The sequence below is a fragment of the Actinomadura rugatobispora genome (assembly GCF_055379765.1).
This window is the reverse complement of the sequence record NZ_AP029191.1, coordinates 626,225-856,910: the sequence shown is the minus strand read 5'-3', so window position 1 is coordinate 856,910 and position 230,686 is coordinate 626,225. Positions and strand designations below refer to the sequence as shown.

The window sequence follows — 230,686 nt, the reverse complement described above, 5'->3', positions numbered from 1 at the left end:
ACTGGCTGCGCCGCACCGCCCCGGCGGCCGCCCGGTCCTAGACTGTGTTTCAAAGCCCCGGCCCACGGCGCTCGCCTGGCGGCTCGCCCCTAACCGGGTCTTGGCGAGCGCGGCATCGCTCCGCGATCTGGCCGGTGACGCTCGCCTCCGGCATCGCACCACCGTCCAGGTAACGCGCTCGCGCGGTACCTGAGGGCACTGCGAGACAGGCCCTAGCAGTGAGAGTGGCAGGCGGCGGCCGAGACCGCGGGCTGGGCGAGTGCTGATAAGGGGCCGGTCGGCCGCCTCCGGCGGGGACACCCATCAAAGGGGGTCGCGCTCTGTGTGTACGGGCGTCCCCGCTGGAGGAAGCTCCCTCTCCTCTGGCGCCCTCCTCTCAGGCGTCGTGCCCTCCGCGTCCAGGTAGTGGTCTTCGCCGGGGTGTCGGCTCAGGCGTCGCTCGTGGTGCGGCCGCCGATCGGCAGCGCGAGCACGGCGGCGCGCGTGATCTCTTCGACGTCCTCGGCGGAGAAGTCGGCGATCGGGGTGCGCAGGATGTAGCGGACCATCTTCAGGGGCGGCGCGAAGACGATGGCGTCGGCGCGGAACGGGGCCTTCTTGACGCGTCCGCCGTGCACCACCAGCACCGGCACCACCTTCACCTCGATCTCCGCGCGCTCGGCGATCAGCCGCCCGGCCTCGGCGGAGGCCTCGGTGAACCCGCGGACCATCTGCGACTTGGTGCGGCCGTCGATGAACAGCGTCCCGCCGTGCGAGCCGATCTCGGTCTCGGGGTGCCAGGCGTCGTTGTGCACCAGCCAGAGCCCGCCGGGCCCGATGATCAACTGGTCGACCGTTCCGTGCCCGGGCACCGTCCGGTTGTGCAGCACCCGGTGGCCGCGGCGCTCCAGGGTGCGGCGCAGCAGCCGGCCCATCCGCTCCTCGCCGCGCAGCCCGCGCCGCCACACCTTGGATGCGTTGTAACCGTGCCAGTGGAAGTAGGCGTCGGCAGCCGCCACGACAACCGCCATCACGACTCCGAAAACGGCGTTGACGAGGGCTCCGCACAACAACAGCGTCACACCCGCCAGAATGGCCCGGGTCCGGAGCCTGCCCTTTCGTCCGCGCTGCCACAGCTCCTCATAGACCGCCTGCGGGGAGCCGCCCGTGAAGGCGTCCCTGCCCCTGAGATAGATGGAGCTGCCGAACATCCTGACCTCCTCGCACCCGGGCCCCTGTCGCGCCTGCTGCGGTGCTTATTATGGAATACAACTTTCTTTGCCCGCCCACGACCCATGGTGAGGGAAGTCCACCGGAAAGGCAACGGGCGGCGAAAGAGGTATTGCCCGGTACCGGCCTCGCAGGAGCTTCTCCGGTGTCTTGTCGAAGTGCGCCTTAGAACGTTCTACAAGTAATGGCGAAAAACGCGGTGCAACTATCACCGCAAGCCTCGCGGCCAATCGGGCCGTGGCATTTATCACATGCGGCGGGCCGGAGGGGACGCGGTCCGGGCACCGCCCCGCGGCCGCCACACTGGTGCGATGGACGCCTCCGCCCTTCCCGTGCGCGCCGCCGTCCCCGCGCTGCTGGCGGCGCTGGCCGGACGCGGCGCGGCCGTCCTGTCGGCACCGCCCGGCACGGGCAAGACCACCTTCGTCCCGCTGGTGCTCGCCGGCCTCGTGCCGGACGCGGCCGGGCCGGGTGCCGGCGGCGGCAAGGTGGTCGTCGTGGAACCGCGCCGCCTGGCCGCCCGCGCCGCCGCCCGGCGCATGGCCTGGCTCCTGGACGAGCGCGTCGGCCGCTCGGTCGGCGTCAGCGTGCGCGGCGAGCACCGCCCCGGCGCCCTGGTCGAGGTGGTCACCACCGGGGTGCTGCTCCAGCGCCTGCAGCGCGAGCCCGAACTGCCCGGCGTCGGCACGGTGATCCTGGACGAGTGCCACGAGCGCCACCTGGACGCCGACACCGCGATGGCGTTCGTCCTCGACGTGCGCGCCGCGCTCCGCCCCGACCTGCGCCTGGTGGCGGCCTCCGCGACCGCCGACACCGGCCCCTGGGCCCGCCTCCTCGCCGGTGAGGACGGGGAGCCGGCGCCGGTCGTGGAGACCGCGGCGGCGTCGTACCCGGTCGAGGCCGTCTGGGCCCCGCCCGCCCGGACGCCGCCGCCCCCGCACGGCATGCGCGTCGACCCGGCGTTCCTCGCGCACGTCGCCGAGACGGTGCGCCGCGCCCTCGCCGAACGCGGCGGCGACGTGCTGTGCTTCCTGCCCGGCGCCGGGGAGATCGCCCGCGTCGCGGGCGCGCTGCGCGACGCGGGCGCCGAGGTCCTGCAGGTGCACGGGCAGGCGCCCGCCGCCGTGCAGGACGCGGTGCTCGCGCCGGGGGAGCGGCGCCGGGTGGTGCTGGCCACCTCGGTCGCCGAGTCCAGCCTGACCGTGCCGGGCGTGCGGGTCGTGGTCGACTCCGGCCTGGCCCGCGAGCCGCGCACCGACCACGCCCGTGGCCTGGGCGCGCTGACCACCGTGCGCGCCTCCCGGGCGACCGCCGACCAGCGCGCCGGACGCGCCGGGCGGGAGGCCCCCGGGACGGTGTACCGCTGCTGGACGCAGGCCGAGCACGAACGGCTCCCGGCGCGTCCCAGACCCGAGATCGAGCTGGCCGACCTGACCGCGTTCGCGCTGCAGGCCGCCTGCTGGGGCGAGCCCGACGCGCGCGGGCTGGCCCTGCTGGACCCGCCGCCCGAGGCCGCGCTGCGCGCCGCCCGCGCCACCCTGCACGCCCTCGGCGCCGTCGAACCGGAGGCCGCCGGCGGCCGGGTCACCGAACGCGGCCGCGCCCTGGCCCGCGTGGGCGTGGAGCCGCGGCTGGCCCGCGCCCTGATCGACGGCTCCCGGGAGGTCGGCGCGCGGGCCGCCGCGCAGGTCGTGGCGCTGCTGTCGGAGCCTCCGCCCCGCACCGCCGGGGACGATCTCACCGCCGCCTGGCGGGCGCTGCGCCGCGAGGGCCCGCCCGCCGACGCCCACGCGGCCCGCTGGCGCGACGAGGCCCGCCGCCTGCGCAAGGCGCTGGACGAGGCGTCCACCGGCGACGCGCCGGGCCGTCCCGCGGCCGACGACGCGGTGGCGGGCACCGTCGTGGCGCTGGCCTTCCCCGAACGGGTCGCCCGGGCACGGCCGGGCGGCGGCCACCTCATGGCCTCCGGCACCGGAGCGGACCTGGCGCAGGGGTCGGCGCTGGCGGCCGCGCGCCCCCCGTGGCTGGCCGTGGCCATCGCCGACCGCCCCGCGGGGTCGGCCTCCGCCCGGATCCGGCAGGCGGTCGTCATCGACGAGGACGTGGCCCGCCTCGCCGCCGCGCCGCTCCTGGCGTCCGGGGAGGAGGTCGCCTGGCGGGACGGCGACGTGGTCGCGCGCCGCGTCGAACGCCTCGGCGCCATCGAGCTGGCGGCCCGTCCCCTGACGCGCCCCGACCCCGCGCGGGTGCGCGCCGCGCTCGCCGACGGCCTGCGCGCCGAGGGCCTCTCCCTGCTCACCTGGTCACCGGCCGCCACCGCCCTGCGCGAACGCCTGGCCTTCTGCCACCGGTCGCTGGGACCGCCCTGGCCCGCGATGGACGACGCCGCGCTCCTGGGGCACGCCGAGGACTGGCTCGCCGCCTCCGGTGCCCGCCGCCGCGCCGACCTGTCCCGCATCGACGTCGCCGCCGCGCTGCGCGGCCTGCTGCCGTGGGAGTGCGCGGCCCGCCTGGACGAGATCGCCCCCGAACGGGTCCAGGTGCCCACCGGCTCGCGGATCCGCGTCGACTACTCCGGCGAACAGCCTGTGCTGGCGGTGAAGCTGCAGGAGCTGTTCGGCTGGGAGTCGGCGCCCCGGCTCGCCGACGGAAGGGTGCCCCTGGTGGTGCACCTGCTGTCCCCGGCCGGGCGGCCCGCTGCGGTCACGGCCGACCTCGCCTCGTTCTGGCGCGAGGGCTACAAGGCCGTACGGGCGGAACTGCGCGGCCGCTATCCACGGCACCCGTGGCCGGAGGATCCCGCCCACGCCGAGCCCACGCGCCGCACCAAGCCCCGCAAGCGCTGACCCGGCGGCGTCCTCCTAGGGCGCGCGGCGGGTGCGGATGAGGGCGTCGATGCCGTCCAGCACCCGCTCCAGGCCGAACTCGAAGGCGTGTCCGGGGCCGATCGCGCCGCCGTACTCCTCCCCGGCGACCGTCCCGACCCGGCTCCCCAGCGGGTAGCGGGAGTAGTCGACCAGCTTGTCCAGTACGGGGGCGCTGGCCTCCCACCACTCCTCGTCGCTCATCCCGGTGCGCTGCTCGGCCTGCGCGGCGTTCACCGACACCCGCGCCGAGCTCTCGGCGAACCCGGTCACCAGGGCCACCACCGAGTCCATCTCCAGGTCGGTCAGCCCGAGGCCGTCGACGGCGCGCAGCTCGCGCTCGTACTTGTCCAGCAGGTTGGGGCCCATCGGGGGGCGGCCCAGGGAGACCTGGAGCATCCACGGGTGCCGGTGGTAGAGGTCCCAGTGCTCGCGGGCCATGCGCTCCAGCCGGTCGCGCCATTCCCCGGCCCACTCCGCCCCGCCCGCCGCGGCGTCCGCCGGCGGGGCCAGCTCCCCGATCGCGCGGTCGAGCATGAGGTCGATCAGCTCGGACTTGCCCGGCACGTAGGTGTAGATCGACATCGGGGCGACGCCGAGCGACTCGGCGATCCGGCGCATCGACAGCGCGTCCAGCCCCTCGGCGTCGGCGATCGCGATCGCCGCGCGCACGATCTCCTCCACGGTCAGCCGCGGCCGCGGCCCGCGGCGCGGTCTGGGCTGGGCGCCCCACAGCAGCTCCAGGCTGCGCACGGGGTCGCCCGCGCCGCTGTACTCGGTGGTCACGGCTCCCATCCTCGCAGAGATCGCGCACGGCCCCGGCGGCCGGTGCGCCGCCCGGGACCTAACTCCGTATGGCGTACGTTATAGTTGGCCTGCTTACTCCGTACAACGTACAAAATTTGGAGCGGCAGATGGGCCAGCTCGCGACCGAACCGGCGATCGAGGCCGAGGGCCTGCGCAAGCGCTACGGCGACACCACCGCCCTGAACGGGGTCGACCTGACCGTCCCCGCCGGGACCGTGCACGGCGTGCTCGGCCCCAACGGGTCGGGAAAGACCACCACCGTCCGCATCCTCACCACCCTGACCAGGCCCGACGGGGGCAGCGCCCGCGTCGCGGGGCACGACGTCGTCCGCGGGGCGCGGCGCGTCCGCACCCGCATCGGCCTGGTCGGCCAGCACGCCGCCGTGGACGAGGTCCTCGGCGGCCGGCAGAACCTGGTGATGTTCGGCCGGCTCTACCACCTGGACGCCCGCGCCGCCCGGCGCAGGGCCGACGAGCTGCTGGAACGCTTCGGCCTGGCCGACGCGGCCGACCGTCCCGCCGGCAAGTACTCCGGCGGCATGCGGCGCCGCCTCGACCTGGCCGCCGGGATGATCCTCTCCCCGCCCGTGCTGTTCCTGGACGAGCCCACCACCGGGCTCGACCCGCGCAGCCGCATCGAGGTCTGGGACGCCGTGCGCGCGCTGGCCGAGGGCGGCACCACCGTCCTGCTCACCACCCAGTACCTGGACGAGGCCGACCGGCTCGCCGACGGGATCTCGGTGATCGACCACGGCCGCGTCATCGCGGGCGGCACCCCCGAGTCGCTGAAGAGCGACCTGGGCGGGGACCGCCTCGACGTCGTCGTCCGCGAGGTCGGCGACCTGCCCCGGGCCGCCGCCGTCCTCGCCCGCGTCGCCGGAACGAAGACCAGGGTCGAGGTCGACGCGGACGCGCTGCGCGCCGGGGCGCCGGTGGCCGACCGGGTCGGCGCGCTCACCGAGACCGTGCGGGCACTGGACGAGGCGGGCGTCGCCGTCGCCGACATCGGCCTGCGCCGCCCCACCCTGGACGAGGTGTTCCTGCACCTCACCGGCCGGCGGCCGGACGCCGCCACCACCCCGGACCCCGGCACCGGCACGGCCGAGCCGAGCGACCCACAGGAGGCACTGGCGTGACCACGATGACGACCCCGGCCCCGCCCGCCGCCGCCGCGGACGAGGACCCCCGCGGCCTGCGCAGGCTGCTCATGGCCGCCGGCGACTGCCGCGTCCTGACCGCGCGCGCCCTGGCGCACTGGGCCCGGCAGCCCGGCACGGTCGTCGCCGGGCTGCTGTTCCCGGTGATGGTCGTGTTGATGATGGGCTACCTGTTCGGCGGCCAGATGAACGTGCCCGGCGGCGGCGAGTACCGCGAGTTCATCATGCCCGGCATGTTCGCGATGACGATGGTCTTCGGCATCGAGACCACCTTCGCCGCGATCGCCGCCGACGCCGCCAAGGGCGTGGCCGACCGGTTCCGCACGATGCCGATGGCCTCCTCGGCGGTGGTCGTGGGCCGCGGCGCCGCCGACATGCTGCACGCCGTCGCCGCCCTGGCCGTCATGGTCGTGTGCGGCCTGCTGGTCGGCTGGCGCTGGCACGAGGGGATCGGAAACGCGCTGGCCGCGGTGGGGCTGCTCCTGCTGCTGCGCTTCGCCCTGCTGTGGGTGGGCACCTACCTCGGCCTGGTCGCCAAGGGCCCGGAGTCGATCGTGGCGGTGCAGGTCCTGGTGTGGCCGGTCAGCTTCCTGTCCAGCGCCATGATCGCGCCCAGCACGATGCCGGGCTGGCTGGGCGCCGCCGCCGAGTGGAACCCGATGTCGGCCACCATCACAGCCTGCCGCGACCTGTTCGGCGGCGCGGGCGCCGCGCCCGGCGGCTCCTGGGCGGCCGAGCACGCCCTGCCGATGGCGGTGGCGTGGCCGCTGCTGATCGTGGCGGTGTTCCTGCCGCTGTCGGTACGCCGCTACCGCGTCATGGGCCGCTGACCGCCCCGCAGGCGGGTGAAGGCTAGGAGAGGACGGCGGCGCGGTGGCGGGCCAGGGCCAGGGCCGGGTAGCAGTCCTCGGGGTAGGTCTCCGCACCGTCGAGAGCGGCGCGGAGACGCGCCCCCACCGCCGCCGCGTCGTAGGGCTGGACCACGCACAGCTCGGCCTGCATCGCCTGCCGCGCGGCGGCCATCATCGCCCGCACGTCCCCGACCACCACGATCTCGGCGGGCGCGTCGCCGTACGACAGCCGCACCGCCAGCGCGTGCAGGTCGGCGCCGCCCTCATACCGGAACTCGCAGACCAGCCGGTCGCCGTCCAGCGGCCCCTCCTGGATCAGCCACGCCTGACCGGGCGTCACCGCGCCCAGGGCGTCCGCCCACGGCGGCTCGGGCAGCCCGCGCAGCTCACCGGCCGCCTGCCCGGCCACCCGGCGGATCCCGGCCGGGCCGATCGCCGCCAGCGCCCGCAGGAACGCGCGCGTCCCCGGCGTCCCGGCCCCCCGCAGCACGGTCACCAGATCGCCCAGCGCGGCCCGCCGGCCCTGTTCGTGCGGGGCGGCCGCCTCCAGCGCGCCCAGCTGCGCGGAGGTCCACACCTCCGCCTGCAGCGCGCCGGGCAGGGCGGGCAGCTCGTCGGCCGCCCGCGCGTACGCCCCGTACACCTCGCGCAGGCCGGGCAGCATCAGCCGGGGCGGCCCGGCGGCCGTGGCGTCGGATCGGGTGGCACTCACCGGTCCAGGCTAGGCGACCCCGCGGCCCGCCCGGTCCGCAGGGGCCGCCCCGGGCCCCGTCAGGTGTTCGGGACGGTCAGGAGCGTCCGGTCCGAGCCGATCGTCCGCACCTCGAACCGGGTGATCTCCCCGGGGCTCAGCGCCGTCCCGCCCTGCAGCGTCAGCGCCGGAGGGGAGCCGGGGAACCCGTACCCCTTCGGCGGGACGGCCCAGCCCGCCACCGTGTGCGCCCGCCCCGTGCGGTCGACCGCGACCAGCTCGCACTCCAGCGGTCCCCGCACCCGGCTCAGCCGCAGCCCGACCAGGCTGCCCCACTGCTTGCGCTCGGTCGCGACCTGGCCGCTGACCCCGGTGCCCGCGTCGGTGGCCGCGACCGGGCGGCCGTTGCGGAACAGCGCCTCCACCCCGCTCTCCACCACCGGCGGCGTCTCCTCCCGGTCCGCGCCGACCGTGACGCCCAGCCCCGCCGCGCCGCCCATCAGCACCAGCCCCGCCGCCACGCCGACCAGCGCCTGCGACATCCGCCGGCGGCGGTCCAGCCTCCGGCGGCGCAGCAGCAGATCGGTCACCACGGCCGGATCGGGCCGCACCGGCGGCGCCGGATCCGCGTCCTCCCCGGGGGCGGACCCCCAGACCCCCAGGGCTCCGCCCGAAGAGCCGTCGGAGGCGATCGGCGGCAGGCCGTCCAGCGAGGCGGCCAGGCCGCGCAGCGCGCCCAGCTCCTCCCGGCACGCCGGGCAGACGGTCAGATGCGACTCGAACGCGCGGCGGTCCGGCTCCTCGAGCAGGCCCAGGGCGTAGGCGCCCACATCGGTGTGCTGGATGATCGCGTTCACGGTGTCACCCCCCTCTCCTCCAGGGCGACCCGCAGCGCCCTGAGCGCGTAGTACACCCGGGACTTGACCGTGCCCACGGGGATGCCGAGGGACGCGGCGGCCTCGTTGACCGAGCGGTCCCGGAAGAAGGTCTCGTTGAGGATCTCGCGATGCGCGGGGGACAGCGACAGGAGGGCTTCGGAGACGACCACGGAGCGCAGAAGATCCTCCAACCCGTCGGGGGCGCGCAGGTTCTCCAGCGGGCCCTCGCCCGCCTCCTGCGGCCGGGCGTTCTTGCGGCGCTGGTCGTCGATCACGATCCGCCGCGCCACCGTGGCCAGCCAGGGGAGCAGGGACGTGGCGTTGGCGTCCAGCTGGTGCGCGCTGCGCCAGGCGCGGATCATGGTCTCCTGCACCACGTCCTCGGCCCAGTGCCGGTCGCCGCCGGTCAGCCGCAGCACGAACGACAGCAGCGGCCGGCCGTACACCCGGTACAGCTCGTTCACCAGGACCTGGTCGTCCACGGTGTCGCCGGGGCGCGGGCCGCGGAACCAGCTCCAGGGCCCGGCCGCGGGGGTGCGCGCCTTGGCGCGGGCCGCCGGAACGGTCGTCGGGGATCTGTGGGCCATCGGGGGTCTCCGGCTGTGGGTGCGGGGGTAGCGGGGTGCGGGGGAGCGGAGGAGCTGGGGGTGCTCGGCTGCCGGCTCAGGACCCCGGGGAGGCGCCCGAGCCCTGGCCTCCGCTGCCGGGGCCGTAGCCGGGCGGGACGGGGATCCCCGCGTCGAAGCCGGCCTTGGCTCCGTTGGGCCGGGCGGCGAACCACGCCCCGCCCATGCCCTGCCCGGCCGCGTCGCCCGGCGCGGTGTCCCTGGCCGAGCGGTACAGCGGCCAGCCCGCCAGCGTGACCTGCAGCGTGCCGTCGGGACGCCTGACCCTGCCCACCGCCGCCTGGTTCACCCCGCCGCTGGCCCGCAGGGTGGGCGTCCACCGCACCGGCGGCCACATGCGGGCGCAGGCGGCCCCGCAGGCGCTCAGGGACGGCCGGGCGCGGTCCCGGTCGTAGCGGTAGAGGGTGCGGCCGGCGCTGTCGACCACGACGTTGCCGAGCGGTCCGGCCGAGTTGACGTGCAGGCGGGTGACGGCGACCGGCGACCCGTCCCCGGGGACCCCGTCGCCCGGGGCGGCCGACGGCGGGGCGCCCTTGGCCGGCTTGCCGTAGCCGTCGCCGTTCTCCAGCGCGCTCAGCGGGACGCTGCCGTAGGCCGAGCAGGCCGTCAGCGTGGCGCCCGCCACCGCCGCGAGGCTGGCCGGGGCGGCCCGTCGCCGGAGTGTCATGGGCGGCTTCCTTCCGGGTTACCAGGGGTGCCTGTCGGGAGGCTGTACGCGGCTGCGGCGCGCGGGGTTCAATGCCGGAGGGCGGGACCGGCGCCGGTCGGCCCCGGTCCAGGCCGATTGACCGGCTTATTCGCGTTTCGCCCTTACTTGTTCGCGAGGTTTTGCTTACCTGGGCGACCAATGGGCCGCCGCCCTCGTCCAAAGGGGCGTTCGACGGCATCACACGACGGCAGGAGGAGGTGCCCCCGGAGCGACCGCAGAAGCATCGCGGAGGTCCTTCGTACGAGGCGAACACTCACTCCGCAACTGGAGCGAATGAGGGCAACCGGCCCGATTCGCTCGAAGGACCGAGAGGCGATCGGGAGTGAACGGGAACGGACTGGTCTACCGGCTGCTTCTGGCCGTGGACATCCAGGCGTACAGCAAGCGGACCACCCGCGAGCAACTGCAGGCGCAGCACCTGCTGACCCGGGCGCTGGACCGGGCCGCCTCGGGCATCGGCCTGGAGCGCGCCCGCTGGGACAAGCAGGTCGGCGGCGACGGCGAGCTGGCCACCCTGCCCGAGGGCGTCGACCCCGCCCCCGTGGCCGGCGACTTCGTCATCGCGCTGGCGTCCGAGCTGCGCGAGGTCAACGGCGGGCGGGACGGCGGCCCGCCGCTGCGGGTGCGGCTCGCCCTCCACCACGGCACCATGACCGCGGGGCCGTTCGGGCCGGCCGGCGACGCGCCCATCGTGGTGCAGCGCCTGCTGGACTCGGCGCCGCTGCGCCGGCTGCTGATCGACGACCCCGAACGCGACGTGGCCTACGTCGTCTCGGAGTCGCTGTACGGCGACGTCGTGCGCACCGGGTTCTGCTCGCTGCCGCCCGCGGCGTTCCAGGCCGTCAAGGTCACCGCCAAGGGCACGGCGTTCCGGGGCCACATCCTCACCGGGCGCGCCGAGGGCGGCGGTGCGCGGCCCCGCGGGGAACGGCGAGGAGAGAGGGGCGGGCCGGGCGACCGGCCCGCCCTTCCCCCCGGCGCCCGCGTCCTCGACTTCCCCCAGCTGGCGCGGCAGCGCGCCTGACCCGCGGGCGGGGCCGGGAAGGATGATCCGCCGGGCGGGGTTGTGCCGTTCGACACCCGACGTACGGCGACGGAGGAGGCCCCGCATGGCGGACGAGACGGCACTGGCGAAACTGGTGGCCGGACGCGACCTGGGCGTGCTGGCGACGATCAAACGGGACGGGCGCCCCCAGCTGTCCACCATCAACTACCACTACGACGAGGGGCGCCGGCTGGTCCGGATCTCGATCACCGACGACCGGGCCAAGGCGCGCAACCTCAGCCGCGACCCCCGGGCCAGCCTGCACGTCAGCGCGCCCGACGGCTGGTCCTGGGCGGTCGCCGAGGGCGACGCCGAGCTGTCGCCGGTGGCCGCGGACCCGCACGACGCCGCCGTCGAGGAGCTGATCGAGCTCTACCGCGACATCCGCGGGGAGCACCCCGACTGGGACGACTACCGGCGCGCGATGGTCGCCGACCGGCGCCGGGTCATCCGGCTGCGCGTCGCGCGCCTCTACGGCCAGCCCCCGCAGGGCTGACCCGTCCCGCCGCGGCGCACGCGGGTACCACGGGCGGGGTAGCGGGGCGCGGCCCGGCTACCCCGCCCGTCGTAGGGGTGATGCCGCCGGTGATGCGATGCCCCCGGCGGGACCGTCCCGGCACCGTCGGCGGTATGACGACGACACAGCGCACGCCCATCACGCCCGTCACCCCCGGCACCGCCGCGAACTCGGCCGTGCCCACCGCGCGAGAGCGCGCCGGTCGTACGCGCGCGCCGGCCCGCGCCAGGTTCACGCCGCGGACCCGCAAGGCGATCCTGCTCCTGCACGTGATCAGCTCGATGACCTGGCTCGGCCTGGACGTCGGGCTGCTGGCGCTCAGCATCACCGGATCCCTCAGCGACGATCCGGTCACCCTGCGGGCCGCCTACCTGTCCATGAACATGCTGGGCGACACCGTGCTGATCCCGGCGAGCCTGCTCGCGCTGGTCACCGGGGTGCTGCTGGGCGTGGGCACCAAGTGGGGCCTGGTCCGGTACACCTGGGTGCTGACCAAGCTGGTGCTCACCGTCGTGACGGCCGCGCTGACCGTGGTCGCGCTGCGCGCGAGCCTGAACGAGGCGGCCGCCGGGGTGCTGGCCGCGCGGCCCAGCGCGGGCGACGCCGCCGACGGCCTGCTGTTCGCACCGGTGGTGTCGCTCACCTGCTACACCTTCATGACCGTGCTGTCGATCTACAAGCCGTGGGGACGGATCCGCCGGGGCCGCCGCGCCGCGGGCGCCTGACCGCCGTGCACCGGGTCCACCCCCTAATATCCCGGTATGGCGGAAGTGGCCTCCCGCGACGGGGCGTGGACCTTCGACGGCGAAGTGGTGCGGATCGTGCCCGGGCACGACCGCTCGGTGCACAAGCTGCGCAAGGCCCTCGGCGAGCTGGTCGTGCCGCTGCGGGCGGTCCGGGGCGTGGCGTACGAGCCGGGGCGCAAGGGCGGGCGGCTGCGGCTGCGCCTGCGGGACGGCGCCGACCCCCTCAGCCAGGCCGTCGCCGGAGGGCTCCCCGACTCCGCCGACCCGTACACGCTGGCCATCCCCTCCGACCGCGTCGGAGCGGCCGAGTTCTTCGTCGACGACGTGCGCAACTCCCTGCTGGTGTGGGAGGTGCCCGAGGGGCCGTGCGACCGCTACCTGATGCCGGGACCGGGCGTGCCGCTGACCGCCGGCGCCGGGGACGGCGCCGCTTCCTTCGACGGCGAGCGGGTCCGCCTGGAGTGGAACTGGATGGCCAGCGGCGCGAAGACGGCCGCGGGCACGCAGGTGTTCGAGCTGAAGGACCTGGTGGGCGTGGAATGGGGCCGCCAGTCCGGGATGGGGTACGGGTACCTGCGCTTCAGGCTCCGCAACCCCGGTCCCGACCGGTCGCCGGACGAGGACACCCGCGCCCTTTCCTGGGGGATCCAGAAGGAGGGCGGGACCACGGCGCTGCTCGCCGCCGCCGTGCTGGCCCGGCTTCCGCACCCGGTCGGCTCGGCGCTCCCCGCCGCGGCCGCGGACGACAAGCCCGTCCTGGAGAAGGCCCCCGACGCCGGCGCCGCCGACCCCGACGCCATGCTGCGCAGGCTTCGCGAGCTCGGCGAGCTGCACCGCGAGGGCGTGCTCACCGACGAGGAGTTCACCGCCGCCAAGCGCACCCTGCTGGGCATGTGACCCCGGTCCGGGGTGGAGGATCCTGACCCCCGGGAGAAGATCCTTCACCTCGGGTGAGGGATGGGCACTCCCGGTCCCGTGAACGAGTGCTTTCCAGCCCGCGCCTTCCGTGCCACCCTGACGGCACTCCGACCACGGGAGGCACGGCGATGTGCGACGAACCGGCGCTACCGCCCGCCGTCCAGGACGCCCTCCGCGAGTACCGGCGGCTCCTGGACGAGCACGGCCCCGCCTGGGGCGAGGACCCGATCACCTACGTCAAGCAGATCGAGACCAGCGCCTACCTGATGAACGAGCAGGCGTTCTGGCTCACCTGCATGAACCAGGTCGCCGAGCGCCACCCCGGCGCCCGCGACGCCGAGTTCGAGGCCCGCATGCGCGAGCTGGACGTCCACGAGATCATCCGCGACGCCCTCGGCGGGCAGGTCCTGGACAACCTCGCGGCCCTCCGCCTCACCCCCGGCGGCGCCTCCCTCGACGCCCGTCCCCAGACCGTGCTCGACGGCGGCGAGGCCGGGGACGGCGCCGCGTTCCGCACCGGCCTGCTCCTGGACTCCTCCCGCGACGAACCCGCCACCGTCCACGTGAACGACGAACCCCACCACGTGCCGCCGCGCGGAGCCCGCCTGATCTCGATCGCCCCCGGCGACGCCCTCACCGTGGACGGCGGCGACATTCCCCTCGGCGCCCTCGTCCGGGCCGTGCCCTCGGCCACCCTCCGCCTCCGCGCCGGCATGCCCTGCCGCTGGTCGGTGATCGGCGAGAACGGCCAGGGCTGGTACCCCGACGGCGCCCCGCCCAGGCTCGACTCCCACCGCACGCCCTACTTCCACGGCGACGACCTCCTCCTGCGCGTCCCCGCCGAGCCGCTCACCGTACGCGTTACCCGCGGCATGGAGTACGGCACCGAGGAGCGCACCCTCACCCCCGTACCCGGTACCGGCACCGTTCTGGAACTGACGCCGGAGCGGCTCTACGACGCCGCCGCCCAGGGCTGGTACGGCGGCGACATGCACGTCCACATGAACTGGACCGGCGACACGGTCGGCACCCCGGCGCAGGCCGCCGCCGTCCAGCACGGCGAGGACCTGCACGTCCTCAACCTCGTCGCCGGCAACGTCGCCTCCGAACGCGTCTACGACCGCGAAGCCCTCGAACACTGGGCCGGGCAGGACCTCCCCTGGTCAGACGCCGCCCACATCGCCCGCCTCGGCGTCGAGTACCGCAACGACATCCTCGGCCACCTCTACGCCTTCGGCGTCCGGCGGCCGCCCCGCCGCTACCACACCGGCTTCCTCGACACCGCCGACTGGCCGCCCAACGCCGAAGGTTGCGCCGAACTCCGCGAACTCGGCGCCGTCCTGGGCTACAGCCACCCCTTCCACGTCCCCATCGGACCCGACGCGCCCCCCGCCGCCGCCCTCACCGCCGGCCGCAACTGCTCGGCCCGCGAGATCGTCGTGGACGCCGCGCTCGGCCTCATCGACAGCCTCGACGTGCTCAACCACTCCTCCGTCCACACCACCGCCGTCGTCTACCGGCACCTGCTGGGCGCGGGCAACGTCCTGGCCGCCACCGCCGGCACCGACGCGATGCTCTCCTTCTGCCGCCGCGGCAACCAGTCCAGCCCGCCCGGCTGGGAACGCGTCTACGCCCGCGTCGAGGGCGACCTCACCGCCGAGTCGTTCGCCGAGGCCGTCCGCTGCGGCCGCACCTTCGCCACCACCGGCCCCTGGCTGGAACTGGAGGTGGACGGCCTCGGCCCCGGGGACGTCCTGGACACCCTTCCCGGCGACCACGTCACCGCCACCGCCACCGCCATCGGCCCCGAGGTCACCCGGCTGGAGATCCGCACCGCCGAACGCGTCGTCGCCGAGGGCCCGCCACCCCGGATCACCGCGCGGATCGAGCTCGGCGAGCCCACCTACGTCGTCGCCGTCGCCTCCGGCCCGCGGCACCCGCGCTCGTTCCACCACACCGGCGCCTACGCCCACACCAGCCCGGTCTACATCGACCTCGGCGGCGACCAGGTCGCCCGCGAATCCGACCTGCGCTGGTGCCTGGACTACCTCGACCGCTGGGAGGAACTCCTGCGCGCCCAGGGCCGGTTCGACGCCGGCGGCCAGCTCACCGACCACCTCGACCTGATCGACCGGGCCCGCGGCGTCTACCGCGACCGCCTCCGCAGGCCCCGCCGCGCCCGGCGCGGCTGAACATGGCTGAACGAGGCTGGAAAAGGTGCGAGCGGAGAGCACCCCGCAGTTCTCTCCGCTCGCACGTCCTCGGACGGCCCCTCCTCAGTCGAGGTCGGGGCCGTAGACCTCCCACAGCTCCCCGGCGAAGAAGCGGCCGAACGACACCAGGGCCGCGGGACCGCCGGGCCCCGCCGTGCGGAAGGTGGTCAGCTGGCGGGCGAAATCCGTCAGCTGGATGTGCAGCACGCCCGCGCCCAGCACCACCGCCCCCTCGGGGACCGCCCCCTTGGCGGCCTCCTCGACCGCTTCCTCGTCGGCGTGGCCGTCCAGCAGGTGGACGTACAGCGTCGAGGTGTCGGGCCAGATCCGGGTCGGCGGACCGTGCAGCACGTTCTTGTGACCGATGAGGGTGCGGGGCCGGCCCCGGTCGTCGGCGAAATGCAGCCGGTACTTCATCAGCCGGCGCTCCTCGGCGCCCCCCGGCGCGAAGAGGTTGAACCAGCCCCGCTGGACGGGCCGCCGGCCCCCCTGGCCGGCGGCGTCCACCCATCCCTCGGCCCGCGCGGTGTGCTCGGGCTCGGCCAGGAACCGATCCACGTCGTCGGCGGTGATCGTGAGCCGGAACGAGAACCGCTCGCGGCCCTCGTCCAGCTCACCCGCCCGCGGATCGGTCGCCCCCCAGGAGACGAACCCCTTCATCTCCTCGGTGAACGACAGCGACGTACGGCCGGACGACGCCTCCGGGGACGTTCCCCCGGTCCCCGTCGGCGCCCCCGAATCCGTGCCGTACGCCTTGCCGCCCACCGCCCCGCCGGGCGAGCCGGTCCCCGTGACCGGCTCGGCCCCCGTGTCGGCGGGGCGGGACATCCCCTCCAGGATCCGCGTGGCCATGCGGTCGGCCATCGCGGCGATCGTGAGCGAGGGGTTCGGCCCCACCGGCCCCGGCATCGCCGCCCCGTCGGCGATGTACAGGCCGGGGAAGCCGAACACCTCCCCGAAGGCGTCGCAGACGCCCTCGACCGGGTGCCGCCCCATCGGGGCGCCGCCCAGCGGATGAACGGTGACCACGCGCTTGCGGAACCACGCCGGGTTGTCGGCGTACTCGGCGCCCAGCACGTCGGCGATGCCCTGCATCGTCGTGCGCAGCCGCTCGAAGTGCGCCGCGCTGGTCTCGACCGTCCAGTCGGCCGCCAGCCGCCCGTCCTTGAGCGCCAGCCGCCCGTCGGCGGTGTCGCGGCCCATGCCCAGCAGCGGCAGCGAGCTCACCGACAGCGCCCCGTCGCCGATCAGGTCCGCCAGCTCCTTGGACAGGTTGGTGTCGGGCGCGCCGGAGAAGAACTCGGTGAACCGGTTCCACAGGAACTTCACCGCCCGGTCGATCTGGTCGCCCAGGTCGAACGGCTGCACCATCCAGTCGACGAACGCCGGGTAGCCGCCGTCCTGGATGTAGGCGCCGCGGCCCGCGCCCGGATGGCCGTCCAGCTCGTCGGGCAGCCGGATCGCGCTGGTGATCACCGGGCCGCGGCTGGCGTCCAGCGGCCGCACCCGGTTGCGGTCGCGCGCCTTCAGCAGGAACGTCAGCAGGTCGCCGTTGCCGCAGAACCGCGAACCCAGCGCCGGGCTGAGCCCGGGGAACGCCGTGCGCGACTTCAGCAGCAGGAACGTGGTGCCGTAGGTGCCCGCGCCCAGGATCAGCCGGTCGCAGGTGATGGTGCGGACCGGCGGCTTCTTCCCGGCCCTGCGCTCGGGGTCGTGGTGGACGTAGTCGACCTCGTACCCGCCGCGAGGCCGCGGCCGGATCGCCTTCACCTCGTGCGAGGTGCGCAGGTCCGCGCCGTGGAACGCGGCCGCCGACAGGTAGTTGTGGTCGAGGGAGTTCTTCGAGCCCTCGTTGCAGCCGATGTCGCACTCGCCGCACAGCCGGCAGGTGCGCCGCCCGCCGCCGTGCAGGTTCCCGTAGCCGGGATCGACGATCGGCAGGCTGACGCCCGGCGCGGCGCCGCGCTCGGGGGCGAAGCCGACCGCCAGCGGCGGCAGCGCCCAGTTGAGGCCGAGTTCGGCGGCGGCGTCCTGCATCGCGTGCGTCTTGGGGGAGTCGTCGAACGGGGCGCGGTCCAGCGGGTACGGCGTCGCGCCCATCATCTCCTCGACCCGGTCGTAGTACGGGTCGAGGTCGTCGCGCGTCACCGGCCACGGCTCGTGCCCGCCGTCCAGGCCCTCGTTGACGAACCACCGCTCGTCCTTGCGCAGCAGCACGTTGGCGTAGATGAGCGAGCCGCCGCCCAGGCCGGAGGAGACGACCGAGTCGCAGCCCTTGAAGCTCCACACGTCGAACATGCCGTACAGCCCGGCCGAGGGGTCCCAGAACGCCCGGCCCATCTCCGAGGGCGAGCGTGGGAACGACCCGGGCGGGTAGGGCTGGCCGCGCTCCAGCAGCACCACCGACCGGCCGGCCTCGGCCAGCCGGTAGGCGGCGACCGACCCGCCGAACCCCGAGCCGACGACGACGGTGTCGGCGTGCTCGGCGGCCACGTGCTCGGTCATCGTCATGCGGCCTTCCGGTCGGTGCCGTGCTTCTGGAAGTGCGCGAGGATCCTCGGGTAGACCCGCTCGTGGGCGTTCTTGCCGAGGATCGGGTCGATGTGGCCGTAGCCCGGCAGCACCTCCAGCTCGTGCCGGCCCGGCACGACCTTCGACAGCAGCGCGTGGCAGACCACGTTGGAGTCGGTGAAGATCCGGTTGTGGTCGCCGGTGGTGAACAGGATCGGCGTGGTGATCTTTGAGGCGCGGGCCAGGAAGTTGGTCGGCAGCGCCTTCAGCCTCGGATCGCGCGGGTCGTAGCGGACCGCCCGGCCGGCCTTCACCATCTTGCGGATGTGCCGGTAGTAGTGGACGGTCGAGGCGCCGTTGATGTCGGCGAGCCGGTCGTGGGTGTGGGTCTCGGGCGCGAGGTTCTCGTGCATGAAGAACCCGGGCCGGCCGCTCGCCCACATGAAGCTCTGCATGTGGCAGGCCGACTCCTTGCACTCGGGATGGAACGCCGAGATGACCTGGGACATCAGCCACCGGCCGCTCAGCTTCGGCGCCTCGGTGAAACGCGGGTCGATGTAGGGCGAGCCGAGGACGTAGTCGGCGAAGTTCGGGCCGATCGCCATCTTGACCTTCGACCACGACGGCACCCGCGGCGTCAGGGAGACGCTGTTGACGACCAGGCTGGCCAGGTCGTCCTCCACCGCGCCGCCGAACAGGCTCATGCTGAACGACAGCGCGCCCAGGCAGTGCGCGAAGACGTGCACCCGGCGGTCGCCGATGTGGCGGCGCAGCTCGGCCATCGCGGCCGGGTAGTCGAACAGCGCGATGTCGTCGAGCGAGTAGCGGCGCCCGCCGGTGTTGTACGGGAAGCGGTTGCTCATCCGGAAGTCGAGCGCCCACACGTCGCCGAAGCCGTTGTCCAGCAGGTAGCTCACCATGTTGTAGATCTCCGGCATGGTGAACAGGTCGCTGGAGGAGGTGAGCCCGTGCATGAGCAGGACGACGTCGTCGCTGTCCTCGCGGTGGAAGCGGGACAGGGTGAGCAGCAGGTCGTCCTCGGTCGTGAACGGGTGCAGCGACACTTCGGCGTCCGTGACGCCCTCGGGCGAGAAACGTCGGATTCGGCGTGCCATGTCTCTGTCCTCCCGGCTGAATGACGGTCCAACGATGGCAGTCGCGTACGACGGCGCGGCATCGTGGAAAACCCGTATTCGCGCCCCGCGGTACGTGGTGCCCGTGTGGAGTGAGAGTCCGTTTTCGACCTGACGGTTCATTCTCGTCCGGATCTTGGCACGAATCTGTGCCGCCTGGCACGGTCCCGCCGCCGTTCCGCAAGGCCGCGCAACGAAGATCACATCGGCCGGCGGATCACCCGGGCCGCCCGGACCGTCCGGACCGCCCGGCGGAACGGGTCGCGGGGCTCAGGAGTCGCGGTCGCCGGGGCGCCCGTTCAGCACCGTGACGACGCCGACCCGCGAGCTCACCCCGAGCTTGCCGAAGACCCGCGACAGATGGGTCTCCACCGTGCGGACGCTGAGGAACAGCTTCTCGGCCACCTGCTGGTTCGTGCAGCCCTCCGCGACCAGCGTGGCGATCTCGTACTCGCGGGGGGACAGCCCGAACGGCTCGTCGCCCCGTCCGCCCCGGCGCGGCGAGGCCACCCGCACCCCGAGGCGGCGCTGCTCCCGGACGGTCTGCGCCAGCAGCGCCCGCGCCCCGCACCACTCGAACAGCTCCGCGGCGGCCCGCAGCCGCTCGCGCGCCGGGTCGCGCTCACCGGCGGCCTGGTACGCCAGCCCCGCGGCAAGCTCGGCACGGCCCGCCTCCAGCCGGCGCCCGGCCGACAGCAGCAGCCGGCCGCCCTCGGCCGCCAGCGAGGCCGCCGCGGCCGGATCGGACGGGCGTGCCGCGTGCGCCTGCGCGAGCCGCACCATCCCCGCGTCGGCCGATCCCCCGATCCCGCCGAGCATCTCGGCGATCTCCGCCCAGCGGCCGGGCTCGCCGTCCTTCTCCCGGGCCGCCTCGACCTGGGCCAGCATCTCCGCGCAGCACAGCAGCGTGGACGGGTCGAGCTGCGGCGCGGTCGGATCGCCGCACGCCTCCAGCGCGGCGACCGCGCCCTCCTCGGCGCGGCCCGAGTTGACCAGCGCGACGCCGAGGGCGAACCGGGCCATCGCGCCCCACCACTCGCCGGCGCCGAGGTCGCCGGCCACCGCCTCCTCGCCCAGCCGCAGCGCCCGGTCGTGGTCGCCCTGCCACGTCGCGACCAGGCACTGCTGGGTCAGCCCGAACACCAGCGTCTCGCCGGAGCGCACCAGCCGGGCCGTCTCGGTGGCCTCCTCGGCCGCGTCCGCCGCCTCGGCCAGCCGCCCCAGCAGCGTGTACAGCCTCGCCTGCGCGTTCAGCAGATAGGTGATGTAGGGCACCTGGCCGGTGGAGCGCGCGATGGCGATGCAGCGCTCGAGCCGGCGCCGCGCGTGGTCGTACCGGCCCAGCATGACCTCGGCCCAGCCCAGCCAGGGGACGTGGTCGAGGGCCTCGGCGATGTGGCCGTCGGGGGACTCGGCGTACACCGCGTCGGCGGCCTCGGCGAGGGCGATCGCGTCGTCCACCCGCCCGGCCCCGTAGGCCGGCATCACCCGCAGCGAGGCGACCGCGACCCGCAGGCCCGGCTCCCAGCCGGGCGCGTTCTCCGGCATCCGGTCCAGCACCGCCTGGGCGCCGCGGATGTCGAGGCGCATCAGCCGGTCGGCGACCAGCCGGGTGCGCAGCAGCACGGCGGCGGGCGCCTGCGGGTCGGGGATGCGGTGCAGCTCGTCCAGCACCAACGCGCGGGCCTGCTGGTGGCGCTGCAGCTGCCGCTCGATCACCGCGCACATCTGGACGGCGCGGGCGCGGCGGGCATGGTCGTCGGGGGGCAGCAGCCGCAGCAGTGTGCGGGCCGTCTCCTGGCCCTCCACCAGCTGCCCGCTGACCGTCTGCGCGTGCGCCAGCTCGGCCAGGAGCCGGACGTGCGGGGGCCGCCCGCCGTCCTCGCCCGTGTCGAGCCCGGCCTCCGCCGGGTCGGGGTCCTCGGGCATCAGGCGCAGCGCGGCCTTCAGCCAGTGCGCGGCGGTGGCCGGTGCCTGCGGCGCCACCGTGCGGGCCGCCTCGACCAGCGTCGCGATCGCCTGCTGGTCGCCGTAGCCGGCCGACCGCTCCACGTGGTGGGCGCGCAGCGTCGCCGGGGCGCCCAGGTCGCCCAGATGGCGGGCGATCCGCGCGTGCGCGCCCAGCCGCCACCCGGCGGCGGCCGAGCCGTACACCACGTGCCGGACCAGCGGGTGGCGGAAGCGGAACCGGCCGGCGGAGGCGGGCCGCACCACGTCGCGGGCGGCCAGGTCGTCCAGCGCGGCCAGCGCCCGGTCTTCGGCGATCTCCGCCCCGGCGGCGGCCAGCGCGGGCTCGAACTCGTCGGCGGCGACCGCGGCGGCCCGCGCCACCAGCAGCGCGGTCTCGTGCAGCCCGCTCAGCTCGACCCGCAGCGCGGTGCGGACCGCGGGCGGCAGTTCGGTGATCTCACCGAGGTCGGGCAGCGCGCCCCAGGGCTCGGCGACGGCCTCCTCGGCCGGGGACGGCTCGGCGCCGTCGCGCCCGCCCGGGCGGCGGGCCAGCGCCTCCAGGTAGAACGGGTTGCCGCCGCTGGCCTCGTACAGCGCCTGGCAGCGGGACCGCGACACCTCCGGGCCCAGGAACTGCTCGACCTCCTCGCGCGTGAACGGGTCGGCGGTGACGCTGACGCCGTGCTCGCCGGCGATGTCGACCAGCGTGGCCAGCCGCGCCGACGCCTGCGCGGGACGGTAGGCGACGCCGATCAGGACCCGGGCGCGCGGCGGATGGCGGACCAGGTAGCCCAGCAGCTCGATCGAGGCGTCGTCGGCCCAGTGCACGTCGTCGAGCAGGAGCATGAGGCCGTTGTCGGAGGCCAGCTCCTCGAGGAGATGGCGCACGGCGCGGTGCAGGTGGTAGCGGGCCACGCCCAGCGGCTCCGCGTCGGCCGCCGGCTCGCCCGGTGCCGCCCCGCCGGGCGCGGGGCCCTGGACGCCGGCGTCGGACGCGGGGGAGTGCGCGGCACCGGCCAGCGCCGGGAACACCGTCGACAGCAGCCGCGCGGTGGCGGGATTGAGCGCCGGGCGGCTGCGCTCCAGCCGGTCGTCGAGGGCGTCGACCAGGGCGCCGAAGGGCATCTGCTGCTCGAACTCGGCGGCGCGCCCGGCCAGCACGGGCAGCGAGCGGGCGCCGGCCGCCGCGGCCAGCTCGCCCAGCAGCCGGGTCTTGCCCGCGCCCGGATCACCCGACAGCGCCAGGAAGCGGAAGGAGCCTCCGAACGAGGCGTCGAGTGCCTGGTCCAGGACGCGGAGCGCCGTCCGCCGCCCGACGAGCGGGGCGCCGGCGGGCAGGCCTTCCGCGTTCCGGTCCGCGCGACCCTCCATGTCCACACCCCAACAGTGACAGGCGGTCGATGCGCCGTGATCGTTCTACTTGCGTGACTACCGGGTGTCGCCGGGGACATAGTACTGATCTCCCGATAACGGGAGCCGGTCGCGAGCGCGCCCGCGGCGGGCCGCCGCACCGGTCCGTCCCGGTCTCCCACCGTGCCACCGGTCATGTGCTATGAACCGTCATCGGTGGCGCCGTGTCAACAGGGGCGCCCCAAACGGTCGTACGGACGTGCCGCCTATCCTCGCAGCCGCGCCCACGATCTGCGGGGCGAATCGGCCACCCGGCTGAGGGCCACCAGCGCCGCCGGGGGACGCCCGGCGCGCTCGCCGTCCAGCCGCCGCATGAACGCGAGCTGCTCCAGCGACGGCGGCCCCACCGCCAGGCTGCGCCGCGTCGCGGTGGGGGCGTCGGCCTGACCGGTGCCGACCAGGTACGCCGCCGACATCGACCCTGTCCGGCCCACGCCCGCGCCGCAGTGCACGAACACCGGCCCCCGGGCGCCCCGCACCACCGCCAGGAAACGCGCCACCTGGCCGGCGGCGGGCGGCTGGCCGTCGCGCACCGGCAGCCGCACGACCGTGAGCCCGGCCTGCCCGGGGACCTCCAGCGCGGCCGGGGACAGCCGCTCGGCGCGCAGGTCGACCACCGTGCGGACGCCGAGCCCGGCCAGCCTCCGGTACCCCTCGGCGCTGGGCGCGGCGCCCCGCCACACGCGGTCGTCGACCCGGGCGAAGTGGCCGATGCCGGGCACCCGCGGCGGCCCGCCCTGCTCCTGGGCGTGCGCGGCCGCGCGCTCGCTCGTGCGGCACGCCTGGCTCATGGCGAGGATGACCAGGCTCACCACCGCCCAGACCAGCGCGTACACGGCCGCCCCGCCCAGGAGCAGCCTGCCGGTCGTGCGCGCCAAGGCAGTGAGCCGCATCCGGCGAGCATAACCGCGTCGCCGCAGGCAGTCAGGCGAGCCGGGCGGCGGCTTCCGCCCAGGCGGCGGTGCCGCCGGACGGCTCGTACCGGCGCAGCGGCTGGGTCGCGGCGACCAGCGCGCGCATCTCGGCCAGCCCGCCGACGGCGCCGTGCGCCCGCGCCTGCACCAGCACGTTGCCCAGCGCCGTGGCCTCCACCGGACCGGCGATCACGGGCCGCCCGCAGGCGTCGGCGGTGAGTCGGCACAGCAGGTCGTTGCGGCTGCCGCCGCCGACCAGGTGCACCACCTCGACCTCCCGGCCCGACAGCCGCACCGCCTCCCGCAGCGTCGTCCGGTGCGCCAGCGCCAGGCTGTCCAGCACGCACCGCACGATCTCCGCGCGCGTGGCCGGCTCGGGGAACCCGCGCCGCGCGCAGTGCGCGGCGATCCGGGCGGGCATGTCGCCCGGCGGCAGGAACTCCGGGTCGTCGGGGTCGATCAGCGAGCGGCGCGCCGGGACGTGCTCGGCCTCGGCCAGCAGCGCGCCCAGGTCGGGCGACCCCCAGGCGCGCAGCGACTCCTGCAGCGGCCACAGCCCCATGACGTTGCGCAGGTAGCGGACCGTGCCGTCGACCCCGCCCTCGTTGGTGAAGTTGGCCTTGCGGCTCTCCTCGCTCAGCACGGGCGCGGGCAGCTCCACGCCGACCAGCGACCACGTGCCGCAGGAGATGTAGCCGAAGCGGTCCCCGGCGGCCGGGACGGCGGCGACCGCGGAGGCGGTGTCGTGGGAGCCGACCGCCGTCACCGCCAGGTCCCCCGGGAGGCCGGTCTCCGCGGCCACATCCGGCCGCGGCGTCCCGATCACCTCGCCCGGCCCGCGCAGCTCCGGCAGCAGCCCGCCGGGAAGGCCGAGCCGGTCCAGGAGCGGCCGCGACCACGTCCCGTCGCGGACGTCCAGGAGCCCGGTGGTGGAGGCGTTGGTGCGCTCGGCGCCGACCTTGCCGGTCAGCCAGTACGCCAGCAGGTCGGGGACCAGCAGCAGGGTGCGGGCCCGGTCCAGGCCGGCCCCGGCCGCCACCAGCTGGTAGACGGTGTTGAACGGCAGGAACTGCAGCCCCGACACCTGGTAGAGCAGGTCGTCGCCCACCTCGGCGCGGACCCGCTCCATCACCCCGTCGGTGCGGGCGTCGCGGTAGTGCACGGGGTTGCCGAGCAGGTCGCCGTTCCCGTCCAGCAGGCCGTAGTCGACCGCCCACGAGTCGATGCCGGCCGACACCAGGCCGCCGGGGGTGGCGGACGCGGCGCCGCGCAGGCCGTCGAGCACGTTGCCGTACAGGCCGAGGACGTCCCAGTGCAGGGTGCCGTTGGCGCGCACCGGGCGGTTGGGGAAGCGGCGCACCTCGGTGAGGTCGAGCGTGCCCGGGCCGATCCGCGCGGTCATCACGCGCCCGCTGGAGGCGCCGAGGTCGACGGCCGCGAAGGTGGGGGTGGTCATGAGCGTGGTGCCTGTTCGTTGGGTTTCAGGTGACGACGAGGACTTCGAGGGTGCGCGGGCCGTGCACGCCCTCGACCCTGGACAGCTCGATGTCGCTGGTGGCGGACGGCCCGGAGACGAAGGTCAGCGGACGGTGCGGATCGAGGCGTTCGAGGGCCTCGGGGACGTCGGCGGCGACCTGGGCCGCCTCGACGACGATCAGGTGATAATCGGGGACCAGCGACAGGGCGCGCGGGCCCTGGCCGGGGCCGTGGTCGAGCACGATCGTGCCGGTCTCGGCGATCGCGACGGCGCAGCCGGTGACCGCGCCCGCGAGGCCGTCCAGGTCGGCGACGGCGGGGTCGCGGGCCAGCCGCGCCTCGTCGAGGCCGGAGGTCCACGCGGCGGGCAGGCCGGCGGGGGCGCCGACGACCCCGGGACGGGCCGACAGCGCCTCGGCGACCGCGCCCGGCAGCTCGGCGGCGGTCACCGTCCGGACCTCGGCGCGGTAGTGGGCCACCCGCTCGGCGAACAGCTCCAGGATCCCCTCGCCATGGTGGCGCCGCAGATAGGACCGGTCGATCTCGGCGTACGACGTGGCGACCTCGGCGGCGGGCCGGGTCGGGACGATGCCCTCGATCCGCCGGAGGATCTCCTCCCGCGCGCTCATTTCTTCGTCTCCCCTGTACGGCCGCCATCGGTGCGCGCCCACCAGGCGCGGAACGACTCCTTCGGCGGCGCGGGCGCGTCGCGGGTGTCCGTCCAGGCCTTCAGCGGGCCGGGCAGGCGCCGGATGCGCCCGTTCCGCCCGACCACCCAGCGGCTCGCCGACGCCGCGCGCTGCGCCATCCCGAGGCGGGCGGGGGAGCGCAGCGTCCAGCCCGCCACGCCCATCACCGCCCGCTCCACCGGATGCCTGCGCGGCCCCTCCACCGAGCGTGCGCGCAGATGCACCAGCACCTCGGGGATGTCGATCGCGACCGGGCACGCCTCGAAGCACGCCCCGCACAGCGACGACGCGTACGGCAGCGAGGCGTCCACCTCCGACCCGATCCCGCGGATCTGCGGCGACAGGATCGCCCCGATCGGCCCCGGGTAGGGGGAGCCGTAGGCGTGGCCGCCCGCCCGCGAGTAGACCGGGCACACGTTCAGGCACGCCGAGCAGCGGATGCAGCGCAGCGCCTGCCGCCCCACCTCGTCGCGGAGCGTGTCGGTGCGGCCGTTGTCCAGCAGCACCAGGTGGAAGTCGCGCGGCCCGTCGCCGGGGGTGCTGCCCGTCCACGTCGAGGTGTACGGGTTCATCCGCTCGGCGGTGGACGAGCGCGGCAGCAGCTGCAGGAAGACCTCCAGGTCCCGCCAGCTCGGCACCAGCTTCTCCACGCCCATCACCGAGATCAGCGTCTCGGGGAGGGTGAGGCACATTCGGCCGTTGCCCTCCGACTCCAGCACCACCAGCGTGCCGGTGTCGGCGACGGCGAAGTTGACGCCCGAGACCGCGACCTTGGCCGACAGGAACTTGGCCCGCAGATGCCTGCGCGCGGCCTCGGCCAGCTCCGCGGGGGAATCGGACAGGCCCGGGGGCGCGTCGGCCATCTCGCGGCGGAAGATGTCGCGGATGTCGGACCGGTTGCGGTGGATCGCCGGGACCAGGATGTGCGAGGGCCGGTCGTGGCCCAGCTGCACGATCAGCTCGGCCAGGTCGGTCTCGTAGGCGGCGATGCCCTCCTCGGCCAGCGCCTCGTTCAGCCCGATCTCCTGGGTGGCCATCGACTTGACCTTGACGACCTCGGTCTCGCCGGTGGCCTTCACCAGATCGGCGACGATCCGGTTGGCCTCGGCGGCGTCGCGCGCCCAGTGCACGGTGCCGCCCGCCGCGGTGACCCTCTCCTCCAGCAGGCGCAGGTAGTGGCCCAGGTTGGCCAGCACGTGGTCCTTGATCTGCTTGCCGGCCTCGCGCAGCGCCGCCCAGTCGTCCAGCTCGGCGACCGCGTCCGCGCGCCGCCCCCGGATCGTGGACGTGGCGTGCGCCAGGTTGTGCCGCAGCCGGGTGTCGCCGACGGCGCGGCGGGCGGCGTCGGGGAAGGACGGCATGCCCACGTAGGTCGGCATGGCCCTGGCGCCCTCGGCCTTCGATTTCGGGCTCATGCTTTCCTTCCTGGGGGCGGTCCCCCAGACCCCCCGAACGGCTCCGCCGCTCATGAGGGATCCTCCTCGGTGGCGGCGAGGATCTCGGCCAGGTGCACCGCCCGTACCCCGGACCGGGTCCGGGTCAGCGCGCCGCCGATGTGCATCAGGCAGGAGTTGTCGGCCGCGCACAGCGCCTCGGCCCCCGTGCGCCGCACGTTGGTGACCTTGTCCGCGCACATGGCCGCCGACACCTCGGAGTTCTTCAGCGCGAACGTGCCGCCGAACCCGCAGCACTCGGCCGCCTCGGGCAGTTCGACGAGGTCGATGCCGCGGACCTCGCGCAGCAGCCGCAGCGGCCGGTCGCCCACGTGCAGCATCCGCAGCGAGTGGCACGTCGGGTGGTAGGTGACCCGGTACGGGAAGTAGGCGCCCACGTCGGTGACCCCGAGCACGTCGACCAGGAACTCCGACAGCTCGTACACCGCGGGCACGGGCTCGTCGATCAGCCGGGGATGCCAGTCGCGGACCATCGCCGCGCACGAGGCCGACGGGCTCACCACGGCGTCGTACCCGGCGAACGCCTTGGCGAAGCCCCGCGCCATCGGCACCGCCTGGCTCCGGTAGCCGGTGTTGAGGTGCATCTGGCCGCAGCAGGTCTGCGCGGCGGGGAAGTCCACCTCGTGGCCGAGCCTGCGCAGCAGCCGCACGACGGCCTTCCCGGTGTCGGGGAACATCGTGTCGTTGAGGCAGGTGATGAACAGCGCGACCTTCACGGCCGCCCTCCTTCCAAGGGGTGGGCCTCGCGGCGGCTGGAGTCGCGGACGACCAGCTCCGGCTGGAACATGACCTGCTGGTGGGCATGCCCGTCGGGGTCGTCGCACTCCTCCAGCAGCAGCTCGGTGGCGATCCGCCCGAGCTGGTAGGTGGGCTGGCGCACCGAGCTGAGCGGGACCGCGGCCGCCGCCGAGAACTCGATGTCGTCGTACCCGATCAGCGCCACGTCGGTCGGAACCTTGACCCCCGCTTGGAGCAGGACCCGCAGCACGCCCAGGGCCAGCAGGTCGTTGGCGCAGAAGACGGCGTCGGGCAGCGGCCCGTCGTCCAGCAGGCGGCGGGCGGCCTCCTGGCCCGCGCGCGCGTTCATGGCCGGGACGCCCAGCTCCAGCATCGCCTCCCGGCCCAGCCCGGCGGCGCGCAGCGCGCGCAGGGCGCCCTTGCGCCGGTCGGTGCACTGCCGCAGCGCGGCCGGGCCGGTGACGAACGCCAGCGTGCGGGCGCCGTCGGCCAGCAGCTGCCCGACCGCCAGCTCGCCGCCGGCCACGTCGTCGACCGCGACCGAGCACTGGTTGGCGCGCGGGGTCGGGTGGTCGAGCAGGACGACCGGGACGCCGCGGTCGCTGAGCCGGTCGGCGTTCTGCCCGTCGTCCCCGACCGGGGTGAGCAGGACGCCGCGGACCCGCTGCTCGGCGAACACCCGGATGTTGCGCTGCTCGCGCTCGCCGGACTCGGCGGAGGAGGACAGCAGCACCGCGTAGCCGCGCTCGCTGGCGACGTCCTCGACCCCGCGGGCCACGTCGGTGAAGAAGGGATTGGCCAGGTCGAGCACCATCAGCCCGATCGTGCTGCTGTGCCCGGCGCGCAGCGTGGAGGCCGAGCCGTTGCGGACGAAGCCCAGCTCGCGGATGGACTGCTCGACCCGGGCGCGGGTGCCGGGGGCGACCCGCTCGGGGCGGTTGAGCACGTTGGAGACCGTGCCGGGGGACACCCCGGCGTGTTCGGCGACCTGCTTGATCCCCACGGTGCCCACTGTGTGCCCCCGGTCTCGTCCGCTGGTGTGCCGCGCTCACTTTGGGTCATCTCTTTAAAACGTGTCAACCCTGGCGTGGGAACTTCGCCGCCGGCTCGTCAGCCGGGGAAGGGCCCGGGAGGGGCGTTCCGCGGAACTCGTGAAGATCGCTCCAGAGCCGGTGGGCACGGGGTTTTCGAGGGTTCGGCGCGGATCCGAGCCGAGGTTCCCTCTTGACGAGTGCTCCGGCTCACATCTAGCGTTCCGCGCAACATCCCGTTAAAACGTTTTTCATCATCCGGTTACAGATCACCCCAGCGAGGAGGGTGGCCGTGAGCGCACCCGCTCGGTCGGCGCCACCGACATTGGCACTGGTCAACGTGAGCAAGTCGTTCGGCGCCGTCAAGGCCCTGCAGGGCGTCACCCTGGAGCTGCACGCCGGTGAGGTGCACGCACTCGCCGGCGAGAACGGCGCGGGCAAGTCCACCGTCGTAAAAACGTTCGCAGGCGTGCACCGCCCCGACGCGGGCGAGGTACGGGTGGACGGCGCGCCGGCGGAGTTCGGCGGCCCCGCCGACGCGCAGCAGGCGGGCGTCGCGGTCATCTACCAGGAGCCCACCCTGTTCCCCGACCTGTCGGTCGCGGAGAACATCTTCATGGGGCGCCAGCCTCGCACCGGGCTCGGCCGCATCGACCGCCGCGCCATGCACGAGCGCACCGCCGAGCTGTTCATCCGGCTCGGCGTCGCCATGGACCCGCAGCAGCCCGCGCGCGGGCTGTCCATCGCCGACCAGCAGGTCGTGGAGATCGCCAAGGCCATCTCCCGGGACGCCCGGGTGCTGATCATGGACGAGCCCACCGCCGCGCTGACCGGCCAGGAGGTCGCCCGCCTGTTCGGCGTCACCCGCACGCTGCGCGAGCAGGGCTGCGCGATCCTGTTCATCTCGCACCGGCTCGAGGAGATCTTCGAGCTGTGCCAGCGGGTCACCACGCTGCGCGACGGCACCTACATCGCCACCGAGCCGGTCGAGGGCCTCACCCCCGACGACCTCGTCCAGCGGATGGTCGGCCGCGAGCTCGGCACGCTCTACCCCAAGCAGGACGTCACCCCCGGCCAGGTCGCGCTGAAGGTGTCCCGGCTGACCCGCGAGGGCGCGTTCACCGACGTCTCCTTCGAGGTGCGGCGCGGCGAGATCGTCGCGCTGGCCGGGCTGGTCGGCGCGGGCCGCAGCGAGGTCGCCCGCGCGATCTTCGGGGTGGACCGCTGGGACGCCGGAACCGTCGAGGTCGCCGGCAGCGCGCTCCCCGCGGGCAGCCCCACCGCCGCGATGTCGGCCGGGCTGGCCCTGGTGCCCGAGGACCGCCGCCAGCAGGGCCTGGTCATGGACATGTCCATCGAGCGGAACATGGGCCTGACCCAGCTGCGGTCGCTGCGCCGCGCCACCGGGCGCGGCCCGCTCATCTCCCGCAAGGTCGAACGGGACCGCGCCGCCGACTGGGCGCTGCGCCTCCAGCTCAAGTACGCCCGCCTCACCGACACCGTCGGCGTGCTGTCGGGCGGCAACCAGCAGAAGGTCGTCCTGGCCAAGTGGCTGGCCACCGAGCCCGCCGTGCTGATCGTGGACGAGCCCACCCGCGGCATCGACGTCGGCACCAAGGCCGAGGTCCACCGGCTGCTGTCGGAGCTGGCCGCGCAGGACCTGGCGGTGCTGATGATCTCCTCCGACCTGCCGGAGGTGCTGGGCATGGCCGACCGGGTGCTGGTCATGCACGAGGGCCGGCTGACCGCCGAGATCTCCCGCGCCGACGCCACCGAGGAGACCGTCATGGCCGCCGCCACCGGACGCAACGGCAACGGCGACGGCGACACGGGAAAGGCGGCCTGACCCCATGACCGTACTCGCCGAGACCCCCACCAGGCCGCCCGCCGGCGGACCGCCCCGAACCGGCGGCCGCAGGCTGGTCGACGTGGTGCTGCGCGCCCGCGAGATGAGCATCGTCGGCGCGCTGGTCGTCCTGGTGGCCGTCACCACGATCGTCAACCCGCGGTTCCTGTCCGCGCAGGGCGTCGAGGACATCTTCCTCAACGCCTCCATCCTGGCGCTGCTGGCCGTCGGGCAGACCATGGTCGTCATCACCCGCAACATCGACCTGTCGGTCGGCTCGCTGGTCGGCCTGGTCGCCTTCGTCACCGGCGACTTCGCCTCCGGCACCGACCACAACGTGCTGCTGGTGGCCCTGCTGGGCGTGGCGATCGGCACCGCCTGCGGGCTGGTGAACGGGCTGCTGGTCAGCTTCTGCCGGGTGCCCGCCCTGGTCGTCACGCTGGGCACGCTGTACGTGATCCAGGGCCTGGACTACTACATCGCCTCCGGCGACCAGATCAGCGCCTCCGACCTGCCGTCCTCGGTGCTGTCGCTGGGCAACGACGCGATCCTCGGCATCCCCTACCTGCCGATCATCACCGTCGCGGTGATGCTGGCGATCGGCTTCTACCTGCGCTCCTACTCCTCCGGCCGCGAGTACTACGCGATCGGCTCCAGCCCCGAGGCGGCCCGGCTGGCGGGCGTCCCGATCCGGCGCCGGGTGCTGACCGCCTACCTGGTCAGCGGCGCGCTCGCCGGGCTGGCGGGAGTGCTGTGGCTGGCCCGGTTCGGCACCGTCGTGGCCGACGCGGCGGGCGGCTGGGAGCTGCGGGTGGTCAGCGCGGTCGTGGTCGGCGGCGTGGCGATCGTCGGTGGGGTCGGCACCGTGTACGGCGCCGTGCTGGGCGCCCTGCTCATCACGATCATCGGCAGCGTGCTGGTCGTCCTCAAGGTCAACCCGTTCTGGCAGGACGCCATCACCGGCCTGCTGCTCCTGCTGGCCATCAGCGTCGACCGGCTGCTGGCCCTGCGGACGACCCGCGCGCTGAAGGTCAGGTCCCGGTCCCGGCGCGGCCGGCGCCGCCTCAACGGCAACGGGACGGCACCGCCGGGCGCCCCGCCGGGCCCGGGCAAGGCCACGGCCAAGGCCAAGGCGACGGCCAAGGAAGAAGGGAGCGACCGCGATGCGGTTTGACGCGCGCGGGCTGATCCGCTGGGAGACCGCCGTCCTCGTGCTGCTGGTCGCGGTGTTCTGCGGCGGCGCCGGCTTCTCCCCGGACTTCGCCAACTCCGACAACCTGTCGTTCGCGCTCGGCGACCTGAGCGAGATCGCGCTGATCGCGCTGCCGATGACGCTGCTGGTGGTGTGCGGGCAGGTGGACCTGTCGGTCGCCTCCGTGCTCGGCCTGTGCAGCGCGCTGACCGGCGGGCTCTGGGACGCCGGCTGGGCGCTCGAGACGATCATCCCGGTGGTGCTGGTCGTCGGGATCGTCTGCGGGCTGGTCAACGGCCTGCTGGTGACCCGGCTCGGGCTGCCCTCGCTGGCGGTGACGATCGGCACGATGACGCTCTACCGGGGCCTGGCCTACGTGGTCCTGGGCACCAAGGCGGTCGCCGAGTTCCCCCAGCAGTACACCGACCTGGCGACTCAGACCGTGCCGGGCACCCCGATCCCGTACCCGATCGCGCTGTTCGCCCTGCTGGCGGTCGTCACCGCCGTGACGCTGCACGCCACCGGCGTCGGCCGCTCGCTGTTCGCGATCGGCTCCCAGGAGGACGCCGCCTACTTCGCCGGCATCCGGGTCAAGCGGATCAAGCTGGTGCTGTTCGTGGTGTCCGGGCTGATCGCCGGCCTGGCCGGGATCGTGTACACGCTCCGGTACGGCAGCGCCCGCGCCGACAACGGCCTCGGGCTGGAGCTGACCGTCATCGCCGCGGTGCTGCTGGGCGGCATCGACTTCGACGGCGGCAAGGGCACCCTCGGCGGCGTCATCGCCGCGGTGCTGCTGATCGGCCTGCTGCGCAACCTGCTGATGCTCAACGACGTGTCGACCGAGATCCAGTCGGTCGTCACCGGGCTGCTGCTCATCGTCTCCGTGCTCACGCCCCGGCTGATCGCCGTGGTCCGCGAGTCGCGAGGCGCCGGGGGCGCGCGATCCGCGTCCCCGGCGGCGGCCGGCCCGGCCTGACATCGCCCCCCGCCCCGCTCGCTCCCTTCTCCACCCACCCTTCTCACCCACCCCCTGAAAGGCACACGACCATGACCGTTCGTCTGCGCGCGCCGCGCCGCATGATGGCGATGGCCTCCATCGGCGCCCTGGCGCTGACCCTGACGGCCTGCGGCGGCACCACCAAGGACTCCGCCGAGACGGGGGGCGCGGCCGCGGGCGGGAACGCCTCCGCGAACCCGAACGCGCCCATCAAGAAGGGCCTGAAGATCGCCTTCCTGCCCAAGCAGGTCAACAACCCCTACTCGACGATCCTGGACAACGCCGGGATCGCGGCGGCCAAGGAGTTCGGCGGCGAGGCCAAGGAGGTCGGCCCGTCCGACGCGTCCGCGTCCTCGCAGGTCTCCTACATCAACACCCTCGTCCAGCAGCGGCACGACGCGATCCTGATCGCCGCCAACGACGAGAACGCCGTGTGCGGCCCGCTCAAGCAGGCCATGGGCAAGGGCATCAAGATCGTCTCCTATGACTCCGACACCGCCAAGGACTGCCGGAACCTGTTCATCAACCAGGCCAGCTCCGAGGAGATCGGGCGCAGCCAGGTCAAGCTGATCAGCGACCAGCTCGGCGGCAAGGGCGACATCGCGATCCTGTCGGCGACCGCCAACGCCACCAACCAGAACACCTGGATCAACTTCATGAAGGAGGAGCTGAAGAAGCCCGAGTACTCCGGGCTGAAGCTGGTCGACACCGTCTACGGCGACGACGACGACCAGAAGTCCTTCCAGCAGACCCAGGGCCTGCTGCAGGCGCACCCGAACCTCAAGGGCATCATCTCCCCGACCACGGTCGGCATCGCCGCCGCGGCCCGCTACATCAGCGGCTCGCAGTACAAGGGCAAGGTGGCCCTGACCGGCCTGGGCACGCCCAACCAGATGCGCCAGTTCGTCAAGGACGGCACCGTCAAGCAGTTCGCCCTCTGGGACCCCAAGAACCTGGGCTACCTGGCCTCCTACGCCGCCGCCTCGCTGGCCTCCGGGCAGATCACCGGGGCGCAGGGCGAGAAGTTCACGGCCGGCAAGCTCGGCGAGCGCACCATCGGCGCCAACGGCGAGGTCATCCTCGGCCCGCCGACCGTCTTCGAGGCCAAGAACATCGACCAGTACAACTTCTGACCCCGTCCCGCCGCGGCCGGGCGACCGGCCGCGGCGGTGCAGGGCGGTTCCCCAGGAGGAGTGCCCGTGAAACGCGTCTGCTTCCTGCTCAAGGTGCGGCAGGACCGGCTGGAGGAGTACCGCGAGCGGCACGCCGAGGTCTGGCCGGAGATGCGGGCGGCGCTGCGCGACACCGGCTGGAGCAACTACTCGCTCTTCCTGCGCGAGGACGGCCTGCTGGTGGGCTACCTGGAGACCGACGACTTCGAGAAGGCCCTCGACGGGATGGAGCGGACCGAGGTCAACGCCCGCTGGCAGGCCGAGATGGCGCCGTTCTTCGAGGACCTCGACGGCCGCCCCGACCAGGGGATGCGGCCGCTCGCCGAGGTCTTCCACCTGGACTGACCCCCAGCGGGCCCAAGGATTCGGAGAGGAAACCCCCGTGACCGACACCAGCGCGGTGAAGGACGCCCTTCGCCGCCAGCACATCGAGACTCCCTCGTGGGCGTACGGCAACTCCGGCACCCGGTTCAAGGTCTTCGCCCAGCGGGGCGTGCCGCGGACCCCGCAGGAGAAGATCGACGACGCCGCCCAGGTGCACCGCTTCACCGGCGTGGCCCCCAGCGTCGCCCTGCACATCCCGTGGGACAGGGTGGACGACTACGCGGCGCTGGCGGCGTACGCCAAGGAGCGCGGTGTCCAGGTCGGCGCGATCAACACCAACGTGTTCCAGGACGACGACTACATGCTGGGCAGCGTCACCAACCCCGACCCGGCGATCCGCCGGAAGGCGCTGGACCACCTGCTGGAGTGCGTCGACATCATGGACGCCACCGGCTCCCGCGACCTGAAGCTGTGGTTCTCCGACGGGACGAACTACCCCGGCCAGGACGACGTCCGCGACCGCCAGGACCGCATGGCCGAGGCGCTGGCCGCGGTGTACGAGCGGCTCGGCGACCACCAGCGCTTCCTGCTGGAGTACAAGCTGTTCGAGCCCGCCTTCTACATGACCGACCTGCCGGACTGGGGCACCTCGTACGCGCACTGCCTCAAGCTCGGCCCCAAGGCGCAGGTGGTCGTGGACACCGGGCACCACGCGCCGGGCACCAACATCGAGTTCATCGTGGCGTTCCTGCTGCGCGAGGGGAAGCTCGGCGGGTTCGACTTCAACTCGCGGTTCTACGCCGACGACGACCTGATGGTGGGCGCGGCCGACCCGTTCCAGCTGTACCGGATCATGTACGAGGTGGTCCGGGGCGGCGGGTACGAGCCCGAGACCGGGGTGGCGTTCATGCTCGACCAGTGCCACAACATCGAGCCGAAGATCCAGGGGCAGATCCGGTCGGTGATGAACGTCCAGGAGGCCACCGCCAAGGCCCTGCTGGTGGACGTCGGCGCGCTGCGGGCCGCGCAGTCCGCCGGTGACGTGCTGGGCGCCAACGCGGTGTTCATGGACGCCTACAACACCGACGTGCGCCCGCTGCTGGCGGAGCTGCGCGAGGAGATGGGCCTGCACCGGGACCCGATCGCCGCGTACCGGGCCTCCGGCTACTACGAGTCGGTCGTCGAGGCGCGCCAGGGCGGCCAGGCGGCCGGCTGGGGCGCCTGACCCCTTTCAGCGCACGCAACGCACGCAACACAGCAAGGCACGCACGTGAGGCAAGTGAGGAGCCAGTCATGACCGCCACTCCACCCGAGGTGGAGCACCTGCTGGAGCGGGCCCGCACCCTGGGCTCGGACCCGCGCAACACCAACTACGCGGGCGGCAACGCCTCGGCCAAGGGCACCGTCACCGACCCCGTGACGGCCCGGGACATCGAGCTGATGTGGGTCAAGGGCTCCGGCGGCGACCTGGGCACCCTCACCGAGGCGGGGCTGGCCGTGCTGCGGCTGGACCGCATGCGCGCGCTGGTGGAGGTCTACCCGGGCGTCGAGCGCGAGGACGAGATGGTCGCCGCGTTCGACTTCTGCCTGCACGGCAAGGGCGGTGCGGCGCCGTCCATCGACACCGCCATGCACGGCCTGGTCGACGCCGCGCACGTCGACCACCTGCACCCCGACTCGGGCATCGCGATCGCGACCGCCGCCGACGGCGAGGAGCTGACCCGGCGGATCTTCGGCGACCGGGTGCCGTGGGTGCCGTGGCGGCGGCCCGGGTTCCAGCTCGGCCTGGACATCTCCGCGATCAAGCGGGACAACCCGGGCGCGATCGGCGTGATCCTCGGCGGGCACGGCATCACCGCCTGGGGCGAGACCAGTGCGGAGTGCCAGGCCAACGCGCTGGAGATCATCCGTACCGCCGAGGCGTTCATCGCCGAGCACGGCAAGGCCGACCCGTTCGGCGAGGTGGTGTACGAGACGCTGCCCGAGGACGCCCGGCGCGAGCGCGCCGCCGCGCTGTTCCCGCTGGTCCGCGGCCTGGCCTCGACCGACCGTCCGCAGGTGGGGCACTACACCGACAGCCCCGAGGTGCTGGACTTCGTCGCCCGCGCCGAGCACCCGCGCCTGGCCGCGCTGGGCACCTCCTGCCCGGACCACTTCCTGCGGACCAAGGTCGCGCCGCTGGTGCTGGACCTGCCGCCGGACGCGCCGCTGGAGGACGTCACCGCCCGCCTCCGCGAGCTGCACGCCCGCTACCGCGAGGACTACGCCGCCTACTACGCGCGGCACGCCACCGCCGGCTCCCCGGCGATGCGCGGCGCGGACCCGGCGATCGTGCTGGTCCCCGGCGTCGGCATGTTCAGCTTCGGCGCCAACAAGCAGACCGCGCGGGTCGCGGGCGAGTTCTACGTCAACGCGATCAACGTGATGCGCGGCGCCGAGGCGCTGTCGTCCTACGCGCCCATCGCCGAGTCGGAGAAGTTCCGGATCGAGTACTGGGAGCTGGAGGAGGCCAAGCTCCGCCGGATGCCCAAGCCCAAGCCGCTGGCGACCCGGGTCGCGCTGGTCACCGGCGGCGGGTCGGGCATCGGCGCGGCCACCGCCCGCCGGCTGGCCGCCGAGGGCGCCTGCGTCGTGGTCGCCGACCGCGACCTGGCCGGGGCGGAGAAGGTCGCCGCCGAGATCGGCGCGGGCGCGCTCCGGGAGCCGGACGTCGCGATCGCGGTCGCCGTCGACGTCACCGACGAGGGGCAGATCGCCGCGGCCGTGCGCGCCGCCGTGCTGGCCTTCGGGGGCGTCGACCTGGTGGTCAACAACGCCGGGCTGTCGATCTCCAAGCCGCTGCTGGAGACCACGGCCGCCGACTGGGACCTGCAGCACGACGTGATGGCGCGCGGCTCGTTCCTGGTCTCCCGGGAGACCGCCCGCGTCATGGTCGACCAGGACATGGGCGGCGACATCGTCTACATCTCCTCCAAGAACGCCGTGTTCGCCGGGCCGAACAACGTCGCCTACGGCGCCACCAAGGCCGACCAGGCCCACCAGGTGCGGCTGCTGGCGGCCGAGCTGGGCGGCCACGGCATCCGGGTCAACGGCATCAACCCCGACGGGGTGGTGCGCGGCTCGGGCATCTTCGCCGGGGGCTGGGGCGCCAAGCGCGCCGCCGTCTACGGCGTGGAGGAGGAGAAGCTCGGCGAGTTCTACGCCCAGCGCACCCTGCTCAAGCGCGAGGTGCTGCCCGAGCACGTCGCCGCCGCCGTCTTCGCCCTCACCGGCGGGGACCTGACCCACACCACCGGGCTGCACGTGCCCGTGGACGCCGGAGTCGCCGCCGCGTTCCTCCGCTGACCCCCCAGAACAGGTGGGGGCGGCGCCCGGTCACGCAGGAGCCGCGCCGCCCCCGCCCCTCCACCCCCAGGGAGCACACATGTCCGCCAATCCCGTGAAGGTGGGACTGGTCGCCGGTGGGCTGGGCGCCTACTGGCCGCAGTTCCCCGACCTGCTGCCGCAGCTCGAACGGTCGGCCGAGCGCGTGTCGGAGCGCATGCGGGGCCTGGGCGCCGAGGTGGTGGACGTCGGGTTCATCTCCGACGCCGAGGAGGGCGCCGCGGCGGCCGAGCGGCTGCGCGCGGCGGGCTGCGACATCATCGTCGGCTTCCTCACCACCTACATGACCGCCACCATGCTGGTGCCGGTCGCCCAGCGGTCCGGCGCCCCGGTGCTGCTGATCAACCTGCAGCCGACCGAGTCGATGGACCACGAGACCTTCGACACCGGCCAGTGGCTGGCCTACTGCGGCGCCTGCCCGCTGCCGGAGATGGCCAACGCCTTCATGCGCTGCGGGATCCCGTTCCGCTCGGTGTCCGGTCACCTGGAGGACGAGCGCGCCTGGGCGAAGATCGGCCGCTGGGTGCGCGCCGCCGGGGTGCGGGCCGCGCTGCGCAGGGGCCGGCACGGACTGATGGGCCACCTCTACCCGGGCATGCTCGACGTCTCCACCGACCTGACGCTGGTCAGCGCCAACTTCGGCGGACATGTCGAGGTGCTGGAGTTCGACGACCTGCGGGTGCGGGTGGAGAAGGTCACCGACGCCGAGGCCAAGGCCAAGGAGGACGAGGCCCGGGAGGTCTTCGAGCTGGCCGAATCGGTCAACGGCGACGACCTGGCCTGGGCGGCCCGCGTCGCGGCGGGGCTGGACCACCTGGTGGAGGACTTCGGGCTCGACAGCCTGGCCTACTACCACCGCGGCCTGGACGGGGAGATCCACGAGCGGCTCGGCGCCGGGATGATCCTCGGCGCCTCGCTGCTCACCGCCGGCGGCGTCCCGGCGGCGGGCGAGTACGAGCTGCGCACCTCGCTGGCCATGCTGGTCGCCGACCGGCTGGGCGCGGGCGGGTCGTTCACCGAGCTGCAGGCGCTGGACTTCCACCGCGGCCACGTGGAGATGGGCCACGACGGCCCCGCGCACCTGGCCATCAGCGCCCGCAGGCCGCTGCTGCGCGGCCTGGGCGTCTACCACGGCAAGCGCGGCTACGGCGTGTCGGTGGAGTTCGACGTCCGGCACGGCCCGGTCACCGCGTTCGGGATCATCCAGCGGCGGGACGGCCGGTTCGCGTTCGTCGCCTCCGAGGGCGAGACCGTCGAGGGGCCGCTGCTGCGGATCGGCAACACCACCTCGCGGGTGGACTTCGGCTGCGATCCGGGGGAGTGGATCGACGCCTGGAGCGCCACCGGGATCTCCCACCACTGGGCCCTCGGCACCGGCCACCGGATCGCCGATCTGAAGGCCGTGGCCGACCTGATGGACCTCGAGCTCGTGGAGGTCAGCCCCTGACCCACCCGGACCGCCCCGTTCCCAGTGCCCTTGTCCAGCCGCAGAGTGTGATCGGGGGATCCCACCCTAGGCGCCGGTGACCGGCCCCGGACGCGCGCGCTCCGTCGCGACGCGGCCGAGGGCTCCGGTCGCCGTGCCCGCAAAACCCGGAGGTAGCCCCATGCGGGTGTCCCGTCGGCGAACACCGTCCAGAGTCCTCTCCCTCCCTGCCTCCCTCCCCGTCGTTCTTCCAGCGGCCCTGCTCCTCACCGTGACCGCCGGAGGCGTCGCCGCCGCCGCGCCTGGCGGAGGCGGCGTGCGCGTGCTCGCGGCGACGACCGAGTACGGCGAGCACCCGCTCGGCCTCGACGACCCGCGCCCCCGGCTGAGCTGGCGGCTCGGCGCGTCCGGGAACGGCCGGTCGCAGTCGGCCTACGAGATCCGCGTCGCGTCCAGCGCGTCCAGGCTCGCCGCCGGGGACGTGTGGAAGAGCGGCAGGGTCGCCTCCGGCCAGTCGGTGCTCGTCCCCTACGGCGGGCCCGCGCTCAAGCCGCGCACCCGCTACCACTGGACGGTCCGGGTGTGGGACGAGGCCGGGCGCCCCTCCGACTGGAGCCGCCCCACGTGGTGGGAGACCGGCCTGCTGGACGGCCGGACCCTAGGCGGCCAGTGGATCGGCCACGACTCCCCGCTGCCGCTGCCGACCTCCTTCACCGGCCAGAACGACCCGTCCCAGCTCAGGGAGGGCACCCAGGGGCAGACGTTCACCGCCGACCGGCCGGTGAGCGAGGTTGCGATCGCGATGCCGACCTGGCACACCACCGACGCGGACGTGACCGTCTCCCTCTACAAGGGCGGCCCCGGCGGCGAGCTGGTCATGCGGCGCCGCGTGGAGAACCACCCGGACAACGGCGAGGCGGCCCTGGTGCTGCCGCAGGCGGTGCCCGCCGGGACGTACTACATCGAGCAGTCCGAGCCGTCCGGCCAGATCGGCTGGTGGGGCCACACCGGCGGCGGCTACGCGCACGGGCAGGCGTACAAGGACGGCAAGGCGGTGGAGGGCGACCGGCGGTTCTCGTTCAAGACCGTCTCGTCGGGCCCGGACGGGCTCACCTCCCAGCTCCGCAAGGACTTCCGGATCGGCGACGGCAGGAAGGTCGCCCGAGCCCGTCTCTACTCCACCGCGCTCGGGATCTACACCGCCGAGATCAACGGCCGGCGGGTAGGGAACGACGAGCTCGCCCCGGGCTGGACCGACTACAACACCCGCGTCCAGTACCAGACCTACGACGTCACCAAGCTGCTGCGCGGCGGCGCCAACGCGATCGGGGCCACGCTCGCGCCCGGCTGGTACGCGGGGCACATCGCCATCTTCGGCCCGGCGCAGTACGGGCCCCGGCCCTGGCTGCGCGCCCAGCTCCAGATCGACTACGCCGACGGCACGTCCGAGCGGATCGTCACCGACCCGAGCTGGCGCAGCGCCACCGGCCCGGTGCGGTCCTCGGACCTGCTGATGGGCGAGGCGTACGACGCGCGCGCCGAGACGCCCGGTTGGAGCGGTCCCGGATTCGACGCCGCCGCCTGGAAGCCGGTCATCGTCAACGGCGAGGCCAGGGCGCTGCCCGTCGCCCAGCCCGACGCCCCCACCCGGGTCGAGCGGGAGATCCGCCCCGTCAAGATCACCAGCCCGAAGCCGGGCGTGCACATCGTCGACCTCGGCCAGAACATGGTCGGCGCCGTCCGGCTGCGCGTCTCCGGCGAGGCCGGCAGGACCGTCACGCTCCGCCACGGCGAGGTCCTCGACAAGGACGGGAGCCTCTACACCGGCAACCTGCGCACCGCCAAGGCCACCGACACCTACACCCTCAAAGGCGGCGGCCGCACCGAGACCTACGAACCCCGGTACACCTTCCACGGCTTCCGCTACGTGGAGGTGACCGGCTACCCGGGCACCCCCGGCCCGGACGCGATCACCGGGCGGGTCATGCACACCGCCGAGCCGTTCACGATGTCGTTCAAGACGAACGTGCCGATGCTCGACCAGCTGCACAGCAACATCACCTGGGGCCAGCGCGGCAACTTCCTGACCATCCCCACCGACACCCCCGCGCGCGACGAGCGGATGGGCTGGTCGGGCGACATCAACGTCTTCTCCCGCACCGCCACCTACACCATGGAGTCGGCCCGCTTCCTGTCCAAGTGGATGCAGGACATGCGCGACGCCCAGTCCGCCGACGGCGCGTTCCCCGACGTCGCGCCCAAGGTCGGGTTCATCGGCGGCGGCGCGGCCGGATGGGGCGACGCGGGCGTCACCGTCCCCTGGAACCTGTACCAGGCGTACGGCGACCGGCGGGTCCTGGAGACCGGCTACCCCGCGATGCAGAAGTGGATCACCTACCTGGAGAACAACAGCGACGGCCTGCTCCGCCCCGCCTCCGGGTACGGCGACTGGCTGAACGTCGACGACGAGACGCCCAAGGACGTCATCGGCACCGCCTACTTCGCCCACGCCGCCGGCCTGGTCGCCAAGGTCGCCCGCACCCTCGGCAAGGCGGACGACGGCAAGCGGTACGACGAGCTGGCCGGACGGGTGCGCGAGGCGTTCACCAAGGCCTACGTCACCGAGGGCGGCGCCCGCGTCAAGGGCGACACCCAGACCGCCTACGCGCTGGCGCTGTCCATGGACATGCTGCCGGAGGCCGCCCGCAAGCCCGCCGCCGACCGCCTCGTCGAACTGATCAAGGCGCGGGACTGGCACCTGTCCACCGGGTTCCTCGGGACGCCCGAACTGCTGCCCGTCCTGACCGCGACCGGGCACACCGACGTGGCCTACCGGCTGCTGCACCAGCGCACCTTCCCGTCCTGGGGCTATCAGATCGACAAGGGCGCGACCACCATGTGGGAGCGCTGGGACTCCATCAAGCCCGACGGGACCTTCCAGGACGAGGGCATGAACTCCTTCAACCACTACGCCTACGGCGCCGTCGGCGAGTGGATGTACGAGAACATCGCCGGCATCGGCGCCGGTGAGCCCGGCTACCGCCGCACCGTGATCCGCCCGCGACCCGGCGGCGACGTGCGCCGCGCCGGGGGCCGCTACGACTCGGTCTACGGCCCCGTCGAGACGAACTGGTCGGTCAAGGGAGGCCGGTTCGACCTGTCGGTGTCCGTCCCCGTGAACGCCACCGCCGAGGTCTGGGTCCCCGCCCGGTCGGCCGCGGAGGTGTCGCAGCGCGGCGCCCGCTTCCTGCGGACGCAGGACGGCGCCGCCGTCTTCGAGGTCGGCTCCGGCTCGTACCGCTTCACCGCTCCGTCCGGCACCGGCTGACCCACCCCACTCCACCCTCGACCCCGCATCGGGGCGGGAGGGCGGCCCGCCCGCCCTCTCGCCCCGCCCGCCCGCACACCTCCCGCACACCCCCCGGCACGAGGAGATCCATGACCCCCCGTCGACCGCGTCATGCCCTGATGGCCTCCCTCACTGCGGCTGCGCTGCTCGTCCCCGTCGTGGCGGCGCCCGGCACCTCCAGCGCGGCGGTGCGCGCCGCCGGGCACGCCCCGCAGGCTCCCGCCCAGCTCACCGTGGGCGACCGGGCCGAGCCCCTGAACGTGGAGGGCACGCCCATGTTCGGCTGGCGTCCCCGTGACGTCGACCCCGGCGAGGTCCAGTCGGCGTACCAGATCGTCGTGCGGAGCGACCCGTCCAAGGGAAGGGGCGAGACCGTCTGGGACAGCGGCAAGGTGGACTCGGCGCGGCAGGAGTACGTGCCGTACGCGGGCCCCGCCCTCGCCCGCGGCGCCGCCTACACCTGGACCGTCCGCACCTGGGACCGGACGGGCAAGCGCTCGGCCTGGTCGCGGCCCGCCTCGTTCGAGGTCGGGCTGCGCGACCAGGACTGGCAGGCGAGCTGGATCCGCCGAACCACGGCCGAGGCCGACGACTACACCCTGGCCCGCAAGGACATCACCGTGGGCGCGTCCAAGGTGGTCAGGGCGCGCGTCCACATCGCCGCGAGCCACCAGTACGCCCTGCACCTCAACGGGGAGGTCGTCGACCGGGGACCGGCCTTCGCCTACCCCGACGACGGCTTCTACCGGACGGTCGACGTCACCGGCAAGCTGCGCGCCGGGCAGGCGACCCTCGGCGCCCTCGTCCACTGGTACGGGTCGGGCCAGGGCCGTCCCAAGGGCGAGCCCGGCCTGCTGGTGCGGCTGGTGATCGAGCACGCCGACGGCAGCCGCCAGGTCGTCGTCACCGACGGCACCTGGCAGGTCCAGCGCGGCCCGTGGAAGCAGGCGCCGCGCCGCAACGGCGACGGCGGCGACTACGTCGAGGAGATCGACGGCCCCGCCGAGGAGGCGCTGCGCGGCTGGGACCGCCCCGGCTTCGACGCCTCCGGCTGGCAGCCCGCCCAGGTCGCCGGCGCCCACCCGACCCCGGTGTTCAAGAAGCTGCAGGGCCAGGAGGCCGGGCTCTCCTACACCACGGTCCGGCCGCGGAAGGTGACCCGGCTGCCCTCGGGCGCGCTGGTCGCCGACTTCGGCAAGGTCATCCCGGCCGTCCCGGTCGTGCGGTTCCGCGACGGCCGGGCCGGGCGGCACGTGGACATGGACGCCGGGTACGTGCTGACGGCCGACGGCTCGGTGTCACGTTCCAAGAGCGACAACCAGAGCACCGACCTCAGCTACGGCTACACCCAGCGCGACGGCGACCAGACCTTCCGCGCCTTCACCTACGAGGGCTTCCGCTACTTCGAGATCGCGCCCGGCGGCGGCGCCGAACCCGGCGACATCAGCGCGGTCGTCCAGCACACCGACGTGGACCTGTCCCGGACGGCGAGGCTGCGCACCTCCGACCGCGGGGTCGACGCCACCTACGACCTGATGCGCCGGTCGGCCCTGTACGGCTCGCAGACCCAGTTCCTGGACACCCCGACCCGCGAGAAGGGCCAGTTCCTCGGCGACTCGGCGGACGTCTCCCTGGCCACGATGGCCGCGTACGGGGAGCGCCGCCTCAGCCGCCAGGCCATCCGGGAGTTCATCGCCTCCCAGGCCCGCTACTGGCCCGACGGCCGCCTCAACGCCGTCTACCCCAACGGCGACGGCAAGCGCGACATCCCCGACTACACCGAGATGTTCCCCGGCTGGGTCTGGGACTACTACGAGCAGTCCGGCGACACCGACACCCTCGCCGTGGCGTATCCGGTGATGAACGCGGTGGCCGGGTACGTGCGCCGGCACATCGACGCCGGCAGCGGCCTGGTCGTCAACCTGACCGGAGGGTCGGGCCAGTACCAGTACGGGATCATCGACTGGCCCGCGACCATGCGCTACGGGCACGACATGGACACCGCCGCCCGCACGGTGATCAACGTGCTGGGGGTGGACGTGTTCAACGCCTCCGCCCGTACGGCCGAGGCGCTCGGCAGGAAGGACGAGGCGGCCGCGTTCCGCCGCGAGGCGCAGGCCCTCACCGAGGCCGTCAACGCCAAGCTGCGCCGCTCCTCCGACGGCGTCTACATCGACGGGCTCAAGGCCGACGGCTCGCAGAGCGCGCACGCCTCGCAGATCGCCAACGCCTACGCGCTCGCCTACGGGGTCACGCCCGCCGCCGACCGCGCCAAGGTGCTCGACTACACCGCGGGCCTGGGCATGCGGATGGGCCCGTTCACCGTGCACCGGCTGATGCAGGCGCTGGGCGAGCGGCCCGACTCCTTCGTCACCCGGCTCACCGACACCCAGGGGCCTGGCTGGGGCAACATCCTGGCCCGGGGCGGCACGTTCACCTGGGAGTCCTGGGACGCACCGGAGACCGGGCAGAGCCACTCCCACCCCTGGGGCGCCACCGCGCTGCTGGACATCAACCGCACCCTGCTGGGCGTGACCGTGACCGCCCCTGCGGGCGCCACGGTGCGGGTCCGCCCGCCGGCCTCCGGCGTGGACCGGGCCTCGGGCACCATCCCGCTCCAGCGCGGCGACGTGTCCGTCGACTGGAGCAGGCGTGGCGGCGGCTTCTCCATGACCGTCGACGTGCCCGTGAACATGCGCGCCGAGGTGCACGTCCCCGCGGCCTCCGCCGACCGCGTGCGGGTGAAGGGCCAGGCCCGCTTCACCGGGATGCGCGACGGCCACGCCGTCTACGAGGTCGGCTCCGGTCGCGTCTCCTTCACCAGCTGACCGATCCGCCGCCCCCCGCCATTCGCCCCCCGCCACCACCCACCGGCCCGCCTCTCCGGCGGGCCCCGACCCACCCCGCATCATCAGGAGGATCCATGAACGACGACCGCACCGGGCAGGACGGGCTCACCCGCCGCCACGTGCTGCAGATCGGCACGGTGGCCGGCGGGGGCGCGATGGTCGCCGCCGCCCTGCCCCTGGGGGGCGGAGCGGTCGCCCACGCCGCGACGGGGCTGCCCGAGGCCCGCTTCGCGCGCCCCGCCGCGGCGGTCCGGCCCAAGTTCCGCTGGTGGTGGCCGGACGCGCACGTCACGCCCGCCGAGATCCGGCGGGAGATCGACCAGATCGCCGACGCGGGCTTCGGCGGCGCGGAGATCGTCGCGGTGCACCACAGCATCCGCGACAAGTCCGTCCTGGACCCCGTGCACCACGGCTGGGGCACCCCCGCCTGGAACGCGGGCGTCGAGGCCGCGCTGGACCAGGCGCGCAAGCGCGGCATCACCGTGGACCTCACCATCGGCCCCGCCTGGCCCGCCGCCGTCCCGGACATCACGCCCGACAGCCCGGCCGCCGTCCAGGAACTGGCGTACGGGACGGTCACCGTCGCCGGGGGAGCGACCCACGACGGGCCCGTGCCCGAACCCGCCGTCGGCCCGCACACCGGGGTGACGCGGCGGCACCTGGAGGCCGTCCACGCCGTGCGCAAGGACCCCGCCAACAACAGCGGGAAGGTCGTCGGCCTCGCCCGCGGCACCTGGCAGGACCTCACCTCCCGCGTCAGGGACGGCCGGATCGCCTGGACCGCGCCCGAGGACGGGGAGTGGCTGCTGCTGTCGTACTGGCGGCGCGGCAGCGGGCAGCGCCCCGAGTCCGGGCCGCACAGCGCCCCGGACTGCGCGGTCGTCGACCACTTCAGCCGCGCCGGCACCCAGGCCGTCATCGACTTCTGGGAGGAGCGGCTGCTCACCCCGAAGATCCGGCGGCTGATCCGGCAGGCGGGCGGGGCCCTGTTCGAGGACTCCATCGAGCTGGAGACCGAGGCGCTCAACTGGACCCCCGGCCTGGCCGGGGAGTTCCAGAAGCGCCGCGGGTACGCGCTGGAGCCGTACCTGCCGGTGATCGTGCTGAACGACGAGGACCCGGTGTTCTCCTACGAGGCGGACGTGACCCGGCACGCCCGCCACGACTTCTGGCTGACCGTCTCCGAGCTGTTCAACGAGCACCACTTCGTCCCGCTCACCACGTGGGCGCACTCGATCGGCCTGGAGTTCCGCGCCCAGCCCTACGGACTCCAGACCGACACCATCCACGCCGCCGCCATCGTCGACATCCCCGAGGGGGAGTCGCTCGGGTTCAAGAACCTCGACGACTACCGCACCCTGGCGGGCGGCCGCGACCTGGGCGGGCGCAAGGTGCTGTCGTGCGAGGCCGGCGCGTACCAGGGCGGCGCGTACAACACCACCTGGGACAAGCTGCTGCGCACCATGGGCGGCGCCTACGCGGCCGGTCTCAACATGACCGTGCTGCACGGGTTCTCCTACGCGACCGCCCCCGGAGTCAACTGGCCGGGGTTCGCGGGGTTCACCCCCTACAACGGCGGGATCGGGTACGCCGAGTCGTGGGGCCCGCGCCAGCCCACCTGGCGACACGCCCCGGACGTGTCGGCCTACCTGGGGCGCGTCCACCAGCTGACCCAGGCCGGGCAGAACCGGATCGACATCGCCGTCTTCCGGCAGAAGGGCCTCAGCAAGACCGGCATCGGGGCGGGCTGGTTCACCGCCAGCGGCATCCCGATCGGCTGGACCCACCAGTTCGCCAGCGAGCCCGTCCTGGACCTGCCCAGCGCGACCGTCTCCGGCGGACGGCTCGCCCCGCGCGGCCCCGCCTACAAGGCCCTGTTCGTCGAGGGCGACCGCTTCTCCGGAAGGGAGACCACCCTCACCGTCTCCGCCGCTCGGCGCATCCTCGACCTCACCCGCAAGGGACTGCCGGTCGTCTTCGTGGGCGACTGGAGCGCCGCCACCGTCCCCGGCGTCGCCAAGGACGGCGAGAACGAGGAGCTGCGGGCCGTCCTGAAGCAGCTGTTCGCCCAGCCGAAGGTGCGCGCCGTCGCCACCGAGCCGGAGGTCCCCGGCGCCCTGGAGGCCCTGGGCGTGCGCCGGGACGTCACCTACGCCACCGCCTCGACCCTCCTGCACGCCCACCGGGCCGAGGACGACATCGACTACTACTACCTGGTCAACGGCAAGCACAGCGAGACCCCCAAGCCGCCGATCGCGGCCATCGACCACGAGGTCACGCTGACCCGGACCGACCGGAGGGCCGTGCCGCACCGGCTCGACCTCTGGACCGGCGAGATCGAGCCGATCGCCCTCTACCGGGCCGACGGCGACACGGTCACGCTGCGGGTGGCGCTGCAGCCGGGCGAGGCCACCGCCATCGCCCTGGCCCGGCCCGCCCCCGGGCGCGCCGCCCCCTATGCCACCGCCACCGAGGCCGCCGAGATCCGCGTCGTCCCCGGGAACCGGCTGGCGATCCGCGACACCAGGGCGGGGACGTACACCACGACCCTGCCCGGCGGCCGCACCGCCCCCGCCACCATCGCGGAGCTGCCCGCCCCGATCGCCCTCACCGGGTGGCGGCTGCAGGTCGAGGACTTCCGGCCCGGCCGCACCGCGGCCGAGACCGCGACCGTCCGGCACGACCTCGTCCTGGACGCGCTCAAGCCGTGGCCGCAGATCCCCGAGCTGGCCGACGTCTCCGGCGTCGGCCGCTACACCGCCACGGTCGACCTCGGCCGGGACGGCTGGCCCGGCGCGTACCTGGAGCTCGGCGAGGTCTTCGACACCTGCCGGGTGACGGTCAACGGGCGGCGGCTGCCGGCCGTCGACCTGATCAACCCGGTCGTGGACGTCGGCCCGTACCTGCGGCGCGGCGCCAACACGATCGAGGTGGAGGTCGCCACCACGCTCAACAACCGGCTCCGGGTATCCGACCCGGCCGTCTACGGCGGCGCGTCCCGGCAGAACTACGGGCTGGTCGGGCCGGTCCGGCTCGTCCCGTACGGCGAGGCGACCGTCGGGGCCTCCTGACGCCGATCCCCCGAGAAAGCGTGCGGGAGGGCGCTGGCACCGCCCTCCCGCACGGTGAATCCCTCATCCCCCGTCCAGTAGCGAACCGGAACACGAGGAACCCATGCAGCACAGCGTAGTCAGAGATGGAAGCTCCGTAGTCAAGCGCGTGCGCGGCCGGGCCGCACTGGCCCTGGGCCTGGCGGCGGTCACCGTCCCGCTGGTCGTCACCGCCCCGGCGGCCACGAGCGCCGCCGACGACCGGCGCCCCGCCCGGCCCTGGGACGCCTACAACCTCTCGCCCTCCGACCGGACGATCCGCCCCGTCGCGATCTTCGCCACGCAGGGCGAGGTCACCGACCCGCAGGCGGTGCTCAAGGGGCGGCGGACCGCCCTGAGCGGCGCCGGGGCGTCCGTCACGCTGGACTTCGGCAAGGAGGTCAGCGGCCTGACCACGGTGAACTTCGCCGGGTCGGACGGGCCGCAGAAGGTCGGGCTGGCGTTCTCGGAGTCGTCGGTGTACGCGGGCCAGCCCACCAGCGACGCCTCCACCGGCGGCCCGCGCAGCCGCGACGGCGCCCTGTCCACCGACGTCGACGGCCGTACCACGTACACGACCCCGGCCAAGTACCTGCGCGGCGGCTTCCGCTACCTGACGATCTTCCTGGAGTCGGCCGGGCGGGTGGAGCTGGACGGGGTCTCCCTCCACTTCACCCCCGCGCCCAAGATGAAGGACCCCGCCCGCTACGCCAACCACTTCTACTCCAGCGACGAGCTCCTCAACCGGATCTGGTACGCGGGCGCCTACACCGTCCAGCTCAACACCATCGCGCCCAAGACCGGCCGGGTCTGGGAGGCGCCGGCGCAGCTGTGGGACAACGGCGGCACGATCGGCGTCGGCGACACCATCCTGGTGGACGGCGCCAAGCGCGACCGCACCGTGTGGCCGGGCGACCTGGGCATCGAGATCCCGGCGGCGTACGCGGCGTTCAACGACACCGTCTCGGCCCGCAACGCGCTCACCACCGTCTACCAGCACCAGCGCGACACCGGGGAGCTGCCCTACGCCGGGCCGATGCTGGAGAAGTACGGCTCGGACACCTACCACCTGTGGACCCTGGCCGCGAGCTGGGACTACTACAACTACACCGGTGACCGGCGGTGGCTGGCGGACGTGTGGGGCCGCTACAAGCACGCCGTCGAGTACACCACCGGCAAGGTGAACGACCGGGGGCTGCTGTCCATCACGGGCACCTCCGACTCGGTGCGGATCCTGGCCAAGGGCGAGAACCTCATCGCCAACGTGTTGCTGTGGCGCGTCCTGGACACCGGGTCGCGGCTCGCCGCCGTCCAGGGGGACAAGGAGCTGGCCGCGTCGTACGCCGAGCGGGCCAAGGCACTGCGCACCGCCGTCGACACCCACCTGTGGGACGAGGCCGCCGGGGCCTACAAGTTCTACCCCGACTCCCCGATCCACGCCCAGGACGGCAACTCGCTCGCGGTCTGGTACGGCCTGGCCGACCGCGAGAAGGCCCGCCGCGTCAGCGCCAAGCTCACCGGCAACTGGAACTCGGTCGCCACGACCGCCCCCGAGAACAAGGGCAACCCCGGGGTCTTCTCCGGCTCGATGGAGGTCAACGCCCACTTCGCCGCGGGCGGGCAGGCCGCCGACAAGGCGGGCGTGGACATCATCCGGCGCCAGTGGGGCTACATGCTCAACCACCCGCAGGGCACCAAGAGCACCTTCTGGGAGTCGTTCCGCAACCCCGAGGACGGCTGCGTCTTCTGCAGCTCCTACGTGAGCCTGGCCCACGCCTGGGCGACGGGCCCGACCCCCGCGCTCACCTTCTACGTGCTGGGGCTCAACGTCACCGGCACGGGCGGGCGGACGTTCGACTTCGTCCCGCACACTGCCGACCTGTCCTTCGCCCAGGGCCGCATCACCACCACCTACGGCGCGGTGGACGCGTCCTGGAAGGTGGCCAAGGGCGAGTACAGCGCCAAGCTGAACGCGCCGCGCGGCGCCGAGGGGCGTGCGGGCGTGCCCACCTTCGGTTCGCGCATCGACGTCTACGTCGACGGCAAGAAGGTCTGGGACGGCGCCAAGGGCAAGGCCCGGGGCAACTACCACGCCTACACCGACGGGGAGTACGTCTACCTGAACGGGCTGCGCGGCGGCCACTCCATCAGCAGCGACCGCCTGGGCGCCCGGTGAGCGGGGCCGGCCAGGTTTCCCGCCGTGCCTTCATCGGCACGGCGGGCGCCACGGCGACGGCCGTCGGCATCGGCGTCCCCGCGGCCCGTCCCGCCTCTGCGGCGGACACGGCCGCCGGGGCCGTCACCGCACGGGTGTCGCCGTTCCCGCTGTCGGCCGTCACGCTGCTGGACGGCCCGTTCCGCGACAACATGCTCCGGACCTGCGCCTACCTGAAGTTCATCGACGCCGACCGGCTGCTGCACACCTTCCGCCTGAACGTGGGCCTGCCCTCCTCGGCGGAGCCGTGCGGCGGCTGGGAGGCCCCGAACGTCCTGCTGCGCGGCCACACCACCGGCCACCTGCTGACGGCGCTGGCCCAGGCGCACGCCAACACGGGGGACGACGCGTACTCCGCCAAGGCCCGCCACCTGGTGGCGGAGCTGGCCAAGTGCCAGGCCGCCTCGCCCGGCGCGGGCTTCACCCGCGGCTACCTGTCGGCGTTCGGAGAGGAGACCTTCGACCAGCTGGAGGCGGGCGCCAAGCCCTGGGCGCCGTACTACACCATCCACAAGATCATGGCCGGGCTGCTGGACCAGTACCGGCTCAGCGGCAACCGGCAGGCCCTGGACGTGGTGAAGGGCATGGCGGGCTGGGCGGACGCCCGCACCTCCAAGCTGTCCCGCGAGCGGATGCAGGGGCTGCTGCGGGTGGAGTTCGGCGGCATGAACGACGTGCTCGCCGAGCTGCACATGGTCACCGGGGATCCGGCGCACCTGGCCACCGCCCGCCGCTTCGACCACGACGAGCTGTACGTGCCGCTGGCGGAGCGCCGCGACGCCCTCGACGGCGAGCACGCCAACACCCAGATCCCCAAGGTGGTCGGGGCGGTCCGCGAGTACGAGGCCACGGGGGAGCGCCGCTACCGCGACATCGCGGCGTTCTTCTGGGACACCGTCGTCCACGACCACACCTACGTGATCGGCGGCAACAGCAACCAGGAGTTCTTCGGCCCGCCCCGCGAACTGGTCAGCCGCCTCAGCGAGGACACCTGCGAGAACTGCAACACCTACAACATGCTCAAGCTGACCCGGCTGCTGTTCTTCCACGACCCGGGCTCGGCCGAGTACATGGACTACTACGAGTGGGCGCTGCTCAACCAGATGCTGGGGGAGCAGGACCCGCGGTCCGCGCACGGCTTCGTCACCTACTACACAGGACTGTTCCCCGGGTCGGAGCGCAAACCCAAGGGCGGGCTGGGGGCGGCGCCCGGCAGCTACAGCGGCGACTACGACAACTTCTCCTGCGACCACGGGACGGGCCTGGAGACGCACACCAAGTTCGCCGACAGCGTCTACTTCCGCTCGCGGAACGCCCTGTACGTCAACCTGTTCGTCCCCTCCGAGGTGCACTGGGCGGAGCGGGGCGTCCGCGTCCGCCAGGAGACCGGCTACCCGCACGCGGAGACCACCCGGCTCACGATCACCGAGGGCGGCGGCCGCTTCGCCGTCAAGATCCGGATCCCGGGCTGGCTGGACGCGCGCGGCCGCCGCGCCCGGATCCGCGTGAACGGCAGGGCCGTGCCCGGCCTGGGCAACGACGCCCGGCCCGGCGCCTACGCCACGATCGAGCGGCACTGGCGGCCGGGCGACACGATCGAGCTGGCCATGCCGATGGAGCCGGTCTGGCGGAAGGCGCCCGACAACCCCCACGTCCAGGCCGTGACGCACGGCCCGGTCGTCCTGGCGGGCGCGTACGGCGACCGGGACCTCAACACCTTCCCGGCCATCGACCCGCGCTCGCTGGCGCCCGTCCGCGGCGAGCCGCTGCGCTACACGGCGCGGGCGGACGGGGCCGACGTGACGCTGATGCCGTTCGCCGAGGTCCACCACCAGCGCTACAACGTGTACTGGGCGACCCCGGCGCCGCGCCACCGTCCCGGCCTGGTCGCCCACTATCCCCTGGACGAGGGGCGCGGGACGACCGCGGCCGACGCCACCGGCGCCTGGCCCGCGGCGCGCCTCACCGGCCCGGCGGCCTGGAGCGACGGGACGTTGTCGCTGGACGGCACCGGCGGGCACGCCGTCCTGCCGCCCGGCCTGCTCGCCGGGCTGGACGCGCTCACGGTCGCGCTGTGGGTCCGGCTGGAGACGGTCACCAACAACGTGCGGGTCTTCGATCTGGGCTTCAACCGGCAGACGTTCTTCTACGTGAACGCGCGCACCGGATCGGGCCGGGCGCGGTTCTCGATGAAGCTCGGCGGGATGGAGGGCGAGGACTTCGCCGACGCCCCCGCGGCCCTCCCCACCGGGGCCTGGACGCACGTCGCGGTCGCCGTCACCGCCGAGGGCGGCGGCTCGGCCGTCCTGTACGTCGACGGAGCCGAGGCGGGCCGCAAGAACGGCCTGATCATGAGCCCGCTGGCCCTGGGCGCCACGTCGAACAACTTCGTCGGCCGGTCCCAGGACACCCGCCACCCGTTCATGCACGGCCAGGCCGCCGACTTCCGCCTCTACAACCACGCGCTCCCGGCCGCCGACATCCGCAGCGTAGCGAGGAATGTCGGCGCAGCCGTTGCCGGGGGGCCTGGGGGGTCGTCCCCCCAGAGAGGTTCTGACGTGGCCGCGCTGCACCAGCGCGGAAGGCCGTCGTGAGGCCCGCCCGCTGACCGGCCGACCCCCGCCGCCCACCCTTTTCACTAGGAGTTCGTTTTGCGCATGCCCCCCTTGCGCGGCCTCGCGGCCGCGGCACTCACCGCCGCGCTGCCGCTGACGGCGCTGGCCGTCCCCGCGGCGCACGCCGACCCCGGACGCGGAACCGGAGCCGCCACCGGCCTCCGCGCCGCCGACCTGACCAAGGCCCTCGGCATCGACGACACCACGCCCCCGCTGACCTGGCGGCTCGCCGCCGACGGCCGGGGGACCGTCCAGACCGCGTACCGGATCCAGGCCGCCACCGGCGAGAGCCGCCTGCGCGGCGGCCACGCCGACCTGTGGGACACCGGCCGCGTCGGCTCGGCCGCCCAGCGCGTCGACTACGCGGGCAAGAAGCTCGGCAGCCGCGACCGCGTGTACTGGCGCGTCAAGGTGTGGACCGGCGGCAGGGAGTCGGGCTGGTCGTCGCCCGCCTGGTTCGAGACCGGGCTGACCTCGCCGTCGGACTGGTCGGGCCGCTGGATCGGCCACGAGGACTGGCAGGTCTCCCAGAAGAAGCCCGCCCCGATCGCGGTGAAGCTGCCCAGGACCACCGCCCGCTACGTCCGCGTCGACGTCACCAAGCTCGGGCTGCCCAAGGTCGAGAACCTGCCCGACAAGACCTGGCGGCTCCAGCTCGCCGAGCTGGAGGTCCGCGACTCCGCCGACCCCGGCACCAACCTGGCCGCCGGCACGACCGTGACGCCCTCCGACACCGGCGGCAACGTCAACCGCGTCTGGGCGCCGCGCTACCTCACCGACGGCACCCAGACCACCAACCAGGGCTTCGCCGGATGGTCCAGCTCCGCCTACACGCAGGCGGACGTCTCCGGCGAGCCGCTGCTCCTGACGATCGACCTCAAGGAGGCCAAGACCTTCGACCAGGTCCTGCTCTACCCGCGCACCGACGCGCCCGCCGACGACAGCGCCAAGGTGCCCTACTCCCCGGTCGACTTCACGGTCGGGACGAGCGACGCCGCCGACGGCCCGTACACGACCGCGGCCACGGTCACCGGGCAGGAGCCGCCCAAGTCGCCCGTCCCCGAGGCCCTGCCGATGTTCGCCAAGGACTTCGCGCTGCCGCGCGCCGTCCGCTCCGCCCGCCTCTACGTCAGCGGCCTCGGCGTGTACGAGGCCCGCCTGAACGGCACCCGGATCGGGGACGCCGAGCTGGAGCCCGCCAACACCGGGTTCGCCAAGCGCACCACCTACGCCACCTACGACGTGACGGGCCTGCTCCGCCCCGGCGGCAACACCCTCGGCGTCGAGCTCGGCAACGGCGCCGCCAACGTCATCTCCACCCCCGACCGGTACCGCAAGTTCGCCGCCACCATCAGCGACCCCAAGCTGATCGCCCAGCTGGAGGTCACGCTCGCCGACGGCAGCGTCCGGCGGATCGGCAGCGACGGGTCCTGGCGCACCGTGCTCGGCCCGGTCACCTTCTCCCACTGGTACGGCGGCGAGGACCACGACGCCCGCCGCGAGCGGCCCGGCTGGGACCGGCCCGGCGCCTCCCGCACGGGCTGGGACACCGCCGTCCCGGTCGCCGGGCCCGGCCCGTCCACCGTGCTGAGCGGGCGGACCGCCGAGCCGGTACGGGTGATCGAGAACCTGGACGGGAAGAAGATCGGGTCCGGCGACGGCTACCAGGTCTACGACATCGGCAGGAACATCGCCGGCCGCCCCGAGATCACCATCGACGCCCCGGCCGGGACCACCGTGCGGATCGTCATGGCCGAGAGCCTGCGCGACGGCCGCCCCTACCAGTCGATCAGCAATGTCGGCAGCCCCATCTGGGACGAGTACACCGCCCGCGGCACGGGCTCGGAGACCTGGCATCCCCGGTTCGGCTACCACGGGTTCCGCTACCTGGAGGTGCGCGGGCTGCCCGCGGGCGCCTCCCTCAAGGTGCGCGGCCAGGTGCTGCACGCCGACAACGGCTCCGCCGGCTCGTTCACCTCCTCCAACGACCTCGTCAACGGCATCCACGGGCTCATCCGCCGCGCCGTCGAGGGCAACATGATGAGCGTGTTCACCGACTGCCCCAGCCGCGAGAAGCTCGGCTGGCTGGAGCAGACCCACCTGGTCGGCGACACCCTCGCGGCCAACTACGACGTGCACGCCCACCTGCGCAAGGTCGTCCAGGACACGGCCGACGCGCAGACCGGGACCGGGCTGATCCCCTCCACCGTGCCCGACTACACGGTGCTGGCCGGGTCCTACCGCGACGACTCCAACTGGGGCGGCGCGTTCGTCGTCGTGCCGTGGCAGCTCTACCGCGCCTACGGCGACACCGAGACCATGGGCACCCACTACGCGGCGATGAAGCGGTACGCCGCGCACCTGGAGAACCGGGTCACCGGCGGGCTGACCGACTACACCCTCGGCGACTGGATCACCCCCGACCGGACCTTCCCCAAGCTGGTCTCCGGCACCTACGGCTGGTGGCGGGTCAACGACACCCTCGCCAAGATCGCCGGGACGCTCGGGCACGCGTCCGAGGCCGCCGCGTTCAAGGCCAAGGCCGACCTCAGCGCCAAGGCCCTGTCCGACCGGCTGTACGACCCCGCGACCGGCACGTTCGGCGGCGGCGGGATGGGCGCCGAGGCGATGGCGCTCGACATGGGCGCCGTCCCCGCCGACCAGCGGCAGCGGCTGCTCGGCCACCTGGTGTCGAGCATCGAGAAGGCCGGCTGGAACCTGCTGCTCGGCGAGATCTCGCTGCCCTCGGCGATCCGGGTGCTGTCGGAGGCGGGCCGCGACGACGTCGTCTACAAGATCGCCACGCAGACCGACAGCCCCAGCTACGGCTACCAGGTCGTCAACGGCAACACCGCGCTCGGCGAGATGTGGGACGGCACCAGCGGCCAGTCGCAGAACCACTTCATGCTCGGCACGATCGACTCCTGGTTCACCTCCCGGCTGGCCGGGATCGACCAGGCGCCGGACTCGGTCGGCTTCCGCAAACTGCTGATCCGGCCGTCGGTCGTCGGCGACCTCACCCACGCGTCGGCGACCCGGCGGACCCCGTACGGCGAGGTCCGCTCGGCGTGGCGGAAGAAGGGCGATGGGGTGGAGCTGACCGTGACCGTGCCGCCGGGCAGCACCGCCGAGGTGCACGTCCCCGGCGGCGCCGTCCGCACCGTCGGCTCGGGCACCTGGACGTTCACGTCCTGACCCGCGCACCGACACCGGGAGGGGCTCCGCGCAGGGGCCCCTCCCGGCCTTTTCGCTAGCGGTCGCCCGCCGCGGCCGGCAGCCCGACGAAGTCGGCCATCAGCTCGACCGTGTGGGCGAAGAACGCCCCGGCCGGGTCCATGGTGCGGTCGAGGTGGCCGAACAGCTCGAATCCGATCATGCCGAACAGCTGCGTCCACGCGACCACGCCGCGGACCACCGCGGGCTCGGGCACCTCGAGGCCGGTCAGCCCGGCCGTCCGGGCCGCCTGCGCGTCGAGCTCCGGCGCCAGGCCGTCGTCCGGCACCCGCAGCGCCCCGGCCCGCGCCGCGTCCCGGAGCACCTCCAGCAGGGCGACGGGGGTGCGGGAGGCGGGGCCGATCGTCGATTCCGGAGCCTCGTAGCCGGGGACCGGCGACCCGTAGACCAGCGCGTACTCGTGCGGGTGCGCGACCGCCCACTCCCGGACGGCGGCGCAGCGGGCCCGCCAGCGGGCGCGGTGGCCGTCCCCGGCCGGCCCGTCCGCCGCGCCCGCCCGCTCGACCCGCTCGCCGAGCGCGTCGTAGGCGTCGATGATCAGCTCGGTCAGCAGCCGGTCCCGGCTCGGGAAGTAGCGGTACAGCGCCGAGGACACCAGCCCCAGCTCGCGCGCGACCGCGCGCAGCGACAGCCCCTGCGCGCCCGAGGCCCGCAGCTGGCGCCGGGCCTCCTCCTTGATCTCCCGGGTCAGCTCCGCGCGGGCGCGCTCCCGGGCGGTACGGCTCGCGTTCATGCCCGCAGTCTGCCAGAACTCGGTGCGGCGACCAAAATAGAGAGCACTGCTCTTGCCAAGGTGTGCCGTTCTCGTGCACACTGCTCTCAAGCGAGAGCACCGCTCACAGAATGCAGGGAGAGAGATCCATGAACACCACCGACCGGAACGTCACCGCCGGCGGCTTCGAGATCTACTTCAACAAGACCGTCGGCTTCCTGACCCGGCACGGGATCAGCCTGCTCGGCACCCGCATCCTCGCCGTCCGGGGCCGGACCAGCGGCGAGTGGCGCAGCAACCCGATCAACCTGCTCACCCACGACGGGGCGCGCTACCTGGTCGCCGCGCGCGGCAACACCCAGTGGGTCCGCAACATCCGCGTCGCCGGCGGCGGCGAGCTGCGCCTCGGGCGCGCCACCGAGGCGATCACCGTCACGGAGCTGCCCGACGAGGATAAGCTCCCGATCGTGAGCGCCTACTTCAAGCGCTGGGGCTGGGAGGTCGCCCGCTTCTTCGAGGACCTGCCCAAGAAGCCCACCGACGAGCAGCTGATCAAGGTTCTGCCCGGCGTCCCCGTCTTCCGGATCGACGCGTGACGGGTCGGGCGCGCCGTTCCGCGGCGGCGGGAGCCCCCGGGGACGCCGCCTATCCTGGGAAAAGGATCACGAGTCGATGCCGACAGGGGAATCGTGACCATTCCCGATGTCACGCTGAACAACGGCGTCGCGATGCCGCAGCTCGGGTTCGGGGTGTGGCAGGTGGGCGACGCCGAGGCCGAGAGCGCGGTGCGGACGGCCCTGGAGACGGGCTACCGCAGCGTCGACACCGCCCAGATCTACGGCAACGAGGAGGGCACCGGCCGGGGCCTGCGCGCGTCGGGGGTGCCGCGCGCGGAGCTGTTCGTCACCACCAAGCTCTGGAACTCCGACCAGGGCTACGACGCGACGCTGCGCGCGTTCGACGCGAGCCTGCGGCGCCTCGGCCTGGAGTACCTGGACCTCTACCTCATCCACTGGCCGATGCCGGGCCGCGGGCGCTACCTCGACACCTGGCGGGCGTTCGAGAAGCTGCTCGACGACGGCCGCGTCCGCGCCGTCGGGATGTCGAACTTCACCCTGGAGACGCTGCGGCGGGTCATCGAGGAGACCGCCGTCGTCCCCGCCGTCAACCAGATCGAGCTGCACCCCTACCTGCAGCAGGACGGTCTGCGCGCCTTCCACGAGGAGCACGGCGTCCGGACCGAGGCGTGGAGCCCGCTCGGGCAGGGCAAGGGCCTGCTGGACGATCCGGCGCTGGCCCCGATCGCGCGGGCGCACGGCCGGACCCCGGCGCAGGTCGTGCTGCGCTGGCACCTGCAGCTGGGGAACATCGTCATCCCCAAGTCGGTCACGCCGGCCCGGATCGCGCAGAACGCCGACGTGTTCGGGTTCGAGCTGACCGGCGAGGAGATGGCCGCGATCGGCGCGCTCGACAGCGGCACCCGGCTCGGCCCGGACCCGGAGACCTTCGACCTCGCCTGACGCGTCCGGACGGCCTAGAGCGGGATGTTGTACGACATCAGCGCGGTGCCGTCCCCGGACATCCGCAGCTCGGTGACGGCGCAGTTCCCCACCTTCGGGAACACCGCGCGGTAGCGGGAGGCCGGGATGCCCAGCAGCTCGCACAGCATCAGCCGCAGCAGCGTGTTGTGGGTGACCACCAGCACCCGCTCGCCCTCGTGCCGGTGCGCGATGCGGCGCAGCGCGCCGATGCCGCGCGCCGCCGCCTTGACCGGGTGCTCCCCGCCGGGGAACGCGCCCGCGACCGGATCGGCCCGGAAGGCGGCCACCTCGGCGGGCGGCAGTTCGGCGAGCACATGCCCCTCGGCGGTGCCGAAGTCCAGCTCGACCAGGTCGCCGTCCACGGTGACGGGCAGGCCGAGCGCGCTCGCGGCGGGCGCGGCCGTGGCCCGGGTCCGGCTCAGCGGCGAGGACCACACCGCGTCGATCTCGGCTCCCGACGCCCACTCCGCCAGGCGCCGGGCCTGCTCGCGGCCCGTGCCGGTCAGGCCGATGTCGCTGATCCCGGCGTAGCGGTTCTCGGCGTGCCACACGGTCTGGCCGTGCCGCACCAGGTAGAGGGTTGTCGCCGCCGCCTGCCCGGCCGGTCCGGTGTCGTTCGCGGTCATCACTCGTTCCCCCTCGCGTGGGCGGCCACCTCGGCGGGCAGCCAGCCGCGCCGCTCCAGCTCGTCCAGCAGCCTCCGGTACGGCCCGGCGAACCGCTCGGCCCCGCCGGGCCGGGGCTCGACGGTGGCGCGGATCCGGACCATGGACTCGGCGATCCCCGCCAGCGAGCGGCCGGGCCCCGGGGCGGTCGTGCCGTAGGCGGCCAGGATCGCCATCCCGAGCGCGGCGTCGGCGTGCTCGGGGATCCGCGCCGGGCGGCCGAGCACGTCCGCCCGGAGCCGGCACCAGTACGCGCTCCGCGCCGCCCCGCCGGTGAACGTTACCGGCCCCTCGACCGGGGCGCCCAGCGCTTGGACGTAGGACAGCGCGAGCCGTTCCACCAGCGCCACGCCCTGCAGCAGGGCCGCGTGCCGGTCGGCCTCGCCGGACGGCTCGCCGAGCATGAACCCGACCGCGCCGGGCGCCAGGAACGGGAACCGCTCGCCCCGCGACACCAGCGGGTAGGCCACGGCGGTGGACGGCTCGAACGCGGCCGCCTCCGCGTCGAGCGCCGCCAGCCGGTCGCGGTCGCCGGTGAGCACGCCCGCGCCCACGCTCGACGCGCCGCCGGGCAGCCAGCCGCCGTCGGGGGAGCGGTGGCTGTACATCACCCCGGCCGGGTCGCGGACCGGGTCGGCGGTGACGCCCTTGAGCACCAGGGTGGTGCCGAGGACGGAGTTCCACCGCCCGACGCGCAGCGCGCCGGAGCCGAGCTGGGAGGCGCAGCCGTCGGTCATCCCGGCGATCACGGGGGTGCCGGCGGGGATCCCGGTGGCCTCGGCCGCGGCCGCGCACACCCCGCCGAGCACCGTGCCGGGCCGGACCACGGACGGCAGCAGCGCGTCGTCCAGGCCCAGGGAGCCGAGGACCTCGCACGGCCAGCCCTCGGAGAGCAGGTCGTAGCCGGTCTTGAGGGCGTGGCTGGAGTCGGTCGCGACGGTGCCGCCGACGAGCCGCCCGGTGATGACGTCGGCCTGGTGGAGGAGGCGGCCGCCGGGGGGCGGCGCGTGCCGCCGGACCAGCCACAGCGCCTTGGCCAGCGCCCACGACGGCTGGATGCGCACGCCGAGCCGGTCCCAGACCTCGGCTCCGGCGGCCTGCGCCTCGGCGGCCTCGTCGCCCGCGCGGCCGTCGTCGTACATGAGCCCGGGGGTCAGCGGTTCGCCGGACGGGCCGGCCAGCAGGACCGTCCCGGACGTGCTGCAGACGGCGACACCGCGCACGGACGCGGCGCCGCCGCCGGGGCCGGCGAGCGCCTCGCGGGCGGCGGCGCGGGCGGCGGCCCACCAGTCCTCGGGGTCCTGCTCGTGCCGTCCGGCGGAGGGCCGGTGCCCGGTGAGGGGGGCCGAGCCGCGGCCGAGCACCCGGCCGGTCGCGTCGGCCAGCAGCGCCCGCACGCTCTGCGTGCCGAGATCGATGCCCAGCCAGCAGGGAGGACGGTCGCCATCGGATCCGGGCACGATGTCCTCCGTTAAGTTCTCGGCTGGTCCTGTGAAGTTATAACAACCCGGGTGACCACGAGCAAGACGCCAGGACACGTGGCCGACCTGGCGTTCAGCCGCGCGTTCAGCAGCTCCGTCACCGATGGTCGACGCATGCGCCGCAGGTCCTTGACGGCCGCGATCCCCTGTTACAAGCTCTGTGAACTAGCTCATCTTGAATGTTAACAACCCGTCCAGCAGTGTTACGCCAGGGGTTTCGCCGGCCTGAGACTCTTGCCCCCTGGAGACCCGAAGATGGAGCACCGATGACGATCCTTGCCGCCGGAGACCATTTCGTCCGGACCGACCTGCTGGTGGGCGCGCTGCGCGCCGAGATCGGGGACGGGCCCGCGGTGCGGGAGCTGACCCTGCCGTGGCCGGTGGAGCCGTTCGGCCGCGTCGCCGAGGTGGACGAGGCGTCCGGCTCCGAGGACACCATGATCGAGGCGGTGGAGGGGATCGAGGTGGCCGTCACCCAGATGGCCCCGTTCACCCGCAAGGTCCTGGAGAACGCGCCCGGCCTGCGCCTGGTCGTGGTGAGCCGGGGCGGCCCGGTCAACGTGAACGTGGAGGCGGCGACCGAACGCGGCGTGCGGGTCTGCTACGCGCCGGGCCGCAACGCCACCGCGACCGCCGAGTTCACCGTCGGGATCCTGCTGGCGACGCTGCGCCGGATCCCGGAGACGCACGCGGCGCTCGCGCTGCGCGGCGAGTGGGCGAGCGACCACTACTCCTACGAGAACTGCGGCCTGGAACTGGAGGGCACCACCGTCGGGCTGGTCGGCGCGGGCGCGGTCGGCGGCCGGGTCGCCCGGATCCTGGCGGGTTTCGGCGCCGAGGTGCTGGTCTTCGACCCGTACGCCCGGGGCGAGGTCGCGGGCGAGCTCGTCGGCTCGCTGGACGAGCTGCTGCGCCGCTCCCGCATCGTGTCGCTGCACGCCCGGGTGACCCCCGAGACGCGGGGGCTGATCGGCGCCCGCGAGATCGGCCTGATGCCGCCCGGCTCCGTCCTGGTGAACGTCGCCCGCGGCCCGCTGCTGGACTACGACGCGCTGTGCGACGCCCTGGAGTCCGGGCAGCTGATGGGCGCGGGCCTGGACACCTTCGCCGAGGAGCCGCCCCCGCCGGGGTCCCGGATCTTCACCACGCCCAACCTGGTCATGACCCCGCACCTGGGCGGGGCCAGCCGGGCGGTCGCCGAGAAGGCCGCCCGGATCGTCGCCGCCGAGGTCGGCCGGTACCGCCGCGGCGAAGCCCTGGCACACTGCCTCAATCCGTGATCGTCTGTACGCCCAGGTCACGCCCAGGTTCCACCCCCTTCGCCCAGGTGCCTTGAGGAGGCCGCGATGTTCGTCGGGATCGATGCGGGCACGTCCGTGGTCAAGGCCGCCGCGTTCGGCGCGGGCGGTGAGATCCTCGCGGTCGAGTCCGTGCCCGTGCCGCTCGACATGGGCGACGGCCGGGTCGAGCAGGACGTCGAGACGGTGTACGGCGCCGTCGAGCGGGTCGTGCGGGCGCTGGTCGCGGGGCTGCCCGCGCCGCCGGAGCTGGCCGGGCTGACCGGGCAGGGCGACGGGCTGTGGCTGGTGGACGCCGCCGCCCGCCCGGTGCGTCCCGCGATCTCCTGGCTGGACGGCCGCGCCACCGGCCTGCTCACCGAGTGGATGGCCGGCGGGACGGCCGCGGAGGTGTGGCGGGCGACCGGGTCGGCGCTGTTCCCCGGCGCCCCGGCGCCCGTGCTGGCCTGGCTGGACCGCCACGAACCGGAGTCGCTGGACGCCGCCGCGACCGCCGCGTACTGCAAGGACGTGATCTTCCAGCGGTTCACCGGGATCCGGGCCACCGACGTCTCGGACGCCTCGATGCCGTTCCTGGACCCGCGGACCCGCGCGTACCACCGCGGCGCGATCGAGGCGTGCGGGCTGGCGCACCGGGCGGGGCTGCTGGCGCCCGTCGCGGACCCGCTGCCCCTGGGCGAGGCCGGGCCGGGCGGCACCGGGCTGCCCGCCGGGACCCCGGTGGCGGGTGGGCCGTTCGACCTGCCGGCCTGCGCGCTCGGCGCCGGGGTCACCGAGCCCGGCGACGGGCTGCTGATCATCGGGACCACGCTGGCGTGCCAGGTCGTGGTGGACCGCCTCGAGTTGGACGCCGAGCCGTCCGGCTACCACCTGGCGACGACCCGGCCGGGCCGGTGGCTGCGCGCGATGCCCGCGATGGTCGGGACGGCCGCGCTGGACTGGACGCTGCGGACGGCCGGGCTGCGGCACGACGCGATGGCCGGGCTGCTGGCCGAATCGCCGCCGGGCGCGGGCGGCGTGAAGGTGCTGCCCTACTTCGCGCCGTCGGGGGAGCGGGCGCCGTTCGTGGAGACGCGGGCGCGGGCGGAGTTCACCGGGGTGAGCCTGGAGACCACCCGGGCCGACCTGGTCCGCGCCACCTGCGAGGGCATCGCGTACGCGGCGCGGCACTGCCTCGACACCGCGGGCCTCACCGGGGAGCTGGCGGTGTGCGGCGGCGGGACGCGCAGTGAGGCGTGGCTGCAGCTGTTCACCGACGTGCTGGGCCGTCCCGTCCGGGTCGCGGCCGGGGAGGTCGGGGCGCGCGGCGCCGTGCTGGCCGCCGCCGAACGCCTCGGGACCCCGCTGGACACCAAGGAGTGGACGGCCGCCGCCGCCCGCTACGAGCCCGACCCCGTCCGGGCCGCCTTCTACGCCGAGGGCTACGCCGACTACCTCGGCCGCGTGGCCGCCGCCCGCGAACGCTGGGCCGCGGCGGCGTGATCCTCCGGCCCGTCCGCGGGTGGAGAATGGGGGGATGGCTAAGGACGGCGGGCGGCAGGGCCCGGCCTCGCGTCAGGAGGCGATCGCGGAGCGGGTGCTCTCGGCGGGCTCGGCCACCGCGGCCGAGCTGGCGGAGCGGTTCGGGGTCAGCCTGATGACCATCCACCGCGACCTGGACGAGCTGGAACGGCAGGGCGTCGTCCGCAAGTTCCGCGGCGGGGTGACGGCGCAGCCGTCCGGGGTGTTCGAGAGCAACGTGGCCTTCCGCCGCAAGTCGATGCTGGCGGAGAAGGAGGCGGTGGCGCGGCGCGCGCTGGAGCTGATCGAGCCGGGCATGGCGGTGATGCTGGACGACTCCACCACCGTGCTGGCCCTGGCCCGGCTCCTGCCCGGCATCACCCCGCTGACCGTCGTCACCAACTTCCTGGAGGGGCTCAACCTGCTGGCGGACGCGCCCGGCATCCGGCTGATGGCGCTGGGCGGCGACTACGACCCGCTGCACGAGTCGTTCCTCGGGGTGTCGTGCGTGGAGGCGGTCGAGTCGCTGAGCGTGGACCTGTGCTTCGTGTCCACCTCGGCGGTCTCCGGCGGCTACGCCCACCACCAGGAGCAGCACATCGTCTCGGTCAAGCGGGCCATGATCTCCTCGGCGGCGCGCACCGTGCTCATGCTGGACCACTCCAAGCTCGGCCGGGTCGCGCTGCACCGGCTGGCGCCGCTGTCGGCGTTCGACCGGGTGCTGGTCGACGCGGGCGCCGCGGCGGAGGCGCTGCGCGACCTGGACGAGCACAAGGTCGACTACGAGGTCGTCGCCACGTAGTCATCCGGCCGTCATCCGGTGGGTGATCAAGCGTTTCACGGTGCGGGGACGTTGCCGGTGTGCGCATCGCCTCCCGCCGAGGGCCCCGCCTCCGCCTGCTCGCCGTGCTCTGCCTGGCCGGTGTTTCCGGCGCGTCGGCGCCGCTCGTCGCCGCCCTCTCACCCGTCCCGGAGAAGCCCGGCCCGGCCGGGCCGCTGTCCGCCGCGTACGTGCCGACGGGGCCGTGCCGGGCGGCCGAGCTGATCGCCGGAGCGCCCTACGCCGCGTCCGGCGGGCGGTCCCGGGCCGGGGCCGTCGCCGTCCGGTACGAGGACGCCGCCGCGCCCGTCCTGCTCGCCCAGGCGCCGGCCGCGCCGGGCGCCGGGTTCGGCGCGGCGCTGGCGGTCGGGGACTTCGACCGCGACCGGTGCGCGGACCTGGCGGTCGGCGTGCCCGACCAGGTCTTCGGGGCACGCCGTCCCGGAGCGGAGGGGCACGGCGCGGTGCGGATCTACTTCGGCTCCCCGACCGGGCTGCGCGCGGGCTGGACGCTGTCGGCCCGTGACCTGGGCCGCCCGTACGGAACCGACCGGTTCGGCGCGGCCCTGGCCGCCGCCGACCTCGACGGCGACCGGGACGACGAGCTGGTCGTCGGGGCGCCGGGGCTGGAGGGCGGCGGCGGTGTCGCGGTCTTCGGCCTGGAGGGGCGCGGGCTGCGCCCGGGGCCGGTCGTCCGGCAGGGCACCTCCTGGGTCGGGCAGTCCCCGGCGGAGACCGACGGGTTCGGGGCCGTGCTCGCGGCCGGCGACCTCGACGGCGACGACCGCGCGGAGATCGCGGTGGGCGCGCCGGGCGACGGGCCCAAGAGCCAGGGCTCGGTGACGGTGCTCGACCCGGTCGCGCGCACCGCCGACTACGTCTCCCAGGACGAACCGGGCGTCGGCGGCTCGCCCGAACGGCTCGACCACTTCGGATCGGCGCTGGCCACCGGGGACTTCGACGGCGACGGCCGTCACGAGCTGGCGATCGGCGTCCCGGGCGAGGAGGGCGACGAGGGCGCGTCCACCGGTTACAGCGAGGGCGCCGTGCAGGTCCTGGACGGCCGCACACTTCGGCAGACCGGCCGCACCTGGACCGGACGCGGGCGGAAAGGGCCCTATGACCGGTTCGGTGCGGCGCTCGCGTCCGGGGACCTCACCGGGGACGGCACCGACGATCTCGCGGTCGGCGCCCCCGGACGGAGCGCGGTGACCGTGCTGCGCGGCAGGGACGGGCGCGGCCTGACCGGGCGCGGGGCGGCCACGGTCGCCTCGCCGCTGGGGCCGGACGGGCAGTTCGGCTGGTCGCTGGCGGTCCGCCGCGGCGGGCTGCTGATCGGCGCGCCGGGCGCGGCCGGGTACGGCGGCGCCGTCGCCCTCCTCGCCGGGCCGGACGCCCGCGCCGTCACGATCGTCCCCGAACCCGTGCGAGGTCTGCTCGGCTACGCGTTCGGCTGAGGGCGATGGTCAGGCGCTCCCCAGCGAGCGGGCGCCGTCCGGGACGGTGAACACCGCCGACACCGAGCCCGGCGCGCCCTTGCGGGTGATGTGCGGGACGGTGTGGAACTCGGCGCGCAGCTCTCCCGGCGACGCCCTGCACAGCACGTGGCCGCGCCGCTGGTCGATGTAGGCGATGTGCGGGTTCTCCGCGCGGATCGCCGAGTTGGACACCGGGTCGTGGTAGCCGTCGCCGTCGCTGGCGATCGAGGTGGCGACCAGCTCGATGCCGACCCGCGCCGAGCCGGGGTCGTCGAAGTCGGCCCGCAGCTCGTTGGCGTGCGCCACGTGGACGTCGCCGGTCAGCACGACCGGGTTGCGCGTCCGGGAGGCCAGCAGGGAGGTGAGGAGCCGCTCGCGTTCGGCCGCGTAGCCGTCCCAGCCGTCCAGCGCGACCTCCAGGCCGGGCCCGAGCTGGTGGTCGCGCTGGGCGAGGAAGATCTGCTGTGCCAGGACGTTCCAGCGCGCCCGCGAACCCCGCAGTCCCGCGTCCAGCCATTCGAGCTGGCCGTTGCCCAGGAGGGTGCGGCGCCGTTCAAGTCGGTCGTCGCAGCCGGTGCGCACGCCGTCCTCGCAGGGCTGGTCGGCCCGGAACTGGCGGGTGTCCAGCATGTGGAACTCCGCCAGGTCGCCCCAGTGCAGCCGCCGGGTCAGCCGAAGGCTCCCGTTGCGACGCAGCGAGGAACGCCGCAGCGGCATGTGCTCGTAGTAGGCGCGGAAGCCCGCCTCCTTGCGCGAGGCGAACCCGGGGGTCTTCTTACCGGGGTTGTCGCCCGCCCAGTTGTTCTCCACCTCGTGGTCGTCCCACACCACGGCCCAGGGCGCGGCGGCGTGCGCGGCCTGCAGGTCGGGGTCGGTCTTGTACTGGGCGTGGCGCAGCCGGAAGTCGGTGAGCGTCCGGCAGGTGCCGCCGACGTGCCTGCGCACGATCGGGAGCGGCTGCGGCTTGTCCTCGGCGGAGTCCTCGTAGATGTAGTCGCCCAGGTGCACGACGAGGTCGGGGTGCTGCTCGGCCATGCGCCGGTAGGCGGTGAAGTAGCCGTGCTCGTAGTAGGCGCAGGACGCGGCGGCGAAGGTCAGCGGCGTCAGCGCTCCGGGCGGGGGCGTCGTGAGGGCCCGTCCCACCGCGGACAGGTGCCCGCCCGCCCGGAAGCGGTAGAAGTACTCGCGCCCGGGGCGCAGCCCGTTCAGCTCGACGTGCACGCTGCCCGCGCTCGCCGGACGCGCGGTGACCCGGCCCGTCCGGGCGAGCCGGGTGAACCGCCGGTCCTCCGCGACCTGCCACTCCACATCCACGCCGCTCCCCGACGACGGCAGCCCGCCCAGGCCGTCCTCCGCCAGCGGGCGCGGGGCGAGCCTCGTCCAGAGGACGAACCCGTCGTGGGACGGATCCCCCGAGGCGACCCCCAGTTCGAAGGGGTCGGCCAGGCGCCGGGCCGAGAGCCGCGGCCCGGCCGGTACGAGAGGTGCCAGGCCGGCGCCCGCCAGGAACGACCTCCGCGAAATATCCACACATCAAGTGCAGGTCACGTTATTGAGGTCGGTGGAAGGAACAGTCGACAAGGAACGCAACGCAGAGTGAAGGGGGTGTTTCTGCAGGTCGATGGCGATGGGTCAGGAACGGTCCAGGGCACGGTCCAGGTTGACGGCGGCGCTGATGAGCGCCAGGTGCGTGAACGCCTGCGGGAAGTTCCCCAGGGCCTCCCCGGACGCGCCGATCTCCTCGGCGTACAGGCCGACGTGGTTGGCGTAGGTGAGCATCTTCTCGAAGACCATCCGCGCCTCCCTGACCTGCCCCGCCCGGGTGAGCGCCTCCACGTACCAGAACGAGCAGAGGTTGAACGTCCCCTCCTCGCCCGCCAGCCCGTCGTGGCCGTTGATGGCGTAGCGGTGCACCAGGCTGTCGGAGACCAGGTCCTTGCCGATCCGCTCCAGCGTCATCAGGAAGCGCGGGTCGGTCGGGCCGGAGAACTTGAGCAGCGGCATGCACAGCAGCGAGGCGTCCAGCTGCTTGCTGCCGGGGTGCATGACGTAGCTGCCCAGGTCGGGGTCCCAGCACTGCTGCTGGACGAACCGGTACGCCTTCGCGGCCAGGTCGTGCCACTCGCCCACCGGGGCGGGCAGGCCGCGGTCGCGCGCGATCCGTCCCGCGCGCTCGAACGCCACCCAGGTCATCAGGCTGGAGTAGGTGAAGCGCTGGCGCGGGCCGCGCACCTCCCAGACGCCCTCGTCGGGCTCCTCCCAGTGGTCGGCCAGCCAGTCCAGCCGTTTGGACAGCGCGTCCCAGAGCGAGTAGGAGATCGGCACCTCGCGGTTGTAGAGGTAGACCGAGTCCATGATCTCGCCGTACACGTCCAGCTGGCGCTGCCCGACCGCGTTGTTGCCGATGCGGACCGGCTTGGAGCCCATGTAGCCGTCCAGGTGGTCCAGCACCTGCTCGGGGATCTTGTCGCTGCCGTCCACCGCGTACATGATCATTATGTCGCGTTCCAAAGTCGCGGATTCGCAGCGCCGCTCGATCCACTCCATGAACGCGGCGGCCTCCTCCAGGAAGCCCAGCGTCATCAGCGCGTAGATGGTGAACGCGGCGTCCCGCAGCCAGCTGTAGCGGTAGTCCCAGTTGCGGACCCCGCCCAGGTGCTCGGGCAGCGACGTGGTCGGCGCGGCGATCAGCGCGCCCGTCGGGTGGTACACCAGCAGCTTGAGCGCCAGCGCCGAGCGGTGCACCATCTCCCGCCACCGGCCCTTGTAGCGGGACTGCCCGACCCAGCGCTGCCAGAAGTCGGAGGTGCGCAGGAACAGCTCGTCGGCCTCGCCGGGGACCAGCGGGTGCGTCTCGCCGTTCCACTCCAGGACCAGGTCCACGGTCTCGCCCTCGTCCAGGGTGAACGTCGCCGTCGCCCCGAGCCCGTCCGCGTCGATCCGCAGCGGGACGCTGGAGCGCAGCACGCAGCGCCCGGCCGCCGAGGTGAACACCGCGCCGACCCCCTCGACCAGGTCGACGGTGTGCGGGGCGCGGGCGTAGTCGAAGGCGGGACGGCAGCACAGCTCGAAGGTCGCCTGCCCGCGCACCGCCCTGGCCTGCCGGACCAGCAGGTCGCGCGGCGGCGCGACGCCGCTGGTCTCCGGCACCATGAAGTCGATGATCTCGCCGACCGCCTCGGCCGTGAGGAAGCGGGTCATCAGGATGTTGGTGTCGGGCAGGTAGAGCTGCTTGGGCCGGGTCGTCGTCCGGCACGACAGCGAGAAGTAGCCGCCCTTGCGGGCGTCCAGCAGCGAGCCGAACAGCGAGGGGGCGTCGAACCGGGCCGGGCAGTACCAGTCGATCGTCCCGTCGGTGCCGACCAGGGCGACGGTCCGCAGATCGCCGACGATGCCGTGTTCCTCGATCGGGAGGTACCGGCCGGAAGGCCCGGACGGCGCGGGGGGAGTGGGCGGAAAGGGCGCGGAGGGCGCGGAGCGCGCGTTTCGCGGAGGCACATCTCCGATGATCCGGCCAAATGTTTCGGGCGCATTCCCGGAGTGTTACGGGAGCCTCTCTCACTGTGACGCATTCCGGCCGTGTGCGTTCACCAGTATGACGATCAAGGTTGGCCGGGCCGTCACCGGGCGGGCCCTGGGCCGGTCGCGGCCATCTCGGTACGTTTCCGGCGCGCGCGGTGATCTCCCGGCGAGGGTCGCACGGAGGGCCGCGGCGAAAGGAGCCGACATGGCCGCCGGTGGAACGACACGGAGGATCCAGCGGGGGAGGCGGCGCGGGGTCGCGCTGCTGGGCGCGGCCGCCGTCCTGCTGCCGCTGCTGACGGTCGCGGCCCCGGCCACCGCCGCGCCCGCCGAGCGCGGCAGGGCGGCGCCGATCGTGCTCGGCCACCGCGGTGCCTCGGGCTACCGCCCCGAGCACACCCTCGCCTCGTACGAGCTGGCCGTCCAGATGGGCGCCGACTACATCGAGCCGGACCTGGTGCCGACCAAGGACGGCCAGCTGGTGGCGCGGCACGAGAACGAGATCGGCGGGACGACCGACGTCGGCACCCGTACGGAGTTCGCGGGCCGCAGGACGACCAAGACGATCGACGGGCGCCCGGTCACGGGCTGGTTCACCGAGGACTTCACGCTCGCCGAGCTGATGACGCTGCGCGCCGTCGAGCGGCTGCCCGACGTCCGCCAGCACAACACCCTCTACAACGGCCGCTACCAGGTCCCGACCCTGCAGGAGGTCGTCGACCTGGCCAAGCGGCTGGGCCGCGAGCACCGCCGCCGCGTCGGGATCTTCCCCGAGACCAAGCACCCGACCTACTTCCGCTCCATCGGGCTGCCGCTGGAGAACACCCTCATCTCCACCCTCAAGCGCAACGGCCTGGACCACCGCGACGGGCGCGCCATCGTCCAGTCGTTCGAGCCGACCAGCCTCCGCACCCTCGACAAGGCGCTGAGCGTCCCGGTGCTCCAGGCCCTCTCCACCTCCGGCGCCCCGTACGACACCGTCGCCGGCGGCCAGGGACCCACCTACGCCGAGATGGTCACCCCGGCCGGCCTCAAGGAGATCAGCACCTACGCCGACTGGATCGGTCCCGAGAAGACCCTGGTGATCCCCAACAAGGCCGACGGGACGATCGGCACGCCCACCCCGCTGGTGAAGGACGCGCACGCCGCCGGTCTGAAGGTCAGCCCCTACACCTTCCGGAACGAGAACCAGTTCCTGCCCGCCGACCTGCGCAACGGGACCGCGCCCGGCGCGTACGGGCAGGCGCTCAAGGAGTACGACCTCTTCTACCGCACGGGCATCGACGGGCTGTTCAGCGACAACCCCGACACCGCCATCATCGCCCGCACCGAGTTCCTCGCCCGCTAGGAACGAGGCGTCCCCTCCTCGCCTGCCTGTCCCGGTCGTCGAGACGGCCGGGACAGGCGGGTCACGACCCGTCCCCATCGGCGAGAGCCGTGGAGTCGGTGTCGAGCAGGAACCACACGGTGCGGCCCTTCGCGTCGCTCCAGGTGCCGCACCGCCCGTCGGTGAGGTCGTGAAGCATGGCCAACCCGCGGCCGGAGGTGGCGTGGACGCCGGCGTCGACGGGCACGGGGGCGCGGCAGGTCGACCCGGCGTCGGTGACCTCCACGCGGATCCCCTTCCCGATGGACCATGCCGCGATGGACACCGTCCCGGGCCGCCCGTCCTCGTCCGGCCGGGCCGAGTCCGAGTGCAGGACGGCGTTGGTGACCAGCTCGCAGCCCAGCAGTTCGACCCAGAACGCGGCGGGGTGATCTTCACCGAGCAGGCCGCGCAGCCAGCGCCGCGCCGTTTTCACCTGCTCCACCTCCGCGGAAATGTCGATCCTCCCGAGCACGGCCGGCTCGCGAACATCGGGAGTCGTTTGCTGGGGGCGTCGGGCCGGTTGTTGCAGATCTCCATTGATCATCGGAGTCGTCTCCGTCCGGAGTTTGGAGCAACTGCGCGGTAGCCGCTCCTTGTCAGTGATCAGGTGACTACGCTATGTGCACAGCTAACCACTCTCACGCGTGGCATGCAAGTGGCATGACTAGCATGAGATTTGCACGCACGCCCTAATCGCACAGTGCTGATCGCACAAGGAGGACTCTGGGACATGGCAGTCGTATCCAGCCCCACCACCCGCGGCCGACGCCTGGCCTTTGAGTTGCGCAAGTTCCGCGAGCGCGCGGAACTGACCCCCAGCCAGGCTGCGCGCCAACTGGGCTGGTCACTGAGCAAGCTCATCCGTATCGAGAAGGCCCAGACCCAACCCAAGACCTCCGACATCACCGCGGCGCTCGCGTTGTACGGCGTCGACAGTGCCACCCACGCCGCACTCATCCAACTGGCTAAGGAATCCTGGAAGCGCGGCTGGTGGACGGCCTATGCCGACGTCTTCAGCGGCAGCATCGTGGCCCTGGAGGACGAGGCCAGCAGCATCTGCGCGTGGGAACCGCAACTCGTGCCCGGCCTACTCCAGACCGAGGAATACGCCCACGGGATCATCAGCCTGCGTTCTGAAGACCCTGCCACCATCCATCGACGTGTGATGGCCCGGATGAACCGGGGCATGCTGCTGCGTCGCCCTGATGCCCCACGACTGCATGCCGTCCTCGACGAGGCGGTGCTGCGCCGCGGCATAGGCGGCCCCGAAGTGATGCGCAAGCAGTTCTCGGCTCTCGTCGAAGCCGCACAGCGCCCCAACGTCACGATCCAGATCATGCCCTTCGACAGCGGTGCGCACCTGGGGCTCGAAGGCTCGATGGAACTGCTCGGCTTCGCCGATGACGCCGAACTCGACGTCGCCTACGCCGAAGGCCCGATGGGGGACATCTACCTCGAAAGCGCCGAAGAGGTCACCCGCATTAGGCTTGCTCTGGAAACCATCTGCAGCGCAGCGATGCCCCCGGCCGAGTCGGTCCACCTCATCGCCGCACTGGCACAGGACGGGCCCTAGTCGCAAGGAGCGCCTCCCACATGATCGAACCAGTACGCCCTCGATGGCGTAAGTCCCGTCGAAGCGGCACCGGCGACAACTGCGTGGAGATCGCGGGCCTGGACGGCATGCGAGCCGTGCGTGATTCCAAGGACCCAGATGGCGGTGTGCTGGCCTTCGATACCGCTGTCTGGAGCTCGTTGATCGGCCGGATCAAGCGGGGCGAGTTCGACATCGGAGGCCCGGATCCGTCGGGGTACGTGGCATCGGCGGAGTGCATCACCGCCATGATCAAGGAGATGTGAGTCCCACTCCCATGACCTCCATCGATCTCTCACACGCTGTATGGCGCAAGAGCAGTCGCAGTTCACCGGCCGGCGAGAACTGCGTGGAGATCGCGGGCCTGGTCGGTCTGCGTGCTGTACGCGACTCGAAGGAGCCTGACGGCGGTGTGCTGGCCTTCGATGCTGCCGCCTGGAATTCGTTGATCGCCCGGATCAAGCGAGGCGAGTTCGACATCTAGGGGGCCTGGAGACGGATCGAGCCGTTGCTGGCGCAGGCTGATGGCCGGGGTCGTGTTCGCTCAGGTCCGCTCTCACCCCTCGCCGGATGGGCGCGGCAGGATCTTGCCGGACATGCCACCGGTCACCTGGATCACCTCACCCGTCACGTAGCCGGCGACAGCGTCGGACAGCAGCCATGCCACCACCGACGCGACATCGCGCGACGTCGCGGGCCGGCCAAGGGGAACCGTCGCCAGGGCTCGCTTCAGGCGTTGTTCCGCCGCGGCTTCGGCGTGGGCCGACGGAGGCACCCACGTCGGGGAGACCGCGTTCACCCTTCCGTGTGGAGCCGACTCGACGATTTCGCGTGCCAAGGTCCGGACGAGGCCGTGCGTCACCGCCGACTTGGCGGCGGCGTAATCGGCGTAGCCGTCTTCACCGAAATGGGCGGCCGCCGACCCGACGAACACGAGCGAGCCGTGACCGACCTCGCGCACGTGCTTCAGGTAGGCGCGGGCGGTGAGGAACGCGACGGTGAGGTTCTGGTCCAGGGTCGTACGCCACCGCTCGAGTGTCAGGTTCCGCGTCTGCACGGGCGGACCCGGCCATCCCCCGGCGTTGGCGACCACACCGGTGAGAGGGCCGGCGCTTTCGACCGCGCGCTCGATCAGCGCGTCCACCTCGGACTCCACGAGCAGGCTCGCCTGAAGAGCGAAGCCTCCCGTGTCGTCGGCCAGAGCGTGAGCGGCGGCGACCCGGCTCCGGTAGTGGATGATCGGCACGGCGCCTTCGGTCGCCAGCCTCCGCACGATCGCGGAGCCCAGAAGACCCGACCCGCCGGTGACCAAGACCGCCTTGCCGCTGAGTCCGAGATCCACGCGATGCCCCTCAGACCTCGACCGCGGTCGCGTCAGGAAAAATCGGTGTGGTGCCGGGACCGCGTACGGCGCACGCCGCGTTGCCCATCCGGCCAAGATCAAGTGTCGCCGGCGGCGGCCCTGTCCCCGTCGTGGCGGCCGGCTCAGTAGCCTCACCCGCGTTCAGGACAAGGACGTCCACGCGGCGCAGGACGTCGACGGAGCGGAGTCTGGTCTCCAGGCCGTCGATCAGCAGGTTCAGGTCGAGCGTCGCGTTCGCGCCCTTGCCGCCGAGACCGGTGCAGGTGTCCGCTCCCGGCCCCGTCTCGCGCGGGGCCGGGAGCGACGGCACCCGGAAGAAGACGTCCCGGTTGATCGATCCGAGGACGATGACCGCGCCCACGCGAACCTCCAAGGGTGGACCGAAATAGTTCGTACCTTTATTATGCGTACCGTAATCGATTGGAGTGCGTCGTGGGTAGGACTGTCGTTCGCAACGGGACCGTGGTCACGAACGGGCTCGCAGGCACTCTCCGGGCCGACGTCGCCATCGAGGGCCGCCGCATCGTCGAGATCGGCACCGTGGCCTCACGAGGAGGCGACGTCGAGGTGGACGCGACCGGCTGCTGGGTCACCCCCGGCCTCGTCCAGACCCACGTCCACCTGTGTCAGACGCTGTTCCGCGGCCTGGCCGAGGATCTCGACGTCATGGCCTGGCTCGACCAACGGATCTGGCCGCTCGAGCGACTCCACACAGTGGAGACCGCCGCCGCGTCCGCGCGATGGGGCATGGCCCAACTGCTCCTGTCGGGCACCACCACCGTCAATGCGATGGAAACGGCGCTGCACACCGACGCGGCGTTCGAGGCCGCAGCCGACCTGGGTGCCAGGGCGTTCATCGGTAAGGCGCTGATGGATCGTCAGGAACCCGGGACCGCTTTGTGGGCCGAGGACACCGCGGCCGCTTGGCACGACCTCGACCGGCTGGTCGCGAGATGGCACGGCGCGGCCGACGGCCGGCTGCACGCGGCGGTCGCACCTCGCGCTCCCTCGGCCGCCACCGACGAACTGTGGAGCCGAGCACTCGACCTCGCGCGCCGGCTGGACCTCGTCGTCCACACCCATGTCAACGAGAACCGGGGCCAGGCACGTCGCGTCGCCGACGCCAACGCCGCACGAGACGTCCACTATTTGCACGATCTCGGCGCCCTGGGTCCCCTGTCGGTGCTCGCGCACTGCGTGTGGCTCTCCGAGGAGGAGCGCGAGATGCTGGCGTCCACCGGCACCACCGTGGCGCACTGCCCTTCGGCAAACCTCAAGCTCGGTTCCGGGATCGCGCTGGTCCCCGAGATGCTCGAAGCGGGCGTCAACGTCTCGATCGGCACCGACGGGGCCGCCTGCAACAACAGCTTGGACGGGTTCGAGGAGCTCCGGATGGCGGCCCTCGTGCACCGCCCGCGCTGCGGAGCCGGCGTGATCTCCGCCGCACGGGCTCTGCGGATGGGCACGATGGGCGGCGCCCGAGCACTCGGCCTGAGTGATCAGGTCGGCATGCTGGCCGTCGGCCGATTCGCCGATGTGGTCATCGCCGCCACCCCGGAGTCCGCCGATCCGGCCGACCCCGCGGAGTTCACGCGAGCGGCCACCCATCTGGTCTTCGGCGGCGCCGACCGCCGAGTGGACTCGGTCCTCGTCAACGGCCGGCTCGTGGTCAGCCGCGGCGAACTGGTCCACGGTTCCCGAACCCAGATCGAGGCCGACGCTCTCGCCGCGCGAGCGCAGCTGGTCAAAGCCCACGGAGCAGCGGCATGACCACCGTCGACCTCGACGCGCCCTCAGCCCTCGAATCGAAAGGAAACGAAGATGCTCGTCAGTCAGGTCCCGGCCTTCACCGAATACTGGTACCCCGTCGCCTACGCGCGGGAGATCACCGATGTGCCCCGGCGCACTCGAGTCCTCGGCGAGGACTATGTCCTGTGGCGCGGCAGGGACGACGCCATCGGCGCAGCCGTCGATGAGTGTCCCCACCGCGGATCCCGCCTCAGCCAGGGCTGGGTCGAGGACGGCGCTCTTGTCTGCGGGTACCACGGCTGGGCGTTCGGCGCCTCGGGGGCGTGTGAGCGAATCCCGCAGAACGACCCCGACCAGCCGATCCCACCGCGGGCCCGCGCCCTGTCCGTCCTCGTCGAGGAGAAATACGGCCTGATCTGGCTCTGCCCCGGAATGCCCCGCGCCGGGATCCCGGTGCTCGACGAGGCCCTCGACCCCGGGTTCACCCTGATCCACGAACTGATGGAGGTCTGGCAGGCGTCCGCACCCCGCGTCATCGACAACGCGCTCGACGTCTCTCACCTCGCCTGGACCCACCGCAACACGATCGGCTCGTCGGCCAATCCCCGGATGAACGACATGCAGGTCGAGCGCGACGGCCACAAGCTGCGATCGCGAGTCTCCTACATCTCGCGACTCACGCCGGAGCAGCGCCGCAACACGGGCCTGACCGGCGACTTCACGACCCGGACGACCAACTCACAGCTCGTGCGGCCCTTCGTCTTCAAGGACGTCATGGAGTATGAGAACGGCCTGCGGCACGTGCTGTTCAAGACGGCGACCCCGATCGACGACGAGCACACCCTCTTCTGCCAGTTCATCGCCCGGAACGACGATCCGGACGAGGAGAAGAGGAAGGAGATCATCGCGCTCGACCGGCTCATTCAGAGTGAGGACAAGGAACTACTGGAGCAGATCCGACCCGAGTTCCCGCTCGAGATCCAGACCGAGATGCACACCCGGACCGACCGGATGACGGTGGAGTACCGGCGCATCCTGGCCGAGCTCGCCCAGGAGAGTTCCCTGGCCCCGCCCGACCGGACCTGGTCGCGACCGTTCGCGGACGCGGCACGCGCCTCGATCCAGCAGCGGCGCTGAGCAGTCCGTGCGACCGAGACCGGCGCCGGTCGCGAGGTGCTACCGCACCTCGTCGCCGGTCAGGTCCCGGCCGGCCAGGCCTCGGATCGCGTCAAGGAAACCCTCCGTGGCCATGGCATCCGCGAAGAACTCCGCACCGAGCTTGTCCAGGATCACGACGCATCTCCGCGCCAGAAGCTTCCCGTTCTCGGTCACCCGGACCCTGACGGCCCTGGCGTCGCGAGTGTCCCGATCACGGCTGATGTGGCCGTCGCGTTCGAGGACTTTCAGGACCTGGGACGTCAGGACCGGCTCGAGGCCCGCATGGGCGGCGATCGCCCGTTGGTTGGGCATGTCGCCTTCGCGGCCCAGCCACCACGCACTGCTCAGCACGAGGAACTGCACGTGCGTCAACGACATGCCGGCGAGGGCCGAGGCCACCTCGCGCTGCCAGCGCAACGCCGCGTGCCTCAGCAGGAAGCCCGGAGTGGTGCCGGCCGAATGCCGGCGGAGCGCGTCTTCGAGCTGGTCCATCGGAAGCGCCTCAAGAGCTGCGATCTCGTCTTGCATTTTCTTGCTCAGCGGCACAACAAGGTCCTTCCGACAAGGCCGAAAATCGCGGACCCGAGTTCCGCGGCCCAGACCCCAATCCGACTTGAACAGTGAATGAGAACATCCGTGAGACTAATCGTAGACAGCGACGGCGGCATCGACGACGCAGCCGCGCTCTGGTGGTTGTGCCGCAACCCTGACGTCGATCTGGTCGCCGTCACCGCGGTCGGCGGAAGCGTGCCGGCCGCGCAGGCCGCCATCAACCTGCGGTTCATCCTCGAGGCCGCCGGCGCCGGTCACGTCCCCGTGTTCTCGGGCCGCGACCAGACCGCTCCCGCGCCGCGAACACAGCGGCCGGTGATGATCCACGGATATGACGGACTCGCGGATCTCGAGCGGAAGCCACCGATCCACCCACCGGAAGCCGGAAAGTCGGTCCTCGACGCATTCGATGAACTGTGCCGGGCGGGCACATCGGTGCTCGCGCTCGGCCCGATGACCAACCTCGGCGCCGGTATCACCAGCGGCGCACTCCGGCCTGACGGTGCGACCCTCACCTTCATGGGCGGCAGTGCCCGCGCAGGCGGCAACGCGCGTCCGACCGCGGAGGCGAACATCGCGCACGATCCGTCCGCGGCCGATGTCGTACTCCGCACATCCTGGGCGACCCCACCCCGCATGGTCGGACTGGACGTGACACACCGGGCCACACTCACCGAGCGCGAGTTCGGCGACCTCGCGGCGAGCCGGACACCCGCGGCGAAGTTCCTGGCCGGCCGCCTCGCGTACTACGGCCGTCACGCCGGCATGCTGTGCGCTCCGGGCGAGACTCCCTGCCACGACCTCCTCGCGGCCATGGTCTGCACCGACCCCACGTTCGTCGACGCCGAGATCGTCGACCTCCAGGTCGACATAGGCGGAGGTGCCGCCTGGGGGACGACGGTCGCCGACCTTCGGCCTGTGGCCCGGCGCGCGCACGTCTCGGCCTCGGCCGGGGACGGCAACGCCCTCGGCGAGGGGGCGGCCGTCCAGGTCGGGCTCGACGCGGACGTCGACCGGTTCCGCGCAACGTTCCGATCATTCGTCACCCTCCCCATTGCCAAATAATAAAGGTACGAACTAAAATTGACCGACAGTTCCGCGCGCCAGCCGGAAAGCGGTAGAAGGACTCCTCCGCAGTCCTGATCGATCGCCTCCGTGCGCCGACCCGGGTCACCAAGAACCAGCGGGCGCCAGGCAGGAACCCGGGCTCAAGGAGTTGTGTCCCGTGCACGCCGACCAGATCAGTGCGACCAGAGTCGCCACCTCAGCACGAACGGAGTCTCCGGATCCGGGGATCGCGAGCGCGGGCCCTGACACGAACGCCGTCCTCGACGTCGTCGTCGCCGAGCGGACCGACCTCGCCGAAGACGTCGTGGGACTGACCCTGCATCGCGCGGACGGCGGTCCGCTCCCTCGCTGGGACGCCGGATCACACATCGATCTGATCTTCCCCACCCCGACACTCGGTACGCTCACCCGGCAGTACTCCCTTTGCGGGGATCCGTCCGACAACCGGGAATGGCGGGTCGCCGTACTCGGCGACCGCCACGGTCGGGGAGGGTCGCGCCATCTGTGCGACCGGCTCCAGGCCGGTGCCGTCCTCCAGGTTCGAGGGCCGCGCAACCACTTCCCGTTCGCCGCCGCCGAGGAGTACCTCTTCCTTGCCGGTGGAATCGGCATCACGCCCATCAGGCCAATGGTCGCGGCAGCCGCCGCGACCGGTGCGCGATGGCGACTCCACTACGCGGGGCGGAAGCGGTCCCGGATGGCGTTCGCTGCCGACTTCGCGGCCACCTACCCCGACAAAGTACATGTCATCGCCGAGGACGAGCATGGCTTCCCCGACCTGCGATCCATCCTCTGCGGGGCGTCGCGGAACACGGCGGTCTACAGCTGCGGCCCCGCGCCGATGCTCGAAGCCGTCGTCGCCACATGCCAGGAGCTCGGCCTTCCCGCGCCGCACCTGGAGCGCTTCACCGCGGTCCAACCGGAACCCGGCACCTTCCAAGACACGCCCGTCGACGTCGAGTTCCGCCGGCTGGGCGTGACCCGGACCGTTTCGGAGAACGAGTCGATCCTCGACGTCGCCGAGGAGCTCGGATCCCCGATCTTCGGCTCGTGCCGCGAAGGAATCTGCGGTACCTGCGAGACCCGTGTTCTCGAGGGCGCGCCGGAGCACCGCGATGCGCTCCTGAGCGACGCACGGCGTGCGGACCACATGTTGATCTGCGTCTCCCGGGCCACGTCACCGTGGCTGGTACTCGACGCCTGAGCTCCGGCCGAGGAACCGGGATCCGTCCGGCGAAGGGAACCAACGTCAGTCGACGCGTGGCGGTGGGCGGCCACGAGATCGCGGAGGTGCCGCACGTGTTCGTCCGGCGCAGTCTTTCGCTCACGTCCAACGACAGGAGAACGCATGTCCACGGTGCTGGGAATGAACCAGTACGGCAAGGCGGAGACCCGCGTCGTCCGCATCTATCGCGACACCCCGATGCACGAGATCCGCGATCTCAATGTGTCGACGTCGTTGCGCGGCGACTTCGACCGTGCTCACACGATCGGCGACCAGTCGATGATCATGCCCACCGACAGCCAGAAGAACACGGCGTTCGCCTACGCCAAGACGCACGGCGCCGACTCGATCGAGGACTACGCGATCGCCCTCGGCAAGCGTCTCGTCACGGCGACGCCCGCGGCGCGCCAGGTGCGGGTTCGCGTCCAGGAGTACGCCTGGGACCGCATCGGTGACCACTCGTTCGTGCGCCGAGGCGGCGGCGTCCGTACCTGCGTCGTCACGATCACGCGAGGCGACGCCCGCGACGAGTGGGACACCCAGGTGCTGACCGGCGTCGAGGATCTGGTCGTCCTCAACTCGACCGGCTCGGAGTTCAAGGGCTTCCTCAAAGACGAGTACACCACGCTCCCCGAAACCGACGACCGGATCCTCGCCACCTCGCTCGCGGCCACATGGCGGCACACCGGCACCGGCGTGGACTGGAACCGGTCATACGAAGCAGCGGTGACCACCCTCCTGAGAACGTTCGCCGGCACCTATTCACGGGCGTTGCAGGAGACCTTGTACGTGATGGGCGTCGCGCTCCTCGAATCGCAGGACGCTCTGGCGGAGGTGCGCTTCTCCGCACCGAACAAACATCATTTCCTTGTCGACTTCTCCGATTTCCGGGTCAACGGACTCACCAATGACGGCGAGGTCTTCAACGCCGCGGACCGGCCCTGCGGACTCATCGAGGCTCAGGTCATCCGCGACGACGCGCCCACCGCCCGCGACGCCTGGCCGGCCGAACCCGGATTCCGCTGATGGTGGTCACCCGGGACGTGCTCCTCGGCTGCCTCGCGATCCCCCGATGGGCGGACGAGGTACTCGCCGGACATCCGTACACGAACGCCGCCGGGGTGCTGGCCGCGGCGGTCCGGGCGTCGGGTGAGCTCACCGACGAGGAACTGGTCCAGGCTCTGTCCGGCCATCCGCGGATCGGCGAGCACGGCGGCGCACAGTCACGACTTGAGCAGTCCGGCATCGATCTGGCGGTCGATGGCACCGCCGCGAGGCTGGCGTCCGGCAACGCGGCGTACGAGGAGCGCTTCAGCCGGGTGTTCATCATCCGCGCCGCCGGGCGGGACGGGGAGGAGATCCTCGCCGAGCTCGAAAGACGGCTCCACAACGATGACGCCACCGAGCGCGCGGAGACGATCGAGAATCTCCGGCAGATCGCACTCCTCCGGCTGGAAGCGGCGTTGTCATGAGCGGGTTGTCCACTCACGTCCTGGATACAGCCCTGGGCCGACCGGCGGCCGGGGTTCACGTCACGCTCGAGACGCGCGACGGCCGGTACGTCGCCGAAGGTGTCACCGACTCCAACGGACGCATCGCCGCCATCGGAACCGGATCACTGGCCGCCGGCGACCACGTCCTGCGCTTTGATACCGGAACCTACGTCGACGGCTTCTACCCGGAGGTGATCGTCATCTTCACCGTCGTCGACGCGGAGGACCACCACCACGTTCCGCTGCTGCTCAGCCCCTACGGCTACGCGACCTACCGTGGCAGCTGAACTCGACCTGGTGATCCGCGCGCGGCGCGCGGTCGTCGACGACACGGAACGACCGGTATCGGTCGGCGTGATCGGCGGGAGGATCGTGACCCTCACCGGGCACGACGAGCCACCGGCAGCCGCGCGCACGGTGCGGTTGGCCGAGGACGAAGTGTTGCTGCCCGGCCTGGTCGACACGCATGTTCACGTCAACGAGCCAGGGCGCACCGAGTGGGAGGGTTTCGCGAGCGCGACCCGCGCGGCGGCCGCGGGCGGCGTGACCACGATCCTCGACATGCCCCTGAACTCGGTGCCACCGACGACGACGGTCGAGAACCTACGCCTGAAGCGGGAGGCCGCGGCGGGTCAGGCGCATGTCGACGTCGGCTTCTGGGGCGGCGCGGTGCCGGGCAATCTCTCCGATCTCGCACCCATGTACGCCGCCGGCGTCTTCGGATTCAAATGCTTCCTGCTCGGCTCCGGCGTGCCGGAGTTCGGCCATCTCGACCCCGGGCCGTTCGCCCGTGTGATGGGGGAGTGCGCCCGCATCGGCGCGCTGGTGATCGTTCACGCCGAGGACGGCCACCTTCTGGACGAGTCGGCCCTGGCCGGCAGGAGCTATGCCGGCTTCCTGGCCTCGCGGCCGCAGGCGTCCGAGGTGGCGGCGATCGAACTGGTCATCCGCCTGGCGGCGAAGACCGGCGGCCGCGCGCACGTCGTGCACCTGAGCGCAGCGGACGCGGTTCCGATGATCCGGGACGCCCGCCGTCGCGGGGTCGACCTGACCGTCGAGACCTGCCCGCACTACCTCACGTTCGCGGCGGCGGACGTCCCCGACGGCGCGACGGAGTTCAAGTGCTGCCCGCCGATCCGCGAGGCGGACAACCGGGACGCACTCTGGCTGGCCGTTGCCGACGGGACCGTCGATTTCATCGTCTCCGACCACTCACCGTGCACTCCGGAGCTCAAGCTGCGTGGCGACGGCGACTTCGGCACGGCCTGGGGCGGCATCGCATCGCTCCAGCTGGGACTGTCGGCGGTGTGGACCGGTGCTCGCCTTCGCGGACATGACCTGACCGACGTGATCCGCTGGACCGCGACCGCGCCGGCGAGCCGCGTCGGTCTGTTCAGGAAGGGCCGGATCGGTATCGGCGCCGACGCGGACCTGGTGCGCTTCGCGCCCGACGAGGAGTTCGGCGTGGACGTATCGCGTCTTCACCACCGCAACCCGGTGTCGGCGTACGCCGGTCGTCGGCTCACCGGCGTCGTCCGCGAGACCTGGCTGCGCGGGATCACCGTCGACGACGGTCTGCCCCCGCGTGGCCGGCTGCTGAGGAGAGGGCAATGACCAACTACCACGTTCCCGCGGGCGGGTTGCCGCCTCAGAGCGCGCTGACGACGGATCGGGCACGGTTCACCGAGGCGTACGCCGTGATCCCGGCACGGACACAGAGCGACATCACCGCGTCCTACCTTCCCGGGTGGCAGTGGACGAGACTCTGGGTCCTCGCCCGTCCCCTCACGGGGTTCGCCGAGACGTTCAGCCAGTACATCGTCGAGGTCTCCCCGGGTGGCGGCTCCGAGAACCCGGAGGCCGACGCCGGGGCGGAGGCCGTCCTGTTCGTCGTCGGCGGCGCGCCGACCTTGACGATCGAGGGCACGACCCACGGCCTGACCGCGGGCTCCTACGCCTACCTGCCGCCGGGAGCCCGCTGGACGCTTCACAACATCGGTCCGGACATCGCGTCGTTCCACTGGATCCGGAAGACCTACCAGCACGCGGCCGGACTCGATGTCCCGGAGGCGTTCGTCACCCGGGAGCGGGACGTCACGCCGATCGACATGCCCGGCACGGGCGGCACCTGGTCGACCACCCGGTTCGTGGACATCGCCGATCTGCGGCACGACATGCACGTCAACATCGTCAACTTCGAACCCGGAGGATCGATCCCGTTCCCGGAGACCCACGTCATGGAACACGGCCTCTACGTTCTCGAGGGGAAGGCGGTGTATCTCCTCAACACCGATTGGGTCGAGGTCGAGGCGGGTGATTTCATGTGGCTCCGAGCGTTCTGTCCGCAGGCCTGCTACGCGGGCGGCCCCGGACGGTTCCGCTACCTCCTGTACAAGGACGCGAACCGGCCGGCTCCCCTGTCCGGCGCGCTTCGATGAACCCCACGCCTGTACGCATCGACGCGGTCTGCGGCCTCACGTTCCGAGGACTGTCGCCCGGCCGGCCGACCACGGTCTCTGTCACGACGACTCACGGAGCCGACAGTTGGGTTTCGCTGGGCACCTTCGCCGCCGACCGTGACGGAGTGGTTGACACCGGTCGGATGCGGTCAATCGCCGGCACGTATGTCGGCCGTTCGTCGATGGGCATCTTCTGGTCACAGCGATGCACCACCGGCGCGGCGGTCCCGTCGACCGCCGCCGACCCGGTGACGTCGACGGTGCACGTCCGTCAGCACGGAGAAATCGTCGACGTCACCGCGGTCCAGAGGTTCGCCGACGGCCCCGACGTCGAACAGCGCCCGGCCACCAAGGGTTTGATCGGGACTGTCTATCTGCCGGCCCGGCCGAAGCGGATCCCGGTTCTCGTTCTCGGCGGATCCGAAGGCGGCCAGAACGATCTCGCCGCCGCGCTGATGGCCGCCCACGGTCACCCGAGCATGGCGCTCACCTACTTCGGGGCCGCAGGTCTGCGCGATCGGCTTGAGGAGGTACCTCTGGAGTACCTCGCCGCCGCCGCGGAGGACCTGGCCGGAACCGGTCCGTTCGCGGTCTACGGCGTCTCCAAGGGCGGGGAGCTGGCGCTCGTGCTCGGCGCGACCCATCCCGCCGTGGCCGGGGTGGCCGCGATGGTCCCGAGCTTCCCCGGCGTGTCGGCGCTGCACTCCGATCTCCAGCCGTGGTCAGGACCCGGGGCACCGAGCGGCATGCCCATGGGGCACGTCGAGCCGCCGCACGCCGGCGAACTGTTCGCGCCGGGCACCGCATTTCGGACAACGCGCGCCCGAGGTCCGCGGACCACCGTCCCGACTCTCCTGGTGACGACCGGGGACGACACCGTTCTCCCGCCGCTGCGGATGGAGGTCCCGGCCGGCAAGACGCTGGAGCGGGTCCACATCCAAGGAGCCGGACATCTCATCCAGCCTCCACACCTGCCCACCACCGCCACGGTCGCACCGTACGGCGACGGCTGGCTGCTCCTGGGCGGGACTCCGGCAAGGAACGCCCTGGCGAACAGGACCGCGTGGACGAGGACACTCCGGTTCCTGCGTCTTCTCGACTCCGAGTGAGCGAGTAGCGCTCCGGGTGGGCGCCCTGGGCGCTAGTCGGACAGGCGCCAGCCGCTCCAGATGTCGACGTCACCGTCGGTGGCGTACCGGTCGATCTCGGCGAGCTCCTCGTTGGTGAGTTCCGCCGCGTCGAGACAGCGCAGACTGTCGTCGAGCTGGCTTACGCTGCTGGCGCCCACGACCACCGATGTCATCCGGGGATCCCTCAACGCCCAGGAGAGTGCCATCTGCGCGAGCGTCTGGTGCCGTTCGGCGGCGAACTTGTTCAGGGCCCGGACCCGCTCCCGATTGTCGCCCGTCAAGTAGCGATCCGGATTCAGCGGGCCGGACCGGGCGGCGCGCGATCCCGCCGGAACCCCGTTCAGGTACCGGTCGGTCAGAAGACCTTGCGCCAGCGGCGAGAAACCGATGCAACCCGCACCCGCACCTTCGAGTACGTCGAGCAAGTCGTCCTCGATCCAGCGGTTGAGCATCGAGTAGGACGCCTGGTGCACGAGCAGCGGGATCGCGAGCGCGTCGAGCGCCTCGACCGCTCGGGAAGTCCGGTCGGCCGAATAGGAGGAGACGCCGGCGTAGATGGCCTTGCCCTGGCGGACAGCGGTCTCCAGAGCGCTCATCGTCTCCTCGATGGGCGTGGAGGGGTCGGTACGGTGCGAATAGAAGATGTCGACGTAGTCGAGTCCGAGCCGCCGCAGGCTGGCATCCAGGCTCGCCAGCATGTGCTTCCGGCTGCCGCCCGTCCCGTAGCGGCCGGGCCACATCTCGTAGCCGGCCTTGGTGGCGACGACGATCTCGTCACGCCTGCCGGCGAGGTCGGTTCGCAGGATCCGTCCGAACAGCTCCTCCGCCGACCCGGGTGGAGGGCCGTAGTTGTTGGCCAGGTCGAAGTGCGTCATGCCGTTGTCGAACGCGTGACGGACGAGCGCACGCTGCCTGTCCTCGTGCCCGGTGCGGCCGAAGTTCTGCCACAACCCCAGGGACAGGACAGGCAGGTCGAGGCCGCTTCGGCCGCACCGGCGGTATTCCATGTGACTCCTCAATCTTCGCCCGACCATCCGTTGGCCGGGGAGAACGCGCCAGGAGCTCTCGTCAGACGCGGCTTCGGTCGAACCGCTTGCCGACCACGAACGAAAGGCCGCTGAAAAGCCAGAAGGCCGCGATACCGAGCAGCGCGCTCAGGATGATCGACGCGTAGAGCAACTCGGACTGAAGCCGAGCGATGTAGAGCGACATCAGGATGCCGATGCCGGTCGTGCCCTGTCGGAAGAAGAAGTCGCCGACGATCGCGCCGATGACCGAGAGCCCGGCAGAGATGCGGAAGCCGGCGAAGATCGCCGTCAACGCGAACGGGAAGTCGAGCTTCCACAGCCTCGTCCATCGACCGACCTGCTGGAGTGCGAAGAGTTCCCGCAGCGCCGGATCGACCGACTTCAGTCCGAACAGCGCGTTCGCGATGATCGGGAAGAGCGAGATCATCGTGCACACCACGACCCGGCTGAAGAACCCGAATCCGAACCAGAACCCGAACAGCGGCACGAGCGCCAGGATCGGGATCGTCTGCAAGGTCACGGCATACGGGTACAAGGAGCGTTCAGCCCAGACGGCCTGGCTCATCGCGATCGCGACCGCGAGGCCGATGATGATCGCGGCGACCAGGCCGACCGCCGCGACCCGGGTCGATACCAGCAGGCCGTTGAGCAGTGCCTGCAGGTTCTCGCCGTCGAGGAAGCCCACCGAGATCACGCGATGCGGCGGCGGCACCAGAAATCGGCGTTCGGGCGTCAGCAACTTGTAGGAGATCAGGTACCAGAGCCCGACGAAGGCCGCGAAGACGAGCGCCGGCGGCACCACCATCGCGAGAAGACGGGCAGGCCGCCGGCTCGGCAGCGACGTGGACTGGGTGGCGATCAAGCTCACTGGGCCCCCTCTCGAAGCAGGCTGGACACCTCGCTGACGAGCTTGGTGAAGAGACCGTCGAACCTCAGGCCGAGTGGCCGGGGAAACGGCAGCGGCACCTCGACCTCCCCGAGGATCGTCCCCGGGCGACCCGACATCACCACGACGCGGGTCGACAGGAAGACGGCCTCGAAGATGTTGTGCGTGACGAACATGCCGGTGAACGGCCTGTTCGCGAACACGCTGGTCACCTCGGTGTTGAGCCGCTCGCGGGTGAGCTCGTCCAGTGCCCCGAACGGCTCGTCGAAGAGGAAGATCTCCGGATTGAGCGTCAACGCACGCGCGATGGAGACCCGCATCTTCATGCCGCCGGACAACTGCTTGGGCAAATGGCGCTGGAACCCACCGAGGCCGACCAGGTCGACGGCCTCCTCGCGGCGTTCGATCCGGTCCTTCTTGGGCACGCCCTGGAGCTCCATCAGCAACTCGACATTCTGGGCGACGTTGCGCCAGTGCAGCAGGGTGGCTTCCTGGAACACGAAACCGATGACGCCGTCGCCGACCCTCGACGTCCCCGTCGTGGGGACGTCGAGGCCGGCGGCGATCCGCAGCAGCGTGCTCTTTCCGCATCCCGAGGGGCCGACGATGCTGATGAACTCGCCCGAGTTCACCGTCAGGTCGACGTCTCGCAGCGCCTGCGTGCCGTTGCCGAACACCTTCCCGAGGCCCGAGAAGTCGATGGATCCCCGGTCGTCAGGCACGTTGTTCCTCTCCGTCGCGACCGACATCAGTCGATGTTGATCGACGGGTCGATGAACCGGTTGGTGACGATGTCATCAGCCTTCAGACCGGGCTTGGTCACCTTCTTCGCCGCGGCGAAGATCGGCACATCGATGTCGATGAGCTTCTGGACACGCGCCGTGTCGAACGAGCCGACGGCGCCGTCAGGAGCATTGGCGAGCATCCCGATGCTCTTCGACTGCTCGCTGCCGAACTTGATCAGCCCCTCGCTCTGCGGAGCGCCGATGTTGTAGACGCCGAGATCCAGGATGAGCTTGTTCGCCTTCGCCGAGTTCTCGTGGTAGGCGACGGCCGCACGCTGGATGACCGGAACGAGCCTCTTGAGGCAGGAGGCCTTGGCGGTGACGTCCTCGGCGCGGACGGACACCTGGTCCGGATAGATCTTGTAGCCGAGGTCGTTCACGAGCTGATACTTGATCGGCTTCTTGTACTGCGCCACGTCGTGCTCGTACAGGTACGGGTCCTGGGTGGCATAGCCCTGCTGGGCGTACTCGCCACCGCCGGCCACGAACGTCGACGGGCTACCGTCGAAGCCGCCGTCGACCTGGCTCTTCTTGAGAACGCCGCCGCCGATCAGGTACGCCATGTAGGTCGTGCCGTCGAAGTACAGCACCTTCGAGTCGGTCTTACCGACGTCTGCGATGGTCTTCCAGTCCGAGTGCTTCTCCGGATCCCAGAAAATCATCAGGGGGCTGAGCTGATCCGGGGCCGCGATGCCGACCGTCGGCTGTTTCGCGGAGTTCTCGATGGCCTCGTCCGTGTTGATGCCACCGATCAGGATGTCCTTGTCCAGGTACATCTGCGCCGACACGCTGGAGAACCCGATAGCCGGCCCTCCGGCACGCACCTCGAGTTTGACGCCGGTGTCGATGCCGCCGTCGACCAGCCTGCCGGTGACCCGCTTCTTGCCGGCGTTGATGTCGACGCCGCCGGCGAGCATCTGGTAGATGGGGCCGTGCTCGGCCTGCGGGACCCAACCGGTCTGCCAGACGATGGTCGATGGGCAGACCTCTGCCAGGTTCGATGCGGAGCCCGCGGCCGCGGTCGTCGTGGCGCCGGTCGGGCCGGAGTCCTTCGAGTCGTCGGAACCGCAGGCGGTCATGGTCGCGGTGATCGCCGCGACGAGGGTGCCGGCGAGAAGCCGAGCACCGCGTCGTTGCTTCATCAGTCACTCCTAGCTGGGGCTCAAGTGGCCGGCGGTGACCGACACAATAGTTTGCGCGCAATCCAAACGGAAGATGTTTGCGCGCAATATTTACACGGGTTCTTCTTCCTTCACCGGCCCGTATAACGACGGCCGGACACCCTCTTGCGGGGTGTCCGGCCGTCGTGCCCGGCGGATCGCAGGGGGTTGTTCAGCCGTGCGACCTGCCCCCGCGTTCGTCGCGATCCGCGATCTTGCGGAGGAGCCCGATCAGCCGTGGCCGATCTCCGGCCGCCTCGAAGAAGGACCGGTCAGCCTGGTCAAGGGCCACCACCGCTTCCTCGGCCAGGTCTCGACCCTGGTCGGTCACGTACAGCAGCGAAGCGCGTGCGTCCGCCGGGTCCTGGCCTCGCACGATCCAGCGCTTGCCCACCAGCGCGTTCGTGACTTGGGAGGTCATCGCCGGGTCGAGGCCTCCGTGTTCGGCGACATCGCGCTGCCGCGGCGGATGCCCGTCGCGGCCGAGCCACCAGACCGTCGTCAGCACGACGAACTGGACGTGGGTCAGGCCAAAAGGCGCCAGCACCTCCGCCATCGTGCGCTGCCACCGCAGGTTGGCGTGCCAAAGCAGGAAGCCCGCGCTGTCGCCGGCGGAGTGCTGCTCGATCAACTCGTGCGGCACCTTGCGCCGGGTCCGGGACGAGGAGTTCTTTCCGGTGACCGCTGCTTCACCCGCAGCCGCATCGGTTGTGCGTCGAGTCTGAGCCACCATCGAATGTTACCGGTCGTCCTTTCTAAGCTGTCGCATACATGCGGGAGACCTTGCCGAGCAAATGATCCCCCGAAGTGACCGGCGCGTACTTCGGTGGCTCCCCCGGCTCGAGGCAGGTCGGGATGCACTCAATGAGAGCGTCGAAGTTCGGCTGGTGGAAGTAGGGGATGCTGAAACGCTCGGTCGGCTCGCCCGAACGCGGTGGATTGACGACCCTGTGGACCGTGCTTCGCCAACGATCGTTGGTCCAGCGCGCCATCAGGTCACCGAGATTGACGAGGAACGCCCCCTCGACCACGGGGACGTCGCTCCAGGAGCCATCGAGCTCCATCACCTGTAGCCCGCCGGCCGAACTGTCCTGGTAGAGCAGGGTGAGGCTGCCCCAGTCGGTGTGCTCGCCTTTCCGGATCTGGCCGGGCCTCGGCGCCGCGAACTGCTTGGGGTAGTAGTTCGCGGTCAGGCTTCCGATCTCTCGGTCGATGAATTCCTCGAACCATGTGCCCGGCAGGTCGAGCGCGATCGCGAACAGTCGCATAATGCGGTCGCTGAGCAGCGACATCTCTGTGGCGTACTCAAGCCACGTCTCCCGAATCCATTCCTGGCCCGGAGCGAGCGGCGGCCAGTGATTGGGCCGCATCAGGTCAGGGTGGGGAACCTCGGCATAGCCGCGTTCAGGTGCGATGGCCATGCTGAAGACCTCGCACAGGTCCGGCGGGGCTGTGGCCTCCGCCTTGACCAGACGGGCGTCCTCATCGCTGGCCTTCGCGACAGCGCCACTCCTGCTGAAACCACGGCCGAACGGGTCCACCGGGTCGACGACGAGGCCGTCCTTGACCGCGTCCGGAAGTGCGAACAGCGCTTTCGTCGCGACGTACATGCGCTCGATCAGGGCAGCGTCGACGCCGTGACCCGTGATGGCGAAAAAGCCGTCGCGCACACTGGCGTCGGCCACGCGCAGAGCCAGGTGCCGACCATTGCCTTCGCTGAGATCGATCAGCGGAACACCCATGTGCGTTTCCGTCCTTTCTCGTGCTGTGGTGCACTGTTCGGGACCGGTGCGAAAGGCCGGCCGGAAAGCGGTGCGGCCGTACGCCGCCGCGCGCGACCAAGCACCACCGAACCGCTCGGGCGCCGCTCGGCGGCCGCCGTTGCCGGCTACCGGGCGTAGTCGATGAAGCGGAGCAGCCCCGTCTCCGGAACCCGGCCCAGCGACCGGTACACGTCTTCGGCGTTGGCCAGGGACGTCGTCGGGATGAGGTCCGCGGCGTGCTTCGCGACGAGCCTGGTGACCATCACCGGGTCGAAGACCCAGATCGGCACGGCTGACGGTCCGATCCGCGCGACCTCACCGAACGGGTTGCTCTTGACGACCCGTTCCAGGCCGAACTCGCCGAGGCCGGCCTTGATCACCAGGCTGCCGATCGGGTCGTGCGCCTGGGCGTGCAGGTCACGGACCTTCTCCAGGGCGGGATAGCTCGCGCCGATGACGCCCCGGAAGGATCCGCCCCGGATCGCCGTACCGAGGTTCGCGTCGAGTTCCTCGAGCTCCATCTCGGCGTCCAGGCCGTATCCGGCGAGCGCGAAGTAGGTCACGATGTCCTGCTGCAACAGACCCGAGAGCGTGAGGTGGTCGGCGAGCGACGTCTGGGTCGGGCGGATCTCGTCGCCCGTCGACAGGGTGTCGGAGCCGACGTCGACGCTCACGATCAGGTCGGCACCGTAGTGCTCGATGACGGCCTTCATGCCCGCGCCGACGCCCTGGCCGCCACCGCGGAGGGAGATGATGAACGCCTCGCCCCCGAAGTTCCGGGCAGCGGTCGCCTCGTGCGGCGCGCGGCCTTCGAGCGAGGCGTCCGCACCGACGATGACGGCGTGGTCGTTGAGCGGCTTGGCGCCCACCAGGTCGGTCGGCTCGTAGAAGTCCGGACCGAGGACACTCTTCAGGCCGACGCGCTCCTCTCCCGGCGGCAACCACCACTGGCATGCGACGCCGCCGAGGATGACGCGCTCTACGCCCATGCGGGTGAGCCAGTCGCCCACCAAACTGGCGACGAGGCAGTCGCTGCCTCCGCCGTGTCCCATGACGATGGCGGTCCTCGCCAGCCGAGCAGCCTCTTCGATAGTGCTGGTCGTCGAGCCCATAGGGGTCCGCTTCCTTTCCTTGAAATAGATTGCACGCAAACTATCATCCAATTTTTCCTTTGTCGAGAAGTGCCGCAGAAGGTGCACATGACGCGCGGTGAGGTGGAGGTTCCGGACCGGCGCCGCCTCCACCGGAAGCCGGCCGTCTGAGCCGGCGGGATCACGGCGGCGACAGCCGCTCGATCACGGCCAGGGCGTCGGGGTAGCGCTTGGTGTGCGCCCCTCCGTCCACGCTGTAGAGCCCGCCGGAGATGAACGACGCCTGGTCGGACGCGAGGAAGTAGACGAGGTTCGCCACTTCCTCGGGTTCGGCGAACCTGCCCAGCGGGGTGTTGTCGACGTACTCGTCCACGAGCCCCGGCACGTTCCACAGCGGGCCGGTCGCCGTGGTGCGGACCAGGCCGGGGGCCACGGCGTTCACCCGGATCCCGTGGGGCCCGAGCTCCATCGCGGCGACCTCCGTCAGCGCCACGACCCCGGCCTTGGCCGCGCAGTAGGCGGCCATGCCCCGGGCGGGCTGCACGGCGTTGAGACTGGCCAGCGTGACGATCGCGCCGCCGCGTCCCGCGTCGCGCATCGCCCGGCCGGCGTGTTTGACGGTGAGGAAGGCCCCGTCGAGGCAGAGGGCGACGGTGTGGCGCCAGTCGCCGGCGTCACAGTCGGTGATCTCGGTGAGGGCCCGCGAGCCTCCGGCGTTGGCCACCACGGCGTCCAGGCCGCCGAAGCGGGTGCCCGCGAGCTCGATCAGGGAGGCCACGTCCTCCTCGACGGTCACGTCGCAGCGGGCTCCGGCGAAGACGTCGGGGCCGAGGTCGGCCTCGAGCGCGGCGAGTGCGTCGTGGTCGACGTCCCCGCCGACGACCTTGCCTCCCTCCGCGACCAGCCGCCTGGTGATGGCCGCGCCGATCCCGTTCGCGGCGCCCGTGACGACGCCCACCCAGCCGGGCGGAAGACCGCTCATCGCTGCTCTCCTTCGCGCGTGACGACTACGCCTCACAACCTGGCAGTTGGCAATCGGCAAATCAACGGTCGCACTATGCGAACATGGTGTTACCTTCGGGTCCATGGGCCGACCCTCGCCGCAGACCGATCGCCTCCTCGACCTGGTGGACCTGATGGTCGAGCGTCCCGACGAGGGACTCGCCCTGGCCGAGATCGCCCGCGCGCTCAACGTCGCCAAGGCGACCGTCCACCCGATGGTCACGACGCTGACCCGGCGGGGCTGGCTGCTGCGCCACCCCGAACGGCACACCTACCGGCTCGGGCCCGCGCTGGTGGCGGCCGGCCGGGCGGCGGCGCGCGGGCACGTGGTGGTCGACGCCGCGCGCCCGGTCGTCCGCGAGATCGTCGACGAGACCGGCCTGCCCTGCCTGGTGCTGGTGGCGGGGGCGATCCCGGGCGAGTACGACGACCTGCTGGTCGGCGAGATCGTGCAGCCCTCGGCGCGGCACGCCAGGGAGTGGGCGGCGGGCCGTCCGGGCACGGGCTACCACTGCCTGCGGCTCGGCGACCGGATCCCGCCCCGACCTCCGCTGGGCGCCGTCTGCGTCGCGTGGTCCGACGACCCCGGCGCCGTCGGCCGGTGGCTCGACCGGCTCGGTGAGGACCGGCCGCCGGACGCGCTGGAGCAGATCGCCCCGGGCCTGGCCAGCGTCCGCGAGCGCGGCTGGGCGCTGGAGGTGGAGAACCGCCTGCACGAGCGGCTCAAGACGCTGGCCAGGGAACTCGGCGAGGACCGGCGCTCCGAGAAGCACGCCGCGACCTTGCACGGGATGCTCGGCGAGATCGTGCGGGCGTTCGATCTCGCCGACACCCTGCCGCCCACGGTGGAGCCCGGCGCCCGGTACCGCCCCACGAGCGTCAACGCCCCGGTCTTCGACGCGAGCGGCGCGGTGACGGTCGCCCTGTGCATGATCTGCTCGTCGGGCGCCCCCGGCGACCCCGCCTGGAGCGGCACCGACGTGATCGAACTCGGGGAACGCGTCAGGGCCGCGGCCGACGCGGTGACGGCCGCGACCCACGGCCGGCCGCCCGAGTCGCGCCGCCTCTGACCGTCCGCATAGCCGGCGGCCGGGAGATCATCGCCTCGCCGGAGCCGTTCATCGCGAGCGCGATCGTTTCGGAGGCATGTCGGGGGTGGCCGTTAGGTTCTGGGGCATGGTCGCATCCCCCTTCGAGAACGAGCCGATCCTCTATGAAATCGATGCCGGGTTTTTTCTGCCCGACCGGGGTGACGAGCAGGAGGGCCCCTCGGACGCGCTACCCGCCGGTGACCCGGACGAGGCGGTGCGCCTCTTTCATGAGTACCGGCGGCGGATGGCAGAGATCCTCGGATACGAGGACGAGCTTCCCGGGCCCGCGACCGAAGAGGATCTCGACGCCGCGGAGGAGCGTCTGGGCTTGGCGTTCCCACCCGACCTCCGCGCGCTCTACGGCATCGCGGACGGCGACGGCTACAAGATCATCAACCATCTGTTCGATCGGCACCCGTGGCACTCGCTGGACGAGATCGGCGACGAGGAGGAGGACTGGCTGCTCGGCCGGCAGTGGGAGTACGAGCCGCAGCGCAGCACGGTCTTCGACTCCGAGCCGCCGAACGCCGTCCGGCGGTCGCTGCTGCGTCCGGGCTGGATCCAGTTCGCGGACGACACCGGCGGCAACTGGCTCGCCGTGGACATGGACCCCGGCCCTGAGGGACGTCCGGGGCAGGTCATCGCGATTGGCATCGACTACACGGACGGGCCACTGTACGTCGCCGACTCGGTGACCACGTTCCTGCGCCGCCTGGTGGAGGCGCTGGAACGCGGCGACTACTCCCAGCATGACCAGAACCTCTGGATCGAGGCGGACCTGCCGAACGGACTCGCGATCGACAGTGAGCGCACCTGGTACACCGATGGCCCGTCGGCAAGGGCGCAGGCAGGGCAGACGCGTCCTCGGGTGCAGCGGGTCAGAGTGTCCGACGTCGGTGACCTCGCGTTCCTCGACGCGCTGCCCAATGTGCGTTCGCTGTCGCTGGCGGGCTCCGGCTCGCCCGATCTCACCCCGCTACGCGAGCGTCCGGTCGAGTATCTCGAACTCGATCTGGAGACCGTCGGCCTCACGCCGCTGACCGGCCATCCGGAGCTGCGCTCGCTGTCGGTGTCCTCCGCGCGGCCGGTCGAGCTGGCCCCGCTGCTCACGGTGCCCCACCTGTGGGCGCTGGACATCGCGGGTGCGCCCGTCGCGGACCTCGCCGCGGTGGCCGAGTTCCAAGGGCTGCGCTTCCTTGAGCTGACTCATGACCAATGGCGGGAGTTGAGGGACGACCTGCCTTCTCTGGCGGCCGTCGGCATCCACCCTCGTCGGCCCGAACGGGAATGGCCCGTGGGCACCCACTGGACGAGGGTCCTGGGGGAGCCGCCGCGTTAGCGGTGTCAAGTGTCCACCTAGGAAAGCGGGCTGGGCGGCGTTCAGGGCAGGGTGAGGATGCGGGGGCCGTCCTCGGTGATGGCGACCGTGTGCTCGACGTGCGCGGAGCGGCTGCCGTCGCCGGTGCACAGCGACCAGCCGTCGGAGGCCGTGTAGTAGTCGTCGCCGCCTCCCGCCATGAGGCTCGGCTCGATCGCGATGACGAGGCCGGGCCGCAGCCGCAGCCCGCGTCCCGGGCGGGACTCGTTGGGGACGAAGGGCGCCTCGTGCATCTCCCGGCCGATGCCGTGGCCCGCGAAGTCGTTCTGGACGCCGTAGGAGGCGCCGCGCCCGATCCGGGACATGGCGTGGCCGATGTCGCCCATCTTCCCGCCGGGGACGGCGGCGGCGATGCCCGCGGCGAGCATCTGCTCGGCGGTGCGGATCAGTGCCAGGTCCTCCTGCCGGGCCTGGCCGACGACGAAGCTGACCGCGCCGTCGGCGTGCCAGCCGTCGATGTACGCGCCGCAGTCGACGCTGAGCAGGTCGCCTTCGCGCAGCCGGTAGGACGTGGGAAGGCCGTGCAGCATCACGCCGTTGACCGAGGTGCAGATGACCCCGGGGTAGGGGGTCGCCCCGAACGAGGGGTGGTAGCCCAGGAACGAAGCGCCGGCGCCCGCCTCGGCGATGATCTCGCGGGCGAGCTCGTCCAGTTCGAGCAGGGACACGCCGGCGGCGGCGCGGGCCCGGGTCTGGTCGTGGATCGCGGCGACGACCCGGCCCGCCTCGCGCATGGCGTCGATCTCACCGGGGGTCTTGAGCTCGATCACGGTGCTGCCCTTCCGCTCCGTGCCGGAGCCGGATGTTGACGATAACTATACCGGTATTAGTATCACAGGCATGGTGCGAGAACCGTTGACCGAGTCCGAGCGCGAACGCGGCGAGCGGCTGGGCGAGGCCCTGCGTCAGGCGCGCGGCCCGCGCAGCATCGTGGAGGTGGCCGGCAGGGCCGGGATCTCCCCCGAGACGCTGCGCAAGATCGAGCGGGGCCGCATCCCCACGCCGGCCTTCTTCACCGTCGTGGCCGTCGCCGAGGTGCTCGGGGTGTCGCTGGAAGTCCTGATGACCCATGTCAGGGCCCAGAACGAGCTCGTGCCGGGTGATGCCGCCGCGGCGGCCGCCGTACCGCTCTGACAGGGCTCCGTCAGGGTCGGCGCCATCCGTCCAGGACGGCGTCCACGCGGGCGCGGATCCGGGTGCGGGCGTCCTGGCGCGGGACGCCCGACATCAGCAGCTCGTCGTAGTCGGTGTCCAGATGCCGGACGGACGCGGCGACGGCGAGGAGCAGCGCGTTGTCGTCCAGTTCCCGGCCCGCCGCCGAACGGCCGACCCGCCCGCTGCCCCGCAGCCCCGCGTGCTCGGCGATCGCCCGCGCCCGCTCCGCCGGGCAGCCGGGGAACAGCCGGACGATCTCGGCCGCCATCCGGGCCTGGAACTCCACGTCCTGGTGCGCGCGGCGCTCCTGGTCGCGGACGCGGCGCCGGGCCCGCGCGTCCTCGTCGGCCAGGCACTGCTCCTCGGCCCTGGCCAGCGCCTCCTCCTCCACCAGGATGCCGCGCCGCTCGTACCGCTTGCGCCGCCGGTTGTGCTGGACGACGATCGCCGACAGCCCGCTCTCCTTCTTGGCGCGCCGGCTGAGCGCCGCGTTCCCGGCGGGCAGGAAGAGGAGGTGGTCCATGTCGGCGCAGGCCAGGCAGAGCGGCGCGCCGTCCTCCATGACCAGCATGTCGCCGGTGCCGTGGCAGGAGGCGCAGGTCCAGTCCGGCTTGGGCGGGAGCACCGCCACCAGGTCGGGCGCCTGGTTCTGGCGCGCGGCGAGGCGCTCGCGGCGTGCGGGGGTGAGGTCGGGGGAGATCCAGTGCGTGCGGTACGCGCGATCGGCCGTCTCGTCCGCGCGTGCGGTGAAGCGCAGCGGCCTGCGGTCGCGGGTGGCGGCGATGTAGGCGGCCTCCGAGGGTTCGAGGCCCTTCTCCTCGGCCCAGGCGCGCAGTGCGACGAGCGCCGTGGCGATCTTGTCGTGGCGTACGGTCATGGCCGCTTCGAGGGGGTCGATCCGTCCCTGGCGCCATTCGTCCACGCGCGGGGCCGTGAGCCAGCCGATCTGCTGGAACACCTCGACGGCCGCCACCGAGTGGGAGCGCCTCAGGAGGGTGTCGGCGGCCTCGGCGACCCGGCGTCCCAGCCGTGTCTCGTGCACCTCGCTCACGGCGGACAACGCTATACCAGCTGATGGTGTAGCTGATCCATCGCGTTCCGTAACGTCGGTCCCGTGGGGGAAGGCCAGGGGGGAGGCATCCGCTGGGCCGGGCCGGGAACGGTGAGGGTCGCCGCGGTCCGGCTGTCGGGCGCGCATCGCGTGTGGGCCTCCTACATGGGGGTCCCGGCCGCGGTGGACGCGGCGTTCCTGGTCACCGACGGCGGCGCCCTCGTCGGGCGCGGCTACTACACCTCGGTCGAGGAGCTGGCCGAGGTGGTCGATCTCTCCGCGCTCACCCCGTACTGATCACCCCGTACTGATTCCGCCGGGGGTTGCGGGAAGAAGCGGCGTCATGTAATCGTTTACATCGATGTAATCGTTTACACGGCGAGGGCGGGACGCGCGATGGCGAGCGTGAAGGACGTGGCACGGCGGGCCGGGGTGTCCGTCGCCACCGTCTCCCGGGTGCTCAACGACAGCGCCTCCGTCACCGCCGCCACCCGGGCGCGGGTGCTGGAGGCGGTCGCCGAGCTCGGCTACCGGCGCAACGCGGTGGCCCGCTCCCTGCGCACCGACGCGACCCGCACCCTCGGCCTGGTGATCGGCGACATCCTCAACCCGTTCTTCACCGAGCTGGCGCGCGCCGTCGAGGACGAGGCCCGCGCCCTCGGCTACTCCGTCGTCATCGGCAACGCCGACGAGCGCCCCGACCGGCAGGACCACTACGTCCGCACCCTGCTGGAGCAGCGGGTGGACGGGCTGCTGCTGTGCCCCACCGCCGAGATCACCCCGCTCGTCCGCGACACCGTCCGCGACGGGCTGCCGCTGGTCTTCCTCGACCGCACGCTGCCCGGCCTGGACGTGCCCACCGTGCGGGCGGAGGGGGCCGCGGCCATCGCCGCGCTCGTCCGGCACCTGCGCGACCTCGGGCACCGGCGGATCGCCTTCATCTCCGGGCCCGCGCTGCTGTCCACCGGCCGCGAGCGCACCGAGGCGTTCGCCGCCGCGATGGAGGCGTGCGGCCTGCCGGTCCCGGGCGGCCACCTGGAGGCCGGGGACTTCCAGGCGGCCAGCGGCCGGTCCGCGACGGCCCGGCTGCTGGACCTGCCCGAGGCCCCCGAGGTGATCGTGGCCGGGGACAACCTGATGGCGCTCGGCGCGCTGGACGAGATCCGCGCCCGGGGTCTGCGGATCCCCCGGGACGTGGCGCTGGCCTGCTACGACGACCTGCCGTGGTTCACCCATCTGGACCCGCCGGTGACCGCGATCGCGCAGCCCGTCCAGGAACTGGGGCGGCGCGCGGTGCGGGTGCTGGCCGAGCGCATCGAGGACCGGCCGGTGGAGTCGGTGGTGCTGCCGTCCCGGCTGGTGGTCCGCCGCTCCTGCGGCGAGCCCGCCGGCACGGGTGAGAGGGACGCGGGCGAGAGGGAAGGGAGCGTTCGGGCATGACGGACGAGATCCTGCGGGTGCGCGGCCTGCGCAAGGCGTTCCCGGGCGTGGTCGCCCTGGACGGGGTCGACTTCGACCTGCGGCCGGGCGAGGTGCACGTGCTGCTCGGTGAGAACGGCGCGGGCAAGAGCACGCTGATCAAGGCGCTGTCGGGCGCGCACCGTCCCGACTCCGGCCGGATCGAGGTGGACGGGAGGCCGGTCGAGATCCGCGACGCGCAGGACGCGGCCGGTCTCGGCATCGCCACCATCTACCAGGAGTTCAACCTGGTCCCCGAGCTGACCGTCGCCGAGAACCTCTTCCTGGGCCGCCCGCCGCGCCGGTTCGGCCTGGTGGACCGGCGGGCCATGGACGGCGCCGCGCGCGAGCTGCTGGACCGGGTCGGCGTCGACGCCGACCCGCGCCGCCGGATGGCCGACCTCGGCATCGCCCGGATGCAGATGGTCGAGATCGCCAAGGCGCTCGGCCGGGACGCCCGGGTGCTCATCATGGACGAGCCGACCGCCGTCCTCACCACCGGCGAGGTCGACACCCTCTTCGAGATCGTCCGGGCGCTGCGCGAGCGCGGCGTCGCGGTCGTGTTCATCACCCACCACCTGGAGGAGATCCCGCGGATCGGGGACCGGGTGACCGTGCTGCGCGACGGCCGGTCGGTGGCCGAGGTGCCCGCCGGCACCCCCGAGGACGAGCTGGTCCGGCTGATGGTCGGCCGTCCGATCGAGCAGCGCTACCCGCGCGAGCGGTCCGACGCGGGCGAGACGCTGCTGACCGTGCGCGGGCTCGGCCGGGACGGCGCCTTCGACGGGGTCTCCTTCGACGTGCGGGCGGGCGAGGTGGTCGGGCTGGCGGGGCTGGTCGGGGCGGGCCGCACCGAGGTGGCGCGCGCGATCTTCGGGGCGGACCGCTACGACCGCGGCGAGGTGCTGGTGGGCGGCGCCGCGCTGCGCGGCGGGGACGTGCACGCGGCGATGGAGGCGGGCGTCGGGCTGGTCCCCGAGGACCGCAAGGGCCAGGGCCTGGTGCCGGGCGCCGACGTCCAGGAGAACCTGGGCCTGGTCACGCTGGGCCCGACCAGCCGCGCCGGGCTGGTGGACCGTTCCGGCCAGCGCGGCCGGGCCGCCGAGATCGCCGCGCGGCTGAACGTGCGGATGTCGGGGCTGCGGCAGCCGGTCGGCACGCTGTCCGGCGGCAACCAGCAGAAGATCGTGATCGGCAAGTGGCTGCTGGCGAAGGCGCGCGTGCTGATCCTGGACGAGCCCACCCGCGGCGTCGACGTGGGCGCCAAGGTCGAGATCTACCGGCTGGTCAACGCGCTGACCGCGGCGGGGCACGCGGTGCTGATGATCTCCAGCGACCTGCCCGAGGTACTGGGCATGAGCGATCGGGTGCTGGTGATGTCCCGGGGCCGGCTGGCCGGCGAGCTGCCGGCCGGCGAGGCCACCCAGGACGCGGTGATGGCCCTGGCCGTCGGCGGCGACGGCGCGGCCGCCGCCGCGGCGGGCGAGAACGACGACACGCTGGAGGGAGAGGCCGATGTCCACTGACACGCTGCGCGAGCGGCCACCGGCGGGAGCGCGGGACGGCGCGGCGCGGGCCGCGGCCCGGCTGCTGGGCGAGAACGGTGCGCTGGCCGGGCTGGCCGTCCTGGTCGTGGTGCTGGCCCTGCTGTCGGGAGACTTCCTGACCGTCACCAACCTGCTCAACGTCGGGGTGCAGGCGGCCGTGGTCGCCATCCTGGCGTTCGGCGTCACCTTCGTCATCGTGACCGGCGGCATCGACCTGTCGGTCGGCGCGGTGGCGGCGCTGTCGGCGGTGGTGCTGGCCTGGACGGCCACCGGCCAGGGCGTGCCCTGGCCGATCGCGGCGGTGCTGGCCGTCGCGACCGGCGTCGCGGCCGGGCTGGTGAACGGGGCGCTGATCACCTACGGGAAGCTGCCGCCGTTCATCGCGACCCTGGCCATGCTGGGCGTGGCCCGCGGGCTGGCGCTGGTGATCTCCGAGGGCAGCCCGATCGCGCTGCCGGACGCGGTGACCCGGGTCGGCGACACGATCGGCTCCTACCTGCCGGTCCCGGTGATCGTCATGGTGGCGATGGGGCTGCTGACCGCGTTCGTCCTGGCCCGCACCTACAGCGGCCGGGCGATGTACGCGATCGGCGGCAACGAGGAGGCGGCCCGGCTGTCGGGCATCCGGGTGTCCCGGCAGAAGCTGGTCACCTACGCGCTGTCGGGCGCGTTCGCCGCCGTCGCGGGGATCGTGCTGGCCGGACGGCTCGCCTCCGCCCAGCCGCAGGCCGCCAACGGCTACGAGCTGGACGCCATCGCCGCCGTCGTCATCGGCGGGGCCAGCCTGTCGGGCGGCAAGGGCCGGGCGTTCGGCACCCTGGTCGGCGCGCTGATCCTGGCCGTGCTGCGCAACGGGCTGAACCTGCTGTCGGTGTCGGCGTTCTGGCAGCAGGTGGTGATCGGCGTGGTGATCGCGCTGGCGGTGCTGCTGGACACCGTCCGGCGCCGCGGCACCCGGGTCCGCCCGGCCGCGTTCTGGGCCGGGGGAGCGGCGGTCGTCGCGGTGGTGGCGGCGCTGGCGGTGGGCGTGGCGTCCACCGGCGGCGGGTCCGGATCCGGCACGGCCGCCGGTGGCGGCGGCGGGGTGAAGATCGGCCTGTCGGTGTCGACGCTGAACAACCCGTTCTTCGTGCAGTTCCGGCAGGGCGCCGTGGACGAGGCGCGGCGGCGGGGCATCGCGCTGACCGTCTCGGACGCGCAGAACGACGCCTCGCAGCAGGTCAACCAGGTGCAGAACTTCGCCGGCCAGGGGATGAAGTCGATCATCATCAACCCGGTCGATTCCGACGCCGCCGCGCCCGCCGCCAAGGCCGCCGAGCGGGCCGGGATCCCGGTGGTCGCGGCGGACCGCACCGTCAGCGGCGCCGCCATCGCGCAGCTGGTCGCCTCCGACAACGTCGCGGGAGGCCGGGACGCGGCCCGGGAGCTGGCCCGGGAACTGGGCGGACGCGGCAAGATCGCGATCATCCAGGGGCAGGCGGGCACCTCGGCGTCCCGCGAGCGCGGCCAGGGCTTCGAGCAGGGCATCCGGGAGTTCCCCGGGATCCAGGTCGTCGCCAAGCAGCCCGCCGATTTCGACCGCACCAAGGGCCTGGACGTGATGACCAACCTCATGCAGTCCGAGCCCGGCCTGAACGGCGTCTTCGCCGAGAACGACGAGATGGCCCTCGGGGCGGTCAAGGCGCTCGGGGCGAAGGCGGGCACGCAGGTCAAGGTGGTCGGGTTCGACGGCACCCCGGACGGCATCAAGGCCGTCCAGGCGGGCACGATGAACGCCACTGTCGCGCAGCAGCCGCGGCTGCTCGGGCAGATGGCGGTGCAGAGCGCCGTCAGGGCGGCCGAGGGCGAGCGGCTCGGCGCCACGTCGATGGTGCCGGTGAAGATGGCCACCCGCGAGAACGCGGCCGAGTTCGCCACCTCGTAGCGTGGGGCTCCGCCGGGAGGAACAGGGAGAGGCTCAGTGTCGGAACGGCATGACGTGGTCGTGGTCGGATCGGTCAACGCGGACCTGGTGATCGGGGTGGAACGGCGTCCCGCGCCCGGCGAGACCGTGCTCGGATCCGACCTGGCCACCTATCCGGGCGGCAAGGGCGCCAACCAGGCCGTCGCCGCCGCCCGGCTCGGCGGCAGGGTCGGCATCCTGGGCCGGATCGGCGACGACGGCCACGGCGCCCTGCTCCGGGAGGCCCTCGCGGACGCGGGCGTGGACCTGGCCCACCTGCTGGTCACGGACGGGCCCAGCGGCGTCGCCCTCATCACCGTGGACACCGGGGGAGACAACAGCATCATCGTCTCGCCGGGCGCCAACGCCCGGCTCGTTCCGGGCGACGTCGAACGGGCCCGGCCGATGCTGGGCGGCGCCGCGGTCGTCTCGTTCCAGTTGGAGATCCCGATCGGGACGGTCCAGGCCGCCGCCCGGACGGCCGCCGGCGCGGGGGCCCGGGTGGTGCTCAACCTCTCGCCTCCGGCGCCGGTCCCCGACGACGTCCTGGCCCTGTGCGACCCGCTGGTGGTGAACGAGCACGAGGCGGCCTTCCTGCTCGGCCACCAGGGGGAGCCCGCCCTGCTGGCCCGGGAGCTGCTGGGCCTGGGCCCGCGCTCGGTGCTGATCACGCTGGGCGCGGACGGCGCGCTGGTCGCCGACCCGTCCGGCGTGACGGCGGTCCCTTCGCCGAAGGTGGAGGCGGTGGACACCACGGGCGCGGGCGACGCCTTCACCGCGGCCCTGTGCCTGCGGCTGGCCTGCGGCGACGGCCTCGCGGACGCCGCCCGCTACGCGGCCCGCGTGGGCGCCGCCGCCGTGCGGAAACCGGGTGCCCAGAGCTCCTACCCGGGCGCCGGCGAGGAACTGCCCGCCTGACCTTCGCCGCCCGCTGCGCGCTGTCCTCGGTGCCGAATCGCGGGGTGTCGGGGTTTTTGGGGTGCGCGTGGCGGGGCTCAAGCCCCCCCCGCGACCCGCTCAGGGGCGGGGAGCGGTGGCGCCGGGCTCGTCGTGCTCACGCTCGTCGCCGGGCCCGGCCGGTTCGTCGCCGGGACGGCCGCGCCCGCGGCGCCGGCGCAGCACCACGAACGTGCCGATCAGCCCGCAGATCGCCGCGACCAGCGCCGCCACGGCCACCGGGGAACGGCCGAAGACCTCCAGCCAGCCCCAGATCACCGCGTACCCGCCGACCACCCACGGCGGCGTCCAGAGCAGCGACCCCAGCGCGGAGGCGACCAGGTAGCGCGGCAGCGGCATCCGCATGGCCCCGGCGCATATCGGGATCGCGTGCCGCAGGCCCGCGACCCAGTGGGCCCCGAACACCGCCAGCGCCCCGCGCCGCGCCACCAGCCGCTCGACCTTGCGCAGCCGCTCCTCGCCGATCCGCCGTCCCGGCCGCGAGGTGTAGATCCGCTCGCCCAGCGCGCGGCCGATCCAGTAGTAGACCTGGCCGCGGACGAAGATGATCAGTACGGCGACCAGGACGCCCAGCCACAGCGGCATGCCCCAGAAGGTGTCTCGCATGAACCGCCGCCTCGCTCGATCGACTCTCCCGTCGATGTTAGGTGACCCTAACCTGACCTGGAAGCCGTCGGGGCTCAGTGATCGGCGCGGGCGCGGAGGCGTTCCAGCTCCGCGGCGGCGTCCCGGACGTCCTCGCCGAGGTCGAAGGCGCTGAAGAGGTGGAGGTCGTCCGCGGTCTCGATCTCCAGCAGCCGGGTGTGCAGGAGCAGCCGCTGCCGCTCGTCCACCCGCAGCGCGGTGACCGAGGACCACGGCACCCGGCGGCGCCCCGCGTAGCCGGTGACGACGGTCACACCCCCGGCGTCCGCCGCGACCCGCACCGGCGCCAGCACGTCGCGCAGCGCCAGCGCCCCCAGCCCGGCCGCGGCGATCCCGGCCAGCAGCAGGAACGGCCGATCGTCCAGGGACAGCACCGCCAGCAGGGCGAACGCCACGGCCGCGCCCGCCTTGAGGACCACCTGCGCCACCGGCACCCGCCAGCGTCGCTCATCTCCGGCCATGCCGGTCCCTCCGCTCACGGCCCCACGTTAGCGGGAGACCGTGGCGCCTCCGCTCACTGCTCCTCGGGAGGCGGGATCCGGTAGTTGGGCTGCGCCGGCGGTTGCGCGTACGGCTCCGGTGGTTGCGCATAGGGCACGGGCGGCGGCGCGTACGGGATGGGCGGCACGGGCGGGGGCTGGGGAGCGGCGATGGCGGGCGGCGGCGCGGTGTCGCGCCGATCCGTGTAGGCCCGCTTCGCCTTCTCCACGGCCTTGCGGCCGGTCCCGGCGGCCTTTCCGGCGGCGTCGCGCCCCAGTTCCTGCACACGCTGCGCCGACTCGGAGGCTCGCAACTCCCTGAGCCTGTTGTTCTCGGCGAGGCGTTGCGCGCCCTCCCGGGCGCCCTGCAGCGCGATCTGGCCGCCCTGAACGGCCTGTCCGACGGCGGCGCGGTAGAGATGCGCGCGCGCCACGCGCGTCCCCAGCACACGGTCCTGGAGCGTGCGACGCCCCGGAAGGACGGCCGACAGCGCGTTCACCCAGAAGACGGCCAGGGCGAGTGCCCAGCACAGCACCGACAACACGAAGAGGCCCTGGAGGAGCAGGCAGCACGCCAGCGCGTAGAGGCCGATGTCGGTGACGGTGGTCGAGGCCGCGCGCACCAGGGTCTGGCCCTTGCCCAGCCTGGTCCGCCGTTGCGCCTCCACGCGCAGGTCGAGGACGAGCTTGCCGACCGTCCGGCCCTTCCAGGCGAGCGCGGCGAAATGGTAGACGAACACGATCACGACCAGGGCGGCGAACGCCTGCACCACGTACCCGGTCGCGGTGTTCCACAGCCCGAGGCCGAAGTCGACCGAGGCCCCCTTGACGTCGCCTCGCGAGGTGAGCACGCGCCACGCGCTCTTCTCCGCCAGGGCGGGGACGCTGGTGAGCAGTTCGGTGAGCCGGGTCCAGGTCCACGACCCGAGGGCGCCCGCCAGGACGATCACCAGCGCGAAGTCGATCGCCCACGCGGCCGCGCGCCGCCCCGGTCCGGCCGCGGCCTCGCCGCCGTCGTTCCGCCCGGCGGCCCCCGCGGGCCCGTCGGATCCCCAGGATCCGGGGCCCGGGACCCCAGCTGCTGGAGCCGTGTAGTGAGGCGGGAAGTGCGGGTTCATCGAACTCCTTGGCGGGGGGCGGGAAGGACTCCGGAACGGCCTGCAATATTTCACCAGATCATTGATCAACGGCGGATCAATATGACGAAACAGGGATGATGCGGTCATCGCCGTTTCCGCCCCGGGACGCCGTCGCTGTGATTCCGGCGACGTGGTTCCAAAGCTGTTGTTCCAGTGGTGTAGTTCCAGCGATGTGGTGCGGTGCGCCGGTGGAGGTGTCCGTGAGGTTAGGGCCCTCTGGTCGAGAGTGTCTGGTTAGTAGTGATCCACGTAAATTTTCGTGACTTGGGTTCGGTAGCGTCATCCCCATGCGACTCGGCGTGCTGGACGTGGGCTCGAACACGGTGCATCTGCTGGTCGTGGACGCGCACCGGGGCGCGCGTCCACTGCCGGCGTTCTCTCACAAGGCGGAGCTGCGGCTGGCCGCGCATCTGGAGGACGGCGACCGGCTGTCGGAGGAGGGGGAGGGCCTGCTGCGCGACTTCGTCGAGGAGGCCCTCCAGATCGCCGAGGACAAGGGGGTGGAGGACCTGGTCGCCTTCGCCACCTCGGCGATCCGGGACGCCGCCAACGGCGAGGAGGTCCTGGGACGCATCCGGGACGGCGCCCAGGTCGACATCACGGTGCTGTCCGGGGACGAGGAGGCCCGGCTGACCTTCCTCGCGGTGCGGCGCTGGTTCGGCTGGTCCTCCGGACGCCTCCTGGTCGTCGACATCGGCGGCGGCTCCCTGGAGATCGCGGCGGGCATCGACGAGGACCCGGACGTGGCGATCTCCCTGCCGCTCGGCGCGGTCCGGCTGACCCGCGACTGGTTCACCGCCGACCCGGTCCCGGCCGACGAGGCGCGCAAGCTGCGCCGCCACGTCCGCGCCGAGATCGCCCGCCATGTCGGGGAGGTCGCCCGCTACGGCGCGCCCGACCACGCGGTGGCCACGTCCAAGACGTTCAAGCAGCTCGCCCGCATCGCCGGGGCGCTGCCCACGTCGGAGGGCCCGTTCGCGCGGCGGGTGCTGCGCCATGGGAGCGTCACCGAATGGGCCGAGAAGCTCGGCTCGATGCCCCCGGAGGAACGTTCCGAACTGCCGGGGGTCTCCGAGCGCCGCGTGCCGCAGCTGCCCGCCGGGGCCATCGTCGCGGACGCCGCCATGGACCTGTTCGGGGTCACCGAGCTGGAGGTGTGCCCCTGGGCCCTCCGCGAGGGCGTCATCCTCCGCCGGCTCGACATGATCACCGGCTGATCGGCGGGCCGGCGGGGATCAGCGGCCGCCGGAGGTGGAGCCCGGCACCAGGGAACGGCCGGCGAGGAGCGCGCTGACGGTCACGAACCTGAAGCCGTCCCCGTCCAGCCGGTCCAGGACCGCCGGGACCGCGTCCACCGAGGCCGCCCGCACGTCGTGCAGGCGGACGATGCCCCCCGGCCTGGCCTGGGACACGACACGGTCGGCGATGGCGCGGGGATCCGTATCGGCCAGGTCGTCACCGTCCCCGTTCCAGAGGATCTGGGCGAGGCCCTGCGAACGGGCGATCCGGGCGACCGCGCCGCCGCCCTCCCCGTACGGGGGCCGCAGCAGCGTAGGCGCGCGGCCCGTCGCGGACCGCACGGCCTCCTGCGTGCGCTGGATCTCCGAGTTGATCCGCAGCGCGGGCAACCGGGCGAGGACGCGGTGCGCGTGGGTGTGGTTGCCGATCTCGTGGCCCTTGGCGTGCATGCCGCGCAGCAGGGCGGGATGCGCGGCGGCGTTCGCGCCCACGACGAAGAACGTGGCGCGGGCGTCCCGCTCGGCCAGCATGTCCAGGAGGCGGCCGGTGTCGGGCCCCGGGCCGTCGTCGAAGGTGAGCGCGACGCACTTGGCGACCCGGCAGTCGGCCTGGGGCGCCGTCCGCGGTGACGGGGGCGGCGCGCTGCCGGTCGGCCGCCCCGGCGGCGCGGTGCCGGCGCGGTCGGGCGGGGGCGAGGGGGCGGTCCTCAGGGTCAGCTCGGGCCGCACGGCCAGCGCCGCGTCCCGGGCACGCCTCCCGAACGGCGACAGCAGCGGCTCGTAGGCGGCGTGCCCCAGGACGACAGCGACCCGTCCCGCCGGGGCGGGCGCCACCGAACCGTCGCTGAACTCGGTGACCAGATCGCCCTGCCCGTTGAACCCCAGCGAGGAGAAGACGCCCCGCGGATCCGCCGTGAGCTTCGCCGGGACGGCCGGCGCGGCGACCCTCGCCGCGACCAGCGAGGCCAGCCTCGACAGCGCGGACGGGCCGTTCACCAGATCGGCCGAGGAGCGCACCGCACCGGAGGCTCCGGCCGCTCCGTCGTACCAGATCGTGCGCCGCGTCTCGCCGCCCCCGGACCCGGACGGCCCGGGGGAGCGCGCGGTCACCAGCCGCACGCCGACCACGTCGCCCGACGCCGCCGCCAGCGACCACTCGACGTTCAGCTCCGGGACGGCCCCGTCCGGCGGACGCGGCCCGGTGCCCGCCGCCCGCTCCGCGAACGGCCGGACGTCCCCGTCCACCTGCCCGGCCAGCGCGCCGTTGAGCGGCTCGGCCCCGGCGATCCGCGGATACCCGGCGAAGAGGCGGATCCGCGCGTCGTGCTCGCCGAGCGTCACCGTGCTCAGGCCCGGCACGCCACCCGGGTCGATCTGCCGGATCGCGGTCGGGTCGGTGAGCGGCGCCGCCTCCCGGTCGTCACCCGAGACGCAGCCCGCCGTCAGGGTCACCCCCGTGATCGCGGCGGCGAGGCCCGCGAGGGGCCGCCTCCGGCGCCGGGTCCGGGCCACCACGGCACCCTCCGATGATCGTTGCGGCCGGGGAAGTCCTGCGTGTCTCGTCCTGCGAATGCCAGTTTCGAGGGCGTCCCGTACCGCTTTGCCGATCATCGGAAAAGGTTTGGCGGAACCTTGACCTTTTCCGGCCTGCGGATCCGGGCCTCCATCCCTGCCATCGGCCGCCGACCTCTGCCATCGTGTTGGGCGGGTGGGTCCATGCGGCGCTCCGGCGACGGCGGCCGACCGGTGGGGGACCCCGGTGGGCGAGAGGTGAACGTCAATGGAGAGCCGACCTGGCCGCAGGCCGGGGGCGGTGGTGCTGCGCGAACTGCAGCCCCACGACCCGACCCGGGTGGGCCCGTACGCACTCGACGCCAAGGTCGGCGAGGGCGGGATGGGCGCCGTCTACCTGGGCCACGGCACCGACGGCCGCCCGGTCGCGGTGAAGGTGGTCCGCCCCGAACTGGCCGGCGACCGCGCCTTCCTGGCCCGCTTCAACGACGAGTGCCGCAACGCCGAACGCGTCGCCTCGTTCTGCACCGCGCAGGTCCTGGACCACGGCCAGGACCTGGGCATGGCCTACATGGTCACCGAGTACATCGAAGGCCCGTCCCTTCTCCAGCACATCGCCGAGAACGGCACCCTGTCCCCGGGCATGCTGCACGGCGTCGCCGTGGGCGTGGCCGCGGCCCTGGTCGCCATCCACGCCGCGGGCCTCGTCCACCGCGACCTGAAGCCCAGCAACGTGCTGCTGTCCATCTCCGGGCCCCGGGTCATCGACTTCGGCATCGCCCGCGCCCTGGACATGGCCACCTCCCACACCCGCACCGGCCAGGTCGTGGGCACTCCCGGCTACATCGCCCCCGAGCAGATCCTCACCCAGCAGATCACCCCGGCGGTCGACGTCTTCGCCTGGGGCTGCCTGGTGGCGTACGCCGCGAACGGTTGCAACCCGTTCGGCCAAGGGTCGATCCACGTCATGGTGGGCCGCGCCCTGCACGCCGAACCCGAACTGGGCGCTCTCACCGAACCGCTCGCGAGCCTGGTGAAAGCGGCCCTCGGCAAGGAACCCGAGACGCGTCCAAGCGCGCGCGACCTGCTTCTCAACCTGGTGGGCGGTGGCGCGAGCGAATCGGCCGTGACCACCACCCTGGGCCAGTCGTGGATGCCTCCGCTGGCCTCCGTCCAGGACTCCTCGACCGGCCCCGTCCAGCAGCCACCGGTCGCCCCGACACGGCAGTCGCCGGCCGCCTCCGCCCAGCAGCCTTCGGCCGCCCCCGTGCAGCAGTCGTCCACTACCTCCGCGCAGCAGCCCTCGGCCGCCTCGCTCCACCAGCCTTCGGCCGCCCCCGTGCCCGTCCAGGAATCGGCGACCCCGTCCACCGCCACTCCCAGTCGGCCGCTGTCTCCCCCTCTGCCGACCGGGCCCAGGCAGGATGACCCGGGGGCGCTCCAGAGGGTGGTCTCGCCCGTTTCCGAGGGGGTCACGATCCCGGCCGGAGAGACCATCACCGATCCGTCGGCGCTCGGTGGCGGGAGCGGGCCCCTACCCCCGCCGCCGCTGCCACCTGCGCCCCTGCCATCGGCGCGGCCGCCCAAGCCCCGGCGAAGGGGACCGGTGATAGCGGGCGCGGCGGCCGCCGTGGCGCTGCTCCTGGCCGGGGGCGGGCTGCTGTGGGCGCAGCTGAGCGACGACGACCCCAACACGGGGAACCTCTCCGCGAACAAATCCGGCGGCCCGCCGATCGAGCCGATGCTCGTGCGCATCGACACCAAGGCCGGCTGGCCCAGGGAATGCCACGCCGACATCGGCACGTACACCCCCGGCCAGACCGCGCCCGTCACCCTCCTGAGCGGGGACACCTGCGACACCCTTCCGGAACGCTCCCCCGACCGCACCAAGGTCGCCTTCACCCGCAAGATCGGGGACCAGTACGAGGCCTGGGTGATGAACGCCGACGGCGGCAACCCGCGGCGGGTGATCGGCGGGCTCTCCGGCGGGCGGGTGACCTGGTCGCCGGACGGCGGCAAGCTGGCGTTCATGCGCAGGGACGGGGGCGTGCGGCAGATCTACGCGATCACCATCGGCCAGACGGAGCCGCAGCGCCTCACCACCGACCCCGCCGACAAGGACGACCCGATGTGGTCCTCCACCGGCAGGCTGGCGTTCTGGAGCAAGCGCGACGGCGCCGCGCAGATCTACAGTCTGGACCCGCGGAACCCCGCCGCCTGGACCAGGCTCAGCAGGAGCGGCGTCCCGTCGATGGACCCCGAATGGTCCCCGGACGGGACGAAGATCGCCTACACCCGCGGCGACTACTCCGACGGGCACATCTGGGTGATGAACGCCGACGGCTCCGGCGACCGGCAGCTCACCAGGGGCGCCGACCACGAGATGGACCCCGCCTGGTCGCGCGACGGCACATGGATCTGCTACGCCCGCGGCCCCTACGCGTCGCCGGAGATCCGCACGATCCGCGTCGACGGCACGGGCGACCGCCCCTTCGGCCCCGCGAACGGCGGGATCGGCCACCCCAACTGGTCCTGACGCGTCCCGCCCGGCCCTGGCCGGGTCAGTGGAAGTTGCGGGCGCGGACGCGGCCGGGAACGGGGAGCCGCCGCAGGCGCGTGGCGCGGATGTTGGTCACGCCGTCGGCGCGCTCCAGGCGCCCGTTGACCAGGAGGGCCTGCGCGTCCACCGCCAGGCCGCGGTGCCGCTGGAACACCTGCGGCGGGCAGATCACGTTGAGGATGCCGGTCTCGTCCTCCAACGTCATGAACACCATGCCGCCCGCCGTCGGCGGCCTCTGGCGGTGCGTGACGAGCCCCGCCACGACCACATTGGTGTCGCTCGGCACACCGGGGAGTCCGCGCGAGGGTGTCGCGCCCAGCTCGTCCAGGGCCTGCCGTACATGGGCCATGGGATGCGTATGCGAGACCCCCGTCGCCCACAGGTCGGCCAGGGTCTCCTCAACGGGAGTCATCGCGGGGAGCACGGGCGCGCTCGCGCCAGGGGTGACCCCCTCCAACTGCCCTGGCCCTGTCCCCGCCAGGGCACCCGCCGCCCACAGGGCCTCCCGCCTCGTCAGCCCCCCGGTGCCCTCGCCCTCCCGCACAGGGACCGAACCGAAGGCGCCCGCCGTCGCGAGGGCCTCCAGGGCCGCCGCCGAGAGACGGACGCGCCGGGCCAGGTCCTCCATGCTCGTGTACGGACGGCCCGCGGCGATGGCCTCGGCCGCCTCGTCGCCCAGGTTGCGGATGCCGATGAGCCCCAGGCGTATCGCAGGCTGCGGCTCCGACGGGGCGTGCGGATGGCCGCGCTCGACGGGCAGAGGTTCCTCCAGAGTCGGGTGAGCATCGCTGGCGTTGATGTCCACGCCCCGTACGACCACCCCGTGGCGGCGCGCGTCGGCCAGCAGCGACTGCGAACTGTAGAACCCCATCGGCTGGTTGCGTACGAGCGCCGCCGTGAAGGCCGCGGGGTAATGCCGCTTCACGTACGCGCTCGCGTAGACCAGGTGGGCGAAGCTCTGCGCATGCGACTCGGGGAAGCCGAAGCCCGTGAACCCCAGGATCTTCTCGTACACGTCCTCGGCGATATCGGCCGGGATCCCGCGCTCGGCCATGCCGTCCAGCAAGCGCTGCCTGAGCCGCTCCACCCGTTCCGGCGCGCGCTTGGCCCCCATCGCCTGCCGCAGCTCATCGGCCTCGGCGGGGGAGAAGCCCGCGCAGTCAACGGCCAACTGCATCATCTGCTCCTGGAACAGCGGAACGCCCAGAGTGCGGGCCAGCGCGCTCTCCATCAGGGGGTGCGGGCAGGTCGCCGCCTCAAGCCCCTTGCGCCGCCGCAGGTACGGGTGAACCGACCCGCCCTGGATGGGCCCCGGCCGGATGAGGGCCACCTCCACCACCAGGTCGTAGAACTCTCGCGGCCTGAGCCTGGGCAGCGTGGCCATCTGCGCGCGCGACTCCACCTGGAACACCCCGACGGTGTCGGCGTCCGACAGCATCTCGTACACCTTCGGGTCCTCCGGCGGGATCGACTGCAGGTCGAACCGCACCCCGTGATGCTCGGCCACCAGATCGAAGCAGTCGTGCAACGCCGCGAGCATGCCCAGCCCCAGCAGGTCGAACTTCACCAGGCCCGCCGCCGCGCAGTCATCCTTGTCCCACTGCAGCACGCTGCGCTTCGGCATCCGCGCCCACTCGATCGGGCAGATCTCCCCGACGGGACGGTCCGCGATCACCATGCCGCCCGAATGGATCCCCAGATGGCGCGGCAACGCCAGCATCCGCCCCGCCAGCCCCGTCACCGCCGCCGGGACCTCCGACTCCGTCCCCACCGGATCGCGGGGATCCATACCGCGCGACCAGGCGTCCTGCTGCCCCGGCGAGAATCCCAGCGCCCGCGCCGCGTCCCGCACCGCCATCCGCGGCCGGTAGGAGATGACGTTGGCGACCTGGGCGGTGCACTCCCGCCCGTACTTGTCGTAGACGTACTGGATGGCCTCCTCGCGGCGGCGGTGCTCGATGTCCAGATCGATGTCGGGCGGCCCGTCCCGTCCCGGCGACAGGAACCGCTCGAACAGCAGCCCGTGCCGCACCGCGTCCACCCCCGTGATCCCGAGCGCGAAGCAGACCGCCGAGTTCGCCGCCGAGCCCCGGCCCTGGCACAGGATGTTCCGCCTCCGGCAGAACTCCACGATGTCGTGCACGATCAGGAAGTAGCCCGGGAACCCGAGCCCCTCGATCACGTCCAGCTCCCGGGCGATCTGCGCGTACGCGCCCGCGACCTTCTCCCGCTCCGGCGGCCCGTACCGCTCCCGCGCCCCCTCCGCCACCAGGCGCCGCAGCCAGCTCGCCTCCGTGTGCCCGTCCGGGACGGGCCAGTCCGGCAGCCGCGGCGCCACCACCTGGAAGTCGAACGCGCACTCCCGCGCCAGCGCCACCGTCCGCTCCCGCACCCCCGGGAACCGCGCCAGCCGCGCGGCCATCTCCGCCCCGCTCCGGACGTGCGCCGTCCCGCCCGCGGGCAGCCAGCCGACCATGTCGTCCAGGCTGCGCCGCGACCGCACCGCCGCCAGCGCCTGGGCCAGCCGCGCATCCGGGCCCGGCGCCGCGAAGTGCACGTTGTTGGACGCCACCACCCCCACCCCGGCACGGGCGGCCAGCTCGAACAGCACGTCGTTGCGGGGATCGTCGCCCGGCTGGTCGTGGTCGATCAGCTCCACGAACACGCCGTCCCGGCCGAACATCCCGGCCAAACGGCGCAGCTCCCGCTCCGCCGCCTCAGGCCCGCCCCGCTCCAGCGCCGCCGGAACCGGCCCCTTCCGGCAGCCCGTCAGCACCGCCCACTGCCCGTCGTGGGCGGCGGCCAGCGCGTCCAGGTCGTACACGGGCCGGCCCTTCTCGCCGCCCGCCAGCTGCGCCGCCGTGATCGCCGAGCAGAGCCGCGCGTACCCCTCCGCCCCCCGCGCCAGGACGAGCAGATGCCGTCCCGCCGGATCCGGCTCCCCGGTCCGCGGCCCCGGCAGCTCCAGGCTCAGCTCGGCCCCGAACACCGTCCCGATCCCGGCCTCGCCCGCCGCCTGCGCGAACTGCACCGCCCCGTACATGCCGTCGTGATCGGTGATCGCCATCGCCTCGACGCCGAGCCGCACCGCCTCCGCCACCAGCGCGGCAGGGTCGCTGGCCCCGTCCAGGAAGCTGAACGACGAATGGCAGTGCAACTCCGCCCAGGGCACACCACCCCGCCGGACGACCGGTACGGGTTCGGGGGACACCGGAGGAGTGCTCTCGGGCTTCGAGCCGCGCCAGGAAAGGCGCTCCTCGAACTCGCGCCAGGGCACGGGCGGGTTATGCCACCCCATCGGCGCTCTCAGTCATAGGCGGCCTCCACATGCCAGGTGCCGTCCTCGACGGCGAGGAGGTAGGCGCGCCCGTCGTCGGTCACGGCCTGGAACCGGGCGCGGCGACGTGAACGGGCCGGATCCCACCACCGCTCGACGGCGGGCCAGGGCCCCGTCCAAGAGGTGATCGCCGTGCGCGGGCCGTCGCCGACCGCCAGTTGCGCGGGCGGCGCCGAGACCACGCACCGCGCCGACACGGTCACGGGGGAGCCCGCGGCGTCCACCACCCCCGCGGGCCACGGCCGGCGCGGCACCACCGCGGGCGCGGGCGCCGGGACCCGACCCGGCCACGGCCCGTCGCGCACATCCCCGGGAGGCAGGTCGCCGACCGGCACCTTCGCCACCCCCTCGCCCGGCCCCCGCCCACCGCTCAGGACCGGACGGGTGATCGCCCGATGCCCCAGCAGCGCCTGGATCCGGTCGGCCGCCCGCGCGATCCGCTCGGTGACCGCCGACCGCCCCCACAGCGACTGCTGCGTCCCCTCGTCCGGAACCAGCTGGTCAGGGGCCATCTCCAGCCAGACGACCCCGCCCCAGACGGCCTCGTCCCGCGGCGGCTCCTCCACGCCCTCGGCATCCACGCCGGACACGGGCCGCCCGCTCCGCCACGCCGCCAGCTGCCAGCGAACCCGCTCCGCCACCGCCGTCGCCGACAGCCGCCCCTCGTGCCGCCACAGCCGGCGCAGCACGTGCCCGTCGGCGAAACCGATCTCCACCTCGAGCCGCACACACGTCAGCCCGCCCGCCGCCAGCCCGTCGTGCAACTCCGCCGCCAGCCGCTTCGCCGCGAACACCACCTGCTCGCCCTGCCCCGCCGGAGGATCGAACTCGTTCCGGACCGACAGGTCGGCGGACGCCGGCGCGGGCGCCACCGGACGGGGCTCCTCACCGCGCGCCAGCCGATGCGCCAGCGCCCCATCGGCCCCGAACCGCCCCGCCACATGCCCCGACGGCAGCGCCGCGAAGTCGCCCAGCGTCCGCACCCCGAGCCGGTTGAGCAGGTCAGCCAGCTCCGGCCGTCCGAGCACGGACAGCGGATACGGCGCCAGGAACACCGCGCCCCGGCCCTCTTCGACGACCACGCCGCCCCCACTGCGCGCGGCCAGCTCCGCCGCGAACAAGCCGTCCGCCACGCCCGCACCGCAGTCGAACCCCGCCTCCACCACCGCGTCCTGAAGAAGCAGCCGCAACGCCTCCTCGCCCCCGTAAAAGCGCGCCGCCCCCCGCGCGGGAACGGCGCACAGCCCCGGACGCACCACCTCCACCTTGGGCGTGAGCTCCGCGACGGCATCGGCCACCTTCTCGAACAACCGCCCCTCGGCGTCGGTGTCCCGTTCCCGCACGACCAGGTCGGGGCAGCGCCGCTGGGCGTCACGGACGCGCTGCCCGCGCCGCACCCCTTCGGCCCTGGCCGCCGCGGTGCAGGCCGCCACCCTCGCGTCCACGACCACGGCCCCGGGCGTCGCCGCGTCCACCCCCACCGCCGTCACCGGCCAGTCGGGACACCAGATCACCAGCACCCGGCTCACCCGCCACCCCCGCCGACCACCGCCTCGACAGCCGCGGCCGGGCTGCCTTCGGTGGGACGATCCGTAACCCAGCCATCGACGGCGCCTTCAGCCGGACCCCCGCCGGGCGACGCGGTGTGCTCGCCCGCACGGACTTCCGGCCGCGGAATCGCGCGCATGTGGCCGGTCAGCCGATCTGAGGTGTCCGGCTGGGCCCGGCCGGCCACGACCTCCAAAGACGGCCGACTCCGCTCGCGCTCAACAGGCAGGACCTCCCCGCTCGGGCCGGGAAGCCAGACCAACGCCTGACGGCCCCGTCCCGGCGCGTCCTGCCCCTCAGCGGTGATCTGCGCACGGCGGCCCGTCAGAACGCCATGTCCGTCGCCGAGTCCTTCCCAGGTGGCCTCGTCCACGCGCAGGCGCAACCGCGTCCCGGGCCAGGTGCGTGCGAACGCCCCGGTGAGAGCCAGAACGCAACCGTGCTTGCGGGCCAGTGCGGACAGCCGTCTCACGGCGGTCGCCGAAGGGGCCTCGGGGGTACGGACCAGCACGAGATCGACCGCCTCGACCAGGGCCGCCACCACGTCCGGCCACCGATCACCCGGCTCGTCCACCAGCAGAAGCCGCTCCGGAGCCGCCCCCATGCCCGCGGCGGCCACGACCCCGAAGTCAGGCAGGCCGACGATCCCGCACCATCCGCCGGCCTCGCCACCCGATACCCCGGCCACGAGCGCCAGGCCGAGGGAGGACGCCCCGGGGCCGTCCAGGCCCACGATGGACCCCGGCCGCAGCCCCCCGCCCGGAATAGCCGGGCGCAAGGCGGGAAGCACCGGAACCAGATCCCGTGCGGCCGCCGTCGAGTCGAGCCGCAGAGCGTCCACAGATGCAAGCTCCGCCACCCGACAGCCTCCCTTCCCAGCCGCCTACAATCTCGAACATAGATTCGACCCGTGTCAAGTTATCGCAGGTCAACAAAGAGAAGAAAGCCACAACCCCCGTGCTCCCGCACACCAACCCGCGCCCACGGGCTAGCCACCGCCGCTGGTATCTACTGGCGGTGCTGGAGGCCACACAGGAGCGCTCGACCGGCGATGCCGGCGAACACGCACACCACTCGAAGGCCCACCGAGCCGAGAGATGAGAGCCCACTGATCGCCTCGGTGCGCCCTGAACAAGCGACCTCACTTCGCGACCCTGCCGTGACGCTCAAGACCGCGCTCTCCGGCTCCCGCCTATCGGGCACCTGCGCCAGCATTTGCTGGCGATGTTGGGGGGCAGCGCGGGGAGGGCCTCGACCGGCGATGTCGTCGGAGTCGCACACCGTTTACAGGATCACCGAGCCGAGAGTGAGGGCCCGCCGGATCGGCTCGGTGTGTCCTGAGCTCGCGACATGGCTTGTCGATCTTGCTGTGATGCTCGCCTGTGGCATTGCCCTGCGGCCCAGATGACGCGCCCACGCGAGGCCACTTCGTAGGGGCCAGGCCGACTCGCGGGCCGCGTCACATGAGCCGGGCTGCCCTTGGGGCACGACCGCCCAGTGCGGACGGGGCGCCACAGGTGGAGGCAGGGTTCTTGGGGCGAGGGGATGCCACACCTGTCCCGGACCGGCGGCAGCCTTCTGGGGTTCCGGCCCTGGCGCAGGCCGTGACGGGCAGGAGCCCCCGGGGAGCGGAGCCTGGTTCCGGCGCCCGACTTGAGCTGTGACCGTTGAGAGGCGGCGTCGTGGGCCGTCCGGGAGGTGGCTGGACGGGGAGTGGAGCATGAGAATGGTCTTATCGGTGATGTTTGCATGGAGTGGGGCATGGTGAACGAACTTCGCGCTGTCGAGTGGGTCGGAGACGGGCTGCGGCTCATCGACCAGACCGTGTTGCCCGGCCGGTTCGAGCATCTCGATGTGCGTGACACCGGCACGCTGGTCGATGCGATCCGGCGGCTGGTCGTGCGAGGGGCTCCTGCGCTCGGGGTCGCCGGGGCGTTCGGTGTGGTGATCGCCATGATCGAGGCCGAGCGTCAGGGCTGGGACGACGCCGAGCGGGACGCGGCCGTCGAACGGATTCGGACGGCCCGGCCAACGGCCGTGAATCTCGCGGCCGGTATTGATCGGGTTGTGCCGTTCGTGCCTAAGGGCGTCGAGGCCGTGGTCGCCGAGGCCCAGAAGTTGCTGGACGAGGACGTGCTGGGGAATCGGGCCATCGGCAAGGCCGGGGCCGACTGGATCCTCGCACGCGCAGGGAAGCGGCCGCTGCGCGTACTGACGCACTGCAACACCGGAGCGCTCGCCACGGCCGGGTGGGGGACGGCGTTCGGGGTGATCCGCGAACTGTCCGAGCTGGGAGCGCTCGAGGTGGTGTACGCCGACGAAACCCGCCCGCTTCTGCAGGGCTCCCGGCTCACCGCGTGGGAGCTGGAGCAGGTGGGCATCCCCTATCTCGTCCAGGCGGACGGCGCGGCGGCGAGCACGATCCTGCGGGGTCTGGTCGACGTGGCGATCATCGGCGCGGACCGGATCGCCGCCAACGGGGACACCGCGAACAAGATCGGATCCGTGGGGGTGGCTCTGGCCTGTGCGGACGCGGGCATCCCGTTCATGGTCGCGGCTCCCTGGAGCACCATCGATCTGAGTACGCCATCCGGTGCCGGGATCCCCATCGAGGAACGACCCGGTGACGAGGTGCTGGCCTGGGCGGGGAACCCCGTCGCCCCGGAGGGCGCCCGAGGATTCAACCCGGCGTTCGACGTCGTCCCGGCGCGGCTGGTGACCGCGCTGGTCACCGAGACCGGTGTGCTCGAAGTCTCAGAGGGCGTGACGCCGCGGGACTGACCCGGCGGACGGAAATCGCTCCATCCCCGCGCAAGCTTCGGGTAGGCGAGGCGGGAGCCAGCGCCGGGAGTCGATCTCAACGCCGAGGTGGCGGCAGTTCCAGCAGGATGAAGAACCACTGGTCGCGTTCGGCGAGGGAGCCGCCCTGGCTCTGTTGGACGAAGCAGGCGTCCTCGAACATCAGCGTCTGCCCGGTGGCCAGGAACGCCGAGCGGCACAACACGTGCGGCGTATTGGACATGGCCCATGTGCAGCGGCACATCGCCACGCCCTGGGGGCGCCGTTGCGCAGTTCGACGCTCCCCTGATGGCGAACCTGTTGAAGCCGACGGGCACCGACTGGTTGCTCACCGTCGACCTGCGGGAGTTCTTCGACCGGCCCGTCGATCACCATTTCGTGCTGGGGCTGCCGGCATCGCACTTCGAGCGTCGGCTTGACTGCACCGGGCCCACGGTGGTGAGGCTTTGACGAAGATCGCCTTGGTTTCGCCGTCGGTAAGGCCCTTGAGCCGTCCCCCACACCGCAACGAACCCGACCTGCACACCTTCCATCGCTGGCTGCGCCAGCGCATCGAGGCGACATCTGCTCCTGTCAAACACGGGCTGGCCTGGAGAATCATGGCGCCGGCGAAGCCGCCGGGCTGTGGGTCCGACGTGCTCTGTAGAAGGCGCTGCTGGAACCGGGGGCGGCCAATCCGCGCGCGATGGTCAAGAGGTGCTACCAGAATCAGCGGACGAGGTGTCTCCAGCAGATGAGGGCTGCGGCCAGGGTCATGGCCGCCTCGTGGATGTGGTCGCGGATCTCCCACGGATGCGTCAGCGGCGGAACCAGTGCAGGAGCCCGATGGTGCGTTCGACGACGTACCGGGCTCGGACCTGTTCTGGGCCACACCCCATCCTGCTGGCAGCGCTCGCAGACACCGGTTACTGGACCTTGCCTACGAACTGCTCATGCTGGACACACCGCCATCCTGGCCGGCGATGATCGACCGCGGCGAGACCACCATCCAAGAGGACTGGTACGGTATCGCCGATGACGGCTCCGCTCGCGCCTCCCTCCACCATCACAGTAAGAGCGCGGTCATCACCTTCCTGCACCATCACACCGCCGGGATCCAACTGCGACCAGGTGTGCACGGCTACCGCCATTTCGACATTTGCCGGGCTCCTGGGCGGCGTCTGGCGGTCAACTGACATGGGCCGAAGCCGAGTTCGACTCTATCTACGGACGTGCCGCCCCCTGCCTGGCGCAACACGAACGCCGCTTCCACCTGTGGGTCACCGTGCCCCTCGCACGGCCGCCACCATCACCTTGCCCGGCGGCCGCGCCTTCGAAGCCATGCCCGGAGACCATCGCGCGACCTGTGTCATGGAGGGCCGCCGAGCCGCACCAGCACAAGGGATCCGGCTCTGCTTTCCTTCTCAGACAACCGGCTGTATCGCAGTCGGAGTCGTTATCTCGCAGGTGTAGTGGTGCAGGGGACATCGGCGGAAAGCCTTGATGCTCTGGGCGTCGATGATGGGGGTGCCGGTTTCTGCCTTTCGGGCTTGCCGCCGGCGGGACGGGCTGCTGCCAAGAGCCCGGTGAGTTGGGCGCGAATACCAACGGTTTCCCAGTCGGGGGTGTACGCGGTCTGTTCGGACGCTGCAGTGGCGCAAAAGGCCACCTCAGGAAATGGTGTTAGGGCCGACGCGCGCCCTGGATCGAACCATCGTGCTTGCGGACTTCGGCTACGCCCATAATGGTCGTGAGATCGGTGGCGCCGGTGCCCGGTGGTGGCCGGAACAGGCCTGCGGGTCCGGAGCGTTGTCCACCTCCGGTATCGATGAAACAAGTCCAGACAGGCAGGCCGTATCTAGGCTGAGGGGTGCGCAGCCCCAGTTCTTTCCTCACCGTAAACCACGTATACGTCCGACCGAAATTTGGTACAGGTCGGCTTTTCTGATATCTCGACCCTTGTCCGCGGTTACCATGTTCAACGGGAGTGTTTGCGGAAACAAGGTGGTCGGCGGACAATGATCACGCGACGGGCGTTGATATTGGGGGCTTCGGAGTTCCGTACGGGTATCGGGGAACTTGCTGGTATGGAAGCACTCCCTTTCGTCAGTGCGCGGCTTGAGGAATTCGGCGAGGCCCTCGCGAACTTCGGATATTCCTGTGTTACGCACGGCATCACTCCTCCCGGTCCGAGTAGTCCGCTCATGGGCGCCCTGGTTTATGACCACGTGACCCGGAATGACCAGCCAGAATCGCTGATCGTTCACGTCCTGAGCCATGGCGACCGCGCACCCGCATCGGGAAAGCTTTATGCGATCGGCTCCGACGGGACGCTGCACAGCGCTACGGACATTGAAAGTTGGATCACCCAGGTAGAGGATTTTCCGAACCGGCCTTACACTCTGTTCCTCCTTGACCTCTGCTATTCGGGCGCGGTCGCGAAACTTCCCTGGACCTTCCGCGAAAAAGAGAATCGGCGGGCCTGGGTCATCGCGGCATGTTCGGAAGACCGGGCCGCATATGAAGGGCATTTCACCCAGGCTCTCTCGAACGTCCTCAATGCGATCAGGCTTGGCAGTCTCGATATCCACAAGACCGTGAAGCACGTCCCCCTCGAGACGATCAGCCGAGAACTGAAGCGTGAGGTACAGCGGATCGCGGAAGCGGAGGGAACTTACACTCAGTTGGTCACCACGACCATGGTGGATCTCTCCCATTCGCTCGACCTCCCCTTCTTTCCGAATCCGTCCTATGAGGAGCGTGAACTCGTCTCGGCGGAGCACGACCTCGACGACATGCTCCTGGCATTCGTGGACGATCTAGATGAGGGCTTGGACGCCTACCACTTCCTGGACCGGGCCGCCGGTCGCGGGCCGCTGGCCGGACGGGTGACCAAGGGATGCTTTTCCGGCAGGACGGTGGAACTGGAGCAGCTCGGGGGGATTATCCGCGGCGTCGGCCCGGTTCCCGCGATCTCCGTGGTCACCGGAAGCCCCGGGGTCGGGAAGTCGGCGCTTCTCGGATTGATCGTCAGTGCGGCTCATCCGCTGTTGCGAGAACGGACACGGGGCATCTGGGAGCACGCGGCCCCCTGGCTTCCAGTATCCGAGAACATCGCCGCGGTCCACGTCCGCCAGAGAGGCATCGCGGAGGTGACCGCCTCCCTCTTCCGCCAGCTCCAGCTCAGCACGCTGGAGGCGGAGCTCACGCCGCAGACACTGATCAATGAGGTCGTCAAGCTGCCGTCTGAACCCGTCATCGTCCTCGATGCGCTGGATGAGGCGCACGACGTCATCCGGCTCATGAACGAGCTCATTCTACCGCTGTCCCACGCGGTGAATCGCGCCGGACGTCCCTGCTGCCGACTGATCGTGGGTATGCGCCCGTGGGGCGACCTCAGCCCGTTGATCAGGTCCGCGAAGCGCCTAGGGAGCCTGATCAACCTCGACCAGGCGGATCGCACCAGACTCGGCGCCGACATCTCCGCCTACGTCTCCTCTCTGTTGAGCACCTGGCCCGCATTGAGCGGCGACGAATCCAGAGAAGTGCGCGACGCTTTCGCGACCACGGTCGGGAGCACCCTGACCGCGCAGCGCTGGTCAGAGGAACGTTGGGGCGAGTTCCTCGTGGCCAGTCTGTACGCCTACCACTTCGTCACGCAAACCGCGTTTCCGATAAGTCCGGGACAGGCCGCTAGCCTCGGCAGGGAGGTGCCGCTCACACTTCCCGGAGTGTTCGAACTGGACCTTCTCATCCGGCAACCGGACGGCCTGCTGCGACCGGTGCTCGCCGCGATCGCGCGGGCACGAGGGCATGGGATGCCAGAGGACCTGGTCCGGCGGGTGCTGCCGGCGTTCCTTGTCGGCGCGCCGAGCCCTGCGCCCGAACGCAATGCCACGATCCGCGCGATCGAGGCGGTCCGGTTCTATCTCCGTACGAAGCCCGATTCCGATGGAACGACGCTCTACCGGCTGTTCCATCAGGGGCTCGCCGACCATCTCACGGCCTTCCCGATAGAGGACGGGCAGCCCGCTCCCAGCGGCCTGCCGGAACGGATCCTCGAACTCATGCTCGCTTCACTGCGGCGGTCGTCGCTGGGTGGGTATTCATGGGGGACCGCACGGCCGTATCTGCTCCGTCATGCGATCCAGCACGCGGGGGACGCCGGGCGTACCGATGATCTGATGATGGATCCCGGATTTCTGGTACGCGCCGACCCTTACACGCTGTTCCCTGAGTTCGACAAGGTCTATTCGGACGCGGCCCGGAACTCGGCCATCGCCTACAGAGCGTCCGTGCGCCGGCACCGAGGCGTGGGATGGCGGGAGCGACAGCAATTGCTCGCGATCGACGCGGTGCGTTGCGGTGCCTCTGAGCTGGCCGGCCGGCTGGTCGAGATCAAGGACCATCCCGTGCTCACCTGGTTGCCCGCCTTCGCCGGCGACAATGAGACGAAGCGCAGGCCGCCCAATCTGGGTGGAGCCGCCAACACGGGCGACGTCTACGCCGTCGCCATTGCCGTGGTCGAGGGCATGCCGCGGGCGATCACGGGGAACAGCGACGGCACCGTGCGCGTCTGGGACATGCGGACCGGAGCCATGGTGGGCGAGCCACTGGTCGGGCACGTGGACGGCGTCCGTTCTGTGGTCTCCGGCGTCGTCAACGGGCGTGCCCTGGCATTCTCCGGTGGGGCGGACGGCCGCATCTGCGTGTGGGACCTGCTGACACAGGCTCAGGTCATGGAGCCGGTCCAGGCGCATAATGACTGGGTGCGCAGCATGGCCTGCCTGGAGCAGGACGGCCGACTGATCGTCGTCTCCGGAAGCGCCGACCAGACGGTCCGCGTCTGGGACGCCGAGACCATGATGCCCCGCGGACCCGCCTTGGAGGGCCACACCAACTGGGTCCGCGGCGTCGCCGCCGTCGGATACGAGGGCAGGACGGTGGCGGTGTCCGTCAGCCCGGACAACACCGCACGCCTGTGGTACCTCGACACCGTGAACGACCTGCAGCCGCCCTTGACCCGTGAGAAGCACGCGATCCGCGCGGTGTCCTGCACGAAGATCGACGGCAGGCCGGTCGCGCTCACCGGTGGCGCCGACGGGACCGTGCGGGTCTGGGATCTGAGAACGCGTTCGCAGCGCGGCGAGGCCATGGCCGGCCACGCCGGCGGCGTCTGGGCGATCGCCTGTTGTCAGATGAACGGACGCCCCACGGCCGTCGTCGGGGATAATGACGGATTCCTGCGCATTTGGGATCTCCGAACCCGCCAGCTCATCCGCGAACCGCTGAAGGCGCATTCCGACTGGCTCGGAGCGGTGGCCTGCATCGAGACATCGGACGGCGTATTCGCGGCGACCGGTAGCGGCGACGGCACCACCCTGATCTGGGATCTCACCACCGGAACCCGGACGGCAGGGCCGCTGACCACCCATTCAGCCCGGACCACCGCGATCGCCAGCGTCGAATACGAGGGCCGGTCACTCGGAGTCGTCTGCGCGGAAGACGGGCGCGCTCGTGTCTGGGATCTGCGCGCGGGTAAGCCCGTGGGACAGTCGTGGGAGGTGCCCGGGGACATCACGGCATGCGACATGCTGGTCGAAGCCGGCACGCCGTACTGCGCGATCGGCGGAACCGGCGGCCTGGAGGTCCGCTCGGTCGGCTGGGCCGAGAACGAACTGATCTGGCGCAGCGGCACCGTTTCCCGCCCGGCGGTCACAGACGTTCGGATCGCCCGGTTCGACGGTCGGCGGTTCGCGATCGCGGTCTCCAGGGAGCAGGGGCTGAGCGTATTCGACCTCCAGCATGGGACGCCGGAGTGGCAGCTGAAGCCGACGATCGGCCCGGACGTGCGTGTCGTGGCAACGACGACGGTGGCCGGCAGGCCCGTGGCCGTGATCGCCTCGACCGAGGGGGAACTGGCGACCATCGATCTCATCGACCGTCGAGAACGTCTACTGGGCATCGTTCGGGACAGAGAGATGACCAAGGTCGCATGCCTGGGAGCGAAGGTGGTCGTGGGATCCACTGACGGACGGGTCGGGATGTGGAATCTGTCCGACGAGGTTCAGACGGCCGAGCTCGCGGCCGAATCTGGAATCGCCGTCTGCGCGCTGGCCTGCGGTGTGATCGATGGCATTCCCGTTACCGTTGCCGGATTCGCGAACGGGGTGGTGAGCAGCTGGGATCTCAACGACGGGCGGCGGCTCGAAGATATCGCTCTGGCGGGAACGGCCGACTCCTTGGAGATCAGCGCCGATGGAATGCTGCTCATCGGAAGCGGATGGCAGTTCATCGGCCTCAAAAAGAGACGGCCGTCGGCGCCGAACAGCAGGATCACGTAGGTGAGATCATGGATGTGGAGTTCTCATGGCGCGCATAGCCGTCATCGGTCCCGGTGCGGTCGGGTCCGTCTTCGCGGCACTTGTCAGCGAGCAAAAGGATCACGATTTGGTGGTCTGCGCGCGGAGCGTCCCGCCAGACAAGATCGTCGTGGAGTCGGAAAGCGGGACGCGAGTATGCATCCCTGACGCGATACTGGCCGATCCCGCCGAGGTCGGCGAACCGGTCGACTGGGTCTTCCTAGCGATCAAAGCGCACGACACGGCGGGCGCGGCGCGCTGGCTCGCGGGTCTCTGCGACGAAAGGACGACAGTGGTGGTCCTGCAGAACGGTATAGGCCATCAGGCCAGGGTGGCACCGCATGCGCCTACAAGTGTGGTCCTGCCGGCGATCGTCTGGTGTCCGAGCGAGGTCGTCGGCGATGGGCGCGTCTCGCTACGAGGCCCGGTCCGGGTCGGCGTGCCCGACTCCCCTGCGGGGAGCGACCTCATTGATCTCCTCGATCCCACCGAAGCCCGAGTCGAACTGGTCGCCGACTTCACCACGCATGCCTGGCGAAAGATCTGCGCCAATGTCGTAGCCGGTCTCATGGTGCTGACGGAGCGCAGAGCCGAGGTCTTCTCCCTGGCGGGAATGCGCGCCCTCGCTCACCAGCTCGCGTGCGAGTCGGCCTCGGTGGGAAAGGCGGAGGGCGCGCGCCTGGATGTTCGGGCGGTGGCTGACGCGATTATTGCCGAGCTTGTCTCCATGCCGTCGGATATGGGCACGTCCATGCTGTTCGACCGCCTCGCCGGCCGCCCGACCGAATGGCGTGAGATTCACGGTGTCGTCCAGGAACTCGGAAAATCACACGGCATTTCCACCCCGGCGCTCGACGTCATCGTTCCTTTGCTTCAGGCCACGTCCGGCCGGCAGGAGCAGGGGTAGCGTTTCCGGCACGATCAAAGGCCGTTCAGGTGGGCCGCGACCACCGGGCTCCGCAGATAACTCTTGGCCGTATGGAAATCCCAGTCAGCAATCGTGATCGCCGGCGCTTCCCAGTCAATGCCCCGGAACCGCCCTCCCAGGCCTCGGCGGGGAAGGGCGACCAGGTCCCCGGCATCCGCCAGGTTGATCCACCGGCGCACTCCGGGGGGACGCTCCCCCCAGCCCTGTGAGGGGGCCGGTTGGAGCCGGTCGAAGACGACGTTGGGCATGCCCAGAGGGCTGCCCAACGTGACCAGCAGATCGACGCGGAGTTCCGGACAGGCCCACAACGCCTCATATACAACGACGCTGCCGAGCGAGTGCGCGACCACGATGACCGGCTCGCCGCTCCCTCCCCTCTCCCGGATCGCCGTGGTGACGGCACCTCGCGCTGTCAAGCGCCGATGACCGGTCCGTTCGTTCAGGTAAGAACCGAGTTCGCGAACGAACATCATCGCGAAGCGGCTCGCCAAGGCCCCGTACCGGATGGTCAGCCAGTCGGCGGCGGCCCGGGCTCGAGCGAGGCGCGGACCTTGGGCCGCCCGGCGGGCCGGCTGCATCTGCTCGACCCACTCGATCAGGAGATCCTGCTCGAGGTCGTCCAGCAGTCCTGGATCTTCCGGCCCTTGAGCCGCTCCGCGGTGCAGGTGGTGAGCGTAGTAGGCGACCTGGACTCCGCTCGGCATCGCGTCCTCGCGCAGTCCCGCCGAGGTCAGACCGGCCCTGAGCCAGGACGTCCAGTCCAGGCTGATGGCCTCGCCCGCCGCCGTCAGGTCCCGGGTGGAACGGTAGTAGCGGTAGTTCAGGATGCCGTGAACGCCGATGATCACTGTCACCGTGACCCCGATTCCTGGTGGTGGTGAACGTCAAACTACCTGCGGACGAAGCCAAATATTGGGCGATTCGACTCAATCGCGCTGGGTTCGAATACCTGGTACCTCCCTAGGGGGCAGGGAAGGGCCGATGAGACCATGTTCCGCTGCTTGAAGACATACGGTCCCTCCTTGCTCCGCAAGCCTGCCGGAGTTGGCGGCGGGTGTCACGGCCGACCGGCTGAAGATCCGCCCGTAAACGGGATCTCGATGAATATGGCGGTCCACTTTCGGGTCACTGCTTCCGGGTCAGTCGAGTTCCGGCTCTGTCCCGTAATCGGTGATGGTGGTGAGTCACCGGTGGCAGGGTGGAGTGCACGGGAGATCAACAATCTTGCGGGCATGCCGAACCATCGCGGATGGGACGTGATCACAGCGCCCGTCGTGCTCGGACTTCGAGCGGCCCACCGGCCGCAGGATGCCGATGCCGGTGGCCAAGGACATCGTGAGGTGCAGGGACAGGTGCTGTGGTGGGTGCGGCTCGTGTCGGTCGAGGATGTCGTGCTGGCGCCTCACTCGCTCGACCAGCCACGTCACCACCCGTCGAACCTTTCGTCAGGCGCAGCCACACCTTCCGGCGCCCGTCGGCCGCCGGAACCGGTCCCTGGCCGGCGCGGGTTTCGCGAACACGCGCCGCGCTGCGCTCTCCGCCCCCGGCGACGGGTTGCGTGCCGCGGCCGCTTCATGGCGGCCCGGAGACCGGTCGGCCATCACGCCTGCTGCGATTCCGGCGCCGGCGGGCCGAGCGGCGCACGCCCGAGGCGATGGTGCGCGGTCGTCGCGACAGGCTCATCAGCGTGGTGTTGTTCTCTGGAGGAGCCCAAGCCCCGGGCCATGCCGCGGATCGGTGACACCTTCAGAAGAACCCCGGGGCGCGAGAAGATGACTTACGAGGCCGAGAGGGAGAACCGCTCGGCGAAGGCGGACATCTCATCGCGCTGCTGTTCCAGTTCCCTGGCGGAAGGGGCCACCATGATGCGGGTCACGCCTTGTGCGGCGAGATCCTCGACCTGTTCGGCCGACATGTCGATCGTTCCCCATCGCGTGTATTCGAGCGCGCCGGGATCGCGGCCGGCCTCGACTGCGGCGATTTTGGCCAGCTCCCATTGCGCCGCGCGTTCTTCCGGGGTGAGTGCGCCGCCGGGGAAGTAGCCGTCCCCGCGCTGCCCGGCGCGGCGTGCTGCGGCCCGGCTGGAGCCGCCGACATGGATCGGCAGGTGCGTGACTCCGTGCGGCTTCGGATAGCTGGTTATGTGATCGAAGCCGAAGAACTCGCCGTCGAAGCTGACGCCTTTCTCGTCGCCTTGCCAGAGCAGCCGCAACACGTTGATGGCCTCGTCGGTACGGCGTCCGCGCGTGTTGAAGTCGACCCCCATTGCCTGGGCCTCGCCGGGCAGGGTGCCCAGCCCCACGGTGAGCAGCCGCATTCGTCCCTTGGACAGGACATCGATGGTGGCCAGGCGCTTGGCCAGGACCACTGGGTGGTGATAGGGCAGCAGCAGTACGGCGGTGCCGAGCAGGATGCGCCGGGTGGCCGCTGCGGCGAAGGCCAGGCAGTCGAGTGGATCGGGATAGGGCAGGGATGGGGGGATCTCAAATGAGCCGTATCCGGCGCCGGGATACAGCACAGTGTGCTCTGGCAGGTACAGCCCCTCAAAGCCGCAGTCCTCGGCATGCCGGGCATAGGCCACGAGCCTGTCGGGGGCGAGCCCGTCGGCTGGGAAATAGTTGATCGCGAATTTCATCGTTCTCCCCGAGATCGGTTCCCGGCACGCTACAACGTTGACATCGGCGTCAAGGCAAATGCCTCCGGACGGGTCCCCAGCCCGGGTGCGGCGGGACAGGCGATATGCGCCGTCTCGGCCGGATCATCGCCGATCGCGTTTCATCCGAGGTCAGATGTGTGAAACCCGTGCGGTCGGCTGGCCGGGCCGGTATTTCTGTCCGCCGCGTCTTGGTGAGTGCGGGATCGCCGAGCGATCTGGCCGGTGACGCTCGCCTCCGGCATGGCCCCACCGGCCAGGTGACGCGCTCGCTCGGGGTTCGGGTCCGCTTCGAGACAGGCCGTGGCACAACCGGTGGATCGGCGTGCGGATCGAACGATCCCTGATCGGCTACGTCCACTGATCAAGTCCTTGCCGGCTCCGAATCGCGGTCAGCGATCGCGTGGCGAGTGCCCTGGTTCATTGCTTTTCGGGGCGTACTGGGAGCGGATCGGGTGGCAGCGCTATGAGGGTGGTCGTTCCCGCGGTGCTGGTGGCCGGGGGGCGGGTTCTTGCGGTGATGAGAGGGCTTGGAGGGCTTGGATTCTTTGCGGGGTGGCGTGGCGGGGCGTGTAGGGGCCTGGGGGGAGGGTGTCCGCGCGGCCCTTCTCGTAGACGGTGAGTGATTTGGTGAGGCCCAGTGGGACCAGGAGCAGTTCGGTGATGAGGCCCTTCCAGGCGTAGTAGGTGTTGATCGCTCTTGCCGGATAGACGCAGGGGATGTTGGCCAGGATGCGGAGGAGTGGGATGCGGCGGCGTCTGGCGGCGTAGATGAGCGGGGGCGCCATGAGAAGGAGTTCGGTGCCCCACCACCAGGCGAGAGCCTGCTCGACGGGCATGTGCCAGGTGACGGTGAGCAGGATCGGCGTCACCCACCACAGGGGCGCGAAGAGGATCTCCAGGACGGCCAGCAGGACCCACAGGGCGAGCATGGGCTTGCGGACGACCAGCCGGCCCAGGTGGAGCCGTACGTTCTGGAAGAAGCCGGCCATCCAGCGGCGGAGCTGGCGGCGCAGGTAGGGGAGGGTTTCGGGGTCGGCGGCCCAGGCCACGGCGTCGCCCACGTAGACGGCCCTGTGGCCGGCGATCTGGGCGGACCAGGTGAGGTCCATGTCTTCGACGATGGTGCGTTCGGGAAATCCTCCGTGCTCGAGGAGGAGGTCGCGGCGGAAGGCCGAGCAGCAGCCGGAGCAGACCATCGGGCTGGCCGCGCTTGCCTGGATGGGGCGGTGCCAGTGAAACCCGAACAGGTACTCGATCGAACGGCCGCGTTCCCAGAGCGTGCGGGTGAAACGGGTCTGGACGTTGCCGGCCGCGATCGCGACGGAGGGGTCGCCGAAGGCGGGCTTGAGGCGTTCGATGTAGTCGGGTGCGAGGACTGTGTCGGCGTCGACGGCGAGGACGAGGTCGCCCAGGCAGTGCGGGAGGGCGTGGTTCTGGGCCCTGGCCTTGCTGCCGAGATTGCCGGGCGGCCGCAGCACGGTGGCACCGTACGAGCGGGCGACCTCGCCGGTGCGGTCGGTGGAGCCGTCGTCGACGACGATGATCTGGTCGGCCTGGTCGGTCTGCGCCAGCAGGGACGCCAGCGTGGCGGGCAGGCCCTGCTCTTCGTTGTGCGCCGGGACGATGACGGAGACCTTCATCGCGGCCTCCGGAAGGCGCACGCGGTGATCATGATGACCCACACCGTGCCGTAGACGAGGTTGCTGATGCCGATGCCGGGTATCGTGCCGTTCATTCTCGCTCTCCTTTCTCGATTCCGGTGCCGCCATCGTCGGAGGGGCGGGCGGGGGTCCGCCAGGGGGAGCGGAAATTGTGGATAACTTCGCGGAGTGAGTTATCCACAGGCCGATCGGAATCGGGAACTGTCGCTGCCGATGCGTACAATCCCTCGGCATGAGGGGTAACGGCCGGAAGGGGCGATGCCGGTGACGGCGGCCGGTGACAGGCCGGGACCGGCCGTACTGGAGGCGGTCCTCGAACGGATCACGTACGCGAACGAGGACACCGGCTACACCGTCGCGCGGGTCGCGACCGAGCGGTCCGGGGGCGATCTGCTGACGGTGGTGGGGGCGCTGCTGGGGGCGCAGGTCGGGGAGAGCCTGCGGCTGACCGGGAGATGGCGGTCCCATGCCAAGTACGGGCGGCAGTTCGAGGTGGATTCGTACACGACGGTGCTGCCGGCCACCGTGCAGGGCATCCGGCGCTACCTCGGCTCGGGGATGATCAAGGGCATCGGGCCGGTGATGGCGGACCGGATGGTGGGCCATTTCGGCACCGACATCCTGCGGATCATCGAGGAGGAGCCCGAGCGGCTGGTGGAGGTGCCGGGCCTGGGGCCCAAGCGCACCAAGCGGATCGGGGACGCCTGGGAGGAACAGAAGGCGATCAAGGAGGTGATGGTCTTCCTCCAGGGCGTGGGAGTGTCGACCTCCCTCGCCGTGCGGATCTACAAGCAGTACGGGGACGCGTCGGTGGACACGGTGCGGCGCGAACCGTACCGGCTGGCGGCGGACGTGTGGGGGATCGGGTTCAAGACCGCCGACACCATCGCCCAGGCGGTCGGCATCCCGCACGACAGCCCGGAACGGATCAAGGCGGGGCTGCAGTACACGCTGTCGGAGGCGGCCGACGACGGGCACTGCTTCCTGCCCGAGCCGAACCTGATCACGGCGGCGGAGAAGATCCTCGGTGTGCCGCGTGAGCTGATCGGGCCCGCGCTCGACGGGCTCGCGCAGGAGGAAGGCGTGGTCAGGGAGGCGATACCGGGCACCGGTGAGGACGCGGCCACGGTCCCGGCGGTGTACCTGGTGCCGTTCCATCGTGCCGAGCGTTCGCTGGCGAACGGGTTGCGGGAGTTGCTGCACGCCGGGCACGACCGGCTGAAGGCGTTCGCCGACGTGGACTGGGACAGGGCGCTGGCCTGGCTGCGCAAGAAGACGGGTGCCGATCTGGCGGCCGAGCAGGAGGAGGCGGTACGGCTCGCGCTGACCTCCAAGGTCGCGGTGCTGACCGGCGGCCCAGGCTGCGGCAAGAGCTTCACGGTGCGGTCGATCGTGGAACTGGCGGCCGCGAAGAAGGCGAGCATCGTGCTGGTCGCGCCCACCGGGCGGGCCGCGAAGCGGCTCGCCGAGCTGACGGGGTACGAGGCCGCCACCGTCCACCGGCTGCTGCAGCTGCAGCCCGGCGGGGACGCCAAGTTCGACCAGGACAATCCGCTGGACGCCGATCTGGTGGTGGTCGACGAGAGCTCCATGGTCGACCTGATCCTGGCCAACAAGCTGGTCAAGGCGATCCCGCGCGGTGCCCACCTGCTGCTGGTCGGGGATGTCGACCAGCTGCCCTCGGTCGGTGCGGGAGAGGTCCTGGCCGACCTGCTGGCGGCCGAGGTCGTCCCGCGGGTACGGCTGACCAAGATCTTCCGGCAGGCGCAGCAGTCGGGCATCGTGGTGAACGCCCACCGGGTGAACTCGGGCGATCACCCGCACACGCACGGCTACCCGGACTTCTTCCTGTTCCCGTGCGAGGAGCCGGAGGCCGCCGCGGAGCTCACCGTGGACGTCGTCGCCAACCGCGTACCGCGCAAGTTCGGCCTCGATCCGCGCCGCGACGTGCAGGTCCTCGCGCCGATGCATCGGGGGGCCGCGGGCGCGGGCACGCTCAACGGCCTCCTGCAGGAGGCGCTCACGCCGCACCGGGACGAACGGTCCGAGCGCCGTTACGGCGGCCGGGTCTTCCGCGTGGGAGACAAGGTCACGCAGCTGCGCAACAACTATGACAAGGGGGAGGCGGGCGTTTTCAACGGCACCGTGGGGGTGGTGACGTCGGTGTCCCTGGAGGAGCACATGTTGACCGTCCAGACAGACGAGGACGAGACCATCGACTACTCCTTCGACGAACTGGACGAACTGGCCCACGCGTACGCCATCACCATCCACCGATCACAGGGCAGCGAATACCCGGCCGTCGTCATTCCGCTGACGACAAGCTCATGGATGATGCTGCGGCGCAATCTCCTCTACACGGGAATCACCCGGGCGAAGAAACTCGTCGTGCTGGTCGGCTCACGCCGGGCCCTGGCCGCCGCCGTTCGTACGGCCGGGGCAGGACGCCGCCACACCGCCCTGGCCCACCGCCTCGGCGCCGCCTGAGGCGTGCCCGTTTTGGGGGAGTGCCTGTCTCGGAATTGCTTCAGGCACCGCGCGAGCGTGGCGCCCAAGTGGTGAGGCGAGGCGTTAGTTTTTGGGTTTCAGGGTGGTGAGGTTCAGGCCGGTGAAAGGGTCGGTGGTTATTTTGTGGAGGCGTTCGGACCATACGAAATGGTCGTGGGCGGACCACAGGGGGATGGCCGCCATGTCCCGAAGAAGGGCCGACTCGGCCAGGCGGGCGGGGGTGACGCCAGCGTCCGGAGTGGGGGCGCTTTCCGCTTGGGTGATGAGGTCTGAGACGTCCTCGCCCTCGTAGCCGGTGCCGGCTTCCAGGAGGGGGCGAAGGGCTGCGACGGGGGCGGGGTAGGGCGTGGTGGTGTGGACGACGAAGGGGCCGTCGACCTTTCGTTCGTCCAATGCCGTGCGGAGTTCTGCCGCAGTGACCCGACGGGGTTGGACGTCGATGGTCAGCGTCTTGCGAAGTTGTTCGGCGACGGCCTCCACCCAGGCGGCGTCGGACGCCTCATGCCACAGGTTGAGCGTGCCGTTGAGGCCGCCCGCGTCGGTCAGGGCGGCGGTGGCCGCGCGGGGGTCGTGAATGCAGAGACGGCATTGACCTTCGCGTCGGCCTGGAAGGACTCCCGGTGGCACCAGGGAGTTGGCCGGGGTGGCCTGATGTCCCAAGGGGCCTTCCGTTATCGCGCTGCGGTCGATGGCCATGGAGAGGGTCTGGCGGATGGCAGGGGTGAAGCGGTCCTCCCATGAGGGGAAGGCGAGGTAGGTCATGGCCCGTCCGGGCAGGGTGAGGTGCCGGTCGCGGAACTCGGTGTCCATCGTCTCGTGGCGGTCGGACGGGACGGCCGTGGCGACGTCCAGGCGGTTCAGTTCTACGGCCGAGTACTGGTCGCTCGGTTTCGGGATGGACTTCACCACGATGGTGCGGGCGTTGGGGCGTTCCAGGACGGTCTCGCGCCCGTGGGAGGTGATGCGGTAGGGGCCGTTGCCTATGGGACGACGCCCGTACGCGGCCCAGTCGCGGGAACGGAGCACGCTCTCAGGCATCGGCAGGAAGGCCGGGTCACCCAGTAGGGCGGGGAAGCCGTTGAGGGGGCGGTCCAGGGTGACCTCGAAGGTCCGGTCGTCGGTGACCTTGAGGCCCTTGAGCCCGGCCGTTTCGCTGATCGTGCGTGCGCCGTGCCAGCCCTCGCGTACGACTGCCGTCCAGGCGTCGGTGAAGGAGCGGGCCGTGACGGGCGTGCCGTCGTGGAAGCGGCCGCCGGGCCTGAGGCGCACGGTCCAGACCTTGCGGTCCCCGGAGGTGACCGACTCGGCGGCGGCCGGGACGGGGGAGCCGGTGCGCGGGTCGTAGGACATCAGGCCCGTCCAGACGGCGCCGGCGATCATCCGGCCGGTGGCGTCCCGGACGTCGCCGGGCACGAGCGTCGCGGCCGGCGCGGCGCCGACCGACAGGCGCGGGTCGTCCGGGTCGCGCAGCGCCTTCATGGCGGCCAGGGGCGCCACCAGCATCGCCACCGCCCCGGCGACCAGTGCGGCGGTACGCGCGACGCTGTTCAAAAGCCGCTCCCAAGGCGTTGACGACGACGCCGGTGAGCGTACGGCACGGCCGTCCGGGTCGGGAAGGCCGCGCCGCACCTTCACCGTCGGTGGATTACAGCCTGGCCGTGGACATTTTGTGACTCATCGCCGATTGATCATGAACATCCGACAGTTCAGACTTGGCTCGGGCGATACCCGCCAGGACTTCCCCGCTGAAGGTGGAGGCGCGATGTCGGCGCGCACGCAGGTCGAACGCTTGCAGGAGCCCGCGCGCCTTGGCGCGCCCACACGGAGCAGACGTTCCAGACGCGTTCTTTTCGGAGCGGCCGGCACCGTTGCCGTCGCCATGCTCACGGCCGGAACCGCCTGGGCGTGCCCACCCGAACCCGGTAACCAGCAGACGCGCGTAGGCGGGGTGGCCCAGGCCCAGGGCGAGGGACGTGACCTCGGGGGCCACTCAGGGCACGCACCCCGTGCCGTGGACAAGGCGTCGTCGAAGGCGTCCGACGCGGTCAAGGGCGTTCAGCGTGTCGGAAACGTGCCCGATGCCAAGGAGTCCACGTCGCTGGTCTTCATGGACTACGGCGAGGGGCGCGGCAAGCGCACCATCATGTACGTGAGCGGCCGGTTCGGCCTCAAGGGGTACGACATCAGCGCCGACCCGCGCAGCCCCAAGCTCGTCGGCTCGTTCGACCTGCCCGGGTTCTGGCAGGGCGAGGACACCGAGGCCGACCACAAGCGCAAGATCATCTACCTCTCCCGTGACCCCCGCGCGTTCGGCGGCACCACCGACACCGGTGAGTCAGGGGTGTACGTCATCGACGTGTCCAAGCCGGAGAGCCTGAAGCAACTCGCCTATCAGGTCATCCCGGCGGGGCATACGACGTCGTGCGTCAACGACTGCCGCTACCTGTGGACGGGCGGCCCGGCCAAGGCGAACTGGATGCCCGAGGACTGGGGCGGCCGTCCCGTATGGGTGACGGACGTACGGAACCCGCGCAAGCCCAAGGTCTTCAAGCAACCCATCGACACCGGGCGCAACGACGGCAAGACCGACTACACCCACGACATCCAGGTCGACTCCAGCGGTGTCGCGTGGGCCTCAGGGCGTGGCGGGGTGCGCGGCTACCACACCAGCGGGCGCCACTACGACCCGGTGAAGAAGCGCATCCGTACGGCGACGGCCTGGGACCCGGTGCCGTACGCGGGCGGAGGCATCGACGAGGCCACGACGAACTCCTCGTTCATGCACAACAGCTACCGGGCCGTGGGACGTACACGCGACCAGGGCCCCGACCCGCGCCAGTGGGGCGACGGCCAGACGCTCATCGTCACGGAGGAGACCTTCAACGACGGGTGCGTGAACGACGGTCTCCTGGTCATCGCCTCGCTCAAGGGCTCCTACGGCGGGCAGGGCTGGCGTTCCACCCCGGAGAAGCCGTTCCGCCTGCGCACGCTCGGAACATGGAGCGTCGCGGGACAGGAGGGCAGCCTCCCGAACGCGGAGGAGTGCTCGGCCCACTACTTCGACATCAGGGACGGCGTGGTCGTGCAGTCGTTCTACCAGCAGGGCACGCGCTTCATCGACGTCCGCGATCCCACCGACCCCCGCCAGATCGCCTACTTCCGGCCGGGCGACGCGATGGCCTGGGCGTCGTACTACCACGGCGGCTACGTCTACGTCGCGGACCACAACCGTGGGATCGACGTGCTGAAGCCCACCTTCCGGTAGCAGTTGTCGCGGTCGCCGAACGGCGCGTCCCACGGTCGGACGGCGTCCGCAGAAGAGAACCAGTCGGGCCACGCGGGGGGGGTGCCCGTCCGTCGCACTCGTCAGGAGGCTCCCTCGTGCCACCCGTGTCCGCGCGTACGACCCGTACCCTCACCGCCGGGCTCTTCGCCGCCGCCCTCGCCGCAGGCGCGCTCGCGGCCCCCGCCACCGCGGCGACCGCGCCGGCGGCGGCGCCCGCCGCCGCCGAAGCGACCGGGAAGGGCGGCGGCGCGCGCCTGCACAGCAACGCCGAGCTCGCACGCGAGCTCAAGCGCATCGAACGCGCCGGCCACGGCCGGGTGCGCGTCCGCAGCATCGGCACGTCCAACCAGGGGCGCCCGCTCTGGTTCGCCACGCTCGGCACCGGACCCCAGCGCCTGCTGTACGTGACGCAGCAGCACGGCGACGAGCCCCTCGGGACCGAGTCCGCCCTGATGGCCCTGCGCACCCTCGGGCTGAAGAACGACCGCGCCTCCCGCGAGCTCCGGTCGAAGATCACGCTGGGCGTGCTCGTCCGCGCCAACCCGGACGGCCACCACCACCAGTGGCGCTACAACTACGATCCCGACGCGCAACCCGAGTACGGCGAACCGGGCAAGGGCTACGACATGAACCGCTACCACGATCCTGCGGTGCGCCCCGAGGACAACCCGGTGCCCGAAGCCGCGGCCATCCAGCGCCAGTACGCCGCGTTCCGCCCCTCGATCGTGGTCGACTACCACATGCAGGGCCGGTACGCCTTCCCGCCGCCGGACGGCCGGGAGATCACCACGTCCATCCAGTGGCCGACCGCCGAGGGCGTTCCGGCCGGCGCGCTCACGACGTCCAAGCAGGTCGGGGTGCGGGTGCACGACGCGTTCACGCGGGCGGGCGCGGTGGTCTCCCAGTACCCGGGCGGCTCGTACCAGGGGATCGCCCGGAACGCCTACGGCCTGCGCGGGAGCGCCTCGCTGCTGGTGGAACTGAGCGACCTGCCGCCCGACCGGCAGAACTTCCAGATCCGCACCGCCTACGTCTCGATGGTCGATCTCGCGCGGGCGGCCGCGAACGGCGCACTGGACGGCATCGACCCGTCCCGTGCCGACGCGATCCCACCCCGAGGCCCCGAACTGCCCGACGCCTCCGCCACCCGCCACGCCGGCACCGACTGACGACCCGCCTGGTCGTGGGCATGGACGGCCACCCCCGCCCATGCCCACGACCTCATAGGGCACAGACATGACGGCCGCTCGGCCGCGCGTCCACGACGTGTGCCCGACCACCGCGCCGCCGCCTGACCGAGGCCCCGTCTCCGGGTGTCGGGGGGTGTTCGGGGGTCAGGTTTCTCGTTGGCGGGCTCGGAAGGCGGCTACGTTGGTGCGGTTGGCGCATGACTCCGAGCAGAAGCGGCGTCGTCCTGCGCGGGAGGTGTCGGCGTAGACGCGGTCGCAGCCCTCGGCCGCGCACACTCCCGTACGGCTCAGCCCGTGCTTGCACACCAGCTCCGACAGGTTCATGAGCGTGGTGGCCCTGAAACGGTGCGGCAGGTCCGCCGACGGCGGCGCGTAGTGCATGTGCAGGCCCACCGGGTCGTCGTGGTCCGCCAGGTGCGGATGCATCGGGATCTGCAGCAGCAGCCGGTTGAGCAGGTCGACGGCCGTGGTGAGCTCGGTGGCCTCGAAGAACCGCCGCAGCGTGCGGCCCCACTCCCGGAACGACTCGGCGTGCCGGGGCTCGAACTGGTGCCAGAAGAAGCCGTGCTCGCGCAGCAGGTCGCGCAGCGCCTCCTCCGAGTCGTCGCCGTCCGCGCTCGTGGCGGCGTTCACCAGAGCGACCGAGGCGGCCACGCCGTGACTCTTGTACCCGGTGATCTGCATTGCCTCGGCTCCCGCTGTCTGTCATGCTGTAAACGACATTTTAGTTATAACCCTTACATACGGCCAGTGAAGACGGGATGCACGGTGGACGAGTGCCCGCGCTGCGGTTGGCCCCAGTCCGATGTCTACGAGGTGCTGTCGAGGCATCTGACCTCCGAGGGCGTGGTGACCTACACCCGCTGCGCGTGCGGGGCGGTCCAGATGCGTTTCCAGTCGTTCGACCCCGGGACGGTCGTCTGCGGGGCTGAACGGCGCGACGGGGGGCGCTGAGCCCCGCGCGGGCGAATCTCGGAGAATCGGCGTCCCCGGGCCCTTGCCGCGCACGACTCCCTGACGGATCATGCAGGCAGCCGAGGAAGTCGGGGGCCTGCTCACCGGGAGGCGTCCCATGGCCGATCCCACCTCCGACCCCGCTCCCCAGGAATCCGCCGCGACCCACCGCATCGGCGTCAGCCGTCCTGACCTGCCCATCACCGACCTCCCCTCGCCGGAGGAGGTGTTCGGCGTCCGCCGGATCGGGCCGCGGGAGCTGTTCAAGTACGCGCTCGGCCCGAGCATGATCGCGCTCGGGATCTCCATCGGCAGCGGCGAGTGGCTGCTCGGGCCGCAGGCGGTCGGCCAGTTCGGCTTCGAGGGCGTCGGCTGGATCATCGTGGTGTCGGCGCTCCTGCAGACGCTCTACAACATCGAGTGCTCGCGGTACGTGCTGGCGACCGGCGAGGCGCCCGTGGTCGGCTGGGGCCGGGTGCCGCCGGGCTGGATCCTGTGGGTGCCGCTGTCGGTGTTCATCGTCATCTTCTCGTTCATCGTCGGCGGCTGGGCGGCGTCGGCGGGACAGGGGCTGTACGCGCTCGTCCATGGCGAGATCGCGCCCGACGGCGCCGAGGAGCCGCGGCTCTGGGCGATCGCGCTGCTGGCGGTGGTGTTCCTCATCGCCGCGGGGGCGCGCCGGATCTCCCGGGCGCTGGAGCTCGCCAACTGGATCATGATCGGGGCGATCCTCATCGGGCTGGTCCTGATCTGCCTGTTCGTCGTGCCGTTCGGGCTGTGGTGGGAGGGCATCAGGGGCTTCGTGACGCCCGCCGCGCCGCCCGAGGGCATCACCGCCACCCAGCTCGGCGGGCTGGTCGGGTTCACGGCGCTGGCCTCCGGGCTCAACTGGTACGTGATGGGCCACTACCGGGACAAGGGCTACGGGATGGGCCACCGCACCGGGTTCATCTCCGGCATGCGGGGCGAGCGCGTGCGGCTGCTCGCCAGTGGCGTCACCTTCCGGGACGACCCCAGGAACAGGGCGATGTGGCGGCGCTGGTACCGGCTGCTGCTCACCGACATGTGGGGGATCTTCTTCGCCGGAGCGATGCTGGGCATGCTGCTGCCGACGATCCTGATGGCCCGCGCGGTCGAGCTGTCGGGGACCAGGCCGACGCAGGAGAACGTGCCGACGTTCGTGGCCGCCGCCCTGGACGCCGAGTACGGCCGCTGGCTGTTCTACATCGCGCTGGTGCTGGGCGTGCTGATCCTGTTCACCACCCAGCTCGGCATCTTCGAGGCGATGGTGCGGGTGACCACCGACGCCGCGCACGCCACCAGCCCGCGGCTGCGCGGGCTGCTGGAGGGGGACCCGCGCCGGTTCTACTACCCGTTCATGCTCGTGCTGCTGGTGGTCATCGGGGTGATCCTGCACTTCGCGCTGCCGATCAGCCTGGTGCAGTGGTCGGCGAACATGTCCAACCTGGGCGCGCTGATCTACCCGTTCATGCTGATGTACCTGAACTCCAGGCTGCCGCGCCCGGCCCGCCCGCGGCTGTGGCATCACGTGATCCTGCTGCTGAACTTCCTGTTCTTCGGCTTCTTCTTCGTCAACTTCGTCGCCGACTTCATCGGCGATCCGCTCATCACCTTCTGAGTCCGCCGCGGTGTCAGTGGCGCCAGCGGGTGGCGGTGGCGATCTCCTCGGGGGACGCGCCGTCGAACAGCCCGATCTCGCCGCGCCGCACCGTCCCGACGGTGTCGACGAGCTCGTCGCCGAACGCCTGCCGCAGCACCGGGTCGTTCTCGAAGGCTTCGAGGGACTCCTCGAGCGAGGACGGCAGCGGCGTGATCCCGCGCGCGTCGCGTTCGGCCTCGCTCAGAGAGACCGGGTCGTCGTCGACGGGCTCGGGCAGGGCGGCCTCGCTCTGGATCCCGGCACGTCCGGCGGCCAGCAGTGCGGCCAGGGCCAGGTAGGGGTTGGCCGCGCCGTCGAAGCACTTGACCTCCAGGTTGGCGGCCGTGGCGCGGACCCCGGCGGGGCCGGTGACGAACCGCAGCGCGGCCTCACGGTTCTCCAGGCCCCAGCAGGCGAACGCGCCCGCCCAGTGGGACGGGATGAGGCGGAGGTAGCTCGCCACGGACGGCGACCCGACGGCCAGGAGGGCGGGGAGCCGTTCCAGGATCCCGGCGCTGAACGCCTCGGCCGCCTCGGTCATGCCGTACGGGCCCTCTCCACCCGACATCGCGTTGACGGGTCCCTCCGCGGGGTCGTTCCGCCAGAGGCTCATGTGGACGTGCCCGCCGTTGCCCACCCCGTCGGCGAGGACCTTGGGGGAGAACGAGGCGACCATGTCGTGGTGGAAGGACACCGACCGGATCGTCTCCCGTACCAGGACGAGGGTGTCGGCCGCGCCGATCGGGTCCTCCGGGACCACCGACAGCTCCAGCTGGCCCGCCGCGTACTCGGGATGGATCTGCGCAACGGTGACCTTGCTCGCCTCAAGCGCGCGCAGCAGATCGCGGAGGTAGTCGGAAAGCTCGGCGATCCGCGTCATTCCGTAGGCGGGGCCGTTGCACGCGGGGGTGAAGTCCTCCCCGTCCCCCTCCGACAGAGCCCATTCCACCTCGAACGCGGTACGCACCGACCAGCCCTCGGCGGCCAGCCGTGCGACCTCCTGGCGCAGCACTCTCCTGGCGTCGAGGAGGTGTTCCGTGCCCTCCTCCTGGGTGAAGCGCTCGGCGGGCGCCCACGCCCATCCGGGCATCCCGGCCATCGGTACGAGGCGTTCGAGGACGGGGTGGAGGCGCAGGTCCCCGACGGGTCCGCCCGCGTACCGGCCCCTGACGATGGAGTCGTCCAGCAGGAACGTGTCGAACACCGGCGACATGCCGACGCCCCACGTCGCGGCCTCCTCCAGGCGCCGCACCGGAACGGCCTTGGTTCTGGTGATCCCGCTGGTGTCCACCCAGGTGAGGGCGACCGCCGCAATGTTCTTGACGGAGAGTTCGGCGGCGATCGTGGCGGCCCGCTCGCCGCGCCGCGACCGCTCGCGGTCGTCCAGGCGCAGGCCCCAGCCCGCTTCCGGAGGCCCGCCCGCATGCGACGGCCCGTCCGCCTCCGAACGCCCGGCCGGGGGCGCGCCATGGGCGGCTTGGTCGTTTTCTTCCACGATGACGCTCCCAACCGGGGATTACGGTGACGGCCTGGCGGTAAACGGCATCGTAGGAACACCGAGGTCCCGGTGCACGTAAGGGGAGCCCATGGTCGGGAACATGTTTCCGGAACTCGAGCCGCTGCGCCTGGTCGACCACCACTGCCACGGGGTGCTGCCCAGGGATCTCGGCCCCGAGGATTTCGAACGCTTCCTGACCGAGGCCGCCGAGCCGCCGCCGCGCGGAGGCAGCCTCTTCGACTCCCAGATCGGGTTCGCGCTGCGGCGCTGGTGCGCGCCCATCCTGGACCTGGAACCCCATGCCCCTCCCGGCGAGTACCTGGCGCGTCGCGCGTCGCTCGGTGCCGCCGAGGTGAACCGCCGCTTCCTGAGCGCCTCCGGCCTGGAGGAGTTGTGCGTCGACACCGGCTACACGCCCGAGCCGCTGCTGGAACCCGCTGAACTGGCGCTGCTGGCGGGGGCCAGGGCGCATGAGGTCGTACGCCTGGAGGACCTGGCGGAAAGGACGATCGCGGACGGGGTCAGCGCGTACGCCTTCGCCGAGGACGTGCGCGGCCGTATCGCGGAGCGCGCCGGGCACGCGGTGGGGGCCAAGTCCATAGCCGCCTACCGCGTAGGGCTGGAACTCTCGGGCGAACGACCGTCGGGGGCCGACGTCAAGGCGGCGGCGGAGCGCCTCTACCGGCAGGCCGAGCGCGCGCTGGCGGGAGGCAGCGGTCGGCCACGCCTCGCCGACGAGACGCTGCACCGCTTCCTGGTCTGGTGCGCGGCCGACAGCGGGCTCCCCATCCAGTTCCATGTCGGGTACGGCGACTCGGACGTCGACCTGCACCGGGTGGATCCGGTGCGGATGACCCCGCTGCTGCGGGCACTGGAGCCGACCGGCGTACCCGTCCTGCTGCTGCACAACTACCCGTACCAGCGCCACGCCGGGTATCTCGCCCAGGTCTTCCAGAACGTCTTCGTGGACGTCAGCCTGGCCACGCACAACCTCGGCCATCGCGCGCCCGCCATCCTGGCCGAGCTCCTGGAACTCGCGCCGTTCGGGAAGGTGCTGTACGCCTCCGACGCGTTCGGCCTGGCCGAGCACTACTACCTGGGCGCACTGCTGTTCAGGCGCGGACTGGGACGAATCCTGGGCGAGGGCGTTGAGGAGGGGGCGTGGACGCGTTCGGACGCTGCGCGCGTCGCACGCCTCATCACCTCGGAGAACGCCCGGCGCGTCTACGAATTCGACGACAAGCCCGACGACGGCACAGGCACGACCGGGCCGCCGTAAGGGGCGGCGAACGCGAGTCAGCTCAGCGCGGCCCGGACCTTCTCCGGCACGGGCACAGGCGTGGGCGTCTCATGCTCACCCGGCTTGATGCTGATGAAGACGAACTCGGCCACGCCGATCGGCCGATCCTTCACCGACAGGCGCACCCGCACGTCGAACGACGACCGCCCCCACCGCGTGACCTCGGGCCTCAACTCCACCACGTCGCGGTACCTGGCGGAGGACTCCCACTCGATGCCGGCCTTCTTGACCATGTAGTCGAAGTCCCGCAGCAGGTAGTCGCCCTCCAGGACCGTGCCCAGCCACGCGTCCATGGTGTCGTCGAGGTAGTTGAAGTAGTTGGGGTTGAACACCACGCCCTGCATGTCGCAGTCGCCGTAGCGGACCCGGATCTGGTGCGTGAAGCCCATGCGCCCCGCCTGTTCGTCGTTTCGCCGGTCGTCGGCCGGCCGTTGGAACAGGTCAGACTCTAGTAAGTCCGACCATGGCCCGCGATCGCGGACGTTTCGGAACGTCGGTGATCTGTCGGAGGTCTCCTCTACCGTTGGGCGATATGAGCGAGGAGACCCTGGAGCTTCCCTCCGCCTGGTCGCCCAGACTGCACCCGCGACGCGGCGGTGCGCCCGTTCCGGCGGTCGCGGTGGACGCCGCCGCCCCCGCCGCGCTCGCCTCGTTCAGCGGTGCTCCCAAGGCGCGCGGCACGATCAGCGCGGCGCTGGGTTCTCCCGACAGCACGCCCGAGGTGGTGGAGGCCGCCCGCCGCCAGCTGGACGGCGACCCGAGCGCGCTCGGCGCGGCGGCGCTCGCCGCCATCCTGGTGGGGCGCGAGCGCGAAGACTACGCCGAGCTGTTCGAGCGGTTCGTCGACTCCTGGGTCACCGGGCACGGGCTGCCCTTCGCCGCGTGCGCCCTGGCCGAGCTGAGCCGCCTGTCGTTCACCTATGACAGCTGGGGTTTCCGCGGCCAGAACGTCGACCTCAAGGCCGTCGCGTTCCTGGGGCCGCAGGAGAGCTCGTCCCGGCTCTGGCAGTGCCGGCGCGTCGTCCGCAAGGTGCGCGCCCTGCTCGCGGTCGCGGGCGACGACGAGTACGAGGAGACCGTCAAGCGCCTGGCCGACCATCGGGACGCCCCGCTCCAGCAGGCCATGGTGTCCTACCTCGTACCGGACCGGCTCGACTGGGTGGAGGAGGCCTGCGCGAACGCGCCGCAGGACGGCTGGCACAACGCCTGGTGGCTGCTGTGGTGCGCGCTGGGTTCGCCCGCCCAGGCCGGGCTGCTCGGCACCGGGCCGGCGTCCGGGCGGGCGCCCGGAGCGGTGTTCGGGCCGGCCGAGGTCGAGATCGACCTCCTCGCCACCATTCTCGACGGGGTGGGCCCGGCGATCGTCCCGCACCTGGTGCAGACCCTGGACCACGCCGACCTCGGTGCCGCCGTGGTCAAGCTGCTCCTCCAGACGCTCGGGCTGGTGCCGTCCGACGAGGCGTTCCGGGTCCTTATCGAGCGGATCGACGCGCCCTACGGCCAGGCCGCCGTGGCCGCGGCCGCCCACCGCTTCCCCCGGCGCGGGATGCGGATGCTGGCGGTGGCGGCCGACGGCACGGGCAAGGCCGCCGTGCTCGCCGCTGACCTGCTGCGCGGGCATGTCGCCGCCCACCAGGACCTGGTGGCCGAGGTGCTGCCCGGACTCCCCGACAAGGCCCGCCGGACGCTGCAGTCGATCGCGGAGGCCACCGCGCGGCTCCCCGAGGCGCCCGCGGAGGCGCTGCCGCCGGTGCTGGTCTCCCCGCCCTGGGCCCGCCGCCGCAAGGCCGCCAAGCCCGTCGTCGTCGCGGGCCTGGCGCCGCCCGACCTGCGCTCGGTGTCCTGGGCCGTCGGCGAGTCCGAGCGCTGGGCCGACGGGCCGGGCGAGCCCTGGCGCTTCACCGACCCGTGGCCGGTCCTGGTGGCCAAGTTCGGCGGGATCGGCGGGTACGCCCAGGCCGGCCTGATCGCCACCGGTCCCAAGCCGCTGGTCCGTCCGCTGCTGGAGATCTGGAAGCCGGCGGACATGTGGTACGCGCAGTACTGGATCCGTCCGATCGTGGCGCGCTTCGGGCTCGACGCCCTGCCCCTCGCGGTCGCCGTCGCCGAGTCCGGCCCGGCCGAGTCCGGCGGTGTCCTGCTGCCCTTCCTCGCCCCCGAGGTGGCGGTGCTGCAGGCGCGCTGGCTGGTCCGGCTCAAGACCGCCCGCAAGCACGCCCTGGCCTGGTTCGCGCGGCACGGAACGGAGGCCGCGATGATGCTCGTCCCGGACGCGCTCGGCGCGCCCGGTCCCGCCCGCGCCAACGCCGAGGGCGCGCTGCGCCACCTCGCCGCCGGACACCTCGCTACAGGGCACGGGGCCGACGAGGTCGTCGAGGTCGCCCGCCGGTACGGCGACCAGGCCGGCGAGGCGATCGCGGCCCTGCTGGCCTCCGACCCCCTGGACGTCCTCCCGGCCCGGATGCCGGGGCTTCCCGACTGGGCCGACCCGCTCGTCCTCCCGCAGGTGCTGCTGCGCGGCCGCGACCGCGCCCTGCCGGCCGAGGCGACCGCCCACCTGCTCACGATGCTGGCGATGTCCAGGCCCGACGGCGTCTACCCGGGCGTCGGGATCGTCCGGGACGCGTGCGACCCGGAGTCGCTGGCCGAGTTCTCCTGGGCGGTGTTCCGCCGCTGGCAGATCCACGACTCGCCGTCCAAGGACGGCTGGGCGCTGGACCAGCTCGCCTGGCTCGGCGACGACGGGACGGTGCGCCGCCTCACCCCCGTCGTCCGCGCCTGGCCGGGCGAGGGCGGGCACTCCAAGGCCGTGAAGGGCCTGGACGTGCTCGCCGCCATCGGCACCGACGTCGCCCTGATGCACCTGCACGGCATCGCGCAGAAGGTGAGGTTCAAGGGGCTCAGAACCCGCGCCCAGGAGATGATCCGGCAGGTCGCGGAGCGGCTGGAGCTGACCCCCGAGCAGCTCGCCGACCGGCTGGTGCCCGATTTCGGGCTGGACGCCGGCGGCGGCATGACGCTCGACTACGGCCCGCGCCGTTTCGCCGTGGGGTTCGACGAGCAGCTCAAGCCGTACGTCGTCGACGGTGACGGCAAGCGCCGCAAGGCCCTGCCCAAGCCCGGCGCCAAGGACCACGGCGACCTGGCCCCCGCCGCGTACAAGCGGTTCGCGGACCTGAAGAAGGACGTGCGGACGGTCGCCGCCGACCAGATCCGCCGCCTGGAGTCGGCCATGGTGATGGGCCGCTGGTGGCCCCTCCTCGAGTTCACCGAGCTGTTCGTGGGACACCCGCTGGTGTGGCACATCGTCCGGCGGCTGGTGTGGTCCGCCGAGCACGACGGTGCCACCACCCTGTTCCGCATCGCCGAAGACCGCACCTTCGCCGATCTGCACGACGACACCCTCACCCTGCCCGCCTCCGCCGAGATCCGGCTCCCGCACCCGGTGCTCCTGGGCGAGGCCCGCACCGCCTGGGCCGAGGTCTTCGCCGACTACGAGATCGTGCAGCCGTTCCCGCAGCTCGGCCGGGCCGTCCACACCCTGCCCGAAGACGGGCTGGCCCGCTTCCAGGGGATCAAGGTCCCGGTCGGTGCGCTGCTGGGGCTGCAGCGGTCGGGCTGGGAACGCGGCGAGCCGGAGGACGCCGGCATCGCGTCGTGGATGACGCGCCCGCTCGGCTCCGGCCGCCACGCCACCCTCTGGCTGAACCCGGGCATCGTCGTCGGCGAGCCCGACGCCTTCCCCGAGCAGACGATCGATCAGATCGAGGTCGGCGCCAGCCCGTACGGCCGCTGGAACTGGGGGGAGACCAGTGGGAGCGCCGTCACCGGGCTCGATCCCGTCGACGCCTCCGAACTCCTCGCCGATCTGACCGCGCTGGCGGCCTCGGCCCCCGCCTGAACCGTCCGGGGGTCAGTGGAGGGCGTACTCGCCGTACTCCTCCTCCCAGGTGAGCTCGGTGCCGTCGATGTGCACGTGCCATTCGGCGCCGGGTACGGCTTGGCGCAGCCTGCCCAGGGAGAACTGCGTGTAGTGCTCCAGCTGCATGGTCATGACCTCCATCTCGCACTCGCCGTGCGAGATCTTGCTGGAGCCCCAGAACAGCTCGCGCGGGTCGTCGGAGTCGTCGGCCGGGAAGACGGGCAGGCCCTCGCAGATCTCGCCGGGGCTCTCGACGTCGCCGGGGACGGCCCCGCGCTCCTTCCATGCCGGGAGCCGCTTGCGGATCTCGGCCAGGAGCTCCCGGGTCTCCTCGTCCGCGATGTCCTCGACGAGTCGACGCTCCTCGTCGGTGAGCCCGCTGTCGCGGTACGCGCTGTAGTAGATCGACACGCCCATCGCTTCGTCCTCTTCCAGGGGGCCGGACTCGGTGATCGGGGGATGTTGGCGCGCCGGTCGGACACCCGCGGGGCGTCCATGAGCGGCTTGATGGAGCCTTCGTGAAGTTCCGGCGGTTTGTCGGAGACCTCCTCTACGGTGGGGCGACATGGAAGATCGTCTCCTCCACGACGAGAACGCGCTGGTGATCCCGGACGCCTGGCTGCCCCTGCTGCATCCGAGGCGGGGCGGCGTGCCGGTGCCCGCGCCCAAGGTCTCGGGGTCGGTGACGAAGCGGCTGGCGGCCAAGGTCGCGGAGGCCGCGCCCCGCATCGAGCGGGCGCTGTCCGGGAAGAAGACGGACCCGGTCCTGGCCGAGGGGGCCCGCGCGCACCTGGACGGCACGGCCGGCCCGCTGGGCGCGGCCGTGGTCGCCGGGCTGACGGTCACGTGGAATCGCTGGTCCATGCCCGATCCGCGCAGCGCCCACCAGTTCGTGGACGGGTGGATCGCCGCGCACGGCGTCGCGTTCGCCGCCCGCGCCTTCGCGGAGCTGTGCGACCTGACGGTCGGCCTCGAGAACTACAACGGGCGGCCGCTCTCGGTGCGGCGCCTGGAGGCGGGTCTGCAGCATCCGTGGGAGCTGATGGAGCGGCAGGTCGGCCGCCGGGTGCGGACGTTCCTGGCCGCCGCCGACGACACCGCGTACGGGGAGGCGGAGGCCGCCCTGGAGGAGTTCGGGTCGAGTCCCCGGCGCCGCCTGATGGCCGCCTACCTGATGCCGTCCCGGCGCGACTGGGTGGAGGAGTGCGTGGCCGCGCCACCGGGGCTGACCGGCGTGGAGGGCCTGCGGCTGCTGCTCTGCTCGGCGACCGCGGCCGACCTCGACGCGCTCGGCGACCGGTTGCCGCCGAGGTGGGCGGGCGACGCGGACGACGTCATCTGGACCCTGGCCGAGGGCGCCGGAACGCGGGCCGTCCCCCTGCTGGCGCGCACCGCGGACGAGGACGTCCAGCGCGCCGCCGCGCTGGACGCCCTCGCGGCGCTGCCGTCCGACGAGTCCTTCGCGGCCTTGGCCGACCGGCTCGGGCAGCAGGGCGTGCGGGTGCCGCTGCTCGCCGCCGCCCGGCGGTTCCCGGTGCGGGCGATCCACGTGCTGGCGCGGTCGGCCGAGGACTCGCCGCAGGTCGCCGACCTGCTGACCACGCACCTGCGGCTGTTCCCCGAGCTCCCGCCCGGGCTTCCCGCCGACGTCCGCGAGGTCGCCGGGGCGCTGACCGCCGCCGACGCGCAGGTCGAGGACGCGCCCGCGGAGGCGCTGCCCGGACTGCTGGTGGATCCGCCGTGGTCCCACCGGGAGCCGGAGGCGGCGCCGGTCGTGATCAAGGGCCTGTCGGCGCCGGGGGAGCGCACCGTCCGCTGGGCGGAGGGCGAGCGGGAGCGGTGGGCCTCCACTCCGGGGTCGCCCGGCGAGGCCGACGACGCGACCGACTGGGACAGCCGGTTGGGGGAGGTCTTCGGGCGGGGGCCGGCCTTCCCCGAGGAGACGCTCGCGGTGGTCCTCCGGGCCCCCGAGGAGAAGGTCCGGCCGCTGCTGGCGGACTGGTCGCCGTACAACTCCTGGGAAGCGCACGAGTGGATCAGGCCGGTCGCGGCGCGGTTCGAGGTCGACGCGCTCCCGGTGCTGCTGGCCATCGCGCGGGAGAACTCCGTGGGCAACGGCGGGCTGCTGCTGCCCTTCCTGGACGCCGCCGTGGCCCGGCTGATGGCCGAGTGGAACAGGCGTCGCAAGATCACGCGCGGGGTGGCACGGGAATGGTTCGGGCGCCATGGCGTGGACGCCGTGCCGATGCTCGTCCCGGCCGCGGTCGGCAAGCCGGGGCCCGGACGCCTGGACGCGGAGACGGCGCTGCGGCTGGTGGCGTCCGCGCACGGCGCGGAGGCGGTCGTGTCGGCCGCGCGCACGCACGGCGGCCATGCCGCGGAGGTCGTGGCGGCGCTGCTGGCGGTCGACCCGGATGCCGTGTTGTCCGCGGACCGGCCGCGGCCCCCCGTGTGGGCGGGCGCGCACCTGCCGCCGCGGATCCTGCTGCGCGGGCGGGAGCGCGCGCTGCCGCTGGACGCGACCGGCCACCTGCTGACCATGCTGGCGGCGTCCCGTCCGGACGAGGTGCATCCGGGCGTGGAGACCGTCCGGGACCTGTGCGACGCGGCGTCGCTGGCCGAGTTCGGGTGGGCGCTGTTCGAGGGGTGGCGGTCGGCGGACATGCCGCCGGAGCACGCGTGGGCGATGCAGCAGCTCGGCCTTCTCGGCGACGACGACACGGTGCGCCGCCTCACCCCCCTCATCCGGGCCTGGCCGGGCGAGTCCGGTCATCACCGCGCCGTCGCCGGGCTGGACGTCCTCGCCGCGATCGGCACCGACACCGCGCTGCTGCACCTGCACGGGATCGCGCAGCGGGTCAAGTTCAAGGCGCTGAAGGCGCGGGCGCAGGAGAAGATCGCCGAGGTGGCGGCCGGGCTGGGCCTGGGGCCCGAGCAGCTCGCCGACCGGCTGGTGCCCGATTTCGGGCTGGACGCAGACGGCAGCCTCACCCTCGACTACGGCCCGCGCCGCTTCGTGGTGGGCTTCGACGAGCACATCAAGCCGTACGTGACCGACGAGGACGGCAAGCGCCGCAAGGCCCTGCCCAAGCCGGGGGTCAAGGATGACGAGGAATTGGCGTCCGCCGCGTACAAGCGGTTCGGGGAGCTGAAGAAGGACGTCCGGACGGTCGCCGCCGACCAGGTCTCCCGGCTGGAGGCGGCCGTGGTCGCGGGGCGGCGCTGGACGCTCGCGGAGTTCCGCGGCCTCTTCGTCGAACACCCGCTGATGTGGCACATCGCCCGCCGCCTGGTCTGGGTCGCCGAGAGCACCGCGGAGGAGACGGGTCCGGCCGAGACGGCCGTGACGTTCCGGATCGCCGAGGACCGCACGTTCGCCGACCTCGACGACGACGTCCTGACCCTGCCCGAGGCGTGCCGGATCGGCATCCCGCACCCTCTCCACATGGACGAGCGGGAGCGCGCGGCGTGGGCGGACGTCCTGGCCGACTACGAGATCGTGCAGCCGTTCAGGCAGCTGGGCAGGAGCGTCCTCGCGCTCACCGGGGAGGAGCGGGCGTCCGGGCGGCTGACCCGCTTCGAGGGGTACACGGTTCCGGTGGGCGCGGTGCTGGGCCTGGTCCACCGCGGCTGGGACCGGGGCGTACCGCTGGACGCGGGCGGCGAGCGGTGGATCTCCCGCAGGGTCGCCCCCGACCGGTACGTGATCATCGACCTGAAGTACGGGATCAGCGTCGGCAACGTCGAGGCCAGCGGCCCGCAGACCCTGGAGCACGTCTGGATCGGGAACCGTCCGGCGGACTACCACCGCGGGAGGGGGACCCCGTACACCTTCGGCGAGCTGGACCCGGTGATGGCGGCCGAGGTGCTCGACGACCTGACCGAACTCACCGCCACCGAGGGGGCCGGCCGATGACCGCCGCGAGCACCGCGCAGCAGCACACGTACCGGCCGGCCGGCGAGGACGCGCCGCACTTCCCGGACGGCTGGCGGCGCCACCTGCACCCCCGGCGCGGCGGCGGCCCCGGCCCGCAGGTGAAGGTCGCCAAGGGGGCGCCGAAGAAGGTCCGGGCGTGGATCGAGCAGGCCGGGACCGCGTTCGAGGCGCTGGCGGGCGAGCACGGCGATCCGGACCTGGCCGGCCGGGCGCGGCGGCACCTTGAGGGCGACCCCGACCCGGCGGGCGCCGCCGTCGCGGCGCTGGTCACGGGGATGGAGATCGGCCGGCACGGCACCGGCATCGGCCATCCCGAGGTGTTCAGGACGTTCGTCGACTCCTGGGTGGTGGGGCACGGGCCGGCGTTCGCCGCGTGCGCCGTCGTGGAGCTCACCTCGGTCCAGGTCGACCGGAAGGGCCCCGACGGCCCCTGGATCGGTACCTGGATCGGCGCCCGCCGCGCGGAGGGCACGGTCTTCCGGGAGGACGTGCGAGAGAGCGCCCGGCGCGTCCGGGGCCTGCTGGCCGTCGCGGGCGACGCCGAGTACCGGGAGGCGATCGACCGGCTGGCGGGCCTGCGCGACTCGGTCGGGCGGCGGCTCGCGGTGTCGTACCTGGTCCCGACCCGGTACGACTGGGTGGACGAGTGCTGCGCCGAGCCGCACACCACGTACGGGCGCAACGGTCTCAACATCACGCTGCTCCACACGATCGGCACGGCGGAGCACGTGCGGACGCTGGGCGGCCGGACGATCCTGAGGTGGGGCGACTGCAGCCTCGGCCTGCTGGCGACGCTGCTGGACGGCCTGGGCACCGATGCCCTGCCCGTCCTCCAGTGGTCCCTCGACCACGGGTGCATCGACAGCGCCCACCGCAAGCGGCTGCTGGAGGTCGTCACGCTGCTGCCGGGCGACGAGCCGTTCCAGGCGCTGATCGACCGGCTCGACCAGGAGGAGCAGGGGAAGTACGCCCGGGCCGCGCTGCTGGAGGCGATGGACCGGTTCCCGGCGCGGGCGGTCCGGCTGCTGTCCGCGGCCGCCGCCGGCCACCGGTCCCCGGGCGGTCCCCGGTCCGCCTCCGTCGCGCGGGATCTGCTGGCGGGGCATCTGGTCGCGCATCCGGAGCCGGCCGCCGCCGTGGCACCGGAGCTGCCGGAGGAGAGCCGCGCGCTGATCGCGTCGCTCGCCGGGGCGGCGGCGCGGGTGCCGGACGCGTCCGCCGACGCGCTGCCTCCCCTGCTGGTCGAGCCGCCGTGGACGCGCACCCGCAAGGCGGCCAAGCCGGTCGTCGTGGCGGGCCGGCCCGTCCCGGGGGAGCGGAGCGTGCGCTGGGCCGAAGGGGAGCGGGACGCCTGGGCGGTGCGGGTTCCGTCGCGCTGGTCCACGCCCGGCGTTCCCGAGTCCCGTTGGGCCGAGATCGCCAAGCGCTACGCCGAGAAGCGGGGCGCCTACGACGCGGTCCGGCTGATCGCGGACGGCCCCGAGGACCTGGCCCGGCCCCTGCTGGCCGAATGGGAGGGCTTCTACTGGGACGCCGACGACGTCGCGTGGATGCGGACGGTCGTGGCCCGGTACGAGGTGGACGCGCTCCCGCTGGCGATGCGGGCCGGGCGGCAGACCCCGGGCAGTTGCGGCAGGCTCCTGCTGCCCTACCTGTCCGCCGAGGTCGCGACGCTGATGGCCGACTGGCTGGCCAGGGTCAAGTCGGCCCGCCAGACGGCGATGGCCTACTTCGAGCGGCACGGGACGGACGCGGCGCGGCTGCTGGTGCCCGCCGCGCTCGGCAAGGCGGGCCCGGCGCGGCGGCAGGCGGAGGGCGCGCTGCTGCTGGTCGCCGCCCGCGCCGGGGCCGAGGCGGTCGAGTCCGCGGCGCGCGAGCACGGCGACCCGGCCGCCGCCGCGGTCGCGGCACTGCTGGCCACCGACCCGCTGGACCGCCTTCCGGTCGCCAGGCCCAAGCCCGTCGACTGGGCCGACCCGGGCAGGCTGCCGCAGGTGCTGCTGCGCGGCCGCGACCGCGCCCTGCCGGCCGCGGCGACCGGCCACCTGGTCACGATGCTGGCGATGTCCAGGCTCGGCGAGGTGTACGCGGGCGTCGACGTCGTCCGCGAGGCGTGCGACCCGGCGTCGCTGGCCGAGTTCTCCTGGGCGCTGTTCCAGGAATGGGAGCTGCGCGGCGCGCCGTCCAAGGACGGCTGGGCGCTGGAGCAGCCGGCCTGGCTCGGCGACGACGACACGGTGCGCCGCCTGACCCCCGTGATCCGCGCGTGGCCGGGCGACGGCGGCCACCACAAGGCGGTGAAAGGGCTGGACGTGCTCGCCGCCATCGGCACCGACACCGCCCTGCTGCACCTGCACGGGATCGCGCAGAAGGTGAAGTTCAAGGCGCTGAAGGGGAGGGCGCAGGAGAAGATCGCCGAAGTGGCGGCCGGGCTGGGCCTGGGGGCCGAGGAACTGGCCGACCGGCTGGTGCCCGATTTCGGGCTGGACGCCGACGGCGGCCTCACGCTCGACTACGGGCCGCGCCGTTTCGTCGTCGGGTTCGACGAAGTGCTCAAGCCGTACGTGACCGACGAGGACGGCAAGCGCCGCAAGGCCCTGCCCAAACCGGGCACCAAGGACGATGAGGAACTGGCGTCCGCCGCGTACAAGCGGTTCGCGGGCCTGAAGAAGGACGTGCGGACGGTCGCCGCCGACCAGGTCTCCCGGCTGGAGTCGGCCATGGTCGCGCGGCGCCGCTGGACGCCCGAGGAGTTCCGGACCCTCTTCGCCGGGCATCCCCTCGTCTGGCACATCGCCCGCCGGCTGGTCTGGATCGCCGAGCCCGGGGAGGGCGCGGAGGAGGGCGCGGCGTTCGCGTTCCGGATCGCCGAGGACCGCACGTTCGCCGACGTCTCCGACGACGCGGCCGCGCTCCCCGCCGGGGCCTCGATCGGCATCGCCCACCCGCTCGACCTGGGCGGGGACGTGGCGGCCTGGTCGGAGGTGTTCGCCGACTACGAGATCACCCAGCCGTTCCCGCAGCTGGGCCGCGAGGCGTACACGCTGACCGCCGAGGAGCGCGCGGCGGGCCGGCTGGAGCGGTTCGAGGGCGTCCGCGTCCCGGTGCACACGGTGCTGGGCCTGGTCCGGCGCGGCTGGTCGCGCGGGGAGCCGCTCGACGCGGGCGGCGAGCGGTGGATCTCCCGCCCGGTCCCCGGCGGGCTGCACGTGGTGATCGACCTGGATCCGGGCATCAGCGTCGGCTGGGTCGAGGGCAGCGGCGAGCAGACCCTCCGGTACGTCTGGCTCAACGACCACCCCACCGACTTCTACCGCGGCGCCCGGCGCCACACTTTCGGGGGGCTGGACCCGGTGGCGGCCTCGGAGGTCGTGGCCGACCTCACATGGCTGTCCGCCGCCGCGCTCTGAACCCGCTCTAACCCCCTTGCCCCCTGACCGAGAAAGACGAAGAAGAAGAGACGATGACCGCAGAGACGGCACGGAAAACGAAGGCAGCGAAGAAGGCGGGCGCGGCAGACCGTCCCGCCGACGAGCAGGAGCAGCTGCAGCGACCGCCCGCCGAGGTCCGGTACGCCGACGAGCTGGCGCGGCTGCGCGAGGACGACACCGCCCCGCGCCCGCCCGGCTGGGCGCTGAGCCTGGAGGCGGCCCGCCGCTTCATCGTGGGCGACCCCGGACGCGGCATCCGGCGCAAGTTCGTCGGCGACCCCTCGCTGATCGACCGCGCCCTGGTCGCCCTGGCCACCAGCCGCGGGCTGATGATGGTGGGCGAGCCCGGCACCGCCAAGTCGCTGCTGTCGGAGCTGATCGCCGCGGCGGTCAGCGGCGACTCCACCCTCACCATCCAGGGCGGCGCGGCCACCACCGAGGACCAGATCAAGTACTCCTGGAACTACGCGCTGCTGGTGTCCGAGGGCCCCTCCACCCGGTCGCTGGTGCCCGCGCCGCTGCTGCGCGGGATGGCCGAGGGCAAGGTGGTGCGGTTCGAGGAGATCACCCGCTGCCCGCTGGAGGTGCAGGACTCGCTGCTGTCCCCGCTGTCGGACCGGGTGCTGGGCATCCCCGAGCTGACCGGCCCGGACGCGATGGTCTTCGCCCGCGAGGGCTTCAACATCATCGCCACCGCCAACACCCGGGACCGCGGCGTCAACGAGATGAGCGCGGCCCTCAAGCGCCGGTTCAACTTCGAGACGGTGTTCCCGATCGCCGACTTCGCCACCGAGCTGGACCTGGTGGAGGCCGAGGCCGCCCGGCTGCTGGAGCAGTCGGGCGTCGGGGTGGCGCCGCGCCGGGACGTGCTGGAGGTGCTGGTCACCACGTTCCGGGAGCTGCGCAGCGGCAGGACGTCCGCGGGCGAGTCCATGGACCGGCTGTCGACCGTGATGAGCACCGCGGAGGCGGTGTCGGTCGCGCACGCGGTCGGGATCCGCGGCTGGTTCCTGCGCGGCGAGGAGGGCAGCCCGGCCGACATCGTGGAGTGCCTGGCCGGCGCCGGGGCCAAGGACAGCCCCGAAGACCTCGCCCGGCTCCGCCGCTACCTGGAGCAGCAGGCGCCGCGCCGGCAGGGGAGCCAGTGGAAGGCCCTGCACGCCGCCCGCCACCTGCTGCCGGGTTGATGGGCGCCATGACCGGCCGCGGCACCGCCGAGGTCACCTTCGTCGGGGTCCGGCACCACAGCCCCGCGTGCGCCCGGCTCGTCCGGCGCGTGATCCGCCGGCTGAGACCGGCGTACGTGCTGGTGGAGGGCCCCGCCGACTTCTCCGGCCGGCTCGAGGAGATGCTGCTCGGCCACGACCTGCCCATCGCGATCTACAGCCACTACCGGGACGAGGAGCGGGTGCAGTCGTCCTGGTCGCCGTTCTGCGCCTACTCCCCGGAATGGGTGGCGATCAACGAGGGCCGGGAGTGCGGCGCCGACGTGCGCTTCATCGACCTGCCGGCCTGGCATCCGGCGCTGGCCGACCGGCGCAACCGGTACGCCGACGCCGACGAGCGCTACGCGGACGTGACCGAGCGGCTGTGCCGGTCGTTCGCCGTGGACAACACCGACACCCTCTGGGACCACATGTTCGAGGGCGCCTTCAACGACGAGGGCGGCGCGGACGAGGCCGGAGCCGGCGGCGGGGACGCGCTGGAGGAGCGGCTGTCGGCCTACTTCGAGCTCCTGCGCGGCGAGTCGGAGGCCGGGCCGGACGACACCGAGCGCGAGGCGTACATGGCCCGCTGGGTCCGCGCGGCGGCGGCCGACGCGGGCGGGCGCCCGGTCGTGGTGGTCACGGGCGGGTTCCACAGCCCCGCGCTGCGCCGCCTCACCGGGCCTTCGGACGCCGACGACGGCGGCCAGGACCCCGGCTGGCCGGAGGTGCCGCAGCCGCCGGAGGGCGCTATCGGCGGCAGCTACCTGGTGCCGTACTCCTTCAAGCGGCTGGACGCGTTCACCGGCTACCAGTCCGGCATGCCCTCGCCCGAGTACTACCAGCGGTTGTGGGAGGGCGGGCCGGAGTCGGCCGCCGAGGGCCTCACCGAGATCGTGGTGAGGCGGCTGCGCAAGCGCCGCCAGCCGGTGTCGACCGCCGACCTGATCGCGGCCCGCACGCTCACCCAGGGGCTGGCCCGGCTGCGCGGGCACCGCGCCCCGGTCCGCACCGACCTGCTGGACGGCCTGGTGGCGGCGCTGGTCACCGACGACCTCGAACAGCGGCTGCCCTGGACCTCCCGCGGCCCGCTCGCCCCCGGCGCGCATCCGGCGGTGGCGGAGATGGTCACGGCGCTCAGCGGCGACCGGGTCGGCGCGCTGCGTCCCGGGACGCCCGCGCCGCCGCTGGTGGCCGACGCGATCGCCGAGATGGAGCGGCTCAAGCTGGACGGCGGCGGCGAGGTGACCGTGCGGCTGCCCGACGCGAAGGGCCTGGGACGCAGCCGCGTCCTGCACCGGCTGCGGGTGCTGAACATCCCCGGGTTCGAGCGCGAGTCGGGCCCCGGCTCCGGCGACGAGCCCGTCCTGGAGGAGCGGTGGTCGCTGACACCCGGCGACAACCGGCTGCCCGCGCTCATCGAGGCCGGCGCGTACGGCGCGACCCTGCTCGACGCGGCCGGCGCCGTGCTGGAGGAACGGGTCGTGCGGGCGGGTTCCGACGTGGGGCGGCTGGCCTCGGTGCTGTTCGACGCCGCGCTGTGCGGCTGCACCGACCTGTCCGACCGGATCGCCGAGACCATCGCCGCCGCCGTCGCGGGGGCCTCGGAGCTGGGCGCGCTCGGCGAGGTCCTCGGCACCACGCTGGGCCTGTGGCGGCACGACCGGCTGCTGGGCACGGCCGGCAGCCCGCTGTTCGGCCGGGTCGTCGAGGGCTGCGTGGCCCGGGTGCTGTGGCTGGTGGAGGGGGTGCGCGGCGGGCCCGCGCCGGCCGATCCGCCCCGGCTGCGCGCGCTGGCGGGGGCCCGTGACGCGCTGCTGCACGCGGCCGGGCCGCTCGGCCTGGACCGGGACGCGGCGCTCGCCGTCGCCGCCCGGGTCAGCGCCTGCGCCGACGCGCCCCCCGACCTGCGCGGTGCCGCGTTCGGCCTCGGCTGGTCGCTGGGCCAGGTGGCCGATCCGGTCCGGGCCGTGCTGGGCGCGGCCCGTCCGCAGATCATCGGCGACTGGCTCGCCGGGCTGTTCGCGCTGGCCCGCGACGAGGTGTTCGCCGAGGAGACCGCGGACGACGCGGCGGACGGGGAGACGGAGGGCCCGGACGGGCCGGGGGTGCTCGCCGTCCTCGACGACATGATCGCCGGGCTGTCCGAGGACGATTTCCTGATCGCGCTGCCCGCGCTGCGCCAGGCGTTCGAGTTCTTCCCGCCGCGCGAGCGCGAGGTGATCGCCCGGCGGCTGCTGGAACGGCGCGGGATCCAGGGCTCGGGCCGCGCCCTGCTGCGGACGGGCGGCGACCCGATGGCGATCGCCGCGGCCCGCGCGCTGGAGGAGAAGGTGGACCGGCTGCTGGCGGCGGAGGGCCTGGACCCGCTCGCCGCGGCGCGAGAGGAGAGCACGGCATGAGCACCACCGATCCGGGCCTCGAACGCTGGCGGCTCATCCTGGGCCCGCCCGGCGACGCGTGCGCCGGCGGCGGTCTCAGCGACGACTCCGCCGGCCGCGACCGGGCGCTCGGCTGGCTGTACGGGCGCGACTCCGACCTGGAGCAGCGCGGGGTGCGCCGCGGCGGGGTCAAGCCGTCCGGCGAACGGACCGCCGGCGACGGCCCCTCGGCGCTCACCACCGTCGACTGGCTCGACGACGTGCACCGGCTGTTCCCCAAGGAGACCATCGAGCGGCTCGAACGGGACGCGGTCGAGCGCTACGAGATCCACGAGGTGGTCACCGACCCGGCCGTGCTGGAGCGGATCGAGCCCAACCCCACCCTGCTGCGCGCCGTGCTGCGCACCAAGCACCTGATGAACCCCGAGGTGCTGGCGATGGCCCGGCGGATCGTCGACAAGGTCGTCCAGGACCTGCTGCGCAAGATGGCCACCGAGGTGCGGCAGGCGTTCCACGGCACCCGGTCGCGGCGGCCGAGCCGGTGGAAGCAGGCCCGCAACTTCGACTTCCACGCCACCATCCGCGCCAACCTCGGCCACTACCAGCCCGCCGAGAAGAAGGTCTACATCGAGCAGCCGCGGTTCCTGTCCCGGACCCGGCGGCAGCTCGACCAGTGGCAGATGATCCTCATCGTGGACCAGTCCGGGTCGATGGTCGGCTCGGTGATCCACTCGGCGGTAACAGCGGCCTGCCTGTGGGGGCTGCCCGGACTGAAGACGCACCTGATCGCGTTCGACACCAGCGTGGTCGACCTGACCTCCGACGTGACCGACCCGGTCGAGCTGCTGATGAAGGTGCAGCTCGGCGGCGGCACCGACATCGCGCGCGCGGTGGAGTACGGCGCCGGGCTGATCGAGAACCCGCGCCGCAGCATCGTCGCCGTGATCACCGACTTCTACGAGGGCGGTGACCCGTACCGGCTGATCCGCACGGTGCGGCAGATGGCGGAGCAGGGCACCCACGTGCTGGGCCTGGCCGCGCTGGACGAGGAGGCCAACCCGGCCTACGACCGGGACCTGGCGCAGCGGCTGGCCGACGTGGGCGCCCACATCGGCGCGATGACGCCCGGCCGGCTCGCCGAGTTCGTCGCGGAACGGATGGGCCGATGACCCGCACCGACCTGCTCGCCCTCACCCCCGACTCGCTGGCGGCGCTGGCGAACCGGGGGCTGGTCAAGCGCGCCGCCAAGGACCTCGACGCCGGGAACATGCCGGAACTGGGCGTCGAGGGCGACGGCTCGGTGCGCGGCACGTTCCCCGACGGCGTGCAGACCGTCCTCCCCGGTGGCGGCGGCCTCGAAGGGGCGTCCTGCACGTGCGCGGCCATGGGCGTGTGCCGTCACCAGATCGGCCTCGTCCTGGCCTACCAGCGGCAGCCGGGCACCGAGGAGGGCCCCGCCGAGGACGCCTCCGCGCAGAACGGCGCCGCGCAGGACGCCCGAGCGGAGCCGCAGGCGGAGGCCGCGCCCGAGGAGCCCGCCGCGGCGGGCTCCAAGCAGCAGCGGCCGCCCTTCACCGACTGGTCGCCCGGAGGCTACGACGACGAGGCGCTCGCCCGCGTCCTGGGGGAGCGCCCGCTCACCGCGGCCCGGCGCACGTTCAGGTCCGGGTACGCCGCGCGCGTGCACCGCCCGACGCCCGCCGACCCGGTCGCCTCCGTGGAACTGCCGACGTGCACGGTCCGCTTCCTCGTCCCGCACGAGTTCGGCTACGTCCATACCGACGCCGTGGCGACGATGCGCGGCGAGGTCATCGTGCTGGCCGTGTGGGCGTTCCGCGCGGCCGACGAGCAGGGCCTCACCGCCGCCGACGTCCGCGTCGACGTCGGCGGCAAGGGCCGGGGCACCGGCAAGGGGACGGGCGGCGCGGACGCCGGGACCGGCCTGGAATCCACCCTCGACCTGCTCGACCAGCTCCTCCTGGACGGCGCCATGCACGCCGGCCCTGTGCTGGGCACCGCGCTGAACCGGGCCTCCCGCGAGCTCACGGCCAAGAACCTGCACTGGCCCGCCGCCACGCTCGACGACATCGCCGGGCAGCTGACCGCCTACCGCGACCGGCTGGCGGGCCACGACCCCGAACGCCTCGCCGCGCTGCTCGCCGAGTTCCACGCCCGGCACCGGGCGGTCCTGCACGAGGGCGGCAGCCCGCGCTCGCAGGTGCTCGGCACCAACGAGACCGCCGAGACCCCGCTGCGCCGCGTCCGGCTCACCGCGCTCGGCTGCCGCGTCGGCGGCACCGACGAGGAGCGCACCGCCGACGTGTTCCTCGCCCACACCGGCTCCGGCATCGTGCTGGTGCTCAAGCGGCGCTGGGCGGTCACCGACGACCAGCCCCTGACCGGGCAGGAGCTCGCGCCGCGCCGGATCGCCGGCGCCGCGCTGCGCTCGCTGGCCGCCGCCAACGTCGTCTCCGAGAACGCCACCCGCAGCCCCAGCCGGGTGGTGCGGCTGGGCACCGGCCGGGTGTCGAAGACGTCGGTGACGCCGGTCGGCACGGCCTGGGGCGACCTTCCCGGGACGGTCCTGGTCCGCGACCTGCGCGCGCTCGAACGGGAGCTGGAGGCGTCGCCGCCCCGGCTCGTCCGGCCCCGGGTGGAGGCCGAGACCGTCAGGGTCCTGGAGATCGCCGAGGTCAGGGACGTGGGCTACCTGCCGGGCGCGCAGCGGCTCGAGGCCGTCTTCCGGGACGGCACCGGGACCACCGCCGTCGTGTCGGCGGCGTACGCGCCCCACAGCCCCGCCGCGCTGGACGAGCTCGCCGCGGCCCTCGCGGGGGAGCGCGGCGCGCCGCTCTACGTCAGCGGATCGGTGCGGCGCGCCCGCGGCACGCTGGTCGTGGACCCGATCGCCGTGATGACGACCGAGGGCGTGGTGGTGCCCGACCTCGCGCCGGGCGACGGCAGCGGCGCCCTCGACGCGCACGCCGGGCACGGGGACGACGCGCTCACGACGGCGCTGGCCGGGGCGCTGGACGCCTGCGCCGACGCCGCCCACCGCGGGCTCCGGCACGTCCCCGCCGGCACCCGCGCCCGCATCGGCCGGTCGGCCGCGGAGCTGCGGCGGACCGGGCTCACCGCCACCGCGCTCCTGCTGGACGGCCTCGCCGCGGCCCTCGACGGCGACGACCCGCGGCGGACCGTCACGGCCTGGGTGGACGCCCAGATCCGCCTCGTCACGGCCATGGACCTGCGGTGACCCGCGCCTCGCCCCGGGCGGCGCGCCCGGAGCGAGGCGCGGCGGGCCGGGGCCGCTAGGCGCGGCAGGTCAGCGGCTTGCCGCCGTTGTAGGTGATCATGTCCGCGAGCGCGGTGACCACGTCGATCTCGGCGCCGCGCGGCTCGCCGTCCAGCTCGGCGTAGGCGCGGTGCAGGTTCCCGACGATCCGCTCGCGGTCGGACAGCTCGGCGTACGGGCCCAGATCGGTCTCTCGCGCGGCCTCCAGCGGCTCCAGCCCGGCCTCCTTGCCCGCCTTCGCCGTCGCCTGGACGAACCGCAGGTAGCCCAGCACCGTGCCGATCAGCTCCGGACCGGCCACCGGCCCGTGCCCCGGCACGATCGTCCCGGCGCCGAGCGGGGCGATGACCTGCTCCAGCACCTCGATCGCCCCGGCCACCGAGCCCTGCAGCAGGAACGGGGTGCCCCCGTTGAACAGCAGGTCGCCGCAGAACAGCACGTTCCGGTCGGGGATCCAGACGATCGAGTCGTTGGTGGTGTGCGCGGGGGAGCCGACGTGCCGAACCTCGCAGCGCAGGTCGTCCACCCACAGCGTGACGCCGTCGGTGTAGGTGAGGAACGGCGGCTCCAGCGCGAACTCGCCCCAGTCGACATGCGTCCAGACCGGCTCGGAGAACGGCGCGCCCCAGTCCAGCGCCCCCGCGCGGGTCTCCTCGTGGCCGACGACGGTGGCGCCCGCGAACAGGTGGTTCCCGAAGGTGTGGTCGCCGTGGTGGTGGGTGTTCACCAGCGTCCGCACCGGCCGGCCGGTGACCGAGCGGATCGCCTCCAGGTACGCGCGGGTGCGCCGCTCGGTGGAGCACGAGTCGACGCTGACCACCCCGCGCGAGCCCACCAGGAACCCGGTGTTGTTGATCCACCAGGTGCCGTCCGGCTGGAGGTAGGCGAAGACGCCGTCGCCGACCTCCTCCAGCCGGGGCGGGGCGGGCGCGGTGATCGGGGTGGGAGGGTCGTGCGGGCTGCTGCTCATCGACGGAGAGTACTACCGCGGGTACTACCGCGCCGTCTCGGTGATGCGGACGGTCTCCGCCCACCTGGGCGGGACCGGGGCGTCCTCGCCGACCAGGGCCGCGATGAGGCGGCAGGTGGTGGGCTCCTCCGGCCACAGGGTGTAGCCGTCGGTCAGCACGATGACCACGTTCGGCCGGTCCCGCGAGGCCAGCGCCCGCTCGATGCCGACGCGCATGTCGGTGCCCCCGCCGCCGCCCAGCTCGACCTGCTCGGCGGAGGTCACCCGGGACACCGCGTGCACGTCGGCGTCGCAGGCCAGCACGCTCACCCGGTTGCCGCGCACGCCGACCTCGCGCAGCACGCCGGTCACCTCCGCCATCGCCGCGGCCAGGGCGTCCTCGCCCATCGACCCCGAGGTGTCCACGACGATCGCCACGCGCGGCAGCGGGCGGCGCAGCGTCGGCAGCACCACGCCGCGCATCGCCGCGGTGCGCCGCGACGGCCGCTGGTAGGTGTAGTCGACGGCGCCGCCGGCCCAGGCGACCGCCTCCCGCACCGCGCCCGCCAGCATCCGCCGCCAGTCGACGACCGGCTCCAGGATCTCCTCCGCCCAGCGCCGCCAGCCCCCCGGGACCGTGCCGCGGCTGCGCTGGTGGGCGCGGATCGCCTCGGCCGTGGCCCGGCGGAGGGCGTCCGCCTCGACCCCGCTGACCTTCGGCAGGCCCGGGCCGTCCAGCTCCCACGGAGCGGGGACGCCGTGCGCGCCCGAGCCGCAGTCGGGATGGGCGTCCTGCGCGGGGATGCCGGGCAGGTACTCCTCGAACACCTTGCCCTCCGGCAGCCCGAACGTGCGGGGCTCCATGCGTCCCTCGGGCAGCGGCAGCCCGTCGGACAGCAGGTCGTCGTTGATCTCGCAGTCCTGGGCGATGTTGACCCTGCCCCGGTCGCGCTGGTCGGCGGGCGGCAGCCGCCCGGCGCGCCCGTGGTGGTCGCGCAGCAGGTGCGCCACCTCGTGGACCCACACCCCGGCCAGCTCGGGCACGGGCGTGTCGTCGACGAACGACGGCGAGACGTAGCAGCGCCAGTGCCGGTCCACGCCCATCGTCGGCACCCCGTCCGTCGGCACCACCGACAGCGAGTACAGCGCCGAGGCCAGGTAGGGGCGGTCGGTCGCGGCCCGGTAGCGGGCGGCCAGCAGCTTGTCGCGGTCGAGCCGTCCGGCGGCGCGCTCGGCGGCCCGTTCGGCCGCCCGTTCCGGCGCTTCGTCCGCCATGTCAGCCTCCGCCCGGCATGGCCCCGGACAGCCGCAGGATGTCGATGAACCCGTCGATCCCGCTCGGCACCGGCCAGTCGGTGTCGCGCAGCGCGGCCAGGTCGACGGCGGCGCGCGCGGCCACGTCCGGGATGCCCGCGTCGACCGCCTTGGCCAGCACGACCCAGCCGGCCTCCCACCGGCGCCGGCTGATGTTCCCCTGGACGGCCGAGACCACGGCCGTGAGGAAGGCGAGCTGCCGGTCGCCGCGCTTGGGCAGCGCGAACGCCTCCGGGTTGGCCAGCACCCGGTCGGGGTCGGGCAGGTCCAGCTCCTCCAGGTACGACAGCAGCTCGATCCCGGCGCCGTCGCCGATGGCCCCGACCACCGCCGCCGACAGGCCCTCCCGGCTCGCGCCCGTCGCGTACCCGACGGCCAGCAGCCGCAGCGCCATCTCCCACGTGCGCGGCGACGGCCAGGCGCCGCCCCGGCCCTCGGCGTCGGCGGGCAGGTGGTGCGCCAGGCCGGGCCGCGCGGTGAGGAAGCCGGACACGGCGCCCCGCGCCCGCGCCACCGCGCCGGACGCCTTCCCGGGATCGACCATCGGGATCGTCACCGACGGCCAGGTGCCGGCCATGCCGCGGGCGACCGTGCGCGGGTCGTGCGTCCAGTGCAGGTGCACGAACCGGTTGGCCAGCGGCGGGCTCAGATGCCAGCCGTCGGCGGCGCTGGAGGGCGGGTTGGCCGCCGCGACCACCCGGATCGGCTCGGGCAGGGACAGGCTGCCGACCCGGCGCTCCAGCACCACCCGCAGCAGCGCCGCCTGCACGGCCGGCGGCGCCGACGACAGCTCGTCGAAGAACACCAGCCCGCGGCCGGCGGCGGCGAGCCGCACCGCCCAGTCCGGCGGCGCCATCGGCACCCCGGTCGTGGCCGGGTCGTCCCCGATGATCGGCAGCCCGGCGAAGTCGGACGGCTCGTGCACGCTGGCGATGACCGTCTCCAGCGGGACGTCCAGTCCGGCGGCCAGCTGCTCCATGCCCGCCGACTTGCCGATGCCCGGCTCGCCCCACAGCAGCACCGGCAGGTTCGCCGTCACCGCCAGCGCGAGCGCCTCCAGCTGCGGGTTCTCCGACGGCTCGGTCCGCGACGCGCGCGCCCGCGCGTTCAGCGCGTCCGCCGCGGCCAGCGGGTCGGGGGAAAGGGGGTCCAACGGTCGTCCTCTCTCACTCTGCCGTGGGTGCGCCCGGCTAGTACATGCGCCCCTGGCTGTCGTACATGACCATCTCGCCGAGCCCGCCGGGGCATTCCTGGCGGATCCGCTCCGCCAGGAACAGCAGCTCGGCCCGGCCGGGACCGCGCATGACGTTGCGGCGCCGGATCAGGCTCCGCAGCGACTTCTCGAGGGCGTCGAGGGTGTCGATCCTCGCCCCTTCGTCGAGCAGGGCCCGGACGAGGTCCTCCGAGCCGTGCTCGCCGACCGCGCTGTGCAGCGGGGTGCGGTCCTGGTGGTCGCGCGCCTCCAGGTCGAGCCCGGCCGCCAGCAGCCGGGGCAGCAGCTCGGTGTGGTCGTCGACCTTGTGGAGGTGGTGGAGGAGCGTGCGGCCCCGGCCGTCGCGGGCGTGCGGATCGACGCCCGCGTCCAGGAGGTTCAGCACGCCCGGGGCGTCGCCGTGCTGGACGCACAGGAACAGCGCCTCGCGCTGGGCGCGCAGGGCCTTGGGCAGGCGCCCGTCGCGCTCGCCCCACGCCCGCTGGACGGCGAAGCAGCCCGCGACATCGCCGCCCAGCGCGCGGACGGCCCGCTCCCGGGCGTACTCCTCGTCACCGTGCGGGCCCCTCAGGACCCCGTCGCGCCCGCGCACCTCGTGCCACTGGCCGCCGCAGCGCACCCGCACGGGCCGGGGCCCTTCGGGGACAGGCGGCCCCACCGGCCCGGCAGGGGCGGGACGGGCGGGGAACAGCGCCGACCGCACCAGCGGGTGCAGTTCGTCAGGACCGATCAGGCCCGCCCTCAGCAGATCCAGATCGGGCAGCCGCCGCCAGCTCGCCTCGGGCAGCTCGGTGGCATGCTCGTACGGCTTCTTCACCACCCCGATCTTCATCCCGAGCCGCATGCGCCCGTCGGCCTCCGGTGTCGCCCGCGCGCGCACGCAGCGGGAATACCTTCCCGGCAGGGGCATCCGGAAGTCGATGAATCGGCGGCCGCGATGGCCGCTGAGCTCCGCGCGGAGCCTGAGCGGCGCCGTCGGGAGACGCCCCAGGATGTCCGCCGGATCGCCCTGGACGCCGGCCTGCTCCGTGGCCCGGTCGAAGTCGAAGCCCGCGGCGGCGTAGGCCGCCTCGACCCGCCCTTCGTCCTGGAGCAGGGTGACCCATTCGGTGTGCCGAACGGGGTCGTCTTGACCGGGGTCGGCGCGCGGAAGCTCGCTCGCGGTGAGCGGTGTGCCGTCGGCGTGGAAGAACGGGACGCGGTCGACGCCGCCGGCGTGCTCCAGGAGACCGGCGGTGTGCCGGGCGTCCCAGAGGTGGCGCAGCCGCGACCAGTCGGTCCGCTGGACCTCGCGGGAGATCTGCGCCTCCGGCGGCGTCCCGAAGGCGAGCCGGAGCCGCTGCGGGCCGTCCACCAGGGTGGGCGTCAGGACGTAGAGGCGGTGGCTCGGGCAGCCGCAGCAGACGTTGAGGACCTCCTCACCCTGCAGGGCTTGGTCGTAGTCGGCCAGCACGACCGCCCGGTGGGTCGCCAGGGTGGTCCGGCCGTGCAGCGCCCGGGGGAGATGCCAGCGCAGCAGGTCGGGGACGAGATGGGGCAGATCCTCGGCCAGCGCGGCGGCCAGGAGCGGGCTGTGGCGGCGGGCCACGTCCGCCACGTCCAAGGCGACGTCGACGCCGGCCGCGGCGCACGCGCCGCGCCAGTCGCCGGCCAGGCGGCGCTCGGTGGCGCGCTCGATCATCCAGCGCGGCACCGCGTGGCGGCGGATCCGCCGCCAGTCCGCACGTTCCTGTCCCAGATGTCCGGTCATTCGGTCTCTTCGTCCCACCAGCGGCCGCCGAGATCGGGGCACTCCGCCTTCAGCCGCTCGGTGAGCCAGCCCAGGTCGGTGCGGCCGATCCGCTGGATGAGGTCCGACAGCGCCCATTCCAGATCGTCGACCACGTCGATCCGGGCGCCGGCGTCGACCAGCGCGCGCACCAGCGCCTCCGAGCCGTGGTCGCCGACGGCCATGTGCAGCGGCGTGCGGTTGTTCTGGTCCTTGACCTCCAGGTCGAGGCCCGCTTCCAGGAGCCGCGGCAGCAACTCCTCGTGGTCGAGCATGTGGAGCATGTGCAGGAGCGTGCGTTTGCGGCCGTCGCGGGCGCGGGGGTCGACGCCCGCGTCCAGCAGGGCCAGCACGCCCGGGGTGTCGCCGTGCTGCGCCCGCACGAAGAGTTCTCGCCGTTGCGCGCGCAGGTGGCGGGGGAGCCGCCCGCCCTGCCCGGCCCAGGCGTGCGCGACCGCGAAGCAACCCGCCGACGCACCGCCCAGCGCGAGCATCGCGGACTCGCGTTGCCGCTCTTCGGCGGTGTGGGGGATGCGGAGGCCGCCGTCGCGCAGGTGGACCTCGTGCCATTCGCCGCGGCAGCGGACGCGCACCGGGCCAGGGACGCTCGGTCCGAGCGGGCCGACGGGGCGGTCGGGGTCGGGGCGTCCGGGGAACAGGGCGGAGCGTACGAGCGGGTGCAGGTCCTCGGGGATGATCCGCCCGGCGCGCAGCAGGTCGAGATCGGGAAGCCGGCGCCAGAGCGCCTCCGGCATCACCGGCGGCCCGTAGGACCCGGCCTTCTCGACCCGCACCCAGGGGCGGTCCCTGGGCACCACCAGCACATTGGTCGGCCAGCTGTTCAGGATGCGGTACGGCTTCCCGGAGCCGGACTCAGGCGCGAAGGCGCCTGACAGGCGAAGCTCCGCGGTGAGGCGGTGCAGCGCCATGGGCAGCGCCGCCAGGATCTCGCGCGGCGTCCGTGCCCGGTAGTAGCTCGGCAGCTCCGGCGCCTTCAGATCGAGGTCCAGGCCCGCGGCGTCGAACGCGGCCTCGATCTCGCCGCTCTCCTGCAGCATGATCACCCGCTCGGCCAGCCCCGCGGGGCCGGGGCCCGCCAGCTCGTCCGCGGCGAGCGGCGTGCCGTCGGGGCGGAAGAACGGCGCGCGGTCATCGCCGCCGCAGCGCTGGAGGAGCTCGCCCGTCCGGCGCGCGTCCCACAGGTGCCGGGCCGCGGTCCAGCTCTGCACGCTCCCGCGGTAGTGGTCCTCGTCCCCCTCGTCGGCCTGGCCGAAGCACAGCCTGAGATGCTGCGGGCCGTCCGCCATCGTGGGGGTGGCGACGTGCAGCGACCGGTCGTCGCCGTAGTCCGCCAGCACGACCGTCAGATGGGTGGCGAGCGTGCTGCGCCCGTGGCCGAGCCGGGGCAGGTGCCAGCGCAGCAGGTCGGGCGCCAGGTGCCGCAGGTCGTCCAGGACCGCCCCGGCGACCTCGGCGCCGTGCTCGCGGGCGACGCCGTCCAGGTCGAACCCGACCCTGACCAGGGCGGCCGCGCACGCGCCGCGCCAGTCGCCGGCCAGCCGGCGCTCGGTGGCGCGCTCGATCATCCAGCGCGGCACCGCGTAGCGGCGGACCCGCTGGAAGTCGGCCAGGTGGGCTCGGTGATCGATCATTCGCCTGCCTTCAGCCAGTCCGTACCCGGGTCGAGGCCGCGCTGTGCGAGCAGCCTCGCGAGCCAGCGCATGCGCGGGCGCCGGTTCGCGGAGATCATGTTGACGGGCCTGGACCCCCTGTCGTCGGCCGCGTCGATCCGCGCGCCCGCGTCGAGCAGCGCGCGGATCAGCTCCTGCGACCCGTGGCCGCCGATGGCGAGGTGCAGCGGGGTGCGGTTCCGCTCGTCGCGCGCGTCGATGTCGAGCCCGGCCCGCAGCAGGCGCGGCAGCAGCTCCTCGTGGTCGAGCGCGTGGAGCATGTGCAGGAGGGTGCGCCCGCGGCCGTCGCGGGCGTTCGGCTCCACGCCCGCGTCAAGCAGGGCCAGCACGCCCGGGGTGTCGCCGTGCTGGGCGCGCAGGAAGAGTTCCTCGCGCTGCGCGCGCATGCGGCGGGGAAGCCGTCCGCCCCGTCCTGTCCAAGCGTCCAGGACCGCGAAGCATCCCGCCGTCGCCCCGCCCAGGGAGTGCACCGCCGCTTCACGCTGATGCTCATGGTCGGTGTGCGGGGTGTGCAGCCGGCCGTCGCGCAGCTGGACCCGGTGCCATTCGCCGCGGCAGCGGACGCGCACCGGGCCAGGGAGGCTCGGCTCGGGCGGGCCGACGGGGCGGTCGGGTTCGGGGCGTGCGGGGAACAGGGCGGAGCGTACGAGCGGGTGCAGGTCCTCGGGAGTGATCCGCCCGGCGCGCAGCAGGTCGAGATCGGGAAGCCGGCGCCAGACGGCGGCGGGCAGCCGCTCCGCGCCGCCGGCCTCGTTGAACCCCGCCACCCGCACCCGCGGGCGGTCACCGGCCTCGATCAGGACCGGGGTCTGCCACCGCCACACGATCTCGTACCGGTCGCCGCCCAGCACCCGCATCTCCGGCGCGAACCGGGTCAGCGCCAGCGGCAGCTCGGCCAGCACCCGCCTGGGCTCCACCCGGCGCAGCTCCAGGACGCCGCGGTCCGCCAGGTCCAGATCGATGCCGGCGGCGTCGAACGCGGCCTCGACCTCGCCCCGGTCCTGCAGCAGCGCGACCCGCTCGGCCAACTCCGCCGGGCCGCCGTCACCGCCCGGACCCGGCCCCGCGACCGGCGTGCCGTCGGGACGGAAGAACGGCGCCCGGTGACGGTCGCCACCGCAGCGCTCCAGCAGTTCGCGCGTGCGCCGGGCGTCCCAGAGGTGCCGCAGCCGGACCCAGCGGACCGGGGCCAGCCCGAAGCGCTCGTCGTCATCGTTGCCGATCGCGCGGCCGAACCGCAGCCGAAGCCGCTGCGGCCCCTCGTCCAGGGTCGGCGTCGCCACGTACAGTTTGAGCACGTTCCGTTCGGAGCCGCCGTACTCGGCCAGCACGACCGCCGTCCGCGTGGAGATCGTGTGGCGGCCCTGCCCGGCCCGGGGCAGGTGCCAGCGCAGCAGGTCGGGCACCAGGTGCCGCAGGTCGTCCAGGACCGCCCCGGCGACCTCGGCCCCGTGCTCGCGGGAGATCTCCGCCGGGTCGAGCTCCACCGTGATCCGCGCCGCCGCGCACGCGCCCGCCCAGTCGCCGGCCAGGCGCCGCTCGGTGGCGCGCTCGATCATCCAGCGGGGCACCGCGTACCGCCGGGCCTTCCACCAGCCCGCCAAGTCCTGCGCGGCGTGCCGGGAGATCCGCGCAGGCACGGCGGCGGCGGTCAACGGTAGACGCTGCCGATCGCCCGCATGTCCGCGTGCGTGCCCTGGTCCGGGCGCAGCCGCGGCGCCATGGCCCGCTTCACCCGCCGGGGCACCCCCGGGCCCAGGCCCACGTACTCCAGCCGGGTCTCCTCGGGCACGCACGCCAGCAGCGTCTTGGCGCCGCGCCCGGTGATGCCGGTGCGGCGCAGGTCGAGGCGGCGCAGCGGGCTGCCGGGCAGCGCGGCGGCGAGCACGGCCGCGCCCTCGTCGCCGGTCGTGTTGGGCGGCGCGCCCAGCGCCCGCTCCGACGGCGGCCGGGCCAGGTCGAGCGACTCGATCGCCTCCAGCGACTCCGCCAGCGCGCGGGCGCCCTCCGGCCCGATGCCGTTGCCGCCCAGCCCGAGCCGCACCGGACGGGACGCGCCGCCCGCCTCCGCCGCCGCGCCCGCCAGGACGGCCGCGCCCTCGTCGCCCAGATGGTTGGCCGACAGGTACAGCTCCCGGACGCCCGCGTCGCGGACCAGCGCCGCCAGCAGCCCGGCCTCGGCCATGCTCAGCCCGTTGCCGCCGAGGAAGAGCCGTTCGAGCGGCTGCGGGCGGTCGAGCAGGGCGTCCAGCAGCGCGCGCAGGCCGTCGGCGCGCAGGCCGGTGTTGACCAGGTCGAGGGTCCGGACGGTGTGGTTGCGGCGCAGCATCCCCGCCAGCGCCCGCGCGCCCTCGTCGCCCACCGGGTTGCGCTTGAGCCACAGGGCCCGGACGGTCTCGTCCTCGGCCAGGCTCTCGGCCAGCGCCGCGGCGCCCTCCGGCCGGATCCGGTTGCAGCCCAGGTAGAGGGTCTCCAGGCCGTGCCCGGGACGCAGCGCGGCGGCCACCGTCCGCGCCCCCTCGTCGCCGATGGCGTTGGTTCCCAGCAGCACGTGCACGGCGTGCGGGGACCGCGCGGCGGCGGGCAGCAGCCGGGCCGCGCCCGCCGCGCCCAGCCCCTGCTTGCACAGGTCGACCCGCCCGTCCGCGCGCAGCGTGCCGAGCGGGAAGGTCTCGTCGTCCTCGACCCCGTCCGGCGCGGCCAGCCGGTCGAGCAGCGGGTCGAGCCCGGTCGGGTCGGCGGCCGGCACGTCGGGGTGCTCGATCGCCGGGCAGCGTACGGGCGTCGGTTCAGCCATCACCACTCCACCGGTCGGTAGTCCTTCAGGAAAAGCCCGGACAGCCGCTCGCCGCCGACACCGCGCACCACCGGGTCGTACACGCGGGCCGCCCCGTCGATGACGTCCAGCGGCGGGCGGAAACCCGCCGCGCGCTGCGCCTGCTTGGACGGATGCGGGCGCTCGTCGGTGATCCACCCGGTGTCCACGCTGGTCATGTGGATGCCGGAGGCCGCGAAGTCGGCGGCGGCCGTGCGGGTCATCATGTTGAGCGACGCCTTGGCCATGTTGGTGTGCGGGTGCCGGACGGTCTTGTCCTTGCGGGAGAAGCTGCCCTCCATGGCCGAGACCTGGACCACGTAGCGGTCCGGCCACGGGGAGGACTCCAGCAGCCCGCGCAGCCGCGAGGTCAGCAGGAACGGCGCGAACGCGTTCACCATCTGCACCTCCAGCCACTCGCCGGGGTCGACCTCGTGCAGCCGCAGCGTCCAGCTGTTGCGGTCGCGCAGGTCGAGCGGCTGGCCCGTCTCGTCGGTGCGGCCCGCGGGGAACAGCGCCTCCAGCGCGGCGGGTTCCGGACCGGCGAGCGAGGGCAGCGCGGGCAGGGCCGCCGGCGCCGGGATCGCGGGAGCCGTGCCGCCCGCGGGCTCCAGCTCGCGCGGCGCCCCCTCGGCGAGGGCTCCGGCGGCGTCCCCGGTGACGGTCACCCGGGCGGCGAGGCCGGTGAGCCGCCCGGCCTCGGCGGCGCGGACCTCGCGGTGGTAGGCGGCGGGCCGCCGGATCGTCTGGGCCGCGTTGTTGATCAGGATGTCGAGGTGGTCGAACCGCTCGTGCGCCGTGCGCAGCAGCCCGGCCACCCCGGGCAGGTCGAGCAGGTCGACGCCGTGCACCTGGAGCCGGTCGAGCCAGTCGGCCGCGTCGGGCACCTCGGCGAACCGGCGGGCGGCGTCGCGCGGGAAACGGGTGGTGACCAGCACCTCGGCCCCGTCGCGCAGCAGCTTCAGCGCCACCTGGAACCCGATCTTCACCCGGCCGCCGGTGACGACGGCGCGGCGCCCGCGCAGGTCGCAGCGGGCGAACCGGCGGGCCAGGTTCTGCTCGGCGCACTCCGGGCAGAGCATGTGGTACTCGGGGTGCAGCTCGCGGTAGGCCGCCTTGCACACGTAGCAGTGCCGCGCGCCGCCGAGCACGTGCGCGGACGGGGCCGGGGCGGCCTGGGCGGGCGCGGCGAGGGACGCGGCCGCCGGGGCCGGGTCCTGGTCGCGGAAGCGGGCGGTGGCCTCGGTGGCGGCCCGGTCGTGGTCGCGGCGCTCGGTGCGCCGCGCGGTCTTGCGGGCCTTCTTGACGTCGCGGTGCGCCCGCTCGACGGCCTGCCACACGCTCTGCCAGCGCGGATCGGCGGCCTCGGCCGAGCCCTGCGCCGGGAGGCTCGCCAGCACGCGCAGGCAGGTCTCCAGATCGGCGGCGTCCGGGCCGAGCGGCGTCATCGAAACTCCCCGAACCTTCCGAACCGCGTGCCTGTGAGGTATGAGGATGGAGCCGACCGGATTCGAACCGGCGTCCTCCGGCTTGCCGTGCCGACGCGCCGCCACTGCGCTACGGCCCCATCGGACGGCACGATATCGGCCGGATCGGACGATTCGCCATCCGTTTCGGATCCGCTCCCGCCCGCTGCCGAGCGGGAGCGCTCTGTGGGGCAGGACCGGCCGGATTCGAACCGGCGTCCTCCAGCTTGCCGCTAAGGCGCGACGACCTCTGCGCTACGGCCCTGCCGCGCAGGAGCATAGCGGTGATCTCGGACATGCCGCCCGGGGGACGCCGCACCGTGATCGTGTTCACCCGAATGATCGCCGCGCCCGGCGGGTATCAAGGCACCTCGCCCGGCCCTCCCGGACCGGGCGTCCAGGACCGAAGCACGATCACGACCGACAGGAGGAGTCATGCAGCAGGAACCGCGGATCGGTGCGGCGCCCGGCTCGGTGCACCCGCCGCCCGCGCCCCAGCCCGTACCGCCCCCGGCGCCGCACCCCGCCCCGGAGCCAGGGCCCTCGGAGCCCGGCCCGCTGGTGCCGCCCACCCCCATGCCCGACCCCGGTCCGCCCCAGCCCGAACCCGAACCCGAGCCCGTCTGAGCGCGGCCCCCGGCGCCCCTCCCCTCACAGCGAAAAGATTGTGGCCGCGTTGGTGGAAAGGACGGCGCGGAGCGTCTCGGCGGGGAGCCCGAGATCGCCCAGGGCTGCCACGTTGCGGGACGCCCCGGGGACGCCGGGCCAGTCCGTGCCGAAGATCCACCGCTCGGCCAGCCGGGACAGCCCGAAGCGGGCGTAGTACTCGGGGAGCCGCTTGGGCGGCAGCCCGGCCAGGTCGAGCCACACGTTGGGCTTGGCGAGGGCGAGGAACGCGGCGGTGTCGTACCACCACCCCCGGCCGCCGTGGGCGAACACGAAGTGGACGTCGGGGAAGTCCTCGATCACGTCCAGCATCAGCCGCGGGTCGCCGAACCGCGTCCGGGACCCGGGGAAGCTGGAGGTTCCCGAGTGCAGGATCACCGGGACTCCGCGTTCGGCGCAGACGGCGTACACCCGGTACAGCTCGCGTTCGGCGGGGGAGAAGGCACCGTGCACCGGGTGCAGCTTGAGCGCCACCGCGCCGAGGTCGAGCTGCCGCTCGGCCTCGGCCGCGGCCGGGTGGTGCAGGTGCGGGTTGACGTTGGCGACCGGGCGGAACCGGACCGGGTTGTACTCGACGATCGGCAGCAGGTCCTCGAAGGGCTGGACGCCCGTCGCCCGCGGGCTGTACTCGCAGAAGAGCAGGGCCCGGTCGACGCCCTCGGCCTCCATCAGGGCGTCCAGCCGCTCGGGCACGGGGTCGCCCCGCTCGTCGTAGGCGTCCCGCCAGGGGTGCGGTCCGGAGTACCGGTCCGCCCACTCCAGCCAGGCCGGTTTGAGCGTGGACAGCCGCGGGGCGTGCACGTGCGCGTCCACGACCATGAGGTCGTTGATCATCCGGCCTCCTCTCTCACCGGCTCCCTACCCGCCGCGGCCTGGAACTCGGCGCGGGCCAGCTCCCGCAGCACGTTGCGGCGGATCTTGCCGGTGGCGGTCCTGGGCAGCCCGGTCAGCCCGACCACGCCGCGGGGCCGCTTGAACGAGGCGAGCCCGTCCCGGCACCAGGCGATCAGCTCGTCCGGGTCCACCGTGCCGCCCGGCCTCGGGACCACGCAGGCCACCGGCTTGTCCAGGCCGTCGGCGTCCGGGACCCCGACGACCGCGACCTCGGCCACGGCGGGATGGGCGAGCAGGCGCTCCTCCGCCTCGGTGGGCGAGACCCAGATGCCGCCCGCCTTGAGCAGGTCGTTCGTCCGGCCGAGGCAGGTGTAGGTGCCGTCCTCGTTGCGGACGTAGGTGTCGCCCGTGCGGACCCAGTCGCCCAGGAACACCTGCCGGGACGTCGCCGCGCGGCACCAGTACCCCACGGCGGCGGACTCGCCCCGGACATGGAGCTCGCCCGGCTCGCCGACTCCGTCGATCACGGCCCCGCCGGTGTCGCGCAGTTCGACGTCGTATCCGGGGACCGGGGTTCCCGACGAACCCGGGCGCACCTCGCCGGGACGGTTGGAAATGAAGATGTGCAGCATTTCCGTGGAACCGATGCCGTCCAGCACTTCCACACCGAATCGCTCGGCCATTCCGTGGAACATTCTCGGAGGTAGTGCCTCGCCCGCGGAAACACCCTGCCGGACGGACGCGAACGCGTCGTCCGGGACGTCGGAGGCCAGCAGCGGACCCCAGAAGCTCGGGGTTCCGAACAGCAGCGTGGCCTGGTCGGCGGCGGCGCGGCGGGCGAACAGCTCGACGTCGTCCACCATGCACATCAGCACGCGCTCCTCGGGCCGGACGCCCAGCGCGCGCAGCCCGGCCGTCACCCGGCGCACCTCGTCCGCCGGCCGCCGGTAGGTGAGCGTCCGGCCGGGGCTGATCACGGCCGCGCGCTCGCCGTCTCCCGCGCGCAGATGCCGGTCGACCAGGTGGTCCGCGACGTTGAACGCCTCGGTCATGAGAGCTGCCTCTCGGTCCGGAGGGCACGTGCGCCAATCTTCTACATCTCATCTCCAGGTCGTCAAGCTTCTGTAGAACATCATCCGCCTGTTGACGTGTACCACAAACGTTTTCATACTCCGGCGTATGACCTCGATCCGCGCGGTCGCCTCGGCCGCCGGCGTCTCGGCCTCGACCGTCTCGCGGGCGCTCAACAACCCCGAGCTGGTCAACGCCGAGACCCGGCGGCGGGTGCTGGAGTGCGCCGACCGGCTGGGCTACCGGCCCAACCGGGCCGCCCGGTCGCTGGTCCTGGGCCGCACCACCAACGTCGGGCTGATCGTCCCCGACATCGCCAACCCCGTCTTCGCCCTGTTCATCAAGGGCGTGGAGGCCTACTTCCGGGACACCGAGTACGCGGTCTTCCTCGCCGACACCGACGAGGACGCGGCCACCGAGGTACGGCTCGCCGAGGCCATGGTCGAACGCGCCGACGGCCTCATCCTCTGCGCACCCCGCATGTCGGGGATGCGGGTGCGCTCCATCGCCGCCAAGACGACCCTCGTCCTGGCCAACCGGATCAGCCGCACGGTCCCCTCGATCGCCATGGACTTCGGTCCCGGCGTCGAGCAGGCCATCGGCCACCTGCACGCCCTCGGCCACCGGCGCTGCGCGTTCCTGGCCGGACCGCGCGACTCCTGGTCCAACCGGCAGCGCCGCAGGTTCCTCACCGCCGGATGCGCCGAGCGCGGCGTCGAACTGGTCGAACTGGGCCCCTACGAGCCGCAGTTCAGCGGCGGCTACCGGGCCGCCGACGAGGCCCTCGCCGCCGGCGTCACCGCCGTGTTCGCCTACAACGACCTGGTCGCGATGGGCGTGCTGGCCCGGCTGCGCGACCGGGGCGTGCCGGTGCCCGAGGCGATGAGCATCGTGGGCTTCGACGACGTCCCGACCGCGTCGATGGTCTCACCGCCGCTGACCACGGTCGCCGTGCCGATGCCGGCGGTGGCGCGGGCCGCGTCCGCCATGCTCCTGGCGGAACTGCGGGCGGCGCTGCCGCACGGGGCGGCCCAATCGCCGCCCTCCCGTCCGCCGGCGCCCGAGCTGGCGACCCGACTCCTCATCCGGAGCACGACCGGGCCGACCTAGGAGCCGGCCCGCCCAGGAGGACCACCCCATGCGAACTCCCCTGAGAACTCCGCGCACCTCCGCCGCCGTCCTCGCCGCCTCCCTCATCACCTGGCTCGCCGCCGCCTGCGGCGCCCCCGAGACCGGGACCGGCTCCGCCGCCGAACCCGCCCCCGCCGACGTCAGGCCCCCCGCCGAGCCGGTCACCCTCAACATCGTCGACGTGGCCGGAAACCTCCAGCTCACCCAGCAGATCTTCGAGAACTACAAGGCCCGCAACCCCAAGCTCGTCGAACGGATCACCTACAACAAGGTCACCGCGCCCGAACTGGCCGGCAAGGTCAAGGCCCAGCAGGACGCCGGACGCCTGGACATCGACCTCGTCCTCACCGGCACCGACGGGCTCTCCGCCGGGCTGGAGCAGAACCTCTGGGTCGACCTGGTCGGCAGGTACTCCGACAAGCTCCCCGACCTCAGGTCCGCCTACCAGGAACCGGCCGCCAAGATGCAGGAACTGGCCAGGGGCAGGGGCGTCACCGTGACGTACTACCCGTCCGGCCCGCTCCTCGAGTACAACCCCAAGACGGTGAGCGACCCGCCCGAGACCGCCGGGGAACTCCTCGCCTGGGCCAAGGCCAACCCCGGGAAGCTCATGTACGCCCGGCCCTCCAACTCCGGGCCCGGCCGCACCTGGCTGATGGGGCTCCCCTACATCCTCAAGGACTCCAACCCGATGGACCCCGTCAACGGCTGGTCCAAGACCTGGGCCTACCTCAAGGAGCTGGACAAGTACGTCGAGTACTACCCGACCGGCACGTCCCAGACCATGAAGGAACTCGGCGAGGGCACCCGCGACATCATCCTCACCACCACCGGCTGGGACATCCACCCGCGCGTCCTGGGCCAGGTCCCCAAGGACGTCAGGACCGGCGCCCTGAACGGCTTCACCTGGGTGACCGACGCGCACTACATGGTCGTCCCCAAGGGCGTCTCCGGCGCGAAGCTCGCCGTCCTCACCGACCTGATGAAGTTCGCCCTCACCCCGCAGCAGCAGGCCATCACCTACGACAAGGGCTACTTCTACCCGGGCCCGGCCGTGAAGGGCGTGACGCTGTCCATGGCCCCCGCCGACAGCCAGAAGGTCGTCCAGGAGTACGGCCGCCCCGAGTACGACAGGCTCATCGCCGACAACCCCAAGGCGCCGCCGCTCGACGCCAAGGCCATGGTCGCCGCCTTCGACCGGTGGGACCGCGAGATCGGCGGGCAGAAGGTGAAGAAATCATGACGGCGGCGGTGGCGGTGGAGGATGCGCGGGCCGGGTTCGGGCAGCTGCGGATGGAGGGGGTCACGCGCCGGTTCGGGCCTTCGGTGGCGCTGGACGGGGTCGACCTGCGGATCGAGGGCGGCGAGTTCCTCGCGCTGCTCGGGCCGTCCGGATGCGGGAAGTCGACCGCGCTGAACTGCCTGGCCGGGCTGCTACCGCTCTCCGCGGGAGAGATCTGGCTGGACGACGAGCGCATCGACGGCCTCCCCCCGCCTTCAGGTGGGGCGAGGAATCGGACTTCTGCGGAGCAGGACAGGGACCGGAGATCTGCCGCCACGGCGGATTTCCGAAACCCCGGGCACGGTGCGCGGTGCTGGTGCTACCGTCTGTGATGTCTGGCCGGTGGAGAACAAGCTGGCCGGGCCATGCTGGTCGAGCGGCTGGAACACAGGGCGCCCGGCTGCGTGTACAAGATCGATCCCGCGTACACCTTGCAGCGTTGCTCGGCGTGCGGGACCAGGGACCGGGGGCGCGCGAGAGCCAAGCGTGTTTCCGTTGCCGGTTCTGCGGCTACGTCGGCGATGCCGAGGTGAGCGTGGGCGCGCAACATCGCACGCGAGTTCAGGCTCGTGGGCACGGCGGCCGGACCGGCCGTTGCTGCGCGGGGACGCTCCGGGTTGCCGGGACGGATGAACCGCGAACCTCAACCTGCTCTCCTCTCCTGAGGGCCACGGGTTGAAATCCCCCTCGTTCACGAGGGGGAGGAGGTCAAGGGTTACCGCAACCTGCTGGACATGCGCGTAGCGTCTTGTGAGGGCGGGCGGGTCACCCTCGCCGACCGGGGGCCTGCGGCTTATCGGCGTGCAGCAGGCCCCGGTCGGCATCGGGAGCGGCGCCGCCGTCGCGGCGGTCCGGCCGGAGGACTTCCGCCCGGCCGGCGAGGCCGCCCCCGACCGGGTGAACATTGTGAACGTGCGGGTCGAGGTGGCCGAGTTCCACGGCCGCGAGGTGGCGGCCGAGGGTGTCACCGACGACGGCCAGGTCATCCACTTCCGCCTGCCCGAACGGGTCGCGCCCGGCTCCCGGGTCGAGCTCACCGTGCCGGTGGAACGCGTCCTGGTGTTCGCCGGGGAGAAGACGTGACGGCCGTCGACGCGCCCCCGGCGGGCCCCGGCCGGGCCGCCGCGCCGCGGGCGCGCGGCGGGCTGCGGCACCGCCTCGCCGAACGCGGCGTCGACCGCGTGCTGCTCCTGCTCGCGCCCGCCGTTCTGGTGGTGGGCGTGCTGTTCCTGTACCCGATGATGTACGGCGTCGGCCTGTCCCTGCGGCCCAAGGAGGGCGGCGGGTTCCTCGGCAACTACGCGGCGTTCTTCGGCGACGCCTACCAGCGCGGCACGATCGGCAACACGCTCCGGCTGGCGCTGCCCGCCGCGCTGATCAACGTGGGCGCCTCGGTGCCGATCGCGTACCGGCTGCGCGGCCGGTTCCGGGGGCGGCGGCTGCTGACGGCCGTGCTGGTGCTGCCGGTGACGCTGGGCACGGTGCTGGTCGCCGACGGCCTGCTGCGCTACCTGGGGCCGAAGGGCTGGCTGAACACGCTCCTGATGGACGCCGGGCTGATCGACCAGCCGGTCCGGCTGATCTACAACTACTGGGGCGTCCTGCTGTCGCTGCTCATCACCGGGTTCCCGTTCGCGTTCCTGCTGGTCCTGGCCTACCTGTCGGGCATCGACCCGACGCTGGAGCGGGCCGCGGCCACGCTGGGCGCCGGTCCCTGGCAGCGGATGCGGCGGGTCACGCTGCCGCTGCTGGCGCCCGGCCTGGCGACCACGTTCGTGCTGGCCTTCGTGCTGGCGTTCTCGGTGTTCCCGTCGGCGAACCTGGTCGGCGAGCCCGCCGGGGAGACCCGGGTGATGGCGATCGCCGCCTACCAGGCCGCGTTCGAGAAGTACGACTACGGGATGGCGTCCACGATCGCCGTGCTGATGGGCCTCTTCGAGCTGCTGGTCATCTCGTTCACGCTGTTCCTGCGGGGCCGCCTGTACGCGGGGCCCGCGATGGGAGGGAAGGGCTCATGACGGCCGTCTCGTTCGGGCGCCTCAAGGGCGGCCGGCGCCGTGGCATCGCGGGCTGGGTCGTCTGGGGCTGCGTGGCGTTCTTCCTCCTGAACCTGGCCGCGCTGATCCTGTCGGTGATCGTCAACTCGTTCGGCACCACCTGGTTCGCCGGGTGGCTGCCGAAGGGCTTCACCACCGCCTGGTACGCCGACGCGTGGGCCGAGTTCGCGCTCGGCGAGGTCCTCCAGACGACCCTGGCGGTGACGCTCGCGGTGGTGGCGCTGTCGCTGCTGCTGGGCGTGCCCGCCGCGTACGCGCTGGCCAGGCGGGACTTCCCGGGCAAGCGGGTGGTGCTGCTGCTGCTCCTCCTGCTCCCGGTGCTGCTGCCGCCGATCACCTACGGGATCCCGCTGGCGACCGTGCTCTACAAGTTCCATCTGGCGGGCACGATGACCGGTGTGATCGCGGCGAACCTGGTCCCGGCGCTGCCGTTCGTGGTGCTGGTCATGACGCCGTTCGTGGAGCAGATCGACGCGAACGTGGAGTCGGCGGCCCGGATGTGCGGGGCCCGCACCCGGCAGGTGTTCTCCCGCGTGCTGGTTCCGCTGCTGCTGCCGGGCATCCTGGCCGCGGGGATCCTGGTGCTGGTGCGGACCGTGGCGATGTTCGAGCTGACCTTCCTGGTCGCCGACGCCGACAGCCAGACCCTGATCGTGGCGCTCTACAGCGCCGCGTTCACCCCGGGCATCCGGGCCGCCCAGGCCATCGACGCGATGGCCGTGATCTACATGGCGCTGTCGGCGGTGCTGCTGGTCGTCGCGCTGATGTTCGTCAATCCCACGCAGATCGTCGCGCAGGTCAAGGAGGCGACCACCGAATGAGCGAGCTGGAGGCGGGGCGTTCCGGCGGAGACGCGCGGTTCGACTTCGGGGGCCGGCGGGTGCTGGTCACCGGCGCGGCCGGGCTGATCGGACGGGCGCTGGTGGCCCGGTTCGCCGGGGCCGGCGCGGAGGTGGTCGCGGTGGACCGCGACGCCGACGGGCTGAAGACGCTGCCGGACGTGGTGCCGCCGCGGGGACGGGTCACGACGCTGGCCGCCGACCTGGCGGGGGAGGAGGCGGCCGAACGCGTCTTCGCCCTGGTCGACCGGGCGGGCGGCCTCGACGTCCTGGTCAACAACGCCGCCCTCACCGAGTACCGGACCCCCTTCATCGACCTCGACTCGGCGACCTGGGACGCCATCGTCGCCGCCAACCTGCGCTCGGCGTACCTGCTGTCGGTGCGGGCGGTGCGCCGCTGGCGGGACGCCGGGCGCGGCGGCGCGATCGTCAACATGTCCTCGCCGGGCGGGGCGCGGGCGCACGAGGACCAGAGCGCCTACGACGTCACCAAGGCAGGCCTGGAGGCGATGGCGCGGGCGATCGCGGTGGAGCTGGGCGGTCTCGGCATCCGCGCCAACTGCATCGCCCCGGCGAGCGTGGTCGGCGCCGTGCGGCCCACGACCGACATCCCCTCGGGCCGCACGACGGCCCCGGAGGAGGTCGCCGACGCCGCACTGTTCCTGGCCTCTTCGGCCGCCGCCCATGTCAACGGGCATGTGCTGCGCGTGGACGGGGGGCTGCACGCCCGGCTGCGCACCGACCCGTCCCAGGAGCAGCGGAGGTGAGCGCGTGACGGGCGACGCGACGATCGCGGAGCTGCGCAGCACGCTGCACCGCGTCCCGATGCCGCGGCCCTGGAGCCCGGACATGACGCACATCCACGTCGTCGTCACCGAGCTCACCACCGGCGACGGCCGTACCGGCACGGGCTTCTCGTGGGCGCCGTGGGTGGGCGGCCGGGCGGTGCACGCGCTGCTGGAGTCGGATGTCCGGGACGCCGCGCTCGGCCTGCCCGCCCACCCCGAGGTCGTCTTCGACCGGCTGTGGTGGCACCTGCACGAGGCGGGCCGCGGCGGCCTGGTGACGACCGCGCTCGCCGCGGTCGACCTGGCCCTGTGGGACCTGCGGGCGGCCGGGGACGGCCTGGTCGCCGCGCTGGGACGGCGCCGCGAGGCCGTCCCGGTGTACGGCAGCGGCGTCAACCGGCACTACACGGTCGAGGAGCTGGTCGCGCAGGCCGGGCGGTGGCGGGCGCGGGGCCGCACCGCCGCGAAGATCAAGGTGGGGCGGGACGACCTGGCCGAGGACGTGGCGCGGGTCGCCGCCGTCCGCGAGGTCCTCGGCCCGGACGCCCGCCTGATGGTGGACGCCAACCAGCTGTGGGACCTGCCCCGCGCGATCCGGGCGGCCGAGGCGCTGCGGCCCTATGACCCGTACTGGATCGAGGAGCCCCTCCCGTCCGCCGACGTGCACGCCTACGCCCGGCTGCGGGCGAGCGTGGACGTGCCGATCGCGCTCGGCGAGAACACCCACACCGCCTACGAGTTCCGCGACCTGCTGGCGGCGGGGGCGTGCGACATCGTGCAGCCCAACGTGGTGCGGGTCGGCGGGATCACGCCGTTCCTGCGGATCGTGGAGCTGGCCCGCACCTTCGACGTGCCCGCGTTCCCGCACCTGCTGCCCGACATCTCCGGGCAGCTGGCCTGCTGCCTGCCGCTGCCGGCGATGGTCGAGGACGTGGAGGACGCCTCGTTCGCCGACCTCGGCCTGCTCGCCGAGCCGTACCCGGTCCGCGTCGAGGGCGGCCTGCTGCGCCCGGGCGGGCACGGCGGCCACGGCATCCGGTTCGATCCGGCGAAGCTCGCCGCGACCCGGGTGTGATCCGGGCGCGAAGGCCGGAGCGGCCGGGACTCCCCGGCCGCTCCGAGGCCTCCGAAGTGGATCAGTACGGGCAGGTCGAGCGGTACTCCTGGATGGTGGAGCTGTTCCCGGGCGGGGGCGGGCACAGGAACCGGTCGTAGCGGGTGTCGTTGTCGACCCACCGCTTCATCCACGAGATCGCCTGCCGGGCGATGACGGTGTTGTCGCTGGTGAAGGTGAAGTGGCCGGCGTTCTCCAGCTCCATGTACGCCTTCTCCACCCGCAGCTGCTCGTAGAACGGCTCGGCGTGGGCGCCGGTGCCGGCGATGAAGTCGTTGTCGGCGCCCATGACGAACGTCGGCACCCGGACGTCGCCGAAGTCCACGCCCAGGTCCCAGGGGGCGAGCGGGACGGCGGCCTTGAGCGAGGGGGTCTGCTGCGCGGCGCGGAGGGTGCCGCCGCCGCCCATCGACCAGCCCATGACCGCCATCCGGCTCGGGTCGATCCGGTTCCGCACGGTGGCGTCCTGCTTCAGGTGGTCGAGTGCGGACAGGAGCTGGGCGGCGCGGGCCTCGGGCAGGTCGAACCCGGTGCTGATCTCCAGCGTGATGACCACGAAGCCCTGCGAGGCCAGCCGCGGGCCGTACCAGGCGACGGTGGCCTCGGGCGAGACGAAACCGGGTGACACCGAGATCGCGCCGAAGGTGCCCTGGCCGGTGTCGGTCGGGTAGTAGATGGTGCCCTCCCGGATGCCGGGGTGGCTGAACGCGGTGACCTTCTTGGAGGCGATCGCGAACGGGCCGCGCGGGGCCGTGACGCTCGCCTCGGTGGGGTCGGGGCCGCGCTGGTAGGGGTTGGCGGCGCCCCGGGCGAGGGCCTGGGCCGGGGCCTGCGCCGCCGCCGGCGCGGTGGCGGCGGCCGTCGCCGCCGGGGCCGCCAGGACGCCGGCGGCCAGCACGGCGATCAGCGCGCGCCGCGTGAACCGCTTGAACGAGGAGTGCACGGGTCGGGTGTCCTTCCTTGCGCCTGTGCCGGCCCGCCCGCGGCCGGTGACGACACGGCCGCGGGCGGGGACCCGGCGGGAATGGGCGGCACAAGTGTCGGGACGGTCGCACCGTCCGCGCATGGCGGCGCCCGCGCGCGTTCCGCGGGCCTTTTGTCAGCGGGCGGAGCGGTCGGAGCGACGGCCCCGCCGACTACTCACGCGGCTGAGTCAAAACAGGGCGGTCCTTTGGCGAACATCGCGTTTCGGCGCCGGTGGCGCTCGACGATCATCGCCTTCTCAGCTCCCTCGTCCCCCCCTGCGAAGGGACCGACATGCGCATGCGATCGACGCTGCCGCTCGTGGCGGCCGGCCTGGTGGCCGACGCCCTGTGGCGAAGGAACCGGGCGGCGCGGCTGGCCCCGCTGCCGCCCTCCGGCGAACCCGTCCGGGACGACCACTGCTTCGTGACCGCCGCCGGCGTGGTGCTGGACGAGACCACCCGCCGGGCCGCCTCGGCCTACGCCCGCGAACGGAACCTGGAGGTGCTCGACCTGGTCCCGGCCGGCCTGGACGGTGCCCGCGCGCTGGAGCTGGTGCGCCGCGTGGACCCGGAGACCTACCAGGGCGCGCGGCTGGCCGTCGGCGGTGGCGGCGGGCACGCCATGCTGGTGACCGCGGACGTGGCCGCGCGGGCCGGCGTCACCCGGTTCGCCGGGCTGTCCGCGGCCGAGATGGAGCGGCTCGCGGTACGGCTCAAGCGGTACGCCCCGGTGGGCGCCGACCTGGCCGTGACCCCGGCGATCGCCCCGGTCGGCTGCCCGCCCGGCGAGCGGCGCGCGATCCTGCGCGGCCGCTGGCCCGCCGACCTGCCCGTCTACCTGTCCGGGAACCTCATCGGGCTGGCGGCGCTGGGGTTCGCGGTGGGCCGCGGGCTGTTCGGGGCGCGGCGGGCGGCCGACGCGCTGCCCGCGCTCTCGGTGCTGGCGGCCGCGGCCGCGCAGCCGTACCTGGCGACGGCCGGGACGCCGCTGCGCCCGCACGACCGCCACCGGTTCGCGCTCACCCGCCCGGTGGGAGCGCTCGACCGGTGGCTGCGCGTCGCCGTCCAGCGCGAGCGGCCGGACCCGGCGCTGGCCCGGGCGCGCGCGGCGTACGCGTCCGAGCTGGCCGGCGGGGTGGAGCGCTTCTTCGAGCCGCGCCGCGCCGACTGCCCGTGGTGCGGCAGCCGGGCGCTGCGGCACCACCTCACCAGCGGCGACCACCAGCACCACCGGCCGGGCGTCTTCACCCTCGACGCCTGCGACGCCTGCGGGCACGTCTTCCAGAACCCGAGGCTGAACCCGGACGGGCTGGAGTTCCACTACCGCGACTTCTACGACGGGCCCGGGGAGCCCGAGGTGGAGCGCGGGTTTCGGCTCGCCGCCCCGCACTACCGCGACCGCGCCCGCATGCTGCGCGGCCGCGCCGTGCCCAGGGCGTGGCTGGACGTCGGCGGCGGCCACGGCCACTTCTGCAACGCCGCCCGCGACGTGTGGCCGCAGACCCGCTTCGACGCGCTCGACATGAGCGTCAGCGTCAAGGAGGCCGAGGACCGCGGCTGGATCGACGGCGGCCACATGGGCTTCTTCCCCGAGTACGCCGAGAAGCTCGCCGGCGCCTACGACGTGGTCAGCATGCACCACTACCTGGAGCACACCCTCGACCCGCGGGCCGAGCTGGACGCCGCCGCGCGGGTGCTGCCGCCCGGCGGGCACCTGCTGGTCGAGGTGCCCGACCCCGAGTGGATCCTCGGGCGGCTGGCGGGCCGCTGGTGGCACGCCTGGTTCCAGCCCCAGCACCTGCACTTCGTCCCGGTCGGCAACCTGGTGGAGGCGCTGGAGGAGCGCGGGTTCGAGGTGGTCGAGGTGCAGCGCGGGGCGGCGAACCAGCCGGTCGACCTCCTCATGATCGTGATGATGCTGGCGCACCGGGTGGTGCCCGACCCGGACAAGCCCTGGACCCCGGCGCGGCACCGCAGGATGCGCGGCGCCGCCCGGACGGCGGTGTACCTCGCCGCCGGGCCGCCGATGTTCGCGGCGGCGTCCCTGGACCAGTTCCTGCACCCGCTGATCAAGCGGTCGGGCCGGTCCAACACCTACCGCGTCCTGGCCCGGCGGCTCCCCGGAGGCGACGCGCGGTGACCGGGGCGGGCACCGGTCAGAACGGCTCGTTCGCCAGCTCGTCGCGGCGGCGGCGCCGTACCAGCAGGACGGTGCCCAGCCCCAGCAGGACCAGTCCCGCGACCAGGCCCGTGATCGGGCCGGTCGTGCGGAGCAGGGTGACGGTACCGGCCGAGTCCTCCGCCCTGGCGATCAGCGCGCGCCGGGTCTCGGGCGACATCCTCAGGTCGAAGTCGGCGGCGAGCAGCTCGCCCTGGCCGTCCCGGCCGCGCACGGTCGAGGTGACCCGCTGGCGCCGGTCGACGATGGCCCCGGTGCGCGGCTCGACCCACGCGGTCACGGTGCCCCGGTAGTACCGGTCGGCCGCGACGGTGCGGGACGGCCCGGGCAGGCCGAGCAGCGTGGACGGCACGCCGCCGGACTGCTCGCCGATCCTGGTCTCCTCGATCCGCTGCGTGTAGCGGTACGTGCGCAGGCCGCCGATGGTCTCGGTGGCCTCGTACCGCATCGGCCACGCCCGCCCGGTGGAGGTGTCGTGCACCTGGTAGGCCCGCTTGCCGACCCCGATCGGGAGGAACGTGCCGTACACCGGCGGCCCGGAGGGCGGCTTGGCGGTGGCGCCGCAGCAGTTCACCAGCCCGGCGGTGCGCCGGTCGAAGGCCATCCGGTGCTGGGAGATGTCGATCTGGTTGCCGTTGGCCAGGTCCTCCAGCACCGCGAAGGTGTCCCAGACGGCCACGTCGCCGTTGGACGCCCGCACGTTGCCGCGCACGGTGGTGGTCAGCGTCAGGTCGGCGCCGGTGCGCGGTTTCAGCGCGCGCCGGTCGAAGTAGGTGGCGCCGTTGGCGCGCAGCTCCGCGCGGGTGTAGGCGTCGGTGGGGGCGACCAGGAGCCGGTCGGCGACGAAGAAGCGCAGCAGCACGGCGAGGGCGAGTGCGAAGAACGCGACGGCCAGCACCACCACGGCCGCGGCGCCCGGACCGCCGCGGCGACCGGGCGGCCGTCCGGGCCGGGCGGGGGCGGGTTCGGGGGAACTTGCGGGGGATCTGCGGCGGGTTCTGCCCTGGCTCATCGTGAACCTCCTGGCTGCCCTCATGCGCGCCTGGATCAGCGCACACTTTGACCTGCACTGTGAACCTCCCGGGCCGAAGAGGCCATAGGCAATTTCGCCCGGGGACCGCATCCGGCCGCGCCGTCCCCTGAACCGCCGACGACTCAACCGGCTGACAACTGAGCCGCGCGGGCTCCTTCGCCGGCTGAGTTTCCCCGGCCCGGTGGGCGGGTGATAGTGGAGCGCCGCGCGATCATCGGCGCGGCGTCTTCCGGGACGCTCCCCGCCGGAGGTGTGCAGGTGGCCGAACGAGCCTTCCCCATGCTGACCGCGCCCCCGCCCGCGGAACTGGCGCGGCGCGACACCGAGTCGCTGCGCCCGCACATCGAGGCCGCGGCCGAGGAGATGGTGCTGGAGATCCGGCGGCAGGTCCCCGGCTACGCCTGCCCGCCGGGCAGCCGGCTGGCCCCGCGGATCCGCTGGACCGTCGGCCAGACCGTCGCGCACTTCGTCGAGGCGGTCGCCGGCGGCCGGCTGGACTGGCGGGCGCTGACCGACATCTACGCCGAGGTCGGCGCGTACGAGGCGGCCAAGGGCCGCAGCCTGGACGGCCTGCAGACCGCGATCCGGGTCGCCGGGCAGGTCGCCTGCCGCCGCTTCATCGGCGAGGCGCGGCGGCTGGACTGGTCGCTGGAGACGCTCGGGCAGATCACCGAGTCGCTGTTCGTGTTCCTGGAGCGGGTCGCCGCCGCGGCCTCGCAGGGGTACGCGGAGGCGACCGAGCGGATGGCCACCGAGCGGGAGAGGCTGCGCTGGCGGCTGCGCGACCTGCTGATCGCCGACCCGCCGGCCAGCGACGCGGCCATCGGCGAGCTGGCCCGCCCGGCCGGGTGGGGGCTGCCGCGCACGGTCGCGGCCGTCGCGGTGCACCGCCCGGCGGGGCGGCCGGTGCCGGTGCTGCCGCCGTCGATCCTGGCCGACTGGCACTGCGCGGAGCCGTACCTGATCGTCCCGGATCCGGAGGGGCCGGGGCAGGACGGCGTCCTGGAGTCGCTGCTGGGCGGCTGCCGGGCGGCGATCGGGCCGACGGTGCCGCCGAACGCGGGCGCGCTGTCGCTGCGCTGGGCGCGCCGGACGCTCGCGCTGGACGGGCAGGGACCGGCCGGGGGCGCGGAGGCGCCGGCCGGCGGCGCGGAGGTGGTCCGGTGCCTGGACCGGGTGCCCGCGGTGATCACCTCGATGTGCCGGGAGCTGCTGTCCCTCGCCGCCGGGGAGCGGCTGCGCCCGCTGCAGGAGCTGCCGCCGCACCGGCGGGCGCTGTTCGCCCGGACGCTGCTGGAGTACATGAAGTGCCGCGACAACGCCGTGGACGCCGCCGCGCGCCTGATGGTGCACGACCAGACCGTGCGCTACCGCGTCCGGCGGCTCAGGGCGCTGATGGGGGAGGAGGTCAACGACCCCGGCCGCCGCACCGAACTGCTCCTGCTGCTGAACGCGGTGGTGGAGCTCGACCTGATCGGGACCGGGGCCGGGACCGGCCCGTCCGAACCCGCCTGACCACCCGCCTGACCCATGGAGCCCTCGCAACGATCCGAACTGGAACGAGGTGGACGATGACACGTCACGAAGGCCGGTCCCGCACCGGGCGCGGACCCCGCGCTGGAGCGCTCCTGGCCGCGGCCGCGCTGGTCATGGGTATGACGGCGGTGGCCGCGCCCCCGGGAACGGCGGCCGCCGCGCCGACGTTCACCCGGGCGCAGCCGTTCCGGCCCGCCGACACAGGCGCGCGCATCACCGCCGAAACCCGGCTGGGCCCGCAGGAGGTGGACATCACCATCGAGTCCCCCTCGCTCGGCCGGTCGGTCAAGACCCGCATCCTGCTGCCCCGGGACTGGCGCGCCGACGCCACCGCCACCTGGCCGGTGCTGTACGCCTACCACGGCGGCCAGGACGACTACACCTCCTGGCCCCGCAACACCGACATCGAGGGCTGGGCCGCGGGCTACGACGCCATCGTGGTCATGCCGGAGGCGGCCGACGGGGCCTACGCCGACTGGTACAACTACGGCTTCCGCGGGACGCCCAAGTGGGAGACCTTCCACACCAAGGAGGTCGTCCAGCTGGTCGAGCGCAACTACCACGCCGGCACCGCGCGCGCCGCGATCGGCGACTCGGCCGGCGGGCAGGGCGCGATCACCTACGCCGCCAAGTATCCGGGCATGTTCCGGCACGTGGCCTCGCTGAGCGGGGTGCTGTGGCTGCGCGCGCCCGGCATGCCGTCGCTGATCATGGCGACCAACGCGCTCAACGGCCAGGACCCGATCGCGATCTACGGCTTCCTGGTCCTCAACGCCGCCAACTGGCGGGCCCACGACCCCTACGAGCTGGCGCCCCGGCTGGCCGGCACCAAGGTCTTCTTCTCCTCGGGCACCACCGGGAACCCCGGGCCCGGCGACCCCGACGCGCCGCCGTGGGACGTCGGACTGTTCGGCGAGCAGGCGGTCGGCGCCACCAACCTCGCCTTCCGCGACCGGCTCGACCGGCTCGGCGTCCCCTACACGGCCGACCTGTACGGGGACGGCCGCCACAACTGGCCCGCCTGGACCAGGGTCGCCTCCCGCGTCTGGCCCGACCTGATGGCCTCGATCGGCGCCCGCGAACTCTGAGCGCCCCGCGCCGGGTGAGGGAGTGCGGGGCCGGGACGGGACCGGATCGGGGCCGGGCCCCGCCCCGGCCCCGATCCGGGCTCAGGCGGAGCGGAGGTGCGCCAGCTCGCGCTCGAACCACCCGATCGTCGCGCGCAGGCCCTCCTCGACCGGCACCTCGGGCGCCCACCCCAGCACGGCCCGGGCCAGCGAGGTGTCCGGGCGGCGCACGCACGGGTCGTCCACCGGCCGCTCCACGAACCGGATCGCCGACCGCGACCCGGTCAGCTCGATGATCAGCCGGGCCAGGTCCAGCATCGAGGTCTCGTACGGGCTGCCGATGTTCATCGGCCCCGGATGGCCGGACAGCGCCAGCGCCGTGATCCCCCGCACCGTGTCGTCCACATGGCAGATCGAGCGGGTCTGCGAGCCGTCCCCGGCGACGGTGAGCGGCTCGTTCCGCAGCGCCTGGCGCAGGAACGTGGGGATCGCCCTGCCGTCGTCGGGCCGCATCCGCGGGCCGTAGGTGTTGAAGATCCGCACGATCCCCGTGTCCAGCCCGCGCGAGTTCCGGAACGCCGAGGTCAGCGCCTCGGCGAACCGCTTGGCCTCGTCGTACACGCTGCGCGGCCCGACCGGGTCGACGTTGCCCCGGTACGACTCGCGCTGCGGATGCTCGCGCGGGTCCCCGTACACCTCCGAGGTGGAGGCCAGCACGAACCGGGCGCCCTTGCGCTCGGCGAGGTCGAGCGCGTTGCGGGTGCCCCGGCTGCCGACCTCCAGCGTCTCGATCGGCCAGCGCAGGTAGTCGGCCGGCGACGCGGCCGAGGCCAGGTGGAACACGTGCCCGACCGGGCCCCGCACCCGCACCGGCCGGCTGAGGTCGAGCCTGAGGAAGGTGAAGTCGTCGCGCGGCAGCAGGTGCGCGATGGTGCGGGTGGAGCCGGTCAGCAGGTTATCGAGGCAGACCACCGAGATGCCGCGGGCCAGCAGCGTTTCGCACAGGTGCGATCCGAGGAAGCCCGCGCCCCCGGTCACGACCGCGCGCGGATGTCTCATCGTGAACTCCTCCCTCCGCGAGTTCCGGGCGTTGCAGGGCCCGCGCCGCCGTCTCGACGACGCGGTCCACCGGGATGTCCAGCAGCCCGGGATCCGGCTCGGGACCGTGCGGGTCGCCGCGGCGCCCGCTCCACAGGACCAGGTGCTGGGTGCGTTCGGGCGGCGGACCCCACAGCGCCGGCGGGGTCGGGCCGAACAGCAGCACCGACGGGGTGCGGTACGCGGTGGCCAGGTGGGCGGCGCCGGTGTCGCCGCAGATCACCAGCCGGGCGCGGGCGACCAGCGCGGCCAACTCCAGCGGCCCGGTGCGGCCGGACAGGTCCGCGGCGGGCCCGAGCCCGCCCAGGACCGCCACCCGCCGGGCCGTCCGCGACTCGTCCGGCCCGCCGGTGATCACGACCCGCTCGCCGAGCTCGCGCAGCGCCGCCGCGACCGCGCCGTACCGTTCGGCGGGCCAGCGGCGGGACGGGTGCCCCGCCCCCGGATGGATCACCACGGTGCCGGGCGCCGGGGACGCCACCGGCGGCCGCGGCAGGTCCAGGTCGGCCGGGTCGGCGTCGAAGCCGTGCGCCTCCACCAGCCGGCACCAGCGCGCCGTCTCGTGCTCGCCGGGGTTCCACGCCGGGCCGTCCACCTCCGTGTCGGCGTTGGCGAACGCGATCAGCTGCCGCGGCCGCAGCGACTGCAGCAGCCGGTGGCTCTGCGGGCCGCAGCCGTGCAGGTTGACCGCCAGCTCGACGGGACCGTCCGGCGGCGGCAGCGGCCCCAGGCCGCAGGCCGGGAACACGTCGTCGACCGCCCCGCACAGCAGCGCGATCGGCGCGACCCGGCGCGGCGCCGCCAGGGTCACCCGCCAGCCGGGCAGGCCGCGGCGCAGCGCCCGCAGCGCGGGCACGGCGGTCAGCAGATCTCCCAGGCCGAGCGCCCGCAGCGCCAGCGCCCGCGGCGGCCGCGCCGCCCTCACGGCCATGACGGCTCCCGCGACGGGCAGACCACCAGCTCGCGGATCTCGCACCCGGCGGGCTGGGACAGCGCGTACACCACCGCGGCGGCCACGTCCTCGGGCCGGTTCAGCTGCGCGCCCGGCCCCGGCCGGTAGCGCTCGTCGCGGCCGTCGAAGAACGCGGTGTCCATGCCGCCCGGCACCAGCATCGTGACGCCGATGTGCCCGGCCAGCTCGGCGGCCAGCGCCCGGGTGAACCCGACCACGCCGAACTTGGACGCGCAGTAGGCGGTGGCGTCGCCCAGCGCCTTCACCCCGAGCGTGGAGGCGCACGTCACGATCCGGCCGTCGGGGGCGTGCTCCAGGTAGGGGAGCGCGGCCCGGACGACGGCGGCGGTGCCGAGCAGGTTGACCTGCACGACCCGTTCCCAGTCCTCGGCCGGGACGTCGGCCAGCCGGCCGCACGCGTCGATCCCGGCGGCGGTGACGACCGCGTCCAGCCCGCCCGCGTCCCGGGCCAGGCAGTGCACGGCCCGCTCGGCGCAGTGCCGGTCGGCGAGGTCGGCCTGCATGTGCTTGACGCGCGGGTCGGGTCCGCCGTCCTCGCTCTTGGGTGGATGCCGGTCGATGACCAGCGGGATGCCGCCGTCGTCGGCGACGCGGTGGGCGACGGCCCGGCCCAGACCGGAGGCGCCGCCCGTGATGAGGACTTTCATGACGTGCTTCCCTTCGCGGTGGACGAGTGTGCGGTGGACGGTTGTGCGGTCGACAGGACGCGCGTGGTCGAACGACCCTCCAGCAGCGGCAGCAGCACGATCTCGCCGCCCCCGGCCTGGACGATGCCCGCCTCGGGCAGCCGGACGCCCGCGTAGTCGGCCCCCTTGACCCAGACCCCGGGCCGGAGCCGTTCCAGGAGCGGCTCGGGCGTGTCCTCGTCGAAGACCAGGGTCGCGTCCACGTCGGAGAGCGCGCGCAGCACCCGGACGCGGTCGCCGACGGGCGTGACGGGCCGGTCGGGGCCCTTGCGGCGCCGCACCGAGTCGTCGGAGTTCACGCAGACGATGAGGCAGTCGCCCAGGCGGCGGGCCTGCTGGAGCAGGTTGACGTGCCCGGCGTGCAGGACGTCGAAGCAGCCGCCGGTCGCCACGACGGTGCCGCCGGCGCGGCGGGTGCGCTCGGCCACGTCCCAGGCGTCGGCCTCCTCGCGCGGCGGCCGCACGACCGGGGAGCCGGTATCGGCCAGCCGGGACGCGACCGCCGTGGCGGCCCCCGAGTGCACGAAGTCGCAGGCGCGGCGCACGCCCTCCCCGACGGCCCGGGCGAGCCCGCCGCCGTCGGCCAGCACCTCGGTCGCGCGGACCGCGAAGCTGTCGCCCGCGCCGCAGGAGTCCGCCGGGCCGTGCGCGAGGACGGGCTCGGCCGGCGCCAGGAACGGCGCGCCCGGCCCGTCGCACAGCAGCGCGCCCTCGGCGCCGAGCGTCACCGCGACCGCCTCCAGCTTCCACGACCGGGCCAGATGGCGGGCGCGGCGGGTCGCGGAGGCCAGCCCGCCGCCCCCGATCTCGGCGCCGTTCGCGGCGGCGAGCCGGGCGGCCTCGTCCTCGTTCGGCGTCATCAGCCGGGTGCGGGGGACCGGCGGCTCGCCCCGGGGATGCGGGTCCCACACCACGGGGATCTCGGTGGCCAGCCTCTCCAGGAGGGTCCGGATCGCGGCGTGGCCCGTGACGCCGCGGCCGTAGTCCGACACCAGCACCGCCCCCGCCTCCGACAGCGCCTCGGTGACCCGGGGGCCGACCGGGCCGTCCTGGGCCCGGCCCTCGCCGACGTCCAGCCGGGCGACCGGCTGCCCCTCGGCCTGGATGCGCAGCTTGCAGGGGGTGCCGCCGTGCAGGTGGAACGCGGCCAGCTCCAGGTGCGGTTCGAGCAGCGCCCGCAGCCGGTGCCCGGGCTCGTCGTCGGCGAGCGCGGTGACCAGCACCACCTCGCGGCCCTCGGCGGCGGCCAGCAGCGCCGCCAGGCCCGCGCCGCCGGGACGGGGCCGCTCGCCGGCCTGGTCGATCACCGGGACGGGCGCGTCCGGGCAGAGCCGGGACGCGGCGCCCACGATGTCGATGTCGAGCAGGACGTCCCCGACCACGACGAGCGGACCGGCGTTCATCACATCTCCCCTCCCGACGCCCTGAGCGTGTCGTCGATCACCCCGCAGAGCAGGTGGACGGCGGCCAGCTGGATCTCCTGCACGGTGGCGGTGGCGCTGGCCTCCACGGTGACGGCGTCGTCGCAGGCGCCGGTGAGCGGGTTGGGCCCGGGCCCGGTGATCGCCCAGGCGGTGACGCCCAGCTCCCGGGCGCGGCGCGCGGCGGCGATCACGTTGGCGCTGCGGCCGCTGGCGGACAGGCAGATCAGCACGTCGCCGGGGCGGCCGTGCGCCTGGACCTGCCGGGCGAAGACGTCGACCGGGCCGTAGTCGTTGCCGATCGCGGTCATGGACGAGGTGTCGGCGTGCAGCGGGATCGCCGACAGCGGGCGCCGCTCGTCCTCGAACCGGCCGACCAGCTCGGCGGTCAGATGCTGGGCCTCGGCCGCGCTGCCGCCGTTCCCGCAGGCCAGCAGCCGTCCCCCGGACCCCAGCACGCGGGCCAGCCGCCGCCCCCACACGGTGATGGTCGGCGCGGCGGCACGGAACCGCAGCGCCGCGTCGGCGAGCGCCTGCAGCCGGTCCTCGCGCGCGAGCCCGCCGTCGGGCGCCGCCGCCGCCGTGACCGGCGACACCCCGTCCCCGCCGAACCCCTCATGCCGGGCAGCACCCATGTGCTCGCTTCGCTCGGTCATGCCGTGCTGCCTGTGGGGGGACGACTCCCCACGCCCCCCGGCAGGGGCCGCACTCATGCCCTCGCTTCGCTCGGTCATGCCGGGACTTCGCTTCGGGCGGCGGCGCGGGCGTAGACGGTGAGGGTCTCCTGCGCGATGCGGGCCCAGGAGTAGCGGGAGCGGGCGCGGTCGGAGCCGGCGAAGCCCATCGCCGCGCGCCGGGTCGGGTCGGCCAGCAGCTCCCTGATCCGCTGCGCCGTCTCGCCCGGTCGCCGCGGCGGCACGTGGACGCCGGTGACGCCGTCGACGATGCTGTCCAGGTGCCCGCCGACACCGGTCGCCAGCACCGGCACGCCGCAGGCCATCGCCTCCAGCGGCACCATGCCGAACGGCTCGTACCAGGGCAGCGTCACGACGAGGGCGGCCGAGCGGAGCAGGGTGGGGACCTCCTCGCGGCGGACGCGGCCCAGGAAGGTGACCCGGCCGCGGACGCCGGCGGTCTGCGCCACCGCGCGCAGCCGGCGCACCTCCGGGTCGGCGTCCAGGCCGGCGGGCGGCGGGCCGCCCGCGACGACCAGTTCGGCCCCCGGGATCTGGGCGAGCGCCTCGATGGCGGTGTCCACGCCCTTGCGCCGCACCAGCCTGGACAGCACCACCAGCCGGGCGCCGGCCCCGGCCCGGCCCGCGTGGTCCACCGCCCCGGCCGGGCCGGCGGGCCCGTCGGGCCGGAACCGGTCGAGGTCGACGCCGCAGGGCACCACCGCGATCCGCTCCCGCGGGATCCCCATCCGCAGCAGTTCCCTGGTCTCGTCGGCGCAGGTGGCGACGACGGCGGCGGCGGTACGGCCGATCGCCGCCTCCAGCCGCAGCCGCTCGGCCGGGCTGGTGTCCTGGTCGCGCTGGTAGCGCCGCTTCACGGTGCCGAGCGCGTGGAAGGTCTGCACGACCGGGACGCCGGCCGCCTCGCGGGCCCCGAGCCGTCCGGCCGCCTGGAGCGCGGCCAGGCCGCTCATCCAGAAGTGGGCGTGCGCGACGTCGGGCGGCGACTGGGCCCAGCGCCGCTCCAGATGGCCGCCGAACTCGGGCATGTACGGCAGCAGCTCGTCCTTGGGGACGGGGCCCGGTGGTCCGGCCGGCACGTGCTCGACCGTCACCCCCGGCGCCAGCCGCACCCGCTGCGGGAGCGTGGGCGAGTCCCGCCGGGTGTAGACGGTGACGTGATGACCTTGGCGGCCCATCTCGGTCGCGAGGTCGGCCACGTACACGTTCTGGCCGCCTCCGTCGGCCCCGCCGAGGCCCGCCCTGGTGGCGAGCGGGCTCGCGTGCTCGGAGATCATGGCTATCGTCATCGGGTTCATCAAAGGACCTCCGAGGAGACCCCGGCCTTGAGTGAGGCCGGGGAGGAATCGGCCCCTGCGAAGCAGGGCAGGACAAGGAGATTCGCCCCTCCGGGGCGGATGCCGGTTGACCAGGCGCGATCCAGCGCGTTTTCGCTCCTGTGTTCGAGCGTGAACGCTAGGATCGCCTCGTGCCGCGTTACCGCTTGGACCCGACGCCCGAGCAGGAGCAAGCCCTGCTCGGGCATTGCGCGCACGCCCGGTATGTGTGGAACCTGGCTGTCGAGCAACACAGCTTCTGGTCCCGCTACCGGGGCGGGGCGCCCGGCTACAACGAGCAGTCTTGCCAGCTGACCGAGGCTCGTGCCGAGTTCGGATGGTTGCGGGCGGGGTCGCAGACGGTGCAGCAGCAGGCGATGCGTGATTTCGCGCAGGCGATGAGCAACTTCTTCGCCGGTACCCACCGCCGTCCGACGTGGCGCAGGCAGGGTGTGCATGAGGGGTTCCGGCAGGTCGGTGTCAGACCGCATCAGGTCGTGCGGTTGTCGCGTAAGCGGGGTGCGGTGCCGGTGCCCAAGTGCGGATGGGTGAGGTTCCGCCTGTCCCGGCCGGTACCGGAAGGTGTGAGGTCCTACCGGGTGACCCGTGATCGCGCCGGGCGCTGGCATGTGGCGTTCGCGCACGTCCCGCCCCCCGTCCCCGGCCCCGGTGACGGGAGCGTGGTCGGGGTGGACCGTGGCGTCACCGTCAGCGCCGCCCTCTCGACCGGGGACCTGCTGAAGGTCCCCGGCCTCACGCCCGGGGAGACGCGGCGCCTGCGCCTGCTGGCGCGCAAGCTGGGGCGTGCCCGGCGCGGCTCCCACCGGCGCGCGCGGCTCAAGGCGGCGCTCGCGCGGCTCAGGGCCCGCCAGAGCGATCGCCGCAAGAACTGGGTGGAGCAGACCTCCATGATGCTGGCCCGCCAGTTCGACGCGATCGGTGTCGAGGACCTCAACATCGCTGGTATGACCCGCTCCCCCAAGGGCGGCATCGAGCGGCCGGGACGTAACGTGGCCGCCAAGGCGGGGCTGAACCGGGGCATCCTGGCCGGCGGTTGGGGGATGCTGGTCGAGCGGCTGGGGCACAAGGCGCCCGGCAGAGTGTTCAAGATCGATCCTGCGGGCACCTCGCAGCGTTGCTCGGCGTGCAGGGTCAGGGACCGGGAGGCGCGTGAGAGCCAAGCGCGTTTCCGGTGCCGGTCCTGCGGTTTCGCCTGCAACGCCGATGTGAACGCGGCACGCGACATCGCGCACGAGACCAGACTCGTGATCGCGCGCGAGCTCGGGCTCGTGTGCACGGCGGCCGGACCGGCCGTCGCTGCGCGGGGACGCTCCGGGTTGCCGGGGCGGACGAACCGCGAACCTCAACCTGTTCTCCTCTCCTGAGGCCATGGGTTGGAATCCCTCTCGTTTACGAGGGGGAGGAGGTCAACCGGTCACCTCCGTGAGCAGGTGCCGCCAGTCCCGCAGGAAGCGCGGCAGCCCGTAGCGGTCGACGGCGAAGGCCCGCGCCGCCTTGCCCATCTGGCGGGCGTGCGGGGCGTCCGCGGTGAGGGCCCGCGCCGCCTCGGCGAGCGTGTCGACGCGGGTCGACAGCACCCCCGCTTCGGGCGGCACGGCCTCGACGGCCTCGGTCGTGGCCAGGGCCACCACGGGCAGGCCGAGCATCATCGCCTCGATCAGTGCGAGACCGAGGGACGTCCAGCGGTAGGGGTGGAGGTAGACGCGGCGGCGGGCGAGCTCGCCGTGCATCCGCGCCTGGGGCAGGTCCTCGTAGGTCCACAGCGACTCGGGCGGGATGCGGAGCCGGCGCGGCACGTCCCGCACGTTCATCCCGAACAGGTCGAGCGGGACGGCGCGGGCCAGCCGGGGGAGCAGGTCGGTGCCGGCCAGCCGGCCGCGGCGCAGTGGGTCGTTGATGACGACCGCGGCGCGCGGCCAGTCGCCGCGGAACCGGTGGCCGGGGTCGACCACGCCGTGCTCGATCACGGTGGTGGGCGCGCGGCCGCAGTTCCAGAAGAGCCGGTTGAAATGGGTGACGTGGACGACGGGGATGTCGGAGCGGTCGTGCAGGAAGTGCCTGCTGTCGGGGACGACCTCCTCCGGCAGGCTCGCGTCGGACGGGGTGCGGCGGGGCGTGTCGTGCTCGACGTAGACGGCGGGCAGGTCGCGGCCGGGGCTGCGGCCGAGCCAGCGCTCGCACAGCTCGATCTCGCGCGGCCGCTGCAGCACGACCACGTCCACGCGCTCGTCGCGGAGGCGGTCGCAGGGGACCTCGACGGCCCGGTCCGGCCAGGCGAAGGTGGCGGGGCGCCCCCGGCCGTCGGGCCCGCGGCCGGGCGTGACGGGGACGAGCGTGGTGTGCGGCCCGTGCACGAACGAGGTGGCCCAGGATCCGTGGACGTGCCAGAGCAGAACCCTCATCCCGCGATCACCTCCTCGACGGCCTCGACGACGCGTTCCGCGGCGACCGAGGCCAGGCAGGGGTGGCCGGGCACGGGGCACACGCGGGCGCGGGTGCCCTTGCACGGCGCGTCCTGGTCGCCCAGCAGCACGGTGCGGACGCCGTACGGCGCCCACCGCGCGGCGGGCACGGTCGGCGCGAACAGCGACACGACCGGGGTGCCGACGGCGGCGGCCAGGTGCGCGGGGCCGGTGTTGCCCGCCACGACCGCGCGGGCCTCGGCGAGCACCCCGGCCAGCTCGGCGAGGGAGGTCCGCCCGCCCAGGTCGAGGCCGGCGTCCCCGGCGACGCGCGCGGTCAGCTCCTTCTCGTCGCGGTGCCCGGTGACCACGACGCGGTGCCCGGCGGCGTGCAGCAGCCGCACCGCCTCGGCGCAGCGCTCCGGCGGCCAGGCGCGGGCGGGCACGGAGGTGCCGGGGTGCACGACGACGTGCCCGGGGCCGCCGGTGAACGGCCACGCCTCGGGCAGCGGCCGGCGGACCCGCGGCCGGGTGCCGTCGGCGGCCGGGAAGCCCGCGCCGGCGGCCAGCGCCAGCATCCGCTCGGCCTCGGGCACGTCGGTGTCGGGACGGTGCCGCAGGTCCAGCAGCGAGCCCGGGTAGTCCTCGCTGATCCCGCCGATCCACGGGATCCCCGCCAGCCGGAACTGGAGCGCCAGCGGCAGCGGCGACTGGTGGAAGGAGGTGAAGATCAGCGCGAGGTCGAACCGGCCCGCGCGGACGGTCCGCACCAGGGCGCCGAGCGCGGCGCCGTCCACCGGGCCGGGCTCGGGGTCGATCCACGGCGCGCACCACTCCAGCACGCGGTCCACGCCGGGCAGCAGGTCGGCGGCGGCGCGGCCGCGCGGCCCGCACAGCAGGACGACCTCGTCGGCCCGCGCCGCGACCGCGCGGATCGCCGGGCCGGCCAGCAGGACGTCCCCCAGGTTGTCGAGCCGGGCGACCAGCGCCCTCACCGCCGGCCCTCCTCGCCGAGGACCAGGTCGACGGCGCTGCCGAGGTCGGGGGCCACCTCCCGGGCCCGGACGAGCTCCTCCAGCCGGGTCCGCGCGGTCGGGACGAGGATGCCGCGGGCCCCCGCCGCCGCGGCCGCCTCGATGTCCCCGCCGATGTCGCCGATGACGACGCAGTCGGAGGGGCGGGCGCCCAGCCGCCGCGCGGCGCGCTCCACCAGCCCCGGCCGGGGCTTGCGGCAGGAGCAGCCGTCGGACCGGTCGTGCGGGCAGATCTCCCACACGTCGATGCGGCCGAGCAGTTCCTCCACGCGCGCGTTGACGCGCAGCACGTCCTGCGCGGTGATGCGGCCCTTGCCCACGCCCGACTGGTTGGAGACCACGCCGATGCGCACGCCGCGGCGGCGCAGCCGGGCCAGCGCGCCCGCCGCGCCCGGCATCGGCTCGACGAACTCGGGGTCGCCGTTGTACGGCACGTCGTGGATGAGCGTGTCGTCGCGGTCGAACAGCACCACGCGGCGGCGCGGCCAGGACCCGGCGCCGCGGTGCCGCAGCAGCCCGCGCATGCGGTGCCGGACGGCGGCCGGCGGGATGACCGGGCTGGTCACGAGCATCGTCGCGACCTCGCGGGGCGTGTGCGGACCGGGCCGGATGCGGGCGGCGGCGAACTCGGCGGTCAGCGCGGCCCAGACGGCGCCGGAGAGGGCGGCCGTCCGGCCTGCCCCGGCGGCGAGCGCGGCGAGGGCGAGCAGGCCCGAGCCGGTGGTCAGCGCGTGCAGGCGGAGGCGTCCCCGCCCCTCGCCGGCGCCGACGCGCCAGTCGCGGCCGTGCACGCGGCGCATGAGCACGTCGTCGGCGTTGCCCGCCTGGGCCCGTACGGAGGCCCAGAAGCCGGCGGGGCGCACCGGGTGCGTCACCCGCCGCCGGCCGCGCACCAGCCGGTGCCCGGCCTCCCTGACCCGCAGGGCCAGGTCGGCGTCCTCGCGGTAGGCGCGGCGGTAGCGTTCGTCGAAGCCGCCGCGGTCGGCCAGGACCGAGTGGCGGTAGGCCATGTCGGCGGTGATCCAGGACGCGGTCTCCAGCCCCGCGGTGGTGCGCTCCCAGTCGGTCGGGCGGCGTCCCTCCGGGAGCGGCACCTGCACGCGGCCCTGGCAGCCGCCGACCTCGGACGGCGCCGCCGCCAGGTCGGCGGCGAGGTCGGAGCCCCAGCCGGGGGAGGGGACGACGTCGTCGTCCAGGAAGACCACCCATTCGGTGGCGGCGGTGCGCCAGCCCGCGTTCCGCGCTCCGGCGGGGCCGCGCCCGCCGGAGCGGATCACCCGTACGGTCTCCCCGGCGGAGGCGGGGAGCGAGAGCGGGGCGCCCGGCTCGGGCCGGTCGTCCACGATGACGATCGCCTCAGGCAGGTGGTCGGCGGTCGCGCCGATCAGCGCGTCGAGGAGCGTCCGGAGGCTGGGCCGCCCCAAGGTCGGGACGACGACCGTGTAGGACGGCGCCGGCGGCTTCACACCGCGCGCGCCGCCGGTCACGCGAACACCTCGGAACGGCGCACGAGGCAGGGGCCGATCGCCAGCAGGTCGACCGGCGCGGACCCGAAGCACTCCAGCGCGTCGCGCGGGTCGTCGACCATCGGCCGGCCGGCGGTGTTGAGGCTGGTGTTGATCAGCACCGGCAGCCCGGTGCGGGCCTGGAACGCCTCCAGCAGCGCGGCGGCCAGCGGTTCGTCTTCGGGCGCCACGGTCTGGATCCGCGCGGTGCCGTCCACGTGCACGGCGGCCGGTATGCGCTCGCGCCACCCCGGCTTCACCCGGTGCACGAACAGCATGTACGGGCTGGGCAGCGGCCCCTCGAAGATCTCGGCGGCGTGCCGGAGCGCGACCATCGGCGCGATCGGCCGGAACTGCTCGCGGCCCTTGACCGCGTTCAGCCGCTCCAGGTTGCCGGGGTTGCCCGGGTGGGCGAGCAGGGACCGGTGCCCGAGCGCGCGCGGGCCGAACTCGCTGCGGCCCTGGAACCAGGCGACGATCTGGTCGCGGGCCAGCGCGTCGGCGACGGCCCCGGCGAGGTCGGCGGGCCGCTCGTAGGGCACCCGGGCGGTGTCCAGCCGCGCGGCCAGCTCCTCGTCGGACCAGCCGCGGCCCAGGTCGGCGCCGGGCATCGGCTCGATCCGCTCACCGGCCTCCCGGGCCAGGTGCAGCGCGGCGCCCAGCGCGGTGCCCGCGTCGCCCGCCGCGGGCTGCACCCAGATCTCCTCGTACGGGCCGTCCTCCGCGAGCCGCGAGTTGGCCACGCAGTTGAGCGCCACCCCGCCGGCCAGCGTCAGCCGCGTGGAGCCGCCGCGGCGGTGCGTCCAGAACGCCAGCTCCAGCAGGACCTCCTCCAGCCGCGCCTGCACGCTCGCGGCCAGGTCGGCCTGCTCGGCCGTCCAGCGCTCGCCGTCGGCGGCGGAGCGGGCCTTGGCCAGCGCGCCCCAGTCGATCGGCGCGACCGCGAACCCGCCGTCGCCGGTGGCGCGCACCCGGTCGCGCAGCTCGTCGAGGAAGCGCGGCTCGCCGTAGGAGGCCAGCGCCATGACCTTGTACTCGTCGCTGGACCGCAGGAAGCCCAGGTGCTCGGTCAGCTCCTCGTACATCAGGCCGAGCGAGTGGGGCAGCCGCTGGGCGGCGAAGGCGGTGAAGGCTCCGCCCTCGTACGTCCCGGCCAGGTGGGAGTGGGCCTCGCCGCGGCCGTCCAGGACCAGCACGTCGCCGCGGCCGGGCTCCGGCGCGGCCAGCGCGGCCGACGCGGCGTGCGCCAGATGGTGCGGGACGAACCGCACGATCCCGGGGTCGAGCCCCGGCAGCGCGGTCGCCAGGAAGTGCGGGGCGCGCCGCGCGTAGCGGGTGCGCAGGTCCTCCCAGCCCGCGTCGTGGCCCTCCAGCCCCGGCTCGGCGAGCCGCGGATCGTAGGAGTAGGCGACGGCGTCCAGGTCGCCCGGCTCCAGCCCGGCCTCCTCCAGGCACCACCGCGCGGCCAGCTCGGGCGCTTCCCAGGCGGCGAAGGGGACGGGGCGCTTGCCGTGCTTGCGCCGGCTGAACCGCTCCTCTTCGGCGGCGGCGACCACCCGCCCGTCCACCACCAGCGCGGCGGAGGGGTCGTGGAAGATCGCGTTGATCCCGAGAAGGCGCATGGGCTGGCTCCGTTCCGGCATGAGGTCATGCGTGGGAAGGGGCACGGCGGCTGGTCAGCCGCAATGGCTTTTGCGCTGGCGCCGTGCCCGCCGCGGGCGCGCCCGCGGCGGAGAGAGATGCAACGGATACCCCCGGCGAAAAGGGCATCGGATTCGCGTGGTGTTGTCGCCTGACGGTGATGACGGGCGTTTGGCAGGAGCGCCTGATCACCTATGCGTCATTCACTTCTCCCCTCACCTGGGAGAAGCGCTGCAAACGAGAGACGCGAGAGAAGTGTTGTGATCTGAGTCACAGCACGGGTCGGGTGGGGGCGGCCGGGCCCACGGGTAGGGCGCGGCTATGCGCAGCACCTTCGTAGTGATCACCCGCGACCGGCGCCGCACGCTGCTGCGCACCCTGGCCCGGCTGCTCGACCTGCCCGGACCGCCGCCGGTCATCGTGGTCGACAACGCCTCGCGGGACGGCACCGCCGCCGCCGTGGCCGCCCGCCACCCGCAGGTCACCCTGCTCCGCGCCGACACCAACCTGGGCGCGGTCGGCCGCAACCTCGCCGTCGACCACGTCCGCACCCCCTACGTGGGCTTCTGCGACGACGACACCTGGTGGGACCCCGGCGCGCCCGGCCGCGCGGCCGACCTGCTCGACGCCCACCCCCGCCTGGCCGCCGTGACCGGCCGGATCCTGGTCGAGCCGGGCGGCCGCGAGGACCCGATCGTCCCCGAGCTGCGCGACTCGCCCCTGCCGCGCCCCGCGGGGCTGCCCGGACCCGCCCTCGGCTCCTTCCTCGCCGGCGCCTCCATGCTCCGCGCCGAGGCGTTCCGGGAGGCCGGCGGCTTCTCCGCCAGGCTCCGGCTCGGCGGCGAGGAGGAACTGCTCGCCGCCGACCTGCTGACCCTCGGCTGGCAGCTGTGCTACGCCGACGACGTGATCGTCCACCACGAGCCGTCCAGGATCCGCGACCCGCACCGGCGCCGCCGCGACGGCATCCGCAACACGCTGTGGACCACCTGGCTGCGCCGGCCGCTGCCCAGCGCGCTGCGCCGCACCGGCGCCCTGCTGCGCGACCTGCCCCGCGACCGGGTCACCGCGTCAGCGCTCGCGCGCGCCGCCGCGGGCATCCCGTGGGTGGTCCGCGAGCGCCGCCCCGTGCCGCCCGGCGTCGAGGCGCGGCTGCGGACCCTGGACGGCCCGCAGCGGCGCTCCCGCGCCCGCCGGTACGTCAGCTGAGAGGACCGCCGAAGGGACCCGCAATGAGCGATGTCACGATCGTCGTCGCGACCCGCGACCGGGCCGCCGAGCTGCGCCGCAGCCTGGCCCGGCACACCGCCCCGGTGATCGTGGTCGACAACGCCTCCGCCGACGGGACCGCCGAGGTCGCCCGCCGCGCCGGGGCCCGCGTCCTCCGGCTGCCCGACAACCGCGGCGCCGCCGCCCGCAACCTGGGCGTGCGGGAGGCCCCCACCCGGTACGTCGCCTTCGCCGACGACGACTCCTGGTGGGCGCCCGGCGCCCTGGAGCACGCCGCCGCCGTCCTGGACGCCCACCCCGGCACCGCGCTGGTGGCCGCGCGGGTCCTGGTCGGCGAGCGCGAGCACCTCGAACCCGTCTCCGAGCACATGGCCCGCTCCCCGCTGGGCATGCCCGACGGCCTCCCCGGCCGGGCCATCCTCGGCTTCCTGGCCTGCTCGGCCGTCGTCCGCCGGGACGCCTTCCTGGGCGTCGGCGGCTTCTCCGGCACGCTGCACTTCGCCGGGGAGGAGGAACTGCTGGCGCTCGACCTGGCCGCCGCCGGATGGGGGCTGGCGTACCTGCCGGAGCTGGTCGTCCACCACCATCCCTCGCCCGACCGCCCCGGCGCGTCCCACCGGCGCCGCCGGGAGGCCCGCAACCGGCTGCTGACCGCCTGGCTCCGCCGCCCGCTCGCCACGTGCGCCCGGACGGCGCTGGCGTCGCTGGCCACCGCGGAGGGGCGCGGCGGACTGGCCGACGCCGCCCGGATGTGGCCGCAGGTCGCCCGCGCCCGCCGCCGTCTGCCACCCGACGTCGAACGCGCCCGCGCCTCCCTCGACCGCTACTAGCTAGTGGTGCCAGGGGAGGGTCACCGGTTCGGCCGGGACGTTCCCGGCCAGCAGCGCCTTGAGGAGCGGGGCCAGCTCCAGGGGGTAGACCACCTCATCGGTGGTCTCCAGCTCCTCCAGCGTCCACCAGCGGTGGGCGCTGACGTTGGCCCGCTCGACCGGCTGGAAACCGGCCGTGTCGATCTCGATCTCGGGCGCGGCGGCGCGGTACACGAAGAAGTCGTCGCGGAAGATCCCGCGCGCCCAGCCGAAGTCGGCGTAGCCGGAGGCGACCGCGACCGGGCCGGTGAAGTCGCCGGGCTCGGCGACCAGGCCCGTCTCCTCGCGCAGCTCGCGCGCGGCGGTCTCGGTGAGCGTCTCGCCGTCGTCCACGCCGCCGCCCGGGGTGATCCAGCAGTACCCCCGCTCGGGATGGTCGGCGGCGAGCGGCCACCGGAACATCAGGAACCGGTCGCGCCCGTCCAGGAGCAGGACGCGGGCCGTCCGCCGCCGGTAGCCGTCGCCGGAACGGCGCCTCACGCCCGTAGCTCGGCGTCGAGCTTGGCCAGCTGCTCGTCGTAGATCCGCTGGAGGCCGCGCGGCGCGAAGGCGCGCTCGAAGAACCCGCCGACGCCGCCCGCGCCGTTCCAGGTCGTCTCGACCCGCACCCTGGCGCCCGCCCCGGCCGGGGAGACCGTCCAGGTGGTGACCATGGAGGAGTTGGCGTCCCGTTCGACCAGCGTGTTCTCGCCGGGGACGGTGACCGACACCAGGCAGTCGCGCACCCGCTTGCTGGTCGCGGCCAGCTTCCAGTGCACCGTGGTGCCCTCGCCCTGGCCGCCCTCGCGGACCTCGTACTCGCTGAAGTGCCCGGTCAGCACCTTCGAGCGGGTGCCGGTGTAGTCGCCGAGCGCCGCGAACACCTTCTCCGCGTCCGCGCCGACGGTCTTCTCTGCGGTAGCCGTGACCTGACCCATGCGGACATCCTTCCAGAAAGCCCCTCAGCCGAGGGGCTCCCGCCCGGGCGGGAGCAGGATCACGTCGCGGGACCCGTACCGGGGGAGGGGCGCGTCGGCGTCCAGCTCCTCGTCGGTGATCGGGTGCAGCCCGCGCTCGCCGATCGCGTGCACCGTGTACCCGGCGTCGCGCAGCTCCCGGAGGATGCGACGCAGCCGGTGCGCCTCTTTGAGCACCTCCACGACGATGGTCGGGCGGGCCTCCAGCAGCCAGGGCCGCACCGATTCGAGGACGTTCGCCTCGTACCCCTCGATGTCGAGCTTGACCAGGTCGACGCCCTCCACCAGCGCGCTCATCGCCACCGTCGGGACGGTCACCGCCGCGGACGCGGGACGTCCGGCGATGCCCTCGGTGCCGGTGGCCAGGTACGCGCCGGTCGGGGCGGCGTAGCGCTCCTGGTCGGGCAGGGCCAGCTCCATCGTGGCGGGCGCGCCGTCGCCGACCACGGCGGCCTGGACGACGGTGACGCCGGCGAGGCCGTTCAGCTCGACGTTGCGGCCGACGATCTCCGCCGACTCCGGGTTGGCCTCCACGGCCGTGTACGGCACGCCCGGGGCCGCCCGCGCGCCCTGGACGGTGTAGTAGCCGATGTTCGCGCCGACCTCCAGGATCCGGGTGGCCCGCCCGCACAGCACGCGCCACCAGTGGGTCTCGGCGCCCTCGTAGCCGCCCTCGCCGTACCAGAACAGCAGCTGCACCAGCCGGGAGCGGGCCGCCGCCAGCCGCACCTCGCGGTTGTCGGGCAGCGGGAACTCGGTGAGCGGCGACAGCGGGCGGTGCCGCAGGATTCCGGCGAGGGATTTCCAGAAACGGTGACCGGACGCCGCGTTGCGGTCGCGGACGGCGACGGCGACGCGCATGGGGACGGCGGTTAACAGGCGGGCGAGCGCGATTCTCGCCCATACCCGCAGCCGCACCGAGAGTGGCAGTGCCATGAAATGGTCCTCGCGTCGAAGATTTGATGTGGGACCTTCACAGTTTTTGCGCTGGTTGGCAAATGACGGCAGGCCGGATTATCGTCCGTTGCCATTCTCGGGTGCGGTGATTGTGGCGCGTTGATAAAAGGAGCGTTCCCGCCGTGGAAAGGACGGCGCCCCGGGCCGCCGGAGAGGACGGCGGCCCGGGGCGCCTCGCGGGACGGTCCGGTCAGCCCCGCCGGGACGGCTCGGACGGCCCCTGGTAGATGGAGTTGACCACGATCGGCCAGGTGGCCCTCGGCCAGGAGCGGAAGGTGATCTCGCTGCCCGCGAGGGTGGCGCTCCCCTCGCCCACCTCGAAGCTCACGACGTTGGCCAGGCCGCCGAGCGCCTCGGTGCCGCGCCCGTACCCGCTGGCGAGCAGGTCGCCCTCGGGGTAGGCGGAGGCCACCTCCGCGTCCCCCGTGACCCGGTACGCCGCGTCGCGGTTGAACCAGACCGGCCACTCCTTGGGCATCCCCCACGCCGCCGGGACGTCCGGCTTGTACGAGGCGCGCAGCAGCGCCCCCGGCACGTTGAACTTCGCCGTGTCGGTGGGCGTGGCGTTCTCGACCGGCAGGTCCAGCAGCTGCCGCGCCGTCTCCGACCCGCTGCCGACCGCCACCAGGTTGCCGCCGCCCTTGACGAAGTCGCCCAGGGCCTTCCAGCCCTCCTCGCCGACGCCGCGCGCCCACGCGAACTGCGGCGGGTTCTTCGCCGGGTCGAGGCCCTTGACGATGGTGTCCTTGGACACCCCGTCGGCCAGCACGACGGTGTCGTAGCGGCCGTCCAGGTCGGCGTAGTCGTCGGCGCCCACGACCTTGTAGTCGATCCCGTACTGGTCGAGCATCCACGTCATCCAGCCGCCGGGCATGTTGTTCGCGCCGCGGATCAGGCCGACGCGGGTGCCGGGCTTGAGCGTGAAGCCGTCCACCTTCGGCATCGCGTCGGCGCCGTGCACCGGGAGGCCGGTGGCGGCGGAGACGTCCTGGAGGGTCTGGCGGGCGGCGGGGGTCGGCGGGACGACCACCGTGCCGGGCGCGAACGTCCGGCCCGCCGCCTCGAACTCCTCGCCCGCGCGGAAGACGGGCACGTTCGCCTTCTGCAGCCGCGACAGCACGTGCGCGACGCCGTACGACTCGGGCGCCACCAGGTAGGCGCCGCGCGGCGCGGCCGGCATCCGCGCCGGCTGCGGCACGACCCGCTGCACCCGCTGCAGCGGCGCGGAGAACGCCTTCTCCACCGGGACGGCGTCCACGCCCAGCAGCAGCGCCGCGTTGTCGGTCGTCTCGCTGTACGGCATGATCAGCGGGCAGTCCGCGCACTTGCGGGCCGCCTGCTCCGGGTACACGTCCTTCTGCAGCAGCTGGTGGATCCAGCGGCCCAGCGGCTGCCGGGTCCGCAGCACGTACGACCCCGCCGGATGGTTCTTGCCGCCCGCCGTGAACGCCGTCCGGGCCTGGTCGATCTCCACCCGGCCGAACTCCAGCAGCTTCATCAGCTCGTACACCGCGAACGGGTCGCGCTGCCCGGCCGGGACGACGTACGCCTCCGGGGTGCCCGGCTCGACGTCCGGGAGCGCCGCGTTGTTGCGGGTGACCTGGTAGAGGTTGTTGTACAGCCAGGACTCGGGGTTCTTGGCGACGTTCTCGATGCCCGCGTACGCGGCGGTCTTGGCGTAGGCGACGATCTGCTCCAGCGTCCAGGTGTTCTGGTCGTAGGGCTGCAGCATCCGGATCGTCTTGTTGCGCGGGCCCAGCGGCTTTCCGTCGGCGCTGGTGAACGGGTACGCCAGGTCGCGGGCGGAGGCGATCTCGGTGAGGAACAGCGAGGTGCCCAGGAACGTCGAGTAGCCCATCACGTCGGCGTTCCAGAAGATGCCGTAGGCGTCGTCGGAGCCGACGCCCTTCTTGTTCTCGGCGGTCAGCGCGCGCGCCGCCACCTGGCCCTGGGTGTTGGCCGACTGGATGGTGATGGGGTCGACGCCGTTGCCGAGCGGCTCGTCGTACGGCGGCGTCCACAGCCGCGGCCCGCCGGTCCCGGCCTGGTGCATGTAGTGCCCGGCGACGGGCCGGTAGGTCTGCTCCAGCCGTACCCGCGTACGGGTCTCACGCTGGGAGAACATGAACCAGTCGCGGTTGTTGTCGTGCCCGACGTACTTGTGGTACAGGTCCGGGTACACGCGGTTGTACGCGGTGCCCGCCGTCTTGTTGAAGTGGTCGACGACCAGGTGCTGGCCGTCGGGGTTCCCCGACGGGATCACCATCAGCACGGCGTTCTTCAGCACGGTGTCGGTGTAGTCCGACTTCTCCGTCGCGAACCGGTGCACGATGTCCACCAGCGCCTGCGTGTTGCCGACCTCGGTCGAGTGCAGGGTGCCCTCGATCAAATAGACGGGCTTGCTGCGCTCGGAGAGCCGCCGCGCCTCCTGCTCGGAGACGCCCGGGTCGGCCAGCCGCCGGTTGTCGCGGACGATGCGGTCGAGGTCGCGCAGGTTCTCCGGCGCGCTGACGAAGATGACGGGGTACTCGTTGCCGAGCGTGGTCGTGTCCGCGATCGAGTACTCGACCCGGTCGGACCGGTCGGCCACCAGGCGGAAGTACTGCTTGATCCTGTCGAACCCGGCGAGCCTGCCGGTGGTTCCCATGGCGAAGCCGAAGTAGTCCTTCGGCGCTGGAATGGTCTTGCCTTGCGCGGTGAGCGTGACCGCGCTGCCTGTACCGAGCGCGTCGGAGCGCAGGGGCGCTGCGACGAGGGCGGCGGAGGTCAGCACGGCGGCCAGCACGCGGGCGGTTCGCCGCGGCAGCATCCGGTCTCCAGTCGGTGCGGGGGTTTCAGGGGGGTTCAGGGGATGAAGGGGGAGTCTTGGACGTGAGGGGACGGGGACCGCCGGCCGGTCGGCTGAGCCCAGGGTGAATCGTGTTCAACGATCAGTCAATGTCTTGATCGTTTACGGTTCCCCTGGTAAGGGCCGCGCTCCCGGGCATGTCCCCGCCGCCATCGCGCGGGTAGAGCGGCCGCATGGCGCCTTGGAGGGCGCGGTCGCCGGGGCCGCGTGCGACCGGCAGATCCTGCGGCTCGGCCTGGCGGTCGCGTCGATGGCGGCGTTCTCGATCTACCTCCGGCAGCGGGGATCGCCGCAGTCCAAACCGGTCGGAACGGCCCACGGCGCGACCGGCGTCGAGGGCTGAACCGGTCCCGCGCGGGACCGTTCCCGGGTGTGCCGCGCGTTCCGAGTTGTGGCGGAACCGTTAAGGTCGTCTGACGATCGCGTGACACGCGGCGAGTACGGAGGTGCGCCATGGCCACGGGGGAGTGGTCGCCGACGGGCGTCGATCTGACGACGCCGAACACGGCCCGTATCTACGACTACCTGCTGGGCGGCAAGGACAACTACGACGCCGACCGGCGGGTGGGCGACGAGCTCATCGAGATCATCCCGGAGGCCCGGGCGGCGGCCCGGCAGAACCACCTGTTCATCGGGCGGGCGGTGCGGTACCTGGTCAAGGAGGGCGTCCGCCAGTTCGTCGACATCGGCACCAAGCTGCCGGCCGCCGGCAACGTGCACGAGGTCGCGGCCGCGATCGCCCCGGACGCCCGGGTGGTGTTCGCCGACGACGACCCCGTCACGCTGACGCACGCGCGGGCGCTGCTGACCGGGACCGGCAGCACGCTGGTCGCCCGCACCGACCCGCGCCGCCCCGACGCCGTGATCGACGACCCGGAGGTGCGGCGGCTGATCGACTTCGACCGGCCGGTCGCCGTCGTCCTGGACCGCGTCCTGCACTTCATCGAGGACGTCGAGGAGGCCGTGGCGGTCGTCGCCCGGCTGCACGCCGCGCTGCCGTCCGGCAGCCACCTGGTCTTCACCGTCATCACCGACGAGCCCGCGCCCGAGGCGAGCGACGACGTCAGCCGGGTGTTCCGGCCGACCAGCGGGTTCTTCTGGAGCCGGCGGCGCGCCGAGGTCGAGCGCATGGTCGCGCCGTTCGCCCTGGTGGACCCGGGGCTGACCTACACCCCGCTGTGGCGTCCCGACCCGGCCGAGGACGAGGTCGCCGTCCCCGAGCACACCTACACGCTGGCGGGCGTCGGCCGCCGCGACTGACCGGACGCCTCTAGGGGCCGCAGTACGACGTCGCGCACGAGGGCGCGTGCACGGCCTGCGACACCCTGGCGTTGGCCGCGCCGACGATCCCGGCGCCGATGGTGAGCATGATGACGGTCGCGAGCAACAGCAGTCCCTTGTGAGACACGTTCTCCTCCTGAGGGTCGCTCAGGCTGGGGGGAGCACGGCCACGTCGCCGTCCGTCGGGAGATCACAGGCTCCGCCCGCGCGCGGCCGGTGTCAATTCGCGCGGCGTCCGGGCGCGGGCCGCGGTCGTCTGACCAGCGCCGCCCGCCGCGCCCGGAATCCGGGTCGGGTGATGTCGCCGATGCCGCTCAGGTGTTGGGCGGCAGGTCGGTCCCGGCTCCGCGGCGGCGGAGCGCGACCGACGCGGCTGGCGCGGCCGGGACGGGCTGCGGCTCCGCCGGTGCCTGCGGGGCCGCGCCGGGCTCGCGGCGGTGCGGGGGGAGGGTGGGGACGTCGGGCGCCTCCACCTCGAAGCCCGCGTCGGCGATCATGTCCAGGTCGGCCTTGCCCGGCTGCCCCTCGCTGGTGAGGTAGTCGCCCAGGAAGATGGCGTTGACGATGTGCAGCGCCAAGGGCTGCAGCGTGCGCAGATGGATCTCCCGCCCGCCGGCGAGCCGGACCTCGACGTCGGGGCAGACGAACCGGACCATCGCCAGGATCCGCAGGCAGCGCTGCGGGGTCAGCGCCCACCGCTCGCCGAGCGGGGTGCCCTCGAAGGGGATCAGGAAGTTCACCGGGACCGACTCCACGTCCAGCTCGCGCAGCGCGAACGCGACGTCCACCAGGTCCTCGTCGCTCTCGCCCATGCCCGCGATCAGCCCGGAGCAGGCCGACAGTCCCGCGTCCCGCGACCTGCGCACGGTGTCGGCCCGGTCGTCGAAGCCGTGGGTGGTGCAGATGTCGCCGTACTTCGACTCGGAGGTGTTGAGGTTGTGGTTGTAGGCGTGCGCCCCGGCCTCGCGCAGCCGCTCGCCCTGCCCGTCGCGCAGGAAGCCCAGGCACGCGCAGATCTCGACGTCGGCGCCGCGCTCCCGGATGGCGGCGATCGTGCCGGCGACCCGCTCGACGTCGCCGTCGGTGGGACCGCGCCCGCTGGCGACCAGGCACACCCGCTTGGCCCCGGCGGCGACGCCGGCCACCGCGGCGTCGGCGGCGGCGTCCGGCTTCAGCCAGGTGTAGGTCAGGATCTCCGCCTTGGACCCGAGCCGCTGCGAGCAGTACGAGCAGTCCTCCGGGCACAGGCCCGACTTCAGGTTGACGAGGTAGTTCAGCTTGACGCGGCGGCCGAACCAGGCGCGCCGCACCCGTCCGGCGGCGGCCACCACGTCGAGCAGTTCGTCGTCGGAGGTCGCCAGCACGGCCAGCGCCTCGTCCCGCGTCGGAAGCTCGCACCGCAGGCCCTTGCCCGCGAGGGTCTCCAGGAGGTTCATGGTCCGATCCTCGCCGCGCGCGTTCCCGCCCGCCAAGGACCACGCCCCACAAAGCCGGGCGAGCGCGCTTTGTACGGCACCGTCCGCGCGGGCGACTCAGGGGCGGCGGGGCGCGAGGGCCTCGCACAGCGCGTCGACGGCGGCCGGATAGGCCGACTCCGGAGGGGTGCTGTAACCGACGATGAGGCCCTGCGGATTCGGGCCGGGACGCTGCCAGAACTCCGCGAGCGGCTGGACGGCAAGCCCGAGGGCCCGCGCGCGGCGCAGCACCTCGGCCTCGTCCGGGCCCGTCTCCGGAAGGGTCACCAGGGCGTGCAGGCCGGCGGCGACGCCGTGGACGCGGACGTGCGGGGCCCGCTCGCGCAGCCGTTCCACCAGCAGGTCCCGGCGGCGCCGGTAGCGCAGCCGCCCGGCGCGCACGTGCCGGTCGTAGGCATGGCTCTCGATCATGTCGGCGAGGACGAGCTGCGCCAGCGACTGGGTGTGCGCGTCGGCCAGGTACTTGGCCTCGGTGAACGGCTCGACCAGCCGCTCGGGCAGGACCGCCCAGCCCAGCCGCAGCCCCGGCCCCAGCGTCTTGGACGCGGTCCCGACGTAGACGACCTGCTCGGGGGCGGTGCCCTGGGCGGCCCCGACCGGGCGGCGGTCGTAGCGGAACTCGCCGTCGTAGTCGTCCTCGACGACCGTGCCCCCGGTGGCGCGGGCCCACGCGGTGGCGGCGTGGCGGCGGCTCGGGTGCAGGGTGGCTCCGGCCGGGTACTGGTGCGCCGGGGTGAGGACGACCGCGCCCGCGTGCGCGTAGGCGTCGCCGGTGAGGAGCTGCGTGCGGGCGCCCAGGTCGTCGGCGGGCAGCGGCACGATCTCCAGCCCCGCGCGGCGGACCAGTGCCCGGTGGTAAGGGTGGCCCGGGTCCTCCATCGCGAACGCGGTCGTCCCCGCGTCGGCGAGCACCCGGGCGAGCAGGCCGAGCGCCTGGGTGTACCCGGAGGTGACCACGATCCGCTCCGGGGCGGCGTCCACGCCCCGGGCCCGTCCCAGGTACCCGGCGAGCGCGGCGCGCAGCTCGGGCCGCCCGCGCGGGTCGGCCAGCGCGTGCGCGTCGGGCGGCGCGGTGGTCAGGACCCGCCGGGTGGAACGCAGCCAGGCCGCGGCCGGGAAGGCGGTGAGGTCCGGCCGGCCGGGACGCAGGTCGTGACGGGGGGCGTCCGGCCCATCGAGGGCGGGTGGGACGGCCAGGGCGGCGGAGCCGGGCCGCCCGGCGGCGGGCCGCCGGATCTGGGCGACCCGCGTGCGCGCTCCCGGGCGGCTGGTCAGGTAGCCCTCGGCCGCGAGCTGGTCGTAGGCGGCGCTGACGGTTCCGCGGGCCACCCCGAGCTGGACCGCCAGCGCCCGCGTCGATGGCAGCGCGGCGCCGGGAGCGAGCCGTCCGGACCGGATCGCCGAGCGCAGGGCGCGCTCCAGCCCGGCCCGGCGGCCCGCCGAGACGTCGAGGTCGAGATGGAGGTCCACGCCCGAACCGGCCCACTCTTTCGGCATGGAACCGGATCTTAATTCCGGTCCGGTTCCTCCCTAGCGTGCGAAGGGACGGGCCGGCGCCGCCCGCGCCCCCGCCGAGACGCCCAGGGAGTCCCCCGATGTTCATCTTCGCCCAGATCAGCGACCTGCACCTCGACGGCGGCGAGCACCGCGCCGAACGTGCCGAGCGCGCCGAGCGCGTCATGTCCCATCTCAACGCCCTCCCGGTCGCCCTGGACGCGATCCTGGTCACCGGCGACATCGCCGACCACGGCACGGAGGAGGAGTACGAGCAGGCCCGTAAAGTGCTGTCCTCCCCGTACCCGCTGCTCACCTGCCCCGGCAACCACGACGCGCGCGGCCCGTACACGCGGATCCTGCTCGGCGACGGGACGGAGGGGCCGGGCGCCGCCGACCCCCCGCCGGTCAACCGGGTGCACCGGGCCGCGGGTGCCGTCTTCGCGCTGTGCGACTCGACGATCCCCGGGCACGACCACGGGTTCCTCACCGACGAGACGCTCGCCTGGCTGGACGGGGAACTGGCCGCCGAGCCCGACGTCCCGGCTTTCGTGTGCTTTCACCACGCTCCGGTGCCGCTGCACGCGCCGTACGTCGACGGGATCCGCCAGTTCGGCGAGGAGCGCCTGGCCGCCGTCCTGGCCAGGCATCCGCAGGTGGCGGCGGTGCTGTGCGGGCACGCGCACACCGCGGCGGCCGCCACCTTCGCGGGGCGGCCGCTGCTGGTCGCGCCGGGCGTCGCCTCCCGCCTGGTCTTCCCGTGGCGGCACGGCGACCTCGTCGACCACGGGGCGCCGCCGTCGGTGGCGCTCCACGTCCTCGGCGAGGACCGGCGGCTGGTCACGCACTACCGCGCCGTCGTCTGACCGCCCGGACCTTGTGCGGATATCGTTGGGAATTCAACCATATGGGGGTGGCATCATGATCGATCTCGCCGCCGTCGAGGCGGAGCGCGAGCGGCTCAGGCGCGCGTACCTGGCCGCGCGGGACGACCGGCCGGCCAGCTCGGCCCGCGGCCTGCACCACCTGGCCCTGCTGTCCTCGGACGTGGAGCGGACGATCCGGTTCTACCAAGGGGTGCTGGAGTTCCCGCTGACCGAGATCTTCGAGAACCGCGACTACCGGGGCTCCAACCACTTCTTCTTCGACATCGGCAACGGCAACCTGCTGGCGTTCTTCGACCTCCCCGGGCTGGACCTCGGGCCGTACGCGGAGGTGCTCGGCGGGCTGCACCACGTGGCGATCTCGGTGGAGCCCGCCCGGTGGGAGCGGCTGCGCGGCAGGCTGGACGAGGCGGGCGTCCCGTACCAGGTCGAGAGCGAGGTCTCGCTGTATTTCCGCGACCCCGACGGCGCCCGGCTGGAACTGCTGGCCGACCCGCTCGGGGAGATGTACGGCGAGCACGTCGGCTGAACCGGTCCGGGGCCGCCGCCCGGCGGGGTCAGCGGTCGAAGAGCGCGTGGAGCACCTCGCGGGCGGCGGCCTCGGGGGAGTCGCCGAGCGACTTCCGCAGGTTGCCGCTCAGCCACAGCGCCGCGAAACCGTGCACGACCGACCACGCGCCGATCGAGGTGGCCTCGTCCCGGGACGGGCCGGCGGACAGCGTGCGCGCCCCGCGGTCCAGGATCCCGGAGGCGACCGCCCGTGCCGCCTCGACCTCCGGGTCGTCCGCGCGGTACAGCTCGGGCCGGAACATCACCTCGAAATAGCCCGGATGCCCGGTGGCGAACCGCACGTAGCGCACCCCGACCTCCAGGAAGTCGTCGCCGGCCCCTGAGAGGGCCTCGGCGAACCGCGCGTACCCCTCGGCGGCGATCGCGGTCAGCAGCCCGGCCTTGTCGCCGAAGTGGTGCGCGGGCGCGGCGTGCGACACCCCGGCGCGCCGGGCCAGCTCGCGCAGGCTCCAGGCGTCGGTGCCGGACTCGGCGATGGCCTCGACGGCCGCGTCGATGATGACGCGCCGCAGGTTGCCGTGGTGGTAGCTGCGCGAACCGATCGTCCTCCCCCTTCGTCCGCCGTGCGACGCCACCGTACCGGCGGACCCAATCTTTCCATTGACAAGTTTCGCCTCCGCGGGGCAGTCTTGTCAATGACAAGATTCTCGAGAGGGGAGCCCCATGCCGACCCTGCCCTGGTCCGAACCGCGGACACCGCCGCCCGAGACCGCGACGCTGGTCATGGCGTCCCGGCTGGAGGTGCGCTCGCTGCGCCACGTCCCGGGCTTCCTCGCCGCCTCGCTGGTGCTGTGGCGCCAGGCCCGCGGCGCGCCCGGCGCCGTCGGCGTCGGGCTCCGCGCCTGGCCGCTGCGGCGCACCTTCTGGACGGTCTCCGCCTGGGAGGACGAGGCCGCGATCCGCGCGTACGCGGGCACCGAGCCGCACAGGTCGACCATGCGCCGCAAGCGCGCCGTGATGCGCGAGTCCGACTTCGTGTTCTGGAACGTCCCGGCCGGCGACCTGCCCGTCTCCTGGGAGGAGGTCGAACGCCGCATCGCCGCGCACCGCGAGCAGGGCGGCACCTCTGCCCGGAGCGACGCCGCGGCGTGACCGGCACGGCCGTCCATGACGAGCGTGAAGCCCTCCCCGCGCACGCGGGGAGGGCTTCACGAGGCGCCCGAAGGGCCGGACCGGCTCAGGAGCGGCGCTGGGCGGTGTACTGCACCGCCGCGAAACCCGCCACCGCCACGGCCTGCAGGATCGCCCACACCGAACCGGCCGTGCTCAGCGACAGCCAGCCCGTCACCACCGCCACCACGCTCAGCACCGTCCACAGCAGGTTCGTCTCGACCACCGCGGACACCGCCACGCGGTTCGGCACGCGGGGCATGGACACCGTCCACACGGCCGCCGCGTAGAGCAGCAGGAACACGCCCAGCGTCCGCCCCGTCCCGGCCCCGAGGCCGAGCAGGTCCTCCAGCGGGCCCGCCAGCGCGAGGTAGACCAGGCCGTTGACGCCGGTCACCACGGCGTCCAGCCGCAGCGCGAGCCGCAGCAGCCGGCGGCCGTCGGCCAGGATCCCGGTGCCGTTCAGGGAACGCGTCGTGGTCATCAGAGCCTCCTCATCGGGGGTCGACACTCCGTCGATGACCCCGACGCTAGAGGGCGCGGCGCACGCCGACGATTACCCCGGAGGTAGCCGCGGACGGCGAAAACCCGTCGCGTTCGCACGGTCCGTCCGATTACTGTCCTGATCATCGCGAGAAGTACGCCGATCGCGCGCCCGCCGCGGGCGGGCGCCGGTCACACCTGCCGGCGGCAGCCATCGATCCAGCCGAGAAGGGACAGCACGATGGTGACCACCACGCTCGACCTCGCCCGGGTCCGCAACATCGGGATCATGGCCCACATCGACGCCGGCAAGACCACCACGACCGAGCGGATCCTGTTCTACACCGGCGTCTCGCACCGCATCGGCGAGGTCCACGACGGCGCCACCCAGATGGACTACCTCAAGCAGGAGCGCGACCGCGGCATCACCATCACCTCCGCGGCCACGACCTGCCACTGGGCGCTGGACGGCGCCGGCCACACCGTCAACATCATCGACACCCCCGGGCACGTCGACTTCACCGTCGAGGTGGAGCGCTGCCTGCGGGTGCTCGACGGCGCCGTGACGGTGTTCGACGGCGTCGCCGGGGTGGAGCCGCAGTCGGAGACGGTGTGGCGCCAGGCCGACCGCTACGGCGTGCCGCGGATCTGCTTCGTCAACAAGCTCGACCGCGCGGGCGCCGACTTCCACCGCTGCGTCGAGATGATCGTCGAGCGGCTGGGCGCGGTCCCGCTGGTGACGCAGCTGCCGATCGGCGCCGAGTCCGCCTTCACCGGCGTGGTCGACCTGGTCGCCATGAAGGCCCTGCTCTGGTCCGCCGAGGCGGAACTGGGCGAGGCCTACGACGTGGCGGCGATACCGGACGACCTCGCCGCGGATGCCCGGCGATGGCGGAGCACGCTCATCGACACGCTGGCCGAGCACGACGACGAGATCATGGAGCTGTACCTGGAGGGCGCCGAGCCCTCCCCGGAACGGCTGCACGCCGCGATCCGCCGTCTCACGCTCTCCTCCGGCGCGTCCGGCGGCACCACGATCACCCCCGTGCTGTGCGGCACCGCGTTCAAGAACAAGGGCGTGCAGCCCCTGCTGGACGCGGTGGTGCGCTACCTGCCGTCCCCGCTCGACGTCGAGGCCGTCGAGGGCCTGGCCGCCGACGGGACGGGCGCGGCGGTGCGCCGCCGGCCCTCCGACGGTGAGCCGCTGTCCGCGCTGGCGTTCAAGATCATGAGCGATCCGCACCTGGGCCGGCTCACCTACGTCCGGATCTACTCCGGACGGCTGGAGTCGGGCGCCTCCGCGCTCAACCCGGTCAAGGGCGGCAAGGAGCGGATCGGCAAGATCTACCGCGTGCACGCGAACAAGCGGGAGGAGATCCCCTCGGCGGGCGCCGGCGACATCGTCGCGGTCATGGGCCTGAAACGGACCACGACCGGCGAGACGCTGTGCGACCCCGCCGCGCCCGTCGTCCTGGAGTCGATGGACTTCCCGGAGCCGGTCATCGAGGTCGCCATCGAGCCCAGGACCCGGGGGGACCAGGAGAAGCTGGGCGTGGCGATCCAGCGCCTGGCCGAGGAGGACCCCTCGTTCCGGGTGCGCGCGGACGCCGAGACCGGCCAGACCGTCATCGGCGGCATGGGCGAGCTCCATCTCGAGGTGCTCATCGACCGGATGAAGGAGGACCACAAGGTCGAGGCGAGCGTGGGCCGTCCCCGGGTCGCCTACCGGGAGACGATCCGGCGGGCCGTGGAGAAGGTCGACTTCCTGTACCGCAAGCAGCACGGCGGCAAGGGCCACTACGCGAAGGTCCGGATCTCGGTCGAGCCGATCGAGGCCGGCGGCCCCGCGTACGAGTTCGTCAACCGGGTCACCGGCGGCCGCGTCCCGAAGGACTACATCCCCTCCGTGGACGCGGGCTGCCAGGAGGCCATGCAGGCCGGCGTGCTGGCCGGGTACGAGATGACGGGCGTGCGGGTCGTCCTGCTGGACGGCGACTTCCACGTCGTCGACTCCTCGGAGTTCGCGTTCCGGATCGCCGGGGCGATGGCGTTCAAGGAGGCCGTGCGGCAGGCGTCGCCCGTGCTGCTGGAGCCGGTGATGGCGGTCGAGGTCACCACGCCGGAGGAGTACATGGGCGAGGTCATCGGGGACGTCAACGCCCGCCGCGGCCACGTCCGGGCCATGCGCGAGCGGTCCGGCGCGCGGGTCGTCGAGGCGCTGGTGCCGCTGTCGGAGATGTTCGGCTACGTCGGGGACCTGCGCGGCGCGACCAAGGGCCGCGCCGCGTACTCGATGCAGTTCGACTCCTACGGCGAGGTGCCGCGCGCCGTCGCCGAGAAGGTCATCGGGTCCGAGCGCCCGTGATCTGACACCGCCGGGCCCCGGCCGCCGCCGACGCGGCGGCGGCCGGGGCTCCGCCGCGCAATTCCGCCAATCCGCTTCGTGATCATTTGATTACTGGTAGACACTAGGCGACGAAAAGGCGGCCTTGGCTGAGGCCTGTGGCGGGTACCGGCGGAGGCGACATGGCCCACGGGGGTGCAGGCGGTCCGGGTTCGCGGCCGTGGGCGGGGTCGCCCGCGCTGCTCGCACGCGCCGAGCGCTTCCTGGTCAGCCGGCTGGGATGCGGGCCGGAGGAGGCCCGGCAGTACCTGCGCGGCCTCGTCGGCTCCGGCCCGCCCGCGGAGGCCGGCCGCGGCACCGGGCCGCACGACCCGGTGGCGCCGGAGGAGGGGCCGGGAGACGGGCAGGGAGACCCGGAGGGGCAGGCCGGGCCCGGAGCGGGCGGCGGGGCGGGCCCCGCCGGTGCGGCGGGACGGCCCGGCACGACCGCGGAGGGGCGTCCCATCGTCTCCGCGCGACGGCCCGGCGACGTCAGCGTGATGCTCGCCGCGATGACCGACGGCGCGGCGGGCACCGGCGTGCCGGGCGACTCCGGCGCCGCGGGCGGGCCCGTGGACCCAAGACGCCATGCCGAGGCGGACGTCACCGCAAGCCCCGGCGCGTCCCAGTCCCCTCCCCCCACGCCTCCGCCGGCCGGGCCCGGATCGCCTCCGCCCGCGCCGGGCCGGCCCGCGCCGGTCTCCCAGCGCGGCCTGGGCGACTCCGACTACCTGCGCCTCTCCGAGGAGCTGAGCGCCGCCCGCACGCCGGGGGAGCTGGCCCGCCTGCTGCAGCGAAGGCTCCGGCCGTTCGGCGCCCGCGCGATCCTGCTGGCGGTGCTCGACGGCGACGGCCTGCTCCGCATGAGCGGGGTCGCGGGCGAGGGCGGCGAGCCCGTCGACGACTGGGCGCGCGCCCCGCTGCGCTACGCGCTCCCGCTGATCCGGATGTGCCCCTCCGACCGGCTGCTGTGGCTCGACGACGAGACCGGCGACCGGATGCTCATCTGGGCCTCCACCGTCGGCGGCCTGCGGCCCGGCGCGGCCTGCGACGGGCGCGCGTGCGTCGTCTGCGTCGTCTGGCCCGGTACGGGCCCGCCCGCCGGGGATCCCGGCCGGGCCCGCGCCGAGGCGCTCACCGTGTGCGGGGGGCGGCGGCTGCGCGACCTGGCCGCGCTGAGCGCGCCCGTCGACGACCTCAGCGGCCCCTGGCTCGACTCCATCCTCGACGCGATCCCGATCCCCGCGGCGCTGCTGTTCCCCATCCGCGACCGCGACGGCCGCGTCGCCGAGTTCTACGTCGACCGCTGCAACTCCCACGCCACCGGGCTGATGGGCCGCACGCCCGAGCAGATCACCGGCGGCAGGCTGCTGGAGGCCTTCCCCGGGCTGGCCCTGTCCGGCATGTTCGACGCCTACGTCCGGGTCCTGGAGACCGGCGTCCCGCTGTCGCAGGAGCCGTTCACCTACGAGGAGCCCTTCCACGGCGTGCTGTACCCGGCGGTGCTGAGCCTGCGCGCGCAGCGGGTGGGCGGCGGCCTGCTGGTCAGCTGGCAGTTCCACGACGAGCAGGCGCGGATCGCGGCCCGGATGGGCGACGCCGAGCGGCTGATGAACCTGGGCTGGGCCGAGTGGAACCTGGTCACCGGGGAGATCGCGTGGTCCCGGCGGATCTACGACATCTTCGACCTCGACCCGCGGCGCGGCCCGCTCGCCCTCGACCGGATGGCCGCGCACGTGTACGAGGACGACCTGCCCGCGGTCGTGCGCGCGGTGGCGGCGCTGTCGGAGCGGCGGGCGGCGGCCACGTTCGAGTTCCGCACCCGCCGGGCCGCCGGCGCCCCCCGCCACGTGAACGTGACGGCCGAGCCGGTGGTGGACGCCCTCGGCCACCTGATCGCCCTGCGCGGCGTGGTGCAGGACGTCACCGCCCGCCGCCGGATCGAGGCGGCGCTGAAGACCTCGCGCGGCGAGCTGGAACGGCACCGCCGCCGGGTCGCCGAGGAGTTGCAGCGCGAGCTGCTGCCCGAGTGGAGCCCCGACCTGCCCGGCCTGCGCGTCGCCGTCCGCTACCAGCCCGCCGAGGACAGCGCCCAGGTCGGCGGCGACTGGTACGAGGCGACGACGCTGCCCGACGGCCGGGTGCTGATCGCGATCGGCGACGCCAGCGGGCACGGCCTGCAGGCGGCGGCGCGGATGGCGCAGCTGCGCAACGCGCTGCTGGGCATGGCCTTCACCGGCGCCGATCCGGCCCGCATGCTGGAATGCCTCAACCTGGTGGCCCTGCACGGGCGGGACGAGTACGCGATCGCCACCGCGATCGTCGCCCACTTCGACCCCGGGGAGCGCACGCTGACCTGGGCCCGGGCGGGCCATCCGGCGCCGATCCTGGCCGGCGAGGCGGGGGCGCGGCAGCTCGACAACGCCCATGGCGCCGCGCTGGGCGTGACCCCGGAGGCCGGCTACCGGTCCACCACCACGCGGCTGCGGCCCGGCGACAGCGTCGTCCTCTACACCGACGGGCTGGTCGAGCGGCACACCGAACGGGGCGACGACCGGTTCCGGCTGCTGCTGGACGTGGCCGGGCAGTGCGCCGGCGCCGATCCCGACCACCAGCTGCGGTCCCTGCTGTCGGCGCTCGACACCGACCCCCAGGACGACACCTGCGTCATCGTCCTGCACGCGAAAGGCGGATGACCCGCGCGGGGGGACGGTCAGGTGTCGGCGAGGATGCCCGCGAGGATGTCGCGGGTGGCGTCGCGCGGCGCGGCCTGCACGCTGAGCTCGTTCATGATCTGCGTGTAGTTCTCGACGTCGGGCCGCTTGTCGAGGTAGAGGGCGCTGCTGACCTGCTCGATGTAGACCAGGTCGGCGATCTCGGGCTGGGCGAAGCGCAGCAGGGTGAAGGCGCCCCCGGCGGCCGGATGGCCCCCGGCCTGGAACGGCACGACCTGCAGCGTGAGGTTGGGCAGGTCGCTGAGCGCGATGAGGTGCTCCAGCTGGGCGCGCATCACCCGGCGGCCGCCCAGCGGGCGGCGCAGCGCCGCCTCGTCGATCACCGACCACAGCCGCGGGCTCTCCCGCTGGAGGAGCTGCTGCCGCCGCATCCGCAGCGCCACCCGCCGCTCGATCTGCTCCTGCTCCTTGGCGGAGTGGCGCAGCCCGACGACCGCGCGGGCGTAGTCCTCGGTCTGCATCAGCCCGTGCACGAACTGCACCTCGTAGGTGCGCAGGACCGACGCGGCCTCCTCCAGGCCGATGTAGAGCTCCAGCCAGGGCGGGATGACGTCGTGGTACTGCTGCCACCAGCCGGGCGCGCTGGCGCGGCGGGCCAGCGACAGCAGGCTCTCGCGGTCCTCGTCGGCGGAGATGCCGAACAGCGTCAGCAGGTCGGCCACGTCGCGCTGCTTGAATCCGCTGCGGCCCAGCTCCAGGCGGCTGATCTTGGACTCGGTGGCGCGGATCGCGCGGGCGGCGTCACCGCGGCTGACCCCGCCCTGCTCGCGCAGCCGGCGCAGTTGCGCGCCGAGCAGGATCCGCAGTGCGGTCGGGCCGCCGAGCTCGGTCTTCGACGCCGCCAGTCCGTTCATGCCAGCACCCAGCCTCACCGATGATCGCCGCGAGATCCGGGCGTTCCCGCCCTGGACGCACCGCGGGGACGGCACCGGTCACCGGCGCGTCCCGACGATAGGTCTCCAGTAAAGCCGTGTCGACGGCGACTGTACACGCATCCCGCGCCAATAAAACGATGTGTTCCTTGACGGCGGGGCACAGCGCAGAGCCGCCGGAGCGGTCCATCAGCGCGCCGGGCGATCGAGCAGGTAGTCGAACTCGCCGTCCTTGACGCCGAGCAGGAACGCCCGCACCTCGGCGGGCGTGTAGACCAGGGCGGGGCCGTCCGGGAAGCGCGAGTTCCGGACGGCGACGGCGCCGCTTTCCAGGACCGCCACCTCCATGCAGCTGCCGTCGGGGTTGCTGTGCCGGCTCTTGCGCCAGCCGTCCGCGGGGAGCGCGGAGGCGCTCATGCCGTTGTGGATCTGGGAGGCCATCGCCACCCCTTCCGGCGAACCGTGCGCAGGGTCCATCCGAATTTCGGTCCGCGCATATGTCCCGTTCAGTCCTGTCTTCAAGTCCTCGGTCGTTACGTGATCATAACCCTTCGCACGTGCCGATGACCGTTCTGATCGATTTTCATCCGTTTGAATTCCCATCTGCTCTTGCAGACGCACGTGCATCAAGCCACCATGGCGTTGACAGAAGGCAGGTCCGCCGTCCCCCCGAGGAGATGCCCATGCCCCTGGAACCGCCGTACGCAGGGACGGGCCGCGGGGTGAGCTGAGTGGCCGGAGCCCACGGAACCCCGGCCTGGCCCGTCCTGCCGGACGGGAAAGCGGCGGCTTGCCCGCAGGAACCGCACCGTGCCGCGCCGCCGGAGCACTGGAGCGTCGGCGGTCTGCGGCTCTCCGGCGCGCGGCCCGCGTGCTGGCCGGAACCCGGGCCGGGACGGGACCGGGTCACGCGGCTGGACCTGGCCGCCGAGCCCGGCTCCCTGCAGGCCGCGCGCGGGCTGGCCCGGCGCCGCACGGCCGAATGGGACATGCCCGGCCTGGAGTGGGACGCCACCACCGTCGTCTCGGAGCTGCTCACCAACGCGATCACGCACGCGCCGGCGCAGGGACCGCCGGCGGGCGCCGCGCTGTGCGTGCTGCTCATCGGCGGGCAGGGCAGGATGGCGATCGTGGTGAGCGATCCGGGGCTCGGGGCGCCGGTGCGGCGCGCCGCACCGGCCGTCGCCGGGTTCCCCGGCGAGGCGGGGGACTGCGGATCGCTCCTGGCCGAGGGCGGTCGCGGGCTGTACATCGTGGACGGACTGAGCCGGGCCTGGGGATGGGCCCCGCTGGCCACGGGGGGAAAGGCCGTCTGGGCCGTACTCGATCACGCGGGCTAGCCGCGCGGACGACGGGCGCGGGCACCGACCGCGCTGAGGGCTCCAGGCAGGTGAGGGCGGATGAACGGATTGTGGTACGGCCCGGACGGACGGGCGATCGCCGCGCAGGACGCGGAGCGGCTGCTGAGCGACTGGCCCGGCCGCGTGATCGCGGAGGACGTGATCCCCGCCGGCCCCCTCGTGGTCCTGGTGGTGACCTCGTTCACCGTCATCGCGGCCGCGCAGCGCCCGCCCGGCCACCAGGAGGCGCGCTTCCAGGATCCGCGCCTCCTCCAGGAGCAGCCGCCGATCCTCTGGGAGACCATGGTCACCGTGGAGCACAGCGGCGCGCTGATCGGCCGCTACCGCTCGCGCGGGGAGGCCGAGACCGGGCACGCGCAGATCGTCGCCCACGTGTACCGCCTGCTGGAGACGATGCACCCCGGCCAGGCGCTGGCCGCCCTCCAGCAGGCGCGGATGTGGTGAACGCGCCGGCTAGAGCCTGACGGCCAGCGCGTAGACGCGGGTGGTCTGGACGCTGCTGCCGTTGTCGTCCGAGACCAGGTACAGCACGCGCCGCCCGCCGCCGGTGCGCGGGCCGAGCGCCATCCCCTCGATGTTGTCCAGCAGCGCGTTGGGCTGCGGCTGCTTGGCGGTGGCGCCGGAGGGCGGGCAGGTCACCAGGTCGACCAGCGGGCTCTTGCGCAGCGCGGCGCCGGGCGCGGAGGTGAGCGAGGGGACGTCCGACACGTCCCGGGCGCCCCTGGTGGACGCCCGGTAGATCCGGACGGTGTTGCCGACCCCGGCGGTGAACCCCCGTTCCAGGGCGAGCAGGTCGCCGTCCTGCAACGCCACCAGTTCGACCAGGCCGAGTGAGGGGTCGGTCTGGTAGGCGTACTGGGCGGAGGGCGTGTAGCCGCCGCCGGGCCGCCCCTGGTAGCGGATGATGCGCCGCGGGCCGGGGGAGTCGGCGGCCAGCGGGCCCTCCATGCCCGCGTACAGCGTCCTGCCGTCGGGCGTGGCGGCCAGCGACTCGAACGTCTGGTTGGCGGCGGCCTCACCGGCCGGGGCGACCCGGAACCGCGCGGGGACGGGGAGTTCGGCCACCTGGCGCCCGTCGGAGCGGCGGAAGCGGCGGATGGACGGCTCGGTCTCCGAACCGGCGAGCACGGTCCGGCCGCCGCGCTCGACCACCAGGCTCTCGCCGTCGAAGTCGGCGCCGGTGTAGGCGGTCCCGTCCGGGCGCTTGAGCGTCGTGACGCCCTTCGCCGCCACCTGGGGCCCGCCGCGGCCGAGCCGCAGGGAGAGGTCGTAGAGGCGGGCCGGGGTGGTGCCGATGTTGTCGACGAGCGCGAGCGCCCGCCCGGGGCCGGTCAGGCCGAGCGCCGAGAGCCCGGCGACGGCGGTTCCGTCCAGGTGCGTCTTGTCGAGCGCGTCGGAGAACCCCAGGAGTGAGACCGAGGGCGAGCACGTCCCGGCGTGGTGGCGCGGGGCCGCGCCCGGAGGCGGGGACGCCTGGGCCGCGGGCGCGAGGCCCGTTCCGATGACCGCGAGCCCGAGCACGGGCGTGAGCAGCTTGCGTGACCACATGGGGACCTCCCGGGGACGGCTTCGCCAGCGTAGAGGCGGGCGGAGCCTCCGGAGCCGGTGTCACCGGAGCGGCCGCCGAACAGCGGGTGAACGCCCGGTGCCCCGCGCGCGGGGGAATGGCCTGTTGTAGCGCTTGCCAAAGCATTATGAAAACGCAATGATGAGCGTGTGACGGGCAAGGGCAAGCGAGGAGAGCGCAAGAAGACGGCCGTGCACAACCGGCTGGCGGTGCTCCGGGCGGAACGGGGAGTGTCCCGGGCCGAGCTGGCCGCCGAGGTGGGGGTGAACCCGCAGACCATCGGCTTCCTCGAGCGCGGCGACTACGGGCCGTCCGCGGAGCTGGGGCTGAAGATCTGCGAGTTCTTCGGCCTCCCGTTCGAGGCCGTGTTCTCGCTGCGGCCCTTCGCCCCGATGTCCAGCCAGCTGTACCGGTCCGCGGACCAGGATCCAGGAGGACAGCCATGACCGAGCCGACCGCCGGCGGGCTCAGGGGCCGGGTGCGGCACCACCGCGAGGTGCTCTCCGCCGCCAAGGACGCCACCCCGGAGCAGCGCCGGGCACTCCTGGACGACGTCCAGGACGACAAGGAGGACCGGCGTCGCGCCCAGCGCGCCCGGCCCGTGCCGAGATGGCTCGCACGCCCCGGCGCCCGCCGCGCCCTGGCCGCGATCGCCGTGGTGCCGTTCGCCTGCGGGATGGTGACCGCCTACCTGGCGCCCGAGTCGCTCCCCGCGGTCGCGGCGCAGCTGGCGGGCGCGGCCGGGCTGGTGGCGGGCCTGGTGCTGCTGCGGCGGGCGACCCGGCTGCTGACCGAGGTCCCCGACGGCGACCTCGACGAGCGGGAGCTGGGCGAACGCGACCAGGCCCTCGGCACCGCCTACGCGGTCCTCGCCTGCTGCGTGGGCGTCGTCGCCCTCGCCGCCATCGCCGACGGGCCGCTGCTGGACGCGCGCGCCTGGGAGCCGATGGTCATCGGCACCCTGTTCACGGCGCTGCTGCTGCCCTCGGCCGCCGCGGCCTGGCGCTGGCGCGAGCTCGACGACGCCGACCTCTGAGCATCGGGTACCCCATGGCAGCGCCCCGCCGGCGGCCCGGGTGGCGGGCCGCCGGCGGGGCGGGGGCGGGCGTCGCGGCAGGTCTAAGCCTTGGGGTCGCGGTTGTAGAGCCGCATCGCCCACAGGAAGGACGCCAGCGTGATCCCCGCGCACCAGGCGATCGCGATGACCGCGCCGTTCCCGATCGGCGAGCCCAGCAGCAGCCCGCGCAGCGTCTCGATGGTGGGCGTGAACGGCTGGTACTCGGCGAACCAGCGCAGGCCGGCCGGCATCGAGTCGGTCGGGACGAACCCGCTGCCCAGCAGCGGCAGCAGCATCAGGGGCATCGGGGTGTTGCTGGCGGTCTCCACGCTGTCGGCGACCAGGCCGAGCGCGACCGTCAGCCAGGTCAGCGCCAGCGCGAACAGCATGAGGAGCCCGGCGGCCGCCAGCCACTCGACGGCGCCCGCGTTCGGCCGGAACCCGATCAGCAGGGCGACGCCCAGGACGACCGCCATGCTCAGCGCCGCCTGGATCAGGCTGCCGACCACGTGCCCGGTCAGCACCGCGGAGCGGGCGATCGCCATGGTGCGGAAGCGGGCCACGATGCCCTCGGTCATGTCCATGGCCACCGACACCGCCGTCCCCTGGGCGGAGGCCGCGATGGTCATGAGGATGATGCCGGGGGTGACGTAGGCGGCGTACTCGGCCCGGCCGCCCGACGCGCCGCCGAGCCCCGCGCCCAGCGCGCCGCCGAAGACGTACACGAACAGCAGCAGGAAGATCACCGGCATGCCGACGAGCATCAGCGTCATCGACGGGTAGCGCAGCATGTGCCGCAGGTTGCGGCGCAGCATCGTCGCCGAGTCGGTCGCGGTGAGGCCGAGCGCGGTCATCGGAGGGATCCCTTCACTGCTTCTTCGGGGCGGCCGGTGAGGGCCAGGAACACGTCGTCGAGGTCGGGGGTGTGGACCGACAGCTCGTCGACCTCGACGGCGCGCTCGTCCAGCCGGGCCAGCAGCTCCCGCAGCGACCGGACGCCGCCGTCGCTGGGGATCCGCAGGGTGAGCTCGTCGCCGTCGAGCGCGGCGCCGCCCAGGGCGTCGAGGGCCGCCGCGAGCCGGTCGGCGTCGGCGAACCGCAGCCGGATGTGCCCGCCCGGGATGAGCCGCTTGAGCTCGTCGGCGGTGCCCTGGGCGATCAGCGTGCCGTGGTCGAGGAAGGCGATCCGGTCGGCGAGCTCGTCGGCCTCCTCCAGGTACTGCGTGGTCAGGAAGATCGTGACGCCGCCGGCCACCAGGTCCCGGATGATCCGCCACATGGTGCGGCGGCTGCGCGGGTCGAGGCCGGTGGTGGGCTCGTCCAGGAAGATGAGGCTCGGGTCGCCGACCAGCGTCATCGCCAGGTCCAGCCGGCGCCGCATCCCGCCGGAGTAGGTGCCGGCCATCTTCCCGCCCGCCTCGACCAGGTCGAAGCGTTCGAGCAGGTCGGCGGCGCGGCGCCGGCCCTCGCGCCGGCCGAGGTGGTGCAGGTCGGCCATCAGGACGAGGTTCTCCTCGCCGGTGAGGAGCCGGTCCACCGCCGAGTACTGGCCGGTGACGCCGATCGCCGCGCGGACCGCGTCGGGATCGCGGACGGGGTCGTGCCCGGCGACGCGGATCTCGCCCGCGTCGCAGCCGATCAGCGTGGACAGGATCTGCACCATGGTCGTCTTGCCGGCGCCGTTGGGGCCGAGCAGGGAGAAGATCGTGCCCTCGGCGACGTCCAGGTCGAGGCCGTCGAGCACCACCTTGTCGCCGTACGACTTGCGCAGCCCCCGGACCGCGATCGCGGTGCGGGGCGGAGGGTTGGTCATGCCGGTTTCCTTCGTGATCGTGGACGGGGGGACGGGAAAGCGGGTACGCGGACCGGCGCGCTCGGTCAGGGGCGGTGGACGAGGATGTCGCCGTAGCCGGTGCGGGCGCGCACCTCGACGGTCTCGCCGCCCTCCGGCGGGGCGCCGGAGGTCTCCAGCTCGCTGCGCACGCTGCCGAAACGGGACCTGACGTCCAGCCAGGCGGCGGTGCCCTCGGGGATGCCGATCTCCAGCTCGCCGAAGCCGGTCTCGAGCGTGACCGCGCCGCGCACGGCCTCGCCGATGCGGACGCTCCCGAACGCGGTCGTGGCGCCGACGGCGGCCAGCGCGCGGTCGACGGTGATGTCGCCGTTGGCGGTCTTGAGGCGGAGCTCGCCGGCGGCCTCGCCGACCGTGATGTCGCCGTTGGAGGTCCGGGCGACCGCGGTGCCCTCGACCGCGCCGAGCCAGATCTTGCCGGTCGAGGTGAGGACGTCGGCGTGCCCGCCCGACCGGTCGACCCGCACGTCGCCGGCGGCCGAGCGCAGCTTCAGCCGGCCGGCCCGGTCGAGGCGGATCGACCCGGCGGCGGTGTCGAACGAGCAGTCGCCGAGGCGGCCCTCGCCGCGGAAGTTCCCGGTGCCCTTGGCGTCCACCCGGGAACCGGCCGGCAGCTCCACCGTCACCTCGATCGACGGCGTCCGGCCGAAGAGCGAGCGGAGCGTGTTCCTGGGCGACCGCACGTGCAGCCGGCCGGCGTCGTAGTCGACGCGGGTCTGCTCGGCGAGCCGGACGTCGCCGTCGGCGGACTCGTCGGCCGGGCGGACCTCGACGACGGTGTCGGCGCGGTCGCTCGCGCGGATCCAGACGTGCCCGCACACCGCTTCGATGGTCGCGCTGATCGGGTCGGGCGTCTCGAAAACGGGCATGGCGGAGCCCTCCTCGGGCGTGGCGAAGTCGTGGGGGACGGGAGCGGAGACCGGGACGGGCGTCAGCGGACCCAGCCGGTGCGGTGGTGCCCGAAGGGGGTCGCCGGACCCTGGCCGCCGGGCCGCGGCGGCGCCGAGCCGGCGAGGGCGGCGGACACGGCGCGGACGAGCCAGGCGTTGACCGACAGGCCCGTCAGGGCCGCGGCCTCCTCCAGCCGCGGCTTGAGGTGCTCGGGCAGGCGCAGCGTCACCCGCGAGGTGCGGCCGCCCTCGTCGGGCTCCGGCGCTACCGGCGGCACGGGCGGCTTCGGCGTCGTCGGCGCCCCGTGTGACGGCATAGGTGACGGCTCTTCTGACGGCTCGTGCCAGTATGGTGGCGTCACAATGAAGTCAGGGTCGAGACCGCGCACGCGCACCTCGACCGAGCCCGGCGCCAGATCGCGGGTGATCTCGTCGGCCGCCGCCGAGAGCGCCTCGAGCAGCGCGATCCTGGTGGCGGACTCCAGCGGTGCGGTGAGTCGTTCGGCGAGCGCCCGGGCGTCGTCGCCGGCGGTCCCGGCGGCGGCCGCGAGCTCCCGCCGGATCCTGTCGACAAAGGGCGTGACATCCATGACGCCACTATGACATCAGCATGACGTCAACGCAAGCGCCACTGATAGGCGGATGACGTCATGCCTGATGGAGGGCCGGAAAACGCCGAAGGGGCGGCATCGGCCGTTCGGGCCGGTGCCGCCCCTGGGTGCGCTCGGGCGGGGTGTGACGTCTAGGCGATCCGGCGCGGGCCGTCGCCGTCCTCGACCCGCTGCCAGGCTTGGGCGAACAGGTCGGGCAGGGTGAGGGGCAGGTCCACGGTGTCGGTCTCCACCTTGCTCCGGTCGTCGGACAGCTTCACGCCGAGCAGGTCGGCCTTCCACGTCTCCAAGGGCTTCGCCTTCTTGGCCGCCGCCCAGCCGCCAGGGAGGAAGACGGTCCGTCCCGCGCGCGGCCGGTGGCCCCGGACGACCAGGGACGCGTCCACGAGGTCGGTCTCGGCCTGCTCGTGCCGCGGCGCCTTCCAGGCGTTCCACTTGCGGACGTCGCCGTCGGTGGGGGCGGGCAGGGCGAGCAGCTGGAGGTAGAGGCGGGCCGCGTCCTCGGTCAGGCCGTGCCGCTCCGCGACACGTGCCACCAGGTCCGGGACGACGGCGAGCGGGTCGGGCTCGTAGCGGCCGTCCGGAAGCCCGCCCGAGCCGATCCGCTCGACGATGCGGTCGCACAAGCCGTCCCGCAGCCACTCGAAGGCGCGGAGGCTCTGGTCGGTGAAAAGGGGCTCGGCCGACAGCAGGCGCGCCCGCTGGTCGGTGCCGTCGTAGAGGGCGGGACGGAAGAAGACGTGGGGGATCAGCCCCCGCTTGGCCGGTGCGGCGATGCTCAGCCCGTCGTCCGCCGTCGGGTAGCCGGGGAGCAGCGGGTAGGGGACGGTGCCGAACTTCTGCTGCAACGCCGCGATCGTGTTGCCTATGGAGCTGAGCGCGCCCGCGTCCAGGATCAGCCCCGGATGGGACAGGCGCTCGCGCACCAGCGCGACCGCCTCCGGCACGCCCCCGCGCACCGGATCGCCGGCGGGCAGCTCCGCGTACGCCCACCTGACCAGGCGCGGCAGGGCGTTCAGAACTTCGACGAACCGCCGCTGCCCCTCGCCGCCGGCCCAGAGCCCGTAGTCGGTCTCCTCCAGTGAGGTGTCCACGTCGCGGGTGAGCCGCGCCTCCGACCGCGGATCGGCGAACACCGCGCAGATGTCGGCCGCCGACAGCGACGACCCCGACACCTTCATCGCGGCGTTCAGGGTCTTCTCCGGCACCGACGGGCGGCGTCCGTACCGCCGCCGCCACGCCTCGGCGATCCGCTCGGCCAGCGCGAGGGCGCCGCCGGGCTCCCACAGCTCGGCGGGATCGGCGGGCAGGACGTTCGCGAGCAGGTCGAGCCGCCCCAGCGTCCCCAGGCCCCCCAGCTCGGTCAGGACGTCGGCGGCCTCCGCGGTCTTGATCTTCAGGACCGAGCGCTCGCCGGCGTCCAGGAAGGGCTTGGAGTAGCTGTTCGTGCCCGGGATGCCCGCCAGCGTCAGGGCCGCCGCCGCGCGGCTCATGCCCGTCCCGCCGGCCAGCGCCTTCACCGCGGCGGGGTCCCACGGCATCGGCCCGCGCTCGCGCACCAGCCCGACCAGCGCGCGGAGTTGCCCGGGGCCGCCCCACCCGCGCGGGACGTCCTCGATCTCGGAGATCGGTCCCAGCGCCGGCGGGGTCCCCTCGCCGCGGCGCAGGTCGACGAACCGGCGGCGGGACCAGTTCCCGAAGTCCCAGTAGACGGCGACGGCGGTGCCGTGCTCGTCGCGCGCCGTCCAGTGCTCGGTCTCCGCCACGCCGAGCCGCAGCGGCGCCTCCGGGTCGGCGAACGGCGTCGCGGCCCAGGTCTCCAGGAACGCCAGCAGTCGCTCGCGGCGCTCCTCGCGGGTGGACGGCGCGGCGGCGCGCAGCGCGACGGCCCCGATCCGCCCGATGAACTGGGTCCAGGTGCCGCCGCCGGCGGTGGGGAGGTCCTCGCCGTCGGGGGGCTCGAGGTCCCCGGTGAGGAGGCCGCCGGTCATCGCGATCGTCTGAAGGGTCCCGGCCCTCCACAGGCCCATCGCGTCGATCAGCCCGTAGAGCGCGTAGGGAAGCCGGTCGTCGTCCACTGTGGTGGTCATCGGTCGCGATCATGCCAGAGCCGCGCGGCGGCCGGGGTCCGGATGCGGTCAGAGTGTGGCCGTCTTGATCAATTCCCTGGAGGGTTGGTGGGGTGGGCGTCCGGGTGCGCGTGGCGGGCTGCCGCCGGGCCGTCGCGGCCGTCGCGGCGCTGGCGGCGGGCTGTGCGACCCTCGCGGGTTGCGCGGGCGGCGAGGAGTCCTCGCTGCTGGCCAAGGAGACGCTGGTGGCGGGGGTGCGGCCGGACCTGCCGGGGCTGGGTCTCCGGCGGCCGGACGGCGGATTCGAGGGCCTGGACGTGGACGTCGCCCGGTACGTGGCCGGGCGCATGGGAAAGACCGTGCGGTTCAGGCCGGCGCTGGCGGGCGACCGGGAGCGGCTGCTGCGCGAGGGCCGGGTGGACCTGGTGCCGACGTTCTGGGTGGAGCCCGAATGG

The 230,686-nt window shown here is 73.2% G+C and carries 187 protein-coding genes and 2 tRNA genes (2 of these 189 cut by a window edge); 98 read left to right on the top strand and 91 right to left on the bottom strand.

From position 1 onward, the window contains the following. On the top strand, positions 1-41 hold the 3' portion of the coding sequence (locus ACZ466_RS03395; protein ID WP_378283471.1) for a hypothetical protein. 370 nt of this gene lie to the left of the window's left edge; the window shows 41 of its 411 coding nt (coding positions 371-411); its start codon lies off the left edge, out of view; the stop codon is at positions 39-41. 387 nt (positions 42-428) lie between these two features. Here ACZ466_RS03395 and ACZ466_RS03390 read toward each other — a convergent pair whose 3' ends face one another. Beyond that, positions 429-1,190: an NERD domain-containing protein gene (locus tag ACZ466_RS03390; protein WP_378283433.1), complete on the bottom strand. Its 762-nt coding sequence runs from the start codon at positions 1,188-1,190 to the stop codon at positions 429-431. 330 nt (positions 1,191-1,520) lie between these two features. Between ACZ466_RS03390 and hrpB the strand changes: the two genes are divergently transcribed. Further along, the gene (gene hrpB, locus ACZ466_RS03385) at positions 1,521-4,055 is read left to right on the top strand and encodes an ATP-dependent helicase HrpB (protein WP_464042807.1); all 2,535 of its coding nucleotides are present in this window, start codon (positions 1,521-1,523) and stop codon (positions 4,053-4,055) included. Positions 4,056-4,070: 15 nt separating this feature from the next. Here the strand turns inward: hrpB and ACZ466_RS03380 are convergent, their stop codons facing one another. Continuing rightward, positions 4,071-4,859, bottom strand: coding sequence for a TetR/AcrR family transcriptional regulator (locus ACZ466_RS03380; protein WP_464042805.1), 789 nt, complete (start codon positions 4,857-4,859; stop codon positions 4,071-4,073). A 128-nt stretch (positions 4,860-4,987) separates the two neighbouring features. Here ACZ466_RS03380 and ACZ466_RS03375 point away from each other — a divergent pair, with 128 nt between their 5' ends. Both ACZ466_RS03375 and ACZ466_RS03370 read left to right on the top strand, forming a co-directional pair. Further along, the gene (locus tag ACZ466_RS03375) at positions 4,988-6,016 is read left to right on the top strand and encodes an ATP-binding cassette domain-containing protein (protein ID WP_378283436.1); all 1,029 of its coding nucleotides are present in this window, start codon (positions 4,988-4,990) and stop codon (positions 6,014-6,016) included. 5 nt (positions 6,017-6,021) lie between these two features. Next, positions 6,022-6,867 (top strand): ABC transporter permease, encoded by an 846-nt coding sequence (locus tag ACZ466_RS03370; protein WP_378283472.1) that lies wholly within the window; start codon positions 6,022-6,024, stop codon positions 6,865-6,867. Positions 6,868-6,889: 22 nt separating this feature from the next. Here the strand turns inward: ACZ466_RS03370 and ACZ466_RS03365 are convergent, their stop codons facing one another. The 4 genes from ACZ466_RS03365 to ACZ466_RS03350 form a co-directional block, all read right to left on the bottom strand. Next, complete coding sequence (locus ACZ466_RS03365; protein WP_378283437.1) at positions 6,890-7,600, bottom strand: hypothetical protein; 711 nt, start codon at positions 7,598-7,600, stop codon at positions 6,890-6,892. Positions 7,601-7,659: 59 nt separating this feature from the next. After that, positions 7,660-8,436: an anti-sigma factor gene (locus ACZ466_RS03360; RefSeq protein WP_378283438.1), complete on the bottom strand. Its 777-nt coding sequence runs from the start codon at positions 8,434-8,436 to the stop codon at positions 7,660-7,662. Then, the gene (locus tag ACZ466_RS03355) at positions 8,433-9,044 is read right to left on the bottom strand and encodes a sigma-70 family RNA polymerase sigma factor (RefSeq protein WP_464042802.1); all 612 of its coding nucleotides are present in this window, start codon (positions 9,042-9,044) and stop codon (positions 8,433-8,435) included. The genes ACZ466_RS03360 and ACZ466_RS03355 overlap by 4 nt, the downstream gene beginning before the upstream one ends. 76 nt (positions 9,045-9,120) lie before the next feature. Beyond that, the gene (locus ACZ466_RS03350) at positions 9,121-9,750 is read right to left on the bottom strand and encodes a hypothetical protein (RefSeq protein ID WP_378283439.1); all 630 of its coding nucleotides are present in this window, start codon (positions 9,748-9,750) and stop codon (positions 9,121-9,123) included. 364 nt (positions 9,751-10,114) lie between these two features. Between ACZ466_RS03350 and ACZ466_RS03345 the strand changes: the two genes are divergently transcribed. The 5 genes from ACZ466_RS03345 to ACZ466_RS03325 all read left to right on the top strand — a co-directional run bounded on the left by ACZ466_RS03345 (position 10,115) and on the right by ACZ466_RS03325 (position 15,210). Then, on the top strand, positions 10,115-10,816 hold the full coding sequence (locus ACZ466_RS03345; protein WP_378283440.1) for a nucleotidyl cyclase domain-containing protein: 702 nt from the start codon (positions 10,115-10,117) through the stop codon (positions 10,814-10,816). An 85-nt stretch (positions 10,817-10,901) separates the two neighbouring features. After that, positions 10,902-11,333, top strand: coding sequence for a PPOX class F420-dependent oxidoreductase (locus ACZ466_RS03340; protein WP_378283441.1), 432 nt, complete (start codon positions 10,902-10,904; stop codon positions 11,331-11,333). Positions 11,334-11,467: 134 nt separating this feature from the next. Then, on the top strand, positions 11,468-12,079 hold the full coding sequence (locus ACZ466_RS03335; RefSeq protein ID WP_378283442.1) for a DUF2269 family protein: 612 nt from the start codon (positions 11,468-11,470) through the stop codon (positions 12,077-12,079). A 36-nt stretch (positions 12,080-12,115) separates the two neighbouring features. Beyond that, positions 12,116-12,997: a DUF4429 domain-containing protein gene (locus tag ACZ466_RS03330; protein ID WP_378283443.1), complete on the top strand. Its 882-nt coding sequence runs from the start codon at positions 12,116-12,118 to the stop codon at positions 12,995-12,997. Positions 12,998-13,146: 149 nt separating this feature from the next. Next, a complete protein-coding gene (locus ACZ466_RS03325) occupies positions 13,147-15,210 on the top strand; it encodes a CehA/McbA family metallohydrolase (protein WP_378283444.1) in 2,064 nt (687 codons plus the stop codon). Positions 15,211-15,294: 84 nt separating this feature from the next. On the opposite strand, the gene ACZ466_RS03320 is transcribed toward ACZ466_RS03325, so the two are convergent. From ACZ466_RS03320 to ACZ466_RS03280, 9 genes are all read right to left on the bottom strand, one after another. Continuing rightward, complete coding sequence (locus ACZ466_RS03320; RefSeq protein WP_378283445.1) at positions 15,295-17,742, bottom strand: GMC oxidoreductase; 2,448 nt, start codon at positions 17,740-17,742, stop codon at positions 15,295-15,297. Beyond that, positions 17,739-18,857 (bottom strand): alpha/beta hydrolase, encoded by a 1,119-nt coding sequence (locus tag ACZ466_RS03315; protein ID WP_378283446.1) that lies wholly within the window; start codon positions 18,855-18,857, stop codon positions 17,739-17,741. Before ACZ466_RS03315 ends, ACZ466_RS03320 begins: the two co-directional genes overlap by 4 nt. Before the next feature lie 288 nt (positions 18,858-19,145). After that, entirely contained in the window at positions 19,146-22,196 is a 3,051-nt protein-coding gene (locus ACZ466_RS03310; protein WP_378283447.1) for a helix-turn-helix transcriptional regulator, read from the bottom strand. Positions 22,197-22,441: 245 nt separating this feature from the next. Beyond that, on the bottom strand, positions 22,442-23,128 hold the full coding sequence (locus ACZ466_RS03305) for a fused DSP-PTPase phosphatase/NAD kinase-like protein (RefSeq protein ID WP_378283449.1): 687 nt from the start codon (positions 23,126-23,128) through the stop codon (positions 22,442-22,444). Positions 23,129-23,159: 31 nt separating this feature from the next. Then, the gene (locus tag ACZ466_RS03300; RefSeq protein ID WP_378283450.1) at positions 23,160-24,605 is read right to left on the bottom strand and encodes a rhamnulokinase; all 1,446 of its coding nucleotides are present in this window, start codon (positions 24,603-24,605) and stop codon (positions 23,160-23,162) included. A gap of 25 nt (positions 24,606-24,630) precedes the next feature. Continuing rightward, positions 24,631-25,254, bottom strand: a complete 624-nt coding sequence (locus ACZ466_RS03295; protein ID WP_378283451.1) for a LutC/YkgG family protein — start codon at positions 25,252-25,254, stop codon at positions 24,631-24,633. After that, positions 25,251-26,729 carry a LutB/LldF family L-lactate oxidation iron-sulfur protein gene (locus ACZ466_RS03290; protein WP_378283452.1) on the bottom strand — a complete coding sequence of 493 codons (1,479 nt, stop codon included), beginning with the start codon at positions 26,727-26,729 and terminating at the stop codon, positions 25,251-25,253. The genes ACZ466_RS03295 and ACZ466_RS03290 overlap by 4 nt, the downstream gene beginning before the upstream one ends. A 50-nt stretch (positions 26,730-26,779) precedes the next feature. Next, positions 26,780-27,484 (bottom strand): (Fe-S)-binding protein, encoded by a 705-nt coding sequence (locus ACZ466_RS03285; protein ID WP_378283453.1) that lies wholly within the window; start codon positions 27,482-27,484, stop codon positions 26,780-26,782. Further along, complete coding sequence (locus ACZ466_RS03280; protein WP_378283454.1) at positions 27,481-28,509, bottom strand: LacI family DNA-binding transcriptional regulator; 1,029 nt, start codon at positions 28,507-28,509, stop codon at positions 27,481-27,483. The genes ACZ466_RS03285 and ACZ466_RS03280 overlap by 4 nt, the downstream gene beginning before the upstream one ends. Positions 28,510-28,829: 320 nt before the next feature. On the opposite strand from ACZ466_RS03280, the gene ACZ466_RS03275 reads away from it, so the two are divergent. From ACZ466_RS03275 to ACZ466_RS03210, 14 genes are all read left to right on the top strand, one after another. Next, complete coding sequence (locus ACZ466_RS03275; protein WP_378283455.1) at positions 28,830-30,383, top strand: sugar ABC transporter ATP-binding protein; 1,554 nt, start codon at positions 28,830-28,832, stop codon at positions 30,381-30,383. A gap of 4 nt (positions 30,384-30,387) precedes the next feature. Continuing rightward, entirely contained in the window at positions 30,388-31,557 is a 1,170-nt protein-coding gene (locus tag ACZ466_RS03270; RefSeq protein WP_378283456.1) for an ABC transporter permease, read from the top strand. Next, a complete protein-coding gene (locus ACZ466_RS03265) occupies positions 31,547-32,551 on the top strand; it encodes an ABC transporter permease (RefSeq protein WP_378283457.1) in 1,005 nt (334 codons plus the stop codon). Before ACZ466_RS03270 ends, ACZ466_RS03265 begins: the two co-directional genes overlap by 11 nt. Before the next feature lie 71 nt (positions 32,552-32,622). After that, positions 32,623-33,705, top strand: a complete 1,083-nt coding sequence (gene rhaS / locus ACZ466_RS03260) for a rhamnose ABC transporter substrate-binding protein (protein ID WP_378283458.1) — start codon at positions 32,623-32,625, stop codon at positions 33,703-33,705. Between the two features lie 66 nt (positions 33,706-33,771). Then, the gene (locus tag ACZ466_RS03255; RefSeq protein WP_378283459.1) at positions 33,772-34,089 is read left to right on the top strand and encodes an L-rhamnose mutarotase; all 318 of its coding nucleotides are present in this window, start codon (positions 33,772-33,774) and stop codon (positions 34,087-34,089) included. A gap of 37 nt (positions 34,090-34,126) precedes the next feature. Beyond that, a complete protein-coding gene (gene rhaI, locus ACZ466_RS03250) occupies positions 34,127-35,293 on the top strand; it encodes an L-rhamnose isomerase (RefSeq protein ID WP_378283460.1) in 1,167 nt (388 codons plus the stop codon). Positions 35,294-35,361: 68 nt separating this feature from the next. Further along, positions 35,362-37,413 carry a bifunctional aldolase/short-chain dehydrogenase gene (locus ACZ466_RS03245; RefSeq protein ID WP_378283461.1) on the top strand — a complete coding sequence of 684 codons (2,052 nt, stop codon included), beginning with the start codon at positions 35,362-35,364 and terminating at the stop codon, positions 37,411-37,413. A 79-nt stretch (positions 37,414-37,492) separates the two neighbouring features. Next, positions 37,493-38,899, top strand: coding sequence for an arabinose isomerase (locus tag ACZ466_RS03240; protein WP_378283462.1), 1,407 nt, complete (start codon positions 37,493-37,495; stop codon positions 38,897-38,899). Between the two features lie 295 nt (positions 38,900-39,194). After that, complete coding sequence (locus ACZ466_RS03235) at positions 39,195-42,206, top strand: family 78 glycoside hydrolase catalytic domain (RefSeq protein ID WP_378283463.1); 3,012 nt, start codon at positions 39,195-39,197, stop codon at positions 42,204-42,206. Positions 42,207-42,346: 140 nt separating this feature from the next. Beyond that, positions 42,347-45,055 carry a family 78 glycoside hydrolase catalytic domain gene (locus ACZ466_RS03230; protein WP_378283464.1) on the top strand — a complete coding sequence of 903 codons (2,709 nt, stop codon included), beginning with the start codon at positions 42,347-42,349 and terminating at the stop codon, positions 45,053-45,055. 95 nt (positions 45,056-45,150) lie between these two features. Continuing rightward, positions 45,151-48,147, top strand: a complete 2,997-nt coding sequence (locus ACZ466_RS03225) for a glycosyl hydrolase (RefSeq protein ID WP_378283465.1) — start codon at positions 45,151-45,153, stop codon at positions 48,145-48,147. A gap of 103 nt (positions 48,148-48,250) precedes the next feature. Further along, positions 48,251-50,341 carry an alpha-L-rhamnosidase-related protein gene (locus ACZ466_RS03220; protein WP_378283466.1) on the top strand — a complete coding sequence of 697 codons (2,091 nt, stop codon included), beginning with the start codon at positions 48,251-48,253 and terminating at the stop codon, positions 50,339-50,341. Further along, positions 50,338-52,974 (top strand): glycoside hydrolase family 127 protein, encoded by a 2,637-nt coding sequence (locus ACZ466_RS03215; RefSeq protein ID WP_464042793.1) that lies wholly within the window; start codon positions 50,338-50,340, stop codon positions 52,972-52,974. Before ACZ466_RS03220 ends, ACZ466_RS03215 begins: the two co-directional genes overlap by 4 nt. A gap of 63 nt (positions 52,975-53,037) precedes the next feature. Continuing rightward, positions 53,038-56,190, top strand: coding sequence for a family 78 glycoside hydrolase catalytic domain (locus ACZ466_RS03210; RefSeq protein ID WP_378285708.1), 3,153 nt, complete (start codon positions 53,038-53,040; stop codon positions 56,188-56,190). A gap of 55 nt (positions 56,191-56,245) precedes the next feature. Here ACZ466_RS03210 and ACZ466_RS03205 read toward each other — a convergent pair whose 3' ends face one another. Then, positions 56,246-56,962: a TetR/AcrR family transcriptional regulator gene (locus tag ACZ466_RS03205; RefSeq protein ID WP_378285707.1), complete on the bottom strand. Its 717-nt coding sequence runs from the start codon at positions 56,960-56,962 to the stop codon at positions 56,246-56,248. Positions 56,963-57,090: 128 nt separating this feature from the next. Here ACZ466_RS03205 and ACZ466_RS03200 point away from each other — a divergent pair, with 128 nt between their 5' ends. After that, positions 57,091-57,537, top strand: a complete 447-nt coding sequence (locus tag ACZ466_RS03200; RefSeq protein WP_378285706.1) for a nitroreductase/quinone reductase family protein — start codon at positions 57,091-57,093, stop codon at positions 57,535-57,537. Positions 57,538-57,636: 99 nt separating this feature from the next. Further along, positions 57,637-58,461: an aldo/keto reductase gene (locus tag ACZ466_RS03195; protein ID WP_378285710.1), complete on the top strand. Its 825-nt coding sequence runs from the start codon at positions 57,637-57,639 to the stop codon at positions 58,459-58,461. Between the two features lie 14 nt (positions 58,462-58,475). Here the strand turns inward: ACZ466_RS03195 and ACZ466_RS03190 are convergent, their stop codons facing one another. Continuing rightward, positions 58,476-59,108, bottom strand: coding sequence for a histidine phosphatase family protein (locus ACZ466_RS03190; protein ID WP_378285705.1), 633 nt, complete (start codon positions 59,106-59,108; stop codon positions 58,476-58,478). Beyond that, positions 59,108-60,607, bottom strand: coding sequence for an FGGY-family carbohydrate kinase (locus tag ACZ466_RS03185; RefSeq protein WP_378285704.1), 1,500 nt, complete (start codon positions 60,605-60,607; stop codon positions 59,108-59,110). Before ACZ466_RS03185 ends, ACZ466_RS03190 begins: the two co-directional genes overlap by 1 nt. 287 nt (positions 60,608-60,894) lie before the next feature. Here ACZ466_RS03185 and ACZ466_RS03180 point away from each other — a divergent pair, with 287 nt between their 5' ends. The 4 genes from ACZ466_RS03180 (at position 60,895) to ACZ466_RS03165 (ending at position 65,703) form a co-directional block, all read left to right on the top strand. Further along, positions 60,895-61,908 (top strand): 2-hydroxyacid dehydrogenase, encoded by a 1,014-nt coding sequence (locus ACZ466_RS03180; protein WP_378285703.1) that lies wholly within the window; start codon positions 60,895-60,897, stop codon positions 61,906-61,908. 66 nt (positions 61,909-61,974) lie between these two features. Further along, entirely contained in the window at positions 61,975-63,408 is a 1,434-nt protein-coding gene (locus ACZ466_RS03175; protein WP_378285702.1) for an FGGY family carbohydrate kinase, read from the top strand. Between the two features lie 34 nt (positions 63,409-63,442). Further along, positions 63,443-64,228: a DeoR/GlpR family DNA-binding transcription regulator gene (locus ACZ466_RS03170; protein WP_378285701.1), complete on the top strand. Its 786-nt coding sequence runs from the start codon at positions 63,443-63,445 to the stop codon at positions 64,226-64,228. 59 nt (positions 64,229-64,287) lie between these two features. After that, the gene (locus ACZ466_RS03165) at positions 64,288-65,703 is read left to right on the top strand and encodes an FG-GAP repeat protein (protein ID WP_378285700.1); all 1,416 of its coding nucleotides are present in this window, start codon (positions 64,288-64,290) and stop codon (positions 65,701-65,703) included. 9 nt (positions 65,704-65,712) lie between these two features. Here the strand turns inward: ACZ466_RS03165 and ACZ466_RS03160 are convergent, their stop codons facing one another. Continuing rightward, positions 65,713-67,254, bottom strand: a complete 1,542-nt coding sequence (locus tag ACZ466_RS03160) for an alkaline phosphatase D family protein (RefSeq protein ID WP_378285699.1) — start codon at positions 67,252-67,254, stop codon at positions 65,713-65,715. A gap of 102 nt (positions 67,255-67,356) precedes the next feature. After that, entirely contained in the window at positions 67,357-69,222 is a 1,866-nt protein-coding gene (locus ACZ466_RS03155) for a glycoside hydrolase family 15 protein (RefSeq protein ID WP_378285698.1), read from the bottom strand. Positions 69,223-69,451: 229 nt separating this feature from the next. Between ACZ466_RS03155 and ACZ466_RS03150 the strand changes: the two genes are divergently transcribed. Further along, on the top strand, positions 69,452-70,594 hold the full coding sequence (locus ACZ466_RS03150) for a glycerophosphodiester phosphodiesterase (RefSeq protein ID WP_378285697.1): 1,143 nt from the start codon (positions 69,452-69,454) through the stop codon (positions 70,592-70,594). Between the two features lie 61 nt (positions 70,595-70,655). Here the strand turns inward: ACZ466_RS03150 and ACZ466_RS03145 are convergent, their stop codons facing one another. Beyond that, positions 70,656-71,159 carry an ATP-binding protein gene (locus ACZ466_RS03145; protein WP_378285696.1) on the bottom strand — a complete coding sequence of 168 codons (504 nt, stop codon included), beginning with the start codon at positions 71,157-71,159 and terminating at the stop codon, positions 70,656-70,658. Between the two features lie 186 nt (positions 71,160-71,345). Between ACZ466_RS03145 and ACZ466_RS03140 the strand changes: the two genes are divergently transcribed. From ACZ466_RS03140 to ACZ466_RS03130, 3 genes are read left to right on the top strand one after another with little or no spacing between them, the layout of a single operon-like run. Beyond that, positions 71,346-72,188, top strand: a complete 843-nt coding sequence (locus tag ACZ466_RS03140) for a helix-turn-helix domain-containing protein (protein WP_378285695.1) — start codon at positions 71,346-71,348, stop codon at positions 72,186-72,188. Between the two features lie 20 nt (positions 72,189-72,208). Beyond that, a complete protein-coding gene (locus ACZ466_RS03135) occupies positions 72,209-72,472 on the top strand; it encodes a DUF397 domain-containing protein (RefSeq protein WP_378285694.1) in 264 nt (87 codons plus the stop codon). Positions 72,473-72,483: 11 nt separating this feature from the next. Beyond that, positions 72,484-72,690: a DUF397 domain-containing protein gene (locus ACZ466_RS03130; protein WP_378285693.1), complete on the top strand. Its 207-nt coding sequence runs from the start codon at positions 72,484-72,486 to the stop codon at positions 72,688-72,690. Positions 72,691-72,762: 72 nt separating this feature from the next. On the opposite strand, the gene ACZ466_RS03125 is transcribed toward ACZ466_RS03130, so the two are convergent. Together ACZ466_RS03125 and ACZ466_RS03120 are read right to left on the bottom strand one after the other, a co-directional pair. After that, positions 72,763-73,548 carry an SDR family NAD(P)-dependent oxidoreductase gene (locus ACZ466_RS03125; protein WP_378285692.1) on the bottom strand — a complete coding sequence of 262 codons (786 nt, stop codon included), beginning with the start codon at positions 73,546-73,548 and terminating at the stop codon, positions 72,763-72,765. A gap of 10 nt (positions 73,549-73,558) precedes the next feature. After that, on the bottom strand, positions 73,559-73,930 hold the full coding sequence (locus ACZ466_RS03120) for a hypothetical protein (protein WP_464042787.1): 372 nt from the start codon (positions 73,928-73,930) through the stop codon (positions 73,559-73,561). Between the two features lie 59 nt (positions 73,931-73,989). Here ACZ466_RS03120 and ACZ466_RS03115 point away from each other — a divergent pair, with 59 nt between their 5' ends. Then, positions 73,990-75,339 carry an amidohydrolase family protein gene (locus ACZ466_RS03115; RefSeq protein WP_464042785.1) on the top strand — a complete coding sequence of 450 codons (1,350 nt, stop codon included), beginning with the start codon at positions 73,990-73,992 and terminating at the stop codon, positions 75,337-75,339. A gap of 51 nt (positions 75,340-75,390) precedes the next feature. After that, complete coding sequence (locus tag ACZ466_RS03110; RefSeq protein ID WP_378285689.1) at positions 75,391-76,455, top strand: Rieske 2Fe-2S domain-containing protein; 1,065 nt, start codon at positions 75,391-75,393, stop codon at positions 76,453-76,455. A gap of 39 nt (positions 76,456-76,494) precedes the next feature. Here ACZ466_RS03110 and ACZ466_RS03105 read toward each other — a convergent pair whose 3' ends face one another. Beyond that, positions 76,495-77,022 (bottom strand): MarR family winged helix-turn-helix transcriptional regulator, encoded by a 528-nt coding sequence (locus ACZ466_RS03105; RefSeq protein ID WP_378285688.1) that lies wholly within the window; start codon positions 77,020-77,022, stop codon positions 76,495-76,497. A gap of 90 nt (positions 77,023-77,112) precedes the next feature. Between ACZ466_RS03105 and ACZ466_RS03100 the strand changes: the two genes are divergently transcribed. The 8 genes from ACZ466_RS03100 to ACZ466_RS03065 all read left to right on the top strand — a co-directional run bounded on the left by ACZ466_RS03100 (position 77,113) and on the right by ACZ466_RS03065 (position 84,382). Continuing rightward, positions 77,113-78,093 carry a nucleoside hydrolase gene (locus ACZ466_RS03100; protein ID WP_464042783.1) on the top strand — a complete coding sequence of 327 codons (981 nt, stop codon included), beginning with the start codon at positions 77,113-77,115 and terminating at the stop codon, positions 78,091-78,093. A 160-nt stretch (positions 78,094-78,253) separates the two neighbouring features. Then, positions 78,254-79,300, top strand: coding sequence for a PDR/VanB family oxidoreductase (locus tag ACZ466_RS03095; protein ID WP_378285686.1), 1,047 nt, complete (start codon positions 78,254-78,256; stop codon positions 79,298-79,300). Between the two features lie 144 nt (positions 79,301-79,444). Beyond that, positions 79,445-80,347, top strand: a complete 903-nt coding sequence (gene pucL, locus ACZ466_RS03090; protein ID WP_378285685.1) for a factor-independent urate hydroxylase — start codon at positions 79,445-79,447, stop codon at positions 80,345-80,347. Then, on the top strand, positions 80,347-80,793 hold the full coding sequence (locus ACZ466_RS03085; RefSeq protein ID WP_378285684.1) for a 2-oxo-4-hydroxy-4-carboxy-5-ureidoimidazoline decarboxylase: 447 nt from the start codon (positions 80,347-80,349) through the stop codon (positions 80,791-80,793). The genes pucL and ACZ466_RS03085 overlap by 1 nt, the downstream gene beginning before the upstream one ends. After that, positions 80,790-81,101, top strand: a complete 312-nt coding sequence (gene uraH / locus ACZ466_RS03080) for a hydroxyisourate hydrolase (RefSeq protein WP_378285683.1) — start codon at positions 80,790-80,792, stop codon at positions 81,099-81,101. Before ACZ466_RS03085 ends, uraH begins: the two co-directional genes overlap by 4 nt. Further along, positions 81,091-82,428, top strand: coding sequence for an allantoinase AllB (allB, locus tag ACZ466_RS03075; RefSeq protein ID WP_378285682.1), 1,338 nt, complete (start codon positions 81,091-81,093; stop codon positions 82,426-82,428). Before uraH ends, allB begins: the two co-directional genes overlap by 11 nt. Further along, positions 82,425-83,252, top strand: a complete 828-nt coding sequence (locus ACZ466_RS03070; protein ID WP_378285681.1) for a bifunctional allantoicase/(S)-ureidoglycine aminohydrolase — start codon at positions 82,425-82,427, stop codon at positions 83,250-83,252. Before allB ends, ACZ466_RS03070 begins: the two co-directional genes overlap by 4 nt. Beyond that, positions 83,249-84,382 carry an acyl-CoA thioesterase/BAAT N-terminal domain-containing protein gene (locus ACZ466_RS03065; RefSeq protein WP_464042780.1) on the top strand — a complete coding sequence of 378 codons (1,134 nt, stop codon included), beginning with the start codon at positions 83,249-83,251 and terminating at the stop codon, positions 84,380-84,382. Before ACZ466_RS03070 ends, ACZ466_RS03065 begins: the two co-directional genes overlap by 4 nt. A gap of 32 nt (positions 84,383-84,414) precedes the next feature. Here ACZ466_RS03065 and mgrA read toward each other — a convergent pair whose 3' ends face one another. The 8 genes from mgrA to ACZ466_RS03025 all read right to left on the bottom strand — a co-directional run bounded on the left by mgrA (position 84,415) and on the right by ACZ466_RS03025 (position 92,098). Further along, positions 84,415-85,410, bottom strand: a complete 996-nt coding sequence (gene mgrA, locus ACZ466_RS03060) for an L-glyceraldehyde 3-phosphate reductase (RefSeq protein WP_378285680.1) — start codon at positions 85,408-85,410, stop codon at positions 84,415-84,417. A gap of 61 nt (positions 85,411-85,471) precedes the next feature. Further along, positions 85,472-86,299 carry an ABC transporter permease gene (locus ACZ466_RS03055; protein ID WP_378285679.1) on the bottom strand — a complete coding sequence of 276 codons (828 nt, stop codon included), beginning with the start codon at positions 86,297-86,299 and terminating at the stop codon, positions 85,472-85,474. After that, positions 86,296-87,039 (bottom strand): ABC transporter ATP-binding protein, encoded by a 744-nt coding sequence (locus ACZ466_RS03050; protein WP_464042778.1) that lies wholly within the window; start codon positions 87,037-87,039, stop codon positions 86,296-86,298. The genes ACZ466_RS03055 and ACZ466_RS03050 overlap by 4 nt, the downstream gene beginning before the upstream one ends. Before the next feature lie 26 nt (positions 87,040-87,065). Continuing rightward, entirely contained in the window at positions 87,066-88,244 is a 1,179-nt protein-coding gene (locus tag ACZ466_RS03045) for a substrate-binding domain-containing protein (protein WP_378285677.1), read from the bottom strand. A gap of 190 nt (positions 88,245-88,434) precedes the next feature. Beyond that, positions 88,435-88,893, bottom strand: coding sequence for a MarR family winged helix-turn-helix transcriptional regulator (locus ACZ466_RS03040; protein WP_378285676.1), 459 nt, complete (start codon positions 88,891-88,893; stop codon positions 88,435-88,437). 124 nt (positions 88,894-89,017) lie between these two features. Then, the gene (locus ACZ466_RS03035) at positions 89,018-90,004 is read right to left on the bottom strand and encodes an isopenicillin N synthase family dioxygenase (RefSeq protein ID WP_378285675.1); all 987 of its coding nucleotides are present in this window, start codon (positions 90,002-90,004) and stop codon (positions 89,018-89,020) included. Between the two features lie 146 nt (positions 90,005-90,150). Beyond that, a complete protein-coding gene (locus tag ACZ466_RS03030; RefSeq protein ID WP_378285674.1) occupies positions 90,151-91,269 on the bottom strand; it encodes a DUF1152 domain-containing protein in 1,119 nt (372 codons plus the stop codon). A 28-nt stretch (positions 91,270-91,297) separates the two neighbouring features. Further along, positions 91,298-92,098 carry an SDR family NAD(P)-dependent oxidoreductase gene (locus ACZ466_RS03025; RefSeq protein ID WP_378285673.1) on the bottom strand — a complete coding sequence of 267 codons (801 nt, stop codon included), beginning with the start codon at positions 92,096-92,098 and terminating at the stop codon, positions 91,298-91,300. A 103-nt stretch (positions 92,099-92,201) separates the two neighbouring features. On the opposite strand from ACZ466_RS03025, the gene ACZ466_RS03020 reads away from it, so the two are divergent. Further along, entirely contained in the window at positions 92,202-93,188 is a 987-nt protein-coding gene (locus ACZ466_RS03020) for a helix-turn-helix domain-containing protein (RefSeq protein ID WP_378285672.1), read from the top strand. Between the two features lie 106 nt (positions 93,189-93,294). After that, positions 93,295-94,548: an SMI1/KNR4 family protein gene (locus ACZ466_RS03015; protein WP_378285671.1), complete on the top strand. Its 1,254-nt coding sequence runs from the start codon at positions 93,295-93,297 to the stop codon at positions 94,546-94,548. 41 nt (positions 94,549-94,589) lie between these two features. Here the strand turns inward: ACZ466_RS03015 and map are convergent, their stop codons facing one another. Further along, on the bottom strand, positions 94,590-95,357 hold the full coding sequence (gene map / locus ACZ466_RS03010; protein ID WP_378285670.1) for a type I methionyl aminopeptidase: 768 nt from the start codon (positions 95,355-95,357) through the stop codon (positions 94,590-94,592). 70 nt (positions 95,358-95,427) lie between these two features. Here map and ACZ466_RS03005 point away from each other — a divergent pair, with 70 nt between their 5' ends. Continuing rightward, positions 95,428-95,721 carry a helix-turn-helix domain-containing protein gene (locus ACZ466_RS03005; RefSeq protein WP_378285669.1) on the top strand — a complete coding sequence of 98 codons (294 nt, stop codon included), beginning with the start codon at positions 95,428-95,430 and terminating at the stop codon, positions 95,719-95,721. 10 nt (positions 95,722-95,731) lie between these two features. Here the strand turns inward: ACZ466_RS03005 and ACZ466_RS03000 are convergent, their stop codons facing one another. Continuing rightward, entirely contained in the window at positions 95,732-96,793 is a 1,062-nt protein-coding gene (locus ACZ466_RS03000) for a DUF2293 domain-containing protein (RefSeq protein ID WP_378285668.1), read from the bottom strand. A 63-nt stretch (positions 96,794-96,856) separates the two neighbouring features. Between ACZ466_RS03000 and ACZ466_RS02995 the strand changes: the two genes are divergently transcribed. The 5 genes from ACZ466_RS02995 (at position 96,857) to ACZ466_RS02975 (ending at position 102,658) form a co-directional block, all read left to right on the top strand. Further along, entirely contained in the window at positions 96,857-97,090 is a 234-nt protein-coding gene (locus tag ACZ466_RS02995) for a hypothetical protein (protein WP_378285667.1), read from the top strand. Between the two features lie 99 nt (positions 97,091-97,189). Beyond that, positions 97,190-98,233: a LacI family DNA-binding transcriptional regulator gene (locus ACZ466_RS02990; protein ID WP_378285666.1), complete on the top strand. Its 1,044-nt coding sequence runs from the start codon at positions 97,190-97,192 to the stop codon at positions 98,231-98,233. Next, positions 98,230-99,777 (top strand): sugar ABC transporter ATP-binding protein, encoded by a 1,548-nt coding sequence (locus ACZ466_RS02985; protein WP_378285665.1) that lies wholly within the window; start codon positions 98,230-98,232, stop codon positions 99,775-99,777. The genes ACZ466_RS02990 and ACZ466_RS02985 overlap by 4 nt, the downstream gene beginning before the upstream one ends. After that, positions 99,767-101,722 (top strand): ABC transporter permease/substrate-binding protein, encoded by a 1,956-nt coding sequence (locus ACZ466_RS02980; RefSeq protein ID WP_378285664.1) that lies wholly within the window; start codon positions 99,767-99,769, stop codon positions 101,720-101,722. The genes ACZ466_RS02985 and ACZ466_RS02980 overlap by 11 nt, the downstream gene beginning before the upstream one ends. 36 nt (positions 101,723-101,758) lie before the next feature. Further along, positions 101,759-102,658: a ribokinase gene (locus ACZ466_RS02975; protein WP_378285663.1), complete on the top strand. Its 900-nt coding sequence runs from the start codon at positions 101,759-101,761 to the stop codon at positions 102,656-102,658. A gap of 99 nt (positions 102,659-102,757) precedes the next feature. On the opposite strand, the gene ACZ466_RS02970 is transcribed toward ACZ466_RS02975, so the two are convergent. The 3 genes from ACZ466_RS02970 to ACZ466_RS02960 all read right to left on the bottom strand — a co-directional run bounded on the left by ACZ466_RS02970 (position 102,758) and on the right by ACZ466_RS02960 (position 104,939). Beyond that, positions 102,758-103,303 carry a DedA family protein gene (locus tag ACZ466_RS02970; protein ID WP_378285662.1) on the bottom strand — a complete coding sequence of 182 codons (546 nt, stop codon included), beginning with the start codon at positions 103,301-103,303 and terminating at the stop codon, positions 102,758-102,760. Between the two features lie 74 nt (positions 103,304-103,377). Continuing rightward, entirely contained in the window at positions 103,378-103,821 is a 444-nt protein-coding gene (locus ACZ466_RS02965) for a PH domain-containing protein (RefSeq protein ID WP_378285661.1), read from the bottom strand. A 35-nt stretch (positions 103,822-103,856) separates the two neighbouring features. After that, on the bottom strand, positions 103,857-104,939 hold the full coding sequence (locus ACZ466_RS02960) for an RDD family protein (protein WP_378285660.1): 1,083 nt from the start codon (positions 104,937-104,939) through the stop codon (positions 103,857-103,859). Positions 104,940-105,247: 308 nt separating this feature from the next. Between ACZ466_RS02960 and ACZ466_RS02955 the strand changes: the two genes are divergently transcribed. Further along, complete coding sequence (locus ACZ466_RS02955; protein WP_378285659.1) at positions 105,248-106,177, top strand: Ppx/GppA phosphatase family protein; 930 nt, start codon at positions 105,248-105,250, stop codon at positions 106,175-106,177. Positions 106,178-106,195: 18 nt separating this feature from the next. On the opposite strand, the gene ACZ466_RS02950 is transcribed toward ACZ466_RS02955, so the two are convergent. Continuing rightward, positions 106,196-107,713, bottom strand: a complete 1,518-nt coding sequence (locus ACZ466_RS02950) for a polysaccharide deacetylase family protein (RefSeq protein WP_464042773.1) — start codon at positions 107,711-107,713, stop codon at positions 106,196-106,198. Between the two features lie 265 nt (positions 107,714-107,978). Here ACZ466_RS02950 and ACZ466_RS02945 point away from each other — a divergent pair, with 265 nt between their 5' ends. Next, the gene (locus ACZ466_RS02945; RefSeq protein ID WP_378285657.1) at positions 107,979-110,246 is read left to right on the top strand and encodes a protein kinase domain-containing protein; all 2,268 of its coding nucleotides are present in this window, start codon (positions 107,979-107,981) and stop codon (positions 110,244-110,246) included. Positions 110,247-110,271: 25 nt separating this feature from the next. Here the strand turns inward: ACZ466_RS02945 and ACZ466_RS02940 are convergent, their stop codons facing one another. Genes ACZ466_RS02940 through ACZ466_RS02930 form a run of 3 tightly spaced genes read right to left on the bottom strand, consistent with a single transcriptional unit; the run spans position 110,272 to position 115,996 of the window. After that, positions 110,272-113,547: an error-prone DNA polymerase gene (locus ACZ466_RS02940; protein ID WP_378285656.1), complete on the bottom strand. Its 3,276-nt coding sequence runs from the start codon at positions 113,545-113,547 to the stop codon at positions 110,272-110,274. 29 nt (positions 113,548-113,576) lie between these two features. Further along, a complete protein-coding gene (locus tag ACZ466_RS02935; RefSeq protein WP_378285655.1) occupies positions 113,577-115,136 on the bottom strand; it encodes a DNA polymerase Y family protein in 1,560 nt (519 codons plus the stop codon). Next, entirely contained in the window at positions 115,133-115,996 is an 864-nt protein-coding gene (locus tag ACZ466_RS02930) for a hypothetical protein (protein ID WP_378285654.1), read from the bottom strand. Before ACZ466_RS02930 ends, ACZ466_RS02935 begins: the two co-directional genes overlap by 4 nt. Before the next feature lie 908 nt (positions 115,997-116,904). Here ACZ466_RS02930 and mtnA point away from each other — a divergent pair. Next, complete coding sequence (gene mtnA, locus ACZ466_RS02925) at positions 116,905-117,936, top strand: S-methyl-5-thioribose-1-phosphate isomerase (RefSeq protein ID WP_464042771.1); 1,032 nt, start codon at positions 116,905-116,907, stop codon at positions 117,934-117,936. A gap of 76 nt (positions 117,937-118,012) precedes the next feature. Here mtnA and ACZ466_RS02920 read toward each other — a convergent pair whose 3' ends face one another. Continuing rightward, positions 118,013-118,177, bottom strand: a complete 165-nt coding sequence (locus ACZ466_RS02920; protein ID WP_378285652.1) for a hypothetical protein — start codon at positions 118,175-118,177, stop codon at positions 118,013-118,015. Positions 118,178-118,242: 65 nt separating this feature from the next. Here ACZ466_RS02920 and ACZ466_RS02915 point away from each other — a divergent pair, with 65 nt between their 5' ends. The 4 genes from ACZ466_RS02915 to ACZ466_RS02900 all read left to right on the top strand — a co-directional run bounded on the left by ACZ466_RS02915 (position 118,243) and on the right by ACZ466_RS02900 (position 125,202). Next, a complete protein-coding gene (locus ACZ466_RS02915; protein WP_378285651.1) occupies positions 118,243-118,404 on the top strand; it encodes a hypothetical protein in 162 nt (53 codons plus the stop codon). A 362-nt stretch (positions 118,405-118,766) separates the two neighbouring features. Beyond that, positions 118,767-119,129, top strand: a complete 363-nt coding sequence (locus ACZ466_RS02910; protein ID WP_378285650.1) for an alpha-L-rhamnosidase-related protein — start codon at positions 118,767-118,769, stop codon at positions 119,127-119,129. An 891-nt stretch (positions 119,130-120,020) separates the two neighbouring features. Further along, the gene (locus ACZ466_RS02905) at positions 120,021-124,277 is read left to right on the top strand and encodes a hypothetical protein (RefSeq protein ID WP_378285649.1); all 4,257 of its coding nucleotides are present in this window, start codon (positions 120,021-120,023) and stop codon (positions 124,275-124,277) included. A 25-nt stretch (positions 124,278-124,302) separates the two neighbouring features. Next, the gene (locus ACZ466_RS02900) at positions 124,303-125,202 is read left to right on the top strand and encodes a 2-dehydropantoate 2-reductase (protein WP_378285648.1); all 900 of its coding nucleotides are present in this window, start codon (positions 124,303-124,305) and stop codon (positions 125,200-125,202) included. A gap of 14 nt (positions 125,203-125,216) precedes the next feature. On the opposite strand, the gene ACZ466_RS02895 is transcribed toward ACZ466_RS02900, so the two are convergent. From ACZ466_RS02895 to ACZ466_RS02885, 3 genes are all read right to left on the bottom strand, one after another. Continuing rightward, entirely contained in the window at positions 125,217-126,077 is an 861-nt protein-coding gene (locus tag ACZ466_RS02895) for a hypothetical protein (RefSeq protein ID WP_378285647.1), read from the bottom strand. A 923-nt stretch (positions 126,078-127,000) separates the two neighbouring features. Continuing rightward, on the bottom strand, positions 127,001-127,858 hold the full coding sequence (locus tag ACZ466_RS02890) for a TIGR03619 family F420-dependent LLM class oxidoreductase (protein ID WP_378285646.1): 858 nt from the start codon (positions 127,856-127,858) through the stop codon (positions 127,001-127,003). A 482-nt stretch (positions 127,859-128,340) separates the two neighbouring features. Continuing rightward, positions 128,341-129,540, bottom strand: coding sequence for a glycosyltransferase family 2 protein (locus tag ACZ466_RS02885; RefSeq protein WP_378285645.1), 1,200 nt, complete (start codon positions 129,538-129,540; stop codon positions 128,341-128,343). A gap of 258 nt (positions 129,541-129,798) precedes the next feature. Here ACZ466_RS02885 and recD2 point away from each other — a divergent pair, with 258 nt between their 5' ends. Then, complete coding sequence (gene recD2 / locus ACZ466_RS02880) at positions 129,799-132,027, top strand: SF1B family DNA helicase RecD2 (RefSeq protein WP_378285644.1); 2,229 nt, start codon at positions 129,799-129,801, stop codon at positions 132,025-132,027. 84 nt (positions 132,028-132,111) lie between these two features. On the opposite strand, the gene ACZ466_RS02875 is transcribed toward recD2, so the two are convergent. Next, on the bottom strand, positions 132,112-133,599 hold the full coding sequence (locus ACZ466_RS02875) for a peptide ABC transporter substrate-binding protein (RefSeq protein ID WP_378285643.1): 1,488 nt from the start codon (positions 133,597-133,599) through the stop codon (positions 132,112-132,114). 520 nt (positions 133,600-134,119) lie between these two features. Here ACZ466_RS02875 and ACZ466_RS02870 point away from each other — a divergent pair. Together ACZ466_RS02870 and ACZ466_RS02865 are read left to right on the top strand one after the other, a co-directional pair. Continuing rightward, on the top strand, positions 134,120-135,313 hold the full coding sequence (locus ACZ466_RS02870; RefSeq protein WP_378285642.1) for an LVIVD repeat-containing protein: 1,194 nt from the start codon (positions 134,120-134,122) through the stop codon (positions 135,311-135,313). 125 nt (positions 135,314-135,438) lie between these two features. Beyond that, positions 135,439-136,503, top strand: a complete 1,065-nt coding sequence (locus ACZ466_RS02865; protein WP_464042767.1) for a M14 family zinc carboxypeptidase — start codon at positions 135,439-135,441, stop codon at positions 136,501-136,503. Positions 136,504-136,668: 165 nt separating this feature from the next. Here ACZ466_RS02865 and ACZ466_RS02860 read toward each other — a convergent pair whose 3' ends face one another. Next, entirely contained in the window at positions 136,669-137,208 is a 540-nt protein-coding gene (locus ACZ466_RS02860; RefSeq protein WP_378287441.1) for a CGNR zinc finger domain-containing protein, read from the bottom strand. 66 nt (positions 137,209-137,274) lie between these two features. On the opposite strand from ACZ466_RS02860, the gene ACZ466_RS02855 reads away from it, so the two are divergent. Together ACZ466_RS02855 and ACZ466_RS02850 are read left to right on the top strand one after the other, a co-directional pair. Next, the gene (locus ACZ466_RS02855) at positions 137,275-137,478 is read left to right on the top strand and encodes a hypothetical protein (RefSeq protein ID WP_378287442.1); all 204 of its coding nucleotides are present in this window, start codon (positions 137,275-137,277) and stop codon (positions 137,476-137,478) included. A 118-nt stretch (positions 137,479-137,596) separates the two neighbouring features. Then, on the top strand, positions 137,597-139,117 hold the full coding sequence (locus tag ACZ466_RS02850) for an Nramp family divalent metal transporter (RefSeq protein WP_378287443.1): 1,521 nt from the start codon (positions 137,597-137,599) through the stop codon (positions 139,115-139,117). Between the two features lie 13 nt (positions 139,118-139,130). Here ACZ466_RS02850 and ACZ466_RS02845 read toward each other — a convergent pair whose 3' ends face one another. Further along, complete coding sequence (locus ACZ466_RS02845) at positions 139,131-140,633, bottom strand: type I glutamate--ammonia ligase (RefSeq protein WP_378287444.1); 1,503 nt, start codon at positions 140,631-140,633, stop codon at positions 139,131-139,133. Positions 140,634-140,736: 103 nt separating this feature from the next. Here ACZ466_RS02845 and ACZ466_RS02840 point away from each other — a divergent pair, with 103 nt between their 5' ends. Beyond that, a complete protein-coding gene (locus tag ACZ466_RS02840) occupies positions 140,737-141,915 on the top strand; it encodes an amidohydrolase family protein (protein WP_378287445.1) in 1,179 nt (392 codons plus the stop codon). A 17-nt stretch (positions 141,916-141,932) separates the two neighbouring features. On the opposite strand, the gene ACZ466_RS02835 is transcribed toward ACZ466_RS02840, so the two are convergent. After that, positions 141,933-142,325 carry an acyl-CoA thioesterase gene (locus ACZ466_RS02835; RefSeq protein WP_378287446.1) on the bottom strand — a complete coding sequence of 131 codons (393 nt, stop codon included), beginning with the start codon at positions 142,323-142,325 and terminating at the stop codon, positions 141,933-141,935. A gap of 143 nt (positions 142,326-142,468) precedes the next feature. On the opposite strand from ACZ466_RS02835, the gene ACZ466_RS02830 reads away from it, so the two are divergent. Beyond that, positions 142,469-145,837, top strand: a complete 3,369-nt coding sequence (locus ACZ466_RS02830) for a DUF4132 domain-containing protein (protein ID WP_378287447.1) — start codon at positions 142,469-142,471, stop codon at positions 145,835-145,837. Between the two features lie 12 nt (positions 145,838-145,849). Here ACZ466_RS02830 and ACZ466_RS02825 read toward each other — a convergent pair whose 3' ends face one another. Further along, complete coding sequence (locus ACZ466_RS02825) at positions 145,850-146,275, bottom strand: hypothetical protein (RefSeq protein ID WP_378287449.1); 426 nt, start codon at positions 146,273-146,275, stop codon at positions 145,850-145,852. Positions 146,276-146,423: 148 nt separating this feature from the next. Between ACZ466_RS02825 and ACZ466_RS02820 the strand changes: the two genes are divergently transcribed. Genes ACZ466_RS02820 through ACZ466_RS02795 form a run of 6 tightly spaced genes read left to right on the top strand, consistent with a single transcriptional unit; the run spans position 146,424 to position 160,068 of the window. Beyond that, positions 146,424-149,774, top strand: a complete 3,351-nt coding sequence (locus ACZ466_RS02820; RefSeq protein WP_464042765.1) for a DUF4132 domain-containing protein — start codon at positions 146,424-146,426, stop codon at positions 149,772-149,774. Continuing rightward, positions 149,771-153,205, top strand: coding sequence for a DUF4132 domain-containing protein (locus tag ACZ466_RS02815; protein WP_378287452.1), 3,435 nt, complete (start codon positions 149,771-149,773; stop codon positions 153,203-153,205). Before ACZ466_RS02820 ends, ACZ466_RS02815 begins: the two co-directional genes overlap by 4 nt. Positions 153,206-153,258: 53 nt before the next feature. Further along, positions 153,259-154,413, top strand: coding sequence for an ATP-binding protein (locus tag ACZ466_RS02810; protein ID WP_378287454.1), 1,155 nt, complete (start codon positions 153,259-153,261; stop codon positions 154,411-154,413). 8 nt (positions 154,414-154,421) lie between these two features. Next, positions 154,422-156,833, top strand: a complete 2,412-nt coding sequence (locus ACZ466_RS02805) for a DUF5682 family protein (RefSeq protein WP_378287455.1) — start codon at positions 154,422-154,424, stop codon at positions 156,831-156,833. Continuing rightward, on the top strand, positions 156,830-157,981 hold the full coding sequence (locus ACZ466_RS02800; protein WP_378287456.1) for a VWA domain-containing protein: 1,152 nt from the start codon (positions 156,830-156,832) through the stop codon (positions 157,979-157,981). The genes ACZ466_RS02805 and ACZ466_RS02800 overlap by 4 nt, the downstream gene beginning before the upstream one ends. Continuing rightward, positions 157,978-160,068: a hypothetical protein gene (locus ACZ466_RS02795; protein ID WP_378287457.1), complete on the top strand. Its 2,091-nt coding sequence runs from the start codon at positions 157,978-157,980 to the stop codon at positions 160,066-160,068. The genes ACZ466_RS02800 and ACZ466_RS02795 overlap by 4 nt, the downstream gene beginning before the upstream one ends. 55 nt (positions 160,069-160,123) lie before the next feature. Here the strand turns inward: ACZ466_RS02795 and ACZ466_RS02790 are convergent, their stop codons facing one another. The 10 genes from ACZ466_RS02790 to ACZ466_RS02745 all read right to left on the bottom strand — a co-directional run bounded on the left by ACZ466_RS02790 (position 160,124) and on the right by ACZ466_RS02745 (position 171,588). Further along, on the bottom strand, positions 160,124-161,077 hold the full coding sequence (locus ACZ466_RS02790) for an MBL fold metallo-hydrolase (protein ID WP_378287459.1): 954 nt from the start codon (positions 161,075-161,077) through the stop codon (positions 160,124-160,126). 24 nt (positions 161,078-161,101) lie between these two features. Next, the gene (locus ACZ466_RS02785) at positions 161,102-162,331 is read right to left on the bottom strand and encodes a vWA domain-containing protein (protein WP_378287460.1); all 1,230 of its coding nucleotides are present in this window, start codon (positions 162,329-162,331) and stop codon (positions 161,102-161,104) included. A gap of 1 nt (position 162,332) precedes the next feature. Beyond that, positions 162,333-163,523 (bottom strand): AAA family ATPase, encoded by a 1,191-nt coding sequence (locus ACZ466_RS02780; RefSeq protein ID WP_378287461.1) that lies wholly within the window; start codon positions 163,521-163,523, stop codon positions 162,333-162,335. A 37-nt stretch (positions 163,524-163,560) separates the two neighbouring features. Beyond that, a complete protein-coding gene (locus ACZ466_RS02775) occupies positions 163,561-165,333 on the bottom strand; it encodes an ankyrin repeat domain-containing protein (protein ID WP_378287462.1) in 1,773 nt (590 codons plus the stop codon). Continuing rightward, positions 165,330-167,003 (bottom strand): ankyrin repeat domain-containing protein, encoded by a 1,674-nt coding sequence (locus ACZ466_RS02770; protein ID WP_378287463.1) that lies wholly within the window; start codon positions 167,001-167,003, stop codon positions 165,330-165,332. Before ACZ466_RS02770 ends, ACZ466_RS02775 begins: the two co-directional genes overlap by 4 nt. Further along, a complete protein-coding gene (locus tag ACZ466_RS02765) occupies positions 167,000-168,697 on the bottom strand; it encodes an ankyrin repeat domain-containing protein (protein WP_378287464.1) in 1,698 nt (565 codons plus the stop codon). Before ACZ466_RS02765 ends, ACZ466_RS02770 begins: the two co-directional genes overlap by 4 nt. Next, entirely contained in the window at positions 168,694-169,839 is a 1,146-nt protein-coding gene (locus ACZ466_RS02760; RefSeq protein WP_378287465.1) for a leucine-rich repeat domain-containing protein, read from the bottom strand. The genes ACZ466_RS02765 and ACZ466_RS02760 overlap by 4 nt, the downstream gene beginning before the upstream one ends. Continuing rightward, a complete protein-coding gene (locus ACZ466_RS02755) occupies positions 169,839-171,305 on the bottom strand; it encodes an SDR family NAD(P)-dependent oxidoreductase (RefSeq protein ID WP_378287466.1) in 1,467 nt (488 codons plus the stop codon). The genes ACZ466_RS02760 and ACZ466_RS02755 overlap by 1 nt, the downstream gene beginning before the upstream one ends. A 47-nt stretch (positions 171,306-171,352) precedes the next feature. Continuing rightward, a tRNA-Ala gene (locus ACZ466_RS02750) sits at positions 171,353-171,424 on the bottom strand. A 91-nt stretch (positions 171,425-171,515) separates the two neighbouring features. Further along, positions 171,516-171,588, bottom strand: a tRNA-Cys gene (locus ACZ466_RS02745). A 170-nt stretch (positions 171,589-171,758) separates the two neighbouring features. On the opposite strand from ACZ466_RS02745, the gene ACZ466_RS02740 reads away from it, so the two are divergent. Continuing rightward, entirely contained in the window at positions 171,759-171,950 is a 192-nt protein-coding gene (locus ACZ466_RS02740; RefSeq protein WP_378287467.1) for a hypothetical protein, read from the top strand. A 24-nt stretch (positions 171,951-171,974) separates the two neighbouring features. Here ACZ466_RS02740 and ACZ466_RS02735 read toward each other — a convergent pair whose 3' ends face one another. Both ACZ466_RS02735 and ACZ466_RS02730 read right to left on the bottom strand, forming a co-directional pair. Next, positions 171,975-172,823: an amidohydrolase family protein gene (locus tag ACZ466_RS02735; protein WP_378287468.1), complete on the bottom strand. Its 849-nt coding sequence runs from the start codon at positions 172,821-172,823 to the stop codon at positions 171,975-171,977. Beyond that, positions 172,820-173,875 (bottom strand): AMP-binding protein, encoded by a 1,056-nt coding sequence (locus ACZ466_RS02730; protein ID WP_378287469.1) that lies wholly within the window; start codon positions 173,873-173,875, stop codon positions 172,820-172,822. Before ACZ466_RS02730 ends, ACZ466_RS02735 begins: the two co-directional genes overlap by 4 nt. Before the next feature lie 127 nt (positions 173,876-174,002). Here ACZ466_RS02730 and ACZ466_RS02725 point away from each other — a divergent pair, with 127 nt between their 5' ends. The 8 genes from ACZ466_RS02725 to ACZ466_RS02690 all read left to right on the top strand — a co-directional run bounded on the left by ACZ466_RS02725 (position 174,003) and on the right by ACZ466_RS02690 (position 181,066). Further along, positions 174,003-175,004, top strand: coding sequence for a LacI family DNA-binding transcriptional regulator (locus tag ACZ466_RS02725; RefSeq protein ID WP_378287470.1), 1,002 nt, complete (start codon positions 174,003-174,005; stop codon positions 175,002-175,004). Positions 175,005-175,032: 28 nt separating this feature from the next. Then, positions 175,033-176,268, top strand: a complete 1,236-nt coding sequence (locus ACZ466_RS02720) for an extracellular solute-binding protein (protein WP_378287471.1) — start codon at positions 175,033-175,035, stop codon at positions 176,266-176,268. Continuing rightward, positions 176,265-176,639: an ATP-binding cassette domain-containing protein gene (locus ACZ466_RS02715; RefSeq protein ID WP_378287472.1), complete on the top strand. Its 375-nt coding sequence runs from the start codon at positions 176,265-176,267 to the stop codon at positions 176,637-176,639. Before ACZ466_RS02720 ends, ACZ466_RS02715 begins: the two co-directional genes overlap by 4 nt. Positions 176,640-177,108: 469 nt before the next feature. Then, positions 177,109-177,390, top strand: coding sequence for a TOBE domain-containing protein (locus ACZ466_RS02710; protein ID WP_378287473.1), 282 nt, complete (start codon positions 177,109-177,111; stop codon positions 177,388-177,390). Next, a complete protein-coding gene (locus tag ACZ466_RS02705) occupies positions 177,387-178,325 on the top strand; it encodes an ABC transporter permease (protein WP_378287474.1) in 939 nt (312 codons plus the stop codon). Before ACZ466_RS02710 ends, ACZ466_RS02705 begins: the two co-directional genes overlap by 4 nt. Continuing rightward, entirely contained in the window at positions 178,322-179,185 is an 864-nt protein-coding gene (locus ACZ466_RS02700) for an ABC transporter permease (protein ID WP_378287475.1), read from the top strand. Before ACZ466_RS02705 ends, ACZ466_RS02700 begins: the two co-directional genes overlap by 4 nt. Next, positions 179,182-179,970 (top strand): SDR family NAD(P)-dependent oxidoreductase, encoded by a 789-nt coding sequence (locus ACZ466_RS02695; protein WP_378287476.1) that lies wholly within the window; start codon positions 179,182-179,184, stop codon positions 179,968-179,970. The genes ACZ466_RS02700 and ACZ466_RS02695 overlap by 4 nt, the downstream gene beginning before the upstream one ends. A gap of 58 nt (positions 179,971-180,028) precedes the next feature. After that, on the top strand, positions 180,029-181,066 hold the full coding sequence (locus ACZ466_RS02690; protein WP_378287490.1) for a mandelate racemase/muconate lactonizing enzyme family protein: 1,038 nt from the start codon (positions 180,029-180,031) through the stop codon (positions 181,064-181,066). A 61-nt stretch (positions 181,067-181,127) separates the two neighbouring features. Here the strand turns inward: ACZ466_RS02690 and ACZ466_RS02685 are convergent, their stop codons facing one another. Beyond that, on the bottom strand, positions 181,128-182,048 hold the full coding sequence (locus ACZ466_RS02685; protein WP_464042763.1) for an alpha/beta hydrolase family protein: 921 nt from the start codon (positions 182,046-182,048) through the stop codon (positions 181,128-181,130). A 314-nt stretch (positions 182,049-182,362) separates the two neighbouring features. On the opposite strand from ACZ466_RS02685, the gene ACZ466_RS02680 reads away from it, so the two are divergent. Then, complete coding sequence (locus tag ACZ466_RS02680; RefSeq protein WP_378287478.1) at positions 182,363-184,210, top strand: class I SAM-dependent methyltransferase; 1,848 nt, start codon at positions 182,363-182,365, stop codon at positions 184,208-184,210. 16 nt (positions 184,211-184,226) lie between these two features. Here the strand turns inward: ACZ466_RS02680 and pgfA are convergent, their stop codons facing one another. Beyond that, positions 184,227-185,261 (bottom strand): cell envelope lipid trafficking protein PgfA, encoded by a 1,035-nt coding sequence (pgfA, locus tag ACZ466_RS02675; RefSeq protein WP_378287479.1) that lies wholly within the window; start codon positions 185,259-185,261, stop codon positions 184,227-184,229. Between the two features lie 279 nt (positions 185,262-185,540). Between pgfA and ACZ466_RS02670 the strand changes: the two genes are divergently transcribed. After that, positions 185,541-186,797, top strand: coding sequence for a helix-turn-helix domain-containing protein (locus ACZ466_RS02670; RefSeq protein WP_378287480.1), 1,257 nt, complete (start codon positions 185,541-185,543; stop codon positions 186,795-186,797). A 56-nt stretch (positions 186,798-186,853) separates the two neighbouring features. Beyond that, on the top strand, positions 186,854-187,906 hold the full coding sequence (locus tag ACZ466_RS02665) for an alpha/beta hydrolase (protein WP_378287481.1): 1,053 nt from the start codon (positions 186,854-186,856) through the stop codon (positions 187,904-187,906). 81 nt (positions 187,907-187,987) lie between these two features. On the opposite strand, the gene ACZ466_RS02660 is transcribed toward ACZ466_RS02665, so the two are convergent. The 6 genes from ACZ466_RS02660 to ACZ466_RS02635 form a co-directional block, all read right to left on the bottom strand. Further along, positions 187,988-188,944 (bottom strand): NAD-dependent epimerase/dehydratase family protein, encoded by a 957-nt coding sequence (locus tag ACZ466_RS02660; protein ID WP_378287482.1) that lies wholly within the window; start codon positions 188,942-188,944, stop codon positions 187,988-187,990. After that, positions 188,841-189,914: a glycosyltransferase family 9 protein gene (locus ACZ466_RS02655; protein ID WP_378287483.1), complete on the bottom strand. Its 1,074-nt coding sequence runs from the start codon at positions 189,912-189,914 to the stop codon at positions 188,841-188,843. The genes ACZ466_RS02660 and ACZ466_RS02655 overlap by 104 nt, the downstream gene beginning before the upstream one ends. Next, on the bottom strand, positions 189,905-190,603 hold the full coding sequence (locus ACZ466_RS02650) for an SDR family oxidoreductase (protein WP_378287484.1): 699 nt from the start codon (positions 190,601-190,603) through the stop codon (positions 189,905-189,907). Before ACZ466_RS02650 ends, ACZ466_RS02655 begins: the two co-directional genes overlap by 10 nt. Then, positions 190,600-192,045, bottom strand: coding sequence for a PfkB family carbohydrate kinase (locus tag ACZ466_RS02645; protein WP_378287485.1), 1,446 nt, complete (start codon positions 192,043-192,045; stop codon positions 190,600-190,602). The genes ACZ466_RS02650 and ACZ466_RS02645 overlap by 4 nt, the downstream gene beginning before the upstream one ends. Further along, positions 192,045-192,719, bottom strand: a complete 675-nt coding sequence (locus tag ACZ466_RS02640; protein ID WP_378287486.1) for a D-sedoheptulose-7-phosphate isomerase — start codon at positions 192,717-192,719, stop codon at positions 192,045-192,047. The genes ACZ466_RS02645 and ACZ466_RS02640 overlap by 1 nt, the downstream gene beginning before the upstream one ends. Before the next feature lie 74 nt (positions 192,720-192,793). Continuing rightward, positions 192,794-194,047, bottom strand: a complete 1,254-nt coding sequence (locus tag ACZ466_RS02635) for a glycosyltransferase (protein ID WP_378287487.1) — start codon at positions 194,045-194,047, stop codon at positions 192,794-192,796. Between the two features lie 194 nt (positions 194,048-194,241). Here ACZ466_RS02635 and ACZ466_RS02630 point away from each other — a divergent pair, with 194 nt between their 5' ends. After that, complete coding sequence (locus ACZ466_RS02630; RefSeq protein ID WP_464042759.1) at positions 194,242-195,459, top strand: RNA-guided endonuclease InsQ/TnpB family protein; 1,218 nt, start codon at positions 194,242-194,244, stop codon at positions 195,457-195,459. Positions 195,460-195,501: 42 nt separating this feature from the next. On the opposite strand, the gene ACZ466_RS02625 is transcribed toward ACZ466_RS02630, so the two are convergent. Genes ACZ466_RS02625 through ACZ466_RS02610 form a run of 4 tightly spaced genes read right to left on the bottom strand, consistent with a single transcriptional unit; the run spans position 195,502 to position 200,658 of the window. Then, on the bottom strand, positions 195,502-196,497 hold the full coding sequence (locus ACZ466_RS02625; protein ID WP_378287050.1) for a glycosyltransferase: 996 nt from the start codon (positions 196,495-196,497) through the stop codon (positions 195,502-195,504). Next, entirely contained in the window at positions 196,494-197,492 is a 999-nt protein-coding gene (locus ACZ466_RS02620) for a glycosyltransferase family 9 protein (protein WP_378287051.1), read from the bottom strand. Before ACZ466_RS02620 ends, ACZ466_RS02625 begins: the two co-directional genes overlap by 4 nt. Further along, a complete protein-coding gene (locus ACZ466_RS02615; RefSeq protein WP_378287052.1) occupies positions 197,489-199,018 on the bottom strand; it encodes an HAD-IIIA family hydrolase in 1,530 nt (509 codons plus the stop codon). Before ACZ466_RS02615 ends, ACZ466_RS02620 begins: the two co-directional genes overlap by 4 nt. Continuing rightward, positions 199,015-200,658, bottom strand: coding sequence for a carbamoyltransferase family protein (locus ACZ466_RS02610; protein WP_378287053.1), 1,644 nt, complete (start codon positions 200,656-200,658; stop codon positions 199,015-199,017). Before ACZ466_RS02610 ends, ACZ466_RS02615 begins: the two co-directional genes overlap by 4 nt. A 340-nt stretch (positions 200,659-200,998) precedes the next feature. On the opposite strand from ACZ466_RS02610, the gene ACZ466_RS02605 reads away from it, so the two are divergent. Continuing rightward, positions 200,999-201,886 (top strand): glycosyltransferase family 2 protein, encoded by an 888-nt coding sequence (locus ACZ466_RS02605; RefSeq protein ID WP_378287054.1) that lies wholly within the window; start codon positions 200,999-201,001, stop codon positions 201,884-201,886. 23 nt (positions 201,887-201,909) lie between these two features. Next, the gene (locus tag ACZ466_RS02600) at positions 201,910-202,737 is read left to right on the top strand and encodes a glycosyltransferase family 2 protein (RefSeq protein WP_378287055.1); all 828 of its coding nucleotides are present in this window, start codon (positions 201,910-201,912) and stop codon (positions 202,735-202,737) included. Here ACZ466_RS02600 and ACZ466_RS02595 read toward each other — a convergent pair whose 3' ends face one another. The 4 genes from ACZ466_RS02595 to ACZ466_RS02580 all read right to left on the bottom strand — a co-directional run bounded on the left by ACZ466_RS02595 (position 202,738) and on the right by ACZ466_RS02580 (position 207,498). After that, complete coding sequence (locus ACZ466_RS02595; RefSeq protein ID WP_378287056.1) at positions 202,738-203,256, bottom strand: NUDIX hydrolase; 519 nt, start codon at positions 203,254-203,256, stop codon at positions 202,738-202,740. Continuing rightward, positions 203,253-203,693, bottom strand: a complete 441-nt coding sequence (locus ACZ466_RS02590; protein ID WP_378287057.1) for an SRPBCC family protein — start codon at positions 203,691-203,693, stop codon at positions 203,253-203,255. The genes ACZ466_RS02595 and ACZ466_RS02590 overlap by 4 nt, the downstream gene beginning before the upstream one ends. A gap of 24 nt (positions 203,694-203,717) precedes the next feature. Beyond that, on the bottom strand, positions 203,718-204,593 hold the full coding sequence (locus ACZ466_RS02585) for an FkbM family methyltransferase (RefSeq protein ID WP_464042755.1): 876 nt from the start codon (positions 204,591-204,593) through the stop codon (positions 203,718-203,720). A gap of 286 nt (positions 204,594-204,879) precedes the next feature. Then, positions 204,880-207,498, bottom strand: coding sequence for a M14 family zinc carboxypeptidase (locus tag ACZ466_RS02580; RefSeq protein WP_378287059.1), 2,619 nt, complete (start codon positions 207,496-207,498; stop codon positions 204,880-204,882). A gap of 220 nt (positions 207,499-207,718) precedes the next feature. Here ACZ466_RS02580 and ACZ466_RS02575 point away from each other — a divergent pair, with 220 nt between their 5' ends. After that, complete coding sequence (locus ACZ466_RS02575; RefSeq protein ID WP_378287060.1) at positions 207,719-207,880, top strand: DUF6766 family protein; 162 nt, start codon at positions 207,719-207,721, stop codon at positions 207,878-207,880. 110 nt (positions 207,881-207,990) lie between these two features. Then, a complete protein-coding gene (locus tag ACZ466_RS02570; RefSeq protein ID WP_378287061.1) occupies positions 207,991-208,797 on the top strand; it encodes an SAM-dependent methyltransferase in 807 nt (268 codons plus the stop codon). 10 nt (positions 208,798-208,807) lie between these two features. Here the strand turns inward: ACZ466_RS02570 and ACZ466_RS02565 are convergent, their stop codons facing one another. The 3 genes from ACZ466_RS02565 to pdxR form a co-directional block, all read right to left on the bottom strand. Beyond that, positions 208,808-208,945 carry a hypothetical protein gene (locus tag ACZ466_RS02565; protein WP_378287062.1) on the bottom strand — a complete coding sequence of 46 codons (138 nt, stop codon included), beginning with the start codon at positions 208,943-208,945 and terminating at the stop codon, positions 208,808-208,810. A 187-nt stretch (positions 208,946-209,132) separates the two neighbouring features. Continuing rightward, positions 209,133-210,254 (bottom strand): biotin synthase BioB, encoded by a 1,122-nt coding sequence (bioB, locus tag ACZ466_RS02560; protein ID WP_378287064.1) that lies wholly within the window; start codon positions 210,252-210,254, stop codon positions 209,133-209,135. Positions 210,255-210,350: 96 nt separating this feature from the next. Beyond that, positions 210,351-211,790 (bottom strand): MocR-like pyridoxine biosynthesis transcription factor PdxR, encoded by a 1,440-nt coding sequence (pdxR, locus tag ACZ466_RS02555; RefSeq protein ID WP_378287065.1) that lies wholly within the window; start codon positions 211,788-211,790, stop codon positions 210,351-210,353. A gap of 98 nt (positions 211,791-211,888) precedes the next feature. Between pdxR and ACZ466_RS02550 the strand changes: the two genes are divergently transcribed. Next, positions 211,889-212,653, top strand: coding sequence for a metallophosphoesterase (locus ACZ466_RS02550; protein ID WP_378287067.1), 765 nt, complete (start codon positions 211,889-211,891; stop codon positions 212,651-212,653). 55 nt (positions 212,654-212,708) lie between these two features. Then, the gene (locus ACZ466_RS02545; RefSeq protein WP_378287069.1) at positions 212,709-213,200 is read left to right on the top strand and encodes a VOC family protein; all 492 of its coding nucleotides are present in this window, start codon (positions 212,709-212,711) and stop codon (positions 213,198-213,200) included. Positions 213,201-213,228: 28 nt separating this feature from the next. Here ACZ466_RS02545 and ACZ466_RS02540 read toward each other — a convergent pair whose 3' ends face one another. Then, on the bottom strand, positions 213,229-213,816 hold the full coding sequence (locus tag ACZ466_RS02540) for a TetR/AcrR family transcriptional regulator (RefSeq protein WP_378287071.1): 588 nt from the start codon (positions 213,814-213,816) through the stop codon (positions 213,229-213,231). An 88-nt stretch (positions 213,817-213,904) separates the two neighbouring features. Here ACZ466_RS02540 and ACZ466_RS02535 point away from each other — a divergent pair, with 88 nt between their 5' ends. Then, complete coding sequence (locus tag ACZ466_RS02535) at positions 213,905-214,333, top strand: DUF3291 domain-containing protein (protein ID WP_378287073.1); 429 nt, start codon at positions 213,905-213,907, stop codon at positions 214,331-214,333. Between the two features lie 85 nt (positions 214,334-214,418). On the opposite strand, the gene ACZ466_RS02530 is transcribed toward ACZ466_RS02535, so the two are convergent. Beyond that, positions 214,419-214,835: a hypothetical protein gene (locus ACZ466_RS02530; protein WP_378287075.1), complete on the bottom strand. Its 417-nt coding sequence runs from the start codon at positions 214,833-214,835 to the stop codon at positions 214,419-214,421. Positions 214,836-215,075: 240 nt separating this feature from the next. On the opposite strand from ACZ466_RS02530, the gene fusA reads away from it, so the two are divergent. Both fusA and ACZ466_RS02520 read left to right on the top strand, forming a co-directional pair. Next, entirely contained in the window at positions 215,076-217,199 is a 2,124-nt protein-coding gene (gene fusA / locus ACZ466_RS02525; RefSeq protein ID WP_378287077.1) for an elongation factor G, read from the top strand. Positions 217,200-217,360: 161 nt separating this feature from the next. After that, complete coding sequence (locus tag ACZ466_RS02520) at positions 217,361-219,913, top strand: SpoIIE family protein phosphatase (protein WP_378287079.1); 2,553 nt, start codon at positions 217,361-217,363, stop codon at positions 219,911-219,913. Positions 219,914-219,930: 17 nt separating this feature from the next. Here the strand turns inward: ACZ466_RS02520 and ACZ466_RS02515 are convergent, their stop codons facing one another. Together ACZ466_RS02515 and ACZ466_RS02510 are read right to left on the bottom strand one after the other, a co-directional pair. Beyond that, on the bottom strand, positions 219,931-220,806 hold the full coding sequence (locus ACZ466_RS02515) for a helix-turn-helix domain-containing protein (RefSeq protein WP_378287081.1): 876 nt from the start codon (positions 220,804-220,806) through the stop codon (positions 219,931-219,933). Between the two features lie 207 nt (positions 220,807-221,013). Further along, entirely contained in the window at positions 221,014-221,265 is a 252-nt protein-coding gene (locus tag ACZ466_RS02510) for a DUF397 domain-containing protein (RefSeq protein ID WP_378287082.1), read from the bottom strand. 290 nt (positions 221,266-221,555) lie between these two features. On the opposite strand from ACZ466_RS02510, the gene ACZ466_RS02505 reads away from it, so the two are divergent. Both ACZ466_RS02505 and ACZ466_RS02500 read left to right on the top strand, forming a co-directional pair. Then, positions 221,556-222,164 (top strand): ATP-binding protein, encoded by a 609-nt coding sequence (locus ACZ466_RS02505; RefSeq protein ID WP_378287084.1) that lies wholly within the window; start codon positions 221,556-221,558, stop codon positions 222,162-222,164. Positions 222,165-222,224: 60 nt separating this feature from the next. Further along, positions 222,225-222,629: a hypothetical protein gene (locus ACZ466_RS02500; RefSeq protein ID WP_378287085.1), complete on the top strand. Its 405-nt coding sequence runs from the start codon at positions 222,225-222,227 to the stop codon at positions 222,627-222,629. A 9-nt stretch (positions 222,630-222,638) separates the two neighbouring features. Here ACZ466_RS02500 and ACZ466_RS02495 read toward each other — a convergent pair whose 3' ends face one another. Continuing rightward, complete coding sequence (locus ACZ466_RS02495; RefSeq protein WP_378287087.1) at positions 222,639-223,733, bottom strand: esterase-like activity of phytase family protein; 1,095 nt, start codon at positions 223,731-223,733, stop codon at positions 222,639-222,641. 168 nt (positions 223,734-223,901) lie between these two features. On the opposite strand from ACZ466_RS02495, the gene ACZ466_RS02490 reads away from it, so the two are divergent. Both ACZ466_RS02490 and ACZ466_RS02485 read left to right on the top strand, forming a co-directional pair. Next, positions 223,902-224,198: a helix-turn-helix transcriptional regulator gene (locus tag ACZ466_RS02490; RefSeq protein WP_378287089.1), complete on the top strand. Its 297-nt coding sequence runs from the start codon at positions 223,902-223,904 to the stop codon at positions 224,196-224,198. After that, complete coding sequence (locus ACZ466_RS02485) at positions 224,195-224,788, top strand: hypothetical protein (RefSeq protein ID WP_378287091.1); 594 nt, start codon at positions 224,195-224,197, stop codon at positions 224,786-224,788. Before ACZ466_RS02490 ends, ACZ466_RS02485 begins: the two co-directional genes overlap by 4 nt. 83 nt (positions 224,789-224,871) lie before the next feature. Here ACZ466_RS02485 and ACZ466_RS02480 read toward each other — a convergent pair whose 3' ends face one another. The 5 genes from ACZ466_RS02480 to ACZ466_RS02460 form a co-directional block, all read right to left on the bottom strand. Beyond that, on the bottom strand, positions 224,872-225,663 hold the full coding sequence (locus ACZ466_RS02480) for an ABC transporter permease (RefSeq protein WP_378287092.1): 792 nt from the start codon (positions 225,661-225,663) through the stop codon (positions 224,872-224,874). After that, entirely contained in the window at positions 225,660-226,622 is a 963-nt protein-coding gene (locus ACZ466_RS02475) for an ATP-binding cassette domain-containing protein (RefSeq protein WP_378287093.1), read from the bottom strand. Before ACZ466_RS02475 ends, ACZ466_RS02480 begins: the two co-directional genes overlap by 4 nt. A 65-nt stretch (positions 226,623-226,687) precedes the next feature. Then, positions 226,688-227,530 (bottom strand): DUF4097 family beta strand repeat-containing protein, encoded by an 843-nt coding sequence (locus tag ACZ466_RS02470; protein WP_378287095.1) that lies wholly within the window; start codon positions 227,528-227,530, stop codon positions 226,688-226,690. 62 nt (positions 227,531-227,592) lie between these two features. Then, positions 227,593-228,141, bottom strand: a complete 549-nt coding sequence (locus tag ACZ466_RS02465; protein WP_378287097.1) for a hypothetical protein — start codon at positions 228,139-228,141, stop codon at positions 227,593-227,595. A gap of 152 nt (positions 228,142-228,293) precedes the next feature. Next, positions 228,294-230,252 (bottom strand): hypothetical protein, encoded by a 1,959-nt coding sequence (locus tag ACZ466_RS02460; protein ID WP_378287099.1) that lies wholly within the window; start codon positions 230,250-230,252, stop codon positions 228,294-228,296. 92 nt (positions 230,253-230,344) lie between these two features. Between ACZ466_RS02460 and ACZ466_RS02455 the strand changes: the two genes are divergently transcribed. Beyond that, a protein-coding gene (locus ACZ466_RS02455) for a transporter substrate-binding domain-containing protein (RefSeq protein ID WP_378287101.1) crosses the window boundary here: on the top strand, positions 230,345-230,686 show its start. 498 nt of this gene lie beyond the right edge of the window; the window shows 342 of its 840 coding nt (coding positions 1-342); the start codon lies at positions 230,345-230,347; its stop codon lies beyond the right edge, outside the window.

What these genes read in the sequence shown, in the direction of transcription:
- ACZ466_RS03390 (WP_378283433.1), bottom strand. Translation starts at nt 1,190, where the DNA reads ATGTTCGGCAGCTCCATCTATCTCAGGGGCAGGGACGCCTTCACGGGC.
- hrpB (WP_464042807.1), top strand. Translation starts at nt 1,521, where the DNA reads ATGGACGCCTCCGCCCTTCCCGTGCGCGCCGCCGTCCCCGCGCTGCTG.
- ACZ466_RS03375 (WP_378283436.1), top strand. Translation starts at nt 4,988, where the DNA reads ATGGGCCAGCTCGCGACCGAACCGGCGATCGAGGCCGAGGGCCTGCGC.
- ACZ466_RS03370 (WP_378283472.1), top strand. Translation starts at nt 6,022, where the DNA reads ATGACGACCCCGGCCCCGCCCGCCGCCGCCGCGGACGAGGACCCCCGC.
- ACZ466_RS03355 (WP_464042802.1), bottom strand. Translation starts at nt 9,044, where the DNA reads ATGGCCCACAGATCCCCGACGACCGTTCCGGCGGCCCGCGCCAAGGCG.
- ACZ466_RS03350 (WP_378283439.1), bottom strand. Translation starts at nt 9,750, where the DNA reads ATGACACTCCGGCGACGGGCCGCCCCGGCCAGCCTCGCGGCGGTGGCG.
- ACZ466_RS03340 (WP_378283441.1), top strand. Translation starts at nt 10,902, where the DNA reads ATGGCGGACGAGACGGCACTGGCGAAACTGGTGGCCGGACGCGACCTG.
- ACZ466_RS03335 (WP_378283442.1), top strand. Translation starts at nt 11,468, where the DNA reads ATGACGACGACACAGCGCACGCCCATCACGCCCGTCACCCCCGGCACC.
- ACZ466_RS03330 (WP_378283443.1), top strand. Translation starts at nt 12,116, where the DNA reads ATGGCGGAAGTGGCCTCCCGCGACGGGGCGTGGACCTTCGACGGCGAA.
- ACZ466_RS03325 (WP_378283444.1), top strand. Translation starts at nt 13,147, where the DNA reads ATGTGCGACGAACCGGCGCTACCGCCCGCCGTCCAGGACGCCCTCCGC.
- ACZ466_RS03320 (WP_378283445.1), bottom strand. Translation starts at nt 17,742, where the DNA reads ATGACGATGACCGAGCACGTGGCCGCCGAGCACGCCGACACCGTCGTC.
- ACZ466_RS03315 (WP_378283446.1), bottom strand. Translation starts at nt 18,857, where the DNA reads ATGGCACGCCGAATCCGACGTTTCTCGCCCGAGGGCGTCACGGACGCC.
- ACZ466_RS03310 (WP_378283447.1), bottom strand. Translation starts at nt 22,196, where the DNA reads ATGGAGGGTCGCGCGGACCGGAACGCGGAAGGCCTGCCCGCCGGCGCC.
- ACZ466_RS03305 (WP_378283449.1), bottom strand. Translation starts at nt 23,128, where the DNA reads ATGCGGCTCACTGCCTTGGCGCGCACGACCGGCAGGCTGCTCCTGGGC.
- ACZ466_RS03300 (WP_378283450.1), bottom strand. Translation starts at nt 24,605, where the DNA reads ATGACCACCCCCACCTTCGCGGCCGTCGACCTCGGCGCCTCCAGCGGG.
- ACZ466_RS03295 (WP_378283451.1), bottom strand. Translation starts at nt 25,254, where the DNA reads ATGAGCGCGCGGGAGGAGATCCTCCGGCGGATCGAGGGCATCGTCCCG.
- ACZ466_RS03290 (WP_378283452.1), bottom strand. Translation starts at nt 26,729, where the DNA reads ATGAGCCCGAAATCGAAGGCCGAGGGCGCCAGGGCCATGCCGACCTAC.
- ACZ466_RS03270 (WP_378283456.1), top strand. Translation starts at nt 30,388, where the DNA reads ATGACCGTACTCGCCGAGACCCCCACCAGGCCGCCCGCCGGCGGACCG.
- ACZ466_RS03265 (WP_378283457.1), top strand. Translation starts at nt 31,547, where the DNA reads ATGCGGTTTGACGCGCGCGGGCTGATCCGCTGGGAGACCGCCGTCCTC.
- rhaS (WP_378283458.1), top strand. Translation starts at nt 32,623, where the DNA reads ATGACCGTTCGTCTGCGCGCGCCGCGCCGCATGATGGCGATGGCCTCC.
- ACZ466_RS03245 (WP_378283461.1), top strand. Translation starts at nt 35,362, where the DNA reads ATGACCGCCACTCCACCCGAGGTGGAGCACCTGCTGGAGCGGGCCCGC.
- ACZ466_RS03240 (WP_378283462.1), top strand. Translation starts at nt 37,493, where the DNA reads ATGTCCGCCAATCCCGTGAAGGTGGGACTGGTCGCCGGTGGGCTGGGC.
- ACZ466_RS03230 (WP_378283464.1), top strand. Translation starts at nt 42,347, where the DNA reads ATGGCCTCCCTCACTGCGGCTGCGCTGCTCGTCCCCGTCGTGGCGGCG.
- ACZ466_RS03225 (WP_378283465.1), top strand. Translation starts at nt 45,151, where the DNA reads ATGAACGACGACCGCACCGGGCAGGACGGGCTCACCCGCCGCCACGTG.
- ACZ466_RS03220 (WP_378283466.1), top strand. Translation starts at nt 48,251, where the DNA reads ATGCAGCACAGCGTAGTCAGAGATGGAAGCTCCGTAGTCAAGCGCGTG.
- ACZ466_RS03210 (WP_378285708.1), top strand. Translation starts at nt 53,038, where the DNA reads ATGCCCCCCTTGCGCGGCCTCGCGGCCGCGGCACTCACCGCCGCGCTG.
- ACZ466_RS03205 (WP_378285707.1), bottom strand. Translation starts at nt 56,962, where the DNA reads ATGAACGCGAGCCGTACCGCCCGGGAGCGCGCCCGCGCGGAGCTGACC.
- ACZ466_RS03200 (WP_378285706.1), top strand. Translation starts at nt 57,091, where the DNA reads ATGAACACCACCGACCGGAACGTCACCGCCGGCGGCTTCGAGATCTAC.
- ACZ466_RS03190 (WP_378285705.1), bottom strand. Translation starts at nt 59,108, where the DNA reads ATGACCGCGAACGACACCGGACCGGCCGGGCAGGCGGCGGCGACAACC.
- ACZ466_RS03180 (WP_378285703.1), top strand. Translation starts at nt 60,895, where the DNA reads ATGACGATCCTTGCCGCCGGAGACCATTTCGTCCGGACCGACCTGCTG.
- ACZ466_RS03175 (WP_378285702.1), top strand. Translation starts at nt 61,975, where the DNA reads ATGTTCGTCGGGATCGATGCGGGCACGTCCGTGGTCAAGGCCGCCGCG.
- ACZ466_RS03170 (WP_378285701.1), top strand. Translation starts at nt 63,443, where the DNA reads ATGGCTAAGGACGGCGGGCGGCAGGGCCCGGCCTCGCGTCAGGAGGCG.
- ACZ466_RS03150 (WP_378285697.1), top strand. Translation starts at nt 69,452, where the DNA reads ATGGCCGCCGGTGGAACGACACGGAGGATCCAGCGGGGGAGGCGGCGC.
- ACZ466_RS03145 (WP_378285696.1), bottom strand. Translation starts at nt 71,159, where the DNA reads ATGATCAATGGAGATCTGCAACAACCGGCCCGACGCCCCCAGCAAACG.
- ACZ466_RS03140 (WP_378285695.1), top strand. Translation starts at nt 71,346, where the DNA reads ATGGCAGTCGTATCCAGCCCCACCACCCGCGGCCGACGCCTGGCCTTT.
- ACZ466_RS03135 (WP_378285694.1), top strand. Translation starts at nt 72,209, where the DNA reads ATGATCGAACCAGTACGCCCTCGATGGCGTAAGTCCCGTCGAAGCGGC.
- ACZ466_RS03130 (WP_378285693.1), top strand. Translation starts at nt 72,484, where the DNA reads ATGACCTCCATCGATCTCTCACACGCTGTATGGCGCAAGAGCAGTCGC.
- ACZ466_RS03110 (WP_378285689.1), top strand. Translation starts at nt 75,391, where the DNA reads ATGCTCGTCAGTCAGGTCCCGGCCTTCACCGAATACTGGTACCCCGTC.
- pucL (WP_378285685.1), top strand. Translation starts at nt 79,445, where the DNA reads ATGTCCACGGTGCTGGGAATGAACCAGTACGGCAAGGCGGAGACCCGC.
- ACZ466_RS03085 (WP_378285684.1), top strand. Translation starts at nt 80,347, where the DNA reads ATGGTGGTCACCCGGGACGTGCTCCTCGGCTGCCTCGCGATCCCCCGA.
- uraH (WP_378285683.1), top strand. Translation starts at nt 80,790, where the DNA reads ATGAGCGGGTTGTCCACTCACGTCCTGGATACAGCCCTGGGCCGACCG.
- ACZ466_RS03070 (WP_378285681.1), top strand. Translation starts at nt 82,425, where the DNA reads ATGACCAACTACCACGTTCCCGCGGGCGGGTTGCCGCCTCAGAGCGCG.
- ACZ466_RS03065 (WP_464042780.1), top strand. Translation starts at nt 83,249, where the DNA reads ATGAACCCCACGCCTGTACGCATCGACGCGGTCTGCGGCCTCACGTTC.
- mgrA (WP_378285680.1), bottom strand. Translation starts at nt 85,410, where the DNA reads ATGGAATACCGCCGGTGCGGCCGAAGCGGCCTCGACCTGCCTGTCCTG.
- ACZ466_RS03045 (WP_378285677.1), bottom strand. Translation starts at nt 88,244, where the DNA reads ATGAAGCAACGACGCGGTGCTCGGCTTCTCGCCGGCACCCTCGTCGCG.
- ACZ466_RS03035 (WP_378285675.1), bottom strand. Translation starts at nt 90,004, where the DNA reads ATGGGTGTTCCGCTGATCGATCTCAGCGAAGGCAATGGTCGGCACCTG.
- ACZ466_RS03025 (WP_378285673.1), bottom strand. Translation starts at nt 92,098, where the DNA reads ATGAGCGGTCTTCCGCCCGGCTGGGTGGGCGTCGTCACGGGCGCCGCG.
- ACZ466_RS03020 (WP_378285672.1), top strand. Translation starts at nt 92,202, where the DNA reads ATGGGCCGACCCTCGCCGCAGACCGATCGCCTCCTCGACCTGGTGGAC.
- ACZ466_RS03015 (WP_378285671.1), top strand. Translation starts at nt 93,295, where the DNA reads ATGGTCGCATCCCCCTTCGAGAACGAGCCGATCCTCTATGAAATCGAT.
- ACZ466_RS03005 (WP_378285669.1), top strand. Translation starts at nt 95,428, where the DNA reads ATGGTGCGAGAACCGTTGACCGAGTCCGAGCGCGAACGCGGCGAGCGG.
- ACZ466_RS02990 (WP_378285666.1), top strand. Translation starts at nt 97,190, where the DNA reads ATGGCGAGCGTGAAGGACGTGGCACGGCGGGCCGGGGTGTCCGTCGCC.
- ACZ466_RS02985 (WP_378285665.1), top strand. Translation starts at nt 98,230, where the DNA reads ATGACGGACGAGATCCTGCGGGTGCGCGGCCTGCGCAAGGCGTTCCCG.
- ACZ466_RS02980 (WP_378285664.1), top strand. Translation starts at nt 99,767, where the DNA reads ATGTCCACTGACACGCTGCGCGAGCGGCCACCGGCGGGAGCGCGGGAC.
- ACZ466_RS02970 (WP_378285662.1), bottom strand. Translation starts at nt 103,303, where the DNA reads ATGCGAGACACCTTCTGGGGCATGCCGCTGTGGCTGGGCGTCCTGGTC.
- ACZ466_RS02960 (WP_378285660.1), bottom strand. Translation starts at nt 104,939, where the DNA reads ATGAACCCGCACTTCCCGCCTCACTACACGGCTCCAGCAGCTGGGGTC.
- ACZ466_RS02955 (WP_378285659.1), top strand. Translation starts at nt 105,248, where the DNA reads ATGCGACTCGGCGTGCTGGACGTGGGCTCGAACACGGTGCATCTGCTG.
- ACZ466_RS02945 (WP_378285657.1), top strand. Translation starts at nt 107,979, where the DNA reads ATGGAGAGCCGACCTGGCCGCAGGCCGGGGGCGGTGGTGCTGCGCGAA.
- mtnA (WP_464042771.1), top strand. Translation starts at nt 116,905, where the DNA reads ATGGAGTGGGGCATGGTGAACGAACTTCGCGCTGTCGAGTGGGTCGGA.
- ACZ466_RS02920 (WP_378285652.1), bottom strand. Translation starts at nt 118,177, where the DNA reads ATGTCCAATACGCCGCACGTGTTGTGCCGCTCGGCGTTCCTGGCCACC.
- ACZ466_RS02915 (WP_378285651.1), top strand. Translation starts at nt 118,243, where the DNA reads ATGGCGAACCTGTTGAAGCCGACGGGCACCGACTGGTTGCTCACCGTC.
- ACZ466_RS02905 (WP_378285649.1), top strand. Translation starts at nt 120,021, where the DNA reads ATGGAAGCACTCCCTTTCGTCAGTGCGCGGCTTGAGGAATTCGGCGAG.
- ACZ466_RS02900 (WP_378285648.1), top strand. Translation starts at nt 124,303, where the DNA reads ATGGCGCGCATAGCCGTCATCGGTCCCGGTGCGGTCGGGTCCGTCTTC.
- ACZ466_RS02890 (WP_378285646.1), bottom strand. Translation starts at nt 127,858, where the DNA reads ATGAAATTCGCGATCAACTATTTCCCAGCCGACGGGCTCGCCCCCGAC.
- recD2 (WP_378285644.1), top strand. Translation starts at nt 129,799, where the DNA reads ATGCCGGTGACGGCGGCCGGTGACAGGCCGGGACCGGCCGTACTGGAG.
- ACZ466_RS02860 (WP_378287441.1), bottom strand. Translation starts at nt 137,208, where the DNA reads ATGCAGATCACCGGGTACAAGAGTCACGGCGTGGCCGCCTCGGTCGCT.
- ACZ466_RS02850 (WP_378287443.1), top strand. Translation starts at nt 137,597, where the DNA reads ATGGCCGATCCCACCTCCGACCCCGCTCCCCAGGAATCCGCCGCGACC.
- ACZ466_RS02840 (WP_378287445.1), top strand. Translation starts at nt 140,737, where the DNA reads ATGTTTCCGGAACTCGAGCCGCTGCGCCTGGTCGACCACCACTGCCAC.
- ACZ466_RS02835 (WP_378287446.1), bottom strand. Translation starts at nt 142,325, where the DNA reads ATGGGCTTCACGCACCAGATCCGGGTCCGCTACGGCGACTGCGACATG.
- ACZ466_RS02830 (WP_378287447.1), top strand. Translation starts at nt 142,469, where the DNA reads ATGAGCGAGGAGACCCTGGAGCTTCCCTCCGCCTGGTCGCCCAGACTG.
- ACZ466_RS02825 (WP_378287449.1), bottom strand. Translation starts at nt 146,275, where the DNA reads ATGGGCGTGTCGATCTACTACAGCGCGTACCGCGACAGCGGGCTCACC.
- ACZ466_RS02820 (WP_464042765.1), top strand. Translation starts at nt 146,424, where the DNA reads ATGGAAGATCGTCTCCTCCACGACGAGAACGCGCTGGTGATCCCGGAC.
- ACZ466_RS02815 (WP_378287452.1), top strand. Translation starts at nt 149,771, where the DNA reads ATGACCGCCGCGAGCACCGCGCAGCAGCACACGTACCGGCCGGCCGGC.
- ACZ466_RS02810 (WP_378287454.1), top strand. Translation starts at nt 153,259, where the DNA reads ATGACCGCAGAGACGGCACGGAAAACGAAGGCAGCGAAGAAGGCGGGC.
- ACZ466_RS02805 (WP_378287455.1), top strand. Translation starts at nt 154,422, where the DNA reads ATGACCGGCCGCGGCACCGCCGAGGTCACCTTCGTCGGGGTCCGGCAC.
- ACZ466_RS02800 (WP_378287456.1), top strand. Translation starts at nt 156,830, where the DNA reads ATGAGCACCACCGATCCGGGCCTCGAACGCTGGCGGCTCATCCTGGGC.
- ACZ466_RS02795 (WP_378287457.1), top strand. Translation starts at nt 157,978, where the DNA reads ATGACCCGCACCGACCTGCTCGCCCTCACCCCCGACTCGCTGGCGGCG.
- ACZ466_RS02790 (WP_378287459.1), bottom strand. Translation starts at nt 161,077, where the DNA reads ATGAGCAGCAGCCCGCACGACCCTCCCACCCCGATCACCGCGCCCGCC.
- ACZ466_RS02785 (WP_378287460.1), bottom strand. Translation starts at nt 162,331, where the DNA reads ATGGCGGACGAAGCGCCGGAACGGGCGGCCGAACGGGCCGCCGAGCGC.
- ACZ466_RS02775 (WP_378287462.1), bottom strand. Translation starts at nt 165,333, where the DNA reads ATGACCGGACATCTGGGACAGGAACGTGCGGACTGGCGGCGGATCCGC.
- ACZ466_RS02770 (WP_378287463.1), bottom strand. Translation starts at nt 167,003, where the DNA reads ATGATCGATCACCGAGCCCACCTGGCCGACTTCCAGCGGGTCCGCCGC.
- ACZ466_RS02760 (WP_378287465.1), bottom strand. Translation starts at nt 169,839, where the DNA reads ATGGCTGAACCGACGCCCGTACGCTGCCCGGCGATCGAGCACCCCGAC.
- ACZ466_RS02755 (WP_378287466.1), bottom strand. Translation starts at nt 171,305, where the DNA reads ATGACGCCGCTCGGCCCGGACGCCGCCGATCTGGAGACCTGCCTGCGC.
- ACZ466_RS02740 (WP_378287467.1), top strand. Translation starts at nt 171,759, where the DNA reads ATGCAGCAGGAACCGCGGATCGGTGCGGCGCCCGGCTCGGTGCACCCG.
- ACZ466_RS02735 (WP_378287468.1), bottom strand. Translation starts at nt 172,823, where the DNA reads ATGATCAACGACCTCATGGTCGTGGACGCGCACGTGCACGCCCCGCGG.
- ACZ466_RS02730 (WP_378287469.1), bottom strand. Translation starts at nt 173,875, where the DNA reads ATGACCGAGGCGTTCAACGTCGCGGACCACCTGGTCGACCGGCATCTG.
- ACZ466_RS02725 (WP_378287470.1), top strand. Translation starts at nt 174,003, where the DNA reads ATGACCTCGATCCGCGCGGTCGCCTCGGCCGCCGGCGTCTCGGCCTCG.
- ACZ466_RS02720 (WP_378287471.1), top strand. Translation starts at nt 175,033, where the DNA reads ATGCGAACTCCCCTGAGAACTCCGCGCACCTCCGCCGCCGTCCTCGCC.
- ACZ466_RS02715 (WP_378287472.1), top strand. Translation starts at nt 176,265, where the DNA reads ATGACGGCGGCGGTGGCGGTGGAGGATGCGCGGGCCGGGTTCGGGCAG.
- ACZ466_RS02700 (WP_378287475.1), top strand. Translation starts at nt 178,322, where the DNA reads ATGACGGCCGTCTCGTTCGGGCGCCTCAAGGGCGGCCGGCGCCGTGGC.
- ACZ466_RS02695 (WP_378287476.1), top strand. Translation starts at nt 179,182, where the DNA reads ATGAGCGAGCTGGAGGCGGGGCGTTCCGGCGGAGACGCGCGGTTCGAC.
- ACZ466_RS02690 (WP_378287490.1), top strand. Translation starts at nt 180,029, where the DNA reads ATGCCGCGGCCCTGGAGCCCGGACATGACGCACATCCACGTCGTCGTC.
- ACZ466_RS02680 (WP_378287478.1), top strand. Translation starts at nt 182,363, where the DNA reads ATGCGCATGCGATCGACGCTGCCGCTCGTGGCGGCCGGCCTGGTGGCC.
- pgfA (WP_378287479.1), bottom strand. Translation starts at nt 185,261, where the DNA reads ATGAGCCAGGGCAGAACCCGCCGCAGATCCCCCGCAAGTTCCCCCGAA.
- ACZ466_RS02665 (WP_378287481.1), top strand. Translation starts at nt 186,854, where the DNA reads ATGACACGTCACGAAGGCCGGTCCCGCACCGGGCGCGGACCCCGCGCT.
- ACZ466_RS02660 (WP_378287482.1), bottom strand. Translation starts at nt 188,944, where the DNA reads ATGAGACATCCGCGCGCGGTCGTGACCGGGGGCGCGGGCTTCCTCGGA.
- ACZ466_RS02655 (WP_378287483.1), bottom strand. Translation starts at nt 189,914, where the DNA reads ATGGCCGTGAGGGCGGCGCGGCCGCCGCGGGCGCTGGCGCTGCGGGCG.
- ACZ466_RS02650 (WP_378287484.1), bottom strand. Translation starts at nt 190,603, where the DNA reads ATGAAAGTCCTCATCACGGGCGGCGCCTCCGGTCTGGGCCGGGCCGTC.
- ACZ466_RS02645 (WP_378287485.1), bottom strand. Translation starts at nt 192,045, where the DNA reads ATGAACGCCGGTCCGCTCGTCGTGGTCGGGGACGTCCTGCTCGACATC.
- ACZ466_RS02640 (WP_378287486.1), bottom strand. Translation starts at nt 192,719, where the DNA reads ATGACCGAGCGAAGCGAGCACATGGGTGCTGCCCGGCATGAGGGGTTC.
- ACZ466_RS02635 (WP_378287487.1), bottom strand. Translation starts at nt 194,047, where the DNA reads ATGACGATAGCCATGATCTCCGAGCACGCGAGCCCGCTCGCCACCAGG.
- ACZ466_RS02625 (WP_378287050.1), bottom strand. Translation starts at nt 196,497, where the DNA reads ATGAGGGTTCTGCTCTGGCACGTCCACGGATCCTGGGCCACCTCGTTC.
- ACZ466_RS02610 (WP_378287053.1), bottom strand. Translation starts at nt 200,658, where the DNA reads ATGCGCCTTCTCGGGATCAACGCGATCTTCCACGACCCCTCCGCCGCG.
- ACZ466_RS02605 (WP_378287054.1), top strand. Translation starts at nt 200,999, where the DNA reads ATGCGCAGCACCTTCGTAGTGATCACCCGCGACCGGCGCCGCACGCTG.
- ACZ466_RS02600 (WP_378287055.1), top strand. Translation starts at nt 201,910, where the DNA reads ATGAGCGATGTCACGATCGTCGTCGCGACCCGCGACCGGGCCGCCGAG.
- ACZ466_RS02590 (WP_378287057.1), bottom strand. Translation starts at nt 203,693, where the DNA reads ATGGGTCAGGTCACGGCTACCGCAGAGAAGACCGTCGGCGCGGACGCG.
- ACZ466_RS02585 (WP_464042755.1), bottom strand. Translation starts at nt 204,593, where the DNA reads ATGCGCGTCGCCGTCGCCGTCCGCGACCGCAACGCGGCGTCCGGTCAC.
- ACZ466_RS02580 (WP_378287059.1), bottom strand. Translation starts at nt 207,498, where the DNA reads ATGCTGCCGCGGCGAACCGCCCGCGTGCTGGCCGCCGTGCTGACCTCC.
- ACZ466_RS02570 (WP_378287061.1), top strand. Translation starts at nt 207,991, where the DNA reads ATGGCCACGGGGGAGTGGTCGCCGACGGGCGTCGATCTGACGACGCCG.
- bioB (WP_378287064.1), bottom strand. Translation starts at nt 210,254, where the DNA reads ATGAACCTCCTGGAGACCCTCGCGGGCAAGGGCCTGCGGTGCGAGCTT.
- pdxR (WP_378287065.1), bottom strand. Translation starts at nt 211,790, where the DNA reads ATGCCGAAAGAGTGGGCCGGTTCGGGCGTGGACCTCCATCTCGACCTC.
- ACZ466_RS02550 (WP_378287067.1), top strand. Translation starts at nt 211,889, where the DNA reads ATGTTCATCTTCGCCCAGATCAGCGACCTGCACCTCGACGGCGGCGAG.
- ACZ466_RS02545 (WP_378287069.1), top strand. Translation starts at nt 212,709, where the DNA reads ATGATCGATCTCGCCGCCGTCGAGGCGGAGCGCGAGCGGCTCAGGCGC.
- ACZ466_RS02535 (WP_378287073.1), top strand. Translation starts at nt 213,905, where the DNA reads ATGCCGACCCTGCCCTGGTCCGAACCGCGGACACCGCCGCCCGAGACC.
- ACZ466_RS02530 (WP_378287075.1), bottom strand. Translation starts at nt 214,835, where the DNA reads ATGACCACGACGCGTTCCCTGAACGGCACCGGGATCCTGGCCGACGGC.
- fusA (WP_378287077.1), top strand. Translation starts at nt 215,076, where the DNA reads ATGGTGACCACCACGCTCGACCTCGCCCGGGTCCGCAACATCGGGATC.
- ACZ466_RS02520 (WP_378287079.1), top strand. Translation starts at nt 217,361, where the DNA reads ATGGCCCACGGGGGTGCAGGCGGTCCGGGTTCGCGGCCGTGGGCGGGG.
- ACZ466_RS02515 (WP_378287081.1), bottom strand. Translation starts at nt 220,806, where the DNA reads ATGAACGGACTGGCGGCGTCGAAGACCGAGCTCGGCGGCCCGACCGCA.
- ACZ466_RS02510 (WP_378287082.1), bottom strand. Translation starts at nt 221,265, where the DNA reads ATGGCCTCCCAGATCCACAACGGCATGAGCGCCTCCGCGCTCCCCGCG.
- ACZ466_RS02500 (WP_378287085.1), top strand. Translation starts at nt 222,225, where the DNA reads ATGAACGGATTGTGGTACGGCCCGGACGGACGGGCGATCGCCGCGCAG.
- ACZ466_RS02495 (WP_378287087.1), bottom strand. Translation starts at nt 223,733, where the DNA reads ATGTGGTCACGCAAGCTGCTCACGCCCGTGCTCGGGCTCGCGGTCATC.
- ACZ466_RS02485 (WP_378287091.1), top strand. Translation starts at nt 224,195, where the DNA reads ATGACCGAGCCGACCGCCGGCGGGCTCAGGGGCCGGGTGCGGCACCAC.
- ACZ466_RS02480 (WP_378287092.1), bottom strand. Translation starts at nt 225,663, where the DNA reads ATGACCGCGCTCGGCCTCACCGCGACCGACTCGGCGACGATGCTGCGC.
- ACZ466_RS02475 (WP_378287093.1), bottom strand. Translation starts at nt 226,622, where the DNA reads ATGACCAACCCTCCGCCCCGCACCGCGATCGCGGTCCGGGGGCTGCGC.
- ACZ466_RS02470 (WP_378287095.1), bottom strand. Translation starts at nt 227,530, where the DNA reads ATGCCCGTTTTCGAGACGCCCGACCCGATCAGCGCGACCATCGAAGCG.
- ACZ466_RS02465 (WP_378287097.1), bottom strand. Translation starts at nt 228,141, where the DNA reads ATGGATGTCACGCCCTTTGTCGACAGGATCCGGCGGGAGCTCGCGGCC.
- ACZ466_RS02460 (WP_378287099.1), bottom strand. Translation starts at nt 230,252, where the DNA reads ATGACCACCACAGTGGACGACGACCGGCTTCCCTACGCGCTCTACGGG.